This window comes from Bacillus sp. z14 (2026) (assembly GCF_058313575.1).
In genome coordinates this window covers 633,894-864,579 of the sequence record NZ_JBZFQK010000002.1, presented here as the reverse complement: position 1 = coordinate 864,579, position 230,686 = coordinate 633,894, and the positions used below count along the sequence as shown (strand labels likewise).

The 230,686-nt window shown below is 36.7% G+C and carries 220 protein-coding genes, 4 pseudogenes and 1 riboswitch (1 of these 225 running past the window's edge); of the genes and pseudogenes, 44 read left to right on the top strand and 180 right to left on the bottom strand.

Going from position 1 to position 230,686, the window contains the following annotated elements:
• The 9 genes from AC4G3O_RS10260 to AC4G3O_RS10220 all read right to left on the bottom strand — a co-directional run.
• Positions 1 to 161, bottom strand: partial view of a DUF2087 domain-containing protein gene (locus AC4G3O_RS10260; protein ID WP_262365956.1) — the 5' portion only. The gene continues 136 nt to the left of window position 1, outside the view; 161 of the gene's 297 nt are visible here — the first part of the coding sequence; the start codon lies at positions 159 to 161; the stop codon falls past the left edge of the window.
• Between the two features lie 22 nt (positions 162 to 183).
• Positions 184 to 732, bottom strand: coding sequence for a nucleoside/nucleotide kinase family protein (locus AC4G3O_RS10255; RefSeq protein WP_491136125.1), 549 nt, complete (start codon positions 730 to 732; stop codon positions 184 to 186).
• Positions 733 to 1,088: 356 nt separating this feature from the next.
• A complete protein-coding gene (locus tag AC4G3O_RS10250) occupies positions 1,089 to 1,649 on the bottom strand; it encodes a thioredoxin family protein (RefSeq protein WP_491136124.1) in 561 nt (186 codons plus the stop codon).
• A 99-nt stretch (positions 1,650 to 1,748) separates the two neighbouring features.
• Positions 1,749 to 3,140: an FAD-binding oxidoreductase gene (locus AC4G3O_RS10245; RefSeq protein WP_491136123.1), complete on the bottom strand. Its 1,392-nt coding sequence runs from the start codon at positions 3,138 to 3,140 to the stop codon at positions 1,749 to 1,751.
• A gap of 361 nt (positions 3,141 to 3,501) precedes the next feature.
• On the bottom strand, positions 3,502 to 4,356 hold the full coding sequence (locus AC4G3O_RS10240; RefSeq protein WP_066099955.1) for an ABC transporter permease: 855 nt from the start codon (positions 4,354 to 4,356) through the stop codon (positions 3,502 to 3,504).
• Positions 4,349 to 5,269: an ABC transporter ATP-binding protein gene (locus tag AC4G3O_RS10235; protein ID WP_066099958.1), complete on the bottom strand. Its 921-nt coding sequence runs from the start codon at positions 5,267 to 5,269 to the stop codon at positions 4,349 to 4,351. The genes AC4G3O_RS10240 and AC4G3O_RS10235 overlap by 8 nt, the downstream gene beginning before the upstream one ends.
• Positions 5,270 to 5,690: 421 nt before the next feature.
• Positions 5,691 to 6,314: a pyridoxamine 5'-phosphate oxidase family protein gene (locus AC4G3O_RS10230; RefSeq protein WP_139891165.1), complete on the bottom strand. Its 624-nt coding sequence runs from the start codon at positions 6,312 to 6,314 to the stop codon at positions 5,691 to 5,693.
• Positions 6,315 to 6,442: 128 nt separating this feature from the next.
• Entirely contained in the window at positions 6,443 to 6,751 is a 309-nt protein-coding gene (locus tag AC4G3O_RS10225; protein WP_306821531.1) for a GNAT family N-acetyltransferase, read from the bottom strand.
• A gap of 58 nt (positions 6,752 to 6,809) precedes the next feature.
• Positions 6,810 to 7,436 carry an NUDIX hydrolase gene (locus tag AC4G3O_RS10220; protein ID WP_066099964.1) on the bottom strand — a complete coding sequence of 209 codons (627 nt, stop codon included), beginning with the start codon at positions 7,434 to 7,436 and terminating at the stop codon, positions 6,810 to 6,812.
• Positions 7,437 to 7,618: 182 nt separating this feature from the next.
• On the opposite strand from AC4G3O_RS10220, the gene AC4G3O_RS10215 reads away from it, so the two are divergent.
• Positions 7,619 to 8,035 (top strand): organic hydroperoxide resistance protein, encoded by a 417-nt coding sequence (locus tag AC4G3O_RS10215; RefSeq protein WP_066099966.1) that lies wholly within the window; start codon positions 7,619 to 7,621, stop codon positions 8,033 to 8,035.
• Positions 8,036 to 8,148: 113 nt separating this feature from the next.
• Here AC4G3O_RS10215 and AC4G3O_RS10210 read toward each other — a convergent pair whose 3' ends face one another.
• Entirely contained in the window at positions 8,149 to 8,454 is a 306-nt protein-coding gene (locus AC4G3O_RS10210; RefSeq protein ID WP_148629603.1) for a DNA-binding protein, read from the bottom strand.
• Between the two features lie 348 nt (positions 8,455 to 8,802).
• On the opposite strand from AC4G3O_RS10210, the gene AC4G3O_RS10205 reads away from it, so the two are divergent.
• Together AC4G3O_RS10205 and yidC are read left to right on the top strand one after the other, a co-directional pair.
• On the top strand, positions 8,803 to 9,090 hold the full coding sequence (locus AC4G3O_RS10205) for a hypothetical protein (protein WP_491136122.1): 288 nt from the start codon (positions 8,803 to 8,805) through the stop codon (positions 9,088 to 9,090).
• A gap of 26 nt (positions 9,091 to 9,116) precedes the next feature.
• Complete coding sequence (yidC, locus tag AC4G3O_RS10200; protein ID WP_308810529.1) at positions 9,117 to 9,899, top strand: membrane protein insertase YidC; 783 nt, start codon at positions 9,117 to 9,119, stop codon at positions 9,897 to 9,899.
• Positions 9,900 to 10,044: 145 nt separating this feature from the next.
• Here the strand turns inward: yidC and AC4G3O_RS10195 are convergent, their stop codons facing one another.
• Complete coding sequence (locus AC4G3O_RS10195) at positions 10,045 to 11,532, bottom strand: aldehyde dehydrogenase family protein (protein WP_490551769.1); 1,488 nt, start codon at positions 11,530 to 11,532, stop codon at positions 10,045 to 10,047.
• Positions 11,533 to 11,890: 358 nt separating this feature from the next.
• Between AC4G3O_RS10195 and AC4G3O_RS10190 the strand changes: the two genes are divergently transcribed.
• On the top strand, positions 11,891 to 12,307 hold the full coding sequence (locus AC4G3O_RS10190; RefSeq protein WP_491136121.1) for a hypothetical protein: 417 nt from the start codon (positions 11,891 to 11,893) through the stop codon (positions 12,305 to 12,307).
• Between the two features lie 62 nt (positions 12,308 to 12,369).
• Here the strand turns inward: AC4G3O_RS10190 and AC4G3O_RS10185 are convergent, their stop codons facing one another.
• Positions 12,370 to 13,293: an aromatic acid exporter family protein gene (locus AC4G3O_RS10185; RefSeq protein ID WP_066099977.1), complete on the bottom strand. Its 924-nt coding sequence runs from the start codon at positions 13,291 to 13,293 to the stop codon at positions 12,370 to 12,372.
• 164 nt (positions 13,294 to 13,457) lie between these two features.
• Between AC4G3O_RS10185 and pepT the strand changes: the two genes are divergently transcribed.
• Positions 13,458 to 14,690, top strand: coding sequence for a peptidase T (pepT, locus tag AC4G3O_RS10180; RefSeq protein WP_491136120.1), 1,233 nt, complete (start codon positions 13,458 to 13,460; stop codon positions 14,688 to 14,690).
• 377 nt (positions 14,691 to 15,067) lie between these two features.
• Here the strand turns inward: pepT and AC4G3O_RS10175 are convergent, their stop codons facing one another.
• Positions 15,068 to 15,442: a DUF2750 domain-containing protein gene (locus AC4G3O_RS10175; protein ID WP_066099981.1), complete on the bottom strand. Its 375-nt coding sequence runs from the start codon at positions 15,440 to 15,442 to the stop codon at positions 15,068 to 15,070.
• Positions 15,443 to 16,251: 809 nt separating this feature from the next.
• On the opposite strand from AC4G3O_RS10175, the gene AC4G3O_RS10170 reads away from it, so the two are divergent.
• Positions 16,252 to 17,088: an ABC transporter permease subunit gene (locus AC4G3O_RS10170; RefSeq protein ID WP_491136119.1), complete on the top strand. Its 837-nt coding sequence runs from the start codon at positions 16,252 to 16,254 to the stop codon at positions 17,086 to 17,088.
• A complete protein-coding gene (locus AC4G3O_RS10165; protein ID WP_066099986.1) occupies positions 17,081 to 18,061 on the top strand; it encodes an ABC transporter permease subunit in 981 nt (326 codons plus the stop codon). The genes AC4G3O_RS10170 and AC4G3O_RS10165 overlap by 8 nt, the downstream gene beginning before the upstream one ends.
• A 179-nt stretch (positions 18,062 to 18,240) precedes the next feature.
• On the opposite strand, the gene AC4G3O_RS10160 is transcribed toward AC4G3O_RS10165, so the two are convergent.
• From AC4G3O_RS10160 to AC4G3O_RS10145, 4 genes are all read right to left on the bottom strand, one after another.
• Positions 18,241 to 18,717 carry a BsuPI-related putative proteinase inhibitor gene (locus AC4G3O_RS10160; RefSeq protein ID WP_066099988.1) on the bottom strand — a complete coding sequence of 159 codons (477 nt, stop codon included), beginning with the start codon at positions 18,715 to 18,717 and terminating at the stop codon, positions 18,241 to 18,243.
• 62 nt (positions 18,718 to 18,779) lie between these two features.
• Positions 18,780 to 20,201: a hypothetical protein gene (locus AC4G3O_RS10155; RefSeq protein ID WP_066099991.1), complete on the bottom strand. Its 1,422-nt coding sequence runs from the start codon at positions 20,199 to 20,201 to the stop codon at positions 18,780 to 18,782.
• 333 nt (positions 20,202 to 20,534) lie between these two features.
• Positions 20,535 to 21,302, bottom strand: coding sequence for an alpha/beta fold hydrolase (locus tag AC4G3O_RS10150; protein WP_066099995.1), 768 nt, complete (start codon positions 21,300 to 21,302; stop codon positions 20,535 to 20,537).
• 465 nt (positions 21,303 to 21,767) lie between these two features.
• Positions 21,768 to 22,163, bottom strand: coding sequence for a hypothetical protein (locus AC4G3O_RS10145; protein ID WP_066099998.1), 396 nt, complete (start codon positions 22,161 to 22,163; stop codon positions 21,768 to 21,770).
• Between the two features lie 394 nt (positions 22,164 to 22,557).
• Between AC4G3O_RS10145 and AC4G3O_RS10140 the strand changes: the two genes are divergently transcribed.
• Positions 22,558 to 23,595 carry an endonuclease I family protein gene (locus AC4G3O_RS10140; protein WP_139891174.1) on the top strand — a complete coding sequence of 346 codons (1,038 nt, stop codon included), beginning with the start codon at positions 22,558 to 22,560 and terminating at the stop codon, positions 23,593 to 23,595.
• A 98-nt stretch (positions 23,596 to 23,693) separates the two neighbouring features.
• A complete protein-coding gene (locus AC4G3O_RS10135; protein ID WP_066100001.1) occupies positions 23,694 to 24,179 on the top strand; it encodes a DUF4306 domain-containing protein in 486 nt (161 codons plus the stop codon).
• Between the two features lie 200 nt (positions 24,180 to 24,379).
• On the opposite strand, the gene AC4G3O_RS10130 is transcribed toward AC4G3O_RS10135, so the two are convergent.
• Positions 24,380 to 24,694: a hypothetical protein gene (locus tag AC4G3O_RS10130; protein WP_066100008.1), complete on the bottom strand. Its 315-nt coding sequence runs from the start codon at positions 24,692 to 24,694 to the stop codon at positions 24,380 to 24,382.
• 413 nt (positions 24,695 to 25,107) lie between these two features.
• On the opposite strand from AC4G3O_RS10130, the gene AC4G3O_RS10125 reads away from it, so the two are divergent.
• On the top strand, positions 25,108 to 25,335 hold the full coding sequence (locus tag AC4G3O_RS10125) for a hypothetical protein (protein ID WP_139063780.1): 228 nt from the start codon (positions 25,108 to 25,110) through the stop codon (positions 25,333 to 25,335).
• Between the two features lie 124 nt (positions 25,336 to 25,459).
• On the opposite strand, the gene dacB is transcribed toward AC4G3O_RS10125, so the two are convergent.
• Complete coding sequence (dacB, locus tag AC4G3O_RS10120) at positions 25,460 to 26,941, bottom strand: D-alanyl-D-alanine carboxypeptidase/D-alanyl-D-alanine endopeptidase (RefSeq protein ID WP_225983682.1); 1,482 nt, start codon at positions 26,939 to 26,941, stop codon at positions 25,460 to 25,462.
• A gap of 1,163 nt (positions 26,942 to 28,104) precedes the next feature.
• Here dacB and AC4G3O_RS10115 point away from each other — a divergent pair.
• From AC4G3O_RS10115 to AC4G3O_RS10100, 4 genes are all read left to right on the top strand, one after another.
• The gene (locus AC4G3O_RS10115) at positions 28,105 to 28,548 is read left to right on the top strand and encodes a hypothetical protein (protein WP_066100014.1); all 444 of its coding nucleotides are present in this window, start codon (positions 28,105 to 28,107) and stop codon (positions 28,546 to 28,548) included.
• Positions 28,549 to 28,861: 313 nt separating this feature from the next.
• The gene (locus AC4G3O_RS10110; RefSeq protein WP_139891175.1) at positions 28,862 to 29,323 is read left to right on the top strand and encodes a hypothetical protein; all 462 of its coding nucleotides are present in this window, start codon (positions 28,862 to 28,864) and stop codon (positions 29,321 to 29,323) included.
• Positions 29,324 to 29,529: 206 nt separating this feature from the next.
• Complete coding sequence (locus AC4G3O_RS10105; RefSeq protein WP_491136118.1) at positions 29,530 to 30,600, top strand: DUF3900 domain-containing protein; 1,071 nt, start codon at positions 29,530 to 29,532, stop codon at positions 30,598 to 30,600.
• Between the two features lie 683 nt (positions 30,601 to 31,283).
• On the top strand, positions 31,284 to 32,174 hold the full coding sequence (locus AC4G3O_RS10100) for a DUF6612 family protein (protein WP_066100023.1): 891 nt from the start codon (positions 31,284 to 31,286) through the stop codon (positions 32,172 to 32,174).
• Positions 32,175 to 32,229: 55 nt separating this feature from the next.
• Here AC4G3O_RS10100 and AC4G3O_RS10095 read toward each other — a convergent pair whose 3' ends face one another.
• The 3 genes from AC4G3O_RS10095 to AC4G3O_RS10085 all read right to left on the bottom strand — a co-directional run bounded on the left by AC4G3O_RS10095 (position 32,230) and on the right by AC4G3O_RS10085 (position 36,390).
• The gene (locus AC4G3O_RS10095) at positions 32,230 to 33,084 is read right to left on the bottom strand and encodes a DegV family protein (protein ID WP_140461315.1); all 855 of its coding nucleotides are present in this window, start codon (positions 33,082 to 33,084) and stop codon (positions 32,230 to 32,232) included.
• 166 nt (positions 33,085 to 33,250) lie between these two features.
• Positions 33,251 to 34,696 carry a UDP-N-acetylmuramoyl-L-alanyl-D-glutamate--2,6-diaminopimelate ligase gene (locus AC4G3O_RS10090; RefSeq protein ID WP_066100031.1) on the bottom strand — a complete coding sequence of 482 codons (1,446 nt, stop codon included), beginning with the start codon at positions 34,694 to 34,696 and terminating at the stop codon, positions 33,251 to 33,253.
• Between the two features lie 311 nt (positions 34,697 to 35,007).
• Positions 35,008 to 36,390 carry a DHA2 family efflux MFS transporter permease subunit gene (locus AC4G3O_RS10085; RefSeq protein ID WP_491136182.1) on the bottom strand — a complete coding sequence of 461 codons (1,383 nt, stop codon included), beginning with the start codon at positions 36,388 to 36,390 and terminating at the stop codon, positions 35,008 to 35,010.
• Positions 36,391 to 36,833: 443 nt separating this feature from the next.
• Here AC4G3O_RS10085 and AC4G3O_RS10080 point away from each other — a divergent pair, with 443 nt between their 5' ends.
• Positions 36,834 to 37,208, top strand: a complete 375-nt coding sequence (locus tag AC4G3O_RS10080) for a YuzC family spore coat inner layer protein (protein ID WP_066100033.1) — start codon at positions 36,834 to 36,836, stop codon at positions 37,206 to 37,208.
• Positions 37,209 to 37,492: 284 nt separating this feature from the next.
• Here the strand turns inward: AC4G3O_RS10080 and AC4G3O_RS10075 are convergent, their stop codons facing one another.
• Both AC4G3O_RS10075 and AC4G3O_RS10070 read right to left on the bottom strand, forming a co-directional pair.
• Positions 37,493 to 37,930, bottom strand: a complete 438-nt coding sequence (locus tag AC4G3O_RS10075) for a GNAT family N-acetyltransferase (RefSeq protein ID WP_077247926.1) — start codon at positions 37,928 to 37,930, stop codon at positions 37,493 to 37,495.
• A gap of 299 nt (positions 37,931 to 38,229) precedes the next feature.
• Positions 38,230 to 39,108 carry a Cof-type HAD-IIB family hydrolase gene (locus AC4G3O_RS10070; protein WP_066100036.1) on the bottom strand — a complete coding sequence of 293 codons (879 nt, stop codon included), beginning with the start codon at positions 39,106 to 39,108 and terminating at the stop codon, positions 38,230 to 38,232.
• 414 nt (positions 39,109 to 39,522) lie between these two features.
• Between AC4G3O_RS10070 and trhA the strand changes: the two genes are divergently transcribed.
• Positions 39,523 to 40,173, top strand: a complete 651-nt coding sequence (trhA, locus tag AC4G3O_RS10065; protein WP_066100039.1) for a PAQR family membrane homeostasis protein TrhA — start codon at positions 39,523 to 39,525, stop codon at positions 40,171 to 40,173.
• A 327-nt stretch (positions 40,174 to 40,500) separates the two neighbouring features.
• On the opposite strand, the gene AC4G3O_RS10060 is transcribed toward trhA, so the two are convergent.
• The 4 genes from AC4G3O_RS10060 to AC4G3O_RS10045 all read right to left on the bottom strand — a co-directional run bounded on the left by AC4G3O_RS10060 (position 40,501) and on the right by AC4G3O_RS10045 (position 42,551).
• Positions 40,501 to 40,674, bottom strand: a complete 174-nt coding sequence (locus AC4G3O_RS10060; RefSeq protein ID WP_181161988.1) for a hypothetical protein — start codon at positions 40,672 to 40,674, stop codon at positions 40,501 to 40,503.
• 53 nt (positions 40,675 to 40,727) lie between these two features.
• Positions 40,728 to 41,525: a type II toxin-antitoxin system SpoIISA family toxin gene (locus AC4G3O_RS10055; RefSeq protein WP_491136117.1), complete on the bottom strand. Its 798-nt coding sequence runs from the start codon at positions 41,523 to 41,525 to the stop codon at positions 40,728 to 40,730.
• 101 nt (positions 41,526 to 41,626) lie between these two features.
• The gene (locus tag AC4G3O_RS10050) at positions 41,627 to 42,085 is read right to left on the bottom strand and encodes a hypothetical protein (RefSeq protein WP_491136116.1); all 459 of its coding nucleotides are present in this window, start codon (positions 42,083 to 42,085) and stop codon (positions 41,627 to 41,629) included.
• Positions 42,078 to 42,551 carry a DUF2243 domain-containing protein gene (locus tag AC4G3O_RS10045; RefSeq protein ID WP_140461313.1) on the bottom strand — a complete coding sequence of 158 codons (474 nt, stop codon included), beginning with the start codon at positions 42,549 to 42,551 and terminating at the stop codon, positions 42,078 to 42,080. The genes AC4G3O_RS10050 and AC4G3O_RS10045 overlap by 8 nt, the downstream gene beginning before the upstream one ends.
• Before the next feature lie 142 nt (positions 42,552 to 42,693).
• Here AC4G3O_RS10045 and AC4G3O_RS10040 point away from each other — a divergent pair, with 142 nt between their 5' ends.
• Positions 42,694 to 44,226, top strand: a complete 1,533-nt coding sequence (locus AC4G3O_RS10040) for an FAD-dependent oxidoreductase (protein ID WP_139891181.1) — start codon at positions 42,694 to 42,696, stop codon at positions 44,224 to 44,226.
• A 256-nt stretch (positions 44,227 to 44,482) separates the two neighbouring features.
• Positions 44,483 to 45,343 carry an EamA family transporter gene (locus tag AC4G3O_RS10035; RefSeq protein ID WP_491136115.1) on the top strand — a complete coding sequence of 287 codons (861 nt, stop codon included), beginning with the start codon at positions 44,483 to 44,485 and terminating at the stop codon, positions 45,341 to 45,343.
• 122 nt (positions 45,344 to 45,465) lie between these two features.
• Here the strand turns inward: AC4G3O_RS10035 and AC4G3O_RS10030 are convergent, their stop codons facing one another.
• Positions 45,466 to 46,086 carry an FMN-dependent NADH-azoreductase gene (locus AC4G3O_RS10030; protein ID WP_066100058.1) on the bottom strand — a complete coding sequence of 207 codons (621 nt, stop codon included), beginning with the start codon at positions 46,084 to 46,086 and terminating at the stop codon, positions 45,466 to 45,468.
• A gap of 180 nt (positions 46,087 to 46,266) precedes the next feature.
• Between AC4G3O_RS10030 and AC4G3O_RS10025 the strand changes: the two genes are divergently transcribed.
• Both AC4G3O_RS10025 and AC4G3O_RS10020 read left to right on the top strand, forming a co-directional pair.
• Complete coding sequence (locus AC4G3O_RS10025; RefSeq protein WP_066100061.1) at positions 46,267 to 46,686, top strand: MarR family winged helix-turn-helix transcriptional regulator; 420 nt, start codon at positions 46,267 to 46,269, stop codon at positions 46,684 to 46,686.
• A 10-nt stretch (positions 46,687 to 46,696) separates the two neighbouring features.
• On the top strand, positions 46,697 to 47,920 hold the full coding sequence (locus tag AC4G3O_RS10020) for an MFS transporter (protein WP_066100066.1): 1,224 nt from the start codon (positions 46,697 to 46,699) through the stop codon (positions 47,918 to 47,920).
• Positions 47,921 to 48,150: 230 nt separating this feature from the next.
• On the opposite strand, the gene AC4G3O_RS10015 is transcribed toward AC4G3O_RS10020, so the two are convergent.
• Together AC4G3O_RS10015 and AC4G3O_RS10010 are read right to left on the bottom strand one after the other, a co-directional pair.
• Positions 48,151 to 49,629, bottom strand: a complete 1,479-nt coding sequence (locus tag AC4G3O_RS10015) for a sensor histidine kinase (protein WP_491136114.1) — start codon at positions 49,627 to 49,629, stop codon at positions 48,151 to 48,153.
• Positions 49,622 to 50,278 carry a response regulator transcription factor gene (locus AC4G3O_RS10010; protein WP_491136113.1) on the bottom strand — a complete coding sequence of 219 codons (657 nt, stop codon included), beginning with the start codon at positions 50,276 to 50,278 and terminating at the stop codon, positions 49,622 to 49,624. Before AC4G3O_RS10010 ends, AC4G3O_RS10015 begins: the two co-directional genes overlap by 8 nt.
• A 367-nt stretch (positions 50,279 to 50,645) precedes the next feature.
• Positions 50,646 to 50,772, bottom strand: a riboswitch (cyclic di-AMP (ydaO/yuaA leader).
• A gap of 428 nt (positions 50,773 to 51,200) precedes the next feature.
• Here AC4G3O_RS10010 and AC4G3O_RS10005 point away from each other — a divergent pair.
• On the top strand, positions 51,201 to 52,502 hold the full coding sequence (locus AC4G3O_RS10005) for an NCS2 family permease (protein WP_066100075.1): 1,302 nt from the start codon (positions 51,201 to 51,203) through the stop codon (positions 52,500 to 52,502).
• 132 nt (positions 52,503 to 52,634) lie between these two features.
• A complete protein-coding gene (locus AC4G3O_RS10000) occupies positions 52,635 to 53,861 on the top strand; it encodes an aminopeptidase (protein ID WP_491136112.1) in 1,227 nt (408 codons plus the stop codon).
• A gap of 154 nt (positions 53,862 to 54,015) precedes the next feature.
• On the opposite strand, the gene AC4G3O_RS09995 is transcribed toward AC4G3O_RS10000, so the two are convergent.
• On the bottom strand, positions 54,016 to 55,776 hold the full coding sequence (locus AC4G3O_RS09995) for an ABC transporter ATP-binding protein (RefSeq protein ID WP_139891185.1): 1,761 nt from the start codon (positions 55,774 to 55,776) through the stop codon (positions 54,016 to 54,018).
• A 310-nt stretch (positions 55,777 to 56,086) separates the two neighbouring features.
• Between AC4G3O_RS09995 and AC4G3O_RS09990 the strand changes: the two genes are divergently transcribed.
• The 4 genes from AC4G3O_RS09990 (at position 56,087) to AC4G3O_RS09975 (ending at position 61,048) form a co-directional block, all read left to right on the top strand.
• The gene (locus AC4G3O_RS09990) at positions 56,087 to 56,533 is read left to right on the top strand and encodes a MarR family winged helix-turn-helix transcriptional regulator (RefSeq protein ID WP_491136111.1); all 447 of its coding nucleotides are present in this window, start codon (positions 56,087 to 56,089) and stop codon (positions 56,531 to 56,533) included.
• Positions 56,534 to 56,547: 14 nt separating this feature from the next.
• Positions 56,548 to 58,278, top strand: coding sequence for an ABC transporter ATP-binding protein (locus AC4G3O_RS09985; protein WP_491136110.1), 1,731 nt, complete (start codon positions 56,548 to 56,550; stop codon positions 58,276 to 58,278).
• Complete coding sequence (locus tag AC4G3O_RS09980; RefSeq protein ID WP_139891187.1) at positions 58,275 to 60,128, top strand: ABC transporter ATP-binding protein; 1,854 nt, start codon at positions 58,275 to 58,277, stop codon at positions 60,126 to 60,128. The genes AC4G3O_RS09985 and AC4G3O_RS09980 overlap by 4 nt, the downstream gene beginning before the upstream one ends.
• Before the next feature lie 236 nt (positions 60,129 to 60,364).
• Positions 60,365 to 61,048, top strand: coding sequence for a Na-translocating system protein MpsC family protein (locus AC4G3O_RS09975; protein ID WP_491136109.1), 684 nt, complete (start codon positions 60,365 to 60,367; stop codon positions 61,046 to 61,048).
• Between the two features lie 1,014 nt (positions 61,049 to 62,062).
• Here AC4G3O_RS09975 and hmpA read toward each other — a convergent pair.
• Entirely contained in the window at positions 62,063 to 63,274 is a 1,212-nt protein-coding gene (hmpA, locus tag AC4G3O_RS09970) for an NO-inducible flavohemoprotein (RefSeq protein WP_066100099.1), read from the bottom strand.
• Between the two features lie 166 nt (positions 63,275 to 63,440).
• On the opposite strand from hmpA, the gene AC4G3O_RS09965 reads away from it, so the two are divergent.
• Positions 63,441 to 63,893 carry an RrF2 family transcriptional regulator gene (locus AC4G3O_RS09965; RefSeq protein WP_066100101.1) on the top strand — a complete coding sequence of 151 codons (453 nt, stop codon included), beginning with the start codon at positions 63,441 to 63,443 and terminating at the stop codon, positions 63,891 to 63,893.
• A 1,286-nt stretch (positions 63,894 to 65,179) separates the two neighbouring features.
• Here AC4G3O_RS09965 and AC4G3O_RS09960 read toward each other — a convergent pair.
• Both AC4G3O_RS09960 and AC4G3O_RS09955 read right to left on the bottom strand, forming a co-directional pair.
• The gene (locus AC4G3O_RS09960; protein WP_066100107.1) at positions 65,180 to 65,710 is read right to left on the bottom strand and encodes an NADPH-dependent FMN reductase; all 531 of its coding nucleotides are present in this window, start codon (positions 65,708 to 65,710) and stop codon (positions 65,180 to 65,182) included.
• A gap of 281 nt (positions 65,711 to 65,991) precedes the next feature.
• The gene (locus tag AC4G3O_RS09955) at positions 65,992 to 66,300 is read right to left on the bottom strand and encodes a GNAT family N-acetyltransferase (protein ID WP_395940463.1); all 309 of its coding nucleotides are present in this window, start codon (positions 66,298 to 66,300) and stop codon (positions 65,992 to 65,994) included.
• Between the two features lie 269 nt (positions 66,301 to 66,569).
• On the opposite strand from AC4G3O_RS09955, the gene AC4G3O_RS09950 reads away from it, so the two are divergent.
• Complete coding sequence (locus AC4G3O_RS09950; protein ID WP_066100113.1) at positions 66,570 to 67,118, top strand: 2'-5' RNA ligase family protein; 549 nt, start codon at positions 66,570 to 66,572, stop codon at positions 67,116 to 67,118.
• 410 nt (positions 67,119 to 67,528) lie between these two features.
• On the opposite strand, the gene AC4G3O_RS09945 is transcribed toward AC4G3O_RS09950, so the two are convergent.
• Positions 67,529 to 68,422: an alpha/beta hydrolase gene (locus tag AC4G3O_RS09945; RefSeq protein WP_373925461.1), complete on the bottom strand. Its 894-nt coding sequence runs from the start codon at positions 68,420 to 68,422 to the stop codon at positions 67,529 to 67,531.
• 126 nt (positions 68,423 to 68,548) lie between these two features.
• Between AC4G3O_RS09945 and hemH the strand changes: the two genes are divergently transcribed.
• Complete coding sequence (gene hemH / locus AC4G3O_RS09940) at positions 68,549 to 69,523, top strand: ferrochelatase (RefSeq protein ID WP_491136108.1); 975 nt, start codon at positions 68,549 to 68,551, stop codon at positions 69,521 to 69,523.
• A 244-nt stretch (positions 69,524 to 69,767) separates the two neighbouring features.
• Here hemH and AC4G3O_RS09935 read toward each other — a convergent pair whose 3' ends face one another.
• The 5 genes from AC4G3O_RS09935 to AC4G3O_RS09915 all read right to left on the bottom strand — a co-directional run bounded on the left by AC4G3O_RS09935 (position 69,768) and on the right by AC4G3O_RS09915 (position 73,133).
• Positions 69,768 to 70,220 carry a threonine/serine exporter family protein gene (locus tag AC4G3O_RS09935; protein ID WP_490551780.1) on the bottom strand — a complete coding sequence of 151 codons (453 nt, stop codon included), beginning with the start codon at positions 70,218 to 70,220 and terminating at the stop codon, positions 69,768 to 69,770.
• A gap of 12 nt (positions 70,221 to 70,232) precedes the next feature.
• On the bottom strand, positions 70,233 to 70,994 hold the full coding sequence (locus AC4G3O_RS09930; protein ID WP_225983679.1) for a threonine/serine exporter family protein: 762 nt from the start codon (positions 70,992 to 70,994) through the stop codon (positions 70,233 to 70,235).
• A gap of 362 nt (positions 70,995 to 71,356) precedes the next feature.
• Complete coding sequence (locus tag AC4G3O_RS09925; protein ID WP_491136107.1) at positions 71,357 to 71,752, bottom strand: hypothetical protein; 396 nt, start codon at positions 71,750 to 71,752, stop codon at positions 71,357 to 71,359.
• Between the two features lie 563 nt (positions 71,753 to 72,315).
• Positions 72,316 to 72,630, bottom strand: a complete 315-nt coding sequence (locus AC4G3O_RS09920) for a thioredoxin family protein (RefSeq protein ID WP_066100123.1) — start codon at positions 72,628 to 72,630, stop codon at positions 72,316 to 72,318.
• A 356-nt stretch (positions 72,631 to 72,986) separates the two neighbouring features.
• The gene (locus AC4G3O_RS09915; protein ID WP_180349910.1) at positions 72,987 to 73,133 is read right to left on the bottom strand and encodes a hypothetical protein; all 147 of its coding nucleotides are present in this window, start codon (positions 73,131 to 73,133) and stop codon (positions 72,987 to 72,989) included.
• Between the two features lie 681 nt (positions 73,134 to 73,814).
• On the opposite strand from AC4G3O_RS09915, the gene yfkAB reads away from it, so the two are divergent.
• The gene (gene yfkAB / locus AC4G3O_RS09910; protein WP_140461303.1) at positions 73,815 to 74,942 is read left to right on the top strand and encodes a radical SAM/CxCxxxxC motif protein YfkAB; all 1,128 of its coding nucleotides are present in this window, start codon (positions 73,815 to 73,817) and stop codon (positions 74,940 to 74,942) included.
• Between the two features lie 283 nt (positions 74,943 to 75,225).
• Positions 75,226 to 75,698: pseudogene (locus AC4G3O_RS09905) on the top strand (8-oxo-dGTP diphosphatase).
• A gap of 175 nt (positions 75,699 to 75,873) precedes the next feature.
• On the opposite strand, the gene AC4G3O_RS09900 reads toward AC4G3O_RS09905, so the two are convergent.
• A complete protein-coding gene (locus tag AC4G3O_RS09900) occupies positions 75,874 to 76,434 on the bottom strand; it encodes a transglycosylase SLT domain-containing protein (protein WP_066100133.1) in 561 nt (186 codons plus the stop codon).
• A gap of 385 nt (positions 76,435 to 76,819) precedes the next feature.
• Here AC4G3O_RS09900 and AC4G3O_RS09895 point away from each other — a divergent pair, with 385 nt between their 5' ends.
• Entirely contained in the window at positions 76,820 to 77,128 is a 309-nt protein-coding gene (locus AC4G3O_RS09895) for a hypothetical protein (RefSeq protein WP_140461302.1), read from the top strand.
• Positions 77,129 to 77,229: 101 nt separating this feature from the next.
• The gene (locus tag AC4G3O_RS09890) at positions 77,230 to 77,886 is read left to right on the top strand and encodes a hypothetical protein (RefSeq protein WP_491136106.1); all 657 of its coding nucleotides are present in this window, start codon (positions 77,230 to 77,232) and stop codon (positions 77,884 to 77,886) included.
• A 159-nt stretch (positions 77,887 to 78,045) separates the two neighbouring features.
• On the opposite strand, the gene AC4G3O_RS09885 is transcribed toward AC4G3O_RS09890, so the two are convergent.
• From AC4G3O_RS09885 to lepB (AC4G3O_RS09875), 3 genes are all read right to left on the bottom strand, one after another.
• Positions 78,046 to 78,525: a DinB family protein gene (locus tag AC4G3O_RS09885; protein ID WP_066100145.1), complete on the bottom strand. Its 480-nt coding sequence runs from the start codon at positions 78,523 to 78,525 to the stop codon at positions 78,046 to 78,048.
• Between the two features lie 205 nt (positions 78,526 to 78,730).
• Positions 78,731 to 79,027: a hypothetical protein gene (locus tag AC4G3O_RS09880; protein WP_066100150.1), complete on the bottom strand. Its 297-nt coding sequence runs from the start codon at positions 79,025 to 79,027 to the stop codon at positions 78,731 to 78,733.
• 152 nt (positions 79,028 to 79,179) lie between these two features.
• Positions 79,180 to 79,710 (bottom strand): signal peptidase I, encoded by a 531-nt coding sequence (lepB, locus tag AC4G3O_RS09875; protein WP_066102238.1) that lies wholly within the window; start codon positions 79,708 to 79,710, stop codon positions 79,180 to 79,182.
• A 1,437-nt stretch (positions 79,711 to 81,147) separates the two neighbouring features.
• Between lepB (AC4G3O_RS09875) and AC4G3O_RS09870 the strand changes: the two are divergent.
• Positions 81,148 to 81,438, top strand: a pseudogene (locus AC4G3O_RS09870) (3D domain-containing protein); the annotation flags it as partial.
• A gap of 1,131 nt (positions 81,439 to 82,569) precedes the next feature.
• Here AC4G3O_RS09870 and gnd read toward each other — a convergent pair.
• The gene (gnd, locus tag AC4G3O_RS09865) at positions 82,570 to 83,466 is read right to left on the bottom strand and encodes a phosphogluconate dehydrogenase (NAD(+)-dependent, decarboxylating) (protein ID WP_491136105.1); all 897 of its coding nucleotides are present in this window, start codon (positions 83,464 to 83,466) and stop codon (positions 82,570 to 82,572) included.
• A 202-nt stretch (positions 83,467 to 83,668) separates the two neighbouring features.
• Between gnd and AC4G3O_RS09860 the strand changes: the two genes are divergently transcribed.
• Both AC4G3O_RS09860 and AC4G3O_RS09855 read left to right on the top strand, forming a co-directional pair.
• Positions 83,669 to 83,851, top strand: a complete 183-nt coding sequence (locus tag AC4G3O_RS09860; protein WP_139891195.1) for a hypothetical protein — start codon at positions 83,669 to 83,671, stop codon at positions 83,849 to 83,851.
• Between the two features lie 82 nt (positions 83,852 to 83,933).
• Positions 83,934 to 84,419 (top strand): DUF2628 domain-containing protein, encoded by a 486-nt coding sequence (locus tag AC4G3O_RS09855; RefSeq protein ID WP_139891196.1) that lies wholly within the window; start codon positions 83,934 to 83,936, stop codon positions 84,417 to 84,419.
• Positions 84,420 to 84,506: 87 nt separating this feature from the next.
• Here the strand turns inward: AC4G3O_RS09855 and AC4G3O_RS09850 are convergent, their stop codons facing one another.
• Positions 84,507 to 85,808: a S1C family serine protease gene (locus tag AC4G3O_RS09850; protein ID WP_491089968.1), complete on the bottom strand. Its 1,302-nt coding sequence runs from the start codon at positions 85,806 to 85,808 to the stop codon at positions 84,507 to 84,509.
• Positions 85,809 to 86,341: 533 nt separating this feature from the next.
• Positions 86,342 to 86,575, bottom strand: coding sequence for a metal ABC transporter permease (locus tag AC4G3O_RS09845; protein ID WP_262365954.1), 234 nt, complete (start codon positions 86,573 to 86,575; stop codon positions 86,342 to 86,344).
• Positions 86,576 to 86,895: 320 nt separating this feature from the next.
• Between AC4G3O_RS09845 and AC4G3O_RS09840 the strand changes: the two genes are divergently transcribed.
• A complete protein-coding gene (locus tag AC4G3O_RS09840; RefSeq protein WP_066100171.1) occupies positions 86,896 to 87,198 on the top strand; it encodes a hypothetical protein in 303 nt (100 codons plus the stop codon).
• 62 nt (positions 87,199 to 87,260) lie between these two features.
• Here the strand turns inward: AC4G3O_RS09840 and AC4G3O_RS09835 are convergent, their stop codons facing one another.
• Positions 87,261 to 87,782: a type 1 glutamine amidotransferase domain-containing protein gene (locus AC4G3O_RS09835; protein ID WP_139891198.1), complete on the bottom strand. Its 522-nt coding sequence runs from the start codon at positions 87,780 to 87,782 to the stop codon at positions 87,261 to 87,263.
• Positions 87,783 to 87,995: 213 nt separating this feature from the next.
• On the opposite strand from AC4G3O_RS09835, the gene AC4G3O_RS09830 reads away from it, so the two are divergent.
• Positions 87,996 to 88,586 (top strand): FtsB family cell division protein, encoded by a 591-nt coding sequence (locus tag AC4G3O_RS09830; RefSeq protein WP_066100175.1) that lies wholly within the window; start codon positions 87,996 to 87,998, stop codon positions 88,584 to 88,586.
• A 225-nt stretch (positions 88,587 to 88,811) separates the two neighbouring features.
• Positions 88,812 to 89,168, top strand: coding sequence for a helix-turn-helix domain-containing protein (locus AC4G3O_RS09825; RefSeq protein WP_491136104.1), 357 nt, complete (start codon positions 88,812 to 88,814; stop codon positions 89,166 to 89,168).
• A gap of 39 nt (positions 89,169 to 89,207) precedes the next feature.
• Here AC4G3O_RS09825 and AC4G3O_RS09820 read toward each other — a convergent pair whose 3' ends face one another.
• The 9 genes from AC4G3O_RS09820 to ppc form a co-directional block, all read right to left on the bottom strand.
• A complete protein-coding gene (locus AC4G3O_RS09820; protein WP_066100179.1) occupies positions 89,208 to 89,618 on the bottom strand; it encodes a MaoC/PaaZ C-terminal domain-containing protein in 411 nt (136 codons plus the stop codon).
• Positions 89,615 to 90,064, bottom strand: a complete 450-nt coding sequence (locus tag AC4G3O_RS09815) for a MaoC family dehydratase N-terminal domain-containing protein (RefSeq protein ID WP_066100182.1) — start codon at positions 90,062 to 90,064, stop codon at positions 89,615 to 89,617. The genes AC4G3O_RS09820 and AC4G3O_RS09815 overlap by 4 nt, the downstream gene beginning before the upstream one ends.
• Before the next feature lie 14 nt (positions 90,065 to 90,078).
• Positions 90,079 to 90,843 (bottom strand): beta-ketoacyl-ACP reductase, encoded by a 765-nt coding sequence (locus tag AC4G3O_RS09810; RefSeq protein WP_066100185.1) that lies wholly within the window; start codon positions 90,841 to 90,843, stop codon positions 90,079 to 90,081.
• Positions 90,844 to 90,925: 82 nt separating this feature from the next.
• The gene (locus AC4G3O_RS09805; protein ID WP_491136103.1) at positions 90,926 to 92,104 is read right to left on the bottom strand and encodes an acyl-CoA dehydrogenase family protein; all 1,179 of its coding nucleotides are present in this window, start codon (positions 92,102 to 92,104) and stop codon (positions 90,926 to 90,928) included.
• Between the two features lie 109 nt (positions 92,105 to 92,213).
• Positions 92,214 to 93,104 carry a R2-like ligand-binding oxidase gene (locus tag AC4G3O_RS09800; RefSeq protein ID WP_139891201.1) on the bottom strand — a complete coding sequence of 297 codons (891 nt, stop codon included), beginning with the start codon at positions 93,102 to 93,104 and terminating at the stop codon, positions 92,214 to 92,216.
• Positions 93,105 to 93,128: 24 nt separating this feature from the next.
• Positions 93,129 to 94,667: a class I adenylate-forming enzyme family protein gene (locus AC4G3O_RS09795; RefSeq protein ID WP_066100192.1), complete on the bottom strand. Its 1,539-nt coding sequence runs from the start codon at positions 94,665 to 94,667 to the stop codon at positions 93,129 to 93,131.
• A 739-nt stretch (positions 94,668 to 95,406) separates the two neighbouring features.
• Positions 95,407 to 95,628 carry a DUF2187 family protein gene (locus AC4G3O_RS09790; protein ID WP_066102241.1) on the bottom strand — a complete coding sequence of 74 codons (222 nt, stop codon included), beginning with the start codon at positions 95,626 to 95,628 and terminating at the stop codon, positions 95,407 to 95,409.
• A gap of 378 nt (positions 95,629 to 96,006) precedes the next feature.
• A complete protein-coding gene (locus AC4G3O_RS09785) occupies positions 96,007 to 96,468 on the bottom strand; it encodes a competence protein ComK (protein WP_175354212.1) in 462 nt (153 codons plus the stop codon).
• Positions 96,469 to 96,986: 518 nt separating this feature from the next.
• On the bottom strand, positions 96,987 to 99,737 hold the full coding sequence (gene ppc / locus AC4G3O_RS09780; RefSeq protein ID WP_139891202.1) for a phosphoenolpyruvate carboxylase: 2,751 nt from the start codon (positions 99,735 to 99,737) through the stop codon (positions 96,987 to 96,989).
• Between the two features lie 472 nt (positions 99,738 to 100,209).
• Here ppc and AC4G3O_RS09775 point away from each other — a divergent pair, with 472 nt between their 5' ends.
• Positions 100,210 to 100,920, top strand: a complete 711-nt coding sequence (locus AC4G3O_RS09775) for a DsbA family oxidoreductase (RefSeq protein WP_066100201.1) — start codon at positions 100,210 to 100,212, stop codon at positions 100,918 to 100,920.
• A 130-nt stretch (positions 100,921 to 101,050) separates the two neighbouring features.
• Here AC4G3O_RS09775 and AC4G3O_RS09770 read toward each other — a convergent pair whose 3' ends face one another.
• From AC4G3O_RS09770 to AC4G3O_RS09750, 5 genes and pseudogenes are all read right to left on the bottom strand, one after another.
• Entirely contained in the window at positions 101,051 to 101,719 is a 669-nt protein-coding gene (locus tag AC4G3O_RS09770) for an EAL domain-containing protein (RefSeq protein ID WP_491136102.1), read from the bottom strand.
• A 104-nt stretch (positions 101,720 to 101,823) separates the two neighbouring features.
• The gene (locus tag AC4G3O_RS09765) at positions 101,824 to 102,477 is read right to left on the bottom strand and encodes a response regulator (RefSeq protein WP_066100207.1); all 654 of its coding nucleotides are present in this window, start codon (positions 102,475 to 102,477) and stop codon (positions 101,824 to 101,826) included.
• Positions 102,478 to 102,711: 234 nt separating this feature from the next.
• The gene (locus AC4G3O_RS09760) at positions 102,712 to 103,086 is read right to left on the bottom strand and encodes a hypothetical protein (protein WP_491136101.1); all 375 of its coding nucleotides are present in this window, start codon (positions 103,084 to 103,086) and stop codon (positions 102,712 to 102,714) included.
• Positions 103,087 to 103,399: 313 nt separating this feature from the next.
• Complete coding sequence (locus AC4G3O_RS09755; protein WP_066100214.1) at positions 103,400 to 103,717, bottom strand: hypothetical protein; 318 nt, start codon at positions 103,715 to 103,717, stop codon at positions 103,400 to 103,402.
• Positions 103,718 to 103,728: 11 nt separating this feature from the next.
• Positions 103,729 to 104,471: pseudogene (locus AC4G3O_RS09750) on the bottom strand (TspO-related membrane protein).
• Between the two features lie 485 nt (positions 104,472 to 104,956).
• Here AC4G3O_RS09750 and AC4G3O_RS09745 point away from each other — a divergent pair.
• On the top strand, positions 104,957 to 105,472 hold the full coding sequence (locus AC4G3O_RS09745; RefSeq protein WP_180349931.1) for a LemA family protein: 516 nt from the start codon (positions 104,957 to 104,959) through the stop codon (positions 105,470 to 105,472).
• Positions 105,472 to 106,233: a TPM domain-containing protein gene (locus AC4G3O_RS09740; RefSeq protein ID WP_066102243.1), complete on the top strand. Its 762-nt coding sequence runs from the start codon at positions 105,472 to 105,474 to the stop codon at positions 106,231 to 106,233. The genes AC4G3O_RS09745 and AC4G3O_RS09740 overlap by 1 nt, the downstream gene beginning before the upstream one ends.
• Positions 106,234 to 106,395: 162 nt before the next feature.
• Here the strand turns inward: AC4G3O_RS09740 and AC4G3O_RS09735 are convergent, their stop codons facing one another.
• The 3 genes from AC4G3O_RS09735 to AC4G3O_RS09725 are packed head-to-tail and all read right to left on the bottom strand — an operon-like array spanning position 106,396 to position 111,193.
• Entirely contained in the window at positions 106,396 to 108,204 is a 1,809-nt protein-coding gene (locus tag AC4G3O_RS09735) for an ABC transporter substrate-binding protein (RefSeq protein WP_375138403.1), read from the bottom strand.
• A gap of 47 nt (positions 108,205 to 108,251) precedes the next feature.
• Complete coding sequence (locus AC4G3O_RS09730; RefSeq protein ID WP_491136100.1) at positions 108,252 to 109,727, bottom strand: ABC transporter permease; 1,476 nt, start codon at positions 109,725 to 109,727, stop codon at positions 108,252 to 108,254.
• Between the two features lie 14 nt (positions 109,728 to 109,741).
• Positions 109,742 to 111,193 carry an ABC transporter permease gene (locus AC4G3O_RS09725; protein ID WP_373925463.1) on the bottom strand — a complete coding sequence of 484 codons (1,452 nt, stop codon included), beginning with the start codon at positions 111,191 to 111,193 and terminating at the stop codon, positions 109,742 to 109,744.
• Between the two features lie 202 nt (positions 111,194 to 111,395).
• Between AC4G3O_RS09725 and AC4G3O_RS09720 the strand changes: the two genes are divergently transcribed.
• Complete coding sequence (locus AC4G3O_RS09720) at positions 111,396 to 113,120, top strand: ABC transporter ATP-binding protein (protein ID WP_066100223.1); 1,725 nt, start codon at positions 111,396 to 111,398, stop codon at positions 113,118 to 113,120.
• Positions 113,121 to 113,350: 230 nt separating this feature from the next.
• On the opposite strand, the gene AC4G3O_RS09715 is transcribed toward AC4G3O_RS09720, so the two are convergent.
• The 5 genes from AC4G3O_RS09715 to lepB (AC4G3O_RS09695) form a co-directional block, all read right to left on the bottom strand.
• Positions 113,351 to 114,340 carry a Gfo/Idh/MocA family protein gene (locus tag AC4G3O_RS09715; protein WP_066100226.1) on the bottom strand — a complete coding sequence of 330 codons (990 nt, stop codon included), beginning with the start codon at positions 114,338 to 114,340 and terminating at the stop codon, positions 113,351 to 113,353.
• A gap of 72 nt (positions 114,341 to 114,412) precedes the next feature.
• Positions 114,413 to 115,624, bottom strand: coding sequence for a phospholipase D-like domain-containing protein (locus tag AC4G3O_RS09710; RefSeq protein ID WP_187393412.1), 1,212 nt, complete (start codon positions 115,622 to 115,624; stop codon positions 114,413 to 114,415).
• A gap of 139 nt (positions 115,625 to 115,763) precedes the next feature.
• Positions 115,764 to 116,195 carry a YlbF/YmcA family competence regulator gene (locus tag AC4G3O_RS09705; RefSeq protein WP_066100229.1) on the bottom strand — a complete coding sequence of 144 codons (432 nt, stop codon included), beginning with the start codon at positions 116,193 to 116,195 and terminating at the stop codon, positions 115,764 to 115,766.
• A 2-nt stretch (positions 116,196 to 116,197) separates the two neighbouring features.
• Positions 116,198 to 117,736, bottom strand: a complete 1,539-nt coding sequence (miaB, locus tag AC4G3O_RS09700) for a tRNA (N6-isopentenyl adenosine(37)-C2)-methylthiotransferase MiaB (RefSeq protein ID WP_139891208.1) — start codon at positions 117,734 to 117,736, stop codon at positions 116,198 to 116,200.
• Between the two features lie 411 nt (positions 117,737 to 118,147).
• Entirely contained in the window at positions 118,148 to 118,702 is a 555-nt protein-coding gene (lepB, locus tag AC4G3O_RS09695; RefSeq protein WP_491136099.1) for a signal peptidase I, read from the bottom strand.
• Positions 118,703 to 119,239: 537 nt separating this feature from the next.
• Here lepB (AC4G3O_RS09695) and AC4G3O_RS09690 point away from each other — a divergent pair.
• Positions 119,240 to 119,800, top strand: a complete 561-nt coding sequence (locus AC4G3O_RS09690) for a GNAT family N-acetyltransferase (protein ID WP_066100238.1) — start codon at positions 119,240 to 119,242, stop codon at positions 119,798 to 119,800.
• A gap of 141 nt (positions 119,801 to 119,941) precedes the next feature.
• Here the strand turns inward: AC4G3O_RS09690 and AC4G3O_RS09685 are convergent, their stop codons facing one another.
• From AC4G3O_RS09685 to lepB (AC4G3O_RS09145), 109 genes and pseudogenes are all read right to left on the bottom strand, one after another.
• Positions 119,942 to 121,120: a glycine C-acetyltransferase gene (locus AC4G3O_RS09685; RefSeq protein WP_066100241.1), complete on the bottom strand. Its 1,179-nt coding sequence runs from the start codon at positions 121,118 to 121,120 to the stop codon at positions 119,942 to 119,944.
• A gap of 112 nt (positions 121,121 to 121,232) precedes the next feature.
• Positions 121,233 to 122,273, bottom strand: coding sequence for an L-threonine 3-dehydrogenase (gene tdh / locus AC4G3O_RS09680; protein WP_148629585.1), 1,041 nt, complete (start codon positions 122,271 to 122,273; stop codon positions 121,233 to 121,235).
• Between the two features lie 345 nt (positions 122,274 to 122,618).
• A complete protein-coding gene (locus AC4G3O_RS09675) occupies positions 122,619 to 123,485 on the bottom strand; it encodes a 2-oxoacid:ferredoxin oxidoreductase subunit beta (RefSeq protein WP_066100243.1) in 867 nt (288 codons plus the stop codon).
• Positions 123,486 to 125,222 (bottom strand): 2-oxoacid:acceptor oxidoreductase subunit alpha, encoded by a 1,737-nt coding sequence (locus tag AC4G3O_RS09670; RefSeq protein WP_139891211.1) that lies wholly within the window; start codon positions 125,220 to 125,222, stop codon positions 123,486 to 123,488. It abuts the gene before it with no gap.
• A 171-nt stretch (positions 125,223 to 125,393) separates the two neighbouring features.
• The gene (locus tag AC4G3O_RS09665; RefSeq protein ID WP_066100249.1) at positions 125,394 to 126,314 is read right to left on the bottom strand and encodes a dipeptidase; all 921 of its coding nucleotides are present in this window, start codon (positions 126,312 to 126,314) and stop codon (positions 125,394 to 125,396) included.
• 119 nt (positions 126,315 to 126,433) lie between these two features.
• On the bottom strand, positions 126,434 to 126,694 hold the full coding sequence (gene spoVS / locus AC4G3O_RS09660; RefSeq protein ID WP_066100252.1) for a stage V sporulation protein SpoVS: 261 nt from the start codon (positions 126,692 to 126,694) through the stop codon (positions 126,434 to 126,436).
• 135 nt (positions 126,695 to 126,829) lie between these two features.
• Positions 126,830 to 127,627 (bottom strand): TIGR00282 family metallophosphoesterase, encoded by a 798-nt coding sequence (locus tag AC4G3O_RS09655; RefSeq protein ID WP_066100255.1) that lies wholly within the window; start codon positions 127,625 to 127,627, stop codon positions 126,830 to 126,832.
• 111 nt (positions 127,628 to 127,738) lie between these two features.
• Positions 127,739 to 129,298, bottom strand: a complete 1,560-nt coding sequence (gene rny / locus AC4G3O_RS09650) for a ribonuclease Y (protein ID WP_066100258.1) — start codon at positions 129,296 to 129,298, stop codon at positions 127,739 to 127,741.
• 535 nt (positions 129,299 to 129,833) lie between these two features.
• Entirely contained in the window at positions 129,834 to 130,877 is a 1,044-nt protein-coding gene (gene recA / locus AC4G3O_RS09645) for a recombinase RecA (RefSeq protein WP_066100261.1), read from the bottom strand.
• Between the two features lie 258 nt (positions 130,878 to 131,135).
• Positions 131,136 to 132,383, bottom strand: coding sequence for a competence/damage-inducible protein A (locus AC4G3O_RS09640; protein ID WP_066100267.1), 1,248 nt, complete (start codon positions 132,381 to 132,383; stop codon positions 131,136 to 131,138).
• Between the two features lie 43 nt (positions 132,384 to 132,426).
• Positions 132,427 to 133,005, bottom strand: coding sequence for a CDP-diacylglycerol--glycerol-3-phosphate 3-phosphatidyltransferase (gene pgsA / locus AC4G3O_RS09635; protein ID WP_066100270.1), 579 nt, complete (start codon positions 133,003 to 133,005; stop codon positions 132,427 to 132,429).
• Positions 133,006 to 133,086: 81 nt separating this feature from the next.
• On the bottom strand, positions 133,087 to 133,974 hold the full coding sequence (locus AC4G3O_RS09630) for a helix-turn-helix domain-containing protein (protein ID WP_140461289.1): 888 nt from the start codon (positions 133,972 to 133,974) through the stop codon (positions 133,087 to 133,089).
• Positions 133,975 to 133,992: 18 nt separating this feature from the next.
• The gene (locus AC4G3O_RS09625; RefSeq protein WP_066100277.1) at positions 133,993 to 134,787 is read right to left on the bottom strand and encodes a DUF3388 domain-containing protein; all 795 of its coding nucleotides are present in this window, start codon (positions 134,785 to 134,787) and stop codon (positions 133,993 to 133,995) included.
• A 114-nt stretch (positions 134,788 to 134,901) separates the two neighbouring features.
• Positions 134,902 to 135,627: an elongation factor P 5-aminopentanone reductase gene (gene ymfI / locus AC4G3O_RS09620; protein ID WP_066100280.1), complete on the bottom strand. Its 726-nt coding sequence runs from the start codon at positions 135,625 to 135,627 to the stop codon at positions 134,902 to 134,904.
• Between the two features lie 244 nt (positions 135,628 to 135,871).
• Positions 135,872 to 137,158: an EF-P 5-aminopentanol modification-associated protein YfmH gene (yfmH, locus tag AC4G3O_RS09615; protein ID WP_066100283.1), complete on the bottom strand. Its 1,287-nt coding sequence runs from the start codon at positions 137,156 to 137,158 to the stop codon at positions 135,872 to 135,874.
• Positions 137,158 to 138,435, bottom strand: a complete 1,278-nt coding sequence (gene yfmF / locus AC4G3O_RS09610) for an EF-P 5-aminopentanol modification-associated protein YfmF (RefSeq protein ID WP_066100285.1) — start codon at positions 138,433 to 138,435, stop codon at positions 137,158 to 137,160. Before yfmF ends, yfmH begins: the two co-directional genes overlap by 1 nt.
• 262 nt (positions 138,436 to 138,697) lie before the next feature.
• Entirely contained in the window at positions 138,698 to 139,657 is a 960-nt protein-coding gene (locus AC4G3O_RS09605; RefSeq protein ID WP_066100288.1) for an ABC transporter permease, read from the bottom strand.
• A complete protein-coding gene (locus AC4G3O_RS09600; protein ID WP_066100291.1) occupies positions 139,658 to 140,710 on the bottom strand; it encodes an ABC transporter permease in 1,053 nt (350 codons plus the stop codon).
• Entirely contained in the window at positions 140,710 to 142,236 is a 1,527-nt protein-coding gene (locus AC4G3O_RS09595) for an ABC transporter ATP-binding protein (RefSeq protein WP_066100293.1), read from the bottom strand. Before AC4G3O_RS09595 ends, AC4G3O_RS09600 begins: the two co-directional genes overlap by 1 nt.
• A gap of 180 nt (positions 142,237 to 142,416) precedes the next feature.
• Positions 142,417 to 143,502 carry a BMP family lipoprotein gene (locus AC4G3O_RS09590; RefSeq protein WP_066100296.1) on the bottom strand — a complete coding sequence of 362 codons (1,086 nt, stop codon included), beginning with the start codon at positions 143,500 to 143,502 and terminating at the stop codon, positions 142,417 to 142,419.
• 53 nt (positions 143,503 to 143,555) lie between these two features.
• The gene (locus tag AC4G3O_RS09585; protein ID WP_066100299.1) at positions 143,556 to 144,281 is read right to left on the bottom strand and encodes a GntR family transcriptional regulator; all 726 of its coding nucleotides are present in this window, start codon (positions 144,279 to 144,281) and stop codon (positions 143,556 to 143,558) included.
• 479 nt (positions 144,282 to 144,760) lie between these two features.
• On the bottom strand, positions 144,761 to 145,846 hold the full coding sequence (locus tag AC4G3O_RS09580) for a BMP family lipoprotein (RefSeq protein WP_491136098.1): 1,086 nt from the start codon (positions 145,844 to 145,846) through the stop codon (positions 144,761 to 144,763).
• A gap of 443 nt (positions 145,847 to 146,289) precedes the next feature.
• Positions 146,290 to 148,623: a DNA translocase FtsK gene (locus AC4G3O_RS09575; RefSeq protein ID WP_139891215.1), complete on the bottom strand. Its 2,334-nt coding sequence runs from the start codon at positions 148,621 to 148,623 to the stop codon at positions 146,290 to 146,292.
• A gap of 110 nt (positions 148,624 to 148,733) precedes the next feature.
• The gene (locus tag AC4G3O_RS09570; RefSeq protein ID WP_139891216.1) at positions 148,734 to 148,943 is read right to left on the bottom strand and encodes a YlzJ-like family protein; all 210 of its coding nucleotides are present in this window, start codon (positions 148,941 to 148,943) and stop codon (positions 148,734 to 148,736) included.
• A 2-nt stretch (positions 148,944 to 148,945) separates the two neighbouring features.
• Positions 148,946 to 149,644 carry a ClpP family protease gene (locus AC4G3O_RS09565; RefSeq protein WP_373925464.1) on the bottom strand — a complete coding sequence of 233 codons (699 nt, stop codon included), beginning with the start codon at positions 149,642 to 149,644 and terminating at the stop codon, positions 148,946 to 148,948.
• A gap of 751 nt (positions 149,645 to 150,395) precedes the next feature.
• On the bottom strand, positions 150,396 to 150,554 hold the full coding sequence (locus tag AC4G3O_RS09560) for a hypothetical protein (RefSeq protein WP_490551798.1): 159 nt from the start codon (positions 150,552 to 150,554) through the stop codon (positions 150,396 to 150,398).
• A 23-nt stretch (positions 150,555 to 150,577) separates the two neighbouring features.
• Positions 150,578 to 151,030 carry a GNAT family N-acetyltransferase gene (locus tag AC4G3O_RS09555; protein WP_491136097.1) on the bottom strand — a complete coding sequence of 151 codons (453 nt, stop codon included), beginning with the start codon at positions 151,028 to 151,030 and terminating at the stop codon, positions 150,578 to 150,580.
• Between the two features lie 156 nt (positions 151,031 to 151,186).
• Positions 151,187 to 152,854: a ribonuclease J gene (locus AC4G3O_RS09550; protein WP_066100314.1), complete on the bottom strand. Its 1,668-nt coding sequence runs from the start codon at positions 152,852 to 152,854 to the stop codon at positions 151,187 to 151,189.
• A 336-nt stretch (positions 152,855 to 153,190) separates the two neighbouring features.
• The gene (gene dapA, locus AC4G3O_RS09545; protein ID WP_066100317.1) at positions 153,191 to 154,066 is read right to left on the bottom strand and encodes a 4-hydroxy-tetrahydrodipicolinate synthase; all 876 of its coding nucleotides are present in this window, start codon (positions 154,064 to 154,066) and stop codon (positions 153,191 to 153,193) included.
• 26 nt (positions 154,067 to 154,092) lie between these two features.
• Positions 154,093 to 155,346, bottom strand: coding sequence for an aspartate kinase (dapG, locus tag AC4G3O_RS09540; protein ID WP_066100319.1), 1,254 nt, complete (start codon positions 155,344 to 155,346; stop codon positions 154,093 to 154,095).
• 73 nt (positions 155,347 to 155,419) lie between these two features.
• Positions 155,420 to 156,463 carry an aspartate-semialdehyde dehydrogenase gene (gene asd / locus AC4G3O_RS09535; RefSeq protein WP_066100321.1) on the bottom strand — a complete coding sequence of 348 codons (1,044 nt, stop codon included), beginning with the start codon at positions 156,461 to 156,463 and terminating at the stop codon, positions 155,420 to 155,422.
• 181 nt (positions 156,464 to 156,644) lie between these two features.
• The gene (locus tag AC4G3O_RS09530; protein ID WP_139891556.1) at positions 156,645 to 157,238 is read right to left on the bottom strand and encodes a dipicolinate synthase subunit B; all 594 of its coding nucleotides are present in this window, start codon (positions 157,236 to 157,238) and stop codon (positions 156,645 to 156,647) included.
• On the bottom strand, positions 157,238 to 158,137 hold the full coding sequence (gene dpaA / locus AC4G3O_RS09525; protein WP_066100326.1) for a dipicolinic acid synthetase subunit A: 900 nt from the start codon (positions 158,135 to 158,137) through the stop codon (positions 157,238 to 157,240). Before dpaA ends, AC4G3O_RS09530 begins: the two co-directional genes overlap by 1 nt.
• A gap of 119 nt (positions 158,138 to 158,256) precedes the next feature.
• Positions 158,257 to 158,514, bottom strand: coding sequence for a YlmC/YmxH family sporulation protein (locus tag AC4G3O_RS09520; protein ID WP_139891221.1), 258 nt, complete (start codon positions 158,512 to 158,514; stop codon positions 158,257 to 158,259).
• Between the two features lie 148 nt (positions 158,515 to 158,662).
• Positions 158,663 to 159,895, bottom strand: coding sequence for a M16 family metallopeptidase (locus AC4G3O_RS09515; protein WP_490551801.1), 1,233 nt, complete (start codon positions 159,893 to 159,895; stop codon positions 158,663 to 158,665).
• Positions 159,896 to 160,002: 107 nt separating this feature from the next.
• Positions 160,003 to 160,962 carry a polysaccharide deacetylase family protein gene (locus tag AC4G3O_RS09510; protein ID WP_139891223.1) on the bottom strand — a complete coding sequence of 320 codons (960 nt, stop codon included), beginning with the start codon at positions 160,960 to 160,962 and terminating at the stop codon, positions 160,003 to 160,005.
• A gap of 126 nt (positions 160,963 to 161,088) precedes the next feature.
• The gene (pnp, locus tag AC4G3O_RS09505; RefSeq protein ID WP_066100333.1) at positions 161,089 to 163,203 is read right to left on the bottom strand and encodes a polyribonucleotide nucleotidyltransferase; all 2,115 of its coding nucleotides are present in this window, start codon (positions 163,201 to 163,203) and stop codon (positions 161,089 to 161,091) included.
• A 207-nt stretch (positions 163,204 to 163,410) separates the two neighbouring features.
• On the bottom strand, positions 163,411 to 163,680 hold the full coding sequence (gene rpsO, locus AC4G3O_RS09500; protein ID WP_066100335.1) for a 30S ribosomal protein S15: 270 nt from the start codon (positions 163,678 to 163,680) through the stop codon (positions 163,411 to 163,413).
• 128 nt (positions 163,681 to 163,808) lie between these two features.
• Complete coding sequence (gene ribF / locus AC4G3O_RS09495; RefSeq protein WP_491136096.1) at positions 163,809 to 164,753, bottom strand: bifunctional riboflavin kinase/FAD synthetase; 945 nt, start codon at positions 164,751 to 164,753, stop codon at positions 163,809 to 163,811.
• Positions 164,754 to 164,792: 39 nt separating this feature from the next.
• Positions 164,793 to 165,719, bottom strand: coding sequence for a tRNA pseudouridine(55) synthase TruB (truB, locus tag AC4G3O_RS09490; RefSeq protein WP_491136095.1), 927 nt, complete (start codon positions 165,717 to 165,719; stop codon positions 164,793 to 164,795).
• Positions 165,720 to 165,785: 66 nt separating this feature from the next.
• On the bottom strand, positions 165,786 to 166,145 hold the full coding sequence (rbfA, locus tag AC4G3O_RS09485; RefSeq protein ID WP_491136094.1) for a 30S ribosome-binding factor RbfA: 360 nt from the start codon (positions 166,143 to 166,145) through the stop codon (positions 165,786 to 165,788).
• Positions 166,146 to 166,159: 14 nt separating this feature from the next.
• Positions 166,160 to 166,438, bottom strand: coding sequence for a DUF503 domain-containing protein (locus AC4G3O_RS09480; protein ID WP_066100337.1), 279 nt, complete (start codon positions 166,436 to 166,438; stop codon positions 166,160 to 166,162).
• Positions 166,435 to 168,738: a translation initiation factor IF-2 gene (infB, locus tag AC4G3O_RS09475; RefSeq protein ID WP_066100338.1), complete on the bottom strand. Its 2,304-nt coding sequence runs from the start codon at positions 168,736 to 168,738 to the stop codon at positions 166,435 to 166,437. Before infB ends, AC4G3O_RS09480 begins: the two co-directional genes overlap by 4 nt.
• Positions 168,739 to 168,757: 19 nt before the next feature.
• Positions 168,758 to 169,060, bottom strand: coding sequence for a YlxQ family RNA-binding protein (locus tag AC4G3O_RS09470; RefSeq protein ID WP_139891224.1), 303 nt, complete (start codon positions 169,058 to 169,060; stop codon positions 168,758 to 168,760).
• On the bottom strand, positions 169,057 to 169,344 hold the full coding sequence (gene rnpM / locus AC4G3O_RS09465) for an RNase P modulator RnpM (RefSeq protein ID WP_066102270.1): 288 nt from the start codon (positions 169,342 to 169,344) through the stop codon (positions 169,057 to 169,059). Before rnpM ends, AC4G3O_RS09470 begins: the two co-directional genes overlap by 4 nt.
• A 19-nt stretch (positions 169,345 to 169,363) precedes the next feature.
• Positions 169,364 to 170,500 (bottom strand): transcription termination factor NusA, encoded by a 1,137-nt coding sequence (nusA, locus tag AC4G3O_RS09460; RefSeq protein WP_066100344.1) that lies wholly within the window; start codon positions 170,498 to 170,500, stop codon positions 169,364 to 169,366.
• Positions 170,501 to 170,532: 32 nt separating this feature from the next.
• A complete protein-coding gene (rimP, locus tag AC4G3O_RS09455; RefSeq protein WP_066100348.1) occupies positions 170,533 to 171,006 on the bottom strand; it encodes a ribosome maturation factor RimP in 474 nt (157 codons plus the stop codon).
• Positions 171,007 to 171,160: 154 nt separating this feature from the next.
• Positions 171,161 to 175,480: a PolC-type DNA polymerase III gene (locus AC4G3O_RS09450; RefSeq protein WP_491136181.1), complete on the bottom strand. Its 4,320-nt coding sequence runs from the start codon at positions 175,478 to 175,480 to the stop codon at positions 171,161 to 171,163.
• 250 nt (positions 175,481 to 175,730) lie between these two features.
• Positions 175,731 to 177,431 (bottom strand): proline--tRNA ligase, encoded by a 1,701-nt coding sequence (locus AC4G3O_RS09445; protein ID WP_491136093.1) that lies wholly within the window; start codon positions 177,429 to 177,431, stop codon positions 175,731 to 175,733.
• Between the two features lie 83 nt (positions 177,432 to 177,514).
• The gene (rseP, locus tag AC4G3O_RS09440; RefSeq protein WP_140461282.1) at positions 177,515 to 178,774 is read right to left on the bottom strand and encodes an RIP metalloprotease RseP; all 1,260 of its coding nucleotides are present in this window, start codon (positions 178,772 to 178,774) and stop codon (positions 177,515 to 177,517) included.
• 17 nt (positions 178,775 to 178,791) lie between these two features.
• On the bottom strand, positions 178,792 to 179,934 hold the full coding sequence (gene dxr, locus AC4G3O_RS09435) for a 1-deoxy-D-xylulose-5-phosphate reductoisomerase (protein WP_491089979.1): 1,143 nt from the start codon (positions 179,932 to 179,934) through the stop codon (positions 178,792 to 178,794).
• A 36-nt stretch (positions 179,935 to 179,970) separates the two neighbouring features.
• On the bottom strand, positions 179,971 to 180,762 hold the full coding sequence (locus tag AC4G3O_RS09430; protein ID WP_139891228.1) for a phosphatidate cytidylyltransferase: 792 nt from the start codon (positions 180,760 to 180,762) through the stop codon (positions 179,971 to 179,973).
• Between the two features lie 22 nt (positions 180,763 to 180,784).
• Positions 180,785 to 181,558 (bottom strand): undecaprenyl pyrophosphate synthase, encoded by a 774-nt coding sequence (gene uppS, locus AC4G3O_RS09425; RefSeq protein WP_139891229.1) that lies wholly within the window; start codon positions 181,556 to 181,558, stop codon positions 180,785 to 180,787.
• A 269-nt stretch (positions 181,559 to 181,827) separates the two neighbouring features.
• Entirely contained in the window at positions 181,828 to 182,385 is a 558-nt protein-coding gene (frr, locus tag AC4G3O_RS09420; RefSeq protein WP_139891230.1) for a ribosome recycling factor, read from the bottom strand.
• Positions 182,385 to 183,110, bottom strand: coding sequence for a UMP kinase (gene pyrH, locus AC4G3O_RS09415; protein ID WP_139891231.1), 726 nt, complete (start codon positions 183,108 to 183,110; stop codon positions 182,385 to 182,387). Before pyrH ends, frr begins: the two co-directional genes overlap by 1 nt.
• 152 nt (positions 183,111 to 183,262) lie before the next feature.
• Entirely contained in the window at positions 183,263 to 184,147 is an 885-nt protein-coding gene (gene tsf / locus AC4G3O_RS09410) for a translation elongation factor Ts (protein WP_066100367.1), read from the bottom strand.
• Positions 184,148 to 184,278: 131 nt separating this feature from the next.
• A complete protein-coding gene (gene rpsB / locus AC4G3O_RS09405; RefSeq protein ID WP_066100370.1) occupies positions 184,279 to 185,043 on the bottom strand; it encodes a 30S ribosomal protein S2 in 765 nt (254 codons plus the stop codon).
• Positions 185,044 to 185,198: 155 nt separating this feature from the next.
• Positions 185,199 to 185,729: a hypothetical protein gene (locus AC4G3O_RS09400; protein WP_491136092.1), complete on the bottom strand. Its 531-nt coding sequence runs from the start codon at positions 185,727 to 185,729 to the stop codon at positions 185,199 to 185,201.
• Between the two features lie 11 nt (positions 185,730 to 185,740).
• Positions 185,741 to 186,055 (bottom strand): hypothetical protein, encoded by a 315-nt coding sequence (locus tag AC4G3O_RS09395; protein WP_066100375.1) that lies wholly within the window; start codon positions 186,053 to 186,055, stop codon positions 185,741 to 185,743.
• 16 nt (positions 186,056 to 186,071) lie between these two features.
• A complete protein-coding gene (locus AC4G3O_RS09390) occupies positions 186,072 to 187,406 on the bottom strand; it encodes a flagellar assembly protein A (protein ID WP_491136091.1) in 1,335 nt (444 codons plus the stop codon).
• Positions 187,407 to 187,430: 24 nt separating this feature from the next.
• Positions 187,431 to 188,204 carry a FliA/WhiG family RNA polymerase sigma factor gene (locus AC4G3O_RS09385; RefSeq protein ID WP_140461277.1) on the bottom strand — a complete coding sequence of 258 codons (774 nt, stop codon included), beginning with the start codon at positions 188,202 to 188,204 and terminating at the stop codon, positions 187,431 to 187,433.
• A 108-nt stretch (positions 188,205 to 188,312) separates the two neighbouring features.
• The gene (locus AC4G3O_RS09380; RefSeq protein WP_066100389.1) at positions 188,313 to 188,816 is read right to left on the bottom strand and encodes a chemotaxis protein CheD; all 504 of its coding nucleotides are present in this window, start codon (positions 188,814 to 188,816) and stop codon (positions 188,313 to 188,315) included.
• Positions 188,813 to 189,451, bottom strand: a complete 639-nt coding sequence (locus AC4G3O_RS09375) for a chemotaxis protein CheC (RefSeq protein WP_139891234.1) — start codon at positions 189,449 to 189,451, stop codon at positions 188,813 to 188,815. Before AC4G3O_RS09375 ends, AC4G3O_RS09380 begins: the two co-directional genes overlap by 4 nt.
• An 18-nt stretch (positions 189,452 to 189,469) precedes the next feature.
• A complete protein-coding gene (locus tag AC4G3O_RS09370) occupies positions 189,470 to 189,931 on the bottom strand; it encodes a chemotaxis protein CheW (RefSeq protein WP_139891235.1) in 462 nt (153 codons plus the stop codon).
• Positions 189,932 to 189,960: 29 nt separating this feature from the next.
• A complete protein-coding gene (locus AC4G3O_RS09365; protein ID WP_491136180.1) occupies positions 189,961 to 192,000 on the bottom strand; it encodes a chemotaxis protein CheW in 2,040 nt (679 codons plus the stop codon).
• Between the two features lie 12 nt (positions 192,001 to 192,012).
• Positions 192,013 to 193,107 (bottom strand): protein-glutamate methylesterase/protein-glutamine glutaminase, encoded by a 1,095-nt coding sequence (locus AC4G3O_RS09360; protein ID WP_491136090.1) that lies wholly within the window; start codon positions 193,105 to 193,107, stop codon positions 192,013 to 192,015.
• Between the two features lie 3 nt (positions 193,108 to 193,110).
• Positions 193,111 to 193,974 (bottom strand): MinD/ParA family protein, encoded by an 864-nt coding sequence (locus AC4G3O_RS09355; protein WP_491136089.1) that lies wholly within the window; start codon positions 193,972 to 193,974, stop codon positions 193,111 to 193,113.
• The gene (flhF, locus tag AC4G3O_RS09350; protein ID WP_491136088.1) at positions 193,967 to 195,139 is read right to left on the bottom strand and encodes a flagellar biosynthesis GTPase FlhF; all 1,173 of its coding nucleotides are present in this window, start codon (positions 195,137 to 195,139) and stop codon (positions 193,967 to 193,969) included. The genes AC4G3O_RS09355 and flhF overlap by 8 nt, the downstream gene beginning before the upstream one ends.
• On the bottom strand, positions 195,136 to 197,172 hold the full coding sequence (gene flhA / locus AC4G3O_RS09345; RefSeq protein ID WP_066100412.1) for a flagellar biosynthesis protein FlhA: 2,037 nt from the start codon (positions 197,170 to 197,172) through the stop codon (positions 195,136 to 195,138). Before flhA ends, flhF begins: the two co-directional genes overlap by 4 nt.
• A gap of 111 nt (positions 197,173 to 197,283) precedes the next feature.
• Positions 197,284 to 198,366, bottom strand: a complete 1,083-nt coding sequence (gene flhB, locus AC4G3O_RS09340) for a flagellar biosynthesis protein FlhB (RefSeq protein ID WP_139891238.1) — start codon at positions 198,364 to 198,366, stop codon at positions 197,284 to 197,286.
• 1 nt (position 198,367) lies between these two features.
• On the bottom strand, positions 198,368 to 199,144 hold the full coding sequence (fliR, locus tag AC4G3O_RS09335; protein ID WP_066100420.1) for a flagellar biosynthetic protein FliR: 777 nt from the start codon (positions 199,142 to 199,144) through the stop codon (positions 198,368 to 198,370).
• 3 nt (positions 199,145 to 199,147) lie between these two features.
• Positions 199,148 to 199,417, bottom strand: coding sequence for a flagellar biosynthesis protein FliQ (fliQ, locus tag AC4G3O_RS09330; RefSeq protein ID WP_491136087.1), 270 nt, complete (start codon positions 199,415 to 199,417; stop codon positions 199,148 to 199,150).
• Between the two features lie 15 nt (positions 199,418 to 199,432).
• Positions 199,433 to 200,098, bottom strand: coding sequence for a flagellar type III secretion system pore protein FliP (fliP, locus tag AC4G3O_RS09325; protein WP_066100426.1), 666 nt, complete (start codon positions 200,096 to 200,098; stop codon positions 199,433 to 199,435).
• A complete protein-coding gene (locus tag AC4G3O_RS09320; RefSeq protein ID WP_254654688.1) occupies positions 200,091 to 200,777 on the bottom strand; it encodes a flagellar biosynthetic protein FliO in 687 nt (228 codons plus the stop codon). The genes fliP and AC4G3O_RS09320 overlap by 8 nt, the downstream gene beginning before the upstream one ends.
• Before the next feature lie 24 nt (positions 200,778 to 200,801).
• On the bottom strand, positions 200,802 to 201,164 hold the full coding sequence (locus AC4G3O_RS09315; protein WP_139891240.1) for a response regulator: 363 nt from the start codon (positions 201,162 to 201,164) through the stop codon (positions 200,802 to 200,804).
• A 16-nt stretch (positions 201,165 to 201,180) separates the two neighbouring features.
• Positions 201,181 to 202,407 (bottom strand): flagellar motor switch phosphatase FliY, encoded by a 1,227-nt coding sequence (gene fliY / locus AC4G3O_RS09310; protein ID WP_139891241.1) that lies wholly within the window; start codon positions 202,405 to 202,407, stop codon positions 201,181 to 201,183.
• Entirely contained in the window at positions 202,404 to 203,396 is a 993-nt protein-coding gene (gene fliM / locus AC4G3O_RS09305; RefSeq protein ID WP_139891242.1) for a flagellar motor switch protein FliM, read from the bottom strand. Before fliM ends, fliY begins: the two co-directional genes overlap by 4 nt.
• Positions 203,397 to 203,441: 45 nt before the next feature.
• Positions 203,442 to 203,858 (bottom strand): flagellar basal body-associated protein FliL, encoded by a 417-nt coding sequence (fliL, locus tag AC4G3O_RS09300; protein ID WP_139891243.1) that lies wholly within the window; start codon positions 203,856 to 203,858, stop codon positions 203,442 to 203,444.
• A complete protein-coding gene (locus AC4G3O_RS09295) occupies positions 203,848 to 204,069 on the bottom strand; it encodes a flagellar FlbD family protein (RefSeq protein ID WP_139891244.1) in 222 nt (73 codons plus the stop codon). The genes fliL and AC4G3O_RS09295 overlap by 11 nt, the downstream gene beginning before the upstream one ends.
• Before the next feature lie 46 nt (positions 204,070 to 204,115).
• On the bottom strand, positions 204,116 to 204,907 hold the full coding sequence (gene flgG / locus AC4G3O_RS09290; RefSeq protein WP_491136086.1) for a flagellar basal body rod protein FlgG: 792 nt from the start codon (positions 204,905 to 204,907) through the stop codon (positions 204,116 to 204,118).
• A gap of 84 nt (positions 204,908 to 204,991) precedes the next feature.
• The gene (locus AC4G3O_RS09285; protein ID WP_139891246.1) at positions 204,992 to 205,381 is read right to left on the bottom strand and encodes a TIGR02530 family flagellar biosynthesis protein; all 390 of its coding nucleotides are present in this window, start codon (positions 205,379 to 205,381) and stop codon (positions 204,992 to 204,994) included.
• 18 nt (positions 205,382 to 205,399) lie between these two features.
• Entirely contained in the window at positions 205,400 to 206,035 is a 636-nt protein-coding gene (gene flgD, locus AC4G3O_RS09280) for a flagellar hook assembly protein FlgD (protein WP_491136085.1), read from the bottom strand.
• An 11-nt stretch (positions 206,036 to 206,046) separates the two neighbouring features.
• Complete coding sequence (locus AC4G3O_RS09275; RefSeq protein WP_148629569.1) at positions 206,047 to 207,372, bottom strand: flagellar hook-length control protein FliK; 1,326 nt, start codon at positions 207,370 to 207,372, stop codon at positions 206,047 to 206,049.
• 34 nt (positions 207,373 to 207,406) lie between these two features.
• Positions 207,407 to 208,024 (bottom strand): MotE family protein, encoded by a 618-nt coding sequence (locus AC4G3O_RS09270; protein WP_148629568.1) that lies wholly within the window; start codon positions 208,022 to 208,024, stop codon positions 207,407 to 207,409.
• Positions 208,025 to 208,038: 14 nt separating this feature from the next.
• Positions 208,039 to 208,479 (bottom strand): flagellar export protein FliJ, encoded by a 441-nt coding sequence (gene fliJ / locus AC4G3O_RS09265; RefSeq protein WP_139891250.1) that lies wholly within the window; start codon positions 208,477 to 208,479, stop codon positions 208,039 to 208,041.
• Positions 208,480 to 208,483: 4 nt separating this feature from the next.
• Positions 208,484 to 209,794 carry a flagellar protein export ATPase FliI gene (fliI, locus tag AC4G3O_RS09260; protein ID WP_148629567.1) on the bottom strand — a complete coding sequence of 437 codons (1,311 nt, stop codon included), beginning with the start codon at positions 209,792 to 209,794 and terminating at the stop codon, positions 208,484 to 208,486.
• Positions 209,794 to 210,555 (bottom strand): flagellar assembly protein FliH, encoded by a 762-nt coding sequence (gene fliH / locus AC4G3O_RS09255; RefSeq protein WP_187393410.1) that lies wholly within the window; start codon positions 210,553 to 210,555, stop codon positions 209,794 to 209,796. The genes fliI and fliH overlap by 1 nt, the downstream gene beginning before the upstream one ends.
• A complete protein-coding gene (gene fliG, locus AC4G3O_RS09250; protein ID WP_066100433.1) occupies positions 210,548 to 211,567 on the bottom strand; it encodes a flagellar motor switch protein FliG in 1,020 nt (339 codons plus the stop codon). The genes fliH and fliG overlap by 8 nt, the downstream gene beginning before the upstream one ends.
• A gap of 13 nt (positions 211,568 to 211,580) precedes the next feature.
• Positions 211,581 to 213,173, bottom strand: coding sequence for a flagellar basal-body MS-ring/collar protein FliF (gene fliF / locus AC4G3O_RS09245; protein WP_148629565.1), 1,593 nt, complete (start codon positions 213,171 to 213,173; stop codon positions 211,581 to 211,583).
• 107 nt (positions 213,174 to 213,280) lie between these two features.
• Positions 213,281 to 213,589, bottom strand: coding sequence for a flagellar hook-basal body complex protein FliE (fliE, locus tag AC4G3O_RS09240; RefSeq protein ID WP_066100437.1), 309 nt, complete (start codon positions 213,587 to 213,589; stop codon positions 213,281 to 213,283).
• Positions 213,590 to 213,608: 19 nt separating this feature from the next.
• The gene (locus tag AC4G3O_RS09235; RefSeq protein ID WP_066100440.1) at positions 213,609 to 214,127 is read right to left on the bottom strand and encodes a flagellar basal body rod protein FlgC; all 519 of its coding nucleotides are present in this window, start codon (positions 214,125 to 214,127) and stop codon (positions 213,609 to 213,611) included.
• A gap of 2 nt (positions 214,128 to 214,129) precedes the next feature.
• Positions 214,130 to 214,521 (bottom strand): annotated as a pseudogene (gene flgB / locus AC4G3O_RS09230) (flagellar basal body rod protein FlgB).
• Positions 214,522 to 215,073: 552 nt separating this feature from the next.
• The gene (gene codY / locus AC4G3O_RS09225) at positions 215,074 to 215,850 is read right to left on the bottom strand and encodes a GTP-sensing pleiotropic transcriptional regulator CodY (RefSeq protein WP_066100446.1); all 777 of its coding nucleotides are present in this window, start codon (positions 215,848 to 215,850) and stop codon (positions 215,074 to 215,076) included.
• A gap of 132 nt (positions 215,851 to 215,982) precedes the next feature.
• Complete coding sequence (gene hslU / locus AC4G3O_RS09220; protein ID WP_066100449.1) at positions 215,983 to 217,398, bottom strand: ATP-dependent protease ATPase subunit HslU; 1,416 nt, start codon at positions 217,396 to 217,398, stop codon at positions 215,983 to 215,985.
• Between the two features lie 16 nt (positions 217,399 to 217,414).
• Complete coding sequence (hslV, locus tag AC4G3O_RS09215) at positions 217,415 to 217,957, bottom strand: ATP-dependent protease subunit HslV (protein ID WP_066100452.1); 543 nt, start codon at positions 217,955 to 217,957, stop codon at positions 217,415 to 217,417.
• Positions 217,958 to 217,995: 38 nt separating this feature from the next.
• Positions 217,996 to 218,895, bottom strand: a complete 900-nt coding sequence (gene xerC, locus AC4G3O_RS09210; RefSeq protein WP_066100455.1) for a tyrosine recombinase XerC — start codon at positions 218,893 to 218,895, stop codon at positions 217,996 to 217,998.
• A 63-nt stretch (positions 218,896 to 218,958) separates the two neighbouring features.
• Positions 218,959 to 220,263 (bottom strand): FADH(2)-oxidizing methylenetetrahydrofolate--tRNA-(uracil(54)-C(5))-methyltransferase TrmFO, encoded by a 1,305-nt coding sequence (gene trmFO, locus AC4G3O_RS09205; RefSeq protein ID WP_139891257.1) that lies wholly within the window; start codon positions 220,261 to 220,263, stop codon positions 218,959 to 218,961.
• A 165-nt stretch (positions 220,264 to 220,428) separates the two neighbouring features.
• Entirely contained in the window at positions 220,429 to 222,504 is a 2,076-nt protein-coding gene (gene topA / locus AC4G3O_RS09200; RefSeq protein ID WP_066100462.1) for a type I DNA topoisomerase, read from the bottom strand.
• Between the two features lie 269 nt (positions 222,505 to 222,773).
• The gene (gene dprA, locus AC4G3O_RS09195; RefSeq protein WP_491136084.1) at positions 222,774 to 223,643 is read right to left on the bottom strand and encodes a DNA-processing protein DprA; all 870 of its coding nucleotides are present in this window, start codon (positions 223,641 to 223,643) and stop codon (positions 222,774 to 222,776) included.
• A 75-nt stretch (positions 223,644 to 223,718) separates the two neighbouring features.
• Positions 223,719 to 224,621 (bottom strand): succinate--CoA ligase subunit alpha, encoded by a 903-nt coding sequence (gene sucD / locus AC4G3O_RS09190; protein ID WP_066100471.1) that lies wholly within the window; start codon positions 224,619 to 224,621, stop codon positions 223,719 to 223,721.
• 18 nt (positions 224,622 to 224,639) lie between these two features.
• Entirely contained in the window at positions 224,640 to 225,800 is a 1,161-nt protein-coding gene (gene sucC / locus AC4G3O_RS09185; protein WP_066100473.1) for an ADP-forming succinate--CoA ligase subunit beta, read from the bottom strand.
• 3 nt (positions 225,801 to 225,803) lie between these two features.
• Positions 225,804 to 226,070, bottom strand: a complete 267-nt coding sequence (locus AC4G3O_RS09180; RefSeq protein ID WP_187393409.1) for a hypothetical protein — start codon at positions 226,068 to 226,070, stop codon at positions 225,804 to 225,806.
• A 70-nt stretch (positions 226,071 to 226,140) separates the two neighbouring features.
• Entirely contained in the window at positions 226,141 to 226,431 is a 291-nt protein-coding gene (locus tag AC4G3O_RS09175; protein WP_066100479.1) for a hypothetical protein, read from the bottom strand.
• Between the two features lie 105 nt (positions 226,432 to 226,536).
• Positions 226,537 to 226,806: an EscU/YscU/HrcU family type III secretion system export apparatus switch protein gene (locus AC4G3O_RS09170; RefSeq protein ID WP_066100482.1), complete on the bottom strand. Its 270-nt coding sequence runs from the start codon at positions 226,804 to 226,806 to the stop codon at positions 226,537 to 226,539.
• Positions 226,803 to 227,939, bottom strand: a complete 1,137-nt coding sequence (locus AC4G3O_RS09165) for a hypothetical protein (protein ID WP_491136083.1) — start codon at positions 227,937 to 227,939, stop codon at positions 226,803 to 226,805. The genes AC4G3O_RS09170 and AC4G3O_RS09165 overlap by 4 nt, the downstream gene beginning before the upstream one ends.
• The gene (locus AC4G3O_RS09160; RefSeq protein WP_066100496.1) at positions 227,933 to 228,160 is read right to left on the bottom strand and encodes a hypothetical protein; all 228 of its coding nucleotides are present in this window, start codon (positions 228,158 to 228,160) and stop codon (positions 227,933 to 227,935) included. The genes AC4G3O_RS09165 and AC4G3O_RS09160 overlap by 7 nt, the downstream gene beginning before the upstream one ends.
• Positions 228,161 to 228,298: 138 nt before the next feature.
• Positions 228,299 to 229,069 (bottom strand): ribonuclease HII, encoded by a 771-nt coding sequence (gene rnhB, locus AC4G3O_RS09155; protein WP_066100499.1) that lies wholly within the window; start codon positions 229,067 to 229,069, stop codon positions 228,299 to 228,301.
• 81 nt (positions 229,070 to 229,150) lie between these two features.
• A complete protein-coding gene (gene ylqF / locus AC4G3O_RS09150; protein ID WP_066100502.1) occupies positions 229,151 to 230,014 on the bottom strand; it encodes a ribosome biogenesis GTPase YlqF in 864 nt (287 codons plus the stop codon).
• Between the two features lie 19 nt (positions 230,015 to 230,033).
• Positions 230,034 to 230,591, bottom strand: a complete 558-nt coding sequence (gene lepB, locus AC4G3O_RS09145; protein ID WP_066100505.1) for a signal peptidase I — start codon at positions 230,589 to 230,591, stop codon at positions 230,034 to 230,036.
• Positions 230,592 to 230,686 lie beyond the last annotated feature (95 nt).

Sequence of the window (230,686 nt, the reverse complement as noted above, 5' to 3'; positions counted from 1 at the left end):
ACTCTCCCCAGTTCAAAACGTTCACTTATATTTTGTAAAATGATCAGCTTTCTTTTCTCCTTACTCGGAAAAGTATCTAATTGACCACTCAAACCTTCTTTAAAATAGGCTGACAAGACCTTTTGCTTTTCCTCTTCTGTTGTTACATAGCGTATATTCACCATGTTTACCCCCTAAAATCAACTATGTTTCTATTTTTTTAGTAATAATATTTACAATCTCATATTCAGGTAATGTTCCATCTACAATGAGGTCAGAAATCGGTTTGATCGTATTCAACATATGAAGATATCCCCTTCTTCCCCAACCAATGTAGTAATTTAAATCCATCATAATCTCCTCAACGGCACCATTTCTAAAATCTCGAGTTAATCTTCGTGCCATGGCAATATCCAGTGGAGTATCAATAAATACTGCAAAATCAATAATTTCCTTCATTTGACTATGTAAATTAGCGAATGGAAAATCTACTATTATGTAATCCAGCGGTTCATTAACTAACTTTTTTATATCTGTAAGAAGCGGTGATAAATCCCAATCATCTGGATTACCTCTATTATCAATCCAATTAATCATGTCATTGGGACCATTAAAATCATAATCATCAAAGGATAGAGTTCCACTATTTTGCAAATTATTTTTCAGGTAAGAGGTGATGGTCGTTTTTCCTCCACCTGAAACAGCAGCAATTGAAATAACAAACGGACACTTTCTTTTATTATATTTCTCCAATTCAAAAATCCTTTCATATAACCAGCATTCTATTCCTTTGAGTACTTGACTAACTTTGCAGTTCCACCGTCTTTTATTGACTTTGCAATCCTTTCACATTTTTTAATGGCCCATATATAAAAGCAGGTTTCTTCTTGTTGGGAAGCCTGCTCCTTCTGTCCTTTCCAAAAATATTTTCTCTACACATTCAATTATCTAGATTTTAAGTTCCTAATTACCGAAGCCTGAAGTTAAATGATTGTCAAAATTTTACGGCTGGATTCCATTCTATTGAATCATTGAAGCCCGTCCTTGTATGTCGCCTAAGCTTTTCTCGGTGATATATCCTCTTCTAATACTTTTAGATGAATCACTCGCTACTTAATTTCTTTTAACTTACTAATAATGCTATCTGCAATAACATGCCAAGTATCATAATCCACCGTAAATTTATTTACAAATTCTTTGAACATCTCAAGTTGTTTTTCTTTAAAATCAGGGGCATCTGCGCTTGGTAACTGTGATTTCAATTCCTCAAAGCTTTGTTGAATTTTAGCAGCGCGTGGTCCCCAGACGGTTAATTCATTTCCATCCTCATCTATGAAAATAAAAATCGGGATCGATCGAGCCGTTCCATTGGTTAAATACTGATTCATTAACTCTAAATTGCTGTCACGCAGGATAAAACGAACGTCGATATTTGTTGCCTCTGCAATACGCAGTAAAATCGGGATATTTACCATTGCATCCCCGCACCAATCTTCTGTCAACACAATAACCTTAATCCCAGTGGGCGGTATAGTTAAAAGCGCCTCTTTACTCTCCCCTGATAGATGGAACGATTCATATACCTTTAGGAGATTTTCTTTATTTGTTTTCATACCATCGATATACTGTTCCGTTGTTAAACCTTTTTCAAACCATTGTTGTAATTCCACCCCTAAAACCCTCCTGTTATCATTATAAAAACTCATCCACCAATACATGTCTCTATCTTAAGAGAGCTATCAAGGTTAAAACAAATTCTACCAATCTATTTATTTCTCTTTCTTTATTTTAAAAATTTTATTTGGGTTTAGAAGATTATCTGGATCTAGTACCCGTTTAATCTTTTCCATCACCAGCAGTGCTTCTCCGTGTTCTTTCTCTTGGTATTTCTGTTTCCCAATGCCGACACCATGTTCTCCTGTACAAGTTCCTCCTCGTTCAAGTGCATACATGACAATCATTTCATTATATTGATCAGCTCTTTTCAGTTCATCAAAATCATTCATATCAATCATTAACAGAACATGAAAATTGCCATCACCGACGTGCCCAACAACACCGCCTGTAAGCATTAACAAATCAAGTGTTTCTCTTGCATGAGCAATAGCACCTGCTAACTCGGAAAGGGGCAAACAAACATCGGTTATCATGAGTTTTTTTCCTGGGTGTCCATGAATATAGGAGTAAGCTAGATTATGGCGAGCTTCCCATAGCTGATTTCGAGCAGCATTATCGGTCTCGAATTCAATACGTTCACAATTGTGAGCCTCCACAATCTCTTTCATAAATTCAACATCTTGCTTTAAGCCCGCCTCATTCCCCTCAAATTCTAAAAATAAGGTTGGCTGTTCCAGATAGGCCGTCTTATTATGAAGGTTTACTTGTTTCATAGAAGGTTCATCTACGAGCTCAACTCTTGCAATTGGAATTCCCGCTTGTAAAATATTCAAGACTGCTTCAACAGCATCACTAACTGTTTTAAAGGATGCTCGCGCTGCCATAATATTTTCAGGAATACCGTACACTCTTAATGTCAATTCAGTAAAACATCCAAGTGTCCCTTCCGAACCAACAAATACACCATTTAAATGATAGCCAGAAGAAGATTTTTCTGCTAAATTTCCTGTATGAATCACTGTGCCATCTGCGAGAACAACCTCTAAATCCCGAACTTGGTCACGCATAATTCCATATTTAACAGATGTTGTTCCACTGGCATTTGTAGCTGCCATCCCACCAAGTGTTGCATCTGCTCCCGGATCTACGGAGAAAAACAATCCGTATTTTTTCAGCTCTTTATTCAACTGAGAACGCGTCACCCCTGGTTGAACTTTCACAAGAAAGTCCTTCTCCTTAACCTCTACTATTTTATCCATAAGAGAAAAGTCAATCATGATTCCATGGTCATAAGGAATAACATGCCCTTCCAAGCTTGTTCCCCTTCCAAATGGCACAATCGGCACTTTATATTGATCCGCTATAGTAATTATCTCCCTCACTTCTTCTGTGTTTGTCGGAAACACTACTATATCAGGCAGACTAGCACGATGATACGATTCATCTATGCTGTGTTGTTCTAAAATAGTATGATTGGTCGTTACTCGGCTTTCTTGAATAACACTTCGCAGAGCAATTAACAATTCTTCAGTGGTTTTGATCAATTTATTCGCCCCTTATTATCATTTTTCCGCGGTATTTGTTAATGGTATTTTTGCTGTTTGAATTATAAAAATATACCTTTATAGTAATTCCTCTTACTTTCAATTCTCTCCAACCTCTACCATTATATCAAATATTAGGAAAATATTTGCAATTCACATTCCCTAATATTGATTCTAATTAAAGCTTTAGGGAATAAGAAAGGATCATACAGCTTCGATATAATAATCGAATAAGAGTCATTATTAAAAAATACTGGTTGAGGATGCGGTGAAGGGCAATTTAGCTGGATTAACATGAAATTGATTCAGGAAAAAGATAACTATATTAGTGCATGAAAATAGCAGGAAACTATGTCCCCTGCTAAGATTTCTTTCGTGATACATTCCATACGGCAAGAGCGAAAAATAAAATGGTGACTCCTACCAGGACAAGAATATGCGTGCTGCCTTGGGCAGTAAAGTCACCATATGTCAGCACAACACCCAGTTCTTCTTTAAAACCATCGACTGCAGCACTTGGTGCACCGTCGAATGATATTTTTAAGGGCTCTTCCATAAATACCTGACGAAATAAGACGCCTGCATGGGTGACCGGAAAGATCTTCACAATCATTTGTACAGCATCAGGAAGATTGCCAATTGGTATGTAAATGCCGGTAAGAAACCCGATTAATGTCCCGATAATCGTACTGCCAGTTGCAAATGCATTAACACTTGAAAAGAAGCTAACTAAGAAAAACACCATTGCGCTTGAGGCTAGAACCGATAGGAACATCAACACAATGATTTTTAACATACCTATGAGTGGCAAAAGCTCCCCACCGTTTGCGACAATATATATCTCCGCTAAGACAAAAGTGACCATACACATGATGAGGCCGACCATAAATGAACTGATTACATAACCACCAGCGATTTGATACCTTTTTAATGGCGAAGCATAGAAATCTTTTGCATTGCCATTTGCCCGATCCTCTACCATTGTGCCAAAAGCGCCCATTGTCGTCGTGACAGAGGTAACGGCAAGAAGACCGCCCATAATCCAACTGTCCATTAAGTATCGAGCTTCCTTAATTTCGGTCATGTCCCCTGCAATGGTATCTCCAAGAAAGAGGACATATAAGCCAATGATAATGAAGACGGCCAATAAGGAGAAGAAGACCGCACTTTTATCCCGAAAAAATAGTTTTAGATTACGCTTTGCTAAATTAAACATCAGCACGTATTTCCTTTCCTGTGATTTCGATGAACACGTCATCCATTGTCCCATGCATCACTTCAAAATTTGCAATCAAGGGCTCTGCCAATTTTAGAATCGAGAGGGCCTCTTTTGTATTCGCTATTTTAATGATCATCAGTTGATGCTCGTTTTTGTAACTGATTCCATTGGCTTGAAAAAGCTCATCGAGAGCAGCATAGTCAATCGGTTCAATTTTCAGCATATCTGAGCTATATGTATTTCGCAGTTCATAAGGAGTTCCCTTTGCCACAATCTCTCCATCATCAATAATCATGATATAGTCGGCAGAGGCGGCTTCCTCCATATAATGTGTCGTCAAGAATACAGTCAGTCCCTGATCTCTTTGCAGGTTCGTAATCGTCTCCCAAACACTTCTTCTTGTTTGGGGGTCAAGACCGGTAGTCGGCTCATCCAGGAAAAGAACCTTCGGTGTGTTCACAAGAGCTCTTGCTATATCAGCGCGGCGCCTTTGTCCTCCTGATAATTTTCCGTATGGGCGATCAATAAAGTCCATGACATCAGCTGCAATCGCTGCTTGTTCCACTCTGGATTTGAGCTCCGATTTTGGAATCTGATAGAATTTGGCTCTTGTTAGGAGATTTTCCCGTACAGTCAGGAGAGGGTCGAGCAGACTTTCCTGGAAGACTACCCCGATTGATTCACGGATTTTTGAATCATTTTTAGCAATCTGAAAGCCATTGATGATGATTTCTCCTTTATCTGGCTTCAAGAGCGTGCATAACATATCAATTGTCGTGCTTTTGCCCGCGCCATTAGGACCGAGGAAGGCAAACAGCTTTCCTTGCTCTACATAAAAATCAATATCATTCACCGCAGTAATGTCACCATAGGTTTTGGAGAGGCGGCGTACCTCAATGATTTTTTCCATATAAACACCTCAATTCATATAAATAGGCAGATTAGAATGTTTTTTCGCTGGAGAGTTTTAAAAATGGGGTCAATTCGTAATATTTAATTATATTATAGCTCGGATAGAAGCAATTTGGCGATGAAATATATGCGATGAAATGAACATTCTATCCTGATTAAAACATATATAGACTGGATTTACAGATTGAGGGAGAACTTCGAGATATTTACACGACAATATGATGCTCCTCAATTTTCTTAATGTATTAAAAAATAAACCGATTAATGATGTAAAACCACTCTATAAATATGTAAAAAGGTACATGAATTAACGCGTGATTTCTTTAAATAACAAGAACAGCCACATCCTTACGAAAACAGTCTTATTTTTACTGTGGCGAAAGAATAAGATTACTATCAGAGAGCAACAAAAAAATTGCTTAATATAATCTGGTTGTGTAACCCTCCTTTAATTGAATTTCAATGTCTTCAGCTCTTGTTTTCAATTTGCTGGCATGCGCTGCAAGTATCTTTGAAGCTTGAGGAAGAGAATTTTTATCTGGCCACGTTGTCGGGTTCCATAATTCTGATCTAATAAATGCTTTTGCACAATGAATAAAGCATTCCTCTACCTTAACCCCAATACCGATGTTTGGTGTCTTTCCATTAACACCTAAACACTCAAGCAAGTCTGGATCTTTTACTACGTACCCTTTTCCATTTACACGGAGGGTTTCACCCAAGCCTGGAATAATAAACAACAAGCCTACTCCAGGGTTCATTAGAAGATTGTATAGGGTGTCCATTCTTTTATTGCCTCTCCGTTCTGGAATTATCAAATAATTTTCATCCAATATTCGAACAAATCCAGCTTGGTCTCCCCTAGGTGAAACATCTAAATTCCCGTTTCCATCCGTTGTACCAATAAACACAAACGGAGATTTGCTTATGAAATGAACACAATGATCATCCAATCGTTTAATCACTTTATTTTTTACTAGTTTACTTGGTTCTCCTATCAGAGCACGCAGTTCATTTGCCTCCGTTATAATCTGTTCAAACATTGTATTCCCCCTTTTTTATTTAACCAAATAGGTTTCAGCCAACTCCTGATTCAAATAGCGGGCCATACCTGTTTTCAATGGGTAAAATCCGCATTTTTTATAAAATTCCTCGTTTCCGACTGTCGAAATTAAGTGGATACAAGATACGGATTCAATTGTGTTAATAGAGAGTTAATAATTTCCTTAGCTACTCCATTACCCTGTTCGTCTGTATGGACTACGAGATCATAAATCGCACCATTAAATACACCATCTGATAGCGCTCTTCCAAAACCAATTAGTCTATCTTCTTTAAAAGCAATGGCCACATGCGTGCTTACTGTGAATACTTGATTAATCATTTCAATTGTATGCTTATTCCAGCCCACAGATTGATAGACTTGCTGCATAGACTCGGCATATATTGAGTTATAATTTACTTTGATTTCTATGTCCATTCCGAGATTCAGTTGACTATGCTACCGATCGTTTATCTTTTCTAAGCACTTCCTCGATTTAAGCTTTCCGGTTAGAGCAAATAGCTTCTGCCACGCTAACAAAATACTGCTTAGAATGCGGTACAAACCGGTCCTTACTTATTGTCTCCTTAAACCAGGTTTTACCTCCGCTAGAATCCTGCTTATAGCCTTCAATCTCCAAATGATCTGAATCTCCATTGTAAAAAGAAATAAAATCGTATAATCGAGCTTTTGCCATTCCAGATACTTCTTCCGGCTGCAGGATAAAAGTCTCCATAGGTTCTGTCATTTCATAAAGAAAAACATGACTTAATTCATGGTCTTTGATTGTCTCTGTTTCTATTACATTAGGAAACATACCAAGGCTGTTTAGTTGATCATAGGTAACATTTAATCCAAGTTCCTCATTAACTTCTCTTACACCATCAGCTACCGTTTCGTTTGAAAGAATATGTCCCGCTGCAGTTATATCGTAAACATTAGCAAAATCTTTTTTTAAATGACTTCTAAGTTGAAGATACATATATTCTTCATGATTTTCTTTTCCAACCACATAACATTGAAAGGTTTGATGCCAATATCCTTTATTATGGACTTCATCGCGTGTGGCTACCCCAATCGCGGAACCTGATTCATCAAAAATAGTTAGCATTTCTGTTTCCATACATATACACACTACTTCCCATATATTTACTTTCACCATTATTATATGCCTAGCTTTTCTATGTAGTCTAGATAAAAAAGGAGATATTTTCATAATGATTAATACCTATTCTTTTGACAATCTGTTTAATAAAACCAAAATAGGGAAAAGTGCTATATATCATTAATTAAGGAGTTGGTTTGATGGAACCATTATATACAGCAACCGTCACATCTACAGGCGGTCGTGAAGGACATGTAAAATCTGAAGACGGGATTATAGATTTAGATGTGAGGCAACCAAAAGCATTGGGAGGTAGCGGAGAACAAGCTGCAAACCCAGAATTACTGTTTGCAGCAGGATATGCTGCCTGTTATGACAGTGCATTAAACCTCGTATTACGTAAGGATCGAAAAAAAGTAGATACAACGGTCACGTCTAATATAACGATTGGTAAAGATGAAGAAGATGGCGGTTTTAAACTGGCTGTCCGCTTAGATGTCTCTATCCCTGGTTTGGATAAAGAAGAAGTTAAAAAATATGCTGATATGGCCCACCAGGTTTGCCCTTATTCTAAAGCAACGCGAGGAAATATTGAGGTAACCATTATTACGGTGTGATTACTTACTTTCTATATAAGTATTTTTATAGGATAGAGTCTATTCGCTTATAAATAACAGAACAAACGACTGGGAAACCAGCCGTTTGTTCTTTTTTTACTTAAACCGTCCGTTTAACTGCTAAAATTCTCGGATGAAATCCATTCAATTAATTGATTTTTAGGATAATAGGTAGTTCCGTTTAATACCAGCTTAGGGACATCCTGATATTCAGTCAATAAAGCCTTTATTTCATTCCTATTTAATTTAAAAACATAGGCTAGGTCACTCTCTTTTAAAAACACATTGTAATCAATTACATTTTTAGACTGACGAAAATTTATGAGTCCTTTACCTACGTAATGCCCCAATAAAGCTAATCCAACTCCAATACAAAATAGCCCAAAATTTATTCCTGCACCTGAAATATCTATTTCCAAATCTATCTCCCCCTTCTTTAATTCTAGTAAACATAAAGAAATTTCCCTTCGAATTCCGACTCTTTTATATGCATCTATATTTATTCGATTAAAATATTGTTAAATCCTTTTATTAAACTTTATTTTGGTCTTGCAGCATAATGATTAAGGTAGCTAACACCTTTGTTTATATAAGTAAATATCAATCAAAAAACTGCTTCACCTCTCAGCTAAAACTTTATTCCCTTCTTATTCGTCTCTTCTCACTTAATAAGAGAACTTCTTCTATCCCTGGCATTCATTTAATGGTATAGTATCCATAACAAATCACTTCATAATTTGAAAATCTTAAACGGAGAGTTGCCAGCCATGATAGGATTATTAATTGAATACGATTATGATGTCATACAGCAGACATTAATAATTGCCTTTTTATTCTCGGTTGTCTTTCCGTTAGCCGCCTTATTCATAGTGCATAAGCAAAATAAAGTCCTTTTCAGTAACCACTATGAAGAAGGAACGAATCAATCGATTTTAAAAAGCAATAAGAAACAGCCAATTATAGATAAACGCCATATTCAACGCTTTTTCACTTTATTTCGTATTAAGGTAAACCCCGGAGATAAAGAAAGCAGCCATTTCCATCCCATCGTATAAACAAATACATGATCGGAGGAAATGGATTGAAAAAATTAATAGGTGTTTTATTCGCAGGAATGTTGTTGAGTGGATGTTCAGCCAATTCTAACGGAGACGGTTTTTTCCAACACTTTATTGTCTCTCCCTTATTATCCTTACTGGAATTTAATGCAGATCTATTTCAGGGGAATTATGGGCTCGCCATTATTTTGGCTACGTTGCTGATTAAATTATTGCTCATGCCGTTGACTGTTAAACAGTATAAAACTCAAGCTGATATGAAACGGAAAATGGAAGTTTTAAAGCCTGAGATGGAAGCTATACAAGAAAAATTAAAACAAACAACTGATGCAGCGAAGAAAGCAGAAATTCAACAGGAAATGATGCAGCTTTATCAGAAGCATGGCGTAAATCCTCTCAATATCGGATGCTTACCAATGCTGATTCAAATGCCGATATTAATGGGATTCTATTATGCCATTAGGGACTCACATACAATTGCAACCCATGACTTCCTTTGGTTTAGTCTTGGCGAGGCGAACATGATCATGGCGTTAATTGCCGGATTGATTTACTATCTCCAATTCAAAGTCAGCTCAAGCCAAATGCAGCCTGAACAGCAGAATCAAATGAAATTAATGGGACTCTTGTCACCTATGATGATTATGTTCATTTCTTTTTCGGCTCCGGCTGCTCTTCCGCTCTATTGGATAACAAGCGGAATCTTCTTGATCATCCAGACATTCGTTTTACAAAGTATCTTTAAACAGGAAGAACCAAAAGACCTTCCAAAAATTCAAACTGAGCCATCTTTAAAGAAAAGCTAAGCTCTTAATAAATAAAATCACCCCATAAAAGACAGACATAGCTCTGACTTTTATGGGGCTTATTTATGCTCTTATTTAACTGATTAACCAAATAAGGAAAAACAGTGTGATTACCGTCCATAACCACACTGCTTTCTTAAAGATCTTAGTCCATATTAATCCATACACTCTTCACTTCTGTGTAGTTATCGAGTGCATAGCTTCCCATTTCACGACCAATACCGGATTGTTTGTACCCTCCAAAAGGAGAAGCCGCATCAAATGTATTATAGGTATTTACCCATACCGTACCCGCTTGTAACTTATGTGCGATTTGATGAGCCTTTTTCAAGTCCTGTGTCCAAACACCTGCCGCTAACCCGTAGTTGCTGTCATTGGCTTTTTGTATAAGATCATCAATATCATCAAATGGCATGGCCGCTACAACAGGTCCAAATATTTCTTCTTTTGCTATTGTCATGCTATGGTTTACATCTGCAAACACGGTCGGTGATACAAAATAGCCTTTATCAAATGGAATATCCCCTCCAATTAACACTTCGGCTCCTTCTTCAACACCTTGGTCAATATATCCTTTTACCCTGGACTGCTGCTGGGCGGAAATAAGCGGGCCCATCGTTGTATCTTCTTCTAACCCATTACCCTGTTTAATATCCTTGGCACACGTTATTAAATCAGAAACGACATTATCATACATTTTCTTTTGGACATATAAACGGCTGCCTGCACAGCAAACTTGCCCCTGATTAAACATGATACCCATTAATGCACCCGGAACAGCCTTTGATAAATCTGCATCCGGAAGAATGATATTCGGCGATTTTCCTCCAAGTTCCAATGTTACGCGTTTCAGCGTATCAGCAGCTGATTTCATAATTTGTTTACCCACCTTAGTCGAACCCGTAAAGGCAATCTTATCGATCATTGGATGATCGACCAATGGTTGTCCTGCTGACGGACCATATCCTGGGACAATATTGACGACTCCATCCGGGAATCCAGCTTCACTAATTAGTTGTGCCAGGTATAATGCAGAAAGAGGTGTGTTTTCTGCTGGTTTTAATACGATTGTACACCCGGTAGCAAGTGCCGCTCCGAGTTTCCAGGCAGCCATTAATAATGGGAAATTCCACGGGATAATCTGCCCAACCACTCCAACTGGTTCATGTTTTGTATAATTAAAAAAATTACCGGCTACTGGGATGGTTTGTCCCATGATTTTAGTCGACCAACCTGCAAAATAGCGGAAGTGTTCAATGGCTAATGGAATATCTGCATTAGATGTTTCACGGAAAGGCTTCCCGTTATCCAATGTTTCCAATTGAGCCAACTCCAGCTTGTTTTCTTCCATTAAATCTGCCAATTTGTATATTAAACGACTGCGTTCTGCAGCATTCATTGTTCTCCATGGTCCTTGATCAAATGCTTTACGTGCAGCTTTGACAGCTATATCAATATCTTCAGATTGCGCTTCTGAAATCACAGCCAAAACTTCACCAGTAGCAGGATTCATTGTTTCAAATGTTTTACCAGATACTGAGTCTACGAATTCACCATTCATATATAACTGTTTTGTACCTTTTAGAAACTCTGCTAATTTAGGACTAATATTAGAGCTTATAGTAGTGGTCATTTAATTCCCTCCATTTATATCCATCATTTTGTGAACGCTTTCAGTATATTCCATCTATTTTCCATTTTCAATTAATTACCATCTGAAGAGCAAATGAATCGTTCGCTCCTTTTTGACATGAATTAATTCAATACACCATATATTTGTTGAAAAAGAGCAAAGCTTGATCTATATTGTACTTTTGTGTTCTTTTAGCAACATAGACGCGCTTTTTGCATTTTTAAACACATGCTTTCAAAATGAATGATAAAATGCTCTCATACAAAATAGTTTCTCTTATTGATAAAAGGGAAATATATCCATTGTATAGAATAGTATTAAAGAGGCTCCATCTTTACTTTAACGAGGAGGTTCCAATTTGAATCAGTCAGTACTTATTGAGGATTTTAAGTCCTTCTTTCTTGAATTTCAATCTATATGGAATAGCTGTAATACTGAATTGATGATTTCCAAGCTTTCTCTGAATTTATCTGTTCGTTGGGCAAATGCGGATGGTGTCGTTTCAGATTGGGGATATAAGGAGGCTTGCCTAGGATGGGCAGAAGCTTTTGACCAATATTGCGGACATAACCCAAAATGGAATTTTACTATTTTACATACTACTCCAGCGTCTGAGGATGAGGTCATTGTTTTATTTTGGGTAACATTTGAAATGGATGGTGAAAAGAAAGAGGTTGTTAAACTGTTTGTACAGAGATTTAAAAGATATGAAGATGGATGGAAATTGTTGCATGAATACTGTGAAAGTTTACGGCCAGAAGCAGCAATATTATAGACGCCATACCTTTCTTCCACACAAAAAAAACGAACTGTTTTGAAAACAGCACGTTCTCTTTACTACGATTGGATTTCGATAAATTGCTCAATTTTATTGATCAAGATTAACAGGGCAGCACGAGTTTCAAACTCCTCCCTTGTTTTTGGTAAATCCATATTCTCAAACTTACCTCTTAGATTCTGTAATTTTAACAGTAGACGATTCCGGTCTTCTATATTTGCACCCAAATCATCTACGAAGTCAGCTACCATTTCATTCTGCTCAAATGTTGTAGGCAGATGAATGATTAAAGGAGCCATTCGCTCAACGATTTGGAATTGCTGATGCACTTTAGTGAAGTATTGCAAATAATAGGAGTCTCTTTTAAAAAAGGAATTTTCCTCACTTCTCTTGGCTAATTCCATACCCACTTCGATTAGCTTCTTTGTTTTAATAATGTATTCATCATTCCAAACACGTTCTTTTTTCCGAATAAACTGACCGAATTGCAAGAAGATCACTTTAAAATTTCCTTCTAGCTCCTTTATAATCTTCTTAATCTCACCTTCAACACTTGGCATATATAAGTTGAACAAAAGAGCGACCAGAATTCCAATCGATACGATGCAGATTTGGTTTAAAATAAGCTCATACGTAATATTTTGCGATATGTATAATTGCATGACAATAACAAAACCAGGTACAATACCGTCCTGAAGCCCCAGCTTAGCCATGACCGGTATATAAATAAATAATAATAAACCTACTGCAACAGCTGTATAAGCACATCCTTCAAATATCAATACAGCCAATAAAATCCCAAGTATACAAGCTGCAAACCGCTGCCATGCAATCTGTATACTTCTGCGCTGTGTACTCTGAACACTTAATAAGGTGATAACTGCAGCGGTTGCTGTATTTTCCAGCGACAAAACTTGAGCAATAACCAAGGCAATCATCGCGCCAATCGCTGTCTTAACTGTGCGGCTTCCAATTGTAAACATGGTTGTATCGATCCCTTCTTTCTTTCCATCCCCATTATATAAGAATACCCGAAATAAATAAAATTACCTCTGTACGGAAATATTAACCTAAAGAAAATTCGAATAACTTTTTGTTGATCAATAAAACTTTCGTTATAATAGGAATACAGAAGGAGATGAATCTGATGAATAAAAAATTAGTTGAACGCTTTATTACATATGTAAAAATTGATACCCAATCCGATGAAAACAGTCAAACATGCCCTTCTACAGAGAAGCAATTTGACCTCTTAAATCTTCTAAAAGATGAATTGCAGACAATAGGAATGGAAGAAGTAACACTTGATGAAAATGGCTATTTATTTGCCACCCTTCCCGCGAATACAGAAAAAGAAGTACCAACAATCGGCTTCCTTGCTCATGTCGATACGGCTACTGATTTTACCGGTAAGAATGTAAAACCACAAATCGTAGAGAATTATGATGGCGGTGATATTACGCTTAATAAAAATCTTAATGTCATCCTATCACCGAAAGACTTTCCTGAGCTAAAAGAGTATATAGGTAAAACACTTATTACCACTGACGGCACTACTCTGCTTGGTGCTGATGATAAAGCAGGCATCGCTGAAATCGTAACGGCAATGGATTACCTAATTAAACATCCGGAAATTAAGCACGGCAAACTTCGTGTCGCTTTTACACCGGATGAAGAAATTGGCAGAGGCCCTCATAAGTTTGATGTGGAGCGTTTTAATGCTGACTTTGCTTACACACTGGATGGCGGTCCCATTGGTGAACTTGAATTTGAAAGCTTTAATGCTGCAGGGGCAAAATTGACTTTTAAAGGAACCAATGTCCACCCAGGATCCGCTAAAAATAAAATGGTCAACTCCTTAAAGATTGCCATGAATTTCAATGATGAGCTTCCAAAAGAAGAATCACCCGAATATACAGAAGGCTACGAAGGCTTCTATCATCTCCTATCGTTAAACGGTGATGTAGAACGTACTCATGCCGCTTATATTATCCGCGATCATGACCGTGAAAAATTTGAAGCCAAAAAAGCGACGATGAAAGACCTTGTTGCAAAATACAAGGCTAAATACGGCGAAGAAAATATTATATTAGATATGAATGATCAATATTATAATATGGGAGAAAAAATTGAACCTGTAAAGGAAATAGTCGATGTCGCCCATCAAGCCATGGAAAACTTGGGCATTAAACCAATTGTTAAACCAATTCGCGGCGGTACAGATGGTTCCCAACTATCCTATATGGGCCTGCCTACTCCTAACATCTTTGCCGGAGGAGAAAATTTCCACGGTAAATATGAATATGTAGCTGTTGAAAGTATGGAAAAAGCCACCGAAGTCATCATAGAACTTGTACAATTATTTGAGAAACGGGCATAATTTCTCTTATATGAAAAAGAGTGTGCAGAATAGAGGATACCAAGTCTATTATAGAGGCTAGGTATCCTCTTTTATTTGAATTTAACCAGACAAGGAAAATGGTATATCCAATATAAAAGAACTATTAAAACCCCAATTATATCCCTCCGCAAGCCGCAAAATATATACTACTTATTTTCAATTTTCTCCAATAGGGCAATAACTTTTTCGTTTTGTGCGATTATTATTTCATTTTGCTTTCTCAGTTTTACAAAGTCAAAGAGATAGACTAATAAAATCACTATAATTAAAAATCACAATCCTATTCCCCTTTCACAGTACAAAATAATTCCATTTATTATTCATTTAACCTACCCAGCCAGTAGGAACAACCTATCCTATAGATTACGAATCATTTCCTTAATTTCATCACGTGATTGAATGTTCGAATCTTTCCCGTTAGGAAAAATCACCGCAATACCACGGTCATTTTCAATATCAACAAGTATATCATCTAAAAATGTAGTTAATGGAACGTTAAAAGCTTCGTATGAATTATGATCTATTTTAGCAGCCTCTATTTCAGCAAAACTTCGGCTTGGCCAAACTGGAAGCAAAAAATGATATTCTCCTTCATCTTCTAATAGTAATAAGTCGCCATTATTTTTATCACGAAGTAGCCACACCTGTTCATCCGTCACAACCATAGCATAAAAATAAGTAAGTCTTTTTTCAGCAGGACGTTTTAAAATAAATTGTTTAATTAACTTCATATAGACCATTCCTTTTCACGACATATAATTTAAATTTATTCGACAGATAAAATAGAAAGTCCTTCTTTCTTCCGAAGAACTGCCCTTTACCCCTGTAAGAATTCATCGAAAAAAGCAGTAATTCGCCTTGAATCAATGCCGCTATTAAATCTATTACTCTATTTATTTTTAATTAAAAAAACAACGTCTGCATAAAACTCATTGTCTTATATAACTTCATAACGCCATAACCCACTTTGAGGAACTTCAAAATTAACTGTAAAACGCTCTAATTTTGAATAACCCGGTGACGGTTCTTTGATTCTTATTGGATTTAGAGCCGTTATCTTCTCTTCTGTTTCTTTATGATAGGCATATATAGCTAATTCTTTACCTTCAAAGGTTTTAAAAGGGGCAGTAAAATGGAATACCTACCCAAATGGTTTACCTGCTATTAGATTAGGTTCTGGATTTACCGTTAATAAAATTTATATTCATTACGAACTTGCCATTCTTGATTCATTATGGTTTCTTTTGGTTTATTATTTTCGGTTTCTTTTTTTGGAGAACAGCTTACTAACGTTACAAGAAAAATAAGCAAAAATATGGGCAGAAACCTTTTATTATTAATCACTTCCTCTCAGTTATTTTTAACAAACTTCCTTTTATTAAATAACCATATATTCGTGTAAATAGACTTAAAGATTCGTATTCTGGAAACAAAAATAATTTATAGACAAAAAAGATAGATATAATTATGATAAAATCATATCCAAAAATTAGGATAAAAAGGAGATGATTTTATTTTAATTTTCAAAAAAACTGCAGTAATGATAACAGAAGTGCTTATAGCCATTTTTGTAATTATCTGCGTTAGTGCATTGCCAACACTCTTCAGAGATATTTCTGTTAATTTTTTTGCTTTCTTAGTAGAAATCAAAAACACTTTTCTATCGTTATTACACCCTCTAGATATCACATATGGGATGGGCATCCAAAGACCAGTTTTTCCACAAATATTCTACCATTATAAAGAATCAGTCCTACTGATTGTTGCATCACTTTTAATTTCAACCATACTTGCATTCTTATTAACTTACCTAATCCTATTAGTTTTTCAAACAATTAAAGGTAAGATTATGTGGTTTCTCACGATTATTGAGTCCCTACCAGATATATTTTATATAATCGCACTTCAATTTCTTACTATTATGTTTTTTAAAAAAACAGGTACGCTCATATTAAACGTAGCTTCCGCGGGGGATGATCGGGCCTTTTTTCTCCCTATTGTATGTCTTAGTTTGCCTTTAACCTTACTGTTGACTAAATTTTTAATACAGCAATTTGAGAAAGAACAAGGGAAGTTATATGTAGAATATGCTGTAACTAAGGGAATGAAGCCACTATACATATTTAATATTCATATATTTAAAAATGTATTATTCAGTTTATACCACTATTCCAAAACGGCGATTTGGTTTGTTATATCTAATTTGGTTATTTTGGAGTATATGTTCAATATGACAGGGATTATCTATTTTATCTTTAGAAAATCACCCGAAATATTTGTAATCGGTATACTGATGATTTATTTGCCATTATATCTTATTTATCGTATATGCGATTGGTTAATTCCCCCGGTTGTAAGAGGTGAAGCGATTGATTAAACTTTTGCTAAAAAATAAAACATTTATGGTTGGATTTTTATTTGTATTTATCTTATTGATTTTGAGTATGGCTAATACACTCTTTAACGATAGTACGATTAGAACTGTGCCTCTATATATGGATGATCAAGCGAATATAGTAGATTCTCCTCCTTACCAGCCATTTACACATGGGTTTATAGCTGGTTCAGATTCAGGTGGCAGAGATTTACTTCATATGATTATACATGGTGCAAAATTTACGATAGGGATTGCTTTTCTCATTGCTATCTTACGGGTTTTATTTGCCTTAATATTTGGCGCTTTTTTAGGAGTATATTGCCAAAAGTATATTCGTTGGTACGAAAAAATATTTGATCCAATTACGGTGATTCCACTAACGTTAGTAGCATACTATGTTCTATTCAGTGTAATTGTCTATGGAGGAGATGGTTCTCCTTTTCCATTTTGGGAAAGAGCTTTGTTTGAAATAGCAATTCTAACTTTTTATGCTGTACCGACATTGGCTATCTATCAAGCTAATGAAATAAAAAAACTTCATAAAGAAGAATTCATGGAGGCTGCTATGGTGTTAGGTGGCGGTAAACTACATAAATTAAAGACACATATACTTCCTCATTTAAAAGAAAATATCGTTATTATTTTGATTCAGCAGTACATACAAGTACTCGTTGTATTAGCTCATCTAGGAGTACTAAAAATTTTCTTTGGCGGTACATTACAGGATTCTGATGGAAATGCTAACTCAGCTTCTCACGAATGGTCAGGTTTGATTGGCCAAGCTTACGATAATCTGATCGGGTATCCCTGGTTACCACTTATACCTATCCTATTTTTAGGATTAACCATTTTATCCGCTCAAATGATGCTAAGCGGGTTCACAGATGTAATAAATAATAAAGCTTTATATCTGGCTAAAGTATCTAAACCGAGAAAACGTGCTGCTAAGAAGAAGATAGAAACACAAAACTAACTATTTAATGAACACGAATGTGTCTGGCTTGATAGTTGTATAAGGTAGAATCATTAGGAATTGAATCATAAAAAAATAGCCCAATCATATTATAAAATTAAAATATGATTGGGCTATTTTTTTACATTGATTTGAAGGTTAAGTATCCAAATATAATATAAATTGGTACCCTTCTTTCGTTAGTCTACTTTGAACTGAATTTTTTTCCTTGAGTCATCCTTCACCCCTTTGGCTGTTAACCATGCTTCTAGAGTGTATTCTCCAGGTTCAAGGTCTTTCAAATGGATATCATGCGTTAATTGCGCTCCTTTAACCAGTTCTTTTTCAGTAATAACCTGTATAAAGGATTTTCCCTCTGAATACTGGATGATTGTTTTTCCCGCTTGATCCTTTAAAATATAATCAAACGTTTGGCCGCTGTTAAACGTTAATTTAATCGGTTTCGCTGTCTCGTTTTCAACTGTATATACAAATAAGTAATCATTTTCGACTTTGTTCTTTTGGACTAAGCTTGACGTTAAACTTGCATCATTGATACGATTTGTACTCTTATCTATATTCACTGGTTTATCATCACTTCCTTTGTTTGGACTGGGTTCTTGCCCGCATGCTGCCAACAGGAGGATACATAAAATAAAGCTTAGACTTTTTTTCAAACTCACACCTCCTTATAATTCCTTTGTTTGTTAGGTTCTACAATCATCTGCCATTCCCCTGCTCAATCATTCTTAGATTTTATTTTTTCCTTCATCCATTTATAGACTGTTACGATTCCTAACACTCCACCCAACGCAATTCCGGATAATGCTACAAATAAAGCGATATATTCAAAGAAGGAATAGGATGCAGCCTGGGACCAGTTAATATTCCCTTTCCAATCCTGTTCAATGACCAGATTCATGCCGTAAATTCCCGAAATAACCGTATATGTAGTTAAAAACGTAAGTAAATATTCATGTCGTTTCCCTGTTAGCTTTTCGTGGTTTTTATAGAGATTGCCAAGTGTTCGGTTCACATGATTATAAAGCTCATCCATATGAAAAATATCTTTCATTTTTAAATAGATTTCTTTCCCAAAAATCCGGCTATGTACTTCAGGCTGATAAAATTGTGCAGAAAAATTCGTGATTCGAATGATAAGCTTTTCAATAGAACCTTTTTTATCATCCACTCTCAGCTGGGAATTCTCATACGATAATTCTAATAAGAGGAGTCGATTGAAAAAGAATAAAATATTTGTGTAAAAATTTTCTCCATACATACGCTCAGCAATAAATTTACTTTTCTCTTCACATTCATTTGATAGACAGACAAATGCATAATTACTGATTATATAATAGGAAGAATCGCCCCATCGATCATATACATGCTGATCACAAAAGCGATGGATGTATGCCTCCGATTTAGCACCGGCATAGGGATGTCCTTCCCTATCATATCCCTTAATCAAAGCGGCTCTGTATAAAGAAATTTCATCCAGGAGGGTATTCTTTTCGAAAGCTAAATAGTAGTAAACTTGCATACGTTCTTCTATAAAAAATGGCAAACTGCCAAAATAGGTTGTATGCTCTTTCTTTGATAAATGATCCTCCAGCCATGGACAATATTCATTGAAAATAATTCCTTTTGTTTCAGAATACTCTTTTTCATTTAATCTAATAACTATATCATGCGGTTTATCTAGTTGTCTGAATAAGTCTATAAAATGAAGAACATCATTATAGCTCATATGATCAGGCAAATTAATTCGCATATTCATAATGCCAATATTATACGGACAAACAAAGATATCAAAAGATACTAATATAAAATCAGTTTCTAAATACTTGGATTGTAAACAACCCTTTTGATTGATAATTTTACTAAAGCGACGAAATGCATTTTTATCCTTTATAGTTGGGGGAAATAAAATGGGCTCCATATTAGGAAGAAAAAATTTCTCCATGCGTTCATGAGATACTCGTATATCTCCATAAAATTTGCAATCCTGACTTGTATCTCTTAAATCAAAAAACTCCCACTGCTCTTTTATTAACTGCTGAACCAAGCCCTCACTCCGTGAGTCCTTTATTTGAAAGGGGAAGATGAACTGTAGGTAGGATTGTTCCACTTGAAGTTCTGGGATTTCTATCTTAGACATTCTGTATACCCCCATCTCTCTATCTATCTCTCTTTTCCCTCAATACTGGATTAAAAAACTTATTGATTGGTTTATATAATAACCTATGATGAATAATTGGGTTTATATTCAATATATACAAAACAAGTACTAATATTAAGAGGAGAGTGGACTATATTCTCTCATCACACCCATTCACAGTCCAAAATAAAAAACCTTCTAGAGAGATTACCACATCACTCTAAAAGGTTTAATAACCGATGTAAAAGAATTAAGATTATTTTAGTAAATGAATTGTTTAATCGATATATATGCCAATCGCTTTACTATCATCAACTTTGGCTTTTTGTTATTTCAATGCGCCAATAAAAATTGTAAGGATATCTCATTGAATTGGGCAGCTTGATCTATATTACATACATGACCGCTATCCTTTAATATGACTAACTGACTTGATGATTGTTTTTTTACTAGCCGCTTCACTGGTTCTAAAAACACATAATCCTCATCTCCCATAATATATAATGTAGGAATATGTGTATCTTTTTCATTGATTTTCAATAAATAGCTTGCGATATCACCAGTTAGTGATAACCAACGCAAAAATTCTCTATGCTTAATTTTTCTCGCCTCTTGAACAAATAAATGACGTGAAGTTTCATGGGTTTTTCTCGGCATTAAAATCCAGGCAAATAGTTTATATAACCACATAAATGGGATTATTTTCTTAAACATATTTGCGATACCAAGTAAAAAGTGCAGCCTTGGTGTAATACGTATTACAGCGCCTGCAAGTACCATCGAATGAAACCTTTCAGGGTTCGTCTCAGCTAACTGACGAATCAGCATTGTCCCCAGTGAAATTCCTACAAAGTGAGCTTTATCAATCTTTACTTCATCTAAAACATTTAAAATATCTTCGCTAACCAAATCAAGTGTATATTTAGTTGGACTGTTCTCAATCTCACAATCACCATGGCCGCGAAGATCGACGACCAACACATTAAAATGCTTACGGTATACTCGAATTTGCTTGTACCAAATAGTTGAGCTACCTCCTGCACCGTGTACTAAAACAACCCATTCTTTATGTTGTTGACTATAGATTTTATAATGTAACAAATTTTTCATCCTTTAGTTATTTAACATATACTATCATTACGTACAGCAACACTCATGGTTTCAAATTTTAGAGTATTTTACATTAGATGTATGCCCAAAAGTAATATCCGTAAACATTTCCATTTATCAGATACCGAACATATCTATAATTTTTTCGCTTCCTGCTAGCGTTTGATCAAGCATTTATCACTTCTAACATTTATTTCCTCTTGGGTGCTAGATATACAAATATTTTTAATAAATGAAGGAGCAGCGGTAAAAGACGATACATAGTCTAATCATACTGAATCTTTCAGTAAGGGACTTTGTGAAACAAACGATAATCAGAGTATTAAATAAGCCAAAAGAGAAAAAGCACTTTTTATAGTTCATGATAAATTAACATCGGCCGATATAATAAAAGCCCCATAGACAAGTCTATGAGACTAGAGGTATTATTTCGTTATAATAGTAATATTCAAATATTTATTTTTTGGGACTGCGCCATTTTTCAAGTGCAGTCTGTAATACAGATGCTAAAAAAAGAGTTTCTCCTATACTGATTAAAATTCGATTCATTGGATTATGCATATTAATCGATTCTCTATCAAGTTTACCTATCTGTTCTTTTTTTAATTGAATAATAGCTTCTTCAGCTTGACCTTTTGAGAATCTTAAAAGCTTATTTCCCCAATCCTGATCATCCTTCGTAAATAATACAGAGTCTTCTTCAATGATTGCAGCAAATTTTACACCGTAATTATTTTTGTAGTGATACGGAGCTTTTTCAAAGAAATCCTCAGGCGTGTCTTCTAACATTTCATGTTCAGCTTGTATAGCCTTAATCTCTTCTTCTACTTCTAAACTAGTGCTTGTAACCATAAATACCAACTCCTTCTGCTAAGTACTTAAAAGTATAAACGGTTTACCAAAAGTTGTCTTCTTATATATGGAATGATATAAAAAGTAATTATATTTAGAATTTTCTTTTAAATATAACTACAATATTGGAATAATGATTACATTATGTAATAAATAGTTCTACCCTCGTATACAATAGCTAATTCTAACTTTAAACGATATATTATACATTGATTTATAGAAAATTTTATTATTCGAAGAATTTCTTCACCCTTTTTGTTAATATTCACTCTATGATTATCTTATAATCATTCTACTGAAATCATATATTTCTTAACCTCTAGATAATCTGTAACCATCATTTATTTACATTTGTTTCCACACTTGATATTATCAAAATAAAGAGGTGAAGCTGATGAAAAAAAGAATCCATCCGTCTTTTTCTCATTCCTATGAAATAATCTTGCAGGATACCGTCCATTTTTTGCTAGCTTTATTCCATAAAAATCCCTCACACCGTTTGATAAAGGAAACTCTTAATGTATGCTATGACTCTATTATTCATGTTACACAACCCCTTACCCGCCAACTTCAGGAACAACCTACAGAGAAAATTGAATTCCAGCTAGTTACAGACATGATTAATGAAATTTATTACGATGAAAAAGAGGACCAGAGCATTATTGATATGTATTACAAAAACCTTCCACTGGATGACTTTTCAAATGACAATTTAGTTTCGGAGCTGACCGAATTGCTGACAAGGACTCATAATCCCCAGCTCTCCTATTCAACCAGCAGAAAAGCGCTCCATTCATGGGTAGATTTGCGTGAAGATGGTCAAATAAAAAGCATATATTCCGACCAAAGCTTAAATCCCAGTGATGTAATTGCTCAGGATAAACTGCTGGAAGATGCGGCAATCGACCAAATGATACAAGTATTGAGTAAGGATTTCGGAGTGCTTCATGAACATAAAAATATATTGATTGAGTCCGTATTGCGGTCTCTCCAATTCAATATTGAACATGTCATTCCACAATCGTGGTTTGAGAAAAGACACCCCATGGTTGGAGATCTTCATCATTTATTTACGTGTGAAAAAGATTGTAATTCATTCAGAAGTAATATTCCTTATTATGATTTTGAAGACTACAAACCTGGAGCTTATAAAGAAGTCATAAAATCCTTTTGCGGAAAAAGAGATGGCAATCAAAGGTTTGAGCCTGAAAATGGCAAAGGTGAAATAGCACGAGCATGCTTATATTTTTTAATGAGGTATCCTGATGAAATTATACAAGAAAAAATGTCATTGATTGATATCGACCTATACAAAAAATGGCACAACAACCATCCGGTCTCTCTTCATGAAAAACATCGAAATTGGGCAATTTTTAAACTCCAAGGAAATCGAAATCCCTATATTGATTTTCCTGAGCTGGATTTCACATGATTATAAGATATTTTTTCAGAGTTTGCTAACAATTGAAGATTCCAGTCATATTTTTTGGTAACTACATGATCCATACTATAAAAAATGAGGGATACAAAATGAAACTGAAAACCATTATTCCGCTTTCAGCTTCATTGTTATTGCTATGTTTATCAACAATGGCCGCTTTCTATGAAGGAAGTGCTCTCCGAGATGACATTTTCGAATGGCGGTGGTCCACTCCATTTACTATGCTTACAGCAGAAAGAATTTCACATGCCGATCAAGTATCAAAATTAGATTACCTGGTTTATGCTGCAAAATTCCAGCCGTTTTTTCCTGCTATTATGTTGATATGTCTCATTAGTATCCTCATCTTAGCCAGTTATATTGGTATTAAAAATCCAAAGACTCATGCTTATTATTTTTCGGTCTTGGCTTGTGTAATGGCAAGTGCAGGTTTAATGATACTCTCTGATCATGTGGGGACAAAATTTATTTATTCCAGCATACTACTATCAGGAGTTATTATTTCCTCTCTCTTAGCCTATCAGCACTTTACTCAAACACTCACACAATCTACATTTAAGCAAAATGAGACTTAAAATAATACCAATAATTAAAAGAAGGAGTGAAAATTCCACTCCTTTTATTGCGACATTCTTTTGTTTCAACTCTGTTAATGATTAAGGATGAGATTAGCGGAATTGCAAAAACCATCCCATTGTCGATATGTCTAATGTGCTAAGTCAATGTTTTTGTAATGAATAGTTTTAAAAAGGAGTACTCCAAGAGGCATATCTTCTTATGAATTCCCTGCTTCGAATTGATCCATAAGCATAAAAATAAAAACAATCGCCAAATGAAGAATTGCCAATATTGCGAAATGGTATCCTTCAAGGATTTTTATATAATAAAAAAAGATGGGAAAAGCAACGGTTTCATAACCAAATAAAACCAATAGCCACCCTATTCTTTCAGCCAATTTTTTCTCATTCTTCGGAATAAAGACTTCATTATTCCCTGCGATAAAGGACGTTTTTCCTTTTTTTCTAATCGAGTTCCCACTCATCATGAGTAATATACCGATCACCGCAAGTACAACAGAAGGCAAAAGCATTCTCTTTCCTCCTCATAATTCATCAGCATATTCTTAAACATGTATTCTGATTTTTTCAATAATTAAGTGAAACTTATTTATTGATTTTATCATCAAAAATTATCATTTAGAATTGCTAAATGCCGCTTTTTAAGTAAAAGGATTCCAACTAATTAGCATTATTCTATGTACCAATGAATTTTACAAAAATAGGAGGTATACCTTTGCCATTAACTTTATAGTATAAGGTAATACCTAATATAGGTCTCCCCCTTATGTTTATAAAAATACAATTGACATAGTGTACAGTTTAAAGGAACGAATGTGCCTCAGAATAAAGACGTCAGTTACATGTTTATTTGTTTTAATGATGTTTTTAAAATGTTCCCATTCCTACATCATGAATAGACTATAAAGGAAAGGAGCGGTTTTTTTTGAACAGAGATAAGTACGACGGTCTCCATTTCTTAGCGATTATCTGCATAACCTTTTTACAGTTGAACTTTGGCTTTAATGACTGGATTTTCGGATTGCTTATAACCATATATGCCGTATTTGCCATTTTAGTTATTGAAGGACTATCGAAATACTCCGTGACAAAATTTATCATTTTATTACCAATGATCTTCCTATTAAGAATCTTCATCACTTTATACTCATGATTTCAAATAATTTATAGATTACTATAAAATACAAAACTAATTCAGATATCAGCATGACCTGCACCAAGGTTAGATGGTCTTGAGCTCATAATAGTGCAGGTCCTACTTAATTGGATTGTTCTTTCTAATTGCTAGCCAGAATGACAGCCATCTCGTCTTCAATTTTCTTCAGCTGATTTTCTTTCTTGGCATTGTTAATAATGATGGAGAAAACGTATTTATTCCCCTTCTTTCCTTTTACATATCCCGTCAAACTACTGACCGTTGAAATCGTACCTGTTTTGGCTATGATTTTACCTTGTGCAGCTGTGCCCTTCATTCTGTTTCTTAATGTCCCTCCTACACTTCGATCACTATCACCTGCTACTGGAAGTGCATTCTTATATGTTTTATACCATGGTTTGGTTTGCGCTTTATAAAGTAAATTTGTTAATGCGTTAGCTGAGATCATACTAACATGAGACAACCCTGAACCGTCTCTCATAAGTATGGCATCATTTCCAATCCCCAAATCGACAAACTGGCCCTCAACAACTGATAATCCCTTATCCCAGCTTCCCACTTTTCCTTTTACCCTGCCCATTTCTTTTACAAGAACCTCAGATATTGTATTATTACTAAGCTTCATATATGGTACAAGAATCGTACCCAATTTAGGTGAATGGTCGGTGGCAAGCTTTGTAGGCTTAGCTGGTATTTTTCCGGCTGTATAATTCCCAGTAATTTTAATGCCTTGCTTTTCTAAAGATCTTTTAAATAAAGCAAGGGTATATCGAGTAGGCTCCCATACAGAAATCCATGTTTTTGTAGTACCGGAATTTAGAGGGACATTCCCGGTGACAGTAATTCCATTGCTGCCATGTTTTCTATGTATCTTAACAGTATTTTTACTGTTAACCTTACCAACTTTGGTTTTGTTCGATATCTTCACATAATCCGTCTTTGGAGTCATGGTTACAGAGGCGGCTTTACCTACTTTATTGCCAGACTTGACTTGTATAATCACTGTACCTGCATCATAATCAGCATTGGGGGAAAAGGTTAATCCAGAAATTTGAGCACCATAATACTCTTGCTCATCACTCCATGGCATATCCAATGATAATCGGATTTGGTCATACCATGTATCATCCGCCACAAGATTTCCTTTAATCTTCTTTATCCCCTTCTTTTTTAGAGCTAAAGCAATATTGTCTAGATCCTTCTCCCCTAGAGTAGGATCCCCCTTCCCTCTGATGTAAATATTTCCCTTTAAGGTACTTCCTTTTTGTTTACCATCTGTATAGATCTCAGTTTTGAAACGATAGTTTTCTCCAAGTAATTGAAGAGCAGCAGCACCGGTAACTAACTTCATACTTGAGGCCGGCCTTAATCTGGTATCCCCATTATGCTTGTATATTATTTTTCCATTAGATGCATTTCTCACGCTTATTCCAATACTGGCACCTTTTAAATCAGGATGGCTTAGCACCTTGGCGATTTTAGAGCTTAACTGGCTTCCTCCAGCGGCATTAGAAGCCTCGTCCTTTTTCAAGGGACTGACAGAGCTAAAACTAATAACCATAACAACCATTAACAGACATAACCATTTCATCTGCTTGTACAATGGACTCTCCCCTTCTATATTTTTTTTAAACACTTTTATTAAACAGCAGAGTATAACTGGCTATGAAGGCATAGCCATATTAATTTGTATATGAAAGCACCTAAAAGGAGAATCATTTTTAAAAAAATGACCTCACACTTTTTACTAATTATCTTCTCCCTAATCATATTTACTAGTACTGCTTCTATTGTTAAAACATTCAGAGAAGGGATATAGTTCGCGAATACATTGGTTGCTCCCCCTTAACTTTATATATTCTGATTTATTAGCTATATAGTGTGGGGATGAAGAAACAGCTAAAAAAGACTGTGAGTTAGGAAGATTATGTACAAACACGTTTTCAGAAACAGGGTTAGTACCCCCAGTGCTTGTCTTGATGTTTGGAGTAAATGTTGGGGTTATCAAGGGGAAAAATATGTACAAGGATGGAAAGACCTATAAAGTTATAGTGTGGTCTTGGCAACAGTATTCAAACAGCTCGAATCACCAATCATATTATAAAAAAAATAATGCCAGGCGTTAGCATCCTTTTTTATATGATTGGAGTAGCCATAACCTCTAATTTTAAAATATGTAGAACATACTTAATTCTTATTATATAATGTAGAGATATATACATAATTCTATACTTTTAGTTGTTTTTAGATTCATTAGTCAAAACTTTTACTAATACTAAATAAAAATATTATGTAAACAATCATTTTAAAATCTAAGCATATGTTAAACCGAGCACAACCTATATAATTGAGGAAATGAATTCCTCTAATATCATAAAAGTGTAAATCACTAATGCTATACCAGCAACAGCAATGAATCCAACAAATAGTGCAGAGCAAATTATCTTTATAAAAGAAATAATAGTGGTAAGAATATTTTTGTTAAATATTATAATATGAGCCATCTTATTCAACCTTTCTGAAAGTCTTCTACTTTCACTATACCGTAATCCCTTGCCAAATGTTAACACCTATTTTCCTTTATTTTGTAATAACATTTCCGTATTTCAAGAGGACCTCTAAAAAACAAACGTTAAAACCTTGCTATAAGAATGATTTATGTTAGATGAAATTATAAATATATGATTCATATGGAATCAAAATATTTTGTTTTTTTTATTTTTTGTTCTATCATAGATTATTAAAAAAGGAAAGTTAGGTCTTAAGATGAAAAAAAACACATATCATACAATTATTGCTGAACTAAATCAATCAGACCAAGTTTCTCAAAAATTATTACATTCTTTATCAGCTCCGATTATTATAAAAATGTTTTATAATTTATTCGGACCTTCTGGGACACACCGGTTAAGTGAAAATGCTTATTATAAAATTCTTACTGAATTGAAAGACCACACGGAAGAGCTTCCAAACACTTCTGTGCCATATGCCAGTTCAACACTGATTCATTTATTTTATGACAAGATTGGCAGGCACGTCACGGCTGAGACCGTTTTGGAGGATGATGAAGGGGACTCCAAAGAAGAAACAAATGATTTAACAGTAGATGACCTACTGGATTTACTTAATTTCGCAAACGAAGATCATGATGAGCTTTATGCAGAACATATTAAAGATCGCCTTTCTCAAATTTGTTCTTTATTACGATAAAAATTATAAATATGTGGGGATGCTTTTTTAAAAGGCATCCTTTTTAATGCGTACAAATGTTAATTACAATAAAATATCAAAATTGATCAGCAACCATTATAAATAGATTATTTTGCCAAGCGATTACATATAGAAGTATTTCCAACAAAGATGCCATCTAATTACAGGGTATTCCTTCTAATATAGGGAAAATACTACTATATTGTGACAATTGCAATTATTCAGTTCACTACAGTGTAAATCATATAAAGGTATATGTTATTATGGTCCCAACAAAATATTGTGCGATTATTATTTTTTGAGGGGGATTTAAATGAAATCAACGACTAAGGAAATCATAGTATCAGAAATCAGGCAGACAAAAACTGTATATGAAAAGCTATTGATATCATTAACAACTCCAGTCCTACTTACTATTTTCAAACAATTATTCGGCAGAAACGGAGAGTTTTCCTTATCCGATAAAGGATTCGATTGTGTTGTAGAAGAACTTGAGTCTCAGAATCGACTACCAGAAACAAATGGGGAAAAAATCACAGATGCCTTATTGGTAGATATTTTCACTGATTTTTATACCAATCAGAATGAAGATAACCCTCTTAAAGATCAAATGCCTTCTGTTGACGAACAATCAACCCCTCATCTAACACTTGATGATTTATTAGATTTACTTAATATAGCTATGAAACATCATGATATCCTATATGCCAATGAATTAAAAAGACGTTTATTGGTACTTAACAGGAATCATAAAAACAGTATAGAAGCCTCCTGAATATCTACCTTCTAAGCGAATGAAGCACCCTGTTCATTCGCTTTTATTATTGCATCACTAAGGAAAGTTCATGGCTAGATGGTTGGTTAAATTTAAAAAGAACTCTCAGCTTTCTTTATTTCGATCTTCGACCATGTCTTCATTGACGAAATACCTCTGTTTTGGGATACTGAAAAGGCTGACTCTAAGGAAAAAAGGTGTATAACATGGAATTTGAGATTAAATTTTTATCTTTCTTTGTTGTGGAAACAGAAGATAAGGAACAGCCTACAGCTAAGCATTATCAAACACTTGATACAGATGAATATGAGGAAAGTGCTCTTAAAGATTTCCTTGATGGCGAATTCAAGAAAATCGTAAAGCGTAAAGTCGATCGTCATCCCAATTCAGAACAAGTACCAACAAAGCTGGGCCATTTTATAATTGAACCAGGTCATACATTGGATTCAAATCCAAACTACAATGCATTTAACCGTACTCGCTTTGCTGATAATAAAGAAGATTTTAAAGCATTCAGTGAGGAATTCGTTCATGCTTATCTTGATACAAGTGCAGTTCGGGGCGGTGTGTATGTTATGGCTTCAGCCGTACCGCGGAAATTTTTCGAACATCGATTTTTATTTTTAATGAAATGTGATTTTGAACCAAAGGTCGCTTCTATATCTGATGAAAAAACATTAATTCGCAATGTCGAGATGGCCATCACTACTAAAAATATGAAATCCATTCTATACCCTCATATGCCTGAAGAAGGCATGATTGAGGAAAGCGAATTAAAAATTCATCAATCCTCACATGCCCGATATTTCGAAGATTTTTTAAAATTTGTAGAGTATGGTGAATCTAAACAAGAATTAGTGAAGAATCATGTCATTGACATGGTACAGGAGCATATTGGTGAAGTATATGAGCCCGAAAGTGAGGAACGCCGTCAGTTTGAAGAAGCTATTGAAATCTGGGCTGACAGTCCCAAGCGTGAGCTTCAGGAACGATTAACAACTGAACAAGTTGTAGAAGCAGCCGCTCAAATTGTTGAACAAGAACCGGATATTGAACTAAAGATGAAGCTGGATAATACGAATATTAAAGGATTGCTGGCCGATTTCGGTGAAACCATTCATTTAGCCAAAATTAACAATCGTTATGTATTGGTGATTGAAGCAGAGCAAATTTTATTTGAGAAGGGATTCTCCCCCATCGAATTCCACAAACCTGATGACCTGCATAGGGTAATCGATAAAATAAATAAAAAGACCTATGAAAATAATACTTTTTAAATCATAGGTTAAATTCCATGATTTAAAGAAGGGTTCTGATTTTAAAGCTATAAATCCTGATATATGATAACCTTTAGATTAGATGGTTTTTAGGCTGCCGACTTTGTCGACAGCCTATTTTTTTAAACACTATTTAAGATTGGATATTAAGACAATCCATTTTTTGCCACTATTGCTAGTAAAAAATTTATCTGCATTCTGACAAAACCGGCTATATAAAATAGGCCAGAACCCCTTTCATTGATCCAGCCATTCTTTGCTACTTTTAGATTATCATTTATAAATTTAAAGTTTAGATTAATGTAGCGGTATCCTCCATTCAGAATTCACACCAGCTTTTGCCCCCCTTCTCTTCTGTTTTGTTTACTTATATAACTAGTAATACAGTTGCTATAATCATATTCAAACAAAATATTAATTATATTTATAAAGATGCATTTTTACAAAATTTAGGGTATTGTGTTATTGTTGATTTGATCATTACCACTATGAATAATCTCCAGATGCTCTCTTCATTAGGTATCATCTCAATCAGTATAAAAAATTCATTTCCTGATATCAGTCCAATTGTCTACTTAGTTAAGCACTTGCAAACTTGCAATTAATTTATACATATATGACTTTGCTTAATATGCTTTAGAATGTACTTCGTTTTCAGTGAATTCAATATCAAGGAGGAACATATGTTGAAGAAGTCAGTATCTTATTTGGGAAGTATTTTTTTCATTTTATTTTTAACTGCTTGTAATGAGGAAGCTTCACCGGTATCTAAAAATGGCAATGAGGTAGCAAAGGCAGAGGAAACAAAAAATGGTGAATCTGAACTAACAGCCAAGGAAGTCTATAAAAAAATGGTTGAGGCTTCTTCTGAAGTTAAAAGTCTTGGTCTTAAATTAGATATAGATCAAGAAATATCAACTGAAGCTGATGGAATCATTTTGACAACAGAAACAAGGACAGACTCTAAAATGATTCAGGAACCTTTGTCCTTATACCAACAGATTGAAATTTATTATAAAAATCCAGCAACCGGAGAACAGGAAGGTAAAATCGATCAATATTTAACAGATGAAGGATTTTTCATGCACGATATCGAGGGAGATCAGTGGGGAAGATATAATGCAGATTATACTGAGGTGGCGAAAGGGCTTAATTTACAGCCGGGAACGAATCAATTAGATTCTCTGAAAGATTTAGAGTCATTTGCAGACGACTTTACCTTTGAGCAGGAAGCTGATCAATATGTTTTAACTTTAGCAGGCAATGATGAAAAATTAAATGAATACGTAAAAGGATCATTACCTGCTAATATACCTGAATTAGAAACAGCTCTGAAATCTATGACACTACAAGAAGTCGAATATGAAATCTTTATAGACAAAAATACTTTTTTACCATCGGTGATGAATGTAGATATGAATATAGGTATCTCGGAAAACGGAAATTCCCTTGTATTAGAACAAAGTATTGAATCTAGCTACTATGACTATAATAAAATTGATAAGATTGTACTTCCTAAGGAAGCATTGGATAATCCAAACGAAATAAATTTAAATGATACAACCAGTATGTAACTATAAAAAACTAAAGCTCCCAGTCGAGGAGCTTTAGTTTCTTTAGTTTTACTATTTATTCACATACCCATGAGACTCCGATTGTTCCTACTCCTGTATGGACTCCAGCAACAGGAACCAATAGCATTCGCTCAGTAGGAATGGAGTTAAATTCTTCATTTATTTGTTTTTCCAATTTACGCGCATTTTCTTCGTCATCAGCATGGATAACTACTATTTTACTAACCTTACAAACTTTCATATCTTCTCTTAATAAATCCAATATATAATGGATAGCTCTCTTTTCAGTTCTAACTTTTTCTCTAATTTTAGCCCCTTCTGTTTCTATAGAAAGAATAGGCTTAATATTAAACAAGTTAGCAATGAGCCGTTGGCTTCCTGAGACTCGCCCGCTTTTATGGAGCTGATTAAGATTAGACGGTATGAGGAAAAGCCTTGCATTCGTTTTGATTTCTTCGATTTGTCTGACAATTTCTTCAGCATCAAAACCCTGTTCAAATAACTCTATACCTTTTTTCATCAAATAAGAAAGAGGGTAAGATCCAGTACGTGAATCAATTGCAAACAATTTAAAACCTACTTGCTCAGCAGCCATTACAGATGTTGAAAAAGTACCTGATAGTTTACCCGAGCAATGGAACGCTATTCCATAATCATACTCTTCTTTCAGTTTTTCATATAATTCAACAAATTCACCAATTGATGGTTGTGATGATTGGAAAGTGGTATTTTCACTTGCCATTCTTTCGTAAAATTCTTTTTCTGTAATATCAATTGTTTCTTTGTATGAAACTCCATCGATAACAATTTGTAAAGGAATAATATTTATTCGATTTTTTTTAATAAAATTCTCGTTTAATGTGCATGTCGTGTCTGTAATCCAAGCAATTCTTGGTGGTTCTTGTTTCATTCCCTCTTCCCCTTTTAAACAAAATGGTATGACCAATTTTATATTAAAAATAGTATGTAGTAATCATTACTACATACTTAATATAATTTAACTACTTACTATAGTCAAACGTTTTCTTGGAAATTCGACTATATTATTATTTATTCAACAAATTTTGCAATCAGGCTCAAATTACCTTAACTGTTTTTTCCTCTTTTGAAAGATAAGTTAATGTATCTATGTCGGAATTAGTCGGTAAAAGATACGTATTTTTATAAACTTCATTGCCTTTTCCGGTAATAAAAATCCAGTCACCATCTTTTGCAATTTTCCAAGCATATTCGATTGCCGACGTACGATCCGGTATGACCTTCCCTTTGGCAGATGGCTTTAAATCATGTAGTGCTTCTATCATCCCCTCAAAAGATTCGGTCCCTAAATCATCCAGCGTTAAAATACATAGGTCACTGTGCTTTTTCGAGATTTCAACCATACCACGTCTCTTTGTCACATCTCGATTTCCCCTAAATCCAAAGATATGAATGATGCGCTTTGCCCCCATCTCTCTTCCGGTTTTAAGACATTGTGCAAAAGCATCGCAAGTATGAGCATAATCTACAACTAACTGTGCACCTGTCGGGTGATTCACTACTTCAAATCTCCCCGGCACGCCAGGGAATGATTGTAGTGCATTAATTATTACTTCACCTGGTACACACATATTTCTCGCTGTTAGAAATGCAAGCGCCGCATTTTGAATATTATGTTTTCCCTTAATAGAAAGCCTAATAGGATAGATTTCTTTATTTTTATATACAAACTGTATATCACCCGTTTTATTTTGCTGAATATACAAATCAGATTCTTTATTCCCTACACAAAAAATTTGGTCATTAGTACCGCATAACCTTTTTTCAAGTTTACTGCCCCATTTGTTATTCGTATTAATCACAGCAGCACCATCTGGCTTTAATTGAGTAAAAAGCTGTGCTTTTACTGAAAAATAATCATCCATATCCTTATGATAATCTAAATGGTCATGGTCTAAGTTTGTAAAAAGAGCATAATCATAGCTAATCCCTTTCACTCGATATTGTGACAGTGCGTGTGAAGATACTTCCATTATGACAATATCATCTTGACTTCTTGATAATTCTTTTTGTAATTGCAATGCATCCATGGTTGTATTTACAGAGGGTGTAGATTTTTCACCATTTATATAATTATAAACCGAACCAAATAAAGAACAGGATCTACCATAAGCTTCAAGGATATGCTTCAACATAAACGAAGTAGTAGTTTTTCCATTTGTACCTGTTACTCCAATAATTGTTCTATCTGCTTGCACAGGATAAAAACGTTTAGCTAAATCAGCCAGGATAGCGCGGCTATTTTCAACCCTAATATACGGGACCGATAGATCAGTGATTTCTTTTTCGCCGATTATAACTCTCGCTCCAGCTTCAATTGCCTTTTCAATATACGTATGACCATCCACCTGAAATCCTGTAATGGCTACAAATATGAATCCCTCTTTTACCTCTAATGAATTATTAGCAATCCCGGTAATATATATTTCTTTATCCTTATCTGACACTTTTGCGACATCACTCAACAAATTTTTAAGCTTCAAGTCTTAGCAACCCCTTTTGTTCTTCTGCTTCTGTGAAAATATTCAAGATTTTTTGTGGTATTCTATGGTAATTCACTATCTTTTCCGATTTACTATCTGTATAAAAGATAGTTAGTTATATGTTTTGTATTAGCTTTCATATTATACAAACAGAACAACACCTATACCTAAATTCCTCTATTTACAAACTTATAAACCCTTTTTACACTTTTTGATTATTTTTTTACTTTAATATATACATTTATTTCAAAATAATCGGCCTATATACCCAAAAAGAAAACTCCCTATTTCACATAAGGAGTTTTCTTTCTCTATACTTTCACTCTTTTCAGAAATAAAGACAATAATAACCCGGTAATTGAAGCAACCATTATAAGGATATACCCTTTTTTCACACCATAAATGAGAGCCTCCGTTAGAACCTCTGAATTAGGATAACTCCCTGCTTCATTTAAATATGAATTTTGCCCCATTGTCATAAAGGTAATCGCCAATGCAGTTCCGATAGCTCCGGCAATTTGCTGAAGCGTGCTCATGACAGCGGTCCCATCAGGATAATATTTTCTGGGTAATTGATTTAAGCCATTTGTCTGTGAAGGCATCATGATAAAAGCAATGCCAATTGATAAGCAAACATGCATTATGATAATTGTCGATAAAGAAGTATCAGCTGTGATTTGTAAAAATAAAATACTCGCTATACTAGTTAATACAAACCCAATAACCACCAACCATCTCGCCCCATATTTATCCATTAATTTTCCGTTAATTGGAGACATAATCCCATTCATTATCCCACCAGGCAAAAGCGTTAAACCAGCTGTAAATGCCGATAATAGTAGCCCTCCTTTTAAATACATCGGTAATAGAATGGCATTCGATAAAATCATTAACATAGCTAAAAAAACCAATGAGACACCCAGGGAAAACATAGGGTAAGTGAATACGCGCAAATTAATCATAGGATTATCAGTATAAATTTGACGGAAGGAGAACAATATCAAGAAAAATAGACCGATTCCAATAGGGAGTAACACATGTGCTTCTCCCCATCCACCTCCGCCCTCTCCGGCAGCACTAAATCCGTAAACAATCCCGCCAAATCCAATTGAGGAAAGTATTACTGACCTTATATCGATCTTTGGTTTTGTTAGTTTTGTAACATTTTTCATAAAAAATATCCCGGCACCCATGGAAAGCAATAATATCGGCAAACATGTCCAAAAAATCCAATGCCAACTTAATTGGTCTACAATGATTCCAGAGAAGGTAGGGCCAAATGCAGGAGCAGACATGATAACAAGCCCCATTAATCCCATCACTACCCCACGTTTATGCGGAGGAAAAATAATAAGTGTGCAATTAGTCATTAAGGGTAAAAGAATAGCGGTTCCAATGGCCTGGATGACTCGCGCCGACACCAATATAGGAAATGAATGCGCAAGGCCACCAATCAATGTGCCAATAATTCCCATCGCCAGAGAGAAAAAAAACAATTGCCTGGTCGTAAACGTTTGAATTAAGATAGCCGAAACAGGTACCAAAATTCCCAATGTCAATAAATATCCTGTGGTCAGCCATTGTGCTGTTGAAGCTTCTATATTAAAGTCATGCATAATATTGATTAAAGCCAAATTTAAGGCTGTTTCACTGAATAAACCAATGAATGCTGCCACTGCCAAAACTGCCATCATTGGTACAGCCCTGAACTCCTTTTTCTCTTCTAAATCCACTTTTCCAGCATTCAATGAAATACCTCCTGTTAGCTTCACATCAAAAAGTTTCTAATACACTTACAATGAGTTAATCTGCTAGATCGTCTATATCATTTTTCTGATATATCATGCCTTATTTAAAGCAGATTATTAGTGGAATTTTTTTCTTAGTTCTTCTTTTAAAGAAGAGTAAATAAAAAGACAATCAGCTATATAGGTTGTCTAGGTTAAGGACCCAACTAAAATCCCAATAAAACAAGGAGTAATTATAAGTAAAAGTATCATTAACACTTTAACCAGGCATCTTCTCCTTACATATCCAAAGATTCACCTATCGCCAGTCCTCTTCATAGGTATGAATACTATAGACCATCTTTAATATCTATTCATTTATAATTACTTTGATAAAAGGAGATAGGAACATGAATAATCCATATGACATGAATAATATGCACCCCGGTTACCATAATAATTACCAAAATTATGATCGCCAGCTTCCTCCAGTTCAACCAGTAATATTTATTAATTCAGCAGGGGTTGCCAAGGAGCTTATAAATGATGCCTACACCATAACTAACCACATTCAAAACAATCCACAGTTTTCAAGACAAATAATGACGTATGCTCAGCATGGGCAAAAAAATGAAATCTTAGGAATGCTTAACAGTTTACCTTTAAAGCATCGCCCAGAGGTAGTCTTTACACCAGGAGCCATATTAATTAAATTATTCCCAGGTAATCCAAATGACTCCAGCAGTGCCTTAACCATAACTATGCTGTGGCATGAAGCTTTTTAAGTCATCAGCAAATATCAAAAAAGCCGAAGAAATGCTGATTAACAACATTTCTTCGGCTTTTTTGTTATTCATTATCATACTCATAGTAGTTCTATGCTACTATTATTTTATTCCTAAAGGAGAAAGTTTGTATGTTCACTTTTTTCAATAAATGTTCTATTTGCAAAAAGAAAGATAAAGATTTACGCAAATATCAAAATGGTCACGGCAAAAAAAATAAAATATGCAAAGCTTGCACCTTGTATGCCGAAAGAAGGGCGTTCCGCAGAATCTGAAATCATGTATTACAGCTTTTTACGAAATGAGTAACACCATTTATCGTAGCCTAACTTTTCTTCATAGAAGCGGTGAGCATCCGTGCGTGAAAGAGCAGATTCTAATGCTACATAATTCGCACCATTTTCCTTAGCCCATTCATGAATAAAAACAAGCAGCTTTTCCCCATATCCTCTCGAACGTTTACTTTCAGTTGTTACCAAATCATGAACAATGATATGACGTTTATTATAGAAATTCACACGAGAACTAACACCAATTACAGCTACCACTTCTTCACCTAAAAACAATGCAAAAAGCCTGTACCCTTCTTTATGCATTTGATTCATTAATTCTAAATACGAATGCTTATCCAAATCAGTACGTAATTGCTTCATTATTGAATATGCATCATCCCATTGGTCAACCGTAATCAATTCCATAATATTTTCTGTGCTTATCGTCATGTTTTTCCTCCTGAGGCTATAATTAGATCAATTATAACCCTGCAAAATTTTACGGAGTCAGCTCCGTTACCATTATACACCAATCATTCTATTTCGCTATTGTTTTACATATTTATATAAACAAAATGAATGTATATACGGATGTTAACAACTGAAAATTTATAAACATATCACGTTAGAATCAGCAGAAAATCATATATCATATATAAAGTTTGAGTTTTGTTAGAATTAGACTTGATGAAATATATTATTAGCAATCTCATTTAGAATTGACTTAAGCTGTAATCATACTAACTACCTTAAACTTGACGTATTGCAAGGACTTCTTCAATCGCACAGGCAACACCATGTTCTACATTCGTTTTAGTATGATATTGGCAGAGTTCTTTCACCTCATCGGAAGCATTTCCCATAGCTACTCCACGTCCAGCCAGCTGAAGCATGGAGACATCATTTAAATGGTCACCAAGTGCCATAACTTCTTTCATCTCGATATTAAATTGATCAGCCAACATCTTTAATGATGTTCCTTTCTGAGCTTTTGGATGATTAAATTCTATGTTTCCGCGCTCAGAAGAGGTAATGATATACTCGGTTTCACCGGCTAATTCGCTATTTATACGTGCCAATTCATCCATATCAGCTGATAATACTAAAATCTTATAGATAATCAATTCTTCATCCAGGTATATACCTTCAAAGTTATCTACAAAATGGCAGTGTTCGAATTTAAATCGTTCCTCCGCTCTTCTTCTAACATCCTCTAGCATTAGAGCTTCATCAGCGTATGGGAATCTCTCCATTTTTAATTGCATTCTAATGTCAATATACTGTTCCATACTTTTAGAAAAAACTCCAACGTTAGTAAAAAACTCAATATATACGTTTTTATTTTCCAGTACTTTTTGAATTGAGCGGCACCATTCTTTTTTTAGTGGGAGTTTATTTAATACTTCTCCCTGCTCGTCTCTTATTTCAGCTCCGTTTAATGCAATTACAGGACAACACAATCCAGCCAGTTCCAATGGCATCAAGGCATAACTGTATGGTCTTCCTGTAACAATAACTACCTGAATCCCTTCCGCCTGTGCTTTTTCAATTGCGATTATATTCTCCTTACTGATACGACCTTTACCATTCAACAAAGTCCCATCCATGTCTGTTGCAATTAATCTCAACGTCAATCATTCCTTTTACTGTAACTTAAATAAATACCATACTAGTATACTACTATATTCATTAAATTCGTAGAAGCCATTCATTATTTATAATGGTTAAAATAATGATTCTTATTGAATAGTTAAACAACACGCCTCAGAAGAACTAATGCGAGTCTTGGTATAGTTAAATCTTTCATATAACAGACCTGCGTAAACCACAAAAAAACTGATAACCAGTTTCCTTTTCTTAATTAAGATGAATTCAAAAATATCTCATTTAACATGCATACTATAAAAAGGGTGATAAGTAGTTATTAAAACTATATAATGAATTGTCGAAGCAATAATATAGAGTATTAATATTTACATATTAATGATATTGCATTATACTAATGATAATAATTCATATTGTACTAGAAAGAAGGAAATTTAATGAAGGACATTCATGTTTATAGCAAAGGTGAAGAAATCGCAAATGCAGTTACCCATGGCCTGGGTGTTATATTAAGTATAGTAGCGCTGATTTTGCTGGTTTTCCATTCCTCTATATATGGGACCGCTTGGCACATCGTTAGTTTTACTATATTTGGAATAACAATGCTTCTTATGTATCTGTGCTCCACTCTTTTGCACAGCTTACCCCAGGGCAAAGCTAAGAATGTATTTGAAATATTCGACCATTCAGCTATCTATTTTTTTATCGCAGGTACGTACACGCCATTTTGTTTTATTGTATTGGACGGTTGGACACGTTGGACTTTATTCGGTATTGTCTGGGGAATAGCTTTTGGGGGAACAGTTTTTAAATCATTTTTTGTTAAAAAATATATGATCGTATCAACACTTCTTTACATAGTAATGGGTTGGATGATTGTCTTCGCATGGAAACCATTGGTCAACTTCCTTGAGCCAAATGGAATGATTTTATTAGTTACTGGAGGTATTCTATACACGGTAGGTGCTATCTTTTATGTATGGAGAGGCTTCAAATTCCATCATGCCATTTGGCATCTTTTCGTTATCGCCGGAAGTGTTATGCATTTCTTCTGTATTCTCTTCTACTTACTTCCATGGGATAAATAATAACATATTCTTATTACAATTTAAGGCAGCTCTCCCTATCCGGAAGCTGTCTTTTTTATCTTTAACGAATGTTTTATTTAGCCTTTAGTCTCTTCAATTATCCAAATTTACCTCGAAGTTTTTTTAAAACTCTAATGGCCTCATGATTCATTTTACTGATCCTTAATGCCTTATTGCCCAAAACTGTGTACCTTCTGTTTTTTCCTAATTGTTTAGTTACATTCTTAGATGTCATATTTTATGCTCCTAACATGTGCATTTTGTTATAGCTTATGCTATAACACAAAAAAGCAATACAAAAAAAAATAACAAAGTCCCATCACTTTGTTATTTTACAGAGTATATATAAGCCAATGCTTTTTTATTCATTTCTTTTACTTTCTTTGTCTGCTTACTGACTGATTTATCAGAGAGATGGGTGATTTTGGGACCTGACTGGGAGTTTTTTGCCATTGCCTCAGCGGAATCGTCAGACTGAATGTTATTTCTCCTACGCCTCATAGCCATCTTACTCCTCTCTTCCTTAACTTTTATACCCTTATTATACCAAAGTTTTACATAAACGAATCATAAATGTGAACTAAATTAGCAATATGAACACCATCCACTTCAATGGGAATGCCCTTATCTTTCTTTAAAACTATAATAAAGTTATACATTTGTAAATGGATAGGAATTAACAAAGCATCGTGGTCTTCAAGGGTGATAACCTCTAAATTGAAAATCGAATCGGTAAAGCTTTGTAAAAGCTGCTGATTAAAATCGAAATTATGTGTATGATCAATCCTGATAAGCTTTTGTTTAATTCTCTCCCTGACGGATATATCTAAGTCAATCGAATCGTCAGCTTCGTACTGATTGATATCAACTGACAAACCAAATTCCTCACAATACAGGACAAGATATTTCTTTAACTCTCTCTCATATTCTTCTCCGTTTTCAGGAACAGGCTTTTGCTCAAAATAATAGATAGCATCCTGTACTAATAAGGACATATGCTCTACCTTTGTCACCGTCGCTCGTTGAATTTTTTCATTTTCCTTTATGGTAGCTTCAAGAAATTCAGAACCTGTTATAAACTCTGCCTGCCATATCTTTAAAATGCTTGGTGTTAAAAGAACGGATAAATCGATAAAAACAACGATTGCAGTTAAACTCAATATATATGTCCAGTTGGTTATATTTATTCCGCCTGCAATAATGCCGATTCCGAGGCAAAGCACAAATAACGTATAAAGGCTTCGGCGAAAATTTTTTAAATGCAAGTCAAATATGGAAGGTTTTACGATGGCCATCATACAAGAAACGAGAGAAAAACATACTAGAATAGCAATATAAATTTTTCCAAACATTTCATCCTCCATCGATAATCATTTATATGAATAATCATACCATTTAATTCCAAATTACCATATAGGTATATCTTCTGAATTGTCAGATGACTGTTTGTAATCTATTTCACCTTAAGTTTATAGTGATAGGCAATCTCCTTACCGTTATACATTAGTGCTTTATGATTATTCGTATTTAACGTAACCTTCACCTTGTACACCCCTGGTTTGAGTGTGCCTAAATCATAATATTGACCATAAATTCTATTCTTTTTATCTCCATTCATATATAGATGGGCATGACCTTCATTAATTCGTTGCTCATTCAAACCCAGCTTTTCTGGTTTAAACGAAAAGTTTTTTGTGTTGATTTTCAGCATCCAACACCCTGTTTGATCCTGCTTGATCCATCCATTAATTTCCGGAATTTTCACTTCACTTATATTGCTTATTTCTAATCCATCATGTTGTCCCGTATGCCCAGCATGAGCATCATTGCTGAAATGGCTGCTTTGTTGATGAAAATATAGCATGATGGATACAAACCCAGCGATAACAATAAAGCTAAGTATTCTATACATGAATCTCTTCGCCACCCTTATGCCTGGACGCACTATTTTTCAAATACAAACCAATCAAAAATAAAATAGCTCCAACTATCAGAAACGCTATATCATAGAATAAAGCATTGGGATCACCTGGTTTTACCCTATGAATCTGCAGGATATGATGATTAACAATCCCTTCCAACATATTGAATAAACCTGAGCCAATTAAAAACCAACTAATAATCTGTTTGACACCCTGCTTTTGGTCTGATGGGTTACCAGCAAGCCATAAAATAAAGCCCCCTGCCACCAAAGCAATCGTCACCGCAAAATGAAAAATCCCATCACTCATGATTTGACCTGAGCGACTCGTTTCCATCACGACACTATGCCATTGTAAAAGCTGATGAAAAATAATCCCATCCATAGCACCCATAAAGCCGAATCCCAACAGAAAGCTTCCTATTACTAATAATTTCTTTTTAGTTTGACTCCTCAATCGAATTCCCCTCCAGCCCCCATTTTTTTACTTAATATCCAATCGGTCTTCATTATAAACAATCCGTTTATCATAATTAGCTGATTTTTTTAACAAAACATGGGTAACTATATACTATATTGGAAAAACCGGAGGGGTTAAAATGAATCAATTACCTAATCAATCGAGTTCATATTGGACGAAGTTCATGCAGAATCAAGAAGAACTGAAATTTAATAAGCTACAAAATGATTTAGAAACAGATGTTGTTATAGTTGGAGCTGGAATAGTCGGTATTTTAACGGCTTATCAATTGGTCAGCAAAGGAGTAAAGGTTGCATTAGTTGAGGCAAGCGAAGTGATGAATGGGACAACAGGCCATACAACAGCAAAAATAACCGCCCAGCATGGATTAATTTATGACAAATTAATTAATTCGGTAGGTGAAGAAAAAGCGAAACTATACTATCAGGCAAATATGGATGGCCTTGAATTTATCCATTCTCTCTACAAAGAAGAAGAGATCGATTGTGATTATGAAGAACAGGAAGCCATCCTTTACGCAGAGACTGAAAAATTTGAAAAGAAAATCAAGTCAGAGTTCGAAGCTTATCAAAAACTGGGCATTCCAGGTAAACTTGTCGAACACCTGCCTTTGCCTTATCCAATCAAAAATGCCATTATTATGCCTAATCAAGCACAATTTCATCCAGTTAAATACTTAGGCCATATTTTAAACCTGATTATAAAAAAAGGCGGACAAGTATTTGAACAATCGCCAGTAGAAGCTATTGAAGATGACGATAAAGGACCTGTTCAAGTTAAAGTGAAGAATGGACATACCATTTATTGCAATAAAGTTGTGATTGCTTCCCACTATCCATTCTATGATATGCAGGGACTGTACTTCTCTCGCCTGAGCCCGAAACGCTCTTACATTGTTGCCGCTGAAATCAAGGAAGACCTACCAGATGGAATGTACATTAGCGCCGAGCAGCCTACCCGCTCAATCCGCCATACAAAAGACGGGGATAAAACCCTGGTATTATTTGGAGGAGAAAGTCATAAAACCGGTCAAAGCGAAAATCCATTTAAGCATTATGAAGCACTAAAGGATTTTGCCGAAAAGTATTACACAGTTAATGACCTTCCATACAGATGGTCAGCACAGGATTTAGAAACATTGGATTATGTCCCTTATATTGGTCCATATTCTTCTATGAAGGATCATATTTTTGTTGCAACTGGTTTTGGGAAATGGGGAATGTCGAACGGAGCTGTCGCTGCTCTAATTTTAAGTGATTTAGTACGTGGAAAAGAAAATCCATATTTTGATCTGTTTACCCCCACTCGTTCAGAAACACATATACAATCTGCCGGTAAATTCATAAAAGAAAATATAAATGTAGCAAAAGAATTAATTAAAGGAAAACTTGCTGATAAAGATATCAGTCCAGATGAACTTAAACCCGATGAAGGCAGTATCGTTACCTTTAATGGTAAAAGAGCCGGTGCCTATCGCGACCATACAGGTAACGTTTGTGTAGTAGATACTACCTGTACCCATATGGGGTGTGAAGTGAAATGGAATAATGGAGAACGTTCCTGGGATTGCCCATGTCATGGATCCCGCTTTGCACCTAACGGGGAAGTCATCGAAGGCCCAGCAGTTAAACCGTTGGAACGTTTGAATTAACAGCTTGAAATGAGATTCCCATATCCCTACTATATATCCTTTGAATCCTAAAACTAAAATACACTTTTTATGCCGGGTAGATAATCTATGTGACATAAGGAGTGTATTTTTTCTTCATGTAAATACAACTCAAGAATCAAGTATTTAAACTTATATGAAACCAAATACCTTTTTAAATGGAATTGAGTTATAGTTAAAGTTAGAAAAAACCAGAGGAACAAACCGATTCTAAGTACATAAATAAGCGAGGATTTTCATGAGCATACTGTTAGCTTTACTGGCTGCTTTATTTGCAGCATTAACGTCAATATTAGCAAAAATCGGGATTAATAATGTGAATTCAAATTTGGCCACTGCGATTCGAACGTTTGTAGTCCTAATTATGGCTTATGCCGTTGTTCGAATAACCGGGCAATGGGATGAGCTGTATACTATCCATCCTAAGGCATGGATTTTCATTATCTTATCAGGTATAACCACTGGCCTATCGTGGCTATGTTTTTTTAAGGCCATACAAATTGGTGATGTATCAAAAGTAGTTCCTATTGATAAATCAAGCGTCATAATTACAATTATTTTATCCTTTATCATCCTTCAGGAACCGTTGACTCCGTTAGTGATTGCAGGAGGGGGCGTTATTACGATTGGTACTTTTATTCTTATCGGTAAGAGAGAAAAAAAGAAGAAAGAAGGCTATCTTCAGTCGTATATTTTCCTGGCTGTCTTATCAGCCGTTTTTGCAGCACTAACCAGTATATTGGCGAAAATCGGTATCGAGGATGTCGATTCAAATGTCGCCACCTTCATTCGTACTGTAGTGATCTTAATTTTTGCCTGGAGCATTGTATTTTTCCAAAGAACGCAAAAAGATCTTAAAACGATCTCTAATAGGTCCTATGTCTTTTTAATCCTATCGGGTATCGCAACTGGCTTATCTTGGTTGTGCTACTTTGCTGCCATTCAAATCGGAAAGGTGTCTATCGTAGCTCCCATCGATAAATTCAGCGTAGTCATTACAATGGTGTTAAGCTTTATTATTTTAAAAGAAAAACCTAATAAAAATACGATTATTGGTGGTATTGCGATTACAATTGGTACTATTCTGCTTATTTTTTAACAAACGCGTCATTTATCGTCCTTTATATATAAAAACAGTGGGAATTCTTAATCGAATCCCACTGTTTTTATTGTTTTCTATATTAATGGTAAATCCAACGATATAGTATTGATGTTTCTTAATTAGAAGCGGGCAGCAAGTTTAGCTGTTTTCTCAAGCCCTTCTGCAACAATTTCAACCGTACGGTCTGGGTATTGATTATGTCCTTCAATAACCATAACTTCTGGGTTAGTAATTCCCCAAAGGCTAATAGCAGATTTAACTAAATTAACTGCCATTTCCGCTCCTGGTATAGCTGAGTAATCAGAACCTCTTGCAGACAATAGTGCTACCTTTTTATCAGCTGCATATCCTATCGGACCTTCAGCAGTATACTTAAACATTTTTCCGGCTTGAGCCAAATACGAAATATACGTAATTAATGGCGCAGGAACAGTTGAATTCCAAAGAGGGAAGGCAAAAACAATTTTATCCATGGATAAGAATTGATCGATATATTGATTTGCTAAATTAACATATTTAGTTTCTTCTTCTGTTAATTCGATTCCTTGATTGTTTTTATAAAGAGCGGTAATCGCCGCATTTCCATAGTAAGGGAGTTCTACTTGGAATAAATCCAGCTCTGTAATTTGATCAGTTGGATTTGCTTCTTTATATGCATGTAAAAATGCATTGTACATTTGAACAGAAACAGCTTGGTCTGCCGGTCGATCGTTTACTTTAACAAATAAAACTTTAGTCATATGTATACCTCCATGTACGATATATGATTTGTAAATTTATTTTAATATAGTTTGAATTCAAAGCAAAATAATATGCCTATCTTTTACCATTATAAAAAGACTGGACATCTTCTCCTCTTCTCTGCCATAATAAAAAAATTGGATTAGTTAACTAAAGTAACTAATTTATAAGGAGGTAAAATGGAAAGATATCAACAGTTATTTCACGAGTTGTCTATGGTGCATAAACCTTATATTGACCAGTTAAATGAAATTCTAGGTAGATATGCTTTGAACAGACCACAATGGACAATTATGTATATCCTTTTTAATTATGGGCCACATACCCTTGTTGAGATATCTAAATATCAAAGTATCGAAAAGCCAGCGATAACCCGCACAGTCAACAGCCTCGAGCAGCAAGGGTATATTCAGTCATTTTCAAGCTCAGATAAAAGGAAGAAAAATATTCAACTGACTGCTAAAGGAGAGAAACAATATAAAGTTGTAAGAAGTGAGATTGATGAATTTCAGATTGGAAAGTTAATAGGTATTACGACAGATGAACAAGAACAATTCCTAAATATCCTAGAAAGGATTAAGCAAAATTTTAATGAGTAAGGAGATAACTATGCAAACGGAACGAGCAAAATTATGGACAAAAGATTTTATCATTGTATCCACCATTAATTTTTTATTAACACTTGTTTTTTATTTATTAATGGTGTCAATTTCGGTCTATGCTGTTGAACAATTTAGTGCTTCAACGAGTGAAGCAGGACTGGTTACCGGAATTTTTATTATTGGAGCACTTATTGGCCGACTTCTGACAGGTAGAATTATCGATAAATACGGCAGAAAAAGAATATTATTATTCGGACTTATCGTTTTTACATTAACAACTATTTTATATTTTGGGATTAATAGCTTGTCTTTTTTGATGGTTAACCGCTTATTACATGGAATCGGATTAGGAATTGCAAGTACGGCTACCGGTACCATTGTAGCGCAAATCATACCAGCAGAACGACGTGGTGAAGGCGTTGGATATTTTAGCCTTAGTGCCACTCTTGCTACTGCGATTGGTCCTTTTTTAGGTATTTATTTAAAACAGCATACAACATTTGAAGTCATTTTCAGCTTTTGTATAGCATTGGGAGCTGTTAGCTTTTTAACTGCCTTTCTATTAAAAATACAAAATGAACAATCTCACACTTCTGTTGAATCAGAAAACAATAGAGTTAAGCTTTCCAGTTTTATTGAACCAAAGGCTATCCCCATTGCTATCGTTATGATGCTGGGAGCCCTATGCTATTCAAGCGTCTTATCATTTATTACTTTCTATTCAGAAGAGATTCAATTAGTTGAAGCAGCAAGTTTCTTTTTTGTCGTTTATGCAGCAGCGGTTTTAGTGTCAAGACCTTTTACTGGCCGCTTGTTAGACTTAAAAGGATCTAATATTATTATGTATCCCTGCTTACTTGTATTTGCCCTTGGACTTCTTCTATTAAGCTATGCTAATAACGGATTTATTTTGCTTTTAGCCGGCGCAATTATTGGACTCGGTTTTGGGAATATCCAATCTACAACTCAGGCTATTGCCGTAAAAGTGACTCCTCCTCACCGAATCGGTTTAGCAACAGCAACCTTTTTTATCTTTTTGGATGTAGGCTTCGGAATTGGCCCATATGTACTTGGAATGATTATTCCTTTCACAGGCTATCGAAATCTCTATCTAATCATGTCGATTCTCGTATTGGCATTAATCGTAGTCTATTATTTTATGCATGGAAAAAAGGATTCTTTAGAGATGCGCAATAAATTAACAAAGCTAGAGGAAACAAAATCAAATTAAAGATCACCATTAAGGAAAAAAAGCGGAATGTCCGATTTTGGATATTCCGCTTTTTTCTATTAATTCGATTTTCATTCAGCATAATAGCATTCTCATTCTATTTTAACCGCTATGATAAATGCTCTAAAGCAGCTAAAACTTCAAGTAATAAAACGTATTCTCCAAGAAATATTCAGTAATGTAAAAAAGAGTGAGGCATGCATTAAATTGTTGCCCCACTCTTCCCTGCGCTATTCTTCAATATTTTCCTGTTTAATATGCTTGAACTTCAGCGAAAAGGTTGCTGATTGATTTGTACTATTTACATCAATATTCACATCATATATTTCAGAAACCCTTTTAACAATCCATAACCCAATACCCGATCCAGACGTTATCTGCTTAGCCATACTTAGACGTACATACTTATCAAAGATCTTATTGATATTAGAATAATGGATAGATGAGCCAGTGTTGGTTACGTCAATATTAATAGTATTATCAAGCTTATTCTCTCTAATTCCCACAAAAATGGTTGATTCCTTTGTAGAATATTTCACTGCATTGCTCAATAAATTCTGCATGACTAATTCAAATGAATACTCATCAATCCAGATTTTGGTGGTTTTACTTACATTATCATTAAAAATAAATGTGTAGGAGGGGTAATTCCTCATATAGGCAGCCATTAATGGTTCAATACAGCTTTTTGGTTCTATCCAGCTATCTGGAGGATTTCCTCCTAAATAATAAAGTTCATGCGATAGTTTAATACCCTTTAATAATGAATCTATATTACTAGATTCATTTTTAATATGAAATAATCCTTCCTTTATCTCAGGAAGGGTATCCGTTTCAATCAGGTCCTCCAAATATTCGATGGTATTCTTAATATTATGAGCAGGATTCCGAACCTCATGGACAATCTCTTCTAGGAAAGCATGCGTCTCGTCGGTTACAGCGAGCATTTTTTCAACACTACTATTGGTAACATTGTTTAACTCTTCCATTTCCCTTAACATATAGTCATTCATAAAATGGGGTGTAATATTAAACTTGTTTTTCAGCTTATAATGATTGGTCATCTTCGATAAAGGTTTAAAAATAGTTTCAAATAATAAGGCCTGAAACAAAAAGAAAAAAATGAATATAATCAAATATAAATAACCATTCGTGATGAGTATTTCTTTAAAATCTTCAATAAGCAGAACCGAGAGATTTATTTTCGTATATAACTGACCATTGAATGCTTCCGTATGAATGGCATGCTCAATTTCAGCTATTACAGATCCATTAACTTCATAAAACTCAACCTTAATTTTTTTATCACTTAAACCATCTTTTACATAGATGTCTTCTCGACTCTGACCTAATAACCACTTAATTATTGGTAAATATTTTTTATCTTTTCCTTCATAAATATTGATATTCTTTGATGTTTGGTTATAAGCAATATTTTGATAACTTGAGTCATGATCCAAAATCATCATATACTCATAAGCACCAGGTAGCTTACCGAATTTATCATTTAGAAAGTCTTCCTGTAAACCGTATTCAGCTAAATGAGTTTCAACCAAATAGAAGTTCGGCAATACTTCATTGATTCGATGTTTTGCATAATCGTTTACCCGATTAATATTTTGCAGTAAGACTATGCCTGTAAATATCAAGAACATGAGAATATTGGATAAAATGGTAAACCGTTTAACAGTAAGCCAATTTTTAGTCATTGATTTCATATCCAACATTTTTAATCGTATTAATGCTATTCTTACCTATCTTTCGTCTAATCCGATTTATCGTTGTATTAATAATGTCATCACTCATATCCCCATGCTCAGTCCATATTTTTTTCCATAATTCTTGTTTACTGACAACTTGATTTTTATGTTCTAATAAATACGTATACACCTGCATTGGAATTTTCGATAGCGTTTCAACACTGCCATCTTCTTTCGTAATCGTACCACGAAGAGGCTCAATTTTTAATCCTCTATGTATATAATACGAATTATTTTTTACTGCTGTACTTTCCATAATATTTTTTATGTTAAGGACAAGTTCTTTGTAGCTGAAAGGCTTTGTAAAATACAAAAGCGCACCTTCCTGTAATCCTCGCAATCTTGCATCTGACGAATCTGCTCCGGTAACGAGGACAAAGGGAATATTATGTTTTTTCCTTATAATAGAAGCAGCTTCCAAACCATCAATAATTGCACCATGAATGGTAATATCAAAAATTAATAAATCGTATTTCACTTTATCACAAGCTATAATTGCATCCTCTGGATCGTCAAAATCATCTACTGTATATCCTTGTAATTCAAGCCTTTTCCTTAGTACTTTTCTCGCAACAGGCTCATCTTCTAAAATTAACATTCTAATGGGAATCACCCTCTTTAAAAAAGTAAATAAATTATATCACCATAATTTTTTGAGGTAAATACTTACTTGTATTTTTATGCATAAAGATGCCATCATTATTTCATATAACTATTAAATCTAAAGGGATGTGTAGTTTAAGCAAAAAAAAGAGTGATTCCATTAATAGCGGAGATCACTCTGTGTTTATATTGACTTTAAAGGACGACCAATGAGTATACGTTTTATTGATGAAACCACTCTGCTCACCCGCTTTTATTATTAAGAAATTAATAAATTAATAGCTTTATCAACAAAAAACGCCTGCAAGCCATCAATAAATAGACCTGCAGACGTTATATTAGTTTCGTCTCACAAGTTCCACCTTCCTTCTCATAAAACGCTGAGGAGTTAGCTGTCGGATTCGTGCCTACTGAGTAGCCCTACCATAATGGATTCACCCCAGAACACAATGTGTCCCCCGCGCAATTATGCTTAAGCGATTTAGAAATTAGAAACTTTGATAATAATACTCCCGATATGAAAAATGTAAATATTTTCATCTACTAATTTTTGTATATTTTTAATTTATTCACATAAATTTCTTTTTGTTTTTTGGTCACAGTCTACTTTGTATTTCAACCTATACAGAAGTCACAAAAGTAACATCAACCATTTACAAATCAAAGTCCTGAAATGTTGAAGCACTATTCATAATGACTTCTAATACTAACAATCAGTTTTAGTATGATAATGTTTTAAATATCAACCTCATAACTAGGATAAAGCCTCTCTTTAATCCTCATATTATAAGTAGTTATTGCAAATAATTAATATAATTATTAATTTGTGGTTGAAAAATAACCTAAAAGCGAATATTATATTAAATGTCGTCAAAAACGTTCGCTTTTTTAAAGGTGAATAGATGGAGGTATACGAATTGTTAGACAAATTTTTCTCAATTAGCCAAAACGGGTCTACTGTTAAAACGGAAGTTTTAGCTGGTATAACTACTTTCTTTACAATGGTGTACATTGTAATAGTTAACCCGGCAATCCTTTCCGCTTCAGGAATTCCCTTTAATCAGGTATTTATTGCTACCATTATCTCGGCAGTAATTGGTACTTTAATTATGGGCTTGTATGCAAAATACCCAATCGCCGTTGCGCCAGGTATGGGAATAAACGCTTACTTTACGAGTGTTGTTGCGACACAAGGACTTAGCTATCAAGTGGTTTTAGGCGCAGTATTTATCGCCGGACTTTTATTTATGTTATTAAGTTTTAGTAATTTACGTGAAAAGATCATTAATTCCATCCCTCTTTCTATTAAATATGGAATTACATCCGGTATTGGTTTATTCATAGCGTTTCTTGGTTTTAAACAAGCACAAATCTTTGTCGCAAACGAAAGCAATCTTGTTGGTTTAGGTGATTTAACTGCTCCTGTTCCATTATTAACAATTGCCGGTTTATTCATTACCCTTATTCTTATGGTAAGAAAAGTACCTGGTGCTTTGTTTATTGGAATGATTATTACAGCAATTATTGGCTATTTTACAGGCATGCTGGACATTACAGCCAAGCAATTACTCCCTTCACTTCCAGAAGGAATAGCATTTTTTGATTTAGATCTCGGTGGTGTATTCACTAACAGCTTATACGCCGTTGTATTTTCATTCCTACTCGTAACGATTTTTGACACAACAGGTACAATGGTGGCTGTATCCGAACAGGCCGGATTATTAAAAGACGGTAAGTTTCCTAGGGCAAAGCAAGCTTTCCTTGGTGATTCTATCGCTACTACTGTTGGTGCTGCTTTTGGTACAAGTCCTTCAACAGCATATGTAGAATCAAGTACAGGTGTTGCTGCCGGTGGTCGTACTGGTTTAACAGCAGTAGTTGTTGCTATATTGTTCAGCTTAGCATTATTCTTCTCACCATTTATTGGAGCCATCTCAAACTTAGCTTCCATTACAGCTCCTGTTTTAATTATTGTTGGGTGCTTTATGATGGAAGGTATATCAAAGATTAGATGGTCTGAGTTTGATGAAGCTTTTACAGCATTTGTTATTATTCTTGCGATGCCTTTAACTTCAAGTATCTCTACTGGAATCGCATTTGGATTTATTATTTATCCAATCTTGAAATTAGTTGGTGGCAAAGCGAAAGAAGTTCCACCTCTTGTTTACATCTTTGGTGTACTATTCCTTATTCAATTGGTCTTCTTAGGAGGACATTAATAAAAATGCTATATAGAGCTGGATTTCTTATAGATCCAGCTCTATATTTTTATCCCAATAAATTTTGATATTTTCTGATATCTAGATGATATACTTTTATAGTAAATAATATTGTATGGGGAGGATTAATCCATGAATAATTTTGAAGAAAAATTAGATCGTTATGCTGACTTGACTGTTAAGAAAGCTGCTAATGTACAAAAGGATCAAATTGTATTCATCATATCCACTATTGAAACTGCACCATTTACACGTAAACTTGTTAAAAAAGCCTATGAAGCAGGTGCAAAGCAGGTTTTTGTGGAATGGAGTGATGAAGAAATTAACCGAACGAAATATTTGCTGGCACCTGACGAGGCATTTACTGAATTTCCTTCATGGATGGCTGCCTCCAGAAACGAAATGGTTGAAAGAGGTGCAACTTTTATAACGATTGTCTCTCAAGATCCGGATTTGCTGAATGGGATCGACTCAAATCGGATCGCTAATTTTCAAAAGGCTGCAGGTAAGGCTCTCAATAATTTACGCGAAGCAATGCAGTCCAATAAGATCAGTTGGACAGTCGTTGCTGCTGCAGGTGAGGGTTGGTCCAAAAAAATATTCCCTGGACAAGAAAACAGCTTAGATTTACTTTGGGATGCCATCTTTTCTTCAGTCCGTGTTGATCAGGAAAATGTTATCCAAGCATGGGAGGAGCATCTTGATACATTAATCAGTAAAGCTGATTATTTAAATAACAAAAAATATAAATACATACACTATAAAGCACCTGGTACGGATTTAAGAATTGAACTTTCCGAGAAACATAAGTGGTGCGCAGCAGGAGCTAAAGACTCAACCGGCAAAGAATTCGTAGCCAATATGCCTACTGAAGAAGTATTTACGATTCCTTTAAAAAATGGAGTAAATGGCACGGTTTCAAGCACAAAACCGTTAGCTTATGGCGGCAATGTAATTGATGAATTTACGTTAACATTTGAAGAAGGAAGAATCGTAAATGCCGTGGCAAAAAAAGGAGATAAAATTTTAAATCATCTTATCAATGTTGATGAAGGAGCTAAATACCTGGGTGAAATTGCGCTGGTACCTCACCATTCACCGATCTCTGAATCAAATATCTTATTCTATAATACGTTATTTGATGAAAATGCTTCTAACCACCTCGCCATTGGAGCTGGATATCCATTTTGCCTCGAAGGTGGAGAAGAAATGAATATCGAACAATTGCATAAGTATGGGGTAAATATCAGCCAAGTGCATGAGGACTTTATGATTGGTTCAGCTGATATGGACATTGATGGAGAATTGCCTGATGGTACACGTGAGGCCATATTCCGAAATGGGAATTGGGCGTTTTGATTCTATTTACAGGTTTATAACCCTTAAATAATAGTAAAATTGCTTTTAAAAAAACCAAAACGCGCTTAGTAAAATATTTCTAAGCGCGTTTTGGTTTCGTTTAGCTAGTTGTTCATTCTTAAATATCAAAAAAAATTGTTATGCTTTGTGCAATTTATGCCTTCTCTTTTAAATTCTCATTAATTTTTAATTGCTGTGTTGCGAATTCATGGTAGAGCTTGTGAGTTTGCATTAATTCTTCATGTGTTCCTCTACCTGTAATTTCACCTTTTTCAATAAATAACAACTGATCGGCATTGACGACGGTTGATAATCGATGGGCAATAACGATTGTCGTCCTCCCTACCATTAGTTTATTTAATGCAGCCTGCACGATTTGTTCAGACTGGCTGTCTAAACTTGATGTGGCCTCGTCTAGCATTAGAATACTTGGATTTCTCAATAACGCTCTTGCTATCGCAATTCGTTGGCGCTGTCCTCCTGACAGCTTCAATCCCCTCTCCCCTACATCCGTTTGGAATCCTTCTGGAAGCTGCTGAATGAATTCAAGTGCATGAGCCATTTCAGCTGCTTGCTCCAGTTCAGCGGAGGTGACTTCCCTTTCCAAACCATAACATATATTATCCTGGATCGTACCTGCCAACAGCGGGCTTTCTTGAGATACATACCCAATATGCTTCCGCCACGATTGCAAATTGTATTCACCGATAGGAATTTCACCTATCCTGATTGATCCCTCACTTGGTTCGTAAAAGCGTTCAAGCAATTTAAACAGAGTCGTCTTCCCTCCACCGCTTGGTCCAACAATCGCTGTTACTTTTCCCGCTTCAATCTTTGCATTTAAATGACGAAGAATTAAAGACTCCTCTGCATATCCAAATGATAAATCATCGAGAACGATATCGACATTTGCTTTTACTAGTTCTTTCCCTTTGAGTAAATCCTCTTCTTTTTCATTCAGGATTTCAATTATTCTCATGGTTGCTCCCATCGAACGCTGCAATTGAGTAAAAAATGTCGTAATTTGCCCCATAGGCATAATAATTTGAAAAATGTAAAGAATAAAAGCTACAAGCGAACCTGCTGTAATAATTCCGCTCGCTACCTGCATACCGCCATACCCAATAATTCCTACTAGAGCAGCCATTAGCACTAATGTGATAATTGGTGAAACAAGAGACTGGGTCTTCGCTTCTTTTAAACCAAGAGCGAACAACCGGTTTACACCTGACATTCCCCTATTATATTCAATTTCTTCTGCATTGGATGCCTTGACTAAGCGGATTTCAGGTAGGACCTGATTTAATACCCCTGTAAATCTACCAGTTTCAGCTTGGGTCTCCTTCGAGATATTAAGCATAATTCGGCCAATTGGTATTAAAATCATGGCTGCTATTGGGAAAACAATAAATATTAACAGGGTTAATTTCCAGTTCATGATAAATAATATCGTTATAGACCCAATAACTGAAATCATTCCAGTAATAGCCCCAACTAAATGGGTAGTTATCAATTCTTTGACGACCATTGTGTCATTTGTTAATCTGCTAATCATTTCCCCTGAACCATATTTGTCAGAGTACGATACAGGCAGCTTAATCAACTTTTTCCATAATAAATCCCGCAAGCCTGCAATGATTTTTTGACCATTATATCCAAGTGCATAGGTCGCGTATGCACTTAAACCAGCTTGAGCAATAAACACCAATACAATTATGAGAATCTGACTTTTAGATAATGAAGACATACTGAAGCCGTCTACCAATTCCTTTGTTAACAATGGAATGAGCAACCCAATAAGGGTAGTAATAATACTCAGACCGAGTGCAAAACCAAGTCTTCCATATGAAGGGTTCGTTGCATGCAATAACCGAAAAAAGCGTTTATAACTCCCCTTCTGTTTTCTTTCTTTCATAAACTTTCTTCCTCCTGAGTTTAGCTTCTATATATAACGTTACCGAAGAACTGATATAAAGACAATCCCAATTATGTAAAACATTGGGATTTTAAGCTGAATTTAATATGTTTTATACATTATACATTTTTTCATTTCCTATTTCTTTTATTTAACAGACCTACAAAACCATCGTATTTAATTTGTCATATTTTACACTTTCTGAAACTGTATAGCTATATTGACTTGTATATATTATATAAATATAATTTTATTTGCTTTTAATTTGGTTACTTAACTATTAGGAAGACTTTGTTTTAGAGGTGGAGGTATGACAGTTAACAAAGACCGATCAGTTGAAAAATTGATCAGGGCTTTTACACAGTTTGACAAATTGGATTGGGAAAAGAAAACAATAAAAGGATATAAACCAAGTGAAATAAGAGTTTTGACATGTATCAAAGAAAAAACTCAACATATTACCGAGATTAAGGTATCCGAGATCAGCAAGCAGTTAAATGTTAAAATGCCATCTGTTACCCCCATTTTAAATAAGCTGGAACAGCATAACCTAATTACCCGCAGAATTGATAAAAATGATCGCAGGGTGGTACTGGTTACATTAACATGTGAGGGAGATTCTGTAGCAGATGCAGCACTTGCTAAATTACATCAAACTTTTACCCTTCTAGAGGAATATATCGGATTAAATGATAGTAAGGAACTCACCCGATTATTAACCAAAGTGTATGAGTTTTTTAATGAAAATCAGTATTAAGGAGTTGTTAATTTTTGAGGAAATTGTTTCGCTATTTAGCACCGTATAAATTACCGATTGTTTTTATATTCGCATTGGTATTTATACAGTCATTATCAGAATTATTCTTACCCACATTGATGTCTGACATCATCGACAAAGGTGTCATTAATCAGAACATACCATACATATGGAAAATTGGCGGATTTATGCTTTTGGTTGCTGCAGTTGGTACGCTTTGCTCTATTACGGCAAGTTACTTCAGCGCCAAAGTATCCATGTCATTTGGCAAAAATCTTCGCTCCAGAGTATTCTCCCATGTTGAGAATTTTTCACTTCATGAATTTGAACAAGTTGGTACTGCTTCCTTAATTACAAGAACAACCAATGATATAACACAGGTACAATTGGTCCTTAACATGATCCTTAGAATGATGATAATGGCACCTTTAATGGCTATTGGTGGCATTATTATGGCCTTTTCAAAAGATTCCGAACTATCCTGGGTTATCATCCTTGCGATTCCGGTCTTAGTGGGCGTTATTCTTTTTGTCATCTGGAAAGGCGTCCCTCTATTTAAACTGGTTCAACGCAGATTGGATGCTGTAAACCGTGTCATTCGCGAAAATTTGACTGGTGTCCGTGTCATTCGTTCCTTTAATCGGATCAATTTTGAAAAGGAACGTTTTAAGAAGGCCAACAAAGACTTAAGAGACACTACTATCAAAGTGAATAAATTAATGGCTACACTTATGCCGCTCATGATGCTGATTATGAACTATACAACCATTGCGGTTGTTTGGTTTGGTGCAATCAGGATTGATCATGGAGATATGCAGGTCGGTGATTTAATGGCCTTTATTCAATATGCCATGCAAATTATGTTCTCCATGGTTATGCTTTCCATGATGTTTGTCATGATTCCTCGTGCTTCTGCTTCCGCAGCTCGTATTAATGAAGTATTGGCGATTAAGCCCACTATTAAAGATGAGCCAATTAAACATGAAGCTAAACCAACTAAAACTGGCTACCTGGAATTTAAGAATGTTACATTCAGCTATCCAGGTGCCGAAGAACCTGCCTTAAAAGGCCTTTCATTTAGCGCTGGTCCTGGTGAGGTTACAGCCATTATCGGCGGAACTGGTTCTGGGAAATCAACATTATTAAAGCTGATTCCTCGTTTTTATGAACCGACTGAAGGCAGTATTTATCTTAATGGAATCAATATTAAGGAACTGGAATTAGTGGATTTACGTAACCGAATTGGTCTAGTTCCTCAGAAAGCTGTTTTATTCACCGGTACCGTAAAGGAAAATATCCTCTACGGAAATGAGAATGCCAGTGATGAGGAAGTCATCCATGCTGCAAAAGTCGCACAAGCCTATGATTTTGTTTCTAATATGAAGGAAGGCTTTGACTCTCCTATTTCTCAGGGCGGTACAAATATTTCCGGAGGACAAAAGCAACGTCTGTCCATTGCGAGAGCCTTGGTTCGAAAACCGGAAATCTATATGTTTGATGACAGCTTTTCTGCACTGGATTTCAAAACGGACGCTAAGCTGCGGAAAGCTTTAAAAAGTGAAACCACGGAAGGAACGGTTTTATTGGTTGCCCAACGTGTATCTACGGTTATGGATGCCGATCGTATCATTGTATTGGATGAAGGAAATGTTATGGGAATTGGTACACATGAAGAATTACTAAAATCATGTGATACCTATCAAGAAATTGTGAAGTCACAGCTTTCTGAGGAGGAGATTGCATGAGCAGAATGACAAGAAGACAATCAAATCCGGGATTTGGTCCTCCAGGTGGTCCAGGAGCACCGATACAAAAAGCAAAAGATTTTAAGGGTACGTTAAAACGATTAATTCGTTATTTAGCACCTTATAAATTTCGCCTTTTAACTGTATTGCTGGCTGCAATCCTCAGTACGGTTTTCACCATTGTCGGCCCAAAAGTATTAGGTAAAGCGACAACCAAAATATTTGAAGGCATTATGGAAAAAATGTCAGGTATTCCTGGCGCAGGCATCGATTTTGAGTATATCATTCGAATTCTCTTCCTACTCGGCGCCTTATATTTGTTTAGCTCAATCTTCGCCTTTATCCAGCAATATATTATGGCAAGCGTTGCTCAAAATACGGTATTTACATTAAGAGAAGAAGCTGAAGCTAAGGTATCTCGGCTGCCTTTAAAGTATTTTGATGGAACAACTACAGGTGAAACTTTAAGCCGGATTGTGAATGATATTGATAATATCAGCACTACCTTACAACAAAGCTTAACACAGCTTATTACCAGTGTAGTAACGATTATTGGTGTTATTATTATGATGCTGTCGATCAGCCCGGTTATGACAGGAATTCTTCTTTTAACATTACCTTTAAGCGGAGTAGTCGCTGTATTTGTAGCCAAAAAATCTCAAACCTACTTTGCTGGCCAACAAAAATCACTTGGAAATTTAAGTGGCCATGTTGAAGAAATCTATACTGGACATGAGGTCGTGAAAGCCTTTGGCCAAGAGGAAAAAGCTTTGGAAGAGTTTGAGGCAATAAATGAAAAATTATACGAATCATCCTGGAAAGCACAGTTTATTTCAGGTGTAATTATGCCCTTCATGCAATTTATCGGAAACATCGGATATGTACTCATATGTGTAGTTGGCGGTATTTTTGTTACAAACGGAAGAATAACAGTTGGTGATATACAGGCTTTTATACAATATGCACGCCAATTCACACAACCGATTACTCAAACGGCGAATATCGCTAACATTATTCAATCTACTGTTGCTTCTGCAGAACGTGTATTTGAACTGCTAGATGAGGAGGAGGAGGAAGCAGAAACAACGAATCCACAAATGATTTCTCATCCAAAAGGACATGTGGTTTTTGATCATGTTGCATTCGGATATAAGCAGGATCAGCTATTGATTGAAGATATGAATCTTGATGTCAAACCAGGGCAAAAAGTAGCCATAGTAGGTCCGACCGGTGCAGGTAAAACAACAATGATTAACCTGTTAATGCGTTTTTATGAATTAAATGGCGGAAGCATAAAAATTGATGGTGTCGATATTAAAGAAATGAAACGCGGAGATCTCCATGGATTATTCGGTATGGTTCTTCAGGATACATGGCTCTTTAATGGTACCATTGCAGATAATATTGGCTATGGTCGTGAAGGTGCCACTCGTGAAGAAATTATTGAAGCAGCCCAAGCAGCTCATGCCGATCATTTTATTCGTACATTGCCAGAAGGATATGAAACTGAATTAAATGAAGAAGCATCCAATATATCACAGGGTCAAAAACAATTGCTTACAATAGCTCGTGCCATTTTAGCAAACCCTTCTATTCTAATCTTGGATGAAGCAACAAGCAGTGTTGATACAAGAACTGAAATCTTTATTCAGAAAGCGATGAATCGCTTAATGGAAAATCGTACAAGCTTTGTGATCGCTCACCGTTTATCCACGATTAAAGATGCAGATTTAATTCTAGTAATGAATAAAGGAACCGTCATTGAACAAGGTACTCATGATGAGTTGCTGAGACAAAATGGTTTCTATGCGGATCTTTATAACAGCCAGTTTGCAGATGAAGCCGTATAAAACAAATGTGCCGGGAAGAAAACTTCCCGGCATATTTGATAATATTAAATATTATTTCCGCAGCGCCAAAGTTTGACCAATCATCCCTCTCATGTCCTAATCGTTTCTAGATGTTTTCGTTGACTTTAATCTTTTAATTCAGACTAAAATCCCCTGTAATAAGTCTTTGTCTGATGTTTCAAAAAAATTACTTAGGGATAAATGATAAGAAAGTCACAAAGCCTGAGGTGTATGATATGGAAATAACAAAAGCCGAAAAAGACATTAGCAGTTATATAGGAAGAATGCTAAGAGAAACCTTCGGACGGGGCCCCAGCCACGTTATTTGTACGTTATCGTCTCCTACTCTTGCTGTGCATCTTGCCGATTTCCTTTCCCCTATGGAGAAATCCTTATTGGCTAATCAAGATGGTGAAGTTTACGTGCAAAAGAACCGGGACCTTCTCATGGAAACCATAATCAAAGACATCACCTCCTATATTGAAGCAGCATTAGGAACAAAAGTTGATGAATTCTTTTATGATTGGAATTTGCAAACTTCGACTGGCATGTTTATTATTACGCTATCAAAAACAGAAACGAGCATCAGTGATTATAGAAATAGAGAGAAAGTCGAACGAGAATTAGCGAAGGTTACCAAGCTTGCTCAAAAAGAACCAGTGGATATCTATTCAACTATGCTCAATAAGCGGCAGCTGATGATTGTCCGAAAAGGTATAATGGTTCCGATCGAAAAGGAATTGATCAAGTTCGGCTTTACTGAACAATTAACGATCGCGAAGCGGGATTTGGAGAAACGTTTGATAATAGAGCATAAAAGAAACTTCGAGAACTATTTAAACACCAAAATAATCGATAAATTTACTTTTTGGAATTTCGAGAAAGATACTAGCTATATTATTTTCATTTTGCAAAGTTGATTGGTTGATTGACAATAACCCCCATCTGCGATAAAGTTATCTGTAACATCTTAATAAAATAACTGATAGCAATGAGTGGGCATAGAACCATACATAAGTCAGGAAAGGATTAATAAATTTGTCCTTTTCTGGCTTTTTTTATGAATAAATTCAAAAAAAAACAGGGGATGATTACCTATAAATATGGAAGATTGTATACTAATAAAGAAGGAACTATTAGACAGATTAGATTCGTTTAAGAAACAGAAATTATTAGGCAGCCACATAATTAAACGGATGGAAATGGAACATTATATAGAAAATGTTGCAAGCTCTTTATCAATTAATTATAAAAAAGAGTCAAATTCGACTAACACTGTTTATTATTTCTGTATCAATGAGAGTCAATTACAATTGAAATTCTTGTTTCGCTACGGTACATATTATACACGACACCAAATTATTAACCGATATGAATAGAGACTGATTTTATCGGGTGATCCTTTTATTAAGTATACTGACTATCTAGCCATTCAATCAGCTACCTTTATGAAATGTCAATGCAAACATATGAAATGTACATATAGACTAAAAGAAACCTGGTTTTTGTGTACAGCTGCAGATTAATCATTTAGGGTTAACCAGCTGAGATAGTTGTGTCTCTGAACATACCGATTTAAGGCAAGAAGTATTAGATTAATCCTTAGGCACTTCATTTGAATGTCTTTCACTAAACAAATGACGGTAATTAATACCTGATCAACAAACGCACTAAAGGTGCTTGAGGAATTCTTCTTATTGTTTTTTATAATCTTTATCTCTGTATATTCCTTTACCATCCTCCCCTCTTTTAATCTATTAAACCAATCAATTCAGCGCACACTTTTAGTAATGTTTGGGATCGTTATAGAATAATAAAATCATGGTGAGTTACGGAGACAAAACATATTCTCTGCTGATTTTCACAACAAAGAGTTTAACAGACGAGGAATTTATAAAAAATATGCCAGGAATAAACTTCCCAGCATGTTTTTTTCACACTTTTTCTGTTACTGTTTCGATTTTCATGGAAGGTCCAAAAAATTCAAACCGTACTTTTTCTTGCGGTACGCCTAGTTTATAAAGCATTTGAATGACACCTTGCATAAATTCGACTGGCCCACAAACATAGAAAATTCCATTCTGATCTAATTGCCTCAATACCTCTTCATTGATTCTGCCTATTTTATAATTCTCCTCGATTACATCAGCTTCTTCATTATAAAAGTTGATTGTCATATCATGCATTTGCCTGTTTAACATGGAGAGCTCATCAGCAAATGCTTGAAGCTTCCTGTTTTTAAACGCGTGTATCAAAGTAATTTTTCTTAATGATTCCTGTTTATAAAGTGTATTCAACATACTAATAAATGGCGTTATCCCTACTCCGGCAGCTATAAAGGTAATTGGCTCGGTGTCCTCTTCTAAAGTAAAATCTCCCGCTGGTACCGTTAGTTGTACTATATCACCCGTACAAACTTCCTTATGCAGGTAATTAGATACTTTACCATCAGGATTGTCATGCATACTTTCACTTTTTACAGAAATTCGATAGTATTCACCATTGGATACATTCGTTAAGCTATATTGGCGATTCATCATAAACTGTTCTCCTGGAATTTGAACCCGAACAGTTATATATTGGCCCGGTTCAAATTCGGGTATTGCCAGCCCATCGGTTGGTTTTAAATAGAAGGAAGTAATACCGTCACTTTCCCTCACTTTCTTTATGACTTCAAATTCTCGATAGTCTCTCCAACCACCAACCTTATTTTCCGCTTCTTCATACATTTCACGTTCAACCCCTATGAAGATATCAGCGATTGCCCCATAGGCCTCTTCCCACGCTTTTAAAATATCATCTGTAGCCGCATCACCTAATACTTTTTTAATAGCCAACAATAAATATTTTCCTACAATCGGATAATGCTCAGGTTTAATCATTAAACTACGGTGTTTATGTGCAATTTGTTTTACAACCGGCAGAAGCACTTCCAATTGATCGATATAATAGGCCGCAGCTGTTACCGTATTTGCTAATGCAGTCTGCTGTCTGCCTCTTTTTTGATTTGCATGATTAAAAATATTCAAAAGCTCAGGATGTGCTTCAAACATCGTTTTATAAAATACCGTAGTTATTTCCTTACCCCTTGTTTCCAATATTGGTGCAGTTGATTTCACAATTTCGATTGTTTGAGTAGACAACATATAAAAATCCCCTTTTAAAGATGTATTTGAAATACATCTTTAATTTTACTCTATTGGAAAGTAAAAGCAATATTTCAGATACATCTTTTCTGTGAACTTTCTTTGGAAGCCTATTTATGTATGGTAGTATTAAAGATGAGTAGATAATCTGAAGCGGGGCGTGACTATGCGATTAACAAATTTCAGTGACTATTCCATCAGGGTGCTTATGTACTTGGCAAGTCATCCCGATCGATTAGTAAATATAAAAGAAATTGCTGATGCCTATGGCATATCCAAAAATCATTTAATGAAAATCATATACCAGCTGGGCAAGTTAGGTTATATAGAAACAATACGTGGGCGTAATGGCGGCATGAGACTGGCAATGAAACCTCATGAAATCAATATCGGGGGTTTAGTAAGAAAAACTGAAGAAGATTTTAACATAGTTGAGTGTTTTTCTGATCATAATACATGTCCCATCTCTCCTGTTTGTACGTTGAGAGGTATTTTAAATAAAGCATTGTATGCTTTTTTAAACGTATTAGATGGCTATACACTCGCAGATATATCTCAAAACAAAGAAGTGTTAGCTCAATTTCTAGGAGCTTATTCCGAAGTAAACAATGATTCGTAAAATCCACTTTAGAAATAACATTTATGATACAAATCTATTTAAAAGGCAGTGCGGCAGTCATTTATGGCCTGTTGCACTGCCTTTTTAGACAAATTATATTTACGTACCACATTAAATCGTTGAAGAGAACCGTCCTATATTAAATCTTCATTCTTCTATCATCTAAATTCCAATAATCATAATCGTTCGCTGTGAGAGTATTATAGATAAGCAAATAAAAAAACGAGGCTGGGAAATAACTTGAAAACAATCCTGTAGACGAACGATATCTAAATTAATCTTACTAGACTTTGTTGCTTATTAAAGAGTTAAGTTTGAGAAAAAAGTCTGTTCCATTGGGCGCTTCGGGTCTTAAGCCTCCTCTACTTCCCAAGGAGTCGAGTGGCTTCCGTTCCATTCCACTTGATATGAATAATCGTATGCAGAATGAACCTTTCTATTGAAGACAATTAAAACGCAACCTAGCCGGCGAATATCCAATTGAAATATCACCTAATAGTTTGGGTTTATCATTAACTGAAATACTTGTCCCAGCCTCGCCTCTCTTTAAAAGGCAGTAAGTTTTTCTCTTTGATATCATGGTCTATTTTAGACCATTTATCATTACCTGAAGCTTTTTTGAATGTCATTCTATGCGAAGGTTGGAACCTACGAAAGGAAATTCGTCGTGATACAATTTTTACTATAAACAATCTCGGTCTAATTCTATACCTTTAACAGGAACTTGATACTAACCATTAGTCTTAAGGGTTATAATTTACATAATATTTTGAATGTGGAAAAATTTTAACGGTGAATTAACAGAATCTTTTGTGATATTATTTAAATATAACATCATGAGGAAAGAAGGTGATATAGTGTGCGCTCAAAAAAAATATAATGAATTATTAAATGAATTGAGAAAAAATTATCAAATGTACTATGATAACCGGTCCATATCACACAAAGATTTTTATAAACGACGCGTACATTTAATTATGAAACTTCGTACATTGGATATCAATGAAGATAAATCATTAATAAGCGATATTTCAAACTATTCATCTGATTTTAATAAACACAATTAACCCTTTCATATAAATTGAATGAAAAAGAGATTGAGCAGTTTAAAAATCAATTCAATCTCTTCATCCAATTCTCTGTAGGAAGAAAATCTCTTACTTTTTTATGTCTTAGTAAGTCGTCTACTCCTATCTTTATCTTGAATGCTCTATATTCTATTGAAATGCTAGGAATGCAGATACCATTTTTCTCATTCACATTTAGTTAGAGGATCTGATAAAATTTTAGTGAATCTCCTTTAAATCAATAACTTCCTGAGCCAATGCTTGGATCCTATTATTCTCCTCTTCATTTACAATTTTATTGCCAGGTCCAAAGCAGCTTGTATGTAAAAATACATTATTAAATGGTATTATCGCTTTGAAATAAGATAATATCGGTTTTAATTGGTACTCAGTTACTAAAAAGTGTTTTTCAGATCCTCCATTCGTAACAATTCCTACCACTTTTCCTTTAAAACAATCCGGAGCTAAATGATCAAATAGATTTTTTAGAACACCCGGTATCGACGCCTGATAAATGGGTGTACCAATTATTATAATATCCGCATCGTTTAGTTTATTGACTACCGTTCGGGTATCCTGATTATAGGATGAAAAAGGAATGCCTCTTACAAATTCCACATTATAATTTCTAAGATCTATTAATTCTGTATCTAATTGATTATCTATTTTGTTTACAGCTGCCAATACCTCTTCCACTGATTTAGGTGTTTTTTCACCAATTATGGAACCTGATAATCCTATTACTTTCATTACCTATTCACACTCCCACTCCATGCATCGCCATATTTTGTTATTTCTATACTTTTATCATACTTTTTGGAAGACGGAATATCTACTATTTCTGCTTTTCGTAAAAATCTGTATTCGAAATAACAAATCATTAACATAAAGGGGCGAAAGCCTCTTTAATGTCAGCAAAACAAGAAGTACCTCGGCCCAAACAGATTTTGTATATCCATATTTTAAAAACAAAAATCCTTACTTTTGCAAATAAGGAAGTGAAATAGGTGTGTACATTTTAGATTATTGGATTACATTAAAACATCCTGATATTCTTTTTTATTTTCAAGCATCATTTTTGCAAATGGACAAACGGGCTTAATATATTTATTTTCATTTCTTGCATGCAATACTACACGGTTTACTAATGCCTTGCCCAAACCTTTCCCCCTGTAGCTATTTGCAACTAATGTATGATTAATGATGATACTCCCTTGTTCAGATACCTCTTGCTCATCTGCCACAAATTCTATCTGAGCAACAATATTACCGCCAATTGCTATATAAAAATCGTTACTACAGCCAGGCACAATAACCCTCTCCCATCTTTTATTATTTATGACATCTGTAAAGTATATGAATAGACTGGTTGATTATCGGTATATAACATTTTAGAAGCTAATCCTCATAAGGACTATTGAAGATATAATTGAATACAAATTTTATATTAAAGTCTTAAACTTCGAGACAGTTAAAGTTTCTTTGTCTCATTAAAAGTATATGAATAGCATCTTTTTTATGGCTGTTGTTTTTCACGTAATAATTCCATTTGCATGTTCGGAATTTTCTGTTAAAATAATTAAAACTGAAAATAAGGGTGTAAAGAAGAATGAATTTGGAGTATTTTATAGGGATTGTTCCACCTGAAGAATATTTGGAACGTATTGAGCATTTTCAAAGTAAATGGATTAAACAATCGGGTGTAGAACCACACATAACATTGAAAGCACAAGGAGGACTAACTCCAGATAAACAATGGATTGATAAGGTACAAACCGTATGCGATACCTTCAAACCTTTTCAAGTATCATTAGATAAGCCCAACTATTTTGGAGATAGCGTTTTATATTTGAGTGTTAACTCAACTAACTTACACAAATTGCATCAAAAAATCATTAATGAGATTTCACCGTCAGAAGACTTAATAAAACAGTATTTTGAACTTGATGCCTTTGTACCTCACTTAACTCTGGGGAAAGAAAAATACGGTGGAAATATTTCTACTGGGCTCTCTAAAAAAGAACTAATAGAAATGGAAAAAATAGCAGATAGAGAGTTGAAACCGTACCCTAATTTTACAGTAGATTTTATTAGAATATATGAACTGAACATTGAAAAGCAAAGATATGAAAAATATTTAGATATCTCTTTAAGGTGATCACACATATCAAGGTCTTTTTATGCATTTCTCAACATTCCAACTGTTTTATAATTAGATTTTTTTGAAATAAACATTTGTTCCACGCGTTTATTAAATCCTAAATCTTTTCCTGATTCAAGCCATTGGAACCAATAGAGATAATTTCCAATATTATCCTTAAATCAATTATACCCATTTATACAGGGCACAAACTATACAAAACAGCCTTATTATTAATAAAATCCATCATTCATGTATATATATCCATTTAATAACATTATTATGAACTTTTTTAATAAATATGTTTAAGGATATGCGCTTATAAAAAGAAGCAGTCCAACTCTAAATGAATTGAACCGCCATTGTTTTTCGATTTATTTATATAGATTTATCAAAAATCATCAGGACAGCGTAAGCCCAGCATTAATCTAGGAAAAGGCCTCTTTTAATTCATCACTAATTAAGTGCCATGCCTCTTCAGCCTGTTTCAATTCACCTGTATGAGTAAATGCATGTGCAGCTTCCATGTACCTCTTCTTCTTGACTGTCACCCCAGCTTCTTCAAGCTGGCTTGCATAGTAGTCGGCTTCATCTGCAAGAGAGTCAAATTCAGCAGTGATGATTAAAGCAGGCGGCAAGTCTTCCAAATCCTCAGCATATACAGGAGAGACCAATGGGTTTTCCGCATCTTTCATTGATTTTAAATAGGATTCATTAAACAGTTTTGCCAGTCTGGGTGGTATGGCTTTTTTATGCTTGAATTTCAGGTCCGGATCAGTAGCAAGGTCCAGCGGTGGATAATTAAGGATTTGCTTCACTAAAGGAATCTGCTCTCTCTCCTTGTTCAGCAAACAAAGAGCAGCTGCTAAATTCCCACCTGCACTATGTCCCCCAACTGCTATTCGCTTATTGTCTACCTGAAGGACATTGGGGTTCTCATAAAGCCATTTCAGAATATCATAGCATTCATATATTGCAGCAGGAAATTTGTATTCTGGTGCCAGATGATAATCAATATTCACTACTAAACAACTGGCTCGGTCCGCTATCACAGGACACCACGCATCATCCAATTCAGCACTTCCCATCACAAATCCACCGCCATGCATATTCACAAAAACGGGTAATGGTCCCTCTGTATTCCGGTTTGGCCGATATGTAATGACGCGAGTATTTCCTAAATTTGTTTCAATCAACCGCTCCTCCCTTTCAACGTTAGGTTTTATACTAGGTTTCAGGAAGGAGGCCTGTACCATCTTACGTTCCATCATCCGAATGGTCTTTGCGAGTATTTTTTGATTTAGAACAAGCAATATACACACTCCTTTTATCTGGGACTGTAACAATTGAGTCAAATAGTACGTTTTTGTACAAAAAGTTTTTGTAATATAAATTATATATATATTAAAATGTTAATAACAATATTATTATACGGCAGGAGAATGGATATGGAAAAGACAGCTATTCTTTTAGTTAACTTGGGTACACCTGATCAACCAACCACGTCCTCTGTACGTTCGTATTTAAAAGAATTTCTAAGTGACAGTAGAGTAATTGATTTACCTAGGTGGAAATGGATGCCTGTCCTGCACGGAATTATTCTGAGAACACGGCCGCCGAAAACCGCAAAGCTCTACCAATCTATATGGACGAATGAAGGATCACCTTTATTAACCATCTCTATTAAACAAAAACAAGAATTAGAGAAACAATTCGCACATTCTAATATTAAAGTCTCACTTGCTATGAATTATGGTAAACCATCTATAAAGGATGAATTAGAAAAGCTGCATAAATGGGGAATGCGCCGATTAATTGTCGTGCCTTTATTTCCGCAATATTCCTCCACTACTACAGGATCTGTATGGGATCATTTGAACCAAACATTATCTAAATGGAGAGATATCCCGGAAGTAATATTTATACGTGACTACCCTGATCATCCAATATGGATTAAATTATTAAAAACGCGTATTGAACTATGCACAAAAGAACATGGCCACCCTGATGCGGTAGTCCTGTCCTATCATGGCATACCTAAAAGATATGTATCTGATGGTGACGATTATCCATACCAATGCTTAAAAACCACTCAAGCTCTAAAAAAAGAATTGCCAAATCACACTATCATTACATGCTATCAATCTAAATTTGGTAAGGAACCTTGGCTTGAACCTTCAACCAGTGAAACGTTACGTCATCTTGCCAAAAGCGGTTCTAAACATATTCACATTCTCGCTCCCAGTTTTACAGTAGATTGCCTGGAAACACTGGAAGAACTTCAGGTTGAGAATCATACTATTTTTATGGAAAACGGCGGTGAAAAATATCATTATATAGAAGCTGCCAATGACGATCCTTTATTTATTGAATGCCTGATGGATATCATTAAGCCTTATTTGGCTCCAATAAAAATCATTTAGCATAGCAATATTGGAAAATATTCCAATTTAATTTTATCATAACCAGCAAAAAAATAAACAATAAAGAACCAACCCTTTTTCTGGAACGTCCTTTATTGTTTATTTAGCTCGGTTCATGAATTTCTAATCTAGCAACATTTCTTCCATTTTTATCATATATTCATTTAAAGGAACCTATTCCACTAGATAATTTTCTCTCCTAATTAACTCCACTAAAAAACAGTATGATTATTATCATACTGCCTTAACGAACTATCTTGAAATTTTTAATCATATATAAACTGCTCTTAAATAGGATATCTGATAAAACCAGTCCAATTGCAATCCCAACTGCACAGTAACCAACATTTAAAAATCCGATTAGCGCACCATCATAGTCCTGTAGTGTTAATAAACGAAATGCCTGAAAAGCTGTTATTCCCGGAACGATTGGCACCAGTCCCGGTACATAAAAGACAGTCAGCGGCATCTTAAAAATTCGTGCAGAGATTTGTCCGGCAAAGGCTAATAACAACGAACACACTATACTGGATAGAAATACGCCGTACCCTTCCGTGCTTAAAATCCAGTATCCCATCCAACCGCACATCCCTACAAGTCCTCCTATTGGTATAGACTTGCGCGGAACATTACAAATAACTGCGAAGGATATCGATGATAGAAAGCTAAAAACCATATGAATAAGGATCTGATTCACTATTTCCGCCTCCTAATTGATAAATAAATAATAGACGGTAGCAATACCCGTACCAATCGCACCCGCAATGAAGACAGCCTCCACTAACCGGATTGTTCCTGAGAGATAATGCTTTGCCATCATATCGCGAATAGCATTGGTCATCGCAATTCCAGGTACAAGCGGTGCAACCGTCCCTATCATGACGGAATTTAAATGACTTCCCATTATACTGTTAATATAATAGGCAACAATCCCACCCAAAAAAGCAGCTATGTATTCCACTATGAATGGTGTTTTCATTATTTTAAAGCCAATTAAATAGGTTATATAACACAAAAGGCCACCAATCATACTAGCCGGTAAATCCACAAATGTGCCATTCATAATCAGCATAACGCTTCCGCTCAATACAGCTGTACAAATAAGTCTGAACCATAAGGGGTAGTCAAGCGGGTCCTGATCCACTGCTTTCAGTTCCGAAAGAACTTCCTCAATTGTCAGACGGCCTTCTGAATACATTCTTGATATTTGATTGACCTTCGTTACCTTTTCAAGATTATGATCCCGATTATCGATTCTAACGAAATTCGTATTGTCCAAGCCTATATTCACAAAAATTCCATTAACTGTCACATATGTAAATGCATTTGTTCCATGCTTTATTCCTAGTGAAGTACTAATCATTCTTTCCATTGTATCCTCTACCCGGCTCGTTTCCGCTCCGTTTTCCAGCATAATACGCCCGGCTAGAAGACTGGCATCAATAATAATCTTATTTTTGTCTACTGCCACTTTCGTCAACTCACTTCACATTTAATATCAATCAATGCCTATATATTGTACAATAATTTTTCTGAAAAGATAGAGGTAAAATGAGCGAAAACTAAAACTTTGTTAATAGAGAGGATAAGACTAATAATCTAACCCTATAATTCACTATTTCGCAATGATTAAGTCGATATTCTTGTTATGAATTATCCAATTATCAGGAAATCCATAAATTAGACTAAATTACTTCAAATATTATACTACTGTAATTCAGCTTAAATAACAGGGCTCTGTCCAGACATTTGTTGCTAATAAATCAATAATGGAGACAGCCGACTATAGCTGTCTCCATTATTGATCTAACGCCCCAATTTATATTATTAGGATTATTCATTTGAATTTAGTTCATCTATTGTCTTGAAAATCCTGGAATATACATCTTTTATATGTTCATCATTTTTTTCATCATTATATAAACCATATCCCCACTTTTTTAATGTATCATCATCTTGTGTTGTAAAAATTCCAACAGCATAACTATTACCTGAAGTCCAATTCATTATTTTATCGTATTCCAAATCTTTTTCAGTAAAAGAGGCATAATGATTTGTTCTCATAAAAAAGTAAGGGATAGCAGAATTTAAGTAAACATCTGCATATTGACTTTCAGCAGCTTCAAAAAGGTTATTTTCCGAAATAATGACAGCATCATAAGAGTTCATTTCTTTGTTTGTCATTTCTCCAAATGAAATTTCTGTAAATTCCACTTGTTCTTCTTTCACTTCCGGTTTTTCTCCAACAACAGCTATCCGTAAGGCATTTCCTTCGTATAACTCGAAATCGGGATTTGAAACACAAGCTGATAGGACAGATATTATCAGTATTAAAAATGCAATATTTAAAGATTTCGTTCCGTTTATTTTCTTCAGTTACTCCTTATATTCTCGTTTATTTACATTATATAGTGATAGATATTTTTCATTTGCATGCTAAGGTCCTTCTCTAGGGAGCGAACAGCTTAGCGGATCGAATCCCTCTCCACTCGCTACTGAGTGATTATATTCAAAAAGTTTAATCAGAACGTTCTCACTGGCTATAGAATCCATTCCCATTCAATGAGAAGCATCCATATTAGACCAACCTAGTTTGAGACGTACTATACATATCTACTTCTCTTATAAAGCAAACTATGTAAAATAGGTGCAAAAGCAATAATATATACGAATAAAGCCAATAATAAAGAGCATAACAGATATGATATTCTAATCTGTTATGCTCTTTATTTAATCTACTTTATGCCTGGATAATTTTTCTCAGCAATAGAGATGATTGGTTAACCTCTTTTTTAGAAATTGCTTAAAAAATCTCTGACTTGATCAGGCGTTTTAGCATTAGCGCTATGTAAATGAGCTATTTTTTCTCCATTTTTATAAACTAATAAGGACGGAATTCCCATAACATTTTCTTTTTCTGCCAATTCGGGTAATTCATCTTTATCAATTGTAAACCATTGTTTATCTTGATGCTCCGTAATAATTTCGTCAATAAATAAATCAAGTCGTTTACAATCTGGACACCAAGTAGTCGTAAATATATTTACTGTTAGTTTATCGCTTTTTATTTGATTATCAAATTCTTCTATAGATGTAACTTGTTGCATTCTCTAAATCTCCCTTCTCTTTCTCTATTACTATAGTAAACATTTTAAATACTTTACACATTTTAAATGCTTATTATGATGTTTACAATAATAACTATTCTCTTCAAAAATTGGTACAATAGGCTTATATAAGGAGATTACTGTAATGGAGGTTTTTTATGCTATAGTTACATCTAATGTCTATAGAATAAACAGAAGAAGCGATTGATTTATTAAAAAACACACTGCAAGAATCAGTAGAGATGTCCTCATTTGGGTCGCTCGTTCGAATGGGTGTAGTTCTATTCGAATGCAGAAAACAATTTTTACATATAAGGATACCTTTGCTTCTGCTATTTCAATAAATCCTTTTTCTATTAATCGATATGGTCATTCCCAACAGATCCTTTATTATAGTGTGAATCCGTAAAAGCTAGGTTTGTTCTTTTTCTAAGATATTCATCTATTACTACATACAAAATCGCTGCAACAATCCCAAGATAAGCAAAAAATTTAGTCTCCATTGCTACAAATAAAAATCCCGAAAGAAACATTCCATATACTGTAATTTTTATTAGAAGTCGTGCTTTTTTATGCTGTACTAGACCAGCGATTATTTCTCCAATGATTGATGCTATAAATCCATAAAGAAAAACAAACAGGAATGAATATGGAAATGCCAAGAATTAAAAAAATTTAATTACATTATCACTTTGTTCTCCTAAGATATATGAAGTACCTGTAAGAAATAAGGATGTTAATACAGAAACAATAATAACCGATAGTAAATTTCTTATGATTATCCTAATGTTTGCTCCCCCAGTGCGTTAAACTTTACCGTTACATTGTAGATACTAATTTCTTAATCCATCTTGAATTATCACTTATAAAATTTCCCTTAGCTCTCGAAGTATAAATTAAACGCCTACCATCAAAATAAAATTAGCATATTCGTTATATATTTTCCGCTTTTTACCAAATATTTCTGTGAGTGGGGATTAAATCCTCATATCCTACCCATTCTTAACCCAATCATTTATTTTCACTGAAGCTAATAGGATATTCTTATGCCCTTTATCTATTATCCGAGTCTTCTCTCCATTTCAATTTTAATAATTTTATAGAATCTCAATTATAAGAATGTTGACATACTTCTAAATTAATGACCATAATATGGGATATGAATTTTTATGAGGAGTAATAGGATGATCACGAAAAGCACACAAAAAGCAACGCCTTTAAGCCCGGATTATGACCCATGGGAAACCTATATGGATATAGAACAATATGGAAAGCTAACCCTTTCTAATATAGAATTTACAACCACAACTCTATGTAATATGCGTTGTGAGCATTGTGCTGTTGGATATACCCTGCAACCGAAAGATCCTGATGCTCTGCCTTTGGAACTAATCTTACACCGTCTGGAAGAAATCCCTGCTTTACGTTCCATCAGTATAACCGGCGGTGAACCTATGCTCTCAAAAAAGAGTGTTGAAAATTATGTTCAGCCTCTATTAAAATATGCACACTCACGTGGGGTGCGAACACAAATAAATTCTAATTTAACACTTCCGTTAGAGAGATATGAAACAATTATTCCTTATTTGGATGTTTTACATATTTCACATAACTGGGGAACCATCGATGATTTTATAGATGGCGGTTTTGCTATGATGGAAAGAAAACCAACTCGTGAACAGCGAGAAGTCTTATTTAATAGAATTATTACCAATTCCCAGGCATTAACGAAAGCGGGAGTACTCGTATCTGCTGAAACCATGCTCAATAAAAGAACGCTCCCCCATTTAGAACATATTCACAAACAAATTGTTGAAGAAATGGGCTGCCAAAGGCATGAGGTGCATCCTATGTACCCTAGTTCTTTTGCATCTACTTTAGAAACACTTTCATTGGATGAAACAAGAAAAGCCATTCACCATCTTCTGGATATTCGTAATGAAAACATTTGGATGCTGTTTGGTACACTGCCTTTTTACCCATGCAGCCAAAACAGTGAAGATCTCGAATTACTGCAAAGATTATATTCAAGTAAAAACGTGACTGTTCGGAACGACCCTGACGGACGATCTCGTTTAAATGTAAATATCTTTAGTGGTGATGTAATCGTAACTGACTTTGGAGATACTCCGCCACTTGGCAATATTAAGGAGCAGTCATTGCCTGTCGCCTATAATAATTGGATGAAATCAAGCCTGGCCGATTCATTAAATTGCCATTGCCCGACAGTAAAATGCCTAGGTCCAAATGTATTGGTTAAAAACGCTTATTATCCAGAAATGAATTTCAAATTAAATAAAACCAATTTATAACGGTTCCATCTTTTAAATACGAACAGACCGCTATTTAAAAAAAGAATGGTCGTTTTTTAGAAATCGGCCATTTTTTATGTCTATATAGATAGGAAAGGATCGATTAAACCACCAAACACTTTGTTCAATCCCCGACATCCCTCATTTCTTCTCCATTCTTTTTTATCTTTTGATCAATCTGGTTTATCTAATTTAGTTTGGTGATATTATGGAATTTTAAGGTAAAATTAAATTTAATACCGATAGTTATTAAAGACTGATGATCGAGGTGAATTAGGTGGAACTGGAGCAATCTATTCATTACAAATTTTGGACTGTTTGTTTGGTTCAGAATGGAGATTATGTCCTGTTATTAAATAGACAACACGATCATTTCAAGGGATTTATACCACCAGGAGGAAAAGTAGAGTTTCCAGAAAGTTTTACGGATTCCGCTATTAGAGAAGTGAAAGAAGAGACAGGGTTAAATGTAAGTAATCTTGTCTACAAAGGGCTTTATGAGTATGTCAATCCCGAAAAACATGACAGACATATTATTTTTAACTATTTAGCTACTAGTTTTAGCGGCACATTGTTGCAAAACTCAACCGAGGGTAAACCTGTATGGGTTCATATAGATGAAGCTTCTAATCTCCCTATGCAAGAATCTATAAGAAGAAGATTTCCATTGTTTTTGAAGAAGGAACATTTGAGATTCAGGTCGAATGGGATAATGAGAGAAATCAAGAAGGTAAAGTTTCTATAAAGAAGACCTAAGCTACTGGTACAGGAGATTCTAGATACTTCTTTTTAATTGCTGTTTAAATAAAATTCTTCCGATAAACCTTAATCATTATAGTACTGTTCCTTATAATTATAGATATTTATGCACTTTCATTAATCAAACAACAACAGCGTCCGATAAACGAACGCTGTTGTTAATTAGTGTTAATTAGAACCATTTTTTAACTTTCGCTAGACATTGGTTATGCTTTTTTATGTAGGCTTTGGCTTTTCCATACTTCTTAAATCCACCTTCACCTTTGTTATAAGCACTCAAGGTAGCTTCTTTTAAAGCAGTACCCTTATAACCTTTTTTCTTATATTTCTTTTGTAAATCGGATAACATGTATGTTCCCCAATTCATATTTACGTATGGATCATAGGGTTTGTTCTTTGTCTTTGTAATTTTAGCTAAATTTTTATGGTTAATTTTATTAATTTGGAAATATCCGTAATTACTTCCACCTTTTGCTTTTACTTTCATATTGCTTTCATGCAGCATCACTGCCAGCGTTTCTTTATAATCCAATCCTCTTTGTTTAGTCATTTTATAGAGATATTGTTGTTGAGCTTTAGGCAAAGGAACTTTTTTTGAATACTTAAATCCAGCTAAACTGCTACTTGCTGCATCAGCTTTTTGTCCCGGTATAGTCGTACTTGCGATTAACGCAAAAATGAATAGTAAACTGATAGCAATTTTCCCAAATAGTTTAGGTTGTAATTTAATCATATAAACTCCTTTTCATTAGCAACTTTTTTACTACTTTTTGTTACTCTTGTACTATATCAAAAGTCTTTGCCAGAAATGTATGAATTCATCAGATTATAACGTTATTGTAAGGATGATGTCTTCTATGTAATCTGTTTGTAAAATAAGTAGTACAATTTCAATATAAAAATGGAGTGAACTGATTTAGAAATCAATATTCTTCTATATAAAAAGGTTTTACTTTTTATAGGAAAATCTATCATTTCAGTATGGTTGCAATAGCAGCAATTCTCTTAGGGGGGTTGGAAAATAAATAAAAAAGAACCGCACACGCACACCCTTTTTTTAGCCACAAAGCTCTGTACTTCAATTTAATAATCCACGAATAGAAGGTGAATCTATGTTTTTGAACGAGTTAGAAAGATACAGAGAAACAGAAATTCTTCAAGCTGCTACTTTTGCCGCCAGTCTTAAACTACAAAAAGAAGAAGCAAAATTGATAGATAATTGGGTGGAATCGTTGATCGAAATCAATACAAAGAAAGAAATAGGGAGCAAACAAACGGAGGGTTTTTTTTCGATTTATAATACTCTGCAGGAAGCATCAGATTCTTTAGATAGTAGTTCTTTAAAATATATTTTAGGTCGGCTTCTTAAGATTTACGACTCTATGTGGGGCAATGTTTTTTCATCCGTTATAGATCGTACTACATAGAAGATTAAAGAGTATATAGATGAAGCATTTTCTTTAATAGGTTTGATTATATTTGGAAAATAGAAAAACTAAGTAAATTCTTTCATTCTGCTGATTTTTTTATGCGCAATAAAGCTCTTAAATACCTACTGGACCTAAATGAGATAAGAGGATTCCATCATACTATCAAGGATTTCAAGAAAATTATAGGATTTATAAAACCAGATAATACGGATATCATACATTACCTTGTTCATTACAAAGTAAATAATAATCAGGGGTGCTATCAAATTATAAGCTTCATTTTTAATGATCTCAAAACTAATAGTTACAGGACATTCGAAATTAAAAGAGATTGTATAATTTGGTTAGATAATGCTGTTGGCAGTTCACCAAAAAAGCCTTGGTTGGACAAATTAACAGCTATTCAGAAAGAGCTTAAAGATGAGGAACTACTAAAAATAGCTCGTTGGATTTTGAATCATGGAGATTTCGAAAAGGAACAAAGTACAGGATGGACTGATGGAGTTTATAAAAAATTACAAAAATCTTCATTATGGTATTTGGATATTCGAAGTAATGATATTTATGGAGGTCAGCCATTTAACAGTACCATTAAAACATTTCCGTTTCTTAAAAAAACATATCCATTGGGAATTGCGAGGCTTTTAGATATATTATATATTACAGTTTCTGATCACTTTATGGATTCCATATGCACTTTAAGTGCACTTCTTCATATTTTTCCAAGAAAATCATTACAAATAATTATTATTTAGAGTTATATAATTTAATTGATTTAGCACAAGGGATATATGGCTACTAATTAAAGAGGAAAACAAATAAATGGAGTTGAATGTTTTTTTATTCTATCATGCATATAAAATAGGGATTCATTCAGCTTTTTTTACTTGTCTTCCTATAAGGATTAAATTATTTTAACTTAATACCTCTTGAGATGTAACAAGCTTTTTCAATGCAAGAATATTCCCCAAATGTATTCCTTCATGAAAAATAGTTCTAACGAGGACTTGTTCCACTGTAAACATTCCAGATTCCGTTACAGAATATTCTTCTTCCAGTCTTTCTCCATATAAATCTCGAATCATAAAAGGCTGTACAGCAAGCAGTCTTTTTAAATAATCAAGTTTAGGAACCTCTCCCCTCCAATCTTCCGGGCTCGTACCATAACCAAACCATTCATTAAAATGATTAGGCAGGATGATTGGTTCCTTTGTCAAATGTTGAATCCACAAATATTGATCCAGGTATACATGTCCCAGGTTCCATCGTATATTATTTCGAAATCCCTCAGGTACAATATTCACCTCATCCTCATTCATCGAATCCACCGCCACTAACAATTCATGCCGATAATCAGCCAATTGCTTAAAGAGTACTTCATGTCTTTTTAACATATTCAACCCTCCTAAATTGTGGTATATCCATTTATTTCGGGCTGTGATTGACAATTCCCTTCCTACTTTGTAACCAATTAGAATAACTATTTAAATGAAGCTAAAAATCAACTAAATTACCATTCCATAGTACGAAACCTCTAAAGATAAGAAATTCAATTCAATCAAAAAAACATCCAATCTTGGTTGGATGTTTTCTTCTTTATCAGGAGGACTTTAGACACTTAAGTATAGTAAGCTGCATCGATATACCGTCTGTTATGATTTTTTTCCGTTCCTTTATCTTGTAATTCATTCCATCAACGATAAAATGTCCATTGCCAGAGTAGGCAACATATTTCCCTTGTTTCTCCAACTCATATTTAATGGCAACTACATATTCATTCGCATTTGGATACGTTTCATTCATCCTGAGTATAATTGTATTTCTCTCATCCCGTTTATATTTAATAAACAATAAAAAAGCAATCATAACAATGAATAAAGTTAATATATACACCACGCAGACTACCTCCGCCTCCATATATTAACTTTATTTTATAACAAAAAATGACAATACACCACATACTTTACTATTATTAAGAAATTCACTTTTTATAAACTATTAATATGTACTTGAAATAGAATTATTTTTCATTGATTTAAGAAGACTCCTCAGTCCAGTTTTCTTAAATCGGTAAATGGATAAAAGACATATTTACCTTGTCCTATAACCTGATCCTGTTTAATTAACCCTAATCCATTGCGACTATCCATACTTACAAGACGATTATCACCCATAACAAAATATTCATTTTCAGGAATAAGAATCGCTTCGAAATCTCCATTTGATTTTTCGCCTTCTTCATGGGTTTCTTGTCGATTTTTATCCAGATATCTTTCCTTTTTCTGAACATCATTAATATAAAGGATATTATTTTTTACTTCAATCTTATCCCCTGCTACACCAATTATTCTCTTAATGAACATTTCACTGTTATCACCCTTAATGATGACAATATCTCCTCTATTATATTTCTTTTCTACTAATGATTTACTGACCAGTATTCTCTCTTGATTGCGGAGAGTAGGTTCCATCGATACTCCTTCCACTTTATACGGAGTAAATAGGAAAGTCCTGATTAACATAATGACAGCAACAATGATCAGAATGGACTTTAACCAGCTAAATGTTTCATTTTTCATATTTCTATCAGGAATCAAATAATTCACCTCATCTTTCTAAAAGGGCTGGAACTCAAGTAATAAAACTTTTCAATCCTCCAAGCATATAAGGCATTATTTAAGTTCTTATGTATCCAGTCAATTCTTTATTACATACTATCCAGATATGGCATCAGTTACTCTCTTTCGTTCCGATATCTGACTAAAAACAATCTCCTCATCTTTATAAGCTCGACATACGGTAATTTAGCGTTTCATTAGCAGATTTCTAACAAATTGTTATCGTGTTTCTTCTATTATATTGATTCTTTCAAGAACTGATTAATTATCTTTTTGACGAATTAAGTCCGTTAACCTAATTTATTTAAAAAAACCTTAGAACTATGTCATATTTTAGGGTATAATAGGAATAGATTATTTTATTACAACAAAAGAATGAAAATCGACCAGCTAATATGCTTCCTTACATACAGGAAAATGAATTTACTAAAGTTTCTTTTAATTACTAATTAGTTATCAACATCCATTCTCTTAAAAACTAAATTTACATCTATTCTTATAACTACGAACTATAATTTTTGATATTTTCATTTTTTACTTTATAGCAATCACACCCATTCATTACCCTTTTCTTCCAATTTTAAGCATTGTTTTTCATAAGTTTAATATTTTTTCTCAGTTTTTTAATCTCTTTTTTTACCATTAATTCAAAATAATGGATATTTTTGTGACAATTATGACAAAAACTCCTCTATCTAAATTTACTAGAAAAATATATTAATACCATGGTTTTATTAAGTTTTTTTACCTATAGTTTTCTGAATATTCAAATTATTAGATATGTATTTGACATATTCCCGTTATATCAGTAATGAATTTATCATCTCCTCGTTATTACTTCTTTCTCGTAAACCTGATAAGATTGTCACTGTTAGCTCAAAACAAACAATTTTAGGAGGTTCAAACTACATGAAGAAAACTTTGTTATCATTCGTAGCGGTAGCTTCCATCGCCGTTGCTATGGGCGGACCCCAAGCATCTGCCCAAGAAATCACAATCAAAAAAGGTGATACACTATGGGGTATCTCAAATAAATACGACACTTCTGTTGATCATATTAAAGAACTCAATAATTTAGATTCCGATATCATTATTGAGAATACTAAATTGATCGTAAAGGAAGACCAACCAAAAACTTATACCGTTAAAAAAGGTGATAGTCTTTGGAAGATAGCTGTTAAAAATAAAATCTCTATTAATCAGCTAAAAAGTTGGAATAGCTTAAATTCAGAAATTATTCAACCAGGTCAAGTCCTTAATTTGTCTGGTGTAGGCCAACCGGCAAAAAATAATACTGAAGCTGTTCAACAAAAAACAACAACTACATCAACAACTACTAAAACTGAAACAAAAACAGAGACAACAACTACTACTGCAAAGTCTACTGGGCAAAAAGCAGGAAAAACTCTCTCTGTTTCAGCCACAGCTTATACAGCTAGTTGTAACGGTTGTTCTGGCGTCACTGCTACCGGAGTCGATTTAAATGCGAATCCAAATGCTAAAGTAATCGCAGTTGACCCTAGTGTAATTCCATTAGGTTCAAAAGTTTATGTTGAAGGTTATGGATATGCTACTGCTGCTGATACCGGTGGTGCTATTAAAGGGAACAAAATAGATGTTTTCATCCCTACACAAGATGCTGCTCTTAATTGGGGACGTAAACAAGTTAACATTCAAATTTTAAACTAACACATTTCGCTTTAAACGACACCTTCGAGTTTACATCCAGTTCTCGAAGGTGTTTTATATATATTTTTCTTTTTCAATCTACTAACTCTCCTTAAAAACAACTGAAATACATTCTTACTCACCCTGTCTAAACCTACGTACAACACTATAAATATATCAAGAACAATTACAATCAATTAATTTTATTTTATGATCTATTCATCCTCATGACTTCTTAAGGGTATCGGGGATTTAAATAGCATGACCTCTTTAAAGTCAGGTTCCGCTCATCTTCCATTTATAATGATAAAGATAGAACTTTGTGATGCTACTGACAAAACAATAAGCCAATCTTTTTTAATCTAATTTTGTTTATTAAAAGCTGTTTCTCGTATTTTTATTGGCTTATTAAATCTTGAAAAATCACATATTTATTTCTTATGAATTATGAATTGAGAATCATCGGTTACTTCAATAAATCATCTATGTCCATTCAATGAACCACTTCCTGTAAAGTAATTCCTATATAGGAATTTAAATAGCTACTCGAATATACTTATTCTACATCTCCAAATCATTATTTATCATTTCTTTAAGTATTATGATTTACTAATTAACTTTGTGGGTCGCTTCTATAAAATGCTGTTTTCTAATAGATTTTGATTTATAAGAAGAATAAAATTACTATTTTGTGGTGCCATTATATATGAAGTTAGCTACTTCAACAAACCAAAAAAGAGTATGTCATAGTGGAAAATAAACATTTTGAGGATGTTTATACAGGGGATTATCTAAAATTATTCGTGATAATGAGACAGGAGTCCTATATTTTCATGATAGCTTTCCAGCTTCCGAATTGACTGTCATGGGCGATAAAGGATGGAAAGCCTTTAATTGATAATAATCTCCCATTCCGCAGTCGGGGACTTAGTTGAATAATCCGTTGTCCGTTTCCTAATGAAGCTGGCTTTTTCACACTTCCATAAATATTTTTCCGTGATAAACTTTATATCTTTGTTAAAGGTATTTGATTCACTCGTTCTTTGGTCGCAAAGAGTTGATCAAATTAGTAACAAATCCCCTATACAAAGAGCATACCTCCATTAACAGTTATGCTTGTTCATTAATCTATTAATCATGTACTACTTGTATTTATTCATTTTTTTCGACTTTATGGCCGCCAAACTCATTTCTTAAAGCAGCTACAACCTTACCGTTAAATGTGTCATTTTCCTGTGAGCGAAAACGCATTAATAGGGCCAATGCCATTACTGGTGTCGAGGCTTGAAGGTCTAAAGCAGTTTCTAGTGCCCATTTTCCTTCACCAGACGAATGCATAACTCCCTTAATTTCTTCCAAACGGGCATCTTTAGCAAAAGCTTGCTCCGTTAATTCCATTAACCAGGAGCGCACAACCGATCCATTATTCCAGACTCTTGCTACTTGTTCATAATCAAAATTAAACTCACTTTTTTCGAGGATTTCAAATCCCTCACCAATAGCTGCCATCATCCCATACTCAATTCCGTTATGAACCATTTTTAAATAATGTCCGCTCCCCGAATCACCTGCATATAAGGACCCATTTGGTACGGAAGTGGCTGCAAATAATGGTTCAATTACTTTCCATGCGTTTTGATTGCCACCAATCATATAACATGCCCCATTTCTTGCTCCTTCCATTCCCCCGGAAGTACCGACATCCATAAAATAGATTCCAGCTTCTTTTAATACCCTGCTTCGTCTCATCGATTCCTTATAATTTGAATTTCCCCCATCTATTAAAATATCTCCAGGACTTAACAGTGGAAAAAGCTCTTCTATAACATTATCAACCACAGTATGTGGTACCATCAGCCATATGACTCTGGGTTGCTCCAGTTTATCCACTATGTCTTTCATATTAGGACTGCCAATGGCTCCATATTTTTGAAGGCTCTCAACCGAAGCTGAATTTACATCATAAGCATGCACAATAATTTGGTGGTCTATTAAATTTTTAGCCAAATTCATCCCCATCTTGCCAAGACCGATTAAACCTACCTTCATCAAGTCTCCTCCTTATTAATATCTTTATTAGTTACATACCGTTATTTTCAACAAATAAACATTTCAATCCGTTACATCTTGCCAACAGTCTAATACTAAACTTTCGAATTCTTAATTGTGTAGTGAGGTTTCCAATTCTTTGCCTATTCAACAAAAATTAGTTAAAATTCTATATAGATAAATAATAAAGGAGAGTAATAAGATGGAAATTTGCAAAGAATGCTTTGATGGGAATATAGTTGATGAACAACATGAGCAATATGAAAATCTAGATCGTGAGTTAGTTCGCCTTATTGAAGTAAGCCATTTTTCCTATGACGAAGCCTTTAAAAGGGCAACCAGATTATATCCTGCCATAAAGAAATGTCCTGAGTGCAATGACTGAAACTAAATTTAATAGCTTAAATTTAGTTTCAGTCATTGATCAAACCATCATTCAATCGTGTAAATAAAAATGAGGTATTTTTATGGTTAAATTAAAAGATTCTCAGCAGGAAAAACAAGATATAAAAGTATATATCGGCGATCACTATCATTCATTTTTAAATGAGAATCATAGAATTAAAAGATGGAATTTTTTCGGTTTAGTCTTCGGGATGTTCTGGCTTGCGTATCGAAAAAGATATCTGATTGTCGGTATTTTCATCCTGATTGATATTTTAGTATCTCTCCTATTCCGTAACCACCTGTTTTATTGGTTAGTTTTTGCCGCATTAATGCACCTTTATATAGGCAGAAGCGGTAATCTTTTATATCTAGCCGGTACAAAAAAACATGTTGAACAGATAAGACGTAGACATCCACATCTCGATGAAAAGGAGATGAAACGCTTACTAATAAAAAAAGGGCGAACCAGCTGGTGTTTTATTCTGCCTTTACTTATCTATTTTGTTCTTATTCATACCTATGTGTTTATCGACGATATTAAAATTATAGTAGCCTCATATTTTTAAATGATACTTAACAAAAAATTAGAGTGATTATCCAAATCACTCTAACACTATTGACCTATAAGGTTTTCAATTTAGATCAGACGATTCCTATCCTTCGGCAAATATGTACATTTTTTCCCTCTGTCTAGCATAATTAGACCCCAAAATTACTTCAGCGAAAATTCCATAATGGATAACCTTACAGAAGTTGATTATTCTTCGTTCTCCTTTTGTTCTTTTACAGAAATACTTACTGGTTTTTTCGTCACTGGGTTCTACTATTAATTGTTCCTCTTGTTTATTGTCTAAAAGATTTCCTTCAATAACATCCTCTTTTTCAGCCTCAGATTGATTATTATATTCCCCATCTACCTCATACCAGTCTTCAGGAATTTCGTAATAAACCCCTGGCTCATCAGTTGTTTCTCCACCTTCAAAATATCCTCCGTCAATCTCTTCATCTTCTTCCTCAAAATGATAATCACCGGTCTCCGTATAAAAAAAGCCTGTTATATCACTCTCCGATAACGGATTTGAAACCCAACCACTGATAAACGAATAAACATCCTTCAGGGGAATGCTAAACCCAATTGATTCATCCTCAATCGATCTCGCTGAATTGATTCCAATTACTTTGCCTGATTTTACAGATACTAATGGACCGCCACTGCTTCCAGGAGATATCCGAGCAGTCATTTGGTAAATATTTTCATATATACGCTCCCCAATATAAAAACTTCGGTTAATGGCTGCAATTGTTCCCAAAGTTGCTGTATTAGTTTTTCCGAGCGGACTCCCCAATGCTATTACTTCCTCACCTATCGAAGCATATTCCTGGGTAGCTAGCCCCAAGGATTGCTGATTCGCCAATTCAGGTATCCTGATAATTGCGACATCATGGATATTCGAATATCCAATGACTTTTCCTGCATAGGATTGACTTGTATAATCGATTGCTGTTATATCAACAGAGCCCTCTACTACATGAGCATTTGTAAGGATATCTCCATGATCATTAATGATAAATCCAGTACCTTGATTATCCTCAGTGAAAATAGTAAAAACTTTTGCAAGTGATTCAGTTATAATCTCAGAAACCTCTTTTTTGGTATCTACTTTTATTTCAGTTGCCGGTTTAGGCGTTGTTTTAATTTCCTCTGCTTGATTCGTTTTTCCATTCTCTTTATGTACCAATTTTATTTCTTTTATGCTTCCATATTCGACCTGCTTATGATTATCCGTTTGATTTGCAGCTAATAAATAGATGCTTGCTGAAAGAATAGCGATGATACTAAAAGAAACCAAGACAACTTTTGATCTCTTTCTTTTTGGTCCATTCTTCAATTTACCACAATGCAAACAGTACTTACTTCGGGTATTTATTTCATTCTGACAATAGCGACATTTCATTCTTTACACCTGCTTCTTCATTGACAGCTAAATGACCATCATCTCTTATACATTATTTCGTCATTCACGCCAGAAAAATGAAGCATGGTCATAAAATATTCTACAATTCAGCGTAGAATAGCCTAATAAGAGCTAAACTGAAAAAGAAAAACGATAGCACACCGTTTACTATAGCTAATCCCTTATGTTTTAAACGTATTTGTTCAATACACGTCACCATAAACATGAATCCTATCGACATATGCAAGTACGGATAAAGCCAAATGCTCTCTTTAACGACAAAAATAAGCTATTACAATTACAAATGAAGAACTGATGAACTTAAAAACTTTCATAAAAACTCCTTTTATCCTTTTTACCTAAAATCTTCCCTTAGCATGTTACCATACTTTAAACCGCCAGATGAATAAAGAACATAAACAAAACAAGGATTGCTCAATAAACTTCTTCTGTTCAGCTTATTAGACAATCGCTTCATTTACCTTTGAACATTTTAAATAAAAGAATTTCTTAATTTTCTATGTTGGAAATTTTTAAACACGATTCCATGGGTAGGTGAGAACAAAAACACGTCCAAAAATCAAGCCAGACACTGCAACCATACAACCGGCAATAGAGACATCTAAAACAACGGCTGTGTAATAACCGAAAACGGAGCTTACCCCAACTATTAAACTGATCATAATCATGACACTCAGGCGCTCTGTTAAAAGATAGGCAGTTGAGGCCGGTATAATCAACATACCTATAACAAGAATAGCGCCCACACTCTCCCCCCTTTAAAAAACACTTATAAACCTTTAAAATATCAATATCACTAAAAAAGTTTTATAAGTGTATCTATTCCTTCCCATTCGCTCTCCAAGAACCCTTTTTATTTATAATAATTATAAATAAAAAATATTACAGTTTTGGTCATTTAAAAGAACTTTCTCCATATTAAATTTTAGTTAACAATATCGAAAATCTAGCTATGGTGAAAATTCAGATAAAATTATATAATTAAATCTTATAGGACACCATACACACATGTTTCTTATAAAAAACTCATGTTAAGAGTAGAATAATAAATTAGGAGGGAACTTGTATGAAGGTCATTGTGTATAAAAAAGATATCGATCAATTCCTGGCTGATTTTAAATCTATCTCTTCTTATGATGAAGTTGGTAAGAAGTATTACTTTATCTTTGAAGACCATATTAGAGGTGGCCACTGGACCTTAATGTTTTATGATAAAGAAGGAAAATGGACAGCGCATGGTAAGGGAGAGTTTTATAGCGACATAGATGAACTACAGCTTTCAGGTGATCAATTAAAACTTTTCATTTACAAAAACAGAAAATATATTAATAATGTGATTCGACAATTAAGAGTAGCTATTCCATCTTAAGTCTTAGGATCCACAGACAATATAAAGAAGCCAGTGTTTACATTTAGTCACTGGCTTCTTTATTAGTTCTCTAGTACTTTGATAAATTCACGCATGTAATCCGGTAAATCAGGCGGGCGTCGACTTGAAACAATATGTCCGTCTACGATAACCGCTTCATCATACCAGGAAGCTCCTGCATTGACCATATCATCTCGTATTCCAGGTGTACTTGTCACCTTTACTCCCTTTAAAATATCAGCTGATATCAATACCCAGCCTGCATGGCAAATTTGTCCGATTGGTTTTTGCTGTTCATCCATTTTTTGGATAAACTCTAATACTTCTGGAAATCTGCGAAGTTTATCAGGAGCCCAGCCTCCAGGAACTAAAACTGCGTCATAATCATTTGGATTTACTTCTGCAAAGCTATACTCACTTTCTGCGGGTACGCCATACTTGCCAATATACTTGACTTTTGCCTGTTCACCCGCCAAATGAACTATTGCTCCTTCTTCACGCAGTCGATGAATTGGATACCACAATTCGAGGTCCTCAAATTCATGATGTACAAAACTTAGAATCTTCTTATCCTTTAATCTCATAATGTCACTCCCTATCAATCATTTCTTATGTACCTATTCCCTATTCTTATAAAACTATTCTTCGTAATCATATCAACCACTTATGCATTTATTAAATCAATTTTATCAACACACTTTAGCAACTCAAGATAAAACGGAATATTCGCATTTTAGACTACACATCTAGCCTATTTATTTATAAAATTATATTAAAATAACAAGAGGGAGATTCATATGAGAAAATTAAACACAAGAAAAATAGTACTATTATTTGTTTTAGCAGGTTTGTTTAGCCTCGGATTAATCATTCAATATTACTATCAGCATTCTAAAGCTTCCGCTGAGCTGGAACAATTAAATAAAGAAATTAATCTTGCTAAAGAAAACAATAAACAGTTGGAAAGGGAAATCATAAATTTACACAAAGAAATCGAAAAATACGCCGAAGAGGAATCACCTATTACCGATGATGTTGATTCAAATATAAACTCCACAGAAGATAAAATAAACACTGCTGATACAACGAATACGGTTGAAGATGAAACAACCAAACTCTCGTCTGATGAAGAAAACGAAAAACAACAGGGCACTTCTGATCTCGAATCCGCTCAGGATCAGGCTATTAATCTCGTAAAGGATCATATTAATTATACCAATGAATCAAACGTTCATTTCGAAGTCCAAGGGAAGATATCAGGCACTGAGGATTTATCTATACATGTATATGAAGTAGTAGTTGATGAGGGAGAAAGCCAGCATACCGCAACCTGGGGATGGTATGGAGTTAACGTTACAACAGGAAAAGTTTACGAAATTAATGGTTGAGCCATACTGATTGGCAATACTTAAATATGGATTACGGCATTGTTTAGACAACAAGAAGGATAAAAGAGATCATAGGCACAATTTGGGTGATTTCTAATTATGCACGATAAAAAGACATATAAAATGTACTATAAAGAGACATTTTACACCTTATTACTCGCTCATTTGTAACTTTTGTCCTATAATATATATATACAATACGTTTCGTAAAAGGTGGGAGCAACCATGAAATCCTCTTTTGGAAGCAGGTTAAAAGAGTTGCGTAAAGAGAAGCGTTTGTCACAGGAAGAACTAGGAGCTATTATAGGGGTCGCACAATCAACCATGGGATCTTACGAACGGGAAACACGCGAACCAAGTATTGACGGAATATTGGACCTTGCCCATTATTTTGATGTATCTGTCGATTATTTACTGGGTAACTCTAATGAACGAAAAATACCTGAATTAACACAGTTACAAGGATCCTATGACTTGCATAAATTCATGCATGAGAATGAGATTGTGCTATATGGCAGAACCTTAACAGAGGATGAAAAACAGCGTCTGTTAGATATCTCATTAGGCCTCTTCTATCGTTAATCATTTACCGGATACAGGCAGCTTAAAAGCTGCCTGTATTTAACTAGTTTCGTATAAATAATACACTACGGTACCTTTCAGTACCTCCTGCTCTTTTTGATTAATAGCAGAAACGATAAAATGTAACTCATTTTCTAATTTTGTTTCAAGCTTTGCTTTTAATCTTATTGAATCGTTCAAAAAGACCATGTCACGAAAACGAATTGTAAAATCTTTTATAAATCCATCCTCATAATAAGGGGTAAACAGTTTTGACAGATTCCCCATTGTCCACATTCCATGTGCTATAATACCCGGAAGTCCTAATCTTTTTGCTTGCTCCTCATCCTTATGGATAGGATTATGATCCCCAGAAGCATTAGCGTACTCAACCAATGCTTCTTTAGAAACAGGTTCCAATTTTACTTCTTCCAATTCATCACCAGTCTGTATATCAAGCAAACATGTCATGCTTTCAACTCCTTTTGCACAACTTCATTTATAATAATGACAATGGTAGAAGTAAATATCGAATTTCCTTCTTTATCTTCACCATTGTTTTCAATCCGCAAAATGCCCATTTTTCCGTTACTTCCAGTTCTCTCTTTATAATCTTTTACTTTTGCAAAACAATATACTTCTTCATCTATTAATAAAGGTCTCTCATAATGATAGATTTGCTCTCCATGGATTAGTCCTTTAGATGGCAGCTCCAGACCTTCTAACTCTCCATAATTGAATACTCTTGGATATGTTGGTGGAGCGATATTCTCACCGTATCTTGATTTCTTGCCATATTCCCGATCAACATATATAGGATGCTCATCTCCAATTGCTTTGGCAAATTGTTTAACACGTTCTCTGTCAACTCTATTTAACACTCGATTTGATCTCTTGCCTACTGCTTGAGCAAACATTCATCTCACCTCAATTAATTTTTAGGTCCACCTGCCACATATAAAACCTGTCCGTTTACAAACGAAGACTTTTCATCAGCAAAAAATAAAACAGCGTTAGCAATATCTTCAGGTTTACCACTGCGTCCAACAGGAATGATTGAAACATTTGCTTCAATTAACTGTTCAAATGGTATACCGACTCGAGCAGCTGTCTCCTTTGTCATATCTGTTTCAATAAATCCAGGTGCCACTGAATTAGCCGTAATACCAAACCCACCCAGTTCAATAGCCAAGGTTTTAGTAAACCCCTGCAAACCGGCCTTTGCTGCAGAATAATTCACTTGCCCTCTGTTCCCAAGCGCTGAGGTGGAGGAGATATTAATAATGCGCCCATACTTTTGCTGGACCATATATTTTTGCGCTGCTCTAGTCATATTAAAGGAGCCCTTCAAGTGAACATCCATTACCAATTGCCAATCTGTATCTGTCATTTTAAAAATCAGGTTATCTCGGATGACTCCTGCATTATTAACCAGAATATCAATAGCGCCATAGTGTTCATATACTTCCTTTACAGCTTTCTCCACTTCCTCTGATGAAGTAACATCTGCAACACGAGTCATACAATCAAATTCTTTCTGTTTAAATTGTTCCGCAGTCGCTTGCAGTGCTTCTTCATTTACATCAAAAAGCGCTACCTTAGCACCTTGTACTGCCAAATTTTCTGCAATTGCTTTACCTATCCCTCTACTTCCTCCGGTAATAATGGCCACTCTATTTTCAAATCTCCCAGTCATGCTACGTTCACATCCCTTTCAAATAAGATAAACGTTAATTATTTCTACAAAAACCACAAAATTCCTTTTATTAGGAGTTGATTCAGCTAAATTCTCCTATTTTAACATGACCTTTTATAAGATTACGGGCGATGATCATTCGCTGGATTTCGTCAGTTCCATCATAAATTCTCCAAAGTCTTGCTTCACGGTACCAACGCTCAATCGGTAATTCTCTCGTATAACCCATACCACCATGAATTTGTAAAACCCGATCGACCACCCGATTTCCCATATTGGCCCCATACAATTTTGCAATCGACGCTACATGCCGGTTATCTTCCCCATGATCAAGAGTAAATGCAGCATTTAAGGTAAGCCACCTCGCTGCTTCAATCTCAACCGCAGAATCAGCTATCTGCCATTGAATGGCTTGTCGCTCGGCAATTGGTTTACCGAATGTGATACGCTCCTTTGCATAATCAATTGCCATTTGCAATAATCGCTCAGCCGCACCAACAGCGCGCGCTCCTACAATCCATCTTGCAAAGCCAATCCATTCAAGCCCTAAATTATATCCTTTATGCAATTCACCTAAGATATTTTCCTCAGGAACTCGAACATTATCAAAGACTAATCCGGCTGGACCTCCTTCCCCCATCGTTTGGATAAACTCAGAACGCCATCCCATATCACGGTCTACGATAAAACAGGTTACTCCTTCACGACCTCTTGATTCGATGTGCTGTTGTTTATCGGTAATTGCCATGGCCATAACAAAGTCAGCATCATTTCCTCCCGTAATAAAGGTCTTCTCTCCATTAAGGACCCATTCTGAGTCATTCTTTACAGCTGTCATTTTTATATTTTGCGTATCCGAGCCTGCACCTGGTTCTGTCATGGCGAAACAGGATTTCTTGTCACCGTTTATTGTAGGGATCAAGTATTTTTTCTTTTGTTCATCATTTGCATAGTACAGAATATTGTCCGCTGAACCGCCAAAGGTGAAAGGGACAAATGTTTTGGCTACCTCAATAGCTACAATAGCCATCATCATCTGACCTAAGTCAGCGCCGCCATATTCTTCAGGTGTGTTAATGCCCCAAAATCCAGCTTCCTTCGCTTTTAATTGTAATTCCTTAAGCTTACCCGGAGAGAGGCTTGGTTTCCCTTCTCGTTCATTTCGTAACACTTCATTTTCTAATGGCATTAATTCCTTTTCCACAAATCTACGAATTGTTTTTTGAACCATTTTTTGTTCATCAGTTAAACGTAAATACATACTAATCCCCCTATCATTTAAATACTAACCAGTCGGTATGTTTTATTTACAGATGCTCTATAGAGCATCTGAATAGATTTACTAGATTTATAGAGTCGAGTGTTCTTACTTAAATCATGCCAACTTCGCTTTCAGAAGTTCTATAGATCTCTTCAATTTTCTTTCCTCTCGCCCTTGATAGAATATCCATTCTAATTTGAAGCTGCTTCATGGAAAAGTTAACAACCTCTTCAGGGCTTGTCCCAAATGCCTCTATATCCGCATCTGTTAATCCCTCTTCCACAATTGTTAGAGCCAGCGGCGTTAACTCCGCCATCCGTTTCATGACAACATCATCATATATATGAGGATGCTCACAAATCAAACGCTGAAGCAAGTAAGTACCATAGCCGATATGGCGAGATTCATCCCTCTTCAAATTGCCAATTCCCTCAAGCAATCCTGGCATTAAATTTGATTTTTCCAGCGATTGATAAAATGAAAAATATCCCGTTTCAGCAAGTACCCCTTCTACAAACATGTTATATACAGTGGAGGCATCCGCAATCGCCTCAGGTGATTGATCTGTAAGCAGGCGATCCATTGCATTTGGTAAAATGACTTGAAATACTTGCTTATACGTATCTGTTAATAAAGGATTTAACTCACCCTTTTCTCCAATTGCGTCCAAGACGGCTCTAAAAAATTCAGTATGCTTTGCTTCTTCAAACAGGAAGGTAGTCAGGAACATTTCCTCTTCAATCCGTCCCTCCTTGGCAATTGCCATCATAAGCGGTAATAAATCAAGTGTGACAGCTTCTTCTCCTGCCTGAAATTGTGAAAGAAGACGAAGAATGCTATGCCTTTGTCCCGGTGTTGCCTGCTTCCAATCCGTAGCATCCTTTGTAAAATCGATATCAGCTGGATTCCATGTCCCCACCCTTTTTGCTTTTTGATACAAACGATATGGAAATGAATCTACCAAGAGGCCTCTTGACGTAGCTGTAATGGTTTCTCTCATATTTATAAACTCCCTTCATTAAAATTATTTATAGTCCCGCTCTATTATTCTCTCGGATGCGGCAGTTCGGAGATGAGTCTTCAGAATTTTCCCTACACCATTCCGCGGTAGTGCATCAAAAAATAATATTTTTCTTGGCGTTTTATTTTTTGCAAGATGTTCCTGGCAATATGCAATTAGTTCCTCTTCCTGGATATCTTTTTTTGATTCCCTGACAATGCATGCTACCAACTCTTCACCCATACTGGCATCTGGTATTCCAATGACAGCCACTTCAGATACCGCATGATGCTGACTTAATATCTCCTCTACATCACGTGGATAAATATTGAACCCTCCTCGGATAACTAAATCTTTTTTTCGGTCGACAATATATAAATAACCATCTTCGTCGATACGTCCTAAATCTCCCGTATGCAACCAACCGTCTATTAATACGTTGTTTGTTTCGCTTTCATTGTGAAAATAACCGGGTGTCACATTTTCTCCCTTCACCACCACTTCTCCAATCTCACCGGTTGGCAGCTCCAAAGCCAATCCATCCACAATTTTAATTTGTACCCCCGGTATAGGAAATCCAACAGATCCGGGTCTAACCGGCTGACCCTTTTTATGAGCTGTAACAATAGGTGAGGCCTCAGATAATCCATAACCTTCATAAACCTTTGCCCCAAACCTTTCTTCAAATGCTGCCAGCAAGGCAGTGGGTAATGGCGCAGAACCTGAACTTATAGATTCCAAGCTTTGAAGATCGTATTGATTATAATCAGGATACGAGACCAAGGCATGAATCATGGCAGGAACACTGGCAAACGATTTAATTCTGTGCTTTTCTATTGCTGCTAATGTTTTTGCAGGGTCAAACCTGGAGAAGATAACAATTGAACTTCCCACTATGTAACATGTATTTGATATGGTTAACCCATACACATGAGCTAGCGGAAGAATTCCGAGTGTCGTTCCTCTCTCTGTATTAGCATGTTTGGCAGAGTTAACCGCATTTGAATAGAGGTTTGAATGAGTCAGCATAACTCCCTTTGGGTTACCTGTAGTACCTGAGGTATAGAGAATAACAGCAGTATCTTTTGAATCGATATCTATAGAAAATCGCTTGTCCAAATTCTCATTGGAATCCATATATTCATATATATTAATCGCAGTACTGGAAGTATCATCATCTGTAATAATTACGGTTGGTTTTATGTTTAATAAATCAATCGCTTGTTGGATATGATCGAGTATGATTTTAGAGGTGATAATTAGTTTGGCTCCGCAATTTGCGGCAATATAGGCAATTTCTTTTGGATGGAGTGAAAACATAACAGGTACAATGATAGCACCGGCTCTTGTTATCCCTTGATACGCAATTAATACTTCAGGCATATTTGGCATAATGACAAGGATTCTGTCTCCTGGCTGAATCCCTCTATTTCTAAATCCATTGGCCAATCGATTGGCATATCTCCTTGTCTCTACATTTGTAAATTGCTTGTTTCCATAGAATAAAAAAGAGTACTCATCGAATTTTTCGATATTCGAATCAAGCAATTGTGATAGCTTCACTTTTTCTCCTCCAATTCGCGGAATTTTTCACAAAAAAAATAAATTCTCATGTCTCCAGCTTGAAGCTTCCTATAAGGACCTACCAATTAAAACTACCAATTATATCAAACTGAACACTGCTAATCTTGAAGTGTTATTCCTATTTAAAACGCTACGATACCTCAGAGGATTCATAAATTTACCAAAGGATTTTCAATGTAGCAGTTAACCATTCTCTTGCATATTAGAAACAAAGAAAGATTACGGTACTACTTTACCTTTTTATCTAAAGACTCCAGGACGTAAATAAAAGAATAAACATAGCCTATTAAACACCCCCTTTTCATGTAAGCGTTTTCAAATAAAATTTTACAAAACTGTCGATACTAACAAAGCTATCTTTTTTCAGATGATTAATTCCACTATGCTTCTTACAATATGTTCTTTACACGACCTTTAAATTCCTACCTATAATTTTAAATATTCAGAAAAATTATTATGATAATTTGTTGGGGGAATAAATTTTTTTTGTTGTGGGAATAACCAGCTTTTTATACAGATTGATAGACCAAGTCCCTGGTTACAAGAAGAATGAACAGATAAAGGCACTCAGCATAAAAATCTGAACTAAGAAAGTTAGATAAGCAGCTAACTTTTATGTACAGTTCATAAACCGAGTGCTTTTATCTATATATGAATATTTCAGATTATTAAATCTATTTCATTCAGTTTAAGTGCTAGTTTTATAGACAGATACAGGTTACATGGATGATGATCTAACTACTTTGTAATTATTATGGCGCACGACCGTTCTCGGTGTTTCATAACAAAAATGCTCTGCTACTTCTTCATCTATTTCAACAATACATGATAACTCCCTAACAATTGATACTTTTCCTAAAATAGAAAGACCACGTCGCTCAAATTCAACGATATCTCCCACTTTACCTTTATCCTCTATAGCAAGTTCATTTAGTAGCATATTATCCACTTCTTTTCCTCCTCATCAGACTAATATATAAATTTTTATGCATAATTTAGTAATTAATTCAACAAATCAGTGTAATTTGTGACCATTTACATAGAATTTAACACAAATAGTATTAAGAATCAATTGAGTTTTCAAAAAAAAGAGTCTATTTTCTCATTTTGTTTTCTAAAATAACTACTATTCTGATTATTTACTATTTATATCTTAAATAGATAGAAGTAGCAGTACGTCTGTCGCTTTGCACTTAAAACCTAACAAAAAAGAATCCAGTCTAGTGCTGAATTCTTTTAATCTAAACTTTTAGAATATCATTTTTCAAAATTACGAAACTTTCTATTAAACAGCCTTCATGATTTCAAAGAAAGATCATTAAGTGAGACTGAACTTTTCTATTTTATCTTTTAGCTTTAATGCGTTATTATATCGTTTCATTAGTATGGATGCTTTACAATTAATGTTTATAGTTGTTTGATTGGAAAGGTATACGTAACACTCACTACTATCAATCGGGTCGCATCCTCGATAGTGATCTAGTGCTATCCAAGCACATTCTACATCACGACAAGAATGAGTCGGAAACATATAAATACTATGTTGGCCGCTAATCTGCAGAGGCAAAATATAACTTCCTCCCAGATATGATTTTGAACTGTTTTTTGCCCCTTGATAATCAGCACCATAGCCAATGATACTGTCTTTTAAAATAGCAAGCGGAGATTTCTCCACCATATAAAAAGTATCCTGAAAATATAACTGAGTATACAAATAACCTTCCACAAAAACGGGTAATAAAACCTTTGTATCTATCCTAATATATGGTCTGTTTTCCACTATCATATACTCCACCCTTTTTGAATTATATTTGCTTTCTATTCAATAATGGGTATACTACTATTATGTTGGTGTACCCAGCAACAGACTATTGGGCCCGGTCCCCCAGACTGCAGGCCCAATTTCTGATATCCTCTTAATCTCCTTTCCTGGAAATAGATAGGATTTTTATCCTATCCTTAAATAATTATATGACAACCGACATTCTTCTCCAAATCTTTCCTATATCATTTTTTATAAGCGTCTTTACCTTAAAATCTATCGTTTATTTACATCCTTAGGTTTTTATATTATAATAATATATTTTGAAATTGGTATTATAGCAAAATCATAATAAATAAGCAGTTTTTACCGTATAATTTTCATGTTTCCCGTAGGAAAACCTTTAAATTCGGAGAAAATTTACCTGTAAAATTTAATTTTTAATTTTTCACAATAAATTCAAATAAATGCTTTTACGCATCTCAAGAAAATAAAAAGAAGGATGACTCTACTGTCATCCTCCCTACCTTAATCAATCATCCTGTATTACGAAGACCTGCGGCTATACCATTAATCGTATGTAATACCTGAACAACTAATTGGGTATCCACTTCCTTTAAACTTCTTAGTTCTTTAATTAAGTGAACTTGAATGAAATTCAATGGGTCCACATAAGGATTTCGAAGACGAACTGAATCCTTAATATTCGGTGTTTGATCAAGTAATTCTTCATCTCCAGTTATCTCAAGCAGAACTGATTTGGTTTTGTTGTACTCTTCCACTATATCCTCAAATATCCGATCTCCAATTAAAGGATCTTCAACCAAATCAGCATATTCTTTCGCTGTTTTAAGATCTGCTTTCATTAATGCCATTTGCAAATTATCAATTGTGGATCTAAAGAATGGCCAATCCTGATACATCTCTTTCAATGTCTCTATATTGCCTTTTTCTTTATATGCGTATGTTGCTAGACCAGTACCGGAAGCATACCAAGCAGGAAATAACTGTCTGCTTTGTGTCCAGGCAAACACCCAGGGAATAGCTCGTAAATTTTCAAACTTATCACTGTTTTTACGAGCCATCGGTCTGGAACCAATATTCAGTTCACCAATTTCTTTTAGAGGTGTAGCTTGGTTAAAGTAAGTTAAAAAACCTTCATCCTTAAATACAAGTGACTGATATTTTTCATAAGAGATATCAGAGATACTTTCCATGGCGCGTACCCAGCTATCATCCCTTAAATGGCCTTGTTCAGAAGATTTCGAAACATTAGCAGCCGTTTCCAGAAGCGTTGACGTTGCTTGCTCTAAGGAACGATATGCGATGTCTTCTATTAAATAACGAGACGATAATACCTCTCCTTGCTCTGTTATTTTCACCCCGTCTCCCAGTGTTTCGAGCGGCTGAGAGAGAAGACTTCTGCTCAAAGGCCCGCCACCACGGCCAAGAGAACCACCACGGCCGTGAAAGAATTTTGTTGAAATATCATATTCCTTTGCCAATTCATGCAGTTCTATCTGTGCTTTATAAAGCTTCCAATTGGCGGTCAGAGTCCCCCCATCCTTACTGCCATCCGAATACCCCAGCATAATTTCCTGCTGGTTTTTCAGCTTTCTTAGATGCTCACGATAAACTGGCAGGTCAAACAATGCTTTTAAAATAGCAGGTCCGTTTGACAAATCTTCTATTGTTTCTAGTAATGGAGCTACATTCAAATCACTTTCAACTGTACCATCTGCATGAAGCTTATATAATCCCGCTTCTTTGGCCAATAATAAAACTTCCAGCAAATCACTTGCCGAACGTGTCATACTGACGATATAGACCCTAATGGATGCTTTTCCAAATTCTTTATGGGCCTTTTTGATTAATTTAAATACCGTAATAATTTCCTGCGTTTCCTTGGTATATTCTTCATTGTCTAGCAATAGCGGCCTTGGATCCATCAACAATTTTTCCAGCAGCTTTTCTTTTTCTGGCTCAGTCAAATTTGCATAACTGTCTGTAATCTTAATTTTCCTTAGGATTTCATCAATGGCACCTGCATGCTCATCACTATGATTTCGAATATCCAATGTTCCAAGGTGGAAGCCAAACAACTGAACCTGTCTAATTAATTTATGTAAAAGCTTTAACTGATGCCCTTTTGGATGATGCGTATCTATACTTTCTTTAATCATCAGTAGATCCTCAAGCAGTTCTTCCGATGTTTGATACCCTCGTTCATCATTAGCCACCATGCGGACACGTTCAACCATAATAGCCAATTTACGACGGTACGCTTCATTTTTGACAGGCCATTTTTTATCGTCGTTTATATATTTTGATTCTCCCAATTCTATCGATCTCATTATCTCATCACCAACTCTAATTTGGACTGTTGAGTGAGATAAACGTTTCATTAATTCAATTAAAGCCTTTTCATATTTTTTGAGAACTAATGCTCTGTGTCTATTTAGAGTTTCCCATGTAACAGCTGGGGTTACATACGGATTTCCATCCCGATCCCCTCCAATCCATGAACCGAATCGAAGAAAATTTGGCACATTCCAGATTTCACCGCTGTAATGTTCAGTCAATTTGTCTTCTACTTCCTGATGTATTTCGGGTATGACATCAAAGAAAATCTTATCAAAATAATACAATCCATTTCTGACTTCATCAATGACTGTTGGTTTCCTGTCCCTTAATTCATCAGAATGCCATAAAGTAGTAATCTCATTATAGAGGTCTTCTTTAATTTCCTTATATTCATTTTCGGTTAACATAGGATTATTAAGCGTTTTAAGGAGAAGTAATAATCTCTTTTGGATTTCTAATATAGACCGTTTAGCCGCCTCTGTAGGATGGGCAGTAATAATCAATTCCAGTGATATTCGTTCAAGAACATGCTGTATAATTTCACCACTAATATTTTTATCCTTCATAGATTGGATGGCTTTTTCAATTGAACCAGGCTGCTCATCGGAATTGTTCAGTTGATATTCACGCTTTCGTCGAATACGATGATTTTGTTCAGCTGCATTTATTAAGTGAAAATAAACGGAAAAAGCCTTAATAACTTGCATTCTTGTCTCTGGGCTAAGCATTTCTATTTCCTTTTTTAATGTATGATACGTCTCATCTTCCACGTGTAAACGAAGAGATTTACACATTGTACGAATCTTTTCAACGGTATTAAAAAGCTCTTGTCCACCCTGATAGATGAGAACCTCTCCTAGTATATTGCCTAGCAATTTTACTTCCTTGCGCAACGGCTGATTCGTATCCTGTTTTGTGACCACTCAAAAATCCCTCCCACTCTCTAACCAATAAATACTTCAAATATTTCGAGTATTTCTATTAATTATATATAACTATCTAAATAAATGACATTATTTAACTCAATTTCATTGTTTTATTGATAACCATGTATAAAGTGACATATCTCTTTCGCTTTTTAAAAAGGATTATTCCATTGTTGTAAAAGTCATTATAATCAAATAAAATAACTGTATTTATCAGGATTCCTTTGTAAATCCAATGCAGTATTCCTTTGTTCAAAAGCGGAAAATTTAATTAGTCCAGATACTCTGGTTGCAGCATTCATATATATATCAACATGTATAATATGTATCTAAGGCAAACTACATAGAGCAATTAAACTCCGAACTGTTACCCGATAAGACACACACCTGCAAGCATGTATATTGTCATGCCCTATTTGAAAATGTATACTTTGAACATACAACCAGATAGACCAGGGAGGCTTGAAAAATGAGAGTTGATATATGGTTCGATTATGCTTGTCCTTTCTGTTATATAGGGAAACGGCGATTAGAAGCCGCCATAGCTGAATTCATATACAAAGATCAGATAGAAGTACATTTTCACAGCTATCAACTGCAGCCTGATGCTCCAAAGAAATCAAATTCAAATATTCATGAGCTTATTGCTGCTAAATATGGCACTACAGTTGACCATGCCAGAAAAATGAATGAACATATATCTGAACAGGCCCGCGAAGAAGGGATTATATTTCGCTTTGATTCAATGATTCCTACAAATACAACAGATGCTCACCGTCTTACCCACTATGCTAAGGAGTATGGGAAAAGCGAGGAGATGACTGAACGAATACTTAAAGCTTATTTTTCTGAATCACTGCATATAGGAGACCGCGCAACCCTTCTGAAACTTACAAATGAAATAGGACTTCCCGGACATGAAGTACTAGATGTACTTAACACGGAGCAATATAAACAACAAGTAAATGAGGATATACAAATAGCCGAACAAATAGGAGTTAAGGGAGTCCCTTTATTCGTATTCAATAATAAATATGCCATCTCCGGAGCCCAAAGCACTGAAACACTTAAAGAAGTGCTTCAGGATGTATGGGAAGAAGAATATGATATGGCATTAATGACCGCTTCAAACAAACAACATGTAAATGAATTTTGCACAGATGATGGATGCTTCGATTAAAATTGAATAAAACGCGAGAAGGCAATAGATCCTAATAGCCTTGCTCGCGTTTTTTATTTTTGGACAGATACTTTCCCTCAACTAAAAAGCCTCTTGTTCTATGCATAAGAACAAGGACCTAATTTACTAGTTAATTAGCGATTCTCCTAAGCTTTGTTTTTAGTTCATGTGCAGGCACAGGTTCTGAATATAAATAACCTTGGACTTCGTCACAGCGGATACTTTTTAGAAATACCATCTGCTTATCCGTCTCCACACCTTCAGCGATTACTTTCAAATTTAGAGAATGTGACATCGAAATAATAGCAGAAATGATTTTACTATTACTTTCGAAATCATCAACAAAGCTTTTATCAATCTTTAAAGTGTCAACAGCCAATTGATTTAAATAACTAAATGAACTATATCCGGTTCCAAAATCGTCAATACTGACTTGTATCCCCATTTGACGGAGCTGTTGTAATAAATGATTATTTTCCTGTTTATCATGCATCATGATAGTTTCGATCACTTCAATACCAATTTCTTTCCCGGTTAACCCATATTCTTTTAATGCTTCTGCAAAAAATTCAACAAAGTCCTCCTGTGAAAAATGAATAACAGATATATTTATTGAAATAAGTTGAATATATATCCCTTCCCTTTTCCATACCTTAATTTGCTGGAATACTTGGCGGATAATTAACCTTTCAAGCGGTACAATAAGTTTGGCCTCTTCAGCTATCTTGATGAATACAGCCGGCGACATGAATCCATAGGTATAATAATGACTAAACAAAGATAGCTCACCTCTTTTCATTTCTAGCAGCCTAATCAATAATTTAGTGAGTATTAAAAAGAATCCCACTCTATTTATCGACCATTCTTGGGTGAAGTTCAATCGACTATTTCATTCCTATTTATTTAATTCACTAAAGAATATATATAAGCCATCAATTCTGAACGGTTATTTACTTTAAACTTTCTGTATAGCTGACTTACATAATTCTTAACTGTACCATTAGATAAGAATAAATAGTGGGCTATTTGTTCATTTGTATGCCCTTCTGACAATAGTTTAATAATGTCATGTTCCCGATCGTTCAGGTTAATTCCCTGTTTCTCCAGTTTAATTGGTATTGGCGATGATGGTTCATTTTGTAAATACATAATTAAATTCTTTTGAATAATAGAGGGCAGTACGATATGCCCATTCACGCATTGCCTAATTGAATAAAGAAGATGCTTCGTTTCCACATTTTTTAAAATATACCCGGTTGTTCCCTTTTTGATACTATCGATGATTTCATCTTCATTTGTATCCGCTGCAAGCATGATTACTTGACTGGAAGGATAGGCATTTTTAATGATTGCTAAGGCTTCATTCCCTCCATTTGGAGGAAGATTGCTATCAAGGAGTATTACATCTGGTTTTTGCTCAGACATCATTTTTATAAGACTATCAGTATCTCCAGCACAACCTGTCATTTCAAAGTCATGTTCATCCTTCAAAATCATAAATAATCCATCACGAATAATGGCCTGACTCTCTCCTATAAGAATATTTATTTTACTCATACATTCCACATCACTTCTTACCCTTCGTTACTGGATTATTGAAAAGTTTTATACACTTTACCTATTTGTAATTTTTGGTAAAACAAGTCTATAGTCCTAGTATAATAACAAGTTTTGTCGAAGTATATACTTTTTTCCTAAGTATTCCTAGTATTGTAAAATAAACTAAGAGCCTCATTCCCTAAAAAGGAAATGAGGCTCTTATAAAGATCAGAAAAATAATATGATTAGTTATTAATAGATGGATTTACGCTGTGGTATGTATCTATGAAGTATATGGATTCCTCCAAAGTTTCTTTTTTTAGATGATCTCATATACTCAGCATATAAAGTTTGGGCACGTTCTGAATAATATTCCCGATAATCTTCATGCAATTCCGCATTAATATAATTCATAATTTTTATGTACTGTCTCTTTATCCTTTTTGCATCTTTAGATAATTGAATCATCTTCTCAAATTCCATCAGATAACCTTGAACCAAAAGTACATTCCCGGCTACATTTAATAAAACATCAAGTTTTTGATCCGGATTATCCATATAGGGTACCTGTGTACTTATCCTGCTTCTATTTTTATGTAAACTCTTTTCGTGTGAATGAATCAACAAATCTTTCATCCTCCCTGCTTTAGAGTTTTTCCAATTCCATAATACAAAATATTCTGACTAATTTATATTTTTAGTATAAGTCGTTACCTACGGATATGAAAAGATGCCCAAAGTCATTTTAATATTTAAGGAAGATAAGCCCTTTTACTTATTTATCTAACTAATAATCATGAAATTTTTATCCTTCTAGAAGAAAATCTGTGGGCAGCTGTATTATTACATTGCTATAAATTTAATTCATTATTGCACGTGCTATAATATATTTTTGTTATTTATTATCCAGTCGGTGCTTATCATATCTATTTATATCCAATTATTCAGCTGATTTATCCAATTGTTTCTTAATTTGCTTAAGCATCTCTTTAAATACCTTTACATCGTTTTTCGGAATATCCTCTTCCCCATAACGAGATCTTTCATATATTTCGCTTAATTGACGATTCAGCTCATCATTATTTAAATGAATCCGGTTCAGCCAATCACGGAATAATTCTCCAAACTTTCTTTTATGTATACCCTTCATATCCCTTTCAAATTTATAAACTAGCATTCTGATCGGTATATTTGAAGGAGGATTATGCTGAGCTCTATTGTCTTTATTTCGTTTTATTTGTCCCAGCCTCTTTAACATTAACTATTTATCTACCTTACGTTGTGGTTATATGTTTGTTTTTGTTTGTTTACCGGGATACATGATGCAATAAAGATGATAACAGCCAACCCATATGCCATGTAGGCAATGCCCTCTGAAGTCTCCTGATTACGAATTCCAATCGCATTGTATGCCCAAACAAAGACAAAGAGATATCAATAATTCGATTCCTTAAATTTAAAGATAATCGCCAGTCCTGTACCAACCACAAGCATAATAGCTGTCCATATCTCACCGGATAAACCAAAGCCGTCCCACCCATATTCTTTCAATACATAAGCTACATTAACAATTGTCGCAACACTAATCCATCCAAGATTGATTGAAAATGGTGCGATGTCTAATAAGCCAGGATTGCTATTTTTCATTCGCCTATACAAGATGATCAAACTGATTAAATAGGTAAACATAACAGCAAGACTAGCTATGAAATATTCATAATGCCAGGTCAGGATCCACGTACAGTTCAATAGCCCGCTTAACATAAATATAATGCTAGTATTTGTATAAACAGGCAATCCTCGACGCTCCCTTGGATACTGTCGAATAATCCATATACCTATTAAAATATTAAAGACCAGATAGAAAATGCGTAACCTGCACGTGTGATTAATACATCAATTCGATTTGATATTTCTCCTGTCGTCTGACCGTTGATTGGCAGCAAGTTAGCCAAAGCATTAATAACCACAATTAAGATAAAGACAAGAGTATTTAACTCCCGTCTAATCATAAACAACCCCTTCCAAGAATAAGATAGTCAATATATTCCTCAATTCACAACCCTTTAACCATTTAATACAATAGCCAGGTTATCACCTAGAACTTGGAGAATAGTTCAACAAAACTCTTCCTATACTGTTTAGATAATAAATGGCCGACAGTACTCTGTCGCATTTTATTCAATTGGCTTCAACTTGCTTGCAAATTATTATCTGATTTAGACTGACCTCTCTTTAACATTTCTCTTTACTATACTAACCTGACAATTTGGCAAGAATATTAATTAAAACATTCTTTTTATTAGGTAAACCCCATTATAATTAGGAAATGAAGCCTTTCAACTAAGATTGCTTTTTTATATTTAGGGGTATGATGATTAATGAAACTTTTTCACCCATCAAACGTTATATAGTGTAAGAAAGGAGTGCAAAAATATTGAAAAGAGGATCAATCATATTACTTGCTGGGGTTGTGGTTATTGGCATTATAATCGCTATGTTTGCTTCGAGTTATAATGGCTTTGTGAACGCAGAAGAGAATGTCGATAAAGCTTATTCCCAGATCGACAACCAATTACAAAGAAGGATGGACTTAATTCCTAATTTAGTTAATACCGTTAAAGGGTATGCCGAGCATGAAGAAGCCGTTATAAATGATGTCTCAACTGCTCGTGCAAATCTTGCCGGTGCTAATACACCGCAGGAACAAGCAACGGCCAATGATGAACTTACAGGTGCATTAAATCGACTATTAGTTGTTGTTGAAAACTATCCTGATCTGAAGGCCAATCAAAGTTTCCAGCAATTAATGGATGAACTGGCCGGTACTGAAAATCGGATTGCTGTAGCAAGACAGGATTATAATACGGAAGTATCCACTTATAATAAAAAAGTGAAGCAATTTCCCGGTGCCTTGATTGCCGGATTATTTAATTTTGATAGCAAGGAATATTTTAAAGCTGCTGATGGCGCAGAGCAGGCACCGACAGTAGATTTTAATGGAACTGAATGATGTTTAAAAGAATTCTCCACTCAATGGCGACTTTCTTATTCTTATTGGTCAGCTTGATTGGAAGTCCAGTGTCCGCAGCTGTTCCCAAACCACAAGGGGATATTTACGTTCAGGATTTCGCCAATCTATTAGATGACAGTGAGAAACAACAGTTGATTCAGTTAGGTCGTACATTGGAAGATCAAACAAAAGCCCAAATTGCTGTGTTAACCGTAAATACTTTAGATAATCAAACACCTGAAGAATACGCACTGGATGCCTTCCGTACATATGAGCTAGGTGATAAGGAACTTAATAATGGTGTCCTTTTATTAATAGCGAATAAGGATAGAAAAGCCCGTATTGAAGTTGGATACGGTCTTGAAGGGGCATTGCCTGATGGAAAGGTTGGCAGAATATTGGACACGTATACTATTCCATATATGCAATCTAACCAACCTAACGAGGCTGTCATCAATACGTATAAGGAATTATTTAATGTCGTCTCTCAGGAATATCAACTAAATGAATCAACCGATTCGAAAGCTTATGTCTCCGAAGTAAATAATGAAGGCGGTATGGCGACCTGGAAAAAACTATTAATAGGAGCTGCACTTGTTACATTTATCATTATTGATATGACTTTCTTTGGTGGTACATTTACTTATATGCTTCTTCACATTCTGTCTGCATTTTCAAGGAACGGCGGAGGTCGTGGAGGTGGAAATCGCGGCGGCGGTGGCGGTTCATCTGGCGGCGGCGGGGCTTCGAGAGGCTGGTAAATTATAAATACCTATAACTAATCAATACCATAATTGAACCCGGCGATAGAAAATCAGTTTGTTTTCCTTTCCCAGTTTCGTATTTTGTATATACAGAATATATTCTTAATCAGTCATACTGAACAAAAAAGAATCCTTTTCGGGATTCTTTTTTGTTTCTATTTACTTTTCAGAGCGATAGGCTTCTAAAGCTTTTTTGACTTTTTCAGCATCAGGGGATAATTCGTTACCTGTATCAACAAGCGGGCTGACGGTTGAAATAGCCTTTGCTTTATCGCCTTTATAGAATTGAATGAACTCATCCTGATTAATGGAATAAAGAACTGCCTTTCTTAAGTTCTCACTTTGTGCAACATCACGATTTTTCGTGTTAAATAACAAGTAAGAAACGGCATTACTCTGGATGCTTTGTAGTTTCATCTTGCTGTCTTCCTTAAGAATATCAAACTTTGTTTCTGGTACACCGGATAGCATGTCGATTTCACTGCTTCGTAGTGCACTAAATGCGCTATCAGGGTCTTTGATAAATCGTACGGAAACTCTATTAATATATGGTTCGTATTCTCCCCCTTCCATATAAGCAGGGTTCTTTTGGAATACAGCTTCATAGTCATTTTTGTACAGCATTATATAAGGTCCGCTTGTATATAACGTGTTATTATATTGGCTGCCCTCGGTTACCGTACTTTGATCTCCATAAGGGATATCTTTCTTGACATCGAAAGAAGCTACATCATAAGTATTGATGCTTTCAACTTGTTTTTTCGAAACAATTCCTGCAGATTGGTGGGCCAGATAATTCAACACCTGTGGGAATGGCTCAGTTGTTGTCATTTTTACGACTTGATACTTCCCATTTTTTTGATCGGCATCCTCTTTTGCTTTGACTAGTCCCGTTATTTCACTTTCCAGATCTTTATTAAGAGCGTCCTTTACGGTGCCTTTCTCATTGGAAAGCTTCACTGATTCAAGGCTCGCCACGTCCTCAACGATTTCTACTTTCTTGATATGCTCATGCAAGCTGTATGTTCTGTGGTCCGGTACGGAATCTTTGTCTTTCGCACGATTCAAGGAAAATATGACATCTTCTGCTCCGACTCTTTCACCTGAGTCAACTGCCTTTTTATTTTCTACTTTAGCAAACCGAATGTCATTTCTGAGTACAAAATAATATTCCGTATTTCCTTCAGCAATGGCATGATTCAACGATAAGGATGCATCCGAGGTGATTTTATCATCGTCAGTCAAATTCACCAAACGTATATACATATTTGTATTCAATTGGTTGATGGAACCATCATTCCCTTTGATTGGATCAAGAGAAGTTAGCGTAGACATCGACTGTGTCAATTTCAAAGGTTCCTTATCACGCTTTGTAGTATCGGCAAAATCAATTGAATCCCACGCCAAGGCCCGCGACTTCGACAAACGTACGGATTTTTCCTTCAATATATCTGTATTAACCGCTTGATTTTTGTTGGATATATACAAAGGAGCAATATAAGCCTTTTCAAATACAAGGTGGTCTTCTAACTCTTTGTAGGTTCCTTTATATTCTTCTGGAGTTTGAGTAGATGCTTTATTAATCAATTTATCCAATTTAGGATCTGATATAATGCTATAATCCCCTCCTGTTATAAACAACGATCGCACCGCATAATCCGGATTACCCGTAACTGTGGTCCAACTCGACATAGACACATCGAAATTGCCTGCATCTTCCTGTGCTTTAAAGCTTCCGAAATCCGGTTGAAGATTCAATTTGACTTCAAATCCATTTTTCGTAAGTTGATCACGAAGAATATTTACATCTGACTCGTTGGCACTCGTACTCAATATTTCAATCTCAATAGCTTCCTTTTTTTCACCATCATTAACTTTATTACTTACATCATCTTTTGTTTGGACTGTGCATGCGCTAAGAACCAATAAGAATACAAGCAATAACGGCATAAATCCTTTTATCTTCAAAATAACTCCCCCAAATGATTCATATTTGATAAAGCTTCTTTTCATAATCAGGATGATCGATCAAGCTTAGGATCAAGTGCATCCCTCAGACCATCCCCAAGAAAATTGAATGACAACACAAGCAAAACGATTGCTACTCCAGGAAAAATAGCAAGATAAGGATTAGATTCCAAGTAGGCGCTTCCAATTCGCAAAATATTTCCCCATTCTGGTATATGTGGTTCAACCCCAAGTCCAAGATAACTTAAGCTGCTTGTCGATATGACAGCTGCACCTATTGTTAAAGTGGATTTCACGATCATAGGAGCCATGGAGTTAGGGATGATATGTTTGAAAATGATGGCACGATCCTTTACTCCAAGAGCCCTCGAAGCCTCTACAAATTCATAATTAGAAACCTGGAGCACATTAGCGCGCATCGTCCTGGCATATGTAGGAATAGCCCCTACGCTTAAGGCGATAATCAAATTAACAGTATTAGCTCCAAAGGCAGCAATGATTGTAATCGCCAGCAAAATACCTGGGATAGCATATAAAATATCTAAAAGCCGCATGATGATATTATCAGTATGTCTGCCATAATAGCCTGAGATGGCACCTAGGAATCCTCCGATCAATACAGGAATAAGGGTAGCCAGGAAACCAACAATGAGTGATATTCTAGCACCGAATACAAGCCTGGAAAAAACGTCCCTGCCGAAATTATCCGTACCGAATGGATAAACGAGACTCGGAGATTGCAAGATTGCTCCGTAATTATTTTCGATTGCAAGACTCATTTCAAAAGTAAACATACTGCACACTGAAATCATGAACAGAAAGATGATAAAAAACAAACTCAGCATCGCTGCAAAATGCTTTGATAACCTTTCCCATATTGATTCCCACTCAGTCTTAACACCATACTGCAGATTTCTAGCCCTTAGTAGGATCGTTATTCCAAACACTAGAGAAAACAGATTTCCGGTAAGGGTGCTCAACAGAAAGAAAATAGCGACAATGATGGATGCCTTCTTATGCAGTCTCCCTTTCAGGAGCAACAAAACACCTAACAGATGGAACAATGTTATCGCAATCAAGGTAGCCATTCCTGTCATAAAACTGTTTGACACATACGGTTTAAACAAATTAAGGGCAGAAACACCTATTACAAAGCAATCAACCAATAGCATATAAATTCCAAGAGAGTAATAGAGATTTTTCTTCTTTTTAATCAAGATCAACGCAGCTGCTGTCAAAAAGACATTCCCGCTGAATAGACTTGCCAGTTGAATAATCCCCAACCTCCTGGTAATAATCGAAATATCTCCTTTTTCCAGTAAGTCTATTTTCATTCTCCTCAGCAAAATGCCCTGTATGGCAGTAAAGCAGGTATAAATCCCAAACATCCATAAGAAAAATCCTCTACTTTCCATACTTTTGAAATCATAGACATTTAGCAGAAAAATGATTGTAAGTATCAAAGAAATACCTAAAGCGAACTTCGCCTGTCTATATTCCTGTGAAGCTTTTAAACTATTCATTTCATACACCTGCTTTAGTATTGTTTCATCTTATGCCGAATCCGCGGATCAAAGAATGCATACAAGATATCGATGAACATATTAACAATAGAAATGATAATGGCTGTATAGATGACAGCGCCCATTACTGCCGGCACATCCGGTATAAATTGTTTATCGACAATATAACTGCCCAGACCGCTGATATTAAACACTTTTTCTGTGACTGCTGCCCCTCCGAGCATTCCTCCAAATTGTAGTCCTATCACCGTAATAATTGGGATAAGAGCATTTGGTACTGCATGTCTCATGACAACTCTTTTTCCACTTAAACCTTTTGCCCTTGCCGTCAACATATAATCTTCATGTATGACTTCAAGTGTCGATGACCTGGTCATTCTGGCAACTGCAGCTGTCAGTCCTGTTCCAAGTACCACGACAGGCATGATTAGCGAAAGCCAATTGTTAGCACGATACGTTGCAGGTAGCCATTCTAAATGAACCGAGAAGCCCAATATGAAGATCAGCCCTTGCCAGAAACTCGGAATTGATAGTCCAAGCAAGGCAATTAACATAAAAGAATGATCAAAGATTGTATTCCTTCTGATAGCCGAAATGATTCCGGTTGGTAATGCGACCAGTACTGCGAGCAATAAAGAAAAGACGGCGATCGTCAATGTAATTGGAAACTTACGCATAATGGAAGATATCACGTCTTCATTTCCAGCAAAAGAACTACCTAGATCAAAAGTGAAGATTCCGATTATGGTGTCTCGTAATTGAATAAAGTAGGGCTGATCCAATCCATGCAAAGTATTGAATGCGGCAATCTGCTCCTTCGTTGCCGTTTCTCCCAATATGTTAGCAGCAGGATTGAACGGTGAAATATACAAAATCGTAAAGACAAGTATACTTACACCCAAAACAACGAAAATAGTCATGATTAAACGTTCCATCACGTATTTTACATAAGGGTAACTAAAGATAAACATCAATATGTACATAAAAAAACCAGCAATGAAGGAAATGAAGAAGAACCACCTTTCGCGGAGCAATACAGAAAATACATCCTCGAACTGCATCTTCCCTTTCCACGGTTCACTATCATCGCGAGTCGAAGAGACCATTAACTCTGATATATAGACATTTAATCGATGCTCGGCAAGTTGGGTTGCTTTTTGCTCAATCTCCTTATCGTCTACTTTCTTGTCAAAGAAATCCCGCTTTTTTCTAAGCTGATCCTGATAGTCCTTCTTAAAAGCAGTGAAATGGCCAGAATCGATAAGGGATTGCTTTAGCTCTGCTTCTGCAGCTGTATAACTACCTTTGTTTCTTTTGAAAAGATAATAAAACATAACAATTAAAAAGAGCGGAGCCCCCAAAATCAGGAGGAAACTTTTATATGCAGAGTTAGCCATCATTTTCCTAAAAATTTGATCTATCCTCTGTACAAAAGAATGGTTCCCCTTCCACTCCTGCTCATTAATCAATAATATCCCCTCCTTTTTTCCTTCAGCATTTAGCCGAATACATATAATCATTCGTATAAACAAAAGATTTAAGAATAATTGCACTTTTCCGAGTGGTATAGTATATTTTATTTTAGCAATTGGTAAAAGTCAACAGTACGAGGAAATATATCCATTAGCCTTTTTTGGACCAATATGATGATTTGGCAGGTGTCTTTTGATGAATTCATTACTGCAAGTGCAACACTTATCGGTATCTTTTGAACAAGAAGAACAGGAATTTCAAGCTGTACAAAATATCAGCTTTTCACTTAATAAAGGAGAAACCTTAGGAATTGTCGGTGAATCAGGCAGTGGTAAAAGCGTCACTGCACGTTCAATCATGCAGCTGTTACCAGTGAGCGCCAGACGAAAGAACGGAACGGTTCTCTTTAACGGAAAAGATATTGGGAAATACTCAGAAAAAGAAATGGAGGTCATTCGTGGACGCGATATCGGAATGATATTCCAAGATCCAATGACATCTTTGAATCCGACCATGAAAATCGGAGATCAGATTGCAGAAGGATTAATAAAACACGAAAATCTATCCGATAAACAAGCCAAAAACCAAGCGCTCGATATGTTGGAATTGGTCGGTATTAAGGACAGCGAAATTCGCTATGAACAGTATCCTCATGAATTTTCTGGGGGAATGAGACAGCGGGTAATGATTGCAATAGCATTGGCATGCCGACCGTCTTTGCTAATAGCAGATGAACCTACAACTGCTCTTGACGTCACCATTCAGGCGCAAATCCTTAATCTAATGAAGAAGATGCAAGAAAAGTTCGGAACTTCAATCATTTTAATCACGCATGACTTTGGTGTAGTAGCTGGAATGTGCGACCGAGTAGCCGTCATGCAAAACGGGGAAATTGTAGAGACTGGTTCGACAGAGAAAATCTTTACCTCACCCACTCACCCTTATACAAAGAAGTTACTTCATGCACTTCCGAAACTAAATGAAAAGAAGAAATTGAAACCGGTACCTAATATAATCAGAAATACTGAAGATGTCCCGTTGCTGGAAGTGCGCAATCTTAAGCAATACTTCGATATTGGCAAAGGCAATACAATAAAAGCAGTAGATGATATTTCTTTCAGTATTAAAGCTGGGGAAACATTAGGAATCGTCGGCGAATCAGGAAGCGGTAAATCCACTACCGGACGCTCAATCCTTCAATTACATACCCCTACCGGAGGGGATATTCTTTTTAAAGGTATGGCGCTAAACGACTTTTCTCCTAATGAAATGCTCATCATGCGGCGTCATATGCAAATGATCTTTCAAGATCCTTATGCTTCTCTCAATCCAAGGATGCGGGTATTGGATATCATAGGTGAAGCACTGGATGTCCATCATCTCGCCACCAATAAATCAAATCGAAAGAAACGGGTTGAGACTTTGCTTGATATGGTTGGTTTGGATCCTGCATTCGCGATGAGATATCCGCATGAATTCTCTGGAGGGCAAAGACAACGAATCGGTATCGCCAGGGCATTAGCAGTCGACCCTGCCTTCATCGTGTGTGACGAGCCATTATCAGCCCTCGATGTCTCCATCCAAGCACAGATCGTTGAATTGATGGAAGATTTGCAACAACGTCTCGGTCTCACCTACCTGTTCATCGCTCATGATCTTTCCATGGTTAAACACATTAGCGATAGGGTAGCCGTCATGTATAAAGGAAAAATAGTAGAGTTGGCCGAAAGTGAAGAATTATATTCTAACCCTCAGCATGATTACACAAAATCGTTATTGGCCTCGATCCCTATCCCGGATCCAAAGATTGAAACACAAAAAAGAAAAAATGATGGATCAATTAAAACAGAGAAAAAAGAGTATAATGTTGAAAACACAAAACTAGTGGAAGTGTCTGCCGGACACTGGGTTGCCATTTAGCCTTAATCATTGGTTTGAAAACTTAAAGAGGCATCCAAGATCCTGAATGCCTCTTTCCACTTCTTTGTTTTTTACATAACCAGCTCTTCCACAACTGGATACACAAACTGGAAATTTTGCTCGTCTGGCAGTATATAGTAAGTATAATCAATGTTGATCTGTCTAAACTCTTCTTTCATATACTCACAGAAAAAACTTATGTTTCGGACTTAACAGACCTCAATTAAAAGTTACAACTTAACAATACTTTGATCTTTGATTGATTTATAACAAGCTTCAATTATTTTCATATTTTGCACGGTATCCAATGGCGTATATGCTGGGGTTTGATCGTTAAGTATACATTCTGCAAAATGATCCACTTGCATCATATATTGATCACACATAATCACTTCTTTTCGGGTCTCCCCTCCGCTTTTAACCAATAATTCCCCTTGATGTCCAACAAGATCTGGACGATAAGCATTTCTGCATATAATCTCTCCTAGAGTGCCAACCACGCGGTATTCATTTCGATTAGTCATTTCAAAACTGCAATCAAACATCGCTCGCACACCATTATCCATCGTCATATGCGCTGTGGTAGTTAAGTCTACATCATAAGGATTATTCAGATCTGCAAAGCCCATTATTTCTATTGGTTCAGCTCCTAAAATATGCCTGATAGCATGGATATTATAACAGCCAACGTCATATAGGGCCCCTCCCCCTTTTTCCGAAGATAAACGAATATTATCCTCATCATCACTTAATAAAAACGAATGACTGGCATACATATACTTTACCTCGCCTATTTCTCCCGTTTTAATAATATCTTTTACACGTTTATGTTGGGCATGAAATTGGTACATGAACGCTTCCATCATTTTCACACCATAACGCTCACACGCATTCATCATTTCAATTGTTTCTGCCTCTGTCAAAGCAGCTGGCTTCTCAACCAACACATGTTTACCAGCTTTTGCTGCTTCCATTGTCCATTTTGCATGCAAATGATTTGGTAATGGAATATAAACAGCTTGTATTTCAGGATCCGCTAATAATTCTTCGTATGAATCATACGTCCTCGGAATCTCCAAGCTTGCAGCCACATCTTTAGCCTTTTGACTTTGGCTGGCAATCGCTGTTGCCTCTCCATGGACAGAACGTTTAATGGCGGGAATCACTTGAGTTTGCCCAATATCTGCCGTACTTAAAATACCCCATTTTATTTTTGGCATTCTTATTTCTCCTTTCCAAAGTCCTAAAAAAACGGATCATTACAATGATCCGTTTCTTAGAAGTTACTTCTATTATAGATAATAATGTACATATTTGGCAATTTTCATCAGTATTTTATCTTTCATTTTAAGGTTATCAAAATAATCTAATTTAATTTCCTTTGAATCCCCGAGATCTACATCTAATTGTTTTTGAACCGTTTGACTAAATGGTGATGATTTCATAAATAAAGTCATTTCATCATTCAACCTAAATGAACGTGAATCGATGTTGACTGTTCCAGTCATTAATCTTTCATAATCTACTAGGACAACCTTCCCATGGAAAATTCCTTTATCATATTGGTATACCTTCATTCCGTTTTCGAGTGCTTCTCTGACAAAAGGATACGCAGCCTGGGTTAACATTAATCCATCTGAATGTTTGGGCCACATGATGATAACCTCCACATCACGTTTTCTTGCCCGTTTTAAAGCATCCATAAAATCACGATTATCTGGAATAAAATAGGGGGTCGCAATGATAATTTGTTTTTTTGCCGCATCGAATTCTTGAATAAAATCCTCAACCAAGCCAAATCCACTTGAATATACCTTCAAATAATGATTGGTTTCTCCTTTTTCCAAGTCAACCTTATGTATGGGTGGAGAGTTACCTGTATTTACCTTCCAATCCTCGCAAAATTGTTGTTCAAAGTCCTGAACACCCTCACCTGTCATACGGATCTGATAATCATGCCATGTATTCTTTGTATATTTTTGTGCTACATTAAGTCCGCCTGTGTATCCGATTTTCCCATCTATCACAGCTATTCGACGATGATTTCTATGCTGGATGGAGTACCAAATATGAGGAAAATGAGGATCATTGCTATAGGTTATATGCACCCCTGCTTTTCTCAGTTCATCAAACCAATCATTCTTACCCTTTAAAGAGCCTGCTCGGTCTACCGAATAATAAACTTCGACTCCTTGATTCGCCTTTTTCTTCAATAAATCGAAAAATTTTTCGCTTGCTTCACCGCTACCAATTGAAAAATAATGAATATACACATATTCCTTAGCCTCTAAAATATCTTTTGAAAACTGAGGATAAAAAGTTTTCCAATCCGTGTACAATCCAAAATTACTGTTACGAATTGGATAGGTATGAGGTTGGCTACCTGCTTCCGCCGCTTCTCTTCCCGCTTTAATATCATAATTCACCCATACTAAAAGCAAGCCTATAAAGGTACTAAACAGTAAAAGACCGTTAATGAAATATATAATTATTTTTTTCAGCATCCTGACTGTCCTTTGAATGGAAGACAAATTACATCTTCCTTTTTGCTTAGTATGTGTAAATGAATCCATATTATTAAATAAGTAAAAAAGCCACACATCACACCTTTTTAATAAAGGAGTAATGTATGGCTTTCTAAAATTAGCAGCTATGGCTGTGAGAATTATTTTTTACTTTTGAGCCAGTTTCCCCACGTAACAAATCACCATTAGTTGCTTTAATGATTTCATCTGTCACTGTATTTGAGATGACATTAGCTACCATCTGCAGAAGATCATTAACTTCCATCTGCGATTGTTTGAATTCCTGGACAATCGGAATTTCATCCAATTCACGTTCTACCTTCGCTAATTTTTCCTCTGTCTTTTTAAAGGCTTCTGTCTTTCCATAATGTTGGAAGTTGACCGATTGCTTTTGTAACCCCTTGATTACTGACATTAACTCAGCTACATTTTTATTTTCATTGATTTGTGCTTCCGCTCGTTTAAAGAAATCAACTTCATTAGTCGTTGAGATCATTTTAGCCAAGTCTTTTGCTTTGTCAATAATTTGTTCTTTCGTGTAGTTCCCCATTTTTAAACTCCCACCTCTACCTCATTTGTTTCTTCCACATACTCACCATCAAGTGACCATGTTTTAGCATTTGTAATTTTTACTTTTACAATTTTACCGATAACAGATTTTGGAGCTCTAAAGTTAACCAATTTATTTTTAGTTGTATAACCCGCCAGTACATCCGGATTATTTTTACTTTCCCCTTCAACTAAAACATCGAGAATTTGGCCTTTATATAATTGATTCTTTTTGTTGGCTGTTTCGTTTACCAGTGCATTCAAGCGTTGAAGACGCTCTTTTTTGACTTCCATCGGAACATTATCCTTCATTTTTGCGGCTGGTGTACCTTCACGCGGAGAATAAATAAATGTATAAGCCAAGTCATATCCAACTTCTTGATAAAGAGACATCGTTTCTTCAAACTGTTCGTCCGTTTCATTCGGATAGCCAACTATAATATCAGTTGTCAGTGTGACGTTAGGGATTGCTTCCTTGATTTTACGAACCAATTCCAAGTATTGTTCACGAGTGTATTTACGAGCCATGATTTTTAAGACATCATTATTACCGGATTGAACAGGCAAATGGATATGATCCATCATGTTTCCGCCCTTAGCCAGAACTTCAATCAAATGATCATCAAAATCACGAGGGTGACTTGTCGTGAAGCGCACACGCGGGATATCGATTTTACGAATTTCTTCCATTAAATCGCCTAGACGATAGTCGATATCTTCAAAGTCCTTACCGTATGCATTTACATTTTGCCCAAGCAATGTGATTTCCTGATATCCTTGAGCAGCCAGCTGACGAACCTCCTGAATGATATCTTCAGGTCTGCGGCTCCGTTCCTTTCCACGTGTAAATGGAACAATACAGTACGTACAGAACTTATCACAGCCATACATAATATTAACCCAAGCCTTGATGTTTCCTTTTCTTACTTTTGGAAGGTTCTCAATAATATCCCCTTCCTTGGACCAAACCTCAATAACCATTTCTTTGGACATATATGCTTCCATCAGTATTTCCGGTAAACGATGGATATTATGTGTTCCAAATATCATATCTACAAAGGCATGCTTTTGTAAAATTTTATTCACAACAGATTCTTCCTGTGACATACATCCACATACACCAAGCAATAAATCAGGCTTATTTTTTCTCAATGCTTTTAAATGGCCAAGTTCACCGAACACTTTATTTTCAGCATTTTCTCGAATGGCACATGTATTCAATAAAATTACATTGGCATCCTCCACGCTGTCAGTTGGTTCATATCCAAGAGCTAAAAAGATACCGGACATAACTTCAGTATCATGCTCATTCATTTGGCAACCGTACGTACGGATATAAAACTTGCGTCCTTCACCCATACCACGGAATTGTTCATTAATATTAAAATCCTTATGATAATTAATCGCTTCTTTTCCGCGTTTCTTAGCATCTTTTAAGGATGGTGGCATGTAAACCGTTTCAAAATACTTGCTATAATCTTTCTCTTGCTTTTTGTCATTTTTAACAGCGGTCGTTGTATCCAATCGTTGCTGCTCGTTCATATAAATCCCCTTCCATGTATCCACACTTATTGATTAAATCTATATATATTATTAAATAGACCAAACCACTCATAAACACAATTATAAAAGCACTAAACTCAAAAATAACAATTACAAACTGTATTGCAATCATTTTTAAAACTATCTTTGTCACATTCATTTAGTATAATGGTTTTGGGCAAATTTCTCAATATGAAGTGTAAAATAGCCTTTTTTGGGATAAACATGCAGATAAAAATACCTGTACAGGCATATATACAATTTTTTTGGTTCTTCCTATTACTTAAGAGCATTTGTCTTTCTAAACAATCCCTAAATCAATCACATATTTCTCCAAAAAAATGTTTGTCTGCGTTATACCAATGTATTCTTTGATATAAGGCAGACAAACATCCTCCAACACTATTCATGTTACTTCGCAAAACCAATATCACTTATTGGCCAAATGCACAGTTTCACTTCACCAATAATTCGATCCATTGGCACAAAACCAAATATCCTGCTATCTTTACTGTACAAGCGATTATCTCCAAGAACAAACATTTGTCCCTTTGGAACTTTTTGTTTACCTGTCAAATTCCTCAATGTAAAATCTTCAGTCAGACGTTCCCTCTCTTGTAAATCCTTCTTAAATTCCACCAGATAAGGTTCATCAACCGCTTTTCCATTGATATATAGAACATCATTCTTCATCTCAACAGTATCTCCTGGAAGACCAATTACACGTTTTACATAACTATCAGATGAATCTGTTGCATGAAATACGACCTCATCAAAACGGTTAATCGTTGTCATTTTACTTAAGATAACCCGATTTCCATCCTCGAGACTGGGAAGCATAGATTCTCCCCTCACTGTAGTTGGCGTAAAAACAAACTGACGCATTAAAGTCACAATAACAATTGCCAATACGACAGATTTAAACACTGACATAGCTTCTTTTCCTATATTTATTTTATCATTCATAAACCGTACTCCTTTAACCTAATTCATGTACACCCGCTCTGTTCTCTTCTTCATTCATTCCCTTACAAAGAAAAATACAAACGTGTTGGATGTATAAGACGTACAATGTCAATGAGCTAACAAGCCTTTATGTTCTATCATTCTTAATGAATTTTCTGTACCACTTAAAGACTGTTGGAGAATAGCAAAAAAACAGATAGCGCAATAGGACAATTACATAGAAAAAAGAATAAAGCCATCTGAATAGGATTACCTAGTGAATCAATGACAAGTTTCCCCCCACTGCTTTTTCTTCATTTTGTTCATTAAAACTACTTTCAGAGATATCGACCCTAAAGGTTACTCATCCTAAACAAGCGAGAATCCTTTTAAATACTATTTGTAATTTTCAAATATTTGGTTTTGGGATATAGTTATACTATTAATAAAAAGGAGTTGTGGATATGACCGCGCATATGACAGTAGATGTTTTGTTAACCAACAAATAATCTGAGGGAGTGTATCTCCGACTGCACCCCTTATTAAAGGGAGAAAAACATGAAACAATTTTTTGATAACTATTTATCAGGTAAAACAGTTTTATTGAAACAAATGGAACCACATCATTTTGAGCGCTTTGCTGAAATTGAAAATGAAAATAGTACACTATTACTTGCAAATGATGATATTCCATTTCCATTAACAGCTGAAGATCACACAAATTTTTTCAAAACGATTAGTGGGAAAAAAGAAGAGTTTATGTTTGGTATTTTTGAGAAAGAATCAAATGAACTTATTGGATCATGTGGTGTATTCGCAATTAACTGGAAGAATAGCACGTGTTTTGTTGGGATATCCATTGGCAACGAGTGGCACAATAAAGGCTTTGGCACAGATGCTATGAATACATTAATTTCTTTTGTTTTTAATTACATCCATATCCATAAAATCAAACTTCAGGTGTTCAGTTTTAATACCAATGCTATCCGCTCTTACGAAAAATGCTATTTTAGTAAGGAGGGTACATTACGAAATGAAATCTTCAGATTTGGGTCATTCCATGATGTACATGTATATGGTTTACTGAGAGAAGAATGGAACAAGCGACAGACTAACTAACTAAAAAAAGCATTAATTCACGTTCTTCATGAATTAATGCTTTTCTGTATTACTATTAACTTGTTAATTAGAGATATCTGAAGTTCCCTCTAAGTAGCCTATTATTTTAAATAACTATTTTCGAAAGACCATTCATACAGTTTATTTAATAATCCCCAGCTCTTTACCAGCCTTTTCAAATGCATTTAATGCTTTAGCCAGCTCCTCTTTGGAATGTTCTGCTGTTACAATGGTCCTGACACGTGCATGACCCTTTGCAACAGTTGGGAATGCAATCCCCTGAGCAAATACACCATATTCCATTAATTTATTAGACAGCTTATTTGTCAAAGCCTCATCCCCAACGATAATGGGAGTGATCGGTGTTTCGCTTTTTCCGGTATTAAAGCCCATAAATTCTAGTCCTTCTTTGAAAAACTTTGTATTCTCCCACAAACGCTCAATTAATTCCGGTTCTTCCAATAATACATCAATTGCTTCTATATTAGCCATTGTCACTGCAGGCGGGTGTGATGTACTAAATAAGAAAGGTCTGCCTTTATGAATTAAATAATCAACCAATGTACGGCTGCTTGCCACATATCCTCCAAGAACCCCTATAGCCTTGCTTAACGTACCTACCTGAATATGAACACGTCCATCCAAACCGAAGTGATTGACGGTTCCACGCCCATTTTGGCCAAGTACTCCTGAGGCATGCGCATCATCGACCATAATAAGTGCATCATATTTTTCTGCTAACTCCACAATCTCGGGTAGCGGTGCGATATTGCCATCCATGGAAAAGACACCATCTGTTACAACTAAGCGTTTACGATAGGATTGAGTCTCTTTCAGGACATCCTCCAAGCTGTTCATATCGACATGCTTATAAACACGGCGTGTAGCTTTTGTTAGTCTTATTCCATCGATTATGGAAGCATGGTTTAATTCATCCGATATAACCACATCTTCCTGTGTAAGAATCGCGGATAGAACTCCTTGATTCGTTGTAAATCCAGATTGAAATACTAAAGCCGCTTCCGTATGTTTAAATTTCGCCAACTTCTCTTCTAACTCTATATGCATATCCATGGTACCGGCAATTGTACGTACCGAACCTGTTCCCACTCCATATTCTTCAATGGCATCAAGCGCTGCATCCTTTAAACGAGGATGTGAAGTCAATCCAAGATAGTTGTTAGATGATAATTGAATCAAATTTTCCCCATTAATCTTAACTTTTGTACCTTGTTCTGATTCCAGAGGAATTAATGGATGGAACAAACCTGTTCCTTTCATTTCGTCTAATTCTGTTTGCAAGTATTCAAACCCCTTCAAATCGCTTCCTCCTCATCCAATTGTTTACCTTATATTCCTTCTATTCCCTATATTTTTGCATTATATCAATAGTATTGAATAAATTTATTACTCTTCCTCATTCAGCACCCTTTTACGGCAGTAATATCACTTTTCCACACTCACCTTTGATCATAAGGTCAAAGCCTTTTTCATACTCTTCTAAAGGGAAGTGATGGGTGATTAATGGTTTAACATCAACCTGCCCTGATTCCAGCAATCGGGAAACCTGCTGCCACGTTTTAAACATTTGTCTCCCTGTAATTCCTTGAACGGTTATCCCCTTAAAAACGATATCATCAGTAATATTGAGAGGCACAGGCTTAGAGGGTAAGCTTAAAATAGAAAACCTGCCTCCATTCGTAATCATTTTAAATCCTTGATCGATGGCTATAGGATGACCACTCATTTCACAAACAATATCAACCCCATTGCCACCCGTTAAATCATAAACTGCCTGAACAGGATCTGTCTTCGATGAATTAATCATCACAGTAGCGCCCAATTTACCCGCTAGCTCTAAACGGTAATCATTAAGATCTAACGCAATGACCTGTGAAGCCCCAGCTGCTTTTGCCACTCCCACTGCCATAATACCAATTGGACCGCAACCGATAATAGCGACCGTTTTCCCGACTACTTCACCTGACAATACGGTGTGGACCGCATTCCCCATAGGCTCCTGTATAGAAGCTACATCTATAGGCATATCTACAGGATTTTTCCAAAGATTAGATGCCGGTAAAGCTACATATTCAGCAAAACACCCCTGTGTATCAACCCCAATTATCTTTGTGTTTTTACATATATGATATTGTCCCGTCATACATTGAGGGCAGATTCCACAAACTAAATGTGTCTCAGCGGAAACATAATCACCTATCTGGAAATCCTGTACTTTATTTCCCACTTCAACAATCTCTCCTGAGAATTCATGCCCAAATGCATAAGGAGGATTAACCCTATGTTGAGACCATTCATCCCAAGTATAAATATGGACATCCGTCCCGCATATGGACGTCGCCTTTACTTTAATCAACACTTCATCCTCTTTGATAGAAGGAATATCAATCAATTGGAGTTCTGCTCCATAACCTCTTTTATGTTTTACAACCGCTTTCATTTTTCCATCCACCGTATACACACTCCTGTCTAAAAAAACCTGGTTTATACCAAAATTTTAAATTTTTAACTTAATTATGTAAATAGGCTATTCCTCGTATGGCGGACAGTTGATTATAAGAAGAATATTTTTTTAAAAAAGTATACTAAAGTGAATATTTTTTCCGGACTAAGACAACCTACATTGTCATCTAAGAATGAATCCCCATGTATAAGTCGTTATCAAAGGTATCTGCTAATCATAATAAAAACCCCTGATATATCAAGGGGTTCATTCTTCAAGAGATTTCTCCATGAATACTTACCTCACATTACATAAAAATAATACCGACCGATTACTCGGCCGGTGTTTATTCAATTACATAAATTCTGCTGTCAATTTATCAAAATGTTCCTGAGTCAATTTCAAATCAGCAGAAGATAAAGGTTTTTCAGCATACCCCTGAATTAATTCCTGATAGGAAGGCTGAGCAGTATTTTGATAAATTAAGCCGGTAACTAAGCCTTTATGCTCCATTAACGTCTGCATCGCTGCTTCTTTATTGGATGGATCGTAACCTTCAATTGTTGAAAGCTTTGTTAAATTACCCTTGAACCAATCATACGTATTCACTTTATTATAGGTCACGCATGGACTGAAAACATTAATTAAAGAAAAACCTTTATGACGAATACCTGCTTCAATCAATGCTGTCAAATCTTTTAAGTCGCTGGAAAAGCTTTGCGCCACAAAAGTCGCACCAACTGACAAGGCCATTTCCATTGGAGATATCGCCTGTTCAATCGAACCTCCAGGCGTAGATTTCGTCTTAAAGCCGGCTGCAGAGCGCGGTGATGTCTGACCCTTCGTTAAACCGTATATTTGATTGTCCATAACAATATAGGTGATATCAATATTTCTCCTAATCGCATGTACTGTATGACCCATGCCAATTGCAAATCCATCACCATCTCCACCTGAGGCAAGGACGGTTAAATCACGATTCGCCATTTTGACACCCTGTGCGATTGGTAAAGAACGGCCATGTATACTGTGAAACCCATAGGATTGGATATAACCGGAAATACGGCCTGAACAGCCTATTCCGGAAATCACAGCAAGTTGATCCGGTTCCAGACCTACATTAGCTGCTGCCCTCTGGATAGCGGCCTGAACAGAGAAGTCACCACAGCCGGGACACCAGTTTGGTTTTACATTATTTCTAAAGTCTTTAAATGTAGCCATTTAAACCAACTCCCTGCATTTTGTATACACTTCGTACGGCAAAAATGGATTGCCGTCATATTTTAAAAGCTTCGTAATCTTCTCGGCATGGCCAATATTCATTTTCAGAATGTTGGCAAGTTGTCCTGTTGCATTATTCTCGATAACAACTACCTTTTTCGCATCCTGAACATAGGGCAGTAACTCATGGGCAGGGAATGGATGAAGAAGCCTTACATGTACATGGTTGACTTTAATCCCGTCATCAGCCAGGTTTTTCATCGTCTCTTCAATGACACCTCTAGTAGAAATAAATCCGACCAATAGCAAGTCTGGATTCTCATGGACAGCATTTATATGGATTGGATCTTTAAATCTTACAGACTCGATTTTGCGCATTCGTTTATCCATTTGAGCTACACGATTGGAAGCAACCTCTGAGGGTTTTCCCGTCTCATCATGTTCAACGCCTGTAACATGATGGATTCCATTTTTCATTCCTGGAAGAGGTCTTCGTGATATCCCGTCTTCCGTTACAGCATATCTCTTAAAATAACTTTTATCAGTAGGCTCAGGTAACTCCTCAGAAATTAATTTACCTCTCCTAATCTCAACCCTGCTAAAATCTAAAGGCTCAACGGTTTGTTTACCCAATGATAATTGTAAATCGGAAAGGATAATCACCGGAACCTGATATTCTTCAGCTAAATTAAAAGCTTCTACTGTATCGTAGAATGCTTCCTCCACTGTACTTGGTGCAAGAACGATTTTTGGAATTTCACCATGAGTTCCATAAATCATTGCCATCAAATCGGATTGTTCCTGTTTTGTAGGCATACCTGTCGAAGGGCCTCCACGTTGTGTGTCGACAATTACAAGCGGAGTTTCTGTAATACCCGACAATCCAATTGCCTCCATCATTAGCGATAAACCTGGACCAGCTGAAGCTGTTAAACTGCGTACACCTGCATAATTTGCGCCAATTGCCATCGTACAAGCAGCAATCTCATCTTCTGTCTGTATGACGGCTCCTCCAAACTTTGGCAGTTGCTTAATTAAATACTCCATTATCTCAGAGGCAGGCGTAATCGGATAGGCAGCCATAAAGCGAGTTCCACCAGCCAGAGCACCCATGGCAATCGCATCATTACCAATCATGAATAAACGTTTTTTTCCATCAGCTTCTACTAGCTGCAACACTCCAGCCTTGTTACCCATTTGTTCCATTAAAAAGTCATAGCCAGCTTGAATCGCTTCTAAATTCTTTTCAACGACAGCGGCTCCTTTTCTTCCAAATATTTCCTCAACCACTTCTGAAAATACCTGAATATTTAAACCAAGCACAGCACTAGAAGCGCCGATAGCTACCATGTTCTTCATCAAAGATGTCCCAAGCTGAGAGGCTATTTCTGTAAATGGGACGGAATAGAGTACTGCTTCGGTATCTAAAGGAGCTTTGGGATCAAACTTGGTGTCGGCCAAAATAATACCGTCTTTATGTAATTCTTTATAATTCACATCAATGGTTTCTTGGTCAAATGCCACTAACACATCCAAATCGTCGGCTATTGATCGAACCTGTGTTGTGCTTACTCGAATTTTATTATTTGTATGGCCCCCTTTAATACGGGAAGAAAAATGGCGATACCCATACAAGTAATATCCCAGACGATTTAATGCAATAGAAAAAATTTCTCCAGTACTTTCTATGCCTTCACCTTGCTGCCCTCCAACTTTCCATGAAAGTTGTTTATTCATTTCCTTTACACCCCTTCGATTCCCTTATATGAAATATTGGTTTTTCATGTCAGCTATAAAACTATTAACAATAATTTTATTATTTACTAGAATATACCATTATGTCTACAATATTAAGCTTAAGTTTCTAAAAAAACCATAAATAAAGAAATAGCGTATTCAATTCAACCCCTATTGGCCATATCTTGATGCAAAATTATCAAATAAGAAGTGACGGACATCCTCTTCCTTATAATACTTCAGCAGCTCGTTAACCAGATTACTATATTGTTCCACTCTGCTGAGAGAATGTACGCTTGTTGTCGTCCCATCAAAGTCAGATCCAAATCCTACATGACGGGCACCTCCAAGTGAACAAACATGTTCCAGATGCCTCAATACATCAGTCAAGTTTGCCTGATTGGTACCTGTTAAAAATTCAGGGACAAATGTAAGTCCCATAACCGATTTTTTTTGAATTAATGCTTTAATTTGTTCATCACTCAAATTTCTTGGATGATCAACTAGCGATCGGCAATTTGAGTGAGAAGCAATTGGTCTGCTATGTATTTCCATGCAATCCCAAAATGCTCTCTCCGATAAATGAGATACATCACACCAGTTGTTCGTAACATTCAACAATTCAACTACCTTTTTCCCAAAGGCGGTTAGACCGGCAGCGCGTTTTTCCAATGCACCATCAGCGACCAGATTAGCCCAGTTCCATGTCAACCCTACCACTGTAACACCAAGCCTCAGTAATAGCTTCAACTTCAACATGTCGTCGCCAATACAGTCACAACCCTCCAACATGAGAATCGCACCTGTCTCTCCCTCTTTAAGCCTGCCAATATCCTTATACTTTCGAATGAATTTTAACTTCCCTGTGCCAATTATTTGGTCATAAAAAATATCCACCATGGCAAGAGCTGCATCAAAGCGGATAGAAGGATGTACATTTTCCGGTATATAAATAGCGAAAACTTGTACTTGTATATTAGCTGCTTTCAAACCAAGATTTGTTACCTCTAGCTCCCTGCTATGATAAAAGTCCAATTTTGGATTAAGAAACAGCTTCATTAACACATCACAATGTGCATCAAATATTCTCATTTAAGCTAATCCCCCATGTTATGTTAGCTTCGGTTAACAAAAAGGAGCATCCTCCCGGTCGGAGAATACGCCTACCGATCCCTTATCAGAGTCAGCTCCAGTTTTACTGCAGTTTCATTTCACCGTGGTTCTATAATTAGTTTTATGGCGGTACGTTCCTCACCATCAATTAAGATATCTGTAAAAGCAGGAATGCATATAAGATCCATCCCGCTGGGTGCGACGAATCCTCTTGCAATCGCTACGGCTTTTACTGCTTGGTTTAATGCACCTGCACCTATTGCCTGGATTTCTGCTGCTCCTCTTTCTCTAAGTACTCCAGCCAGCGCTCCAGCCACAGAGTTGGGATTAGATTTTGCTGAAACCTTTAATATTTCCATTTCTGGTCCTCCTCATCTTATTCCAAGACATGTCCCCTAGTGAGTATGTTTTTTCTGTTAACTATATTCATAATGAACAAAAGATATACCATACAAAAAAGCCAACCCCTATAGGTTGGCTCCTCGCAATCGTTTTTAATAAAAGAATGGATGATCTTCATTAATTAAAATTCTCTCAGTTTTTTTCGCTTTGCCCGTTTTAGGATCTAAATCAATAATTAAACCACTAAGTACAGCTCTTCCCTCTTTTGGTACTTCAAATCTCACAGGCAGGCTTGTTAAGAATTTCTTGATGACAGCATCGCGTTCCATTCCTAGAATACCATCATAAGGCCCTGTCATTCCTACGTCAGACATGTAAGCAGTTCCTTTAGGCAGAATTCGGTTATCAGCTGTTTGGACATGTGTATGGGTCCCAACTACCGCTGACACTCGTCCATCCAGATACCATCCCATTGCCTGTTTTTCACTGGTTGCTTCAGCATGCATGTCAACAAATATAAATGGCGTTCGCTTACTGGCCTCTTCTACCAATTTATCTGCACATAAAAATGGATCATCAAGCGCAGGCATAAAGGTTCTGCCCTGCAGGTTAATAACAGCCAATTCAAACTGATTCATCTTAACAAAGGAAAGTCCCGTGCCCGGTGTTCCCTCCGGAAAATTCCCAGGGCGCACCAGATATTTTGCTTCTCCTATAAATTCAAAAATATCACGATTGTCCCAGGAATGATTACCAAGTGTAATGATATTAGCTCCGTACTCAAGTAATTCTTTATAAATTTTTTGGGTAATCCCTCTTCCAGCTGCAGCATTTTCTCCATTAATGATGACAAACTGCGGTCTATATTTTTCCTTTAACTTCCCTAAATATTCTTTCACCATTGCTCTTCCAGGTGATCCAACAATATCCCCTATAAATAATAACCTCATTTTCGCTTTCCTTTCTTTGAAACTAGGCCAAGATTATCTTTGGTATAGTTTAACTTTTTTGTTTAAAAAAGTTTCGATCTCCAAAAAAATAAAGCGGTGAGGAACACCGCTTTATTTTGCATATTCAACTGCTCTGGTCTCACGAATAACCGTCACTTTAATATGTCCCGGATAGTCCAGTTCATCTTCAATACGTTTTCTAATATCTCTGGCTAATCGGTGTGCCTCTAAATCATCAATACTTTCAGGCTTAACAATAATACGAACTTCTCGTCCTGCCTGGATTGCAAATGATTTTTCAACACCTTCATAGGATTCAGAAATATCCTCAAGTTTTTCAAGGCGACGAATATAGTTTTCAAGCGTTTCACTTCTAGCTCCAGGTCTAGCTGCAGATAATGCATCAGCAGCTGCTACCAGAATGGCAATTATAGATTTTGGTTCGGCGTCTCCATGGTGAGAAGCAATACTATTAATGACAACAGGATGTTCCTTGTACTTCGTAGCAAGTTCCACTCCTATTTCCACATGGCTTCCTTCTACTTCATGGTCAATCGCTTTACCGATATCATGCAATAGTCCAGCGCGCTTTGCCAATGTAATATCTTGACCAAGTTCTGCTGCCATCAAGCCGGATAAATAAGCTACTTCCATCGAATGTTTAAGCACATTCTGACCATAGCTTGTACGGTATCTTAAGCGGCCAAGAATTTTTATTAAATCTGGGTGTAAGCCATGAACCCCAACTTCAAATGTTGTTTGCTCACCGATTTCACGGATATGCTCATCGACTTCCCTTCTTGCTTTATCAACCATTTCTTCAATACGAGCCGGATGGATACGGCCATCCTGAACAAGCTTTTCAAGGGCAAGTCTTGCAGTTTCACGTCTAATTGGATCAAATCCAGATAAAATGACAGCTTCAGGTGTATCATCAATAATTAAATCGATTCCCGTCAACGTTTCAAGTGTTCGAATATTACGTCCTTCTCGACCGATAATTCGACCTTTCATTTCATCATTTGGAAGATTAACAACAGAAACGGTCGTTTCGGCCACATGATCTGCTGCACAACGTTGAATCGCAAGTGACAAGATTTCACGTGCCTTTTTGTCTGCTTCTTCCTTCGCTCGGTTATCGCTCTCTTTCATCATGATTGCAATATCATGTGATAGCTCTTTCTCAACACGATCAAGGATAATGGCTTTTGCTTCTTCTCTAGTCAGGCTAGAAATACGTTCAAGTTCAGAACTTTGAGCTTGAATTATCTCGTCCACTTTGCTTTCCATCTGTTCAATATGCTGTTGTCTTTGGTTCAGAGAATCTTCTTTCTTCTCCAATAAAGCCTCACGTTTATCTTGAGAGTCTGCTTTACGGTCCAGATTCTCTTCTTTTTGTAGAATTCGATTTTCCTGTCTCTGTAATTCAGTTCGTCGATCACGAACTTCCTTTTCAGCATCAGTCCGAAGCTTATGAATCTCATCCTTTGCTTCAAGAAGGGATTCCTTTTTCAAGGCGTCCGCTTCACGCTTTGCGTCCTCAATAATTTTTTCAGCTGCGTTCGTTGCGCCGGATATTTTAGATTCAGCTATAGATCTTCTTAACAAATAGCCAACAACTGCACCAACAATTAGGCCAAGCAAAATGGAGATGATAGCGATTGGATCCATCATTACACCTCCTCTTGCTATTAACTTTTTTAATCTCTTTTACTACATTGTTTTCAATTCTGGCATGTACATCATCTAAAAATATACAGCACAATCGCTTTTAGGCATGTCATAAAAAAAGATATTAATACATTTCTATTGTAAAGTTATGAAAATTTGTTGTCAAGAGCAAGTCCTGACGCTCTTTTAATCGTTTTTAGAAAATACAGACAGATATACAATTTTCGTGACCCTATCCACCTAGGTCATAGTTTCTAATAATACTCTCCACTTTAAGACAGCCGCTTCCCATTAAGTTGAGTAAAAGTACAAAAGCCGAAGAAATTATTTGTTTTTCGCATCTTTTCTAATAAAGTTATAGATTTTTCTCAAACAACACTTACTGATTGATCATACTCTGCCAGTCACTATACTACCTAAATATTATTTCTTTCATGATTCTCTTCAGAAACAGCTAAATTTATAATAAAACACACCCTGAGGCCCACCTATAGAAAGAGCAAACCCATAATCAGGTTTGCCCATTACAAACTACTTATTCAGGTAAATCAAATTTATCCATTTCCTCTGCTGCTTCAACCACTTTCGCTTCACCGTTTAATCCATAGGCTGAGCGGATTTTAATGGAAATTTCATCCCGAACATCTGGATTTTCTTTTAAGAAGAGCTTCGCATTCTCTCTTCCCTGTCCTAAGCGATCTCCATTATATGAGTACCAAGACCCACTCTTTTCAATAATATCCAATTCAGAACCAATGTCGATGATTTCTCCTTCTTTGGAAATACCCTCACCATACATAATATCAAGTTCTGCCACTTTGAAAGGTGGAGCCACTTTATTTTTAACAACCTTTACTTTAGTCCTGTTCCCTACAATATCATTTCCCTGTTTCAGTTGTTCTGCACGTCTTACTTCAAGGCGAACCGTAGAATAGAACTTAAGAGCACGACCACCTGGAGTTGTTTCTGGGTTACCAAACATAACACCAATCTTCTCACGGATTTGGTTGATAAAGATTGCTATGGTGTTAGATTTATTAATGGATCCAGAAAGTTTACGAAGAGCCTGAGACATTAAACGGGCTTGTAGACCCATATGAGAATCTCCCATTTCACCTTCAATCTCAGCTTTTGGTACTAAAGCAGCCACTGAGTCAACAACGATAATATCAATTGCACCACTTCGTACAAGCGCCTCAGCAATTTCCAATGCCTGTTCACCTGTATCTGGTTGGGAAAGTAATAATTCATCTATATTTACGCCAAGCTTTTGTGCATATGCCGGATCTAAAGCATGTTCTGCATCAATAAATGCTGCTTGTCCACCCTGTGCCTGTACTTCAGCAATTGCATGTAAAGCTACTGTCGTTTTACCGGAACTCTCCGGTCCATAAATCTCAATTATTCTACCTCTTGGATATCCACCCACACCGAGGGCTGAATCAAGAGCAAGCGAACCACTTGGAATGGTAGAAACCTTTCTGTCTGCTCTTTCCCCCAGCTTCATTACTGAACCTTTACCAAATTGCTTTTCAATTTGTTTTAGCGCCATATCGAGCGCAGCTTGACGTTCACTCACAGTTTATTTCCTCCCCATATCTATATAAAAACATTACATGTATAATTTAGAACTTATTTATACTATACCTCATCTGTCCCCATTTAACAAGTAAAAAAGCGAACGTTTATTCGTATTGTTTTAATGGTAATTTTGCTAATAAATTTAAAGAAACTCTCTAGCAAACAGAATGCTTTTAGCAGTAATTAAAGTAAAACTAAAATTATCTCAATTTTATAAACAATAGAAATCCCCAACCATATAAGTTGGGGTTTTCTATTATGCATATAACTCTCTCAACTTTCGGATAAGAAAATGACAGCCATACTTCATGCTTCTTACCCGATTAACCTCACGCATACCGCCTAAGTCCAATCTCTTTGCGTACGTTTTCTGACCGGAAATGGCTATACCGATATAAACAGTCCCTACCGGATGACCTTCCAATTCATCTGGTCCAGCTACTCCAGTAAAACTAATCCCAATATCAGATTGGAGCATGGCTTTAATATTATCAGCCATTTCCATAGCACATTGCTCACTGACAACTCCATATTGGTCGATGGTTGATTGTTCGACCTTCAAAAGCTTTTCCTTTGCTTCATTGGTATAAACAACAATACCGCCCTTAAGGATTAAACCGGCTCCCTGTATATCCGTCATTTTTTCCTGAAACATTCCGCCGGTTAAGCTTTCTGCTGCCGATATTGTAAGCTCATTTTCTTTTAAAAGATTGATAAGTTCAGTCATAATAGTCGCATCATCATATCCGTAAAAATATTCTCCCACACGCGAAAGAATTTTTTCTTCTGTCTCTTTTAATAGTTTGTCAGCTTCTTCAATAGATTCATGTTTAGCTGTAATACGAAGAGTTACCTCTCCATCTGAGGCAAGAGGCGCTATTGTCGGATTACTTTGCTGATCCAGTAAATCTTCTATTTCTGTTTCAAGCTGTGATTCCCCAATACCAAAGAAACGGAGGACTCGGGAATCTATACGCTCCACTCTGTCCATTAATCTCAAAAGATAAGGAACTGCAAAATTTTGATGCATTGGCTGCATTTCACTTGGAGGACCTGGTAATAAAATGTGAAGAATATCCCCATGAGACACAACCATTCCGGGAGCCATTCCATTTTGATTAGGGAATACTTCCGATCCTCCAATAACCAATGCTTGCTTCCGGTTGTTTTCTGTCATCACCCGTTTTATTTTCTTGAAATATTCTTCAATATTTTCCATAGCTTTTTGGTCTGTTATTAATGTTTTACCTATATGGGCAGCTACAACTTCTTTTGTTATATCATCCTTTGTTGGTCCCAACCCACCAGTGTATATTATGAGATTTGCTCGGGATTCTGCAATTTCAATAGCCTTTTTTAATCGTACAGGATTATCCCCAACTACTGTATGGTAATATACGTTAATACCTATCTCTGCCAGGCTTTTTGATATAAACTGAGCATTGGTATTTGCAATCTGTCCAAGTAATAACTCAGAGCCTACCGCTATTAATTCTGCATTCATTCTGTCACCCGCCATTTAACAAGTTATATTTAGAATGATACCCTTATTTAGAATTTAAAAACGCATGTTTATTCTTAGCAAAGTAATCCCAGCCAGACCATAGAGTAAAGAATAAGGCTACGTAAAGAGCTATATCAGCAAACGGGAAATTAATCCACGCAAATGGTAGATTATGCAATAGTAATGCAGCTATAGCTATGATTTGAGTCCATGTTTTAATTTTACCCAATTGATTCGCTGCAACCACTTCACCTTCACCGGCTAGAACCAGGCGAAGACCTGTTACCGCAAATTCACGGCTGATAATTAAAATAACAATCCAAGCAGGGGCCAACTCGTATCCTACAAGGATAATTAATGCTGCAGATACAAGAAGTTTATCTGCCAACGGATCAAGAAACTTTCCAAGGGTTGTGACCAGATTATGTTTTCTAGCATAATATCCATCAATCCAATCAGTAGTGGAAGCAATGATAAAAATGATAGCTCCAACAAAATGAGAGATAGGCAACTCCACATCGTTAATCACCCACGTTCCCCAATCAATGGATGGAAGCATGATAATCATAAACACAGGGATCATGCAAATTCTGGAAATCGTTATCTTGTTCGGTAAATTCACTTGATGTTCCTCACTTTACTTTTAAATTTTATTTATAAAAGGATAGACGAGAGAAGGCCATCCATTGATGACCTTCCAATCTTACTCCTTCGTGTAATCAATCGTTATGTTTTGAACAATCAGTTCACTTTCATACTCCAGTTTTTCATCATTAACAAAAATTTCAGTGTCTGGAGTTTTCCCTATATTCATGACTATTTGATTATCATCTGAAAGATCAAAATCCTGGCTTTCTCCATTTTGAATCACCCCATTGAAGAGATTTTCTCCCTTGGAGTTTTTAACAGATACCCATGTCTCGCCGGTAGATTTTACTGATACCTTAAATTCATCTGTATTACTTAATTCATATGTTGTATTTTTTCCATTCGCGGAGGTCACTTTCAGCTCAGCAGAACCTGCTTCTTCCGGCTCTTTAGATTCTTCCTCAGCATTCTCTGGATTACTTTCTTCTTCTGTTTCCGTTTCTTCTTTCTCATTGGTGTTTTCTTCTTGGTTTGTGGATTCACCCTGCTCAAGTCTTACAGGGTCACCGTTTTGATTAACTGTCCCTGTGTCATCATTATTACCAATGGCTTTTGCTACAAAGTAATAAATAATAGCCACTACTGCAACAAGGAACACAGCTATCAAAATTTTAGGAAGTACTTCCATCCACTTTGAATGCTGTACTGGCAATGTTTTTTTCGATTGCACTCTAGATAATTTTTGAGGAATCTCCTCCTGCTGAACTGCCGCAGGAATATCCGTTTGATGCTCCGCAAAAAGCTGTTCAGGATCTAATCCAACTGCTTCAGCATATTGTTTAATAAACGCTCTGACATAGAATTTGCCCGGCATCATTTCATAATTGCCTTCTTCTATACCAACAAGATAACGCTTTTGTATTTTGGTTATCTGTTGAAGGTCATCCAGGGTTAATCCTTTAGACTCTCTGGCTTCCTTTAATACTTTACCTAATTCCGTCATATAAACACCTTCTAATCACTAAAAATCAAACGATCCAAATTCGGATCCTCCAAATAAAGAGGACTGTTGGTCTACTGCTTCATATGTGATCTCTTCGTTCGGGTCATTACGTAGTTCAATAATATAATCAAAATCGTTCATTGTATACTCTGAATTTTGTACAAACACATCAGGATGTTCAACAACTTTAATTGAATCAAGTCTCATGATCTCACGCACAAGCTGCCAATGCCTTTCATTGGCTCTGCGAGTTGAAACAATCCCATCCAGAATAAATAAGTTATCTTCATTGTATTCATCTTCAATTAATTGATTTCGAACGGTTTGTTTTAATAAGGTGGAAGATACAAATAACCACCGCTTATTCGCACAAACACTTGCAGCAACAATCGATTCAGTTTTACCAACCCGGGGCATACCCCTGATTCCAATTAGTTTATGGCCTTCCTGTTTAAAAAGCTCGGCCATAAAATCAACTAGAAGCCCAAGATCTTCTCTTACAAATCGGAATGTTTTTCGATCATCTGCATCTCTTTGTATATAACGACCATGTCTGACTGCTAACCGATCTCTTAATTTCGGCTCTCTAAGTTTAGTTACTTTTATCGTATCCATTGTTTGCAGAATTGATTCCAGGCGTTCAATTTGACGATTATCCTTCGCCAAGAGAAGCATACCTCTTCTCCCCTCATCCACACCATTGATGGTTACGATATTTATGGAGAGCATTCCTAGCAAAGAAGAAATATCCCCTAACAAACCGGGACGGTTAATTTTAATTTCATATTCAAAATACCATTCCTTCTTGTCCATACCGTTCCCCCTAAGAGAAATATTTGACAAATTCCTTCAATATTTTCCCTATATCCTATCATATCTGATTTACTGACGAGTGGAAAGCAAAATACATAGTGTAGCATTAAATACTTATGTATTCCATCCGCCATTCACACTGATAATCTGCCCTGTTATATAACTGGAGTCTTCTGAGAGGACAAAGGAAACAACTCCAGAGATATCCTTCGGATGCCCCAGCCGCCCCATTGGGATTTCTTCTTCCAATTCTCTAAGCTCTTCAGAATCGAATCGATTGAGCATAGGTGTGGAAATTGCACCGGGTGATATAGCATTTACACGGATTCCGGAAGGTGCAAGCTCCTTCGCAAGTGCCTTGATAAAAGAATTCTGTCCACCTTTTACCATTGAATAAAGAACTTCACAGGAAGCACCCACTTCTCCCCAAATAGAAGTAATGGCAATGATACTGCCATCTTTTTTTTGTATTAACTTAGGAACTAGTCCTTTAGTCAATAAAAAGGGAGATGTAATATGTAATGAAACCATCTGTTTGGCTCGGTCATCGGTTATATCTGTTATTAAACCAAAATGACTGTCACCGCTATTTAGTATTATCGTATCAATTTGATTAATTTCGTCAATTATAACTTGATGTCCGCCATCTTTACTTAGATCAGCCTGAATTACTTTCACCTGTATTTGAAATGGTTTTAACTGATCTAAAAGCGAATTAATTCCGCTAAGATTACGGTTATAATGGAGATATAGATTCCAGCCCTCTGCAGCCAAACGTAATGCAATTGCTTGACCAATTCCTCCACTAGCACCCGTAATGAGTGCATATTTTCCATTCATAATAAAAACCCCTTGCCGTAAATAACACTTACAATACTTTTCATTATAAAGCTTGAAGATGAAAAGTAAAACCACCAATTGAAAATAGTCAATTGTTTCTAATATAAGCTTCTTTAATCCTACCAAATAGTTATCGTAAACCAGTGAATCAGTTAAGCTGGTTAATTGTCCGTTTACCTTGTATTATATAAACAAATTTAAATACAAAAAGAGCCAAAACCATTACGGCTTGGCTCTTACCCATTCAGGATGGAAGTATTTGAAATACTGACATTCTATCCTCATCTATAAATTCCTGTACTGCTTTATTCACTTCATCATAGGTCAAAGCTTCCAAAACAGTCACAACATCAAATAGCTTCATGTCATTAAAAGCATATCGTGTAAATTGATTGGCTATCGATTCAGGTGAATTCAATGACCTGAGGAAGGCACCAATTTTTTTCTTACGAATTGAATTTAATTTTTCCTCTGTTACAATTTTTCCTTCGCGGGCCGCAAAAAGAATATTTTTCAATTCTTCCTCTAAATGATCCGGCTTATCTGTATCACTGCCGACCATTCCAAATCCAAATCCATATTCCTGTGTATAATCATAAAAGAATGAATGGTCAATTAACCCTTCAGAATATAGTTTTTCATAATACTCGGAGCTTTTTCCAAAAGTCATATCCAGAAAGAGGTTGATAGATAGCTCTTGTTTTAATAAATCAATCCCCTGGAGAGTTGGATTATTTGCCTTCAATCCAACCACACACTTAGGCGTCTGGACATGCATATTGGTTGAGCGTTTTTTAGTAGCGACATTAGCCGGCTCTGCATCAAATTTCCGTTCGATTTCCCCACGTTTATCGAAGTTTTTCTTAGCCTGGTTGTCACGAACTTGCTGCATGATTGTTTCCGGATCCAATGGCCCTGTAATAAACAGAAGCATGTTGCTTGGATGATAAAATGCATTGTAGCACTTATAGAGCAGTTCTTTTGTTATTCCTGAAATCGACTCAATGGTACCAGCTATATCAATTTTCACAGGATGATTATGATATAGATTTTCAATAATACCGAAATATAATCTCCAATCTGCATTATCATCATACATGGTAATTTCCTGGCCAATAATCCCTTTTTCTTTTTCCACACTCTTATCCGAGAAATATGGTTCCTGGACAAAATCAACTAATGTTTCTAAATTTTTCTCTACATCCGTTGTACTGGAAAAAAGGTACGCTGTTCGAGTAAAGGATGTAAAAGCATTGGCCGCTGCACCTTGTTTACTGAACTGCTGGAATACATCACCATCTTCTTTTTCGAACAATTTATGCTCTAGGAAGTGCGCAATTCCATCCGGGACCCTGGAATATTCATCTGCACCGGGCTCTTTAAAATGATTATCGATTGATCCATATTTAGTTGTAAAAGTGGCATAGGTCTTATTAAATCCTTTTTTCGGAAGGATGTACACAGACAAACCATTATCCATTTTTTCGAAATATAATTCTTCCTGAAGCTGGTCAAATAGTATTTTCTCCATTACTCAGTCACCTCATCTCCACTTAAAAAATAGATCGTATCCATTTGAATTTTTTCTCCACAAGCCACAATTTCATCCTTTGTTACTCTATCAATCGAAGACAACCAATCATCCAATGGTTTATCAACAGCGGCAACCACATTATGATATAGAACTTCTGTTAGACCACGGGAGGTGTCGATCGTTTCGAGCAATTGATTTTTAATGATTGCTTTTGTTTGTTCCATTTCTTGATCCGAAAATTCGCCCTTTTTCATAGCTTCCATTTGTTCTTTTATGATCGTTACTGCCTGATTATAATTTTTATTATCAATGCCGGACATAACCATTAAAAGACCTTTATGACTTTCAAGTCGTGATGCGGCATAATACGCCAAACTTGCTTTTTCACGAACGTTTATGAAAAGTTTAGAGTGTGAAAACCCTCCAAATATCCCATTAAACATTTGCAAAGCAAAATAATCTCGATCGCCATAAGTGATATTTGTTCGGTAGCCAATATTCAGCTTACCCTGTTTGATATCCTGCGTTTCTTTCAGTTCTTTCACTTCAAGGATATCATGTTTATTATGCATAACCCGTTCAGGTTTTCTCTCCGCGAACTGAAAGTATTCACTAGACATTTGCGTTACCCTGGCTTCATCCAAATCCCCAATTACATAGAGGTCCAATTCATCTTCGGCAAACGCTTTTTTATAATAATTGTATAGGGATTCAGGAGTGATTTCATCGACTTCGCTTATAATCCCGTTTGCTTCCAGCCGATAATTTTCTTCCATACACATTTCCTGAGTTAAGCGTAATGAAGAATAACGCATTTTATCATCATATACAGCCTGCAGCCTTTGTTTCAGAGCACGCTTTTCCTTTGCAACTGTATCCGCATCAAAAGCATCTCCCTTTACATTAGGATTAATCAAAACATCATGTAAAAGCTTAAACGCTTGTTCCAACAGCGGTTCAGGCTTGGATAAAAATCGTTCATTTACCATTTCCATTTGAAAACTCATAATATGATATTCGCCTTTTTTACTGACATCTGTAAAAAGACTGGCTCCATATAATTGATCTAGATGGGAGCGGAAAGCTGTAGATGTTGGATATGCAGCTGTATTACTTTGCAGGACATTTGGCAACAAAGCTCTATATGTAACGGTTTCTTCCTTTAAAGGTGCTTTCATCTTCCAAACAAGCGTCGTTGTTTTAAATTTCTTAGTTGGTACAAAATGAATCGTAATGCCAGCTTGTTTTAGTTTAATCTCATCAATAACTGCCATATTTTTGACCTCCCTTTACTCAATGTTATGCAGGTTCTTAACCATATTGTTCGTCTCAAGGATTTTTTTTAAACCTTTAGTTTGAATATACAGGTTAAATGGAATGTAAATCAAGGAACTGACCCTGACCTTCTTTCATTCTTTCTTCTAAATTCGATCTAATTAAAATCGACACGCTTTAGGTTAGAAAAAAAAAGACAAGGACTGCTCTTGCAATAAGAACAGCACTTGTCTTTGATTAAATCATGAATGAGTTTACCTTTTAACGTTTTCCTTTGATATATGGCGTACCGGATGCTTTTGGAGCATCTGCACGTCCAATAAATCCTGTTAAAGCCAGAATCGTTAATACATATGGCAAAATTAACATATATACATTCGGAATGTCACTAAAGAATGGCAGCATTGAGCTTACAATACTTAAACATTGCGCAAATCCAAAGAATAACGCTGCGCCCATTGCACCAATTGGATGCCATTTACCGAATATCATTGCTGCAAGCGCCATAAAACCTTGTCCGGATATTGTCGCATGAGTAAAGTCTAAAGCAATAGTCGAAGCATAAATAGCTCCACCCAACGCTCCCAGAATTCCACTTAAAATAACACCAATATAACGCATTTTATTAACGTTTATCCCCATTGTGTCAGCGGCCATTGGATGTTCACCAACTGAACGAAGGCGTAAACCAAACGGTGTTTTATAAATGGCATACCAGCAAATCACAGCAATCACAATCGCCAGAATCGAGGTTAAATATACATCTGAGAATAAAATTTTACCCAATACAGGTATATCACTTAAACCAGGTATATCAAAACTGTAAAATGGTTCAGCAATTTTATCAGTTTGTCCTTTTCCGTAAACTAATTTCACAAGGAACATACAAGCTCCAAGCGCCAACATATTAATGGCTACCCCACTGACTGTTTGGTCAGCCCTGAATGTTATAGATGCAACTGCATGCAATAGGGAGAAAATCCCACCAACTACCATAGCTACAACTAATGAAATCCAAGGAGTCCATTCATGAAATGTATCTGCAAATGTCAAGTTGAATACAATGCTTGTAAAAGCACCAACTACCATTAAACCTTCTAATCCAATATTTACTACACCAGAACGCTCAGAAAATACACCACCGAGGGCTGTCAGAATAAGTGGAGAAGCGTAAACAAGTGTAGAAGGAACAAGTATCGCTAGTATCTCTAAAAAACTCACTTATTCCACCCCCTTTTTCTTGCTAAACTTTCTCAGCATGAGACGAATAACATAACTGGATGCAACAAAGAATATGATTAAAGCTATAACTACATCAATGATTTCAGTTGGTATTCCAGTTTCCATTGGCATATTTAATGAACCATATTTCAATCCACCGAATAATAAAGCTGCAAGCACAACTCCAATCGCTGTATTAGCACCTAGTAATGCAACTGCGATTCCGTCAAAACCTACTCCTGTATGCGCCCCTTTTACACCAATATACTCGAATGTTCCAAGTCCTTCCATAGCACCAGCAAGTCCTGCAAAAGCACCAGAGATCAGCATGGCATAAACTATATTGCGATCTACACTGATACCTGCATATTTAGATGCATGCTGGTTAAAACCGACAGCTTTTAATTCGTAGCCTCTTGTTGTTTTCTCTAATAAAAACCACATTATGATTGCTCCAAGAATAGCTATCGCAAATCCCCAGTGTAATCTAGAGTTAATCGTCATTTCAGCTAAAAAGTCAGAACGTAAAGATGCTGATGGAGCAATCTTTTCAGTTTTGTCCATGTTATCTGTTAAAACGTAAGTGATAATATAGTTAACTACATGAAGAGAAATGTAGTTCATCATAATGGTTGTTATAACTTCATGCACTCTAAATTTAGCTTTTAAGAGACCTGGAATGAATGCCCATAAAGCACCAGCTAAAGCAGCAACAATGACCGCAAGCGGCAAATGGATGATTTTAGGAAGGTCAGTAAATAACGTTCCAATCCAAACAGCACCTAACCATCCCATTAAAAACTGGCCCTCAACACCAATATTAAAAAGTCCAGTCCTAAATGCAAAGGCAACGGCTAAACCTGCAAGTATATAAGGGCTCACTTGACGGATTGTCTCACCTATTGCATAGGAATCATAGAATATACCATCCCATAAAGCTCCATAACCAGCTATCGGATCATAACCGCTGACCCACATTACGATAGCACCTGCGATTAAACCGAGCAAGACAGCTATAACAGGGATTAATAAGTTCGATAATCTTTTATACATTAGCTTTTCCCCGCTTCCTTAACCTTACTTCCTGCCATTAATAATCCGAGTTCCTGTTCAGTCGTTTTCTTAGGATCAACAATAGCCACAATGGAACCTTCATATATAACAGCAATACGGTCACTAACATTTAAAATTTCATCCAGCTCAAAGGAAACAAGCAATACTGCTTTCCCCTGATCTCGTTGCTCAATTAAACGTTTGTGAATGAACTCAATAGCTCCTACATCAAGGCCACGTGTTGGCTGAGCAGCAATTAACAAATCAGGATTTCGATCTATTTCACGAGCAATGATCGCCTTTTGCTGGTTTCCTCCAGACAAAGCTCTTGCCGGAGTATACTCACTTGGAGTACGAACATCAAACTCTTTAATTAAAGTACGAGCTTTATTAAAGATATTTTTATAATTTAAGATTCCCCATTTTGAAAGTGGTTTTTGATAATATGTTTGGAGAACCATATTCTCGCCAATTGAATAGTCTAGTACAAGACCATATTTATGTCGATCCTGAGGAATATGCCCAATTCCTGTTTCTGTAATTTTCCTTGGACTCTTCTTCTGGATTTCAGTCCCATTTATAGAAATGGTACCGGATTCTGGTTTTCTCAGGCCAGTGATTGCTTCAATCAGCTCAGATTGTCCATTTCCATCGACACCTGCAATCCCCACAATTTCTCCTGCACGAACGGATAGGTTAAGGCTTCGAATTGCTTCAACACCACGGGAGTCTTTAACTACAAGATCTTGTATATTCAATACCTCTCCACTTGGATTTGCATCCTGCTTCACAGTTGTAAAAACCACTTCTCGCCCTACCATCAGACTCGCTAATTCATTAGGATTCGTTTCACTGACATTTACAGTACCAATTCCTTTTCCTTTACGAATAACCGTACAACGGTCACAGACTTCCATAATCTCTTTAAGTTTGTGAGTAATCAGTATGATGGATTTACCTTCAGTGATCAAATTTTGCATGATCTGTATTAACTCTTTGATTTCCTGTGGTGTCAATACGGCTGTAGGTTCATCAAAAATAAGAATGTCAGCTCCACGATATAGAGTTTTAAGGATTTCAACCCTTTGCTGCATACCTACAGAGATATCAGAAATCTTGGCATCCGGATCAATTTTCAATCCATATCTTTCTGATAACTGCCTAACTTCCTGGGCAGCCTCTTTTAAATCAATTTTTCCACCTTTGGTGGGCTCCTTACCAAGAATAATGTTTTCTGTTACTGTGAACGTATCAACAAGCATGAAATGCTGATGCACCATTCCTATGCCCAAGTCATTTGCAATATTTGGGCTTGTAATTTTTACTTCCTTACCATTTACACGGATTTCCCCTTGTTCTGGCTGGTAAAGACCGAACAAGACATTCATTAACGTGGATTTTCCTGCACCATTTTCTCCCAACAACGCATGAATCTCACCTTTTTTTAATTGCAAGGTGATATCATCATTTGCGACGATGCCCGGGAACTCTTTACGGATGTGCAACATCTCAATAACATAGTCCACAGTTTTTTCACTCCTTTTTCCAGAGAAGATTCATAAGTAAGATGACAAAAGAAAAGTTGCCAATCTAGTTTTAGCAACCTTTCCTTTACCATATTGCTTAAAGGTCTGATGTCAGACTGACATCAGCCAAGGTAATCGCAAGGGATAAGGATCACATCCTCATCCCTTACTAGGAAGTGCTTATTTTAAGAATGTATCTAAATCTTCACGAGTAGATGGTACTTTAATTTCTCCACTCTTAATCTTTTCTTTATATTCTGCAACTTTAGTTTTAATTTCATCTGACAAGTTTTCTTGTGAAGGTGCGATATCAACTGCATCATTTTCTAAACCAAATTCAACATTTTCTCCGCCAGGGAATTTGCCTTCCTTAGCAAGATTGGATACTTCCACAACTGCCAAATCAACACGTTTAATCATAGATGTTAATGTGATATTTTTGTCTGTACCAGGTACATCACCTAATGCTGCTTGGTCAGAGTCAACCCCAATAACCCAGATTTCTTTGCTTGGATCATTTTTAGTGATGTTAACTGCTTCTGTAAATACGCCTTTACCTGTTCCGCCGGCTGCATGGTAGATAATATCAATACCGGATTTATACATTGCTTGTGCTGTAGCTTTACCAATATCAGCTTTATTAAAATCACCTGCATATTTTACCTGAACATCTGCCTCAGGTTTAACTGATTTAACACCTGCTATAAATCCGCTCTCAAATTTTTTAATAAGTTCACTTTCAACTCCACCAATAAATCCAATTTTATTGGATTTAGTTTGCATCGCGGCTACTACACCTACCAGGAAGGATCCTTCATGCTCTTTGAATGTGATACTTGCCACGTTATCAACATCTACAACAGAATCAATTAATGCGAATTGGCTCTTAGGATTTTGCTCGGCAACTTCTGTAATGGAGTCAGACAATAAGAAACCTACCCCATAAATAAGGTCAAATTTTTGTCGTACCAGCTGATTTAAGTTAGTAGTGTAATCAGCATCAGATTTGGACTGGAGGTAATCATAACCGTTTTTACCTTTTTCAAGATTGTTATCTTTACCAAACTGTTGTATACCTACCCAAGCGGATTGGTTAAAGGATTTGTCATCAACCCCGCCTGTATCTGTTACCATGGCAACTGTGAAATTGTCCTTACCTTCTGTTTCACTGCTGTTACCTTTCTCTTCTTTGTTTCCACAAGCACCTAAAATTGTGCCCGCAGCCAGAACTAGTGACAATGCCATTCCAAATTTGCGTTTTTTCAAGGTCTTAACCCCCTATATTTTTTTGGCAGTAGTTCTCTTATTTTGCGCATAAATTATGTTCTTTTACGCAAAATATGAAAGCGAAATGTATCCGCTTTAAAGAAGTTGGCCGAGTATAGATATGGTTTGTCCTTACTATCATAGTGAGTTTGTTTTAGTAAAAGCAGAGCAGTGTCCAATTTGCAATTTAAAATAGGTGAAATCTTTTCGTGATAGCCATGTGGTTCGATATCAGCCACAGCGTATGTAATTTGTATACCGGCAGTTCTTTCTAAGACATGAAGTAATGATTCCTCTTGATAAAGAGATGGTTCCGGTAACACACGAACAGGTATCTTGTCCAAGCAATAAACGACAGGTTCCCCATTAGCAGTTCTGACTCGCTCGATTACTAAAAACTGATCCTCAATTTGACAGTCGAACCTTCGCATATCTTCTTCTGTTGCACCCTCTATGAATGAGTTTAAAAAAATTGTTCCTGGTTTCATGTTCGCTTCGCAAATCATATCTGTCACACTCTTTAATTGTTCAATTCCCGAAGAGAATAAAGGAGTGGAATTCACAAAAGTACCTACCCCATGCCTGCGTATAATCACATTATCCTCTTCCAAAATTCTGAGTGCTTCTCTTAATGTCGCTCTACTCACACCGAGTATTTTGGCCCATTCAGACTCAGATGGCAATTTTTCATGCTCCTTATAGATACCGGTTCTTATGTCCTGTCTAATCTTGTCGATTACTTGCAGATATAATTGTCGGTTGTCGTGTCTGATAGACATACTCTTTTCCCCCAGGAAATTTCCCACTCTCATTCTATTGATGTTATCTACTAACCACTCATAATTTATCATGTATTTCCAAAGAAAGAAATAGCTATTCACAAAAATATCATATTTTGGAAGCGTTACCTTATCCGTTTTTTTCCACGGAAATGTCGAAAAAACCCTGGTATATCTGACTTTTTTTCACGTAAGTCTTTTTTCCTACAAAAAAAAGTTTATATATTATAAATATTCTGTTAAAACATAAACTGAAAAAAAATTCAATAAATATCTATTTTCCATCTAATCGCTAGGCTACCCTTTTGTACCATGTGACTGACTTTTAATATTTTTCTAAAATACCTTTCATATTCTTCTAGCCTAATTACGAAAGACTGGCATCGTGGTCCATCCTCAAAACTATTTTCCCTTTGCTAAGTCCTAATAGGTCCTTTAGAGATTAAAGGGATAAGGACCGAGGCCCTTATCCCTTTATCTTATTTTAAAAATGCATCAAGTTCTTTTTGAGTAGATGGTACTTTTATATCACCATTCTTAATTTTACCTTTATATTCATCAACTTTTTTAAGTATATCGTCAGATAAGTTATCTTTAGTCGGTGCAATATCAACACCATTATTTTCAAGACCAAACTCTACGTTCTTTCCTCCTGGGAAGGATCCTTCCATCGCTTGTTTTGAAACTTCTTGTACAGCTAAGTCAACACGCTTAACCATGGAGGTGAGCGTTACGTTCATGTCTGTACCGCTGATTTCACCTTCATCAGCTTGGTCTTTATCTACACCAATTACCCATATATCTTTTTCAGGATTGCTTTTCTTAATGTTTTTTGCCTCAGTGAAGACTCCTTTACCACCATTTCCTGCTGCGTGATAAATGACATCAATACCTGATTTATACATAGCTGATGCTGTTGCTTTACCAAGAGATGCATCACTGAAACTTCCTGTATATTTCACTTGTACTTCAGCATTAGGATTTACTGTTTTAACACCAGCAATAAAGCCCTTTTCAAATTTTTGAATTAGCGGGTTCTCTATTCCACCTACAAAGCCAACTTTATTGGATTTTGTTTGTATACCGGCAATAACACCTACAATAAATGAACCTTCATGCTCCTTGAATGTGATACTTGCAACGTTATCAGCTTCAACCACTGAGTCGATAATTGCAAATTTCCCATCCGGATTTTGATCAGCCGCTTCTTTAATTGCATCCTCCATTGTGAATCCGACACCATATATTAAATTATACTTTTGGCGTACAAGTTGGTTTAAGTTTGTGGTGTAATCAGCATCTGATTCAGATTGCAGGTAGGTATAGCCGTTTTTACCTTCTTTTAATCCATTCTCTTTACCAAAAGCTTGAATACCTTCCCATGCAGATTGATTGAAGGATTTGTCATCAATACCACCTGTGTCACTAACCATTGCGACAGTGAAATTATTTTTCTCATTGGCCGTGCCGCCTTCATTGCTCTCCTCTTTGCTTCCGCAAGCACCAAGAATGGTACTAGCAGCTAGCACAAGAGACAAAGCCAGTCCAAATTTACTCTTTTTCAACATAACAACCTCCAAAATAATTAGTCGGTGCTCCATATAGTATGAGCTTTTCCCTATCCTTTTACACATAACATCGTTTTAGATGAATCTGTTAAATGATTATAGAAAATCCATACTTAAATGGTGCATTGTGTACTTGGGTACAATTTTTCGCTTTTGTATTATACAAATATGTACAATAAATAAGTGCATGTACTTCTTATCCGGAAAAATTATTTCCTGATAATTATATATATATATGTTTGCTAATTCGATTTTAATTTAACATGAATTTAAGTAAAAATAAATAAATTATCCTAATATAAAATTATTGATAACTTTTTGAAAAAATACTCACTTATAAAATTTCTTTACAGTTCAAAATTCAGTTATTTAACATACTAAAAAACCCAAAAGTTAGTTTTTAAATCTAACTTTCGGGTTTGGTATCTATACTGCTCTTTTTATGAATTACTAGCTTGATCGAAGTCCTTGGGAACAAGTACAGTTCTTGGTTTGCTTCCTTCATACGGACCAACGACACCGCGAGCTTCCATCTCATCGATCAAACGTGCAGCCCTTGTATACCCAATCCTGAATCGTCTTTGGAGCATCGAAACAGAGGCGGTTTGCATATCAGCAATTAATTTGACGGCTTCATCATATAAGTCATCTGTTGATTCACTTACTGTTTCCTGAACTTCATCCGGAATCATATTCTCTTGATATTGGGCTCTTTGCTGAGAAATCACGAAGTCTACTACATCTTCCACTTCCTGATCTGATAAAAAGGCACCTTGTACCCGTACTGGCTTTGACGCACCTACAGGCAGGAATAACATATCCCCGCGACCGAGAAGTTTTTCTGCCCCTCCCATATCTAATATGGTTCTTGAATCAATTTGGGAGGAAACACTAAAGGCAATCCTTGATGGTATGTTAGCTTTTATAACTCCTGTTATAACATCTACAGATGGCCGCTGGGTTGCAATAATCAAATGTATGCCTGCAGCCCTTGCCATTTGTGCAAGCCTTGTTATCGCATCCTCCACCTCGCTGGACGCAACCATCATAAGGTCTGCCAACTCATCCACAATGACAATAATATATGGCAATAAAGGATTTTTTTCGCCTTCTTCTAAATTTTGTCTCGTCACTAAGTCATTGTACCCCTCAATATTTCGAGTTCCTGAGTGGGAAAACAGCTCATAACGTCTTTCCATTTCCATAACAACTTTCTTTAATGCCTGAGCTGCTTTTTTAGGATCCGTTACAACTGGAGCTAATAGATGAGGAATTCCATTATAAACATTTAACTCCACCATTTTTGGATCAATCATCATCATTTTAACTTCATGTGGTTTTGCTCTCATGAGTACACTAGTAATAATTCCGTTAATACAGACACTTTTCCCGCTTCCGGTTGCTCCGGCTACGAGTAAGTGAGGCATTTTATTCAGTTCAGCAGAAACTGCTTCACCTGATATGTCTCTACCCAAAGCAATTAATAGTTTAGAACCGCTTTTTTCAGAAGGCTGTACCTCGAGAACCTCTCTTAATGAAACGACTGCTACATCTGAATTAGGCACTTCTATCCCAATCGCTGATTTACCTGGGATTGGTGCTTCAATACGTATATCCTTAGCAGCGAGCGCTAATGCCAGATCGTCTGATAATGACACAATCTTACTAACCTTTACACCTACATCAGGATGTACTTCATATTTCGTAACTGCAGGTCCTAAGTGAACTTGAGTGACCCTAGCTTTCACTCCAAAGCTTTTAAAAGTACTCTCTAATTTCTCAGCATTTGTATGTATTAATTCATATTCTCCACTTTGATCTGCTTTTTTTGGTGACTTCAATAGCGATAATTTTGGAAGTTTATAGTCCACATTTTCAACTTCTGTAAAATTCATATGTGGCACAGGTTCAGCAGGAGCTTCTGTGCTATCATTTGGTTTACTTATCTGATCATCATTTTTCTTATCATCAATTTCCTCATCCAAATAGGCACGATCAGCAAAATTCGAAATAATTCTTTCTTCAAGTGTATCTTCTTTTTCTGGATTACTTCCCTCATCTTGTAGTACTGAGGAAGCTTGTACCGATTCACTTTTACTTTTAGCTTTCTGGTTTTTGTTTTTATTCTTTGAAGTCTTAGGCTCTCGCAGTTCAGCCATAAACGATTTCCACTGGCTGACGATAAATCTTCCAATCGCACCAAGTACTTTGCCAATTGAATCACTTAAGCCTTTACCGGTTATAAGAATTAAACCTGCAACAATCAATAAAAATGAAATAAATTTACTGCCGGCATCTGCAAATAAAAAATGGAAGACGGCATAAAGGATTGCACCTATCATCCCACCGCCAAGATCAATGGTACTTGCAGTTCCCTGTAATTCCATCCAAAAGATTTCCCAGGTATTTAAAATGACACTTGGCTGGGTAAATCCATTATTAGAGGACAAATTCTCAAATAAAATAATATGTGATGAGAGTAAGATTGCTAAAATAATGAAGTATATACCGACCAGCTGGCGTTTAAAAAAGAACGGAATCTCTCTTTTCCACATTAGGAACACACCAAAGACCATTAAGCCAAGCAGAAGTAAAATGTACCACTCACCCATAAAAAACCTAGAAAGAAACACGAATGAAGTACCTACTGCCCCAAGCTTTGCCATCGCAATCGCAGAAAACCCAAATATAGAAAGTCCCGATATTTCATATTTTAAAGTTGACTTTATTTGGTCACCTTTTTTGGAGCGAGATTTCTTTTTTTTCTTACTCATTCGACCACCCGTATTTCATATAGAATTAAAAACGAAAGAAAGCAGCCAACTTGGCTGCCTTTACCCCGTTCACCCTTTATTATAGCATAAATAATACACACTGACTGCTATTACAGGTTGTTAATTACCGCTCCTGGCGCAAGTGTCTCTGATAAGTAATCATTCGGATCTGTACTGATAATCCGGTTAACCTTTACTGCTCCATTAGGTAATCTTTCACCAATAAACGGAATACCATCCTTCTTAAACATTTCATGACTGGCTTGATATAATTCTTCATACATCAAAGTATCCAAAGGCATAATTGTATAAAAAGTCATATTTAATCTCCTTTCGAAGAGTCACTTTTTTCTCTTATCATCTCGTTAAGCTTTGAAATCGCTGCACCGATTCCGCCAACCTCATCAATTAAACCTGTTTTCACAGCATCTTCCCCCACTACATTTGTTCCAATATCTCTCGCAAGATTTCCTCTCGCAAACATCAAATCCTTAAATGTGTCTTCATTAATGTCTGAGTGCTTGACCACAAAATTCACAACCCGATCCTGCATTTTATCAAGATATTCAAATGATTGGGGTACTCCGATTACAAGTCCTGTAAGACGAATAGGGTGAATTGTCATAGTAGCTGTTTCTGCTATGAAAGAATAGTCACAGCTAGTTGCAATAGGGACGCCGATACTATGACCTCCCCCCAAAACGATAGATACAGTCGGCTTTGATAGAGAAGCAATCATTTCTGACATAGCAAGCCCTGCTTCCACATCACCCCCAACGGTATTTAAGATAACCAATAACCCTTTAATATCAGGATTTTGTTCTATTGCCACCAGCTGTGGAATAACATGTTCATATTTTGTTGTTTTATTCTGTGGAGGTAATTGTACATGACCCTCTATTTGCCCTATAATCGTTAAACAATGGATGGTTGAATCTTTTGGCAACTGCGGCACATTGGTTTGTCCCAAAGCTTGTATCTTATCTACAAGTGCACTGGGAGCTCCCTTATTATCATCCACTGGCTTTTCCTCATGAGGTACCTCTAACTTTTTATCCACTCTTAATCCCCCTCTACAAAAACGCTCTCCCCTTTAGTATGTACAGCGGAATCATTTCCATTCAATTTGAGGGGCACTTAGTACATACAAAAAAAAGAATCCTTATTTAGGATTCTTGAGGAGAAACAATCGTTTAACACCTTAGGAGACTCAACCATGCATCAGCTGATTATAACTTTTTACTGCCCGGTACTTCTGTACAAACTTTTCAGCTGAAGTGTGTTAGTTCCGCATTATAAAGGTTTCTTTACACCTTTTACGTTTACCTTGAAAACACACTGCATATTCAATTATTGGTTACTCATACCCGATTTTCCATTTCAATCAATCCTGATTATGTGGAACTAAACAACCATTCCACTCTTATCCAATTGTGACCATCACCTTGCCTTTTTTGGTTTTTCATTTGGTAAGAATCCTATTATTATTAACTCCACCCTTTTGAAAAATATCCGGTGAAAGGCTTTTGGTTAAACATATCTGGACTTTTTTATACTGAAACTTCTTACTATCCAGTATAAATCTGTCTTTCAATCCTTCCCCATTTGAGTTAATTTCCTAAGAATTCACCATTAGAATTAAACCACATTATCACATTTGTTTAAGATTCACATAATCCTTTTAGAAATAGTTTCGATCATATATCGTTCACTCTTATTACTTAAGCTTCCTTTTACGGAACGAACACTATATGATTGAGTCACCTGAAGTGTTAAACTCTATTGTTTCCTCCTTTCTTATTTATATAATACCCATTTTTAAAAGAATAAACCGCTTTCATTAAAATTTTTTTATTTTTTTTAATTGGTGAAGTTACTTCCATATCATCAGTCTTAAATGTGAGCAGAAACAAAACAAGGCGGCTTTCCATAGCAAGCCGCCTGTAACCTAAAACTAAACAAGATGCTTTTCGTAATGAACTCTATCTTTCCCATTACTTGTATCTTGTTCACTAGCTGTATGCCCATTTCTCTCCCAAAATAATTTGATCCTGCTGTCATCACTTCTCACATTCAGTGTGATTTTTTTAAATCCACGCTTGATAAATAGATCCTCTAATTCATAGTAGGCTGTAGTACCATAACCAAATCCCTGGTAATCTGCATGAATGATCATCAGATTAATCGTAACGAGCTGCTCCTCTTTATACTCCCTAAAAGCAGTTAGTCCAATATACGTATCATCGGCTTTAATCAAATAATCACCTTGGTTTAGAGACAATGATTCTAATATTTCCTTCCTATTTTGCGATATACCATACTCCTTATCAAAATAGGAAGAATTAGAATCCATCATTTCTTTTGCTATATATAAATTCTCTTCTGTTACGCGTTCAAATGTAATCACTATGTATCACTCTTCCATTCTTCTTTTAATTCAATAAACTAGCTTATCTTTAAAGGTTCCCTCAAGGGGTTACAAATTCATCAATCTGCTTTTTCAACAGGAACTTACCCGAATAAGAAAAATGGCTATCCGCTGGATAGCCATTTACGTCCTTTATTACACTTCCATAATAATTGGTAAAATCATTGGGCGTCGTTTTGTTTTATCGAACAGATAATGATTTAGACTATCTCGGACTTCCTGTTTCATTCCGGCCCAGTCAAAATGATCTTTAGAAGTATTTTTGATTACAATCTCACGCACAATATTTGTTGATTGTTCCATTAATGATTCTGATTCTCGAACATACACAAATCCACGTGAAATGATTTCAGGACCTGCTACTATACTCTTATCCGCACGGCTTAAAGTCACAACTACAATTAGAATTCCGTCCTGAGATAGCAAACGGCGGTCACGCAAGACAATATTTCCTACATCCCCAACGCCACTTCCATCAATCAAAACATTCCCAGCAGTCACTTTTCCAGCGCTTTCAATCGCGTCATTTGTTATTTCAATAACCTCACCATTTTCTGGTATATGGATTTGATTTTGGTTAAAGCCAATTGATTTTGCAATGCGCATATGAGCAATTAGCATTTTATAGTCACCTTGGATGGGAATAAAATACTTCGGTTTCATGAGGTTAAGCATCATTTTTAGCTCTTCCTGGCTTCCATGGCCCGATACATGGATTTGATTTTTACCAGCTACTACCTTTGCACCTGCTCTAAATAATAAATCGATAGTCCTGGACATAAGCAATTCTCCGCCATGGACAGCATTAGCCGCCAATAATACAGTATCACCTTGCTTAATATTAACTTGTTTATGACCATGCTTAGCCATTTTTTGCAGTGCTTCAAATGGCTCTCCCTGCAATCCAGTCGCAAGGATAATTATTTCACGATCTTCATATTGGTCGATCTCAGTTATCGGAATCAACACATCCTCATGGACATCCAAATAATTAAATTCCAAGGCAATTTCCAATACTTTTTCCATAGATTTACCGACAACCGCTACTTTTTTATGATTATCAAACGCAGCATTGAACACTTGCTGAAGACCGTTAAGATTAGATGCATAGCATGCTACAATAATTCTGCCTTTTGCATTGTAAAATTCATCAGACATATTTCTTGCAACAAGGGATTCAGAAGGTGTAAATCCAATCCGTTCTGCTCCTGAGCTATCTGATAATAGACAGAGAACTCCTGACTCACCGATTGCTGCCATTTTGCCAATTTCCGCTTTGTAAAGTCCCTGGGCAGCCTGATCAAATTTAAAATCACCCGTATAAACGATTGCACCATCTTTTGTTTCAATACAGATTCCAACAGAATCAGGAATGCTGTGATTCGTTTTAAAAAATGTGATTCTTGCAGAAGAAAAACGCAGGGATGTATTTGAATCTATTACTTCAAAGTCAACATTTAAATTTTCGTTAATTTCTGCGATTTTGGATTTTGTTAATTCTATGCTCAATCTTGTACCATAAACCGGTGCATCCAATTCCTCAATAATATAAGGGAGTGCACCAATATGATCCTCATGACCATGGGATAGAAAAATCCCCTGAATTCTTTCTTTATTTTCGATAAGGTAAGAGATATCTGGAATTACTACATCTATTCCAAGCATTTCGGTTTCCGGAAACATTAACCCGGCATCCAGCACAAATATATCTTCGTCTACTTCGACGAGATACATATTTTTTCCAATCTCTCCTGCTCCGCCTAATGCAATTACTTTGATCTTCTGTCTAATTTGTTTAACCAATTTATTGTTCCTCCTGTTATCAACTACTCGTCCATTTTCCAGTTGAATCCATTATAACCGATAGTGTATCGGCATGCCACTGACATCATCTTTTTAGATTTATCTATGAATTCCGACTATCGTTCTTTTTTTGAAAATATGCTTTTCTTTAGGTTCATAATATATATACACTGCTGTTTGTTTGCTATAGGCATAACAAAAAAAGCAGACATCTTCAATGCTAACTAAACATGTATAAAAAAGAATATGTATAAAATTGTACTAAATAGATAGATAAGCCAATCGCATTGGATTGGCTTATCCTCAGGCAGACTCTAAAAACAGACAAACTAAGCATTATTTTAATGTATTTAATAGATTTATCAATGTGTTCCGTTCAACTTCATTCATTGGTACAAGAGGCAAACGAACAGACCCAACGCTCATACCCTTGATTTGCAAGGCTGTCTTTAAAGGAGCTGGGCTTGGTGTCAAAAATAACCCCTCAATGACTGGCAGTAATTTCTGGTGCATTTGGGCTGCCTCAGCCATTTCACCAGCGTAGAAATGTTCAATCATTTTTTGGATGTCACGTCCGATTATATGGGAGGCCACCGAGACCACACCTGCTCCTCCAATTGAAAGTACAGGTAAAGTTAAACCATCATCTCCACTGTATAAATCGAAATCATCCGGTGTGTTGGCAATAATTTTTGTCATTGCATTTAAATTACCGCTGGCCTCTTTTACAGCAACAATATTCGGAATCTCTGACAGGCGAATAACGGTTTCCGGATGAATATTCGTCACCGTTCTGCCTGGCACATTATAAATCATGCACGGCAGAGTAGTAGCATCCGCCACAGATTTGAAATGTTGATATAGCCCCTCTTGGTTTGGTTTATTATAATAAGGCGCTACAAGCATAATCGCATCTACACCGGCCGCTTCCGCCTTCTTTGTTAAATGGATGGACGCATACGTATTATTTGAGCCAGTTCCTGCTATCACAGGGATGCGTTTGTTTACAATTTTCACGACATATTCAAATAATGCCACTTTTTCTTCTGTTGACAAGGTTGGGGATTCACCAGTAGTTCCTGAAACCACCAGTGAATCTGTGCCTGTTTCAATTAAGTAATCTATGAGTTTTGCAGTCTTACCAAAATCAATATTTCCTTTATTATCAAAAGGTGTAACCATCGCGGTGGACACGCGTCCAAAAAGACCCATATTTCCACTTCCAATCTTATATTTTATTATTCCGCAAGTTCTTCCCATTCAAACAGATCATCGTCCATTAAATGGAGATTAAAGGCATTATGAAGAGCATTTACAGCTTCTACTAAATCTTCTTCTTTAACTAATACCCATATCGTTGTGTGGCTATCTGCGGATTGCAGAATCTGTATGCCTCGTTCTGATAATGGAGTAACAATTTTCGCTGTTACTCCCGGCACTCCCGTTATCCCGGCTCCAACGACAGACACTTTGGCACAGTTTGATTGGATACCAGGCTCATATCCTAATTCACGTAATACCGAAATTGCCTTATTAGCATCGTTGTTGGAGACAGTATACACAGCACCATTTGGATAAATATTAATAAAATCAACGCTTATGCCTGAATTCGCCATCGCTGTAAAGACTTCCGCCTGCAGATCATACTGATCTTCCTTAGCCTTTACTTTTATCTGAGTGATATTGCTTACATGGGCAATACCAGTAACAAGACGTTCCTGTATATCACTGCCTCGACGGTGTTTCGGATGACCTGTAACCAGCGTACCCTCACCTTCAGCATAGGTTGAACGGATTCGCATCGGCACCTTTGCCTGCATCGCAATTTCAACAGCACGTGGATGAATGACCTTAGCCCCCTGGTAGGCCATGTTACATACCTCTGTATAGGTTACTACTGACAGCGGTCTGGCTTGTTCCGCAATACGGGGATCAGCTGTCATAATTCCCTCTACATCCGTAAAAATATCAACATACTCTGCCTTCAGTGCAGCTCCAAGGGCTGCAGCAGATGTATCACTGCCGCCGCGCCCTATCGTTGTAATATCGCCATTTTCAGCAATACCCTGAAAACCAGTCACAACGATAACGTCTGATTTTCCTAGCTCATCAATCAGTCTATCGGTCTTCATTTCCATTATTTTTGCATTTGTATAGTCATTATTTGTTCTGAAACCGGCCTGTCCGCCAGTTAAGGCAGTCGCTCGAATTCCTTTTTCTAAGAGCATATTGGTAAATACAACCGCTGAGATTATCTCTCCGCAAGATAATAGCAAGTCCTGCTCACGTTCCCCCAAGTACATTCCTTTTTCATTAACAAGTGAAAGTAAGGAATCCGTTGCATATGGATCACCTTTTCTTCCCATTGCAGATACAACAACCACTATTTTGTACCCTTTGTCTATACCTCTTTTTATATGTTGAAACGCATACTCTCTGCTCTCTGCATCTTTTACAGAGGTACCGCCAAACTTTTGAATGATGATCTTCACTTTTTACACCCCAAAATGAGCCTTCCTACTTTAGAGAAAATAAGAAGGCCAAGATATCCTATCATTTCAATAATTACACTAGCCCTAATCGAATAAGGCTCTCTGCAATTTGAACAGAATTCCAGGCGGCCCCTTTTAATAGGTTATCGGAAACAACCCACATATGGAACCCGGCATCTTCGTCCAAATCTTTCCTTACTCTCCCAACAAAAACTTCATTCTTCCCAACACAATCTGCCGGCATTGGATAGACTTGATTGGCGGGATCATCCTGAAGGACAATTCCAGGAGCATTTAGTAATATTTCTTTTACTTGCTCAGCACTGACACCGTTATTTTCAATTTCTATATACACGGATTCTGAATGACCAACTGCGATTGGAAGGCGAACGCATGTTGCTGCTACCTGCAGTGACGGCAAATGCATAATTTTCTTCGTTTCATTTACCATTTTCATTTCTTCAAATGTATACCCATTCTCACCGAAAACATCAATCTGAGGAATAGCATTAAAAGCTATCTGATAATGTTTTTCCGCACCTTTAACAGGTAATATAGATGGATTAACAGTCTTACCGGCTAAAATATCGCTTGCTTGCGTATTTAATTCCTCAACAGCTGCTGCACCCGCTCCAGAAACAGCCTGATAAGTGGAAACAATAATTTTTTTAAGTCCATAGGCTTTCCTGATTGGTTCAAGTGCTGCTACCATTTGGATTGTCGAACAATTAGGGTTAGCTATGATTCCCTGATGCTTACGAAGATCATCCTCATTCACCTCAGGAACTACAAGCGGAACATTTTCGTCCATACGGAAGGCACTTGTATTATCCACAACGATAGCACCCCTTTTAACAGCCTCAGGAGCTAATGCTTTAGATATACTTCCGCCAGCACTAAACAGGGCAATGTCTACCCCTTCAAAGCTCTCTGGCTTTGCTTCCTGTACTGTTATGGTCTCTCCATTAAATTCGATTTGTTTACCTGCTGAACGAGAAGAGGATAACAGACTTATCTTCCCAATAGGGAAATTCCTTTTTTGAAGAGTGTCAATCATTTGCTGTCCAACTGCACCAGTAGCCCCGACTACAGCTACGTGTAATTTTTTTTCATTCATGTTTGTTACCCCTTCCTATAAAATTAGGTATTTATTTTCATGTAAACTACTAGAAATAATAAGATATGCTGTCATAGCTATTTATATATTTTTTATAAAAGGAGCAACCTTCTTTTCAGAACAATGAATATATTCTTCTATAAAATATATCATAAGATATCTTTTTTTTAAATCATGCACTTTAATCTCTGTATTTTTCGATGATAATAGGCTGGATTTGTTTTGCCTCAAGAGCATATTCCACCGTTTCCACGAGACTTTCCATTCGGGCAACCATAGAATTTGGTTTTTTTTCAGGATCATCCTGGCCAAATGGAATGAAGTATATGTCCTTAGTGCTTAAGAGTCTCATTAAATTCACACCATTTAAACCTAGGGCATCATTTGTCGATATACCGAGAACAACTGGGCGATGATTCCGAAGTGTAGCTTTTGCAGCCATTAAAACGGGTGAATCATTTTGTGCATTTGCAAATTTACTCATCGAAACACCTGTCAGGGGTGCAATCACCATACAATCCAACGGATATTTGGGACCTAAAGGCTCCGCATCGACGATGGTATCAATCGCTTTTCTGTTTGTCAGTTTTTCTATTCTTGCTATCCAATCCTCTCCCTTGCCAAATCTTGTGTCGGTATTTTTAACAGTATAACTGACAACAGGGACAACCTCGGCTCCTGCATGTACCAGCTTTTCAATTTGTGGATATACTTCATCATACGTACAGTGCGATCCTGTCAATCCAAACCCTATTCTCATCCCCTTAACATCCATCATGGTGTCTCCCTTCCATTTCCTAAATCATCCAACAATAACTGTCCCAGCACATTTGCAATAATCTGACCGGCTGTCTTTGGGGCCACTATACCGGGTAACCCTGGTGCTAATATGGCTTTAACTCCACGTTTTTCTGCATATCTAAAATCTGTTCCGCCCGGTTTCGAAGCCAAATCAATAATCAACGTTCGGGACGGCATCCTTGAAATAATTCCTGCGGTAATGATTTTGTGAGGAATCGTATTAATACAAATATCCACATTTTCAACCACAGATTCCAACGCAGATAAATGGAAGGGAGTTAACCCCATTTCCTCTATTCTGGCTATATGTTCTGATTTACGGGCACCAACTTGAACTTTGGCCCCCAGTCCATGGAAAGCACGTGCCACACTCATTCCCACTCTTCCTAATCCAAGAACAATCACATTTGATCCGTGTATCGTAAAATCTGTATGCTGAATGGCCATCATAATGGTACCTTCTACTGTGGGAATAGAATTATAAATAGCTACATCATCTCGTTCAAATAATTGAACTAGTTTACGGTTTGCCTGTTTCGTTATATTTATTAAATAATCATTGCTTATACCGGAATAGATTGTACAATGTTCCGGTGTCTCCTTTAAAAAAGCTTCTGTCAGGATGACTTGCATATTTGAAAAAATGGTATCCAGCTTACCTTCCATATTTGTGCCAGCAACAGGCAAAATAATCGCATCCAGCTCTTTTACCGGCAAATCTTCCAGTTTTTCCTTTACTGCTCCCGTGTATGCATGTGCTAACTGTTCAAAACCTGTTAAATATACCTTTGCGTCCAACTCGGTTAATTTTCGAATCACTTCAAGCTGCCTGGCATCTCCACCAAGAACGGCAATATTCATTCCTGTGAGCATGGAAGATTTTCACCTTCTTTATTTTTTAAAGATCAATTCATACAACCCATAGTATGAAATACAGGAACCAGACGTGATAAAAACGAGGTAAACAAAAAAAAAACGCCCTTCGGCGTTTTTTAAGTTTCCTTTATTGAATTTCCATCAGGAATATCAATGATGACCATATCCGTACCAATCTTTTTTATTTGACTCCATGGCACACGGACCTCATCACCATTCTTTCTAAAACCAAACCATTTTCCAGATGGGATTAAAAGGGCGGTTATTTGTCCGGTTAACTCATCGATCTCAAGGTCAGTTTGACCAAGGACGCCCAATCGTTCTGCTTTTTTTACATCCACAATTTCTTTGCCACTTAATTCGCTCAGCTTCATTTTAGGACACTCCTATCACATTCTGCTTAATCTCACTATATGAATGAGTGACATCCTTTTAGAAGAAAAAGTTGTTCCAAACACGCAAAAAAACAAGCCGGCGCAAAATCCAATGGATGTTCACGCCAGCTTGCCAGAGATTTATTTTTTAATCTAAGTTCCACTCATCTTGCGGACCCAATAAAGCTGCTGCATAGGAGTCTGTAAAAATATCTTCTATACACTGATTTACGCTGTTAAGCGAAACAGCATCGATTAATTCAACTATGTCATCAAGAGTTCGATGTCTACCCAATAACAGCTCATTTTTACCGTTACGGCTCATTCGGCTGTTTGTGCTTTCTAAGCTTAGCATCAAACTTCCTTTCAGCTGCTCTTTACAGTTATCAAGCTCTTTGGCAGTAATGCCGTCATTACGCAATTCAGTAAGAGTTTCCTGTATTGTATCATAAAGCTGATGAACTTGATTTGCCCCTGTTCCACCATAAATAACCACCATACCATTATCCTGATAGGAGGTATGATAGGAATAGACACTGTAAGCAAGCCCTTTTTCTTCTCGCACATTTTGGAATAAACGGCTGCTCATAGATCCTCCAAGTACATTGTTCAGAGTGATTAAGCTATAAATATTTTCATTGCCTATATCATAACCGTTATACCCAAGACATAAATGGGCTTGTTCGGTATCTTTTTTTCTGACAATCTTATTGGTATGGAAAGTTGGTTTTTCCAATTCAGGACGTGCTGTACCGCCTTCATAGCTTCCAAATAAACCTTCAACCTGCTTGATAAAACTCTCATCCACATTTCCTGCAATCGAGATTACCACTTTATCAGGTGTATAGTGATTATAGACATATTGTTTCAATGTCTCTGAATTAATGGTATCAAGAATTTTATCTGTACCTAAAATAGGGTAACCAAGCGGGTGTTTTTCGTAAACAGCCTGGCTTAAAATATCATGAACAATATCATCAGGTGTGTCTTCATACATCTTAATCTCTTCGCAAACTACATTTTTTTCTTTTTTCAATTCCTCTTCAGCAAATGTAGAATTAAAGAACATATCACCAAGAACATCCAGCGCATAAGGTGCATGATCGTCCAATACTTTGGCATAGTAGCACGTATATTCTTTTGAGGTGAAAGCATTTACCTGACCGCCAATCCGATCAAATGATTCGGCTATTTCTTTGGCAGATCTTGTTGTTGTTCCTTTAAAAAACATATGCTCCAAGAAATGCGAAATTCCATTATTTAAGGAATCTTCATTTCGGGAACCGGTTTTAATCCAAACACCAATCGCCACTGAACGAACAGTAGGGATTGTTTCCAATACGATACGGACCCCATTTTGACAAGTATATTTTTTTATCAACAAATGTTCCTCCTATTCATGATGCCCCTCTTTATTACCATACCCAATATGTATACATTTTTATAGCATAGAGAAACTTTCCCGCCAAAATAAAGGCAGGAAAGTCTTCAGGGACTTATACGTTCTTCTTTGAATGCCTCACTGACAGGTACAATTTTATATTCCTTCTCAATGTTCTTGATTAATATATCCATTGATTTTGATGTTGATTCTGTTGGGTGCATAAGAATAAGCGCACCTTTATGTATGTGGTCAAGGACCCTTTTTGTTAAGACTTCCGGTGTGGGTTTTTTCCAATCTACTGTATCAACTGTCCATAATATGGTTTCCATTCCAAGACTTGCTGCAACCTTAACTGTACGATCATTAAAACTTCCGCTCGGAGGTCCAAATAGCTTAGGAGTATATCCTGTTACCTCCTGGATGACCCGGTTTGTTTCGCTGATTTCTTTCTCGGCAGCCGCAGCTGATAATTGTTGCATATTTGGATGAGTATATGAATGATTCCCTAATTCATGACCGGCTGCTGCTATCCGCTTGGCTAGATCCGGATTATTCTTTACCCAGCGTCCTTCCAATACAAATGTAGCATGAATCTTATGTCTCTTTAAAGTGTCCAGCATTCCTTCAATATACTCATTACCCCAGGCTACATTAATAATAAAGGATACAACGGGTTTATTTGGATTCGCACGGTATATTGGCGATGGTGACAAGTCTTGTAAATGAACATTAGGGCTGTTTTCTTTGAAAATGAGTTGAGCTTCCTGAAATTTACCCTTAGTTTTCATCTTTTTATAAGATTTCTCAATGTTGACCTGAATGCCATTGTATCCGGGTGTTTTCTTCCACACCTTATCTATAACAGCGTCTACAGGCTCTTGATTATATGTTTTAGCTGCTTGTTCAATTTGTTGGTACAGTTCATCATTTGTATTTGTAACATAAGCGACAGTTCCATTTGGAATACCTTTTACATATTGGTCCATAAATGAGCTTTGCACCAACACCCATGATATAACGCAAATGGTACAAAATGCAAGAAATTGCAACAATTTTTTATCCATCTCTTCTCCTCCTCACACAAAATGTATGAGCAGGTAGGACAGGTTAGAACCGCAAGAATCCATAATTAGATATGAACATGATTAAAAGACTAGGAAACCAATGTCTCCTAGCCGACCAAGTCATGTTTATTTCTGTTCTGCTTTTTCTTTTTGTTCTTTTAGAACTGCTTTACGAGAAAGGTTGACTCTTCCTTGTCTGTCTATTTCAGTTACCTTAACAAGGATCTCATCACCAATTTTTACTACATCCTCGACTTTTCCTACACGTTCTTCTGCCAGTTCAGAAATGTGGACAAGACCATCTTTACCTTTGAAGATTTCAACGAAGCATCCAAATTTCTCAATACGTTTAACCGTACCAAGATAAATTTGGCCAACTTCAACTTCGCGTACCAAATCTTCAATAATCGTTTTAGCCTTTTCATTCATTTCCTGATCAGTGGATGCGATGTAGATTGTACCATCCTGCTCGATATCAATTTTTACACCGGTTTCTTCAATAATTTTATTGATTTGTTTTCCGCTTGGTCCAATAACGTCTCTGATTTTGTCAGGTTTAATAGCCATCGTTAAAATCTTAGGCGCATATTGAGAAAGATTTTTTCTTGGCTGCTCTAATGTGCTTGTAAGGTGATTCAGAATATGATTCCGGCCCTTTTGAGCTTGCATTAATGCTTCCTCTAAGATTTCACGAGTCAGACCTGCAATTTTTATGTCCATTTGAAGTGCAGTTACACCTTTTGCTGTACCTGCTACTTTAAAGTCCATATCTCCCAAGTGGTCTTCCATTCCTTGAATATCGGAAAGAACTGTATAATGTTCTCCCTTTTTAATAAGACCCATTGCAATTCCTGCTACCGGCGCTTTAATTGGAACACCCGCATCCATTAATGCCAATGTGCTTGCACAAATACTTGCCTGAGACGTAGAGCCATTAGATTCAAGTACTTCTGACACAAGACGAATAGTATATGGAAAATCATTTTCATTTGGAATAACCGGCTCAAGCGCTCTCTCACCTAATGCACCATGTCCGATTTCACGTCTGCCTGGTCCTCTGATAGGTCCAGTTTCACCAACGCTGAAATGCGGGAAATTATAATGATGCATGAAACGTTTAGACTCTTCAAGGCCAAGCCCGTCCAATATCTGAACATCTCCTAATGCACCCAGTGTAGCAATAGAAAGGGCTTGAGTTTGTCCACGAGTAAATAATCCGGAACCATGAGTACGAGGCAATAAGCCAACTTCAGAGGATAATGGACGAATTTCTTCAGGACTTCTTCCATCAGGGCGGATTTTCTCTTCCGTAATTAAACGGCGAACTTCATCCTTCACCAATTTACTCAAGATTTCATTTACTTGCTTAAGCTTTTCTTCATCAGCTTCTTTTTCTTCAAAGACAGCAACAACTTTTTCTCTTACTGCTTTGATTGCATCTTCACGAGCATGTTTTTCTTGAACTTGCACAGCAGTGTTCATTTCTTCTAAACACATACCTTTAACTTCCTCGATTAATTCTGCATCTAGCTCATAAAGAGTTATTTCACGTTTTTCTTTACCAACTGCAGCCACAATCTCATTTTGGAATGCAATCAGTTTCTTGATTTCATCATGTCCAAACATGATAGCTTCCAGCATGGTTTCTTCCGGCACTTCCTGTGCTCCTGCTTCAACCATGTTAATAGCATCCATTGTTCCTGCAACAGTTAAATGAATATCACTGTTTTCAAGTTGTTCGATCGTTGGGTTAATGACAAACTTACCATCAACGCGACCTACAATAACACCGGCAATTGGTCCTTCAAACGGGATATCAGAAACACAAAGTGCCAATGAGGATCCGAACATAGCTGCCATTTCAGTTGGGCAGTTTTGATCTACACTAAGAACCATACTGACTACTTGTACATCATTACGGAACCCATCTGCGAACAGCGGGCGAATTGGACGGTCGATTAGACGACTTGTAAGTACCGCTTTTTCACTTGGTCTACCCTCACGTTTAATGAACCCTCCAGGGATTTTACCTACTGCGTATAATTTTTCTTCATAGCTTACAGTTAATGGGAAGAAATCTAAATTCTTCGGTTCCTTTGAAGCTACAGCTGTACTTAATACGGCTGAATCGCCATAGCGAATCAAAGCAGCACCATTAGCTTGCTTTGCTAATTGGCCGATTTCAACCGTTAATGGACGTCCTGCCCAATCTAAAGAAAATGTGCGTTTTGTTTGCTCCATTTCTTCATTGCTCCTCTCTACTTACAATAATCTTACAAAATTTATCCTGTTTCTCATCATTTTGACAAGATCTGTTGGATTTCAATCAAATTAATATTAGTATACTCCATAGTTGTCGAGTTAAAAAGCGACATTACCCTTTAACTTTCCTCTTTCTCCTCTATGTATAACAAAAAAGCGGGAAAAATCCCGCTTTTTCTGAGTAGTTTATCGACGTAAACCAAGCTTGTTGATTAATTCGCGATAACGAGTAACGTCTTTATTACGCAGGTAAGTAAGTAAGTTACGACGTTTACCTACCATTTTCAAAAGACCGCGACGTGAGTGGTGATCTTTCTTGTGAGTGCGTAAGTGTTCGTTAAGTGTGTTGATTTGTTCAGTAAGGACAGCGATCTGAACTTCTGGAGAACCAGTGTCGCTCTCATGAGTTTTGTACTCATTAATGATCTCATTTTTACGCTCTTGCGTTAATGCCATCCTAATTCACCTCCTAAAATTTTCAAAATCCCCTATTCCTGAGCGAACGTTGGTGATGCGCTTAGCCAAGGAAAGGTTCTTTTCATACGATATTAAGAATACTACTTCTCGGTTAAAAAAGCAAGTACTTAATTCACTCCAAAATATTCTATTGCGAATTGTTTATCTTTTTCAAGCTGAGTAACCAATTGTTCCACAGAGCTGAATTTCTGTTCACTCCGTATGCGTTTATGCCACTCTACCACAACTCTCTCTTGATAGATATCAGCCTCAAAATCTAATAGATGTACTTCTATAGTGGGAATCTCTTCTTTTTCCGTATGAAAAGTAGGTTTATAGCCTACATTACATATACCATTATACCAATTACCGCGTACTTTCATACGTACGCAATAAACTCCGGTACCAGGAAGATAATAATCGGGGTCCACTTCTATATTGGCAGTAGGAAACCCTAATAGCCTCCCGCGTTTCTCTCCATCTACAATACATCCTTTAACAGTGAAATACCTGCTTAATAATTGATTAATTGTTTCAGTATGGCCGTTAATTAATTCCTCTCGAATACGAGTTGAACTGATTTTTTCCTCTCCAATATCTTGCTTTGACACGGTTGTTACATCAAACATACCCTTTGCATGGTGCGGAAGAGTTTCCATAGTTCCTCTTCCATATTGTCCATATGAATAATCAAAGCCGGCAACCACATGCTGAATATGCAATGAAATCAAATAATCATCCACAAATTTTTGTGGTGAAAGACTTGAAAAATCAGGTGTGAATTGGACAATAAAAAGATAATCCAACCCCATGTTCTTCATTAATTCAATTTTATCCTGCAATGGTGTCAAGAGCCTCACGTGCTTTATATGTTTATTCAAAATGACAGATGGGTGAGGATCAAATGTCATCACCGCTGTTGCCAGCCCTTTTTCTTCACCAATTTGTTTTACCGTTTCAAAAACCTTTTGATGGCCAATATGAACGCCATCAAAATAACCAAGAGCTACTGCTATTGGCGGAAAGTCCCCCCGCTTATAGTCATGGGGATGTGTAATATTGATTATTTTCATCTCTATTCCCCTCTAATTTCAATCTCCATCCATATCATACTATATAAATGGAATAACTTTAACCGGTTTACACAATCCTTTTTTCTCTGGATGATGCTGATAAATTGCCATTAGTTCTTCTTGTTCATTAAAAATAGCAAAAGGACTCTCCGTATTTTCGGCAGATAGGTTGTCAGAGGTCAGTACAGCACCATTACGGACTTTTTCTGCAATTTCACTGGAAACCTTAATAATCGGCAGATTGGGAACACCTTCTTCTATAGGCTTCAGTACGTCGCTTACAGTGCCCTTCTCCGCATGTAAAGCCAGCTGTTCAAGTGTAATTGCCTCCTCAAGGGTGAAAGCCGCTGAGCGTGACCTGATGAGCTTAGACATATGGGCTGGATAACCTAATTGGTCACCTATCATGCAGGAGAGCGTTCTGATATACGTTCCTTTCCCACATGAGACACGAAAAGAAAACGAAATGGATTCACCTTCAAATAGTTCTCTATCGTCCAAAAGTTCGATTTCATAAATATTCACCTTACGCGAGGGGATGTCTACCTTTTCTCCCTTTAATGCGTACTCATACAAGCGCTTTCCATTTACTTTAACAGCTGAGTAGATTGGAGGTGTTTGAACAATCGTTCCTGTGAGCGAGTTCAAAATCTCGATAATCTCAGTACGTTTTATCGGCTTCTCAATTACCTTCTTATCCACCATGTCGCCCGAAGCATCTTCTGTGGTTGTGGACCAGCCAATAGTCACTTCACCTATGTATTCTTTACCAGCATCCGTTATGTACTCCGCAACTCTGGTTGCTTTTCCAAGACATATAGGCAGTACACCTGTGACATCCGGATCCAACGTTCCTGTATGTCCGACTTTTTTCATCCTCAGTATTTTTCTGACTTTCATAATACAGTCATGAGAAGTAAATCCTGCCGGTTTATTGAGAATCAGGATTCCATTTAACTCTTCCATCACTATCACCCTGTTCTCCTAATTTTTTATATAAAAAGGGGATAGACATAACGTCTATCCTAGTCCTTATTCATTGGGTTCTCTATTTTCCTGATGAATTTGATGCAATAGATTTTCAATTCTGTTTCCATAGTCAATCGACTCATCAAATTCAAAAATAATTTCCGGAGTTTTTCGTAATCGAATACGCTGGCCCAGCTCAGAACGAATAAATCCAGTAGCTTTAGCAAGACCTTTAAGTGTATCTTCTCTTTTTTCGGCATCACCGAGAACCGATATATAGACTTTGGCTTGCTGAAGGTCTCCAGAAACTTCAACATCTGTGACAGTCACAAATCCAACTCGTGGATCTTTGATTTTTCTGCCAAGTATATCACTGAGTTCTTTTTTCATTTGCTCTCCCACACGGGTAGCTCTAAGGCTCATATTTTTCACCTCTTTTAAAGCCATTCTATATTTGTCGCAATACTCTCCAATTCAGGAAAAGAATCGAGGTAGGATAATGCTTTTTGCAATTCCCTTTCAGAACTGGTTCTGGACGACGAGACAACCACGATTGCGATAACCGTGCGTTGCCACATGTCCTGATAGTCAACCTCTGCGACAGAAACATTAAATTTTTGTTTTAATCGCGTCATAACGCGCTGCAGAACCGCTCTTTTTTCCTTTAAGGATTGAGCATTAGGAATCAAACATTCACATTCTGCCGCAGCAATCATGCTCTTTTAATTTCTTCCATTACATATGCTTCGATAACATCGCCTTCTTTAATATCATTAAAGTTTTTGATCGTTATTCCGCATTCGTAGCCTTGAGCTACTTCTTTCACGTCATCTTTGAAGCGTTTAAGTGTATCCAGTTCACCTTCAAAGATTACGATGCCTTCACGGATTAGACGGATTCCACTGTTACGTGTAATCTTACCATCTGTTACATAGCTTCCTGCAATTGTTCCTACTTTGGAAATTTTAATGGTTTGACGAACTTCAGCCTGACCGATTACTTTCTCCTCATACTCAGGATCAAGCATCCCTTTCATCGCTGCTTCGATTTCTTCGATTGCTTTATAGATAATTCTGTGCAGACGTACATCTACTTTTTCAGCTTCAGCAGCACGCTTAGCATTAACATCCGGACGCACGTTGAAACCAATTACAATTGCATTAGAGGCAGTCGCTAAAATAATATCGGATTCAGTAATTGCACCAACACCCGCATGAATAATTTTAACTTTTACGCCTTCAACCTCAATTTTTTGCAAGGAAGCAGCTACCGCTTCAACAGAACCTTGAACATCACCTTTTACAATGATATTAATTTCTTTTACTTCCCCTTGTTTTAATTGATCAAACAAGTTTTCAAGTGTTACACGGGAGCTTTCATTACGTGAAGCTAAGATATGTCTTTGAGCACGAGCTTCCCCAACCTGGCGTGCTGTTTTTTCATCTTCAAATACAACGAAGCGATCGCCTGCCTGAGGCACCTCGTTTAATCCGGTAATTTCAATCGGAGTGGATGGACCCGCTTCTTTAACACGGCGGCCTAAATCATTTACCATCGCACGTACTTTACCAAAAGTATCTCCAACAACAATTGGATCTCCTATACGCAGTGTTCCATTTTGAACAAGTAAAGTAGCGACAGATCCACGTCCTTTATCCAATTCCGCTTCAATAACCGTACCAATGGCTTTACGTTTAGGATTTGCCTTATATTCATTTACTTCACTTACAAGTAAAATCATTTCAAGCAATGTCTCGATACCTTCACCTTTTTTCGCAGACATTGGTACAAAAATAGTATCCCCGCCCCACTCTTCTGGTACCAGGCCATTTTCAACCAATTCCTGTTTTACGCGATCAGGATTAGCTCCTTCTTTATCCATCTTGTTAACTGCCACAATAATTGGAACCTCTGCTGCTTTAGCATGGTTAATCGCTTCAACTGTTTGTGGCATTACTCCATCGTCAGCAGCTACAACGATAATTGTAATATCCGTTACTTGAGCACCACGCGCACGCATTGTAGTGAAGGCAGCATGTCCCGGTGTATCAAGGAACGTGATTTTCTTACCATCTACCTCAACTTGATAAGCACCGATATGCTGCGTAATTCCGCCTGCTTCGCCTTCAGTAACTTTTGTATTTCTGATTGCATCCAGCAATGTTGTTTTACCATGGTCAACGTGACCCATAATCGTAACTACTGCCGGTCTTTCCACTGTATTTTCATCTGGATTTTCATCATCCGCAATGACAGCTTCAAGATCTGTTACATCAATTTTAATGATTTCTTCTACTTCTACGCCATAATCAGCACAAATAAGTTCAATTGCATCTTTATCTAATTCTGCATTAATCGTTGCCATGACTCCAAGCATAAATAGTTTTTTAATAATTTCACTTGGTTCACGATAAATCTTTTTACTTAACTCCTGCACAGACAGAGATTCGGTGAATGTGATTTTCTCCGGTAATTCTCTTTCTTTTCTAGGTGTTGGTTGATAAGTTGACTTACTTTGATGACGTTGGTTATTTTTTTTATTTCGATTATTTCTGAAGTTACCTCTTTTTTGATTATCTTGCACGCTTTTTTTCCCTTCATTACCCTTAGATGCCGGTTTATTCTTTGTATTTTGATTAGTTCCCTGGTTATTCCTCGTTGCTGTTACACCAGGATTAGGTCTTGCGGAACTTTGAGATTGCCTTGAAGCTTGCTGGCCACCTCTTTGCTGGTTACTATTTGTTTGCTGTTTTTGTTGTTGCCCGTTTATATTTCCTCGGTTTTGGTTCTGGTTCTGATTTTGACTAGTTCTAGTTTGGTTAGTATTTTGAGGTTTCTCGGTATTTATCTTTTCCGATTTAGGATTAAACAGTTTTTCTAATTTTTCTACTGCCTGATCCTCTAGAGCCGTCATATGATTATTGACGTCAATCCCCATATCTTTAAGTTTATTAATTACCACTTTACTAGAAACATTGTTCTTCTTCGCATATTCATATACACGTACTTTACCCATTCCTTCACCCCCGAATTAGTTAATCGAGCAAGGAGATTAATTTCTTTGCAAATCCATCATCAAGTACAGCGACTACCACTCTTGAATCCTTGCCTATTGCTTGACCAAGCACGGTTCGGTTTTCAACTCGGCATATCGGTACTTTGTAAAAATGACATTTGTCGGTGATTTTCTTTTCCGTATTTAAAGAAGCATCTTTTGATAATAAAACTATTTTCGCTCGACGAGAGCGTATTTCTTTTATAACCAATTCTTCCCCGGAAATAACTTTTCTCGCTCGATATGCGAGTCCCAAAAGGGACATCCATTGTTTTTGCATCATGGTCGTGATTTGTTCTCCTTAGCAGCCAGCTTTAAAAGTTCTTCGTATATAGAAGAATCTACATCTGCCTCCAGATGATTAGATAGGCTATTCTTCTTTTTGGCAGCGTTAATGGCTTCCTCAGATAGGCTCAAATAGGCCCCGCGGCCTGATTTCTTGCCGGTCGGATCTATTGAAACCTCTCCTTCCTTGGAGCGAACAATCCGGATCATTTCTTTTTTTGGTTTCATTTCACCGGTGCCGATACATTTTCTCAGCGGTACTTTCTTTCGGTTGTTCACCATTTTCACCTCACCAATAGGATCATTCTTCTGTTTCATCATCGAGTCCGAAAGTAAAGCCTTTAAATTCGAGCTCGTCTTCATCACTTTCTTCAGTCAGGCGATTAACAGGATAGATTCCCGCTTCACGCGCATCTGTTTCACTCTTAATATCTATCTTCCACCCAGTAAGCTTTGCAGCAAGGCGAGCATTTTGCCCACGTTTACCAATTGCCAGGGAAAGCTGATAGTCAGGTACAATAACTGTTGTTGCCTTCTCTTCTTCATTCACAATGACTTCAAGTACTTTTGAAGGACTTAAAGCATTAGCTACGAAAACAACAGGGTCATCTGACCATTTTACGATATCAATTTTTTCGCCTTTTAGTTCGTTTACAATCGCTTGAACACGTTGGCCTTTAGGACCTACACAAGCACCTACCGGATCCACCTCATGATTATCAGTATGAACTGATATTTTTGAGCGGTCTCCTGCTTCACGGGCAACAGATTTAATTTCAACTGTGCCGTCAAAAATCTCAGGCACCTCAAGTTCAAATAATCTCTTTAAAAGGCCCGGATGTGTACGTGAAACGAAAATTTGCGGCCCTTTTGAAGTTTTTTCTACTTTTGTTAGAAATACTTTATAACGTTCATGCGGTTGATAGGATTCATTCGGCATCTGCTCATTGGCTGGAAGCAATGCTTCTGTTTTACCGAGAGCTACATATATATATTTAGAATCACGGCGTTGGACAATTCCAGTCATAATGTCTTCTTCACGGTCAATAAATTCATTGTATACAATGCCTCTTTCAGCTTCACGTACACGTTGAGTTACAACTTGCTTAGCTGTTTGAGCTGCGATACGACCAAAGTTTTTTGGTGTAACTTCAAGCTCCAGAACATCTTCAACTTCATAGTTTGGATTGATGCTTTTTGCTTCTTCCAAAGAGATCTCAAGGCGGGAATCAAAAACTTCATCAACAATTTCTTTACGAGCAAATACACGCATGGATCCATTCACCAAATTAAAATCCACACGGACATTTTGAGCCTGATTAAAATTTCTCTTATAGGCTGATACAAGAGCGGCTTCAATCGCCTCTACGAGCACATCCCTTGAAATTCCTTTTTCCTTTTCTAAAATGGTCAGTGCATCGAGTAATTCATTACTCATTTTACTAATCCCCTCCTTACAATCTTAAACCCTTATGAAAAACTAATCGCTAATCTTGCCTTGGCAATCTTATCATAAGGAATAGTTATTTCCTTTTTACGTGTTTTAATTTTAATTTCGATTATAACGGTGTCACCATCAAAATCTTTTAAGATACCTTCAAACTCTTTTTCATTATCAATCGGTTCATATGTTTTAATATGTACATTTTTACCGACTGCCTTCATAAAATCGCTATCTTTTTTTAATGGGCGTTCAGCACCTGGAGAAGAAACCTCCAGGAAATAGTTATTGGAAATTGGATCTTTTTCATCGAGCTTCTCGCTCAACCTTTCAGAAACAATACCGCATTCTTCAATGTCCACACCGTTTTCCTTATCGATATACACTCTAAGGAACCAGTTTCTGCCCTCTTTTACATACTCTACTTCAACGAGCTCGAGGTTTAATTCTTCGAGGATCGGGGCAGCCATTTCCTCGACAATCTCAGTGACTTTCTTGCTCATGCTTTCACTCCTTTACGTCTATGTAAACGACTGAATATCATCCTAATACAAACGAAAGAGTGGGTTTCCCCACTCTTTAGCACATACGTATCAGCAGTAATTCTTACTTGAATATAACATAAAGAGTTGGTTTTTGCAAATTAGCGATTCTGTATCAGAATAAAGAAAGTTGGTTTTGATCAGGCATATCGCCCAAGCAACCGTGATTATCCAAGTATTCTAATATAGTTTTGGAAACTTTGCCTCTTTGCTGCAAATCTTCTTTAGATAAAAATTCGCCGTTTTCTCTAGCTTTCACAATATTGAAAGCCGCATTCGTTCCAAGTCCTGGGATTGAATTGAACGGTGGAATTAAAGTATTTCCGTCAATAATAAATTCATTTGCACTGGATCGATATAAATCAACTTTTTGGAAGCTATATCCTCGCTCACACATTTCAAGTGCTATTTCAAGAACAGTCATCAAGTTTTTCTCTTTAGTAGAGGCTTCGAGACCTTTTTGATTGATTTCATCAATGCGGGAACGAATCATTTCTGATCCTTTCACCATCGCATCAAGGTCAAAATCATCTGCACGAACCGTGAAATAAGCTGCGTAGTACAGGAGTGCATGGTGCACTTTAAAATAAGCAATTCGGACAGCCATTAATACATATGCTGCCGCATGGGCTTTCGGGAACATATATTTAATCTTTTTACATGAGCCAATATACCATCCTGGTACATTGTTCTTCAGCATTTCTTCTTCCATTTCCTCAGAGAGCCCTTTCCCCTTACGGACAGACTCCATAATTTTGAAGGCAAGTGATGGATCAAGACCCTGATAAATTAAATACACCATAATATCATCACGACAGCCAATTACCTGGCTTAGATTACAAATATTATCCTGAATCAATTCCTGTGCATTGCCCAGCCACACATCTGTACCGTGTGAGAGCCCGGATATTTGAACAAGCTCTGCAAAAGTGGTTGGCTTAGTATCCTCAAGCATTTGCCTTACAAAACGAGTACCAAATTCCGGTACACCCAGTGTACCTGTTTTGCAATTGATTTGTTCTGCAGTAACACCAAGTACTTCCGGTGTACTGAAAATCTTCATGACTTCAGGATCGTCTGTAGGAATCGTTTTTGGATCTATTCCGCTTAAATCCTGTAGCATCCGGATTACAGTTGGATCATCATGACCCAGAATATCAAGCTTCAAAATATTATCATGGATGGAATGGAAGTCGAAGTGAGTCGTTTTCCATTCAGAGTCACTCGCATCAGCCGGGAACTGGATAGGCGAGAAATCATAAATATCCATATAATCAGGAACTACAATAATTCCGCCCGGATGCTGCCCGGTTGTACGCTTAACACCTGTACATCCACTTACTAAACGATCTGTTTCTGCTGAACGGAAATGAAGATTATTTTCCTGGGCATATCCTCTAACATATCCATATGCCGTTTTTTCAGCTACCGTACCAATCGTTCCTGCTCGATATACATAATCTTCACCAAACAGGACTTTTGTGTAATTATGAGCCTGCGGCTGATATTCACCTGAGAAGTTTAAGTCAATATCTGGAACTTTGTCCCCCTTGAAGCCAAGGAATGTTTCAAACGGAATATCATGTCCATCTTTCACATAGCTTACAGCGCAGTCCGGACAATCCTTATCTGGGAGGTCAAAACCTGACCCGACCGATCCATCATTAAAGAATTCAGACTTCTTGCACTTCGGACATACATAATGGGGAGGCAATGGATTCACTTCCGTTATTTCAGTCATCGTTGCCACAAAGGATGAACCTACGGAACCACGGGATCCAACCAAGTATCCATCATCAAGTGATTTCTTAACCAGCTTATGCGAAATTAAGTAAATAACCGCAAATCCATGACCAATGATACTCTTCAATTCTTTTTCAAGACGAGCTTCCACGATCTCCGGCAAATTTTCACCGTAGATCATCCGTGCTCTTGTATAGCTCATTTCCCGAATATCCTCTTCAGCACCCTCGATTTTCGGTGTATATAAATCATCTTTAATCGGTTTGATTTCATCAATTAAATCGGCAATTTTATTGGTGTTTGTTACAACAATTTCTTTTGCTTTTTCTTGCCCAAGGAACGAGAAGCAATTCATCATCTCATCTGTTGTACGGAAATGTACATCAGGCAAGCTGTGGCGATTTAGAGGGTTTGCTCCCCCTTGTGAATTGATTAATATTTTTCGATAGATTTTATCATTTGGATTCAGGTAATGAACATTGCCTGTCGCCACAACTGGTTTGTTTAATTTCTCTCCCAGCTTTACAATATTGGCGATTATAGATTCAAGAGCCTTATCGCTTTGAACCAGTTCCATTTCGATAAGAGGAGCGTAAACTTCTTTTGGATGCACCTCAAGATAATCATAGAATTCAGCGACATCCTCTGCCTCTTCAAATGATTTTTGCATCATATTTTCAAATACTTCGCCGCGATCACAGCCGGATCCAACCAAAATCCCTTCTCGATATTGCAAAAGGACGGATCTTGGAATCCTTGGGACACGGTAAAAATAATCAATATGAGCAATGGAAACAAGCTTAAATAAATTCTTTAAACCTTCCTGTGTTTGCGCGAGTAATGTGCAATGATACGGACGCGCTCTCTGGAATGCCTTTCCTTTTCCCATATTGTCATTTAATTGATTATGATTCGTAATGCCTTTTTCATTGGCATCCTTTAACATTTTCATTAACAAATGACCGGTTGTTTCAGCATCATAAATCGCACGGTGATGCTGAACAAGCTCAACATCAAATTTTTTCGCCAAATTATTCAGGCGGTGATTTTTCAAATCCGGATAGAGGAAACGAGCCAGCTCCAATGTATCTATGACCGGGTTGGTGGCTTTACCAAACCCAAGCTTTTTATAACCCATATTCAAGAAGCCCATATCAAAGCTCGCGTTATGCGCAACAAAAATTGCATCCTCAGACCAATCCCTGAACTTCGTCAAAACTTCATCGACTTCTGGAGCATTCTCTACAAGGTCATCGGTAATCCCTGTTAAATTAATGGTTGTAGATGATAATTTATGATGTGGATTGGCAAAAGACTCAAAGCGATCAATAATCTCACCATTTTTCATCTTAACTGCCGCAAGCTCGATAATGGTGTCATATATGGCAGAAAGTCCTGTTGTTTCCACGTCAAATACAACATATGTGCTTTCTTCCAAATTTAAATCTGCCGTATTGTAAGCAATCGGCACGCCATCATCCACTAAATTTACTTCTACGCCATATAAGATTTTAATATTATTTTTCTTTCCGGCAGCGTAAGCCTCAGGGAATGACTGTGCGACCGCATGATCTGTTATAGCAATCGCTTTATGTCCCCACTTAGCTGCCTGGGACACTAGTGTAGAGACAGGTGTAACAGCGTCCATTTGGCTCATTGGTGTATGCAAATGTAATTCAACACGCTTTTCATCTTCGGGTGCTGTATCCTTACGATTTTTACCTGCTATTTCATTAATATCATTTGCAATCATTACTAAGTCACGGACGAATGTATCATTTTGTACACTTCCTTGTACACGTACCCACATACCTTTTTTCACACGTGCCAATTGGCTTGCGTCTTCTCTGTCGCGTGAGAACATTTTAACAAGAATGCTATTTGTATAATCCGTAATTTTAAAGGTTAATAAGGTGCGTCCGCTCTTTAGCTCTCTTGTTTCAGCATCGAAGACATACCCTTCAACGGCAATTCGACGTTCTTCTTCAACTATCTCATCAAGTGTCTTAAAATCAGCATCCGGCTTGATTTTGTACCCGATAACCAATGGGCCTTCAGGTACTCCGCCATCATCCTTAGCCTCTGCGGCCTTCTTCATATCCTGAACTGCCTGCAGAGCTTTTTCTTCATCTTCTATTTGCTTTTGCTTTTTGAATGTCTCCATTGCCTCACTGTATGCATCTTTATCTACAATGGCATCGAGCTGCAATGGCGGAAAACCAAAACGCTGATAAACTTCTGAAATTAAGCCGGTATATTTCCGTTTAAGCTGGCCGGCCTCTGCATCGTTACGAGCAGTTACAATCAGCTTATTCCCTTCAACCTTTGGAGCTTGTCCATGCAATAATTCCAGAATTGCCGGAGAAATTCCATCGATTTCGCTAATACAGTTTTTCCAATAATCCGTAATCAATTCATTCGTGATGAGTGGATTCCTAACCTCAACCGAATACCCGACAGTGGCTATTGGAGAAAAGACCTGCATTAATTGTGTCGTAAATCTGGTCCAAATACTGCAAGGAATTATATGTTCAAATCTGAAAAAGAAATGCCATTTGCGGGCAACTTTTTCAATGATTACTTTATCGATTTCCGCATTAGAAAAATGCACAACAACCGCATCTTCCGTCAGCTGAAGTTGCTGGAGCAACGTTCTGAATTTATCTTGTTTAATACGAGAATTCTCTTCCATTTCTATCTCTCCCAAACGTCATTCTCCTTTTCCGTCTTGTAATTATAACACAACTCTTTTTTATTCAAATCCCTTCTTGCAAAGATTAATGCTTTCATCAATTCAGAAAACACCTTTAGCCATACTTATTAAAAACCGGTGTTGGGAGTAAAAAGCATTATCCAAACCTTAAAACAACTTATCAAAAAAAATCGGCACGTAAAAAACAAGCTCTCCCCATTGCAAAAGGGAGAGCTTGTACTTTAATATTTTACAGGATTTCGTTTAATCGACCAGCAAGATCAGTAACAGGCACTTCAAAACTTTCCCCTGTTCGTCTCACTTTAACTTCTACGATTCCTTCGGCAGCTTTTTTACCAACTGTGACTCGAACAGGTAGTCCAATTAAATCAGAATCAGCAAATTTAACACCGGCACGTTCATTTCGGTCATCCATTAATACATCATATCCAGCTTGCATAAGCTCGTCATATAATTTCTCACCTAGATTCCGTTGATTTTCATCCTTCATATTAACCGGAATAAGATGCACTTGATATGGAGCTATATTAGCAGGCCACATTAAACCTTTTTCATCATTAAATTGCTCAGCAATCGCCGCAACGGTTCTGGATACTCCAATTCCATAGCAACCCATAATCATCGGCTGACTGCGACCATTTTCATCCAAGTACGTACCGTTCATTGCTTCACTGTATCGTGTCCCTAACTTAAATACATGACCCACTTCTATTCCTTTAGCAAACTGAATGGTTCCTTTTCCATCTGGAGAAGCATCACCAGCCTGTATAAAACGAAGATCTTCATATTTCACATTAGTAAAATCACGGTCAGGATTTACATTAATGTAATGTACCCCTTCTTCATTAGCTCCACAAACCGCATTTTCCAAAACTTCAACAGCGAAATCAGCAATAATTGTCACGCGGTTTAGGTCCACTCCAATTGGTCCAATAGAACCAACGCTGCAATTCAGTAGATCCTTTGTCTCCTCCGGACTTGCGGGTTCAACGATTGTAGCATTAAAGATATTTTTTAGTTTAATATCATTTAATTCATGATCTCCTCTGATCAATACAAGCACAAACTGATCGTCCACTTTCCAAAGAAGTGATTTAATACACTTATCATTAGTTGTATTTAAATATCTTGATACTTCTTCGATTGTTTTTTGATCAGGTGTTGATACTTTAGTCAGTTCTTTAAGCTCTTCACCTGTTTTTACAGCCGTGTTAACAACAGGTGCCATTTCAATATTAGCTGCAAAGTCAGATGTATCCGAATAAGCGATTGTGTCCTCACCTATTTCAGAAAGCACCATAAATTCATGTGTATCTTTTCCGCCCATAGCTCCCGAATCTGCTATAACCGCTCTGAAATCAAGACCACAACGGCTGAAAATATTGGAATAGGCTGTAAAGATACGATCATACACTTCATCCAGGCTTTCCTGGCTGGAATGGAAAGAATACGCATCCTTCATAATAAATTCACGGCCGCGAAGCAAGCCGAAACGAGGACGCTTTTCATCGCGGAATTTTGTTTGAATTTGATAAAGAGTTAGAGGTAAACGTTTGTATGATTTCACCTCATCACGAAGTAAGCTTGTAATGACTTCTTCATGGGTTGGTCCCATTGCAAATTCACGATTATGGCGGTCATGCATTCTCATTAACTCAGGACCATAGGAATACCATCTGCCGGATTCCTGCCATAGCTCTGCCTGCTGCAGTGTCGGCATTAGTAATTCTACCGCTCCTGCGCGCTCCATCTCTTCTCGAATAATTTTTTCAACATTTTGGATTACTTTTAAACCAAGTGGAAGATAACTATATATTCCACTTGCATTTTGGCGCATAAATCCGGCACGAAGCAATAATTGATGACTTTTTACTTCAGCGTCTGATGGCACCTCTCTTAATGTTGGAATCATCGTCATACTTTGTCTCATATCTATTCACCTTTCTATCCTAATCACTTTACTTTATGTATAGCAGGAGCTTAACACGTGTTTAGCCCCCGCTACTGACTATTTTAAAAGAAAAATCGCTGTATATCATTCCAGGTGACGACGATCATTAATAGCATCAATAAGGCAAATCCAATAAAATGGAACATACCTTCCTTTTGCTTATCAACCGGTTTCCCTCTAATTGCTTCAATTGCAAAGAATAACAGCCTTCCTCCATCCAACGCGGGCAACGGCAAGAGATTCATAATCCCAAGGTTAATACTTAAGACCCCTGCCCATTTTATCAAGTAAAAAATACCTGATTTTGCCACCTCTTCTGTGGAAACATATATACCCACAGGACCTGATAATGCATCTATGGAGAATCCTCCTGTGATTAAATCACCAAGTACAATGAAAATTTGTTTAGTCCATAAATACGTTTCCGTAAATCCATAACCGATCGCTTTGATAAAGGATTTTTCCGTCGGAGCATAGACCCCTATGATTCCCCGTTTGCCGGCTGAATCATCCACTAATTTAGGTGTGACATTTATCTCCTTATTTTGGCCATCACGTTCAACCTCAAAAGTCAGTTCATTATTGGCATTCTTTTGAATAGTTGATTGAATATCACTCCATGAATCAACTTTTTCGCCATTAATGGAGTGTACGATGTCTCCTGCCTTAAGTCCAGAGCTAATAGCAGGTCCATCTTCTGTCAGTTTGCCAAGTTTCGGCTCATCGACCACAACACCTTGGGCAATCCCAATAATCATGAATAACACAGCTGCTAAAACAAAATTCATCATCGGTCCGGCAAAGATTGCCATCGCTCTTTGCGGTAATGTTTTTGAATTAAACTGGCGGTCATATGGTGCTATTTGAAGCTCAAGGCCATCTTCTACCATTACCGCTTTTGGATGAACCTTAAAGGTTTGGATAGCTTCATCATTTCCATCTTCATATCCACGAATGATTAACTGATGATCCAGATCTGCTTGTTCCACCTCAATAATTCTTGCTTCAGGATATTTATCCTTGTTAGTGACAATGATTTTGTTAATTTCCTGATTTTCGTTAAACAGTACCCCAATTCGATAGCCTGGTTTCAACTCAACTGTTTCTGCGTCTTCACCAGCCATCCGTACAAAGCCTCCAAGCGGAAGTAAACGAATGGTATAGACAGTTTCATTCTTTTTTATTGTAAAGATTTTCGGCCCAAAACCGATGGCAAACTCTCGACAGAGTATACCTGCTCTTTTTGCAAAGATTAAGTGGCCTAATTCATGAAAAAACACTAATCCTCCAAAAATAAGTATAAACGCTAATATTGTTTCCACTTAATCGACCATCCCTTTTAATATAGTGACTCGATATACCTTCTTGTCTCCTGATCGACTTCCTGAATAGTCTCGAGTTCAGGTTTTTTGATTAGCTGATGACGCTCCATAGCTTTTTCCACCAGTGCCTCAATTTCCAAGAATGGAATCTTGCCCTGTAAGAACAATTCGACCGCCACCTCATTGGCAGCATTTAAAACAGTCGGCATTGATCCGCCAATTCTTCCGGCATTATAAGCGTATTGTAAACATGGATAGCGGTCAAAGTCCATCTTTTTAAAATGTAAAGTTGCCGCTTCTGCTAAATTAAGTCTCTTTGAAGAGAAAAGCGGTAACCGATCCGGATATGAAAGAGCATATTGGATAGGCACACGCATATCTGGGGTCCCCAGCTGCGCCATCACACTTGAATCGTGAAATTCCACCATAGAATGGATAATGCTTTCCTGGTGCAATAGGACATCAATCTGTTCATATGGCAAATTAAACAGCCAATGGGCTTCAATCACTTCAAGTCCCTTATTCATCATTGTGGCAGAATCTATTGTTATTTTTGCGCCCATAGACCAATTTGGATGATTGAGTGCATCTTTAACTGTAACATTCTTTAACTCATCTCTTGTTCGGTCTCTGAAGCTTCCTCCAGATGCTGTGATAATCAAGCGTTCAATATTTTTAGCCTTTTCACCCTGTAATGCCTGGAATATAGCAGAATGCTCACTGTCAACCGGCAGTATAGGCGTTTGAAACCTCTTGGCAGCCTCCATAACTAAATGTCCGGCTGTCACCAATGTTTCCTTATTAGCAAGGGCAATTTGTTTACCAGCTTCCATCGCCTGCATGGTAGGAATTAAACCAATGCTTCCCATTACGGCATTCACTACAATATCTCCGTTTACATAAGTAGCTGCCTCTATTAAGCCTTCATGTCCGTATACAATTTTCCTGCCCGGATATTCCGTCTTCAGTCTTTCCGCATCTTCTTTTAGCTGTACACAAATCAGTTCGGGCTGGAATTCCTGAATGATTTTCCGAATTCCGTCCACATTTCTTCCGCCTGAAACAGCTGTTAAGTTAAATTCCTCTGGATGATTGCGTACAATATCTATCGTTTGCATACCGATAGACCCTGTAGCCCCTAATAAATTGATCCTTTTCAAACTAAAGCTCCTCCCCCAGCAATTGTATAGTTACGTTTAAAAAATGAAGAAGTGCAATATGGGAAGAATAAAAATCAAACTATCAAATCTGTCCAAAATTCCTCCATGTCCCGGTAAGATATTACCGGAATCCTTAACACCATAATGCCTTTTATATGCAGATTGTACAAGATCACCCAACTGCCCAAAAATCGAAATTAATAATGCCATTATAATCAGCTTACTTATATTGTAGTCCAAATTAGAGAAAAAATAGAACAGAATTGCAACAACTAATGCACTTCCAACTCCACCAAGGAATCCTTCTACTGTTTTATTTGGGCTGATTTCCGGCCAAAGCTTTCGTTTTCCTAAAGATCGCCCTACAAAATAGGCACCTGAATCAGTAACCCAAATCGTAATTAATACAAAAAGTATCGTTAAGAGGCCATTCTCAACATCTCTTGTCCCAAAAAAGTAATAAAAAGCTACACCTATGTATAGAGAAGACAACAATAGAAAAGCCGCATCATCAAACGTAAAAGCATTTTTAGAAATTACCGTAATCACTAATAACAAAAATGCAATGATAATAACTATATCCATTTTATCGTATTGAATCATATCAAAGAAACTACTGTAACGATCAGGTATCAATAAAACCCATACTAATAAAAACGATAGTAACGATGATATCGTCATTAGCGGCATTTTCTTCATCTTAAGTAGTTCATATAATCCAATTGTCGCCATCGCATAGATTAAAATAAGAAACGGAATATTTCCATAAATTAATATCGGTAAAAATAATGCAATCGCGACTATCGCAGTAATGATTCTTTGTTTCATCCTAAAACCCCTGCCTTCCTCATTATACGCCGCCGTATCTTCTCGATCTGCCCTGGAATTCTTCAATTGCATTGAGCAATTCATGGTCATTGAAGTCCGGCCACAATACATCTGTAAAATAAAACTCCGTATAGGCTAATTGCCATAACATAAAGTTGCTCAGTCGAATTTCGCCGCTCGTTCTGATTAATAAATCCGGATCCATCAGCTGATTGGTCATCAAATACTCAGAGAATCGTTCTTCTGTCAAATCGCTTTCTTCCAAACGACCATCTTTCATATCAGCTGCGGCTTTTTTTACACCTTCGAGGATTTCTGCACGGCTTCCATAATTAAGAGCGAAATTTAAAATTAGACCATCATTATCTTTAGTTTGATCTAATGCTGTAGTGACTGCATTGACAGTATGCAAAGGCAGTCTCTTTTGATCACCCATAATTTGAACCCTAACGTTTTCTTTCATTAATTCCGGCAAAAACGTTCCTAGAAATTCTTCGGGTAATTTTAACAAATAATCCACTTCATCTTTTGGACGTTTCCAATTCTCAGTTGAAAAGGCATAAACCGTTAAAACCTTAACTCCCAATTCATTAGCTAATTTAGTCGTTTTACGCACGACCTTCATACCCTCATGATGTCCAGCTACTCTTGGCAGTGCTCTTTTTCTTGCCCACCGGCCATTCCCATCCATAATAATGGCAATATGGTCTGGTATTTTATTTTGTTTTACCTTTTCTATTCTTTCTGGTATAGAATACTGTTTCCCTTTTTTCTTAACTATCTTCCATCCAAACATGTTATTTCCTCCAAAAGGAATTAATCTTCCCTGCTTATGTATATTTGATCATTTAGCCTTAGTACAAATTCCATAACCTATCATACCACATTTAATTGTCACAAACATTTCTGTTTGTATGTTTGTTTCCTGGCAGTTTTATGGATTTCTAACAGTTAACCTTTTTGGACACACTGTATGATTCTGTTATTATATAATTTCGTCACCTAATACATACTAGGTGTAACAAAAAAGCCCCTTTAGATAAAAGGGGCTTTATGATATAAAAATCAAACTTCCATGATTTCCTTTTCTTTATCTTTAGCAAGAGCATCGATTTTCGCGATATGATCATCCGTCATTTTTTGAACGTCATCAGAATATCCACGAAGTGCATCTTCTGTAATTTCCCCGTTTTTCTCAAGCTTTTTAAGGTCATCATTACCATCACGGCGTACATTACGAATCGCAACTTTCGCTTCTTCAGCTTCCTTCTTCACTTGTTTAACAAGGTCACGACGACGTTCTTCAGTTAGTGCAGGAACACTTAAACGAATAATATTACCATCGTTCACTGGGTTAAGTCCAAGATCAGATTTCAGAATTGCCTTTTCAATATCACCAAGAATGGTTTTGTCATAAGGTGTAATAACCAGCATACGAGCTTCCGGAACGCTGATTGACCCAAGCTGATTTACAGGTGTAGGTGCTCCATAATAATTTACAGTCAATCTGTCTAAAAGGGATGCACTAGCACGACCTGCACGGATAGAGGCTAATTCTCTGGAGAATGCCTGAATTCCTTTATTCATCTTTTCCTTCGTATTGTCTATAACTTGTTTTGCCATTATTCTTTCCCCCTAACAATAGTACCTATAGTTTCACCCATAACGGCACGTTTAATATTTCCTTCTTCCATTATTGAGAAGACAATTAGTGGAATGTCATTATCCATACATAAAGATGATGCTGTGGAGTCCATTACAGATAAACCATCCTTAATTAAATCAAGATAAGAAAGTTCATCATATTTTACGGCACTGCTATCTAATACAGGGTCTGCACTATATACACCATCAACATTATTTTTACCCATGAGAATGACATCTGCTTCTATTTCGGCAGCCCGTAAAGCTGCTGTCGTATCTGTAGAGAAATACGGATTTCCAGTACCTGCAGCAAAGATAACCACACGTGTTTTCTCTAAATGGCGGATTGCTCTGCGACGGATATAAGGCTCAGCTACTTGTCTCATTTCAATAGATGTTTGGACACGTGTCTCAATCCCTTGTTGTTCCAAACTATCCTGAAGCGCAAGTGAATTCATGACTGTTGCAAGCATTCCCATATAATCGGCAGTTGCACGGTCCATTCCAAGTTCACTGCCTGTTTTACCGCGCCAAATATTTCCGCCACCAACCACTACTGCGACTTCTACACCAAGCTCCGCAACTTCTTTCACTTGTTTAGCAACTGAAAAAATTATGGTTGGGTCAATCCCAAATCCTTGAGCACCGGCAAGTGCCTCTCCACTTAACTTTAATACAACTCTTTTATACTTTACGCTGCTCATAGTAACCTCCACCGTCATTAGTTATCGATCTATCACAAGCTTTAATAGTCAATATCCTCATCTAATACTCTGTTTATTTTAAGGAAATGTATTCTTGAAAAATAGGGAACACAACGTGTCCCCTATTTTTATGCTATACACATGTAATTAGATTAGTCTTTTTTAATTTGGCTCATTACTTCTTCAGCGAAGTTATCTTGTTTCTTCTCGATACCTTCTCCTACTTCGTAACGTACGAACTCAACGATTGTAGCGCCATTTGCTTGTACAAATTGACCAACTTTTTGATCTGGATTTTTAACGAATGTTTGATCCAGTACACAAATTTCTTCAAAATATTTACCTAGACGGCCTTCAACCATTTTCGCAACGATTTTTTCAGGTTTTCCTTCGTTTAATGCTTGTTGTGTTAGAACTTGACGCTCATGTTCAACTTCTTCAGCAGTAACTTGGTCACGTGATACGTATTTAGGGTTTAAAGCAGCGATGTGCATAGAAACATCTTTCGCAACCGCTTCTTCAGTTGTACCTTCAACGATAGTTAATACGCTGATACGTCCGCCTTGGTGGATGTAAGCTCCGAAAGCTCCGTTTTCAGGTTTTGTTTTGATTTCAAAACGACGAAGAGTGATGCGCTCACCAATTTTTGCAATAGCAGCATTGATGTGGTCAGCAACAGTTGCACCGTTAGTCATTGTTTGAGTTAAAGCTTCCTCAACATTTGCAGGTTCATTTGTTAAAAGATGTGCAGCCAATTCTTTTACAAGAGTTTGGAATGCTTCATTTTTAGCAACGAAATCTGTTTCAGCATTTACTTCAAGGATAACTGCTTTATCGCCTTCAACAACGATAGAAGTTAAACCTTCAGCAGCAATACGATCGCCTTTTTTAGCCGCTTTCGCAATACCTTTTTCACGAAGGTAATCGATTGCTTTATCCATGTCACCGCTTGTTTCTTGTAGTGCTTTTTTGCAGTCCATCATACCTGCACCAGTTTTTTCACGTAATTCTTTAACCATTTGAGCAGTAATAGCCATTTGGTCTTCCTCCTTTATATCATCCGATAAAATCAGTATGTAGCAGTGTGCGAATCCGTATACACCACTCTATTTTATTTCAAAAAAAGGTGATAAAAGGCACTGTCCTCTTATCACCTTTAAAAAATCAATTAAGCATTTTCAACTGTAGTTGCTTCTTCTGCTTCAACAGTTTCTTCAACTACTGTTTCTTCTGCAACTGGAGCTGTTTCTTCACCTTGTTTACCTTCAAGGATAGCATCAGCCATTTTACCAGTAAGCAATTTAACAGCACGGATTGCATCATCGTTTGCAGGGATTACATAATCGATTTCATCCGGATCACAGTTTGTATCAACGATACCTACGATTGGAATATTCAATTTATGAGCTTCCGCAACAGCGATACGCTCTTTACGTGGGTCAATGATGAACAATGCATCAGGGATTTGTTTCATATCCTTGATACCGCCTAAGAATTTTTCAAGACGCTCTTGTTCTTTTTTCAATTGAATAACTTCTTTTTTAGGAAGAACTTCAAATGTTCCGTTTTCTTCCATTTTTTCGATTTCTTTAAGACGTGCAATACGTTTTTGAATTGTTACGAAGTTTGTTAATGTACCACCTAACCAACGTTGGTTAACATAGTACATACCAGCACGGCCAGCTTCTTCTTTTACAGAATCTTGAGCTTGCTTTTTAGTACCAACGAAAAGCATAGTACCGCCATCAGCAGCCAAGTCTCTTACGAAGTTATAAGCTTCTTCTACTTTTTTAACCGTTTTTTGAAGGTCAATAATGTAGATACCATTACGCTCCGTGAAAATATATTTTTTCATTTTTGGGTTCCAACGACGAGTTTGGTGCCCGAAGTGTACACCTGCTTCAAGCAGTTGTTTCATTGAAATTACAGACATGTTTGTTCCTCCTATGTTTTGTTTTTCCTCCGCTCAAATCATTTTCAGGCTGAAACTGTAGGTTTACAGCACGATCAGTCCAAATCCTCAAGCGTGTGTATTAACACCATGTCATAATATAGCATAATCTCAGCATACAATCAAGTCTTTTTACTTTACTTTTGATTTAATTTAAATAAAAGGTCAATTTCTGTTTTGCCACGGCCCATTTTTTTTGCAATTTCCTCAATTGTTTTCCCTTGATTCTTCATATTCTGGGCCTCAGCCAATATAGGGACTCGTTCTAAATCTTGGTCGATAACATCTGATTCCGTTTTTTCTTCCTTAAGATGATTCGTAACGGGTTGCCGGCTCGTATTTTCGTAGGCATTCCGTGCACTCTGCTGTCTATATCCATTTGGTAACCCTGTCATAGTGTGATCTATTTTCTCTTCTTGATCAGATAGCTTTCGAGGTCCTTCAGTGCGTGATATCTTACCAGTATCACCCACAAACAACTGTTTAATTTCATCGTTTTCTTCCTTCATTTCGATTATAAACGTATGGATTAGTTCCTCAACTTCTTTTTGATATTCTTTACATTCCTTCTCGAATTGAATAAGACGATTCTGCCTCAAATAAAGGATAACAATTGCTAAAACAGCCACCATATTGACCATGATGTTTACTATGAGTATAAATGTCATTTTGTCTCCTCTTATCCCGAAAAATCTATTCTCTTTCCCTTATAAGGTTGGGTTTCTGCTTGCGAAAAGGCAGAATGATTTTTAGTAGATTCATCATTCTGCCGCCGTTTTTCCTGCTGCCGGCCCTTGGAATGATTATTCCAATCAACCGAGCTATTCTTTTCTTGCCTAAGTACTGTTTCATTTTTTGCTCTTGTACTCTTTTTTTCCTGTTCGGAAGCATGCTCAATCAGTTGTTGACTACGATTCTGCAACAGCTCCTGGATTTTACCTGCATCCTGCGTTCTGGGTATTGCAACTTGCAATTCAATCGCTTTTAAACTCATGATTCATTGCCCCCTTTTAGAGCGGATAAACAGATATCTCGTTTCCCTTATCAGTAAATCTCACTGACTGGTAATTTTGATTCAGAGGCATGCTATACTTACCCATTTTTATATAAAGATTAGGGTAGCATGCACCGTTAATAATTAATTCCTCATCGATTTGCAGCTCATAATCTAACATTAATCTCTCTTGCTTAAGTTTTTTCATTTCATCCACTAAAAAATCTTTTGTTTTCCTTTGTTTTTCCAGCAAAAGAGCATCCTTTTTGTCATTCGATAACCTTGTTTTTTCTTCAAGCTTCACAGCTATATACGAGAGTTTCGAGAGTGTTTTTTGCATTTTTTGATAACGAGAATCCAAATCCTGCTTAATCATTTCAATTGCATCATTATTTCCGATATGTATTTCAGTACGTGTATAGTGTAAATTCCCTGCATCCATCAGTTCCACTCTCTTGCCAGCCCTTAAAACTCCGCCTATTAGATGTCCTTTTTTACAGGTTACAGATTTCATGGAAGTTACAAAACTATGGAGAATAGCATGTTGAATAATGATATTACCGCTTGATATTACATTTGCATAGTTTATGTATAAGGCGTATAGATCTCCGCCTGTTCGAATACTGCAATTCTTTTCCCCAGTAATTCCGCCCTTGACAATAACCGAGCCGCCAACATTAATGTCTGATCCCTCAATCATACCGAAAACTTTTAAATCGCCACCGCACGAAATCGTATAACCGACGGGTATATTGCCCTCAATATACACATTTCCAACAAAATCAATATTGCCTACCTCCAGGCTCAAATCTCCTTTTACATAAAAAACAGGATTAACCTGTATAGTATGACCTACTATACTGAATTGTCCGTTAATCGTTGAATAGAGGCTTGATTCATGTTCAATGACATTGGGTCCCAATTTATAGACGGCTCTTTTGCCTGGTTTCGGTTTGATTTCATTTCCGAAAATATCCATTCCAAATAGACCATAAGTTGGTTGAGATGCAGCCGCAATTTTATCTCCTGTAGAGAAGGATGGGATATCCATTACATTTCGGAAGTTAAACAGTTGCTCCCCTGTGTCTATTCCCTTTGTATATTCGAGTTTTAATTCTCCATCCTGTCCGTTTTCCGGTAATTTCCCTTCAGCAATCAATAAAGGAAAAACAACCTGCTCCGTATTCAGTAAATGTACTTTTGTTTCCTTTTTTATGCCAAAGATAATCGGCAAAGAAACAAGCCATTCATCTATTTGTCTATCAGAAACCGATTGTGCCTGATTCCCTATAGGTATAATCCAGGCCTTCATTTTATCTTGGGAAACCTCTAGTTTATATGGAAAATCCATTATTCCACTCCCAAACCAATAGCTTTAGCGGTAGATTGTTTTTGCTAATAACTCTTTTAATTTAAATAGTGCACGTGAATGTATTTGTGAAATTCTCGAAGTCGATAGCTTCAAAATGTAGCCGATCTCTGTAAGAGTCAGCTCCTGCCGATAAAATAAGTCCAACACTAATTGTTCTTTTTCACTTAGCCTATGAATGAGGTCTCCCATCTCTTTGAGCAATTCTTTTTTAACAAGGGCTTCTTCAGGAGATAGCATGCGCTCGTCTTTCACTGTATACGATTGCGCTTCCTGTTCCGAGTGAGTATCATGCGGCTGTTCATCCATTGATAAAATATTGGAAAAGAAATTCTCATTCGTGATTTTGACAACCTCATCCTCTGTAATCCCTAATTCTTCGGCAATTTCAACAGGTGTGATATTACGCATATTCTTCTGCTCTAACGCTTCTATAGTCGAATCTATTAATTTTGCTTTTTCTCTCGTACTTCTTGGCAACCAATCTTCTTTACGCAATCCATCTATAATGGCTCCCCTAATTCGAAAGGAAGCATAGGTCTCAAATTTTAAATCACGGGATGGGTCGAATTTTTCTAAAGCATCAAATAGACCCATATTCGCTAAACTTCTTATATCATCTCTATTCACATTTTTAGGCAGGTTCACTGAAATTCGTTGTACATGATAACTGACCAATGGCAAGTATTTTTTTGCCAATATGTCTCCAGCCTGCGCGTCCCGGCCTTCAAGCCATTTATGCCAATACGTCTGTTCTTCACCGGTACTCACTTGAGACATTTTGACCCTCCCCTTAGTTGGTTTATTATGGTAATTAAATTATAACAAAAAACAACAGATATACATCCGACAAATTTCCCTTAATTTCGCTCTTTACCGAATGAAAACTTAAATAGAGCAGGAACCCTGATTAACCGTACGAATGTGCAATATACTTGTAATCGGATTAAATTCAATTGTTCTTCCACTGTTTCCGCCAACATCTTCAGCAATTATCTGGATATGATTTTCCATAAGCTGAATTTTCACAGCATCTACATTTCGCGGTCCGATTCTCATCAGATCACTTCCTGAACTGAATTGAAACATTTGCGCTCCACCTGCAAGTTTTGCCTTGAGCAATTGACTTTTTATTCCCTTATTCTTGAATTGTTTAATAAGCTCTGGTATTGCAGTATCTGCATATTTTGCTTTATTAAATGTTTTACCTCTGGCAAGTGAGGAATCCGGCAGCATAACATGAACCATTCCTGCTATCTGTTGAGATGGGCAGTAAAGGACAACACCAACACAAGATCCAAGACCGGCTGTTCTAATAATGGAACCCTTATAAGCAAAATTCATATCTGCAATTCCAACGCGGATAATTTCCTGTTCGTGACGAGGATTCATTCCATATTCACTCCCAATGTGGAAAAGAGTGTATCAAATGATTCAGGATCAGGCAGTAAGAAAAAGTGCCCATTTACATCTTTTTCTTCCTTACTATCAGACTCGGTAAAATCCGTATCAATGATAATCGCATAATCGCCAACTTGGGAAAATTCCAGTAATCCATACCCGAGCAAGGCTCCCACCATATCAATCCCCAGCACAGGAACAGAAGGATATATTTTCATACCAGTAAAATCAGACAAGGAAGATAAATACGAGCCAGATAGAATATTGCCCATTTCTGTCAGGGCAGATAAAGAAATTTCATCATCCAATGAATGATCAAAGGAAAATTGATTGGAACCGGTCATTTGGTTAATAAATCTGGTTGCCTGCGATAAAGAAAGGATAAAATACATATTGCCGGTGATGTCACCTTCTATTCTCATGTAAACACTGGCTACAACATTATCCGCTCCTCCTGCAAGCTCCATTGTTTCGTCAAATGTTGCAATTTTCACGGAAGGGACACTCATCATAACCGGTTTGTTCACTAATAGAGATAAAGCAGTCGCAGCATTACCTGCACCGATATTACCAATTTCCTTTAAGGTATCCAGTTGGAGATGTGTTATGGAATCCAGATATGACATGTCCTGCCCGCCTTCTTCCTATATAGATTGTGTTGTTCCAAGTACTTGTAAAATTCGTTCGAGTTTGATTAATATCAACAAACGTTTATCAACCTTCACAACGCCATTTATAAAATCAATCTCCTGCATACCGATAACTTTAGGCTGCGGTTCAATTAAATCAGCCGGAAACTCTAAAACATCCCTGGCTGAATCAACAATCAATCCCACTTCAAATTCATTAAAGGAAATAATGATAATCCTTGAAGACTCATCATATTCTTTTTGCTCTAGGCCAAACCGCATTCGAAGGTCAATAATCGGTGTAATCGTCCCTTTAAGATTAATTACTCCCATCACAAAGGGTTCTACACCCGGAACTCTTGTAATAGTTGATACTTTTTCGATAGACAGCACATACTCGACAGGTATTGCATATTCTTTATTCACTAACTCAAAGACTATAACTTTCTGCATCTGTCTATTATCATTGTCAGCCATATAAACTCCTCCTTATCTTACAGCCCTGCTTACTTAACAAGAGAATTGCAATCTATAATCAATGCAACTTGACCATCCCCGAGAATCGTAGCTCCTGAAACAGCGAAGACAGAATTTAAGTAATTACCCAATGATTTTAAAACGATTTCCTGCTGACCAATGAATGAATTGACAACTAACCCGGCCATCTTGTCTCCATTACGCACAATTACTAATGACAAAAAGTCTTCCTCCTCCCGACAAACAGGGATAGAAAGAATTGAATGAAGATACACGAGCGGGATAATCTTACCTCTAAAGTCAATGACATCTTGATTATGTGATCTTAATACTTCTTCTCTTTGGACGATATACGTTTCAATTATGGAAGATAAGGGAATTGCGTACTTTTCATCCTGAACTTCAACTAGCATGACTGATATGATTGATAAGGTAAGTGGCAATTTCACAGAAAAAATAGATCCATATCCTAGGCGTGAATTAATAGACACACTTCCATCAAGAGATTCGATGGTATTTTTCACAACATCTAAGCCAACCCCCCGGCCTGATATATCAGAAATCTCCTTAGCTGTGGAAAAACCCGAAGCGAAAAGAAGTTCGTTTTTTTGACGTTCTGTCATGATTTCAGCTTGTTCTTCTGTAATAATTCCTTTATCCACTGCTTTTGTTACAACCACATCTGTATTAATACCAGCGCCATCATCTTCTATTTCTATAAAAACGTGGTTGCCACTATGATAAGCCTTCAGGATGACTGTACCCTCTTCAGGCTTGCCCTTGTCCCGTCTAGCTTCCGGTGTTTCAATACCATGATCCAAAGCGTTTCGTAAAAGATGCAGCAGAGGATCACCAATTTCGTCAATAACAGTCCGGTCTAACTCCGTTTCCGCACCAATAATTTCAAGACGGATGTGTTTATTCAGATTACGCGCAAGCTGCCTGACCATACGCGGAAACCGATTAAAAACTGTTTCTACTGGTACCATCCTCATATTTAGGATTATTGTTTGCATATCACCAGAAATTCTTGTCATATGTTCAACTGTTTCAAACAGCTCTGCATCTTTTAAATCCTTCGAAATTTGTTCGAGTCTTCCGCGATCAATCACTAACTCTTCAAATAGATTCATTAATATGTCAAGGCGCTCAATATTGACCCGTATCGTCTTACTATGAGCCACTGCAGTATTAACAGAGGAAGCTTTTTCATCTTCCTTACCCTTTACCTGCTTTGTTGAATGCACCTGCAGCTGATTCGCATTTTCCAGATCCTTTGTGGCTTTATATTCCTGATCCTTAGATGTCTTATTCGGCACCAGCGAAACTCGTACAGACTCAAGCTCTGATACTTTTAAGATTCTCTGTTCGATATCTATTGCAGATTGTTTTGATAGGATCGTTGCCGTAAACTCCTGCCCAAAATCTTCTTCCTCAAGAACATCGACGGGAGGAACCGACTTAATTACTTCTCCCAGTTCAGCAAAAATTTCATAAACCATAAAAACACGGACTGCTTTTAAGATACAATCATCATTTAAAATCACCTTAACAGAGTAAGCTTTAAAGCCTTGGTCGATTGATTGTTCCATGACCGCCCATTCGTATTCGTCATAAATATCCGCACGGGATTCCATTTCTACCGGAGCACCAGGATGTTCTCTATCTGCAGAACCTATCATAACGATTTGACCTGCTACTATGTTTTCTAATTTTTCTATTGTTAAAGAGACATCTCTTTTTCCGTTTCCACCATCTGCAACCGATAAAACCATTGCTTCCAAATCATCAACAGCTAAAAATACAATGTCTAAAATGTCGGTATTAACTTTTATTCGCTGATTTCGGATCTCATCCAACACATTTTCCATTTGATGAGTTAATCGTGCTAAATCATCAAAACCCATTGTCGCAGACATTCCTTTTAATGTATGGGCTGACCTAAAAATTTCATGCACAATCATGACATCATCAGGATTTTTTTCGAGCTCCAATAATAGTTCATTACAAGTTTGTAAGTGTTCCTTGCTTTCTTCTATAAAAACCTCTAAATATTGATCTAAATCCAAGCTCATTTACCTTCACCTCTCACCCTTACAAATTTCATTCAATACTCCAGCTATATGACCTAGAGGAATTATTTCATCCACCAATCCCGTAGCGATTGCCGCTTTTGGCATACCATAGACCACACAAGTTTCTTCAGATTCAGCAATAATTCTGGACTTTTTAAACTTTCTTAAATTCATAATTCCCTTCGTACCATCTGATCCCATACCTGTCATAATAACGGCTACACATTCGTATACAGGGGGCAGTTCGGAAACTGAATCAAACAAGACATCCACCGATGGACGGTGGCCATTAACGGAATTAGTTTTATCCAATTTGGCAATCAGCACACCAGCTTGAACTGAAGCTTTTAAATGAAATCCACCAGGTGCAATATAGGCTGTTCCATTACATAAAATTTCTCCCTCTTCAGCTTCCTTCACAGTTATTTCTGACAACTCATTTAGTCTCTCAGCCAAGTGTTTTGTAAACCCTTCCGGCATATGCTGTACAATGAGAATAGGTACCGTATTCTTTTTAAGTAATGGCAATACGGTATACAGTGCTCGCGGTCCTCCCGTCGAGGTTCCGATACAAATAATTTTTTGGAAGGGAACATCCGTATTTTTTTCATTGACATTTTCAGTCAGATTCAGTTCCTGTGAAATTTCAGCGATTGGCGGCACATTCATCAGGCGATTATTTTGGTCAAACACGCTCATATTTACTTTGGCAGCCTCTTTCACTTTCTGAATCATTAGACTCTTAATTCTGTGTAAATCTTGTGAAAATGAACCAGAGGGCTTTTCGATAAAATTGACTGCACCAAGCTTCGTGCTCTCCATAATCATATCTACACCCGATCTGTTAGTACCGGAAAGCATAACCACAGGCATTGGATTTTTTTCCATGATTACCTGCAATGTCGTTATACCGTCCATTACAGGCATTTCTATATCCAGTGTAATGACATCAGGTTTCAGCTTTTCCATTTTCAAAAGCCCATCTGCTCCATTTCTAGCAATGCCCACCACTTCAATTTGTTCATCTTCTTGTAAAAATTCAGTTATCAACTTTCTCATAAAAGGTGAATCTTCAATGATTAGAACTTTAATAGCAGCCAAATCTTAAGCCTGCCTTTCGAAAAGAAAATTCTTCATCTTTTTCATAAACGAAGCAGGTGAATTGCCCTCTTTATCCACGCTTCCCATATACTGAGCAATGATTTTGTTTAGTGCTTCACTAGATGGAGCCCGAGAATTCAAGAGGATAAATGGAATTTGTCTTATGACTGCTTTTTGTACCGTTTTATCATCTGGCAAAATCCCAAGTGCCACGATTTCTTTATGTAAAAACTGTTGCGCAGCTCTCGTTAAACGTAAAATGACCTCATTGCCTTCTTTCCGGCTTGAAGCCCGGTTACAGAGAAGATAGAACGGTGCATCCGTTCTGCTAACAAGATATTTCATCATGGAATAAGCATCCGTTATTGCCGTTGGCTCTGGTGTTGTAATATAAATCAATTCATTCGCAGAAACGATAAATTGCAAGGATTGTTCTGATATTCCCGCACCCATATCCAAAATAATAAAATCATATTCTTCCAGAATGCTTTGAAATTGATGGCTAAAGTGAGCAAATTGTTTTTGATCCATTTTAAAAAAAATTGTTAAACCTGTACCCCCAGGAATATAATGGATTCCTTCAGGCCCAGCAGAAATAGCCATCCTTAGAGGGATCCCCTCATTAAAATGATTTGCTATTGTATATCTGCCCGTTTGGCCTATTAAGATATTGATATTTCCCATTCCTACATCAATATCTATAATCAATACTTTTTTATTTTGCTTAGCGAGTCCAATTGAAAAATTTAATGAAAAATTGGATTTACCGACTCCGCCTTTTCCACTTACAACTGCAATTACTTTGGCAGATGGCTCTTCTTTTTTATATTGTATCTTTTGTCGAAGCAGTTCCGCTTGGTCATACATATAAATGACCTCCACATACCATTTTGACAATTTTGTCCGGGGTGGCAGCAATAATATCATCGGGAACATCTTGTCCATTTGTCATATAAATAACTGGAACATGATGTTTAAGAATAAAATTCACCACGGAACCATGATAGGCAGTTTCATCTAATTTGGTAAAAATAGCTCCGTGAATGGGTATTATGGAAAACTGGTTATAGATCGCTGTCATATCAATCTCTTTGGAAGTAGCGGAAAGGACAAGATATGTCAGCATATCGATATTAAAATCAATCAGCCCTTTAAGTTCCTCAACAAATTCCTGATTTCGAAAATTTCTGCCTGCTGTATCTATAAATACATGATCGTAATGGGCAAAACGCTCAGCAGCTTGTTTAAAATCATCACTGTTATACGCCACTTCGACTGGTACTCTCAATATCTCTGCATATGTTTTCAATTGTTCAATAGCTGCGATTCGATAGGTGTCCGTAGTGATGAACGCAATTTTTTTATTATGCTTAATCACATATTCAGCTGCAATTTTTGCAATTGTAGTGGTTTTCCCAACACCAGTCGGACCTACAATATTTATATATTTTCTCTTAAATAATTGCTCACCATTAACGGCAAAATTCTTTAATTGTTCAAGTAAGTAGATATGGACCAGCTCTGATAGGTCCGCCTTAGTCATTTCAGCAGACCTTTGATTATTCCTCCATTTTCCCAATAGATACTCCAACAGTTTGTCGATTATATGCTTATCCAACTCCATTACAACAAGCTGATGGTGTAATTCTCTTAATGGATCTGGAAAGTGATTGTATTTGGATTCTAGTGATAACATTTGTTTCATATCGTGCAATTTTTTAAGTATTTCATTAGATGGGTTATCGATATCTTTTTTTGTTGAATTGGAAAATTGAACAGGTTGTTCAATTGATTCCTTTTTTATGGATGGAATCGTATCTTTATTTACCTTCGTGAATGTTGTTTTTTTACTTTCCACTGAATCGGTATCCAATGCGGCAATCACTTCAAATGATTTCTTTTTAAATAGACCAAGAATACCATTGCTATTGACTACTTTTGAATTTAATATGACGGCATCATTTCCAAATTCCGCCCGTATTTTACTCATCACTTCTTGCATGGATATCCCTGTAAACTTCTTCACATTCATTCAGCATTCACCACCCCTACACTTTGTACCTCTATATTTGCTTCCAATTCGTTATATGATAGCACCGGAAGCTGCGGGAAATATCTCTCTGTCAGCTGGCGCACATACATCCTTACAGCTGGTGAACATAACAATACAGGTGCCTGATCAAGTAAGGCATGCTCCTCCAGCTTTCCTGCTACTGATTCAAGGATTTTCTGTGAGTTAGTCGGATCTAGCGATAGATAATTACCTTGTTCTGTCTGTTGAACACTGTCGGCAACGATTTTTTCAACTCTTCCAGAAAGAGTTAACACTTTTAAATTATCACCCGTTACATATTGGTTTGTGATTTGACGGGCAAGTGCCTGTCTAACATATTCCGCTAAAATGTCAGTATCATTTGTCATCCTTCCAAAATCAGCTAAGGTTTCAAAAATAACTGGTAGGTTCCTAATTGAGACCTTTTCTCTCAATAATTTAGCCAGAACTTTTTGTATATCACCTACAGATAAAGGATTAGGCGTAACTTCTTCTATTAAAATTGGTGCAGACTCTCTGAGATGCTCAATTAATTGTTTTGTTTCCTGACGCCCAATCAAATCAGCTGCATTTGTTTTAATGACTTCAGTAATATGTGTGGAAACAACTGATGGTGGATCCACAACGGTATAGCCTAGCATTTCAGCATATTCCTTGGTCTCTTCCGTAATCCACTTGGCCGGCAGCCCAAAGGAAGGTTCTATCGTATCAATTCCTTCAATAGAATCATCATCCATTCCTGGAGCCATCGCTAAATAATGATCTAACAAAAGCTCACCCCTGGCCATTTCAGCACCTTTAATTTTCAGCCTATATTCATTAGGCTTAAGCTGAATATTATCTCTGATTCTTACAACGGGTATAACAAGACCCAATTCAATAGCAAGCTGCCTGCGAATCATAACCACCCTGTCCAAAAGGTCTCCGCCCTGATTGGCATCCGCTAATGGAATTAACCCATAACCGAATTCAAACTCAATCGGATCAATACTGAGAAGACTAATGACGCTTTCCGGACTTTTCATTTCTTCCGCTTCTGCGGTATCATCTGGTTCCAGTTCAGAAACAGTGCTTTCTTTTTGTTGAATAGATGTAGCTTTATAAGCCCCCAAAGCCAATAGACCAGAAATAAATAATGTTAGAAAATTATTAATCGGTGTAAAAAGCCCTAATAACAGAATAGTTCCGGCAGCAATATACAGCATTTGTGGATAAGCAAAAAGCTGAGATGTAATATCTGAAGCAAGATTGCCATCTGATGCTGCTCTCGTCACGATAATACCTGTCGCAGTTGAAATCAGTAAGGCTGGCACCTGACTGACAATCCCGTCCCCTACAGATAAAAGTGAAAATTTCACAGCCGCCTCACCAAATGATAAATCCATTTGCATAACACCGATAATCATTCCGAATATCAGGTTGATTAAGACAATAATAATACTGGCTATGGCGTCACCTTTAACAAACTTGCTGGCACCATCCATCGAACCAAAAAAATCAGCTTCTCTCGACACCTTATCACGTCTGGTTCTCGCCTCTTGTTCAGAAATCATTCCGGCATTTAAATCGGCATCAATACTCATTTGTTTACCTGGCATTGCATCAAGCGTAAATCGGGCTGCCACCTCTGCTACACGTTCAGCCCCTTTTGTAATGACAATGAATTGAATAATGATTAAGATTAGGAAAACGACCAATCCAACGATCACTTGACCGCCAACTACAAAGTCACCGAATACATGAACGACTCCACCGGCATCCCCGTGTGTCAGGATTGCTCTAGTCGTAGAAATATTAAGGCCGAGTCTAAATAACGTGAGGAGCAACAGTAAGGAAGGGAAAATAGAAAATTGCAAAGGTTCCTGTGTATTCATTGAAGTCAATAATACTAATAAGGCAAGAGAAATATTGACCATGATTAAAAAACTTATCAACCATGTTGGTAAAGGGATAATTAACATGGCTACAATCATTATGACGGCTATTAAAACTGATAAATCTCTTGCTCGCATGCTACTTCTCTCCTAACGGGTAATTAATAGAACGTGAATCTATCAATATCTTAGATTAATTATGCTAACTATAATCAAACGGCAAAAATGATATCAGGCTAATCATATTTCCTACGACTTGCCTTTCAGTTTATAGACGTACGCAAGAATCTCAGCCACTCCTTTGTAAAACTCTTCAGGGATTGCCTGACCGATATCTGCCTGATTGTACAATGCTCTTGCTAATGGTCTGTTTTCCATCATCGGAATATCATTTTCTTTAGCGACAAGCTTTATTTTCTGGGCAACAAAATCCAGCCCTTTTCCTACTACATATGGTGCATCCAGCTGATTTTCGTCATATTTTAAAGCAATCGCATAGTGGGTCGGATTCGTAATTACTACATCAGCTTTTGGTATCTCCTGCATCATTCTCGACATGGCCATTTCTCTTTGTTTTTGCTTGATTCGAGACTTTATTATCGGATCTCCTTCGATTGTTTTATACTCTTGTTTAATTTCCTGTTTGGACATTCGAATGCTCTTTTCAAAATCGAAACGTTGATAAAGATAGTCCAACAGGGCTAAAAACAATAAAGCTCCCGAAGCAAACAAACCGGTTTTGACTGTAATATCTGCAAGTGTAATTAAGGATGCCCCCATCGTTTTAGTTGAAAGCATCATAATTTCATCCAACCGCGACCAAATAGAATAAAAGGTTATAACTCCAATGACCGTAATCTTTAATATAGATTTGAGCATTTCGACGAGCGCTCTCATTGAAAAAATCCGTTTAAACCCTTTTATTGGGTCAATTTTTTCAAGCTTAAATTGTATAGTTTCGGTTGAAAACATGGCTCCTACCTGCGCAAAATTAGCGATAATTCCGGCTATAAAAGCCGCTAACATAATAGGTCCCAAGATAATAGCCATTTGTTTAAGAAGTTCAATAAACATTAAATATAAATCCGCTTCTGAATATGAGAAGGTAGCAGATAGATTGATTGGATACTTAAAAATAACTAGTAATCTATCTTTTAAAAAACCACCTGCTATATATAAAATGAGAAATACCCCTAACAAAACAACTGCTGTATTGATATCCTGACTTTTGGCAACCTGCCCTTTTTTCCTTGCATCCTGTCTTTTTTTAGGAGTAGCCTTCTCTGTTTTCTCCCCTGAAAAAAATTGCAAATCCAGTTTTAGTAGGCTCATTCTAACTTCCTCCAAGCAGATGCATAAGCGAACGCATTCCTTCCAATGTTGTATTCAAAAGCCCTTTTACCAGAAGTAAGATGGTTCCCATCGTAATAGTTAACAAAATTAAACTGACAAATATTTTGATTGGAAAACCAATAACAAATATATTCATTTGCGGCACCGTTCTTGCTACAATACCTAGTGCTATATCTACCAAAAACAAACTTCCAACAATTGGGATAGACATTTGAAAAGCAATGATAAATGACTGTGTAAAGAATTGAATCATCAATGTGAGGATTTGCTCATTTCCAAACGGAAGAAAATCTGTTGACAAAGGGATGAATTCATAGCTGTAAAAAATTCCGTCCAATAACAAATGATGTCCGTCAATCGCCAGCAAAAAAAGGAGTGCAAATGTATAAAGATATTGACCCATTAAGGGACTTTGAACCCCTGTCTGCGGATCAATGACATTAGCCATTGAAAAGCCCATCTGAAAATCAATGAATCCTCCGGCTGTTTGAACAGCTGAGAACATCATATACGCAAAAAAGCCAATCATTAATCCGACTAAGGCTTCTTTTAACACCAATAAAAGATATAAACCGTCAATTTCAAAGCCTGGAGAAGATACCGTATAATACATAATCCAGGCGAGCAGAGCACTGATTCCTAAGCGATGCTGTGCAGGAATCGTTCTATATGAAAAGATAGGCATTGTAATAAAAAAGGATGCAAGACGTACAAAAATCAATAAGTATACACTAAATTTGGGAACAATCTCTTCCATAGCCTATCCTACAAACTTCGTTAGATTATTAAAAATGTCAGCCGTGTAAGAGAGCATTTTACTCAGCATCCATGGCCCAAAAAATACAATGCCCAACAAAACAGCGACGATTTTCGGAATAAAAGCTAACGTTTGCTCCTGGATTTGTGTGGTCGCCTGAAAAACACTGACAATTAAACCAATCCAAAGAGCTAGGATCAGTAAGGGAGCACTTATGATTAATACAGTATAAATCCCCTTTTCAGCCAACGAAATTACTGCTTCTGATGTCATCTTTCTCTCACCTGCCTAAAAACTTTGTAATAAAGATTTAACAACTAAATACCATCCATCGACCATCACAAACAGTAAGATTTTAAAGGGTAATGAGATCATGACCGGCGGTAGCATCATCATACCCATGGACATTAGAACACTCGCCACAATCATGTCTATCACCAGAAATGGGATAAAAATCATGAAGCCAATTTGAAAGGCTGTTTTCATTTCACTGATCGCGAATGCAGGTACCAGCGTAGTTAAAGAAATATCTTCAATTGATTCAGGTGTATCCGCCTTAGAATATTCCAGGAATAGCTGTAAATCCTTTTGCCTTGTATGTTTACTCATAAACTCCTTAAAGGGCCCTGCTGCCTTTTCATATGCTTCTTCCAGCTTTATTTCATCCTTAAAAAGCGGTTGAAGCGCCTCATCATTCACTTCAGATAAAACCGGTGCCATTACAAAAAATGTAATGAAGAGCGATAATCCGATCAACACTTGTGTAGGGGGCATTTGCTGTGTCGATAAAGCTGTCCTTACAAAGCCCAGAACAATAACAATTCTTGTAAAACAGGTCATTAAAATTAAAATGCTTGGTGCAAGAGAAAGAACCGTTAATAACAGGAGCAGCTTAACTGATGTAGAAACGGTATCGGCATCCCCACTGCTAAAGAGAGTCATTAAGTCATTCATCTCGGTGTGTTCCTTTCTTGCTTATTTCTTTTGTAATCTGTTTGCGGTCTTCCTTTAGTTGTTTCAACTGTTCATTAAATTGACTTTTGAACGACTTCTCCGTTTGCCTGGAAGTTTTTATTTTCCATTTATCAATGAGCTTGCCTGCAAGGTCCATTGGGGCAATCTGAGTTTCTAATTTCTGATTATGTTCTTCAATTAGCTTGCTGTATTCTTCCTTATCATCAATCACATTGAGTAATTGAACCGAGTCTCCAACACCTACAATGTAGATTTTCTCCCCAACCCTTACCATCTGGACAGAGCGATTTCCACCTAACGGAGTCCCTCCCAGGTTTTCAATAGTTTGGCCGTGCTGATATCCACGATTCTTTTTATTAATGACGCGCAGAAGAATGTACATTAATCCAGCAACAAATAGTAGGGCGAATACCATTCTAAAGATATCTCCAATTGTAATTCCAATGTCATTTGTCTCATTTTCAGCTGAATCAGAGATACTGTTATTATTGGTCTGGTCGATATCCCCTGTCTCTGTCTTACGATCTTTAGTATTGTAATAACTGTCCACACTTTGGCTGCCATTGTCTGGCGCTGCATTTACTGCAATTTCTTTGAATGGTGCAGTAATGGCAAAACACAAAATGAAGAAAAGAATAACCTTTATATAGCTTGGCATCCGTTGCACGTTTACTTCCCCTCTTTACGATAAAGCTTTGCTGATTGCCTCCAAAACTCGGTCAGCTGCAAAAGGTTTTACAATAAAATCCTTTGCACCTGCCTGAATAGCATCAATAACCATTGCCTGCTGACCCATTGCCGAACACATAATAACCTTGGCATTTGGATTGATTTTGCGTATTTCTTTTAATGCTGTAATTCCGTCCATATCTGGCATCGTAATATCCATTGTGACCAAATCAGGATTTGTTTCTTTATATAGCTCAATAGCCTGATGACCATCCGCTCCTTCTCCCACAACATCATATCCATTCTTAACCAGGATATCTTTAATCATCATTCTCATAAATGCAGCATCATCGACTACTAAAATTTTGTGTGACATTCTTTCTTCCCCCAGCTTACTTTAATTTTTTCAGACGGTCAGTTCGGCTAATAATATCTGTAACCCGAACACCAAAATTTTCATCAATTACAACGACTTCTCCTTTGGCAATCAAACGCTTATTCACCAAAATATCGACCGGTTCACCGGCTAATTTATCCAATTCAATAATAGATCCTGATGATAGCTCAAGAATTTCTTTGACGGACCGATTCGTTCTTCCCAGTTCTACGGTTACCTGCAAAGGAATATCCAATAACATATTGAGGTTATTAACCTCTTTTTCATCTAACCGCTGCGTGTGCTCAAATTCAGAAAACGTGGCAGGCTGTACCTGAACCGGCTGGCTATAGGGAGCAGAATTCGTTCCTAGATATTGATTGCTTTGCATATTTATCTCTGTTTTACCTCCCAACAGTGCGTCGTTGATGTGCTCCGCTTGATACGATTGATCAGATGCCGTTTTAGCTACTCTCTCATTACTGGTTCTCACAGTTGGTTCCACTCCACTCATGGAATAGGCAGCTGGTTGATTCTGTTTAATTGTCTCTCCCATCTCAGGAGAAGTTTTCTTCATCAATTCATCTACTAAACTTCTGGCAAAATGCGCAGGCAATAATTGCATGATATAGGAATCTATTAAGTTCCCTATCGTTAATCTAAAAGACACTTTCACAAGCAAATCAGCTTTTGGAAAAACATCATGTCCAGAGCCTTCCATTAAATCTATAAGCTCTATGGATGGAGGCGAGATATCTACACGCTTATTAAAAACAGTCGACATGGAGGTTGCAGCAGAACCCATCATTTGATTCATCGCTTCCTGTACAGCGCTTAGATGAATCTCAGATAAATCCTCAGCTGGAGAATGCCCATCTCCACCCAGCATGAGGTCAGCAATAATAGCAGCATCTGTCTGCTTTATGACCAACAAATTAGAACCAATAAAACCATCTGTATATTCCACCTGAATGGCTACATATGGCTGTGGAAATTCTTCCACTAATTTTTCACTGGCAACTATAGAAACGCAAGGTGTCGTAATATCCACTTTGTGATTTAATAGTATAGATAAAGCAGTTGCTGAGCTTCCAAATGATATATTGCCAATTTCACCAAGAGCATCCTGTTCCATTGATGAAAAATAATCACCTATCGCTGGTGAAGCAGGAAACACTTCCTGATTAGAACTATCTAATAATGCATCAATTTCTTCCTGAGTAAGTCTTTCATTGTTCATCATTCTAAGCTTCCCCCTTTCAAGTTCTCCAATATTTGAATGCCTATCTTCTTATTTACCTTTCCTGCCTGTCCAAGGAATTTAGGAACATCTCCTATGGACAACACGATTGGGCTGTCTATTGGCTGACCTAATTCAATAACATCCCCCACAGTTAGATTTAAGAAGTCTTGGATTAAAATATCAGCAGTTCCCAATTGAGCAATCAGGGGTAACTCTGCTGTTCGAACTTGTTGTTCTATCGCTTGTACTTCATTTGGTTCTCTTTTCTTTTTGTTTGTATGCATCCAATAATGTACAGATAAATTAGGAATAATAGGCTCTAATACTACATGCGGTATACATATATTTATCATCCCGCTAACTTCACCGATTGTAATATTTAATGAAATTACAACCACCGTATCATTTGGGGAAACCATCTGTAAGAATTGTGGATTAACCTCAAACTCTGATAGCTCCGGGTTTATATCGGCTATGTTAGCCCACGCTTCCTTTAGATTCTCAAATGCACGTTCAAATAGATTGGACATAATTTTGGTTTCTATCTCTGTGAGGCTCTCAACTTTATTAAGACTTGAACCTCTGCCGCCTAATACACGATCGAGCATGGTATAAGCGATAATCGGATTAACTTCCATCAAGATTCGTCCATCTAAAGGAGGAACCTCAAAAACATTCATAATTGTCATTTTAGGAATTGAACGTATAAATTCTTCATACGGAAGCTGATCAGCTGTCGCAACATTGATATTGACATACGTGCGTAACTGCGCTGAAAAATAAGTGGTCAGTAAACGAGCAAAATTCTCATGTATTCTTGTTAAATTTCGAATTTGGTCTTTCGAAAACCGTAAAGCTCTTTTAAAATCATAAACTCTTACTTTTCTTTCATTCTCTTCCTTTTTCAATTCATCTGCATCCATTTCACCTGTTGAGAGGGCAGATAATAATGCATCAATTTCATTCTGTGATAAAACCTCGCCAGACAATCGAATCACCTCCGTAGTTTCAGATACTTTTATGTCCGTCGCTTTTTATTGGAGAATAGACGAGGTAGTATAAACTTGAATAACCTTACCTTCCTGCATCAACTCATTCACTTGTTCCTTAAGTTTATTTTCAAATTCCAGTTTGCCCTTTTTATCATTCAGTTGTTCAGCTTTCATCTCAGATAATTCTTTAATGACAATGTCATTTACTTGGAAAATTCTTTTTTCTAATTCCTCTTTTGCCTTTTTACCGTCTGTTTCCATCATATACGTTACTCGAATTAACGTATTATCCGTTAAGTTAGTCGTAATTTCCGGTATTTCAACAGAATATTTAATAACCTCATCAATACTCGGTTCTTTATCTGCAGAGTCGCCTGTGTAATTCATTAACACAACAACCGCGATGATCCCCAGCAAAGAAATAGCTGACAAAAATAAAAGTATTAATTTATTCTTCATCGGTATCCTCCCGGTTCTGCTGATGTCCTAAAACGTTTATGCTGCGATAAAAATGATTAATCATCTGTATAAGTTCTCTTTCCTCAGTTGCGACGATTAACTTTTTTCCATTGGTAAGTGTTATAGTCGTATCTGGATTTGCTTCTACAGACTCTATGAATAATGCATTTAAAAAGTATTTTTTTCCGTTCAATTTGGTTACCTGTATCATAATTGGGAGGGCTAAAGGATTTCTTTAGCCCCTGCCTCCTTTACCATTACCTTTTCAAATTAACTAATTCCTGAAGGATTTCATCAGATGTTGTGATAATGCGGGTATTAGCCTGAAAACCACGCTGTGCCACAATCATATCTGTAAATTCTTCAGATAAATCCACATTTGACATTTCAAGTCGACCTGATGTCAGTTTCCCTCTACCTTCGGTGTCTGCTGTTCCTATGTCGAGTACCCCAGAATTTGCAGATGCTTGAAATGTATTATTACCCGCCTTCGTTAATCCGGCCGGGTTAGTGAATTTAGCTACTCCAATTGTTGCTATAGTGTCACTAGCTCCATTTGCATCGACACCCGTTATTTCGCCGCCCTGTCCAATACTGAAGCTGACTATATATTGCGGGATAGTGATCTCCTGTTCGTCTATATCTAGAACCTTAAATCCTTCACTTGTCACAAGTGCCCCATCCTGATCTAAATAAAAATTCCCTGCACGTGTATATAATTGTTGATTTCCATTTTTAACTACGAAATATCCATCACCTTCAATAGAAAAATCCAGTGTTCGATTCGTCGTTTGGGCACTTCCCTGTGTATCAATATTATCAATCGAAGCCAGTGAGCTTCCGAGGCCTACCTGAATAGCATTCGTACCGCCCTTATCAGCAGTGGCTCCGCTGGCACCCGAAACAGTTTGGCTCATAGTATCTTTAAATGTAACCCTGCCTTTTTTAAAGCCATATGTGTTCACATTTGCGATGTTATTACCGATTACATCCAATTTTGTTTGGAAGTTTTTTAATCCGCTAATGCCAGAATACATGGAACGTAACATATTATTATTTTTCCCCTTTCAGCTTGGCTGTATCAGTCGATCAACAGCCTTGGCTTCCTCTCATGAGGTCCAGCCATCCAGTTTTTATTTTAAAATGATTGCCCCATTAATATTTGTGAAAATTTGGGCTCCCGCTTCGTCTCTATCCATTGCAGTAATGACCGTATTATTTTTTGCATTTACAATGAGGGCTGCATGATCCATCAACACCAATGAATCATTTAAACCCTTGCGCCTTGCTTCAGCCAATTTTACTTCCAGCTGCCCCCATTGATGTTCATCTATCTGTAAATTTCGTTGTTGGATGCGCTGTTGGGCATGCTTGCTGATTGTAATACCTTTATTTGCAGCGTCCAGTTCAGGCCTAAGAAAGCTTTCAAAAGAATCATTTCCACTTTTCATTTGGTTTTTTTGCGCACCTTTAAGTGGATTGGCAATTGGCACTTGTGGCCTGAATATAATTTTTTGATCCATTGACTTCGCCTCTTATCTTTATCCTACTTTAATCAACTGATTGAGAAGCAGAGAGGTTTTCGCTTCATCATTCACCTCTAGTTTAACTTTTCCGTCTCTTTGAATGACCGAAGATACTTCTGCCGTGTGTTCTTCCCCTTTATCATCCAGCCAAGTCACTTGTTTCCCTATTAGACGACTCGCTTCGGCAAGATTATTGCCCTCTGATAGCTGATTTATGGAAGAAATATTTGCAGGCTCTAATACAGTCCCATCTTCTAGAATAAATTTCACACTCTCATCAACAAATTGGATGGATTTCACAACACCCTTTCCTTCCACAACCTCCGTGTCCCCACCTTCGTTATCTGGGTTGGCCAGTTTATGATAGGTCACTTCCTGCCCCACAAACTGCGAATAGGTGATTAATAGATTTTGATTTTGTGAGTTCACAAAGCTCTCTAACGTTGTATTCATATTCGTCATTTGCTCAAGACTTGAGAAGGTTGCCATTTGCGCTATAAAATCCGTATCGTCCATTGGACTGGTTGGATCCTGATTTTGTAGCTGTGTCAGCAATAATTTCAGAAAATCATCCTTATCCAGGTTATTTTTTACTTCCCTCGTTTGATTCTGTAAGGAACTATATAAAAGACTTGTATCAATCGTTGTCAAAATGACTCCTCCTATATTTCCTGATTAATGATTGATTCTTCCAGAACACTTGAAAATCCTGAAAATAATTCTTCATCATGATCCCTAACATTTTGATCTTCCTGATGTTCATGCTGATTTCTTCTCTCTTCAGAAGGAGATTGTTCCTGGAAGTGCGTATCCTGTGATTGTTCTAGGTCTATTTCGTCGAAATCAATTCCCTGTGCAGCCAATGAAACTCTTAGTCCTTGAATCTGAGATTCTAATAGCTCTTTTCCTTTTTGTGTATTGGCAATAATTTTGGCTACCAGCTGGCCGTCTTTTTGTATTAATTCAATTTGCAAGGTACCCAGGTTCTCCGGTGTCAATCGAACAAATAATCTTTGAACACCATTTTGGTTAGTAAAATTCGCTTTAGATAAGAGAGATTCAAATGATTTAATGAATTCATCTGCACCTACTGCTTGTCCACCTTTTTCAAGGGTCAAGACAGGACTCTGCTGCTGTGTTTGTAACTGAAGGTCTCCAATCATCACTGTTTGGTTTAACGGAATATCTGCACTTTTAGCAGACATAGGATTGAATCCGACAATGGAACCACCATTTTTAAAGTTTAATGAATAGGTTTTAGATTGCAGATTGTATGTGTTCATGCCTATATCTCTTAATGAAGCAGGATTGTTTTTTACATCAGACAGAATTGGTTTTTTTGTTTCATCCAAGGCTGTCAATTTGTATTTCCAGTTCATTAAAAGAGCATCTAATTGACCAACATTTTCTGCTCCTTTTTGATTGAACGTATGCTTATGGCTCATCACAACCAATTTTCCGAAATTCAACAGAGTAAGAAATGCATTTCTTTGATCATTTGTTAAACCTTCAAATGGTTTTGCTAACCCATTAGTTAATATGCCATTAAGTGTTTCAATATCATCTTCAACAGGAGGCAATTGAGTAAAATCGATCTCCTTAAATGTATCCTTTGAATCTAATAAATTCCTTAATGCCTCTTTAATTGCTTCAGAAGGATTTTCACCCAGAAGCTGTTGAATAAACTCTGATTCTGGAAGAGCTTCCTGGTTATTGGCTAGCAGCATATTTAACAGCTCAAATGCTCCTTCCAACTCTTCAAGTCCCTCTTTTTCCAGGAAACTCAAAGTATCATCTACTTCAACTCCATCATGCAGTATTTCATATACTGGATCCTCTGTTTTCTCTGCTTTGTCCAAGCTCTTTTCATCTTGGAGCATTTTATGAAAAGATTTATCCTGAGATTTTTTATTTATTTGCACTTGGTCATTAGGTAAAGCAGTTGTTTTTACATATTGGTTGTTAGGCAATACACCCATCTGATTCATTTATTCACCTCCTTTCAATCTTTCTGCTTTCCCCTTAAGAATCCTCGGCACCATTACTTTTCTCGGCCGAGATTTTTTCCATTAATACGGCAGCTTTTTTAGCTTCCATCTTTTCCATAATGTCAGCCAAGGCTTCTGTAGTAATAGAGGATAGGATTTTCACCGCTTCTTTCTCATTCATTTCTGCTACTATTAAGGCCGCCTGTTTGGGCGCCATTTTCTCATAGGTATCAATGATATCTTTTGAGGATCTTGAGTTTTGTTCTTTTTTTTGATCTAGTTCTGAAATCGTCTGTTCCAGTTGCTCTACGGATAACTGACTGCGCTTGAGTTCAATCTCCTTGTTATCCAGCAATTTTTCAAGACTTTCCATTTCTTTCTCTTTATCCTTAAGCTCTGACTTAAGACTAGCAATTTCTTTCACATAGTCCGCTTGATTTGTTTGATTTGTCTGTTTTTCTGCCTTTTCCTCACTCTCACCTAAAAAGGGAATATTTTCAGCAAGTTTTCCAGCTTGTTCCCCTATACTTTTACCTGAGAAAGTTACGGTGATTACCAGAATTCCAACTATGAATATCAGAACAATCAATATAGTAAGGAACAAATTCAGTTTACTAAATCCTTTGTTTTCCTTTTCTTCCATACGATCCAACTACTACGCCTCCATCATGAACGGCTCATATATTGTTGAATAGATATTTCATCCATTTGCCGATTTTCTTCGTATTTCATTGTATTAAAATATCTTTGAAAATCTTTCTCTTTGATTTTCTCGTATTTTTTAACCTCTACATTGCTTTCTATCAGAAGCTGGTGATAAAAGTGCATTTTAGATCGTGTATCCATCACACGCTTTTGATAATGGGCAATCATCTTTTCATGATTATCCAAAAAATGCTGATTATATCTGACCTGCTGTACGGACAATCCCTGTTTTAATTGTTCAGATTGTGAATCCAATAACTCTTCTTTCTTTTTCAGCACTTGATAGAGATTTTCGGCTTCTGATTCAAACTCTTTTACAGCTTCTGTATATTTTGACTCTGAATCATTCTTTTCTTTTTCTTTTATCGTTAATATTTTTTCGAATTTATACTGATAGTGCATTGAATCATCCACCCATCTCTACTAATAAGTGCAGTTGTTCGATACTTTGCTGTTTCGTCACTTTTTCATTTACATCCTGTTTTAAATACTCAATGATTGCAGGATATTTAGTAATAGCTTCATCAATGATTGGGTTGGAGCCTTTTTTATAGGCACCAATATTAATTAAATCTTCTGCTTCCAGATAAGCACCTAAGGATTGTCGTACCTTTTCAGCTGCTTTAGCATGAGCCGGTTCTATAATATGAGCCATTATTCTGCTGATACTTTTTAAAATATTGATTCCTGGAAACTGTCCCTTATTAGCAAGGTCTCTGTCTAAAACAAAATGTCCATCTAATATCCCACGTACTGTATCAGCAATAGGTTCATTCATATCATCACCATCTACCAATACCGTATAAAAGGCTGTAATCGTTCCCTTACTGTTCGTTCCAGTTCTCTCTAGCAATCTTGGCAGAATACTGAAGACAGATGGAGTATACCCTTTAGTTGTCGGCGGTTCCCCAACAGCCAGACCCAATTCTCTCTGTGCCATAGCAATCCTTGTAACCGAGTCCATCATCAGCATGACATTCATCCCCCGATCGCGAAAAAACTCAGCTATGGCTGTTGCCGTATAAGCAGCCTTTATTCTCATTAAGGGCAGCTGATCTGATGTGGCCACAACTACTATAGATCTTTTTAATCCAAGAGGACCTAAATCTCTTTCGATAAATTCTCGGACTTCTCTCCCACGTTCACCAACAAGAGCTATCACATTTAAATCAGCTGTCGTATTCCTGGCAATCATTCCTAATAATGTGCTCTTTCCTACTCCGCTTCCCGCGAAAATTCCAACCCTCTGACCTTTTCCAACCGTTAGTAAACTATCAATCATGCGGACACCTGTTTCAATTCCCTCATTAATGGGCGGACGTGACATTGGATTTGGAGGATCCTGCTCCGTTGCTGTAGAGGATAAACCGTATGGAAGTGACCCTCCATCAAGTGGGTTTCCGATAGCATCAAGTGCCTTGCCTATTAAACCTGTTCCTACTTTGATCTCGAGCGGTTTACGAGTCGCCTCGACAATAGAGCCGGGTGCTATCTCACTTACAGCACTATAGGGCATTAAAATGACAATCTCATCCCGGAATCCTACTACTTCAGCCTTTACCTTGTTCTTTTTGCCGGTATGGATCAAGCATACATCTCCAATTGAGCTGGCCGGCCCCTGAGACTCAATCATAAGACCTACCACTCTTTTAATTCGCCCATATCTCTTAAACGTATCGAGAGTATCAATTTGATCTATTAATTGAGAGACTTTCATTAGAGGTCCTCCTCAAGGGATTCCTGAAGCTTAATTCTGATTTGTTCCAGCTGTTCATCCACACTTGCTACCAAACGTCCATTGGATGATTCAATTACACATCCATTTCCTTCTAACTCATCATTCGGATAGATATAAAACTCTGTTTCTCTTGGAAATAAGGACATTAATTCTTTTTTATGTGTTAAGACAAAAGAGTAATGAAGCGGAGGAATATGTAGTTCAATATTTTTATATTCTCGCGCTTCCTTAATTGCTTTTTTCACAATAAATAAATAATCTTCCTCATTTTCGTCTAAGTGCTGATTCATAATTTTTTCAGCTACCTTTATTCCGAGGTTGAGGATGGTAAACTCAGACTTTTCCACAACAGATTGGTATTCTTTTTTAGCTTGGTTCATTGTCTCTTGTGCAAGGTTCAGCATGTGCTGATATTCTCTTTTTGAGTCCGAAGCACCCTGTTTCTTACCAATGAGATACCCTTCCTGTCTGGCCTCTTCAATGAGAATTTGTTTTTCCTTATCCCATTGCTTTACTTCTTCCTGTATCTTTAGATAAACTTGATCAGCCTGTTTCTGAGCTTCTAAAACAATTGCCTCAGCTTTTTGATTGGCTTCCATCAAGAGCCGATTTAGATCAGAAGCTACTGACTCTTCTTGAAAAAGGGACTCATTCTGTTCATTCATTATTTTTTTAATCCGGATTATTTTCTTCTCTTGCGCATGTGTTTCTGTATAATGGGACTTTATAATTCTAGACAATAATGTCATCTCCCCCACCACGGGCTAGGACGATTTCACCGGCATCCTCAAGGCGTCGAATAATCGCAACAATTCTTGACTGCGCTTCTTCTACATCCCGTAAACGAACCGGTCCCATAAATTCCATCTCTTCTGTAAATGTATCGACCATCCGTTTGGACATGTTTTTATAAACAATTTCCTTAACCTCTTCACTGGCGACTTTAAGAGACAGCATTAAATCTTCGTTTTCTACATCTTTTATCACCCTTTGGATGGCTCTATTATCCAAGGTGACAATGTCTTCGAATACAAACATTCGTTTCTTAATTTCTTCAGCCAATTCAGGATCCTGTATTTCTAAAGCATCCAAAATGGTTCTTTCTGTTGAACGATCAACACCATTTAACACTTCTACAACGGCTTCAATTCCACCGGTTTGCGTATAATCTTGCGTAACAGTGGCAGATAGCTTTCGTTCTAGAATTTGTTCTACCTCATTGATGATTTCAGGCGAGGTGCTGTCCATTAAGGCAATCCGTTTCGCTACATCTGCCTGCATATCCTGAGGAAGCTCTGATAAAATCTGTCCTGCCTGTCCCGCTTCCAAATAAGATAGTATTAAGGCAATCGTTTGAGGATGCTCATTCTGTATAAAATTCAGAATTTGGCCCGGATCTGCTTTTCTGACAAAATCAAAGGGCTTCACCTGCAGAGATGATGTTAAGCGATTGATAATGGCCTGTGCCTGGTCACTGCCCAATGCTTTTTCTAATACAGTTTTGGCATAACCAATTCCACCCTGAGAAATGTAATCCTGTGCCAGCGCAATCGTATGGAATTCATCTACGATATCTTCCTTCTCTTTTGGGCCTACCTTTCGTACGCCTGAAATTTCTAAGGTCAGCTTTTCAATTTCCTCTTCCGATAAATGCTTATAAACATTTGCAGATACATCCGGCCCCATTGAAATGAGCAGGACTGCAGCCTTTTGTTTTCCCGTTAGACCACTTTTTTTATCTCTGATAGACATGTCTTCTTACCCCCTAGTCTTCCGTAATCCATGATCTTAAGAGTTTCGCAAATTCATCAGGCTTTTCTTTCGCCAATTTTTCTAGTTGCTTTCTTTTAACAGTGGCTTCTGATTCTGCTTCGTCTTCAATATTGGCTACCAAAACAGGAGGGATCGGTTCTTCATATTGTTCTATCTCAATTTCTTTATTTTTTCTGGATTTGATAATAAAAATCAAAAGCAGAATAATCGCTAAACATAATACACCGCCTATGACATAAATCCACCACGGAATACTGTTTTCCTGCTGTTCCTCAAATGTAACTTTCCCATTAAATGGCTGGATGGAAATCGCAATTTTTTCCTCTAATTGATCATCTGTTAGAGGATTTTCATTTTCTGATTTATCGATACTTGTTCGCACAATCGTCCCCAAAATATCTCTTATATCAGTTATTCTTTCTTCTGGGAGAGAGTTGGTGTCATTAGCATCAGGTGGTTCAACCATAACCTGAATCCCCAAATCTCTTACTTTGTATGGAGATTCACTAATCTCTTTACGTATTCGGTTAACCTCTGTGTTTACTGTTTCCTCAGTCTTCTCATAATCACCATTTCCATTTGATCCTTCAAGATACTGCGATCCCAGTGAGTCTGAAGGATCTTCAGTAACAGGTGTACCGCCTTCTGCTCCTGTTTCGCCTGTATAGGTCTCTGATAGTTTTTGGGCACTGATCGTTAGGCCTTCCATATTCTCTTCATCCACGGGTTCCACAAGATTTTCTTCTCTATTTTCTTGGGTAAAATCCACATCAGCTGTTACAGAAACAACAACTTTATCGTTACCCATGATCGTTCCAAGCATACTTTGAACTCTGCGTTGTATATCCTTCTCAATCTCTTTCTTTATTTCATTTTGGGATGCAAAACTATCCGTACTATTGCTGCCACTATTATTTAAATCAAAGTACTCAAAGTATTGATTCATAATGACGATATTATCTGTAGGAAGATTTGGGACGCTTTTTGATACTAAATGATATAAGGCTTGTATTTGCTTCTCTTCAAATTCCTGTCCAGGCTTTGTATTTAATACTATGGAAGCCGAGGCCTCCTCTTTTGTATCACTAACGAATACCCCCTTATCAGGGAGGGTGAGAATAACCTCAGCACCTTGAACTCCTTCTATCCCTTTAATAAGGCCTGCTATTTCATTCTGCATAGCATCCTGTTTAATGACATTAAATTCATTATCAGTCATACCAAAGCTTGCATTTTCACTGAAATATGAATAATCTACGCTTCCTGACTTCGGAATACCCTCTGCAGCAAACTCAACTAGCAACGTATCTGCCATTTCACTTGGAACTAGTATCGTACTGCCATTATCAGCGATTTCCGACGTGATTCCTCTGCCATCCAGATTCTCTTTTATAGATCCAGTTTCTGTTGGTGAAAGATCACTATATAGAGGAACGAGCGTTGTTCTTGAAGTAAGAAAAACAACCGCAGCAGCAATTAGTATTACTGCAGCCATCATACTGATATAGAGTGTTTTCTGTTTACTTGAACGGCTCTTCCAAAAATCTTTTATTTGATTTCCAATTTTTATGAACGTTTCCTTCATCGTGATCCCCCGAACTTAGCTTTTGCATCAATATTAACGTCCACAGAGACTTCCCTGTCATATGTAGGGAATATTAATTTCGTTGGGACAATGCATATATTATTTTTCTACATGCTCATTCTCATTATTTCCTGATAAGCTTCGACTGCTTTATTGCGGACTTCCATAGCCGCCTGCAGCGTTATACTCGCTTTTTGGGATGTAATCATTACATTATGCAAATCAACATTTTCACCAAGTGCTAATTTTTGTGTCATCGTAGCTGATTCTTGCTGAGTCGTATTAATTTCTTCAATAGATTTCTTTAGGACGGACGCAAAAGATTTTTGAGATTCGTATGGTGTAGTATTGGGTGAGTTAGGTAGTTTTTGAGTAAAAATTGAAGAAACAGAGTTGTTTAATTGAATTGGTTCCATCCCTTATAGCCCCCTAATTTTATTTTCCTATTTCAAGTGCTTTCATCATCATCCCTTTGGATGCATTGAATACTGTAATATTCGCTTCATATGACCTTGTTGCACTGATTAAATCAACTGTCTCACGCAATGGATCAACATTGGGCATTTTAACGTACCCCGTGTCTGGATCAGCATCTGCATGGGCTGGATCATAGACCAGTTTATAATCGGGCTCCTCGATATAACCAGCTTCATTGGCTGCCTGATTGCCAGGGTCGTAAACCATATTGACATCTTCCTTAATCGCAGCAACTCTAACACCATTACCAACAGAAGAATTATTTGTTTTATTCATAGCTGTATTCAAAAAATTAGAAAACCCATTATCCTTTGTTTGCAATTCAATTGATTTCCTTTGATAAGGTTGCCATTCACCATCAACATACTTGCCTCTTGTTGTTTCAGCGTTGGCCATATTGGATGAAATCACATCCATACGCAGTCGCTGTGCTGTTAACGCACTGGATGTAATGTTCATGCCAGTGAACAAACCCATACCTACTTACCTCCCTGTATAACACTTTTTAATGTTTGAAAATTGCCATTCAGCCGTTCAATCAATGCATTGTAATAGATTTGGTTAGTAGCCAAATCGCTCATTTCACTATCCATATCCACACTGTTTCCTGTACTATTGTAATTCCGACTGTTACTGGTTACTTGAATGGCACTGCTTCCTGTTTTCTTAAATTCAAAGTGCCTGCTATCGGTTTTAAAGGATTGATTATTTATTTGTGCTGCTTGATCTAATTCAGATTTAAACTCACATTTTTTGCTTTATAGTTAGGCGTGTCGACATTTGCAATATTTTGGGAGATAGCTTTTGATTTTAATGACGAGTAATTCAACCCAAGTTCAAGCAAGCTGACTGTGTTGGAAAAAAGCTTCATTTTATCACCCTTTCATACTTAGAGAGTTTTCCCTACTCTATTAGTTAATTCATTTTCTACGACAAATCCTTCTATATATTGAACACATATCCAATATACTACTATATTCACTATTATTTTACAGAGTAATATTACATATTTCTTTATTTTAAGTATAAATAAGACAAAATAGTCACATTTATAAATTATTTGTCATAATTTATATTAAAGAAAATTAACATAAAATGATAAGTACAATAGTCCTATTTTGACCAAGAGTTTTTGAATTTACCTGGCTATTTTCACATTTTGTTCAAATTTCAACTAACAAAAAAACGAACCCATTTTTAGGAGTTCGTTTTTTTTCATTACTAATAGAAGTAAATAAAGTAAGTTTGAAAACCCTTCATTGATTTCCCATTATTAAGTAATAAGAGTGCAATAACAATTACTATCAACATCTTACGTTAAATGATATTGTATTGATGTTAATTACAAGTCCAACCGACTTCTTTTATCCAGTAACAAAAAAACCGAAGTCACTTTTTGACTTCGGTCTTTCTATTTGCTGTATTAGCGTTTTAATCCTTCAAGCTCGTTTAAGAATTTAGCATTCAATACTTTGATATAAGTACCTTTCATACCTAAAGAGCGAGATTCGATAACACCGGCACTTTCTAACTTTCTTAATGCGTTAACAATAACAGAACGCGTAATTCCTACTCGGTCAGCTATTTTGGAAGCAACTAATAAACCTTCATTACCTTTTAATTCTTCAAAGATATGCTCAATAGCTTCTAATTCACTGTAAGATAATGAACTGATAGCCATTTGAACAACAGCCTTGCTTCTAGCTTCCTCTTCAATTTCTTCTGCCTTTTCACGCAAAATTTCCATTCCAACAACAGTAGCACCGTATTCACCTAGAATCAAATCATCGTCAGCGAATTTTTGTTCTACACGGGATAGAATTAATGTACCAAGGCGCTCACCGCCGCCTACGATAGGAATAATTGTAGTCCAGCCTGATTTAAATAACTCTTTGTTTTCTACAGGGAAAGCTGTATATTCGCTTTCAACATCAAGATTGGAAGATGTTTCTTTAATATTGAAAAGATTATTTGTATATTCTTCAGGAAATTGACGATCTTCGAGCATTTTTTTCATACGCTCATTTTCAATTTGTTGGTTTATTTGAAAACCAAGTAATTTTCCTCTGCGGCTAACTACGAAGATATTCGCCTGAATTACTTCGCTTAAGCTTTCAGCCATTTCTTTAAAGTTAACTTGCTTTCCGCCTGTTTGTTGCAGCATCGAGTTTATTTTTCTTGTTTTATTCAGTAAATCCATTGTTTACTTCCTCCTATAATGTCTTCTTTTATGGATATTTATCAAGTTTATTGAGTGAACAGGATAATGGAAAAGAGTAAAATGTAACTAATTAGTTGTACCCTTGAGCAATAATCTGAAACATCAAACTACTTATAATATAAACTCACTTAAGTCTTTATTTTTAGATATTGCGCCCAGTTTTTCATCCACATACTTAGGGGTAATCATAATATGCCCCATAGAAATTTCAGGAGCTTCAAATGATAGGTCCTCTAAAAGCTTTTCCATAATAGTATGTAATCTTCTTGCTCCAATGTTATCCGTGTTTTGGTTCACTTCAAAGGCAACCTCGGCTATCCTACGAATAGCTTCGTCTGAAAATTCAATTTCTATACCTTCTGTTTCTAATAATGCTATATATTGTTTAATCAAAGCATTGTCAGGTTCTATTAACACTTTATAAAAATCATCCACAGATAATTTTTTAAGTTCTACTCTGATTGGAAAACGACCTTGCAGTTCAGGAATAAGGTCAGAAGGCTTTGCAATATGGAAAGCACCTGCAGCAATAAATAACACGTGATCCGTTTTAACAGTACCGTATTTCGTTACGACTGTCGAACCTTCAACAACAGGAAGAATATCTCTTTGGACTCCCTCTCTCGATACGTCTGCTGAAGAGGCACCGCCGCTCTTACTCGCTATTTTATCGATTTCATCAATAAAGATGATACCAGTCTGTTCAGCTCGTTCAATAGCTACCTGTGTTACCTCATCCATATCAATCAATTTTTGCGCTTCTTCATTTGCCAATACCTTACGTGCATCTTTAATAGCTAGTTTTCGTTTTTTCTGCTTTTTAGGCATTAGATTACTGAATGCATCCTGCATATTCATACCCATTTGTTCCATACCGGATCCCTGAAGCATATCGAACATTGATGGAGGCTGTTCTTCTACCTCTACAGTAATTACTTCTTCTTCTAACTCACCTTTTAATAAACGCTCTTTGATTAATCTGCGTTTTTCATATATATTTCTTTCATCTTCCTGATTATCTTGATCAGATGGATTGGAAGTATCACCTGAACCGCCGAATATCATCTCGAAAGGATTTTTAAAGGAAGACGACTTTTTGCCTGAAGGTACTAACAATTCTACAATTCGATTGTTAGCATTTTCTAATGCTTTATCCTTCACTTCCAGCATTCTTTCTTCTTTTACAAGTCTAACAGAAGTTTCAGCTAAATCACGCACCATGCTTTCTACATCACGTCCGACATAGCCAACTTCTGTGAATTTTGTTGCTTCCACTTTAATAAAAGGGGCTTTAACAATTTTAGCAATTCGACGAGCTATCTCAGTTTTCCCAACACCAGTCGGTCCAATCATAAGGATATTTTTCGGTACAACCTCATCACGCATGTTTTCTTTTAAGAGACCGCGTCGATACCTATTTCTTAATGCTATAGCGACTGCTCTTTTAGCATCCGCTTGCCCAATTATGTATTGATCCAATTTCTCAACTATTTGTCTCGGTGTTAGATTTTTGATGTCCTGTTTCATTATGACCCTCCTTTGTTCATAGCTCTTCCAAAATAATATTAGAATTCGTATATACACAAATTTCAGATGCAATTGTTAACGAAGCATGAGCAATTTCTCGGGCTGTCATATTTTCACCGGAAAAACGTTTCAGGGCACGTCCAGCGGCCAGCGCATAATTCCCACCGGAACCAATCGCCAATATACCATCATCAGGCTCAATCACTTCTCCGGTACCTGAAATCAGCAGCATATGATTGGTATCCATTACGATTAACATAGCTTCAAGCTTACGTAAAACTTTATCGCTTCTCCAGGATTTAGCAAGTTCAACCGCTGCACGCTGTAAGTTTCCATTATATTCATGTAACTTATTCTCGAACATTTCAAATAATGAAAAAGCATCCGCAACTGAGCCTGCAAAACCGGCTAACACTTTTCCATTAAATAATTTTCTCACTTTTTTTGCAGTGTGTTTCATTACAACGGCATTTCCCATTGTTACCTGACCATCACCAGCCATAGCACATTCCCCATTATGTTGCACTGCAAAAATGGTAGTAGCATGAAATTGTTCCATAATACAACTCTCCCTTACTAAAATTAAGGCAAATATCTTTAAGCTCTCGGATGGCTGTTTCTATAAACTTCTCTTAGTCTTTCCTTACTGACATGCGTATAAACCTGCGTCGCCTGTATGGAGGAATGACCGAGAAGTTCCTGTACAGAGCGTATATCCGCACCGCTATTTAATAGGTGTGTCGCAAAACTATGCCGCAGCATATGTGGATATAGATGTTTATTAACGGAAGCTTTATCTATAATATTCGTTAAAATATACCGAACACCCCTTGGAGTTAAAGGGTTACCTCTTTGGTTAACAAACAGAAACGTGTGCTGTTGTGAAGATTTTTGTATCAATTCATTTCTGGGTCCTTCAATATATTCCTGCAATGCTTTTTTAGCATGTTCACCAAAAGGAATATAACGATCCTTCTTCCCCTTCCCATGAGCAAGAACAGTCATAAGAGAAAAATCCAAATCCCCCAGTTCCACACTGCAACATTCACTTACCCTCATACCTGTGGCATACAAAAGTTCTAATATAGCCAAGTCCCGCTTTCCTATGGTCGAAGTATGATCGATAGCTGAAAATATCGCTTCCATCTCTTCTTCATACATAAACCTAGGCAGCCTCTGTTCCTTTTTTGGCAATGAAAGCATTGCAAATGGATTTTCATCCACCATATTTTCCCTCATGAGAAACTTATAAAACGATCGTAAGCAAGATATTTTCCTGCTGATACTTCTTTTAGACAAATTACGTTCAGTGAGATTCGTAACATATAATCGAGCATCGGGATATGTGACTGTTTTCAAACTGGAAATAACTTGTTCACTCATGAACAAGAAAAATTCCTCTATATCCTGTTTGTAATATGCAATAGTATATTTTGAATAGTTTTTTTCGATTTGTAAATACTTTATATAAAATTCTAAAGAAGTTCCATTATTCAAAAAAGTCACTCCTTATCAAGGGCTACTAAATACTAACATATAATAGTAACCCTTGCAATTATTTTACAAACTATTCAAAAAGTTCCGAATTGTTTGTAAAGCACGTTCAGCGTGAGCTTCAGCTCGTTCTTGTTTGGATTTAATTTTCCTTCCTAAATCCGGGAATAAGCCAAAATTAGCATTCATAGGTTGGAAGTTTTTGGAATTGGTTGAGGTGATATAGTGAGCCATGCTTCCCATTGCTGTTTCCTGAGGGAAGGTTAATGGTTCCTGTCCTGAAGCCATCCGAGCTGCATTAATACCTGCAATTAAGCCTGACGCTGCCGATTCTACATATCCCTCTACACCTGTCATTTGACCTGCGAAGAATAAATTAGGCTTTTCTTTTAGCTGATATGTAGCTTCCAGCACTTTAGGCGAATTGATAAAGGTATTTCTGTGCATAACACCATATCTTACAATTTCAGCATTTTCCAGACCTGGAATTAATCTAATCACTTCTTTTTGCGGGCCCCATTTTAAATGAGTTTGGAAGCCAACAATATTATACAATGTTCCAGCTGCATCATCCTGACGAAGCTGCACAACTGCATACGGTCGTTTTCCCGTTTTAGGATCTTCAAGGCCAACCGGCTTCATCGGGCCAAACAGCATGGTTTTCTTTCCTCGCTTTGCCATCACTTCAATAGGCATGCATCCTTCAAAGAAAATTTCCTTTTCAAACTCTTTTAACGGAACAGTTTCTGCTTCAATTAGCGCGTCATAAAAAGTATTAAATTCCTCTTCAGTCATTGGGCAATTTAAATAAGCTGCTTCCCCTTTATCATAGCGTGATTTCAAATAAACTTTGTCTAAATCAATACTGTCTTTTTCAATAATCGGTGCAGCCGCATCATAAAAATAAAAATAGTCCTCTCCTGTTAATTGGCTGATTTCACGTGATAATAATTCACTGGTAAGAGGCCCCGTCGCAATAATCGTTATCTCATCTTTTGGTATTTCCGTTAATTCCTCATTATGAATCGTTACATTTGGATGATTTCTTAATGTTTCTGTTACTCTGCCTGCAAACTCATGGCGGTCAACAGCCAGTGCTCCTCCAGCCGGTACAGAACAGTGATCTGCAGAATCAATAATAAGTGAGTTTAATTGACGCATTTCCTCTTTCAATACTCCAACCGCATTGGTTAAAGTATTTGCTCGCAAAGAATTGCTGCAAACCAATTCAGCGAACTTATCTGTATGATGTGCCGGAGTTTGTTTCACAGGTCTCATCTCATATAAATCAACCTGTATGCCTCTCTCGGCCAATTGCCAGGCCGCTTCGCTGCCAGCTAATCCGGCACCTACTACTATTACTCTTTGCATTATGTATACCCTCCAGCTATATTTATTACGTAAATCGTTATATCATGTAACACATTTAAAAACAATATGTTTTATAAGTCATACGTATCTGTTATTAAAAAGTTTCAGGATATTTCACGTATTTTATTGAGATTTAAGAAGGAAGAGCCTCAGCTCTTCCTTCCTTTAACTTTGTGGTTCTTCCTTATAATTGCAATCAAGACATGTAACTTGAATGCCTTTTTTAAGTTTTTTCTCAACTAACGGTCCTTGACATTTTGGACAAGGTCGCTGTATTGGCTTATCCCAAGAAATGAATTCACAGGCCGGGTAACGATCACAGCCATAAAAGATGCGGCGTTTTTTGCTTTTTCGTTCAACGATATTGCCTTCATGACATTTAGGACATTTCACACCGATTTCTTTGACAATCGGCTTGGTATTCCGGCAATCCGGGAAATTACTGCATGCAGCAAATTTTCCGTAACGTCCCATTTTATACACCATCGCCGATCCACATTCCTCACATGATTCGCCTGTTGGTTCATCCTTTATTTCGATTTCTTTCATCTCTTCTTCAGCCTTGGCTAAATCCTTTTCGAACTCTTTGTAGAAATGATCGATAATATTAACCCATTCAACTTCACCATCTTCTACATTATCCAGTTCGTTTTCCATTTTAGCTGTGAATTCTACGTCCAGGATGTCAGGGAAGAATTCACTCATAACTTCAATAATAATCTCGCCAAGCTCTGTCGGAACAAAGCGCTTATTATCTAGAGCTACATAGCCTCTCTTTTGGATAGTGTCAAGTGTTGGCGCATAGGTTGATGGTCTGCCAATGCCTAATTCCTCAAGGGTTTTAACCAGCCTTGCTTCTGTATAACGAGGAGGCGGCTGAGTAAAATGTTGATTTGACTCGATGTCCTTCGAAAATACAACATCCCCTTCTTTCAGATCTGGCAGTAAATTTTCCTTTTCTTCATTATTATCATCATTGCCTTCAATATATACTTTCATAAAACCGGCAAATTTTACTTTTGACCCATTTGCTCTGAATACGACATCACCGTTTTTTAAATCTACGGCCATCGTGTCCATAATGGCAGGCGCCATCTGGCTGGCAACAAATCGTTCCCATATTAATTTATATAAGCGGTATTGGTCCCTGGAGAGATATTGCTTCATCATAGAAGGTTCCCTGATCACCCCGGTCGGCCTTACTGCCTCATGGGCATCCTGTGCTCCAGATGTTTGCTTATCCTTCCTTTGGGTCTTTGGTAAGTACTCTTCCCCAAACTGAGATGTAATCCATCCGCTTGCTTCTTTTTGAGCAGTTTCTGAAATCCTGGTAGAGTCCGTTCTCATATACGTAATCAGACCCACAGTTCCTTCTTTGCCAATCTCAATACCTTCATACAGTTGCTGAGCAATCATCATGGTTTTCTTTGCTCTGAAATTAAGTTTACGAGCTGCTTCCTGTTGCAGGGATGATGTTGTAAACGGAGGAGCTGGATTACGTTTTCGCTCCTTCTTCGTTACCGATTGTACTAAGAATTCGTTTCCATTTAATTTTGAAAGTATATTATTTACATCGTCTTTGGATTGCAACGGAACTTTCTTGCCATTCAAAGATTGAAAGTTAGCTTCAAAATCCTTCTTGCCTTTCAGAAACGATCCATTAATGGACCAATACTCTTCCGGTTCAAATGCCGCTATTTCTTTTTCACGATCGATAATTAGACGTACAGCAACGGATTGAACACGTCCGGCACTTAGGCCTTTTTTTATTTTTTTCCATAGAATTGGGCTTATGCTGTATCCCACAATACGGTCTAATACTCTTCTCGCTTGCTGTGCATCTACCAGATTCATTTTAATAGGCCTTGGATGTTTAAATGACTCTTTAATTGCGTCTTTTGTTATTTCATTAAATACGACACGGCAATCAGAGCTTACATCCACACCGAGACTATGAGCTAAATGCCACGCGATTGCTTCCCCTTCTCTGTCGGGGTCAGCCGCGAGATAGACTTTCTTAGCTTTTTTTGCGGCTGTCTTTAAATCTTTTAGTACATCACCTTTACCGCGAATGGTGATATATTTCAATTGATAATTGTGTTCAAAATCTACACCCATCTGGCTCTTCGGTAAATCACGTACATGGCCCATGGATGCTTTCACTTTATATTTTTTTCCTAAATATTTTTCAATGGTTTTCGCTTTAGCAGGCGATTCCACTATAACTAAATAATCCGCCATTTCTTTCCTCCTTAAGAGGGTATCATTCTCTATATTCATGCATGTATGATTATGAAGGTTTAGATTTACTTCTGTCAATGGTATGTTCTAATGATTTTTTTACTATTATCAACAATCAATATAATCTGAATAATTACCCTGACCAAAAAACCTTGTCTGAAGCACAATGTATAACAGAAATTATAATTTTGCAACTTAAATAGTTTTAAAATAGGCTAACTAACAAAATGGTAATCTTCATCCATCATGTCCCGAAGCTCTGTTTAATGTCACCACTCATAGAGAATGTCATTCGCATGATTGATTAATTTGGCACCCTCTTTAATCAGTTCATGCGGACCTGCAGACAGTTCAGAAAACACACTTCCCGGTACCGCATAGATATCTTTACCCTGTTCTAATCCATGCTGGATTGTGATAAATGTCCCACTTCTTTGTTTTCCCTCTACCACTAGTATCGCCCGTGATAAACCACTAATAATTCTGTTTCTCATAGGAAAATGCCAGGGTTCCGGTTTCATGATGGGTGGATATTCAGACAATACTACACCATATTTCATAATTAATTCAGCAAGTGCTGTATTTTCCTTTGGGTAAATATTAAAAAGCCCACCACCAATAACAGCTATAACCTTTCCACCGCTTTGGAGAGCTTTAATTTGTGCATGTGAATCGATCCCTCTCGCTAATCCACTTGCAATACATACATCCGCCTTAACTAAATCGGGAATTAGATAGTTAACCATCTTTTTTCCGTATTCAGTAGGGGCACGGCTACCTATTATGGCTAATATCCTTGAATTATGCAAGAGTTCAAGATTTCCTTTGCAATATAAAATCCATGGTTGTTGATAAATAACAGAAAGTTGTCCGGGATATAGGTCATCGAGGAATGTTATACAACGGATGTGGTTTTTCTCATATATAGAAGGCATTTTTTGAAGATCTTCATTGTGGAGGTCTTTCATGAATAAGGAGATTTTTGACGAGGGTAACTCCAATGTTTCCACCCAATAACGGTAGGGCTGATCATACATCTTCTGAAGGTTCGGATCATCTTTCAATATGCGAAATTTAGCTTTCCAACTCATACCCCGACAATGATCCAGGTGCACAAGCCTATTCTTCCATTCATCCATAACAGCTTCACCTCTTAATATTTAATATATAAAGACGCTCCCCTTAAAAAGGATAAGGGGAGGCTTGTCTTATTATTAATGCGTTTTACATTTATCGTATAGCCCTTTTTCTTTTAATACGCTTAGCATCGTTTCACCCATTACAGCCGGAGTTTCCGCCACTTTTATACCGCATTCATTCAACACACGAATTTTCTCATCGGCTGTTCCTTTTCCACCGGAAATAATGGCGCCTGCATGGCCCATTCGTTTCCCTGGAGGAGCAGTACGGCCTCCGATAAATCCGGTAACCGGTTTTGTCATATTTTCTTTCACCCATTGGGCTGCTTCTTCTTCCGCTGTACCACCTATTTCACCGATCATAATCACCGCATACGTTTCAGGATCTTCATTAAAAGCTTTTAAAACGTCGATGAAATCAGTTCCATTGACAGGGTCGCCACCAATACCAACTGCTGATGACTGTCCAAAGCCCGCCTGAGTTAATTGATGCACCGCTTCATAGGTTAATGTACCCGAGCGAGAAACAACGCCAATATGCCCTTTTCTGTGGATATAACCAGGCATGATCCCTACCTTACATTCTTCAGGAGTAATAACGCCCGGACAGTTCGGCCCGATTAGACGTGTTTTCTTCCCTTCCATATAACGTTTTACTTTTACCATGTCCAATACAGGGATATGCTCTGTAATACAGATGACGAGATCAAGCTCTGCATCAACTGCTTCAAGAATGGAATCTGCAGCAAAAGGAGCTGGTACATAGATAACTGATACATTGGCACCTGTTGCTTCTTTTGCTTCAATTACGGTATTGAAGACAGGAACACCTTCAGCCTCAGCGCCGCCTTTACCAGGTGTTACACCGCCCACAATATTCGTGCCGTATTCTAACATTTGCTTCGTATGAAAACGGGCTGTAGATCCTGTAATACCTTGTACAATCACTTTTGAATCTTTATTAACAAATACGCTCATTTCATATATCCTCCAGTCTTAGCCTATTAACGAAACGATTTTTTGTGCACCATCAGCCATTGATTCTGCAGCTGTGACATTAATACCGGATTCCTCTAATATCTTTTTACCAAGGTCTACATTCGTACCTTCTAGGCGTACGACCAGCGGTACCTGTAAGCTAACCTGTTTAGCTGCTTCAACAACGCCCTCAGCAATAACATCACATTTCATTATGCCGCCAAATATATTTACAAAAATCCCCTTAACATGGCTGTCTGAAAGGATAATCTTAAATGCTTCCGTAACTTTTTCAGCCGTTGCACTGCCCCCAACATCGAGGAAGTTGGCTGGAGTGCCACCATAGTGATTAATAATATCCATTGTTGACATCGCAAGTCCTGCGCCATTAACCATGCAGCCGATATTGCCATCAAGAGATATATAGCTTAGGTCGTATTTGGAAGCTTCGATTTCTTTTGGGTCTTCTTCCTCAAGATCTCGATAAGCGACAATATCCTTGTGGCGATAAAGCGCATTTTCGTCAAAATTCAACTTAGCATCCAAAGCCATCACTTCTCCGTCGCCTGTAACGACCAAAGGATTGATTTCAGCAATAGAACAGTCTTTTTCAATAAATGCCGTGTAAAGACTAATCATAAATTTAGCTGCTTTGTTGATTAATTCATTTGGTATATTAATATTAAAAGCTATTCTTCTAGCTTGGAATGGTGTTAATCCGATTACAGGATCAATAACTTCCTTGAAGATTTTTTCCGGTGTCTTTTCAGCAACTTCTTCTATTTCTGTTCCGCCCTCTTCAGAAGCCATTAACACAACTCTTGAAGTTGCTCTATCAAGAACAAGCCCAACATAATATTCTTTCTTGATGTCACAGCCTTCTTCAATAAGTAAGCGTTTTACTTCTTTACCATCCAGACCCGTTTGATGCGTTACCAATACTTTGCCGAGTATTTCACCAGCATATGTACGAACCTCATCCAGCGATTTGGCAACCTTGACACCGCCAGCTTTCCCTCTTCCACCCGCATGGATTTGAGCTTTCACAACAGTAACCGCAGTTCCAAGTTCACTTGCTGCGTTAACTGCTTCCTCAACAGAAAAAGCGACTTTTCCATTTGGAACATTTACCCCGTATTGTCTGAGGATCTCTTTACCTTGATACTCATGGATATTCATTTCTTATCCTCCCATCAAAACTTTCAGACTATAAAAAATATATTGCGTTTTCATTGTATTAAAACTAGTATTCAAAGTCCAATAATTTAAAGCAATTTCACCAAATATCGGTAATTTTTTTACACTTATTACATAAAATGATAAAGAAAGCATACTAAAAGAAAGGCTGAAATCATCATTTTCAGCCTTCAAAAAAGATATATATTTTGGCATTCCGTAGAAAACTTCTTCGGATAAGTTACTATAGTAATAGAAGATAATTCTATCCACTACTCCCTCAAAATCTCATAACTTTTCTTTTTAGCTTTTCGCTTCATCCCAACTTCTGGAGCTATATCCATTAGGTTTGTTTTCGATACAATTTAACAAGCGAAACGATGATGGCAATCAAAAAGACGGCGATACTATTCCACAGCAAAATAGCTGCTATGTTAAATCCGTAAAAGAACGCAAATCCATCTTCTATCAGCCAGACGGCTAACATTCCAGCGACTAAACCAAACACACCGGCCAATAATAAAGTGACTAATGCAGCTAGATACAAATTGCGCTTTTTATTAAAAACAAAGAACGCAATTAAATTCGCTGCCAGAATGAAAATAATCATTAGAAACAGAAAAAAATCGATCACGCCCACTCCTTATTTACCCATATTTTTCAAACTAAAAGACCTGTCCACAATACACAGGTATTCTATGGCGAAATTCTCTATCTCTTAGGAAACCCTTTCTATAAATTATTTACTAGTTTTATGGTCAACCTTATATATAAAGGCAAAAACCTCTGCAACTGCCTGATAAAGTTCCTCAGGAATCAATTGATTAATCTCAAGCTGTGATAGTAATTCTGTAAGACTAGGATCCTTTCGGACAGGAATCTCATGTTTTACAGCTTCCTTTAAGATATGATCAGCTACAATACCTTTTCCCTTAGCTATTAATTTTGGGGAGACATCCTGATTTTCCTCATATTTTAAAACAGAGGCAGATTTTCTGCTTTTTTTCATATTTTATAATCAACCCCGGTATACCCAAAAGAGGGATAATATGATTTACTTATTTCAGAACTTACAGACTTCTCCTGCGAAAAATCAGCAATTTTTACAGTTGATAGAATATACCCCTTCTCCTCTAAATTTTCCTTCAGTATGGTCACCAGGGAACTGGCAGCAATATTTGCCTCCTTTTTCTCCCCAGTCCATATCTTTAAACTAATGATCCGGTTTTGGATATTCATATCAATAACGGTTTCTTTTAAGTGGGCTAGCTCTAAATAAAATACAATTCGGCAATATGCTGGATCAATTGTCCCATCTTCTCGTTTTCGACCAGTCCATTGCAATGTCAAATCACCTTTAACCGAAGTTAAGGGAACTGGAATCTGCATAAATACATTCTGCAGTGGTCCGGTTTCCTGGGATAATAATTGAAACGCGGCTAACCTTGTCAGAATGGCTTCAGCCTGGTTTTTTAGTTGGATGGGTGTTTTTTCGGCCGTCAATTGTATCAATGTATCCTTTACTATACTTGTCTCAGGCTGTTTTGATTGATCCTTAATTCCTAGTGATTGCATGATGGAGTTCATCGCTTTATATAAGGTGTTATTCTTATCAAGATGACTAAACAGATCACTTTTCAAAATTTTTTCCTGAACCTTTTGCCATTCTTCTGCTGTTAGTTCAGGGGGACGTGTGCTATTTCCACTAAATACCCTTTCTATCCATTCCTGTAATCTATTATGACTAGAATTCGATAAAATTACCTCTCCTTCCTTAAGGATCAACCCAGCCTTTTGAAAAATTTCCATATTCTCGTCCATAAGAGACATAGCTATCCCTTGAAAGGCTTCCCTCTTACCTGTCTGAAGAAATTCCTCTAATCTATTTATTATATGAGCATATTTACCTAGATTGTCGGAAGTCTTAAGATATTTTGTCAGGGAATTAAGCATACTAGTTAATGATTCTCCAGTTTTCAGTGATAAAAGAGCATCCAACACAGTTTTATGTATCGGAAGCTGGTTCATGTACGCTAATTTAATGGTTGGCATTCCTATTGATGGATCGCCTGTTGAATTCAGCCAGTTTAAAGCCCTGGTAAAGCTATCTTTCGTCACAGCCAGCTGGTTGGCAATCACCATTTCAGCCAGATTTCCCCCGCCCTTGATGCCTTTATCTGGAATGCACTTAATAGTTGAGCGGGCAAATCGGGCTTTGATATTCCACTGCCAAAAGGCAATACCTTTAATTGCATCAAACCATTTTCTGTTTGCCTGACCTGAAATAATTGGCGCACATGCGCTTCCACTGATACATCCAATTTCGCAATCATTTTTGTTCCATTTACGAGAACTTCCGCCATATTATGAGGATAAAATTTCGTGATTTTTCCAGCAAATATTTGGCCATCTCTGAAGCCTGTTGATACCTTGCTATAAGCCAGTTTATTGATCTATGAATCTATATTTATGACAGGCTGCAAAAAATCACACCTCTCTTATCAGTAATTATTCTTTAAAGGAGCAAATGTCATCCTGTGCCAATCAACCGGACCATACTTTTCGATAGCTTCTAAATGACTGCTCGTTCCATACCCCATATGCTTATCAAATCCATATTGTGGATAGATTTCTGCATATTCCTTCATAAGTCTGTCTCTCGTTTCTTTGGCAATGACTGAAGCAGCTGCAATAGAGATAGACTTGGCATCCCCTTTAATCAGCGACATCTGTGGTATAGGCAAATCTAACTTCATAGCATCTATCAATGCATATTCCGGGAATACTTTTAACTGATTCACTGCTGAAAGCATCGCCTTTTTGGCAGCTTCATAAATATTTATTTTGTCGATTTCCTCACTGTGTATAATGCCAACCCCAACCGCAAGCGCATTTTCCAGTATGTACTCGTAGTATTGCTCTCTTTTTGCAGCAGAGAGTTTCTTTGAGTCAGTAAGGCCGGCTAAATAAAAGTTTTCAGGCAAAATCACAGCCCCTGCTACTACAGGACCAGCAAGCGGCCCTCTGCCAGCTTCGTCTATGCCCACTATATATTGATATCCTTCATCCCTTAGTTGGTTCTCAAAAACCGATATGGAGTCGAAATGGCGTCTTTCCTCTACTTTCCTGGCAATTGCTCTTTCAAAGCCTGAGAGGGCAACCTGGACGCCTTTACGCTGATCCTTGCGGCATTCCTGAACAAACGGATCCTCGATGGTTTCTAGCTCTTTAAGCTTATTTTTTATTTCTGAAATGGTAAGTGAATTCGTCATTTCTGCTATCCTTCCTAATTAATATCGGTTTTGGCACACAAATGTAAAGACCCCCAAACAAGGGGGCCTTCTAGTTTTTTATTATATATCAGATTCCAATTCAAATGGAGATTCAAACGTTAATCTTCCAAATTTTTGTGTACGGATATCTCTTATAATCAATTCAGCAGTTTTATCATAATCCACTATGCCACCGCCAGCTAAACATCCTCGCAATTTCCCTACTTGGTCAAAGGCTTCCACAATTTCTTCTGGAATTTCCTCAAGCTTATACCCATCGAGCAAACGCGCTGGATATTCCCTCTCCAAAAATTTCAATCCATAGATTGCAATATCATGAAGATTTAAAATGGTATCCTTAATAGCTCCTGTTACAGCTAGTTTACAGCCGACTTCCTGATCCTCAAACTTCGGCCATAGGATACCAGGAGTGTCCAATAGTTCAAGCTCCTTACCAACTTTAATCCATTGCTGCGCTTTTGTCACACCTGGCATATTACCGGTTTTGGCAATATTTTTTCCAGCAAGCCTATTTATTAATGTAGACTTCCCAACATTGGGAATTCCGACAATCATGGCACGGATTGCACGTGGTTTTATTCCTCTAGATTTCATCTTTTCTATTTTTTCTTTAAGAACTTCTTGAGCTCCCGCCATAATACTTTTCAAGCCTGTCCCTTGATGTGCATTTACGGCTACGGCTTTAATTCCCTTAGCTTCGAAATAGGCTAACCATTGATTTGTTTTACTTTGATCTGCCATATCTGCCTTATTTAAAATCACCAGCCGCGGTTTATGCTGAATAATTTCATCAATCATAGGATTTCTAGATGATTGGGGAAGCCGAGCATCTACTAGCTCAAATATTATGTCTACCAGCTTTAATTTTTCTGTTACTTCACGCCGAGCTTTAGCCATATGCCCGGGAAACCATTGTATCGTCATACTTTCACCTTTTCAGTCATTAGTCAACAATTCTAAATTCTTTTAACGGCCAGTACACTAGACTGGTTTTGCCCAAAATCTCACTTTGCTTGATCGTTCCAATATGGCGGCTATCTTTCGAGTATCTTCGATTATCCCCCATCACAAACACTTCACCCTCGGGAACCGTTTCCTGGCCAATAATTTCTTCCAGTGTAAATGGTTCTGTCAAAGGTCCTTCAATCATTTGTTCCTTGGCTTCATCCAGGTAAGGCTCTTCATATGCCTTGCCATTAATATATAAAGTATCATCTTTATATTCTATTTTATCTCCAGGTAAGCCAATTACTCTTTTAATGTAATCTTTTTCTTCTGTAGCGTGAAATACCACTATATCAAATCGCTCAGGTTCACCGATTTTATAGGACATTTTATTGACTACCATTCTATTTTCATTATGAAGGGTTGGCATCATCGATAAACCATCAACCAATATAGGTGCAAATAGGAAATATCGGATGATTGCTGCCAATACTATTGCAATAACTAAAGCTTTAACCCACTCGAGGATTTCACTTTTCCCTTTAGACTTAGCCATATTCGTACACCGCCTATATCTTCTCTATATATGTATAAATATATACTTTTCACATAAAAAAGCAATAATTTGATGTTTAATGTGAAAAAGGAGCT

Excerpts from the sequence above, each read along its gene's own strand:
- AC4G3O_RS10240 (WP_066099955.1), bottom strand. The coding sequence starts at position 4,356 with ATGTTTAATTTAGCAAAGCGTAATCTAAAACTATTTTTTCGGGATAAA.
- AC4G3O_RS10235 (WP_066099958.1), bottom strand. The coding sequence starts at position 5,269 with ATGGAAAAAATCATTGAGGTACGCCGCCTCTCCAAAACCTATGGTGAC.
- AC4G3O_RS10230 (WP_139891165.1), bottom strand. The coding sequence starts at position 6,314 with ATGTTTGAACAGATTATAACGGAGGCAAATGAACTGCGTGCTCTGATA.
- AC4G3O_RS10225 (WP_306821531.1), bottom strand. The coding sequence starts at position 6,751 with ATGGACATAGAAATCAAAGTAAATTATAACTCAATATATGCCGAGTCT.
- AC4G3O_RS10220 (WP_066099964.1), bottom strand. The coding sequence starts at position 7,436 with ATGGAAACAGAAATGCTAACTATTTTTGATGAATCAGGTTCCGCGATT.
- AC4G3O_RS10215 (WP_066099966.1), top strand. The coding sequence starts at position 7,619 with ATGGAACCATTATATACAGCAACCGTCACATCTACAGGCGGTCGTGAA.
- AC4G3O_RS10205 (WP_491136122.1), top strand. The coding sequence starts at position 8,803 with ATGATAGGATTATTAATTGAATACGATTATGATGTCATACAGCAGACA.
- AC4G3O_RS10195 (WP_490551769.1), bottom strand. The coding sequence starts at position 11,532 with ATGACCACTACTATAAGCTCTAATATTAGTCCTAAATTAGCAGAGTTT.
- AC4G3O_RS10185 (WP_066099977.1), bottom strand. The coding sequence starts at position 13,293 with ATGTTTACAATTGGAAGCCGCACAGTTAAGACAGCGATTGGCGCGATG.
- pepT (WP_491136120.1), top strand. The coding sequence starts at position 13,458 with ATGAATAAAAAATTAGTTGAACGCTTTATTACATATGTAAAAATTGAT.
- AC4G3O_RS10175 (WP_066099981.1), bottom strand. The coding sequence starts at position 15,442 with ATGAAGTTAATTAAACAATTTATTTTAAAACGTCCTGCTGAAAAAAGA.
- AC4G3O_RS10170 (WP_491136119.1), top strand. The coding sequence starts at position 16,252 with ATGATAACAGAAGTGCTTATAGCCATTTTTGTAATTATCTGCGTTAGT.
- AC4G3O_RS10155 (WP_066099991.1), bottom strand. The coding sequence starts at position 20,201 with ATGTCTAAGATAGAAATCCCAGAACTTCAAGTGGAACAATCCTACCTA.
- AC4G3O_RS10145 (WP_066099998.1), bottom strand. The coding sequence starts at position 22,163 with ATGGTTACAAGCACTAGTTTAGAAGTAGAAGAAGAGATTAAGGCTATA.
- AC4G3O_RS10140 (WP_139891174.1), top strand. The coding sequence starts at position 22,558 with ATGAAAAAAAGAATCCATCCGTCTTTTTCTCATTCCTATGAAATAATC.
- AC4G3O_RS10135 (WP_066100001.1), top strand. The coding sequence starts at position 23,694 with ATGAAACTGAAAACCATTATTCCGCTTTCAGCTTCATTGTTATTGCTA.
- AC4G3O_RS10130 (WP_066100008.1), bottom strand. The coding sequence starts at position 24,694 with ATGCTTTTGCCTTCTGTTGTACTTGCGGTGATCGGTATATTACTCATG.
- AC4G3O_RS10115 (WP_066100014.1), top strand. The coding sequence starts at position 28,105 with ATGAAAAAAAACACATATCATACAATTATTGCTGAACTAAATCAATCA.
- AC4G3O_RS10110 (WP_139891175.1), top strand. The coding sequence starts at position 28,862 with ATGAAATCAACGACTAAGGAAATCATAGTATCAGAAATCAGGCAGACA.
- AC4G3O_RS10105 (WP_491136118.1), top strand. The coding sequence starts at position 29,530 with ATGGAATTTGAGATTAAATTTTTATCTTTCTTTGTTGTGGAAACAGAA.
- AC4G3O_RS10100 (WP_066100023.1), top strand. The coding sequence starts at position 31,284 with ATGTTGAAGAAGTCAGTATCTTATTTGGGAAGTATTTTTTTCATTTTA.
- AC4G3O_RS10095 (WP_140461315.1), bottom strand. The coding sequence starts at position 33,084 with ATGAAACAAGAACCACCAAGAATTGCTTGGATTACAGACACGACATGC.
- AC4G3O_RS10085 (WP_491136182.1), bottom strand. The coding sequence starts at position 36,390 with ATGATGGCAGTTTTGGCAGTGGCAGCATTCATTGGTTTATTCAGTGAA.
- AC4G3O_RS10080 (WP_066100033.1), top strand. The coding sequence starts at position 36,834 with ATGAATAATCCATATGACATGAATAATATGCACCCCGGTTACCATAAT.
- AC4G3O_RS10075 (WP_077247926.1), bottom strand. The coding sequence starts at position 37,930 with ATGACGATAAGCACAGAAAATATTATGGAATTGATTACGGTTGACCAA.
- trhA (WP_066100039.1), top strand. The coding sequence starts at position 39,523 with ATGAAGGACATTCATGTTTATAGCAAAGGTGAAGAAATCGCAAATGCA.
- AC4G3O_RS10060 (WP_181161988.1), bottom strand. The coding sequence starts at position 40,674 with ATGAGGCGTAGGAGAAATAACATTCAGTCTGACGATTCCGCTGAGGCA.
- AC4G3O_RS10055 (WP_491136117.1), bottom strand. The coding sequence starts at position 41,525 with ATGTTTGGAAAAATTTATATTGCTATTCTAGTATGTTTTTCTCTCGTT.
- AC4G3O_RS10050 (WP_491136116.1), bottom strand. The coding sequence starts at position 42,085 with ATGTATAGAATACTTAGCTTTATTGTTATCGCTGGGTTTGTATCCATC.
- AC4G3O_RS10040 (WP_139891181.1), top strand. The coding sequence starts at position 42,694 with ATGAATCAATTACCTAATCAATCGAGTTCATATTGGACGAAGTTCATG.
- AC4G3O_RS10035 (WP_491136115.1), top strand. The coding sequence starts at position 44,483 with ATGAGCATACTGTTAGCTTTACTGGCTGCTTTATTTGCAGCATTAACG.
- AC4G3O_RS10030 (WP_066100058.1), bottom strand. The coding sequence starts at position 46,086 with ATGACTAAAGTTTTATTTGTTAAAGTAAACGATCGACCGGCAGACCAA.
- AC4G3O_RS10025 (WP_066100061.1), top strand. The coding sequence starts at position 46,267 with ATGGAAAGATATCAACAGTTATTTCACGAGTTGTCTATGGTGCATAAA.
- AC4G3O_RS10020 (WP_066100066.1), top strand. The coding sequence starts at position 46,697 with ATGCAAACGGAACGAGCAAAATTATGGACAAAAGATTTTATCATTGTA.
- AC4G3O_RS10015 (WP_491136114.1), bottom strand. The coding sequence starts at position 49,629 with ATGACTAAAAATTGGCTTACTGTTAAACGGTTTACCATTTTATCCAAT.
- AC4G3O_RS10010 (WP_491136113.1), bottom strand. The coding sequence starts at position 50,278 with ATGTTAATTTTAGAAGATGAGCCTGTTGCGAGAAAAGTACTAAGGAAA.
- AC4G3O_RS10000 (WP_491136112.1), top strand. The coding sequence starts at position 52,635 with ATGAATAATTTTGAAGAAAAATTAGATCGTTATGCTGACTTGACTGTT.
- AC4G3O_RS09995 (WP_139891185.1), bottom strand. The coding sequence starts at position 55,776 with ATGAAAGAAAGAAAACAGAAGGGGAGTTATAAACGCTTTTTTCGGTTA.
- AC4G3O_RS09990 (WP_491136111.1), top strand. The coding sequence starts at position 56,087 with ATGACAGTTAACAAAGACCGATCAGTTGAAAAATTGATCAGGGCTTTT.
- AC4G3O_RS09980 (WP_139891187.1), top strand. The coding sequence starts at position 58,275 with ATGAGCAGAATGACAAGAAGACAATCAAATCCGGGATTTGGTCCTCCA.
- AC4G3O_RS09975 (WP_491136109.1), top strand. The coding sequence starts at position 60,365 with ATGGAAATAACAAAAGCCGAAAAAGACATTAGCAGTTATATAGGAAGA.
- hmpA (WP_066100099.1), bottom strand. The coding sequence starts at position 63,274 with ATGTTGTCTACTCAAACAATCGAAATTGTGAAATCAACTGCACCAATA.
- AC4G3O_RS09965 (WP_066100101.1), top strand. The coding sequence starts at position 63,441 with ATGCGATTAACAAATTTCAGTGACTATTCCATCAGGGTGCTTATGTAC.
- AC4G3O_RS09960 (WP_066100107.1), bottom strand. The coding sequence starts at position 65,710 with ATGAAAGTAATAGGATTATCAGGTTCCATAATTGGTGAAAAAACACCT.
- AC4G3O_RS09950 (WP_066100113.1), top strand. The coding sequence starts at position 66,570 with ATGAATTTGGAGTATTTTATAGGGATTGTTCCACCTGAAGAATATTTG.
- hemH (WP_491136108.1), top strand. The coding sequence starts at position 68,549 with ATGGAAAAGACAGCTATTCTTTTAGTTAACTTGGGTACACCTGATCAA.
- AC4G3O_RS09920 (WP_066100123.1), bottom strand. The coding sequence starts at position 72,630 with ATGCAACAAGTTACATCTATAGAAGAATTTGATAATCAAATAAAAAGC.
- AC4G3O_RS09915 (WP_180349910.1), bottom strand. The coding sequence starts at position 73,133 with ATGGAGACTAAATTTTTTGCTTATCTTGGGATTGTTGCAGCGATTTTG.
- yfkAB (WP_140461303.1), top strand. The coding sequence starts at position 73,815 with ATGATCACGAAAAGCACACAAAAAGCAACGCCTTTAAGCCCGGATTAT.
- AC4G3O_RS09900 (WP_066100133.1), bottom strand. The coding sequence starts at position 76,434 with ATGATTAAATTACAACCTAAACTATTTGGGAAAATTGCTATCAGTTTA.
- AC4G3O_RS09890 (WP_491136106.1), top strand. The coding sequence starts at position 77,230 with ATGCGCAATAAAGCTCTTAAATACCTACTGGACCTAAATGAGATAAGA.
- AC4G3O_RS09885 (WP_066100145.1), bottom strand. The coding sequence starts at position 78,525 with ATGTTAAAAAGACATGAAGTACTCTTTAAGCAATTGGCTGATTATCGG.
- lepB (WP_066102238.1), bottom strand. The coding sequence starts at position 79,710 with ATGAAAAATGAAACATTTAGCTGGTTAAAGTCCATTCTGATCATTGTT.
- gnd (WP_491136105.1), bottom strand. The coding sequence starts at position 83,466 with ATGAAGGTAGGTTTAATCGGTCTTGGCAAGATGGGGATGAATTTGGCT.
- AC4G3O_RS09860 (WP_139891195.1), top strand. The coding sequence starts at position 83,669 with ATGGAAATTTGCAAAGAATGCTTTGATGGGAATATAGTTGATGAACAA.
- AC4G3O_RS09855 (WP_139891196.1), top strand. The coding sequence starts at position 83,934 with ATGGTTAAATTAAAAGATTCTCAGCAGGAAAAACAAGATATAAAAGTA.
- AC4G3O_RS09850 (WP_491089968.1), bottom strand. The coding sequence starts at position 85,808 with ATGAAATGTCGCTATTGTCAGAATGAAATAAATACCCGAAGTAAGTAC.
- AC4G3O_RS09840 (WP_066100171.1), top strand. The coding sequence starts at position 86,896 with ATGAAGGTCATTGTGTATAAAAAAGATATCGATCAATTCCTGGCTGAT.
- AC4G3O_RS09835 (WP_139891198.1), bottom strand. The coding sequence starts at position 87,782 with ATGAGATTAAAGGATAAGAAGATTCTAAGTTTTGTACATCATGAATTT.
- AC4G3O_RS09830 (WP_066100175.1), top strand. The coding sequence starts at position 87,996 with ATGAGAAAATTAAACACAAGAAAAATAGTACTATTATTTGTTTTAGCA.
- AC4G3O_RS09825 (WP_491136104.1), top strand. The coding sequence starts at position 88,812 with ATGAAATCCTCTTTTGGAAGCAGGTTAAAAGAGTTGCGTAAAGAGAAG.
- AC4G3O_RS09820 (WP_066100179.1), bottom strand. The coding sequence starts at position 89,618 with ATGACATGTTTGCTTGATATACAGACTGGTGATGAATTGGAAGAAGTA.
- AC4G3O_RS09815 (WP_066100182.1), bottom strand. The coding sequence starts at position 90,064 with ATGTTTGCTCAAGCAGTAGGCAAGAGATCAAATCGAGTGTTAAATAGA.
- AC4G3O_RS09810 (WP_066100185.1), bottom strand. The coding sequence starts at position 90,843 with ATGACTGGGAGATTTGAAAATAGAGTGGCCATTATTACCGGAGGAAGT.
- AC4G3O_RS09805 (WP_491136103.1), bottom strand. The coding sequence starts at position 92,104 with ATGTATTTACGTTTAACTGATGAACAAAAAATGGTTCAAAAAACAATT.
- AC4G3O_RS09800 (WP_139891201.1), bottom strand. The coding sequence starts at position 93,104 with ATGAGAGAAACCATTACAGCTACGTCAAGAGGCCTCTTGGTAGATTCA.
- AC4G3O_RS09790 (WP_066102241.1), bottom strand. The coding sequence starts at position 95,628 with ATGCTACTAAATGAACTTGCTATAGAGGATAAAGGTAAAGTGGGAGAT.
- AC4G3O_RS09775 (WP_066100201.1), top strand. The coding sequence starts at position 100,210 with ATGAGAGTTGATATATGGTTCGATTATGCTTGTCCTTTCTGTTATATA.
- AC4G3O_RS09770 (WP_491136102.1), bottom strand. The coding sequence starts at position 101,719 with ATGAAAAGAGGTGAGCTATCTTTGTTTAGTCATTATTATACCTATGGA.
- AC4G3O_RS09765 (WP_066100207.1), bottom strand. The coding sequence starts at position 102,477 with ATGAGTAAAATAAATATTCTTATAGGAGAGAGTCAGGCCATTATTCGT.
- AC4G3O_RS09755 (WP_066100214.1), bottom strand. The coding sequence starts at position 103,717 with ATGTTAAAGAGGCTGGGACAAATAAAACGAAATAAAGACAATAGAGCT.
- AC4G3O_RS09745 (WP_180349931.1), top strand. The coding sequence starts at position 104,957 with ATGTTTGCTTCGAGTTATAATGGCTTTGTGAACGCAGAAGAGAATGTC.
- AC4G3O_RS09740 (WP_066102243.1), top strand. The coding sequence starts at position 105,472 with ATGTTTAAAAGAATTCTCCACTCAATGGCGACTTTCTTATTCTTATTG.
- AC4G3O_RS09730 (WP_491136100.1), bottom strand. The coding sequence starts at position 109,727 with ATGAATAGTTTAAAAGCTTCACAGGAATATAGACAGGCGAAGTTCGCT.
- AC4G3O_RS09720 (WP_066100223.1), top strand. The coding sequence starts at position 111,396 with ATGAATTCATTACTGCAAGTGCAACACTTATCGGTATCTTTTGAACAA.
- AC4G3O_RS09715 (WP_066100226.1), bottom strand. The coding sequence starts at position 114,340 with ATGCCAAAAATAAAATGGGGTATTTTAAGTACGGCAGATATTGGGCAA.
- AC4G3O_RS09710 (WP_187393412.1), bottom strand. The coding sequence starts at position 115,624 with ATGCTGAAAAAAATAATTATATATTTCATTAACGGTCTTTTACTGTTT.
- AC4G3O_RS09705 (WP_066100229.1), bottom strand. The coding sequence starts at position 116,195 with ATGGGGAACTACACGAAAGAACAAATTATTGACAAAGCAAAAGACTTG.
- miaB (WP_139891208.1), bottom strand. The coding sequence starts at position 117,736 with ATGAACGAGCAGCAACGATTGGATACAACGACCGCTGTTAAAAATGAC.
- lepB (WP_491136099.1), bottom strand. The coding sequence starts at position 118,702 with ATGAATGATAAAATAAATATAGGAAAAGAAGCTATGTCAGTGTTTAAA.
- AC4G3O_RS09690 (WP_066100238.1), top strand. The coding sequence starts at position 119,240 with ATGAAACAATTTTTTGATAACTATTTATCAGGTAAAACAGTTTTATTG.
- AC4G3O_RS09675 (WP_066100243.1), bottom strand. The coding sequence starts at position 123,485 with ATGGCTACATTTAAAGACTTTAGAAATAATGTAAAACCAAACTGGTGT.
- AC4G3O_RS09670 (WP_139891211.1), bottom strand. The coding sequence starts at position 125,222 with ATGAATAAACAACTTTCATGGAAAGTTGGAGGGCAGCAAGGTGAAGGC.
- AC4G3O_RS09665 (WP_066100249.1), bottom strand. The coding sequence starts at position 126,314 with ATGAGAATATTTGATGCACATTGTGATGTGTTAATGAAGCTGTTTCTT.
- spoVS (WP_066100252.1), bottom strand. The coding sequence starts at position 126,694 with ATGGAAATATTAAAGGTTTCAGCAAAATCTAATCCCAACTCTGTGGCT.
- AC4G3O_RS09655 (WP_066100255.1), bottom strand. The coding sequence starts at position 127,627 with ATGAGGTTATTATTTATAGGGGATATTGTTGGATCACCTGGAAGAGCA.
- rny (WP_066100258.1), bottom strand. The coding sequence starts at position 129,298 with ATGGATCCAATCGCTATCATCTCCATTTTGCTTGGCCTAATTGTTGGT.
- AC4G3O_RS09640 (WP_066100267.1), bottom strand. The coding sequence starts at position 132,383 with ATGAATGCAGAATTAATAGCGGTAGGCTCTGAGTTATTACTTGGACAG.
- AC4G3O_RS09630 (WP_140461289.1), bottom strand. The coding sequence starts at position 133,974 with ATGACGGAATTAGGTAAAGTATTAAAGGAAGCCAGAGAGTCTAAAGGA.
- AC4G3O_RS09625 (WP_066100277.1), bottom strand. The coding sequence starts at position 134,787 with ATGGACAAGAAGGAATGGTATTTTGAATATGAAATTAAAATTAACCGT.
- ymfI (WP_066100280.1), bottom strand. The coding sequence starts at position 135,627 with ATGAATGGAAAATATGCACTCATTACGGGTGCTAGTGGAGGAATTGGT.
- yfmH (WP_066100283.1), bottom strand. The coding sequence starts at position 137,158 with ATGGAGAAAATACTATTTGACCAGCTTCAGGAAGAATTATATTTCGAA.
- yfmF (WP_066100285.1), bottom strand. The coding sequence starts at position 138,435 with ATGGCAGTTATTGATGAGATTAAACTAAAACAAGCTGGCATTACGATT.
- AC4G3O_RS09600 (WP_066100291.1), bottom strand. The coding sequence starts at position 140,710 with ATGTATAAAAGATTATCGAACTTATTAATCCCTGTTATAGCTGTCTTG.
- AC4G3O_RS09585 (WP_066100299.1), bottom strand. The coding sequence starts at position 144,281 with ATGTCTATCAGACACGACAACCGACAATTATATCTGCAAGTAATCGAC.
- AC4G3O_RS09575 (WP_139891215.1), bottom strand. The coding sequence starts at position 148,623 with ATGAGTAAGAAAAAAAAGAAATCTCGCTCCAAAAAAGGTGACCAAATA.
- AC4G3O_RS09570 (WP_139891216.1), bottom strand. The coding sequence starts at position 148,943 with ATGACTTTTTATACAATTATGCCTTTGGATACTTTGATGTATGAAGAA.
- AC4G3O_RS09560 (WP_490551798.1), bottom strand. The coding sequence starts at position 150,554 with ATGGAAAGCCGCCTTGTTTTGTTTCTGCTCACATTTAAGACTGATGAT.
- dapA (WP_066100317.1), bottom strand. The coding sequence starts at position 154,066 with ATGGGTCTTTTTGGACGCGTGTCCACCGCGATGGTTACACCTTTTGAT.
- asd (WP_066100321.1), bottom strand. The coding sequence starts at position 156,463 with ATGAATGAAAAAAAATTACACGTAGCTGTAGTCGGGGCTACTGGTGCA.
- AC4G3O_RS09530 (WP_139891556.1), bottom strand. The coding sequence starts at position 157,238 with ATGGATGTTAAGGGGATGAGAATAGGGTTTGGATTGACAGGATCGCAC.
- dpaA (WP_066100326.1), bottom strand. The coding sequence starts at position 158,137 with ATGCTCACAGGAATGAATATTGCCGTTCTTGGTGGAGATGCCAGGCAG.
- AC4G3O_RS09520 (WP_139891221.1), bottom strand. The coding sequence starts at position 158,514 with ATGAAGCTGAGCGAATTAAGTGGCAAAGAAATTGTGGATGTAAAAAAA.
- AC4G3O_RS09510 (WP_139891223.1), bottom strand. The coding sequence starts at position 160,962 with ATGGATAAAAAATTGTTGCAATTTCTTGCATTTTGTACCATTTGCGTT.
- pnp (WP_066100333.1), bottom strand. The coding sequence starts at position 163,203 with ATGGAGCAAACAAAACGCACATTTTCTTTAGATTGGGCAGGACGTCCA.
- rpsO (WP_066100335.1), bottom strand. The coding sequence starts at position 163,680 with ATGGCATTAACGCAAGAGCGTAAAAATGAGATCATTAATGAGTACAAA.
- ribF (WP_491136096.1), bottom strand. The coding sequence starts at position 164,753 with ATGAAAATAATCAATATTACACATCCCCATGACTATAAGCGGGGGGAC.
- truB (WP_491136095.1), bottom strand. The coding sequence starts at position 165,719 with ATGGAAGAGTTAAATGGAATCCTGATTCTCAATAAACCGGCAGGATTT.
- rbfA (WP_491136094.1), bottom strand. The coding sequence starts at position 166,145 with ATGAGCCTTAGAGCTACCCGTGTGGGAGAGCAAATGAAAAAAGAACTC.
- AC4G3O_RS09480 (WP_066100337.1), bottom strand. The coding sequence starts at position 166,438 with ATGATTGCTGCGGCAGAATGTGAATGTTTGATTCCTAATGCTCAATCC.
- infB (WP_066100338.1), bottom strand. The coding sequence starts at position 168,738 with ATGGGTAAAGTACGTGTATATGAATATGCGAAGAAGAACAATGTTTCT.
- AC4G3O_RS09470 (WP_139891224.1), bottom strand. The coding sequence starts at position 169,060 with ATGATGCAAAAACAATGGATGTCCCTTTTGGGACTCGCATATCGAGCG.
- rnpM (WP_066102270.1), bottom strand. The coding sequence starts at position 169,344 with ATGGTGAACAACCGAAAGAAAGTACCGCTGAGAAAATGTATCGGCACC.
- nusA (WP_066100344.1), bottom strand. The coding sequence starts at position 170,500 with ATGAGTAATGAATTACTCGATGCACTGACCATTTTAGAAAAGGAAAAA.
- rimP (WP_066100348.1), bottom strand. The coding sequence starts at position 171,006 with ATGAGCAAGAAAGTCACTGAGATTGTCGAGGAAATGGCTGCCCCGATC.
- AC4G3O_RS09450 (WP_491136181.1), bottom strand. The coding sequence starts at position 175,480 with ATGGAAGAGAATTCTCGTATTAAACAAGATAAATTCAGAACGTTGCTC.
- AC4G3O_RS09445 (WP_491136093.1), bottom strand. The coding sequence starts at position 177,431 with ATGAGACAAAGTATGACGATGATTCCAACATTAAGAGAGGTGCCATCA.
- AC4G3O_RS09430 (WP_139891228.1), bottom strand. The coding sequence starts at position 180,762 with ATGAAACAAAGAATCATTACTGCGATAGTCGCGATTGCATTATTTTTA.
- uppS (WP_139891229.1), bottom strand. The coding sequence starts at position 181,558 with ATGTTTGGATGGAAGATAGTTAAGAAAAAAGGGAAACAGTATTCTATA.
- frr (WP_139891230.1), bottom strand. The coding sequence starts at position 182,385 with ATGGCAAAACAAGTTATAGACAATACGAAGGAAAAGATGAATAAAGGA.
- pyrH (WP_139891231.1), bottom strand. The coding sequence starts at position 183,110 with ATGAGCAGCGTAAAGTATAAAAGAGTTGTATTAAAGTTAAGTGGAGAG.
- tsf (WP_066100367.1), bottom strand. The coding sequence starts at position 184,147 with ATGGCTATTACTGCTCAAATGGTTAAAGAATTACGTGAAAAAACTGGT.
- rpsB (WP_066100370.1), bottom strand. The coding sequence starts at position 185,043 with ATGTCTGTAATTTCAATGAAACAACTGCTTGAAGCAGGTGTACACTTC.
- AC4G3O_RS09400 (WP_491136092.1), bottom strand. The coding sequence starts at position 185,729 with ATGACATTTATACTCATAGTAAACATCATGGTCAATATGGTGGCTGTT.
- AC4G3O_RS09395 (WP_066100375.1), bottom strand. The coding sequence starts at position 186,055 with ATGAGTTTAAAAGCGATTGAATTGCAAGTTGCAATACCCAGAACGCAG.
- AC4G3O_RS09390 (WP_491136091.1), bottom strand. The coding sequence starts at position 187,406 with ATGGATTTTCCATATAAACTAGAGGTTTCCCAAGATAAAATGAAGGCC.
- AC4G3O_RS09385 (WP_140461277.1), bottom strand. The coding sequence starts at position 188,204 with ATGTCTCAAGTGAGTACCGGTGAAGAACAGACGTATTGGCATAAATGG.
- AC4G3O_RS09380 (WP_066100389.1), bottom strand. The coding sequence starts at position 188,816 with ATGAATCCTCGTCACGAACAGGAAATTATCCGCGTTGGAATTGCAGAT.
- AC4G3O_RS09375 (WP_139891234.1), bottom strand. The coding sequence starts at position 189,451 with ATGTCATATCTGGATTCCATAACACATCTCCAACTGGATACCTTAAAG.
- AC4G3O_RS09370 (WP_139891235.1), bottom strand. The coding sequence starts at position 189,931 with ATGGCTGACAATGATAATAGACAGATGCAGAAAGTTATAGTCTTTGAG.
- AC4G3O_RS09355 (WP_491136089.1), bottom strand. The coding sequence starts at position 193,974 with ATGTATGACCAAGCGGAACTGCTTCGACAAAAGATACAATATAAAAAA.
- flhF (WP_491136088.1), bottom strand. The coding sequence starts at position 195,139 with ATGAATGTGAAGAAGTTTACAGGGATATCCATGCAAGAAGTGATGAGT.
- flhA (WP_066100412.1), bottom strand. The coding sequence starts at position 197,172 with ATGCGAGCAAGAGATTTATCAGTTTTAATAGCCGTCATAATGATTGTA.
- flhB (WP_139891238.1), bottom strand. The coding sequence starts at position 198,366 with ATGAGCCTACTAAAACTGGATTTGCAATTTTTTTCAGGGGAGAAAACA.
- fliR (WP_066100420.1), bottom strand. The coding sequence starts at position 199,144 with ATGGAAGAGATTGTTCCCAAATTTAGTGTATACTTATTGATTTTTGTA.
- fliQ (WP_491136087.1), bottom strand. The coding sequence starts at position 199,417 with ATGACATCAGAAGCAGTAATTTCGTTGGCTGAAAAGGGGATTTATACT.
- fliP (WP_066100426.1), bottom strand. The coding sequence starts at position 200,098 with ATGAATGACTTAATGACTCTCTTTAGCAGTGGGGATGCCGATACCGTT.
- AC4G3O_RS09320 (WP_254654688.1), bottom strand. The coding sequence starts at position 200,777 with ATGCCAAGCTATATAAAGGTTATTCTTTTCTTCATTTTGTGTTTTGCC.
- AC4G3O_RS09315 (WP_139891240.1), bottom strand. The coding sequence starts at position 201,164 with ATGTCACACAAAATTTTAGTAGTCGATGATGCTGCATTTATGAGAATG.
- fliY (WP_139891241.1), bottom strand. The coding sequence starts at position 202,407 with ATGATGAACAATGAAAGACTTACTCAGGAAGAAATTGATGCATTATTA.
- fliL (WP_139891243.1), bottom strand. The coding sequence starts at position 203,858 with ATGAAGAATAAATTAATACTTTTATTTTTGTCAGCTATTTCTTTGCTG.
- AC4G3O_RS09295 (WP_139891244.1), bottom strand. The coding sequence starts at position 204,069 with ATGATACAGGTAACCAAATTGAACGGAAAAAAATACTTTTTAAATGCA.
- flgG (WP_491136086.1), bottom strand. The coding sequence starts at position 204,907 with ATGTTACGTTCCATGTATTCTGGCATTAGCGGATTAAAAAACTTCCAA.
- AC4G3O_RS09285 (WP_139891246.1), bottom strand. The coding sequence starts at position 205,381 with ATGGATCAAAAAATTATATTCAGGCCACAAGTGCCAATTGCCAATCCA.
- AC4G3O_RS09275 (WP_148629569.1), bottom strand. The coding sequence starts at position 207,372 with ATGAATCAGATGGGTGTATTGCCTAACAACCAATATGTAAAAACAACT.
- fliJ (WP_139891250.1), bottom strand. The coding sequence starts at position 208,479 with ATGCACTATCAGTATAAATTCGAAAAAATATTAACGATAAAAGAAAAA.
- fliI (WP_148629567.1), bottom strand. The coding sequence starts at position 209,794 with ATGAAAGTCTCTCAATTAATAGATCAAATTGATACTCTCGATACGTTT.
- fliG (WP_066100433.1), bottom strand. The coding sequence starts at position 211,567 with ATGTCTATCAGAGATAAAAAAAGTGGTCTAACGGGAAAACAAAAGGCT.
- fliF (WP_148629565.1), bottom strand. The coding sequence starts at position 213,173 with ATGAAGGAAACGTTCATAAAAATTGGAAATCAAATAAAAGATTTTTGG.
- fliE (WP_066100437.1), bottom strand. The coding sequence starts at position 213,589 with ATGGAACCAATTCAATTAAACAACTCTGTTTCTTCAATTTTTACTCAA.
- AC4G3O_RS09235 (WP_066100440.1), bottom strand. The coding sequence starts at position 214,127 with ATGGGTTTGTTCACTGGCATGAACATTACATCCAGTGCGTTAACAGCA.
- codY (WP_066100446.1), bottom strand. The coding sequence starts at position 215,850 with ATGGATTTACTGAATAAAACAAGAAAAATAAACTCGATGCTGCAACAA.
- hslU (WP_066100449.1), bottom strand. The coding sequence starts at position 217,398 with ATGAAACAGGACATCAAAAATCTAACACCGAGACAAATAGTTGAGAAA.
- hslV (WP_066100452.1), bottom strand. The coding sequence starts at position 217,957 with ATGGAACAATTTCATGCTACTACCATTTTTGCAGTGCAACATAATGGG.
- trmFO (WP_139891257.1), bottom strand. The coding sequence starts at position 220,263 with ATGCAAAGAGTAATAGTAGTAGGTGCCGGATTAGCTGGCAGCGAAGCG.
- topA (WP_066100462.1), bottom strand. The coding sequence starts at position 222,504 with ATGGCGGATTATTTAGTTATAGTGGAATCGCCTGCTAAAGCGAAAACC.
- dprA (WP_491136084.1), bottom strand. The coding sequence starts at position 223,643 with ATGGATGAATGGAAGAATAGGCTTGTGCACCTGGATCATTGTCGGGGT.
- sucD (WP_066100471.1), bottom strand. The coding sequence starts at position 224,621 with ATGAGCGTATTTGTTAATAAAGATTCAAAAGTGATTGTACAAGGTATT.
- sucC (WP_066100473.1), bottom strand. The coding sequence starts at position 225,800 with ATGAATATCCATGAGTATCAAGGTAAAGAGATCCTCAGACAATACGGG.
- AC4G3O_RS09170 (WP_066100482.1), bottom strand. The coding sequence starts at position 226,806 with ATGAAAAAAAGCAGAAAATCTGCCTCTGTTTTAAAATATGAGGAAAAT.
- AC4G3O_RS09165 (WP_491136083.1), bottom strand. The coding sequence starts at position 227,939 with ATGGTGATTGCCAACCAGCTGGCTGTGACGAAAGATAGCTTTACCAGG.
- AC4G3O_RS09160 (WP_066100496.1), bottom strand. The coding sequence starts at position 228,160 with ATGGCGGAAGTTCTCGTAAATGGAACAAAAATGATTGCGAAATTGGAT.
- rnhB (WP_066100499.1), bottom strand. The coding sequence starts at position 229,069 with ATGACGAATTCACTTACCATTTCAGAAATAAAAAATAAGCTTAAAGAG.
- ylqF (WP_066100502.1), bottom strand. The coding sequence starts at position 230,014 with ATGACGATACAATGGTTTCCCGGGCATATGGCTAAAGCTCGGCGTGAA.
- lepB (WP_066100505.1), bottom strand. The coding sequence starts at position 230,591 with ATGGCTAAGTCTAAAGGGAAAAGTGAAATCCTCGAGTGGGTTAAAGCT.